This is a genomic window from Altererythrobacter sp. C41 (assembly GCF_016803135.1).
In the GTDB taxonomy this organism is placed as follows: Bacteria; Pseudomonadota; Alphaproteobacteria; order Sphingomonadales; family Sphingomonadaceae; genus Pelagerythrobacter.
Window position 1 is genome coordinate 336728 of sequence record NZ_JAEVFE010000002.1, and the last position, 225525, is coordinate 562252.

Annotated in this window: 218 protein-coding genes, 4 tRNA genes and 2 riboswitches (2 of these 224 only partly in view); of the genes, 108 read left to right on the top strand and 114 right to left on the bottom strand. The window is 66.4% G+C overall.

Translation table 11 applies throughout. The features are described from left to right. The 4 genes in view from yidC to JNO53_RS05540 are tightly spaced (at most 59 nt apart) and all read left to right on the top strand, a layout consistent with a single transcriptional unit that may run on beyond the window. Positions 1 to 1199 carry the 3' portion of a membrane protein insertase YidC gene (yidC, locus tag JNO53_RS05525; RefSeq protein WP_203108484.1) on the top strand. The gene continues 571 nt to the left of window position 1, outside the view, so the window shows 1199 of its 1770 coding nt (coding positions 572-1770); its start codon lies off the left edge, out of view; its stop codon occupies positions 1197 to 1199. Continuing rightward, positions 1196 to 1843 (top strand): ribosome biogenesis GTP-binding protein YihA/YsxC, encoded by a 648-nt coding sequence (gene yihA / locus JNO53_RS05530; RefSeq protein WP_203108486.1) that lies wholly within the window; start codon positions 1196 to 1198, stop codon positions 1841 to 1843. The genes yidC and yihA overlap by 4 nt, the downstream gene beginning before the upstream one ends. 59 nt (positions 1844 to 1902) lie before the next feature. After that, the gene (locus JNO53_RS05535) at positions 1903 to 2568 is read left to right on the top strand and encodes a glutathione S-transferase family protein (RefSeq protein ID WP_203108488.1); all 666 of its coding nucleotides are present in this window, start codon (positions 1903 to 1905) and stop codon (positions 2566 to 2568) included. Further along, positions 2529 to 3425, top strand: coding sequence for a S1/P1 nuclease (locus JNO53_RS05540; protein WP_203108490.1), 897 nt, complete (start codon positions 2529 to 2531; stop codon positions 3423 to 3425). Before JNO53_RS05535 ends, JNO53_RS05540 begins: the two co-directional genes overlap by 40 nt. Here the strand turns inward: JNO53_RS05540 and JNO53_RS05545 are convergent. Further along, the gene (locus JNO53_RS05545; RefSeq protein WP_203108491.1) at positions 3422 to 3814 is read right to left on the bottom strand and encodes an acyl-CoA thioesterase; all 393 of its coding nucleotides are present in this window, start codon (positions 3812 to 3814) and stop codon (positions 3422 to 3424) included. The two genes, JNO53_RS05540 and JNO53_RS05545, sit on opposite strands and share 4 nt — an antisense overlap. 157 nt (positions 3815 to 3971) lie before the next feature. Next, positions 3972 to 6056: a S9 family peptidase gene (locus JNO53_RS05550; RefSeq protein ID WP_203108493.1), complete on the bottom strand. Its 2085-nt coding sequence runs from the start codon at positions 6054 to 6056 to the stop codon at positions 3972 to 3974. 37 nt (positions 6057 to 6093) lie between these two features. Here JNO53_RS05550 and JNO53_RS05555 point away from each other — a divergent pair, with 37 nt between their 5' ends. From JNO53_RS05555 to JNO53_RS05580, 6 genes are all read left to right on the top strand, one after another. Further along, the gene (locus JNO53_RS05555; protein ID WP_203108495.1) at positions 6094 to 7899 is read left to right on the top strand and encodes an aminopeptidase P family protein; all 1806 of its coding nucleotides are present in this window, start codon (positions 6094 to 6096) and stop codon (positions 7897 to 7899) included. A gap of 70 nt (positions 7900 to 7969) precedes the next feature. Beyond that, positions 7970 to 8365 carry a VOC family protein gene (locus tag JNO53_RS05560; protein WP_203108497.1) on the top strand — a complete coding sequence of 132 codons (396 nt, stop codon included), beginning with the start codon at positions 7970 to 7972 and terminating at the stop codon, positions 8363 to 8365. Beyond that, the gene (locus JNO53_RS05565; protein ID WP_203108499.1) at positions 8365 to 8760 is read left to right on the top strand and encodes a cupin domain-containing protein; all 396 of its coding nucleotides are present in this window, start codon (positions 8365 to 8367) and stop codon (positions 8758 to 8760) included. Before JNO53_RS05560 ends, JNO53_RS05565 begins: the two co-directional genes overlap by 1 nt. 200 nt (positions 8761 to 8960) lie before the next feature. Beyond that, on the top strand, positions 8961 to 9665 hold the full coding sequence (locus JNO53_RS05570; RefSeq protein WP_203108501.1) for a hypothetical protein: 705 nt from the start codon (positions 8961 to 8963) through the stop codon (positions 9663 to 9665). Positions 9666 to 9713: 48 nt separating this feature from the next. Then, on the top strand, positions 9714 to 10448 hold the full coding sequence (locus JNO53_RS05575) for a response regulator (protein ID WP_203108503.1): 735 nt from the start codon (positions 9714 to 9716) through the stop codon (positions 10446 to 10448). 2 nt (positions 10449 to 10450) lie between these two features. Then, complete coding sequence (locus tag JNO53_RS05580) at positions 10451 to 11869, top strand: sensor histidine kinase (RefSeq protein WP_203108505.1); 1419 nt, start codon at positions 10451 to 10453, stop codon at positions 11867 to 11869. Positions 11870 to 11910: 41 nt separating this feature from the next. Here the strand turns inward: JNO53_RS05580 and JNO53_RS05585 are convergent, their stop codons facing one another. Then, positions 11911 to 13419 (bottom strand): PAS domain-containing protein, encoded by a 1509-nt coding sequence (locus tag JNO53_RS05585; RefSeq protein WP_203108507.1) that lies wholly within the window; start codon positions 13417 to 13419, stop codon positions 11911 to 11913. A 152-nt stretch (positions 13420 to 13571) separates the two neighbouring features. Between JNO53_RS05585 and JNO53_RS05590 the strand changes: the two genes are divergently transcribed. From JNO53_RS05590 to JNO53_RS05610, 5 genes are all read left to right on the top strand, one after another. After that, complete coding sequence (locus JNO53_RS05590) at positions 13572 to 14738, top strand: isovaleryl-CoA dehydrogenase (protein WP_203108510.1); 1167 nt, start codon at positions 13572 to 13574, stop codon at positions 14736 to 14738. Next, positions 14735 to 15160, top strand: coding sequence for a hypothetical protein (locus JNO53_RS05595; protein WP_203108513.1), 426 nt, complete (start codon positions 14735 to 14737; stop codon positions 15158 to 15160). The genes JNO53_RS05590 and JNO53_RS05595 overlap by 4 nt, the downstream gene beginning before the upstream one ends. Beyond that, positions 15157 to 16764 (top strand): carboxyl transferase domain-containing protein, encoded by a 1608-nt coding sequence (locus JNO53_RS05600; RefSeq protein WP_203108515.1) that lies wholly within the window; start codon positions 15157 to 15159, stop codon positions 16762 to 16764. The genes JNO53_RS05595 and JNO53_RS05600 overlap by 4 nt, the downstream gene beginning before the upstream one ends. Before the next feature lie 83 nt (positions 16765 to 16847). Further along, a complete protein-coding gene (locus tag JNO53_RS05605) occupies positions 16848 to 17351 on the top strand; it encodes a hypothetical protein (RefSeq protein WP_203108517.1) in 504 nt (167 codons plus the stop codon). A gap of 88 nt (positions 17352 to 17439) precedes the next feature. Beyond that, entirely contained in the window at positions 17440 to 18072 is a 633-nt protein-coding gene (locus tag JNO53_RS05610) for a hypothetical protein (protein ID WP_203108519.1), read from the top strand. Between the two features lie 9 nt (positions 18073 to 18081). Here the strand turns inward: JNO53_RS05610 and JNO53_RS05615 are convergent, their stop codons facing one another. Then, on the bottom strand, positions 18082 to 19818 hold the full coding sequence (locus JNO53_RS05615) for a bifunctional metallophosphatase/5'-nucleotidase (protein ID WP_203108521.1): 1737 nt from the start codon (positions 19816 to 19818) through the stop codon (positions 18082 to 18084). A gap of 189 nt (positions 19819 to 20007) precedes the next feature. On the opposite strand from JNO53_RS05615, the gene JNO53_RS05620 reads away from it, so the two are divergent. Continuing rightward, positions 20008 to 20505, top strand: a complete 498-nt coding sequence (locus JNO53_RS05620) for a hypothetical protein (protein ID WP_203108523.1) — start codon at positions 20008 to 20010, stop codon at positions 20503 to 20505. Positions 20506 to 20511: 6 nt separating this feature from the next. On the opposite strand, the gene gyrB is transcribed toward JNO53_RS05620, so the two are convergent. Further along, positions 20512 to 23040 carry a DNA topoisomerase (ATP-hydrolyzing) subunit B gene (gene gyrB / locus JNO53_RS05625; protein ID WP_203108525.1) on the bottom strand — a complete coding sequence of 843 codons (2529 nt, stop codon included), beginning with the start codon at positions 23038 to 23040 and terminating at the stop codon, positions 20512 to 20514. Positions 23041 to 23150: 110 nt separating this feature from the next. On the opposite strand from gyrB, the gene JNO53_RS05630 reads away from it, so the two are divergent. The 7 genes from JNO53_RS05630 (at position 23151) to JNO53_RS05660 (ending at position 30278) form a co-directional block, all read left to right on the top strand. Next, entirely contained in the window at positions 23151 to 23609 is a 459-nt protein-coding gene (locus JNO53_RS05630; RefSeq protein WP_203108527.1) for a hypothetical protein, read from the top strand. After that, the gene (locus JNO53_RS05635; RefSeq protein WP_338015304.1) at positions 23606 to 24532 is read left to right on the top strand and encodes a cation diffusion facilitator family transporter; all 927 of its coding nucleotides are present in this window, start codon (positions 23606 to 23608) and stop codon (positions 24530 to 24532) included. The genes JNO53_RS05630 and JNO53_RS05635 overlap by 4 nt, the downstream gene beginning before the upstream one ends. 55 nt (positions 24533 to 24587) lie before the next feature. After that, positions 24588 to 26144 (top strand): class I adenylate-forming enzyme family protein, encoded by a 1557-nt coding sequence (locus JNO53_RS05640; protein ID WP_203108531.1) that lies wholly within the window; start codon positions 24588 to 24590, stop codon positions 26142 to 26144. Positions 26145 to 26620: 476 nt separating this feature from the next. Continuing rightward, positions 26621 to 28195, top strand: coding sequence for a glutamine-hydrolyzing GMP synthase (guaA, locus tag JNO53_RS05645; protein WP_203108533.1), 1575 nt, complete (start codon positions 26621 to 26623; stop codon positions 28193 to 28195). Between the two features lie 79 nt (positions 28196 to 28274). Continuing rightward, entirely contained in the window at positions 28275 to 28943 is a 669-nt protein-coding gene (locus JNO53_RS05650) for an endonuclease III domain-containing protein (RefSeq protein ID WP_238401654.1), read from the top strand. A gap of 35 nt (positions 28944 to 28978) precedes the next feature. After that, positions 28979 to 29962, top strand: coding sequence for a right-handed parallel beta-helix repeat-containing protein (locus tag JNO53_RS05655; protein WP_203108535.1), 984 nt, complete (start codon positions 28979 to 28981; stop codon positions 29960 to 29962). Positions 29963 to 30014: 52 nt separating this feature from the next. After that, positions 30015 to 30278, top strand: a complete 264-nt coding sequence (locus JNO53_RS05660; protein ID WP_203108537.1) for a DksA/TraR family C4-type zinc finger protein — start codon at positions 30015 to 30017, stop codon at positions 30276 to 30278. A 483-nt stretch (positions 30279 to 30761) separates the two neighbouring features. On the opposite strand, the gene JNO53_RS05665 is transcribed toward JNO53_RS05660, so the two are convergent. The 8 genes from JNO53_RS05665 to pabB form a co-directional block, all read right to left on the bottom strand. After that, the gene (locus JNO53_RS05665) at positions 30762 to 31259 is read right to left on the bottom strand and encodes a GNAT family N-acetyltransferase (protein WP_203108539.1); all 498 of its coding nucleotides are present in this window, start codon (positions 31257 to 31259) and stop codon (positions 30762 to 30764) included. Next, positions 31256 to 32248, bottom strand: a complete 993-nt coding sequence (gene ribA, locus JNO53_RS05670; protein WP_238401655.1) for a GTP cyclohydrolase II — start codon at positions 32246 to 32248, stop codon at positions 31256 to 31258. The genes JNO53_RS05665 and ribA overlap by 4 nt, the downstream gene beginning before the upstream one ends. A gap of 74 nt (positions 32249 to 32322) precedes the next feature. Further along, positions 32323 to 33114, bottom strand: coding sequence for an exodeoxyribonuclease III (locus tag JNO53_RS15340; RefSeq protein WP_238401656.1), 792 nt, complete (start codon positions 33112 to 33114; stop codon positions 32323 to 32325). A gap of 262 nt (positions 33115 to 33376) precedes the next feature. Then, positions 33377 to 34039, bottom strand: coding sequence for a LolA family protein (locus tag JNO53_RS05675; RefSeq protein ID WP_203108543.1), 663 nt, complete (start codon positions 34037 to 34039; stop codon positions 33377 to 33379). Between the two features lie 64 nt (positions 34040 to 34103). Further along, positions 34104 to 34271: a 50S ribosomal protein L33 gene (rpmG, locus tag JNO53_RS05680; RefSeq protein ID WP_067682697.1), complete on the bottom strand. Its 168-nt coding sequence runs from the start codon at positions 34269 to 34271 to the stop codon at positions 34104 to 34106. Positions 34272 to 34399: 128 nt separating this feature from the next. Next, positions 34400 to 34816 carry an alternative ribosome rescue aminoacyl-tRNA hydrolase ArfB gene (arfB, locus tag JNO53_RS05685; protein WP_203108545.1) on the bottom strand — a complete coding sequence of 139 codons (417 nt, stop codon included), beginning with the start codon at positions 34814 to 34816 and terminating at the stop codon, positions 34400 to 34402. Next, the gene (locus JNO53_RS05690; protein WP_203108547.1) at positions 34809 to 35465 is read right to left on the bottom strand and encodes an RluA family pseudouridine synthase; all 657 of its coding nucleotides are present in this window, start codon (positions 35463 to 35465) and stop codon (positions 34809 to 34811) included. The genes arfB and JNO53_RS05690 overlap by 8 nt, the downstream gene beginning before the upstream one ends. Positions 35466 to 35586: 121 nt before the next feature. Then, positions 35587 to 37398, bottom strand: coding sequence for an aminodeoxychorismate synthase component I (gene pabB, locus JNO53_RS05695; RefSeq protein ID WP_203108549.1), 1812 nt, complete (start codon positions 37396 to 37398; stop codon positions 35587 to 35589). 102 nt (positions 37399 to 37500) lie between these two features. On the opposite strand from pabB, the gene JNO53_RS05700 reads away from it, so the two are divergent. Further along, the gene (locus JNO53_RS05700; protein ID WP_203108551.1) at positions 37501 to 39075 is read left to right on the top strand and encodes a helicase HerA-like domain-containing protein; all 1575 of its coding nucleotides are present in this window, start codon (positions 37501 to 37503) and stop codon (positions 39073 to 39075) included. Here the strand turns inward: JNO53_RS05700 and JNO53_RS05705 are convergent. Beyond that, positions 39072 to 39539 (bottom strand): cupin domain-containing protein, encoded by a 468-nt coding sequence (locus tag JNO53_RS05705; RefSeq protein WP_203108553.1) that lies wholly within the window; start codon positions 39537 to 39539, stop codon positions 39072 to 39074. The two genes, JNO53_RS05700 and JNO53_RS05705, sit on opposite strands and share 4 nt — an antisense overlap. Before the next feature lie 53 nt (positions 39540 to 39592). Between JNO53_RS05705 and dapE the strand changes: the two genes are divergently transcribed. Together dapE and JNO53_RS05715 are read left to right on the top strand one after the other, a co-directional pair. Continuing rightward, positions 39593 to 40720: a succinyl-diaminopimelate desuccinylase gene (gene dapE / locus JNO53_RS05710; protein WP_203108555.1), complete on the top strand. Its 1128-nt coding sequence runs from the start codon at positions 39593 to 39595 to the stop codon at positions 40718 to 40720. A 25-nt stretch (positions 40721 to 40745) separates the two neighbouring features. Next, positions 40746 to 42077 carry a dicarboxylate/amino acid:cation symporter gene (locus tag JNO53_RS05715; RefSeq protein ID WP_203108557.1) on the top strand — a complete coding sequence of 444 codons (1332 nt, stop codon included), beginning with the start codon at positions 40746 to 40748 and terminating at the stop codon, positions 42075 to 42077. 123 nt (positions 42078 to 42200) lie between these two features. Here JNO53_RS05715 and nth read toward each other — a convergent pair whose 3' ends face one another. Together nth and dapB are read right to left on the bottom strand one after the other, a co-directional pair. Next, positions 42201 to 42851, bottom strand: a complete 651-nt coding sequence (nth, locus tag JNO53_RS05720) for an endonuclease III (protein WP_203108560.1) — start codon at positions 42849 to 42851, stop codon at positions 42201 to 42203. Next, a complete protein-coding gene (gene dapB / locus JNO53_RS05725) occupies positions 42848 to 43585 on the bottom strand; it encodes a 4-hydroxy-tetrahydrodipicolinate reductase (RefSeq protein WP_203108562.1) in 738 nt (245 codons plus the stop codon). Before dapB ends, nth begins: the two co-directional genes overlap by 4 nt. A gap of 35 nt (positions 43586 to 43620) precedes the next feature. Between dapB and JNO53_RS05730 the strand changes: the two genes are divergently transcribed. Continuing rightward, positions 43621 to 44322 carry an NAD-dependent deacylase gene (locus JNO53_RS05730; RefSeq protein ID WP_203109045.1) on the top strand — a complete coding sequence of 234 codons (702 nt, stop codon included), beginning with the start codon at positions 43621 to 43623 and terminating at the stop codon, positions 44320 to 44322. 2 nt (positions 44323 to 44324) lie between these two features. On the opposite strand, the gene JNO53_RS05735 is transcribed toward JNO53_RS05730, so the two are convergent. From JNO53_RS05735 to mutM, 5 genes are all read right to left on the bottom strand, one after another. Beyond that, the gene (locus JNO53_RS05735; RefSeq protein WP_203108563.1) at positions 44325 to 45104 is read right to left on the bottom strand and encodes a HesA/MoeB/ThiF family protein; all 780 of its coding nucleotides are present in this window, start codon (positions 45102 to 45104) and stop codon (positions 44325 to 44327) included. 133 nt (positions 45105 to 45237) lie between these two features. Continuing rightward, positions 45238 to 46704 carry a chromosomal replication initiator protein DnaA gene (dnaA, locus tag JNO53_RS05740; RefSeq protein WP_203108565.1) on the bottom strand — a complete coding sequence of 489 codons (1467 nt, stop codon included), beginning with the start codon at positions 46702 to 46704 and terminating at the stop codon, positions 45238 to 45240. 429 nt (positions 46705 to 47133) lie between these two features. Further along, a complete protein-coding gene (rpsT, locus tag JNO53_RS05745; protein ID WP_119514651.1) occupies positions 47134 to 47394 on the bottom strand; it encodes a 30S ribosomal protein S20 in 261 nt (86 codons plus the stop codon). A 174-nt stretch (positions 47395 to 47568) separates the two neighbouring features. Beyond that, a complete protein-coding gene (locus tag JNO53_RS05750) occupies positions 47569 to 47985 on the bottom strand; it encodes a GFA family protein (protein WP_203108567.1) in 417 nt (138 codons plus the stop codon). A 78-nt stretch (positions 47986 to 48063) separates the two neighbouring features. Beyond that, a complete protein-coding gene (gene mutM, locus JNO53_RS05755) occupies positions 48064 to 48879 on the bottom strand; it encodes a bifunctional DNA-formamidopyrimidine glycosylase/DNA-(apurinic or apyrimidinic site) lyase (RefSeq protein WP_203108569.1) in 816 nt (271 codons plus the stop codon). Positions 48880 to 48935: 56 nt separating this feature from the next. On the opposite strand from mutM, the gene JNO53_RS05760 reads away from it, so the two are divergent. Both JNO53_RS05760 and ubiB read left to right on the top strand, forming a co-directional pair. Beyond that, entirely contained in the window at positions 48936 to 49667 is a 732-nt protein-coding gene (locus JNO53_RS05760; RefSeq protein ID WP_203108571.1) for a class I SAM-dependent methyltransferase, read from the top strand. 34 nt (positions 49668 to 49701) lie between these two features. Further along, on the top strand, positions 49702 to 51258 hold the full coding sequence (gene ubiB, locus JNO53_RS05765; RefSeq protein WP_203108573.1) for a 2-polyprenylphenol 6-hydroxylase: 1557 nt from the start codon (positions 49702 to 49704) through the stop codon (positions 51256 to 51258). Positions 51259 to 51264: 6 nt separating this feature from the next. Here ubiB and JNO53_RS05770 read toward each other — a convergent pair whose 3' ends face one another. Next, positions 51265 to 51648, bottom strand: coding sequence for a DUF4345 family protein (locus JNO53_RS05770; RefSeq protein WP_203108575.1), 384 nt, complete (start codon positions 51646 to 51648; stop codon positions 51265 to 51267). 150 nt (positions 51649 to 51798) lie between these two features. Between JNO53_RS05770 and JNO53_RS05775 the strand changes: the two genes are divergently transcribed. Both JNO53_RS05775 and dut read left to right on the top strand, forming a co-directional pair. Next, positions 51799 to 53085, top strand: a complete 1287-nt coding sequence (locus tag JNO53_RS05775) for a bifunctional phosphopantothenoylcysteine decarboxylase/phosphopantothenate synthase (RefSeq protein WP_203108577.1) — start codon at positions 51799 to 51801, stop codon at positions 53083 to 53085. Then, on the top strand, positions 53082 to 53543 hold the full coding sequence (dut, locus tag JNO53_RS05780) for a dUTP diphosphatase (RefSeq protein WP_203108579.1): 462 nt from the start codon (positions 53082 to 53084) through the stop codon (positions 53541 to 53543). Before JNO53_RS05775 ends, dut begins: the two co-directional genes overlap by 4 nt. Before the next feature lie 51 nt (positions 53544 to 53594). Here the strand turns inward: dut and JNO53_RS05785 are convergent, their stop codons facing one another. The 6 genes from JNO53_RS05785 to secB all read right to left on the bottom strand — a co-directional run bounded on the left by JNO53_RS05785 (position 53595) and on the right by secB (position 58609). Beyond that, positions 53595 to 53897, bottom strand: a complete 303-nt coding sequence (locus JNO53_RS05785; RefSeq protein WP_203108581.1) for a hypothetical protein — start codon at positions 53895 to 53897, stop codon at positions 53595 to 53597. A 56-nt stretch (positions 53898 to 53953) separates the two neighbouring features. Beyond that, positions 53954 to 54316, bottom strand: a complete 363-nt coding sequence (locus JNO53_RS05790) for a hypothetical protein (protein ID WP_203108583.1) — start codon at positions 54314 to 54316, stop codon at positions 53954 to 53956. A 127-nt stretch (positions 54317 to 54443) separates the two neighbouring features. Further along, positions 54444 to 55154: a DUF4136 domain-containing protein gene (locus tag JNO53_RS05795; RefSeq protein ID WP_203108585.1), complete on the bottom strand. Its 711-nt coding sequence runs from the start codon at positions 55152 to 55154 to the stop codon at positions 54444 to 54446. A gap of 191 nt (positions 55155 to 55345) precedes the next feature. Beyond that, positions 55346 to 56401, bottom strand: a complete 1056-nt coding sequence (gene trpS / locus JNO53_RS05800; RefSeq protein ID WP_203108587.1) for a tryptophan--tRNA ligase — start codon at positions 56399 to 56401, stop codon at positions 55346 to 55348. Positions 56402 to 56460: 59 nt separating this feature from the next. Continuing rightward, positions 56461 to 58032, bottom strand: coding sequence for a murein biosynthesis integral membrane protein MurJ (murJ, locus tag JNO53_RS05805; protein WP_203108589.1), 1572 nt, complete (start codon positions 58030 to 58032; stop codon positions 56461 to 56463). A 46-nt stretch (positions 58033 to 58078) separates the two neighbouring features. Next, a complete protein-coding gene (gene secB / locus JNO53_RS05810; protein ID WP_203108591.1) occupies positions 58079 to 58609 on the bottom strand; it encodes a protein-export chaperone SecB in 531 nt (176 codons plus the stop codon). A gap of 234 nt (positions 58610 to 58843) precedes the next feature. On the opposite strand from secB, the gene JNO53_RS05815 reads away from it, so the two are divergent. The 3 genes from JNO53_RS05815 (at position 58844) to JNO53_RS15505 (ending at position 61287) form a co-directional block, all read left to right on the top strand. Next, on the top strand, positions 58844 to 59494 hold the full coding sequence (locus JNO53_RS05815; protein WP_203108594.1) for a Tim44/TimA family putative adaptor protein: 651 nt from the start codon (positions 58844 to 58846) through the stop codon (positions 59492 to 59494). A 27-nt stretch (positions 59495 to 59521) separates the two neighbouring features. Next, the gene (gene mltA, locus JNO53_RS05820; RefSeq protein WP_203108596.1) at positions 59522 to 60709 is read left to right on the top strand and encodes a murein transglycosylase A; all 1188 of its coding nucleotides are present in this window, start codon (positions 59522 to 59524) and stop codon (positions 60707 to 60709) included. A 278-nt stretch (positions 60710 to 60987) separates the two neighbouring features. Continuing rightward, positions 60988 to 61287 carry a Smr/MutS family protein gene (locus JNO53_RS15505; RefSeq protein ID WP_338015305.1) on the top strand — a complete coding sequence of 100 codons (300 nt, stop codon included), beginning with the start codon at positions 60988 to 60990 and terminating at the stop codon, positions 61285 to 61287. Positions 61288 to 61597: 310 nt separating this feature from the next. On the opposite strand, the gene ahpF is transcribed toward JNO53_RS15505, so the two are convergent. From ahpF to aroC, 3 genes are all read right to left on the bottom strand, one after another. Further along, on the bottom strand, positions 61598 to 63184 hold the full coding sequence (gene ahpF / locus JNO53_RS05830) for an alkyl hydroperoxide reductase subunit F (protein WP_203108600.1): 1587 nt from the start codon (positions 63182 to 63184) through the stop codon (positions 61598 to 61600). A 227-nt stretch (positions 63185 to 63411) separates the two neighbouring features. Further along, positions 63412 to 63978, bottom strand: a complete 567-nt coding sequence (gene ahpC / locus JNO53_RS05835) for an alkyl hydroperoxide reductase subunit C (protein WP_203108602.1) — start codon at positions 63976 to 63978, stop codon at positions 63412 to 63414. Positions 63979 to 64116: 138 nt separating this feature from the next. Further along, on the bottom strand, positions 64117 to 65184 hold the full coding sequence (gene aroC, locus JNO53_RS05840; protein WP_203108604.1) for a chorismate synthase: 1068 nt from the start codon (positions 65182 to 65184) through the stop codon (positions 64117 to 64119). Positions 65185 to 65341: 157 nt separating this feature from the next. On the opposite strand from aroC, the gene ruvA reads away from it, so the two are divergent. The 3 genes from ruvA to ruvB are packed head-to-tail and all read left to right on the top strand — an operon-like array spanning position 65342 to position 67403. Then, the gene (gene ruvA / locus JNO53_RS05845) at positions 65342 to 65941 is read left to right on the top strand and encodes a Holliday junction branch migration protein RuvA (RefSeq protein ID WP_203108606.1); all 600 of its coding nucleotides are present in this window, start codon (positions 65342 to 65344) and stop codon (positions 65939 to 65941) included. Continuing rightward, positions 65938 to 66354: a DoxX family membrane protein gene (locus JNO53_RS05850; protein ID WP_203108608.1), complete on the top strand. Its 417-nt coding sequence runs from the start codon at positions 65938 to 65940 to the stop codon at positions 66352 to 66354. The genes ruvA and JNO53_RS05850 overlap by 4 nt, the downstream gene beginning before the upstream one ends. Next, on the top strand, positions 66351 to 67403 hold the full coding sequence (ruvB, locus tag JNO53_RS05855; RefSeq protein ID WP_203108610.1) for a Holliday junction branch migration DNA helicase RuvB: 1053 nt from the start codon (positions 66351 to 66353) through the stop codon (positions 67401 to 67403). The genes JNO53_RS05850 and ruvB overlap by 4 nt, the downstream gene beginning before the upstream one ends. Before the next feature lie 509 nt (positions 67404 to 67912). On the opposite strand, the gene JNO53_RS15345 is transcribed toward ruvB, so the two are convergent. Together JNO53_RS15345 and acnA are read right to left on the bottom strand one after the other, a co-directional pair. Then, positions 67913 to 68497 carry a hypothetical protein gene (locus tag JNO53_RS15345; protein ID WP_238401659.1) on the bottom strand — a complete coding sequence of 195 codons (585 nt, stop codon included), beginning with the start codon at positions 68495 to 68497 and terminating at the stop codon, positions 67913 to 67915. 100 nt (positions 68498 to 68597) lie between these two features. Then, on the bottom strand, positions 68598 to 71270 hold the full coding sequence (acnA, locus tag JNO53_RS05865; protein ID WP_203108614.1) for an aconitate hydratase AcnA: 2673 nt from the start codon (positions 71268 to 71270) through the stop codon (positions 68598 to 68600). Between the two features lie 191 nt (positions 71271 to 71461). On the opposite strand from acnA, the gene JNO53_RS05870 reads away from it, so the two are divergent. Further along, entirely contained in the window at positions 71462 to 71632 is a 171-nt protein-coding gene (locus tag JNO53_RS05870) for a hypothetical protein (protein WP_203108615.1), read from the top strand. On the opposite strand, the gene JNO53_RS05875 is transcribed toward JNO53_RS05870, so the two are convergent. Then, complete coding sequence (locus JNO53_RS05875; RefSeq protein WP_238401661.1) at positions 71629 to 72546, bottom strand: DMT family transporter; 918 nt, start codon at positions 72544 to 72546, stop codon at positions 71629 to 71631. The two genes, JNO53_RS05870 and JNO53_RS05875, sit on opposite strands and share 4 nt — an antisense overlap. Before the next feature lie 117 nt (positions 72547 to 72663). Between JNO53_RS05875 and JNO53_RS05880 the strand changes: the two genes are divergently transcribed. Continuing rightward, positions 72664 to 74130 (top strand): L,D-transpeptidase family protein, encoded by a 1467-nt coding sequence (locus tag JNO53_RS05880; protein ID WP_203108616.1) that lies wholly within the window; start codon positions 72664 to 72666, stop codon positions 74128 to 74130. A 50-nt stretch (positions 74131 to 74180) separates the two neighbouring features. Here JNO53_RS05880 and JNO53_RS05885 read toward each other — a convergent pair whose 3' ends face one another. Next, positions 74181 to 74897, bottom strand: coding sequence for a murein L,D-transpeptidase catalytic domain-containing protein (locus JNO53_RS05885; RefSeq protein ID WP_203108617.1), 717 nt, complete (start codon positions 74895 to 74897; stop codon positions 74181 to 74183). 78 nt (positions 74898 to 74975) lie between these two features. Here JNO53_RS05885 and JNO53_RS05890 point away from each other — a divergent pair, with 78 nt between their 5' ends. Together JNO53_RS05890 and JNO53_RS05895 are read left to right on the top strand one after the other, a co-directional pair. Next, on the top strand, positions 74976 to 75467 hold the full coding sequence (locus tag JNO53_RS05890; protein WP_238401662.1) for a hypothetical protein: 492 nt from the start codon (positions 74976 to 74978) through the stop codon (positions 75465 to 75467). A 173-nt stretch (positions 75468 to 75640) separates the two neighbouring features. Continuing rightward, positions 75641 to 75976, top strand: coding sequence for a GIY-YIG nuclease family protein (locus tag JNO53_RS05895; RefSeq protein ID WP_203108618.1), 336 nt, complete (start codon positions 75641 to 75643; stop codon positions 75974 to 75976). A gap of 42 nt (positions 75977 to 76018) precedes the next feature. Here the strand turns inward: JNO53_RS05895 and ispG are convergent, their stop codons facing one another. Then, complete coding sequence (gene ispG, locus JNO53_RS05900; protein ID WP_203108619.1) at positions 76019 to 77164, bottom strand: flavodoxin-dependent (E)-4-hydroxy-3-methylbut-2-enyl-diphosphate synthase; 1146 nt, start codon at positions 77162 to 77164, stop codon at positions 76019 to 76021. 71 nt (positions 77165 to 77235) lie between these two features. Between ispG and JNO53_RS05905 the strand changes: the two genes are divergently transcribed. The 3 genes from JNO53_RS05905 (at position 77236) to JNO53_RS05915 (ending at position 80187) form a co-directional block, all read left to right on the top strand. Continuing rightward, positions 77236 to 78249, top strand: a complete 1014-nt coding sequence (locus tag JNO53_RS05905; protein WP_203108621.1) for a CorA family divalent cation transporter — start codon at positions 77236 to 77238, stop codon at positions 78247 to 78249. A 146-nt stretch (positions 78250 to 78395) separates the two neighbouring features. After that, on the top strand, positions 78396 to 79133 hold the full coding sequence (locus JNO53_RS05910) for a hypothetical protein (RefSeq protein WP_203108623.1): 738 nt from the start codon (positions 78396 to 78398) through the stop codon (positions 79131 to 79133). Between the two features lie 55 nt (positions 79134 to 79188). Continuing rightward, positions 79189 to 80187: an isoaspartyl peptidase/L-asparaginase gene (locus JNO53_RS05915; RefSeq protein ID WP_203108626.1), complete on the top strand. Its 999-nt coding sequence runs from the start codon at positions 79189 to 79191 to the stop codon at positions 80185 to 80187. Positions 80188 to 80215: 28 nt separating this feature from the next. Here the strand turns inward: JNO53_RS05915 and bla are convergent, their stop codons facing one another. The 9 genes from bla to JNO53_RS05960 form a co-directional block, all read right to left on the bottom strand. Next, positions 80216 to 81115: a class A beta-lactamase gene (bla, locus tag JNO53_RS05920; protein ID WP_203108628.1), complete on the bottom strand. Its 900-nt coding sequence runs from the start codon at positions 81113 to 81115 to the stop codon at positions 80216 to 80218. Beyond that, complete coding sequence (locus tag JNO53_RS05925) at positions 81112 to 81573, bottom strand: GNAT family N-acetyltransferase (protein WP_203108630.1); 462 nt, start codon at positions 81571 to 81573, stop codon at positions 81112 to 81114. Before JNO53_RS05925 ends, bla begins: the two co-directional genes overlap by 4 nt. Positions 81574 to 81614: 41 nt before the next feature. Next, entirely contained in the window at positions 81615 to 82532 is a 918-nt protein-coding gene (locus JNO53_RS05930; protein WP_203108632.1) for an RDD family protein, read from the bottom strand. Next, on the bottom strand, positions 82529 to 83581 hold the full coding sequence (locus tag JNO53_RS05935) for a stage II sporulation protein M (RefSeq protein ID WP_338015306.1): 1053 nt from the start codon (positions 83579 to 83581) through the stop codon (positions 82529 to 82531). Before JNO53_RS05935 ends, JNO53_RS05930 begins: the two co-directional genes overlap by 4 nt. After that, complete coding sequence (locus JNO53_RS05940) at positions 83578 to 84909, bottom strand: DUF58 domain-containing protein (RefSeq protein WP_203108634.1); 1332 nt, start codon at positions 84907 to 84909, stop codon at positions 83578 to 83580. Before JNO53_RS05940 ends, JNO53_RS05935 begins: the two co-directional genes overlap by 4 nt. Before the next feature lie 172 nt (positions 84910 to 85081). Continuing rightward, positions 85082 to 86038: an AAA family ATPase gene (locus JNO53_RS05945; protein ID WP_443111163.1), complete on the bottom strand. Its 957-nt coding sequence runs from the start codon at positions 86036 to 86038 to the stop codon at positions 85082 to 85084. A gap of 2 nt (positions 86039 to 86040) precedes the next feature. Beyond that, positions 86041 to 87333, bottom strand: coding sequence for a DUF4350 domain-containing protein (locus JNO53_RS05950; protein WP_203108638.1), 1293 nt, complete (start codon positions 87331 to 87333; stop codon positions 86041 to 86043). Further along, positions 87330 to 87989: a DUF4129 domain-containing protein gene (locus JNO53_RS05955; RefSeq protein WP_338015307.1), complete on the bottom strand. Its 660-nt coding sequence runs from the start codon at positions 87987 to 87989 to the stop codon at positions 87330 to 87332. The genes JNO53_RS05950 and JNO53_RS05955 overlap by 4 nt, the downstream gene beginning before the upstream one ends. Positions 87990 to 88053: 64 nt before the next feature. After that, positions 88054 to 88962, bottom strand: coding sequence for a prephenate dehydratase (locus JNO53_RS05960; RefSeq protein WP_203108640.1), 909 nt, complete (start codon positions 88960 to 88962; stop codon positions 88054 to 88056). A gap of 122 nt (positions 88963 to 89084) precedes the next feature. Here JNO53_RS05960 and JNO53_RS05965 point away from each other — a divergent pair, with 122 nt between their 5' ends. Beyond that, positions 89085 to 89717 carry a c-type cytochrome gene (locus JNO53_RS05965; RefSeq protein WP_203108642.1) on the top strand — a complete coding sequence of 211 codons (633 nt, stop codon included), beginning with the start codon at positions 89085 to 89087 and terminating at the stop codon, positions 89715 to 89717. 59 nt (positions 89718 to 89776) lie between these two features. Here the strand turns inward: JNO53_RS05965 and JNO53_RS05970 are convergent, their stop codons facing one another. Together JNO53_RS05970 and JNO53_RS05975 are read right to left on the bottom strand one after the other, a co-directional pair. Beyond that, positions 89777 to 90442: an RlmE family RNA methyltransferase gene (locus tag JNO53_RS05970; RefSeq protein ID WP_203108644.1), complete on the bottom strand. Its 666-nt coding sequence runs from the start codon at positions 90440 to 90442 to the stop codon at positions 89777 to 89779. Next, positions 90442 to 91656 carry a Ppx/GppA phosphatase family protein gene (locus JNO53_RS05975; RefSeq protein ID WP_203108646.1) on the bottom strand — a complete coding sequence of 405 codons (1215 nt, stop codon included), beginning with the start codon at positions 91654 to 91656 and terminating at the stop codon, positions 90442 to 90444. The genes JNO53_RS05970 and JNO53_RS05975 overlap by 1 nt, the downstream gene beginning before the upstream one ends. Before the next feature lie 158 nt (positions 91657 to 91814). On the opposite strand from JNO53_RS05975, the gene JNO53_RS05980 reads away from it, so the two are divergent. After that, positions 91815 to 91888 (top strand) — tRNA-Gln (locus JNO53_RS05980). Positions 91889 to 92019: 131 nt separating this feature from the next. After that, positions 92020 to 92868, top strand: a complete 849-nt coding sequence (ygiD, locus tag JNO53_RS05985) for a 4,5-DOPA dioxygenase extradiol (RefSeq protein WP_203108648.1) — start codon at positions 92020 to 92022, stop codon at positions 92866 to 92868. A gap of 12 nt (positions 92869 to 92880) precedes the next feature. Here ygiD and JNO53_RS05990 read toward each other — a convergent pair whose 3' ends face one another. The 5 genes from JNO53_RS05990 to JNO53_RS06010 all read right to left on the bottom strand — a co-directional run bounded on the left by JNO53_RS05990 (position 92881) and on the right by JNO53_RS06010 (position 100298). Beyond that, positions 92881 to 94188: a PepSY-associated TM helix domain-containing protein gene (locus JNO53_RS05990; protein WP_203108650.1), complete on the bottom strand. Its 1308-nt coding sequence runs from the start codon at positions 94186 to 94188 to the stop codon at positions 92881 to 92883. Continuing rightward, complete coding sequence (locus tag JNO53_RS05995; protein WP_203108652.1) at positions 94188 to 94763, bottom strand: hypothetical protein; 576 nt, start codon at positions 94761 to 94763, stop codon at positions 94188 to 94190. The genes JNO53_RS05990 and JNO53_RS05995 overlap by 1 nt, the downstream gene beginning before the upstream one ends. After that, positions 94763 to 96925 carry a TonB-dependent siderophore receptor gene (locus tag JNO53_RS06000; RefSeq protein ID WP_203108654.1) on the bottom strand — a complete coding sequence of 721 codons (2163 nt, stop codon included), beginning with the start codon at positions 96923 to 96925 and terminating at the stop codon, positions 94763 to 94765. Before JNO53_RS06000 ends, JNO53_RS05995 begins: the two co-directional genes overlap by 1 nt. A gap of 185 nt (positions 96926 to 97110) precedes the next feature. Next, positions 97111 to 98103, bottom strand: coding sequence for a DUF6607 family protein (locus tag JNO53_RS06005; RefSeq protein WP_203108656.1), 993 nt, complete (start codon positions 98101 to 98103; stop codon positions 97111 to 97113). A gap of 14 nt (positions 98104 to 98117) precedes the next feature. Beyond that, positions 98118 to 100298, bottom strand: a complete 2181-nt coding sequence (locus JNO53_RS06010; RefSeq protein ID WP_443111160.1) for a TonB-dependent hemoglobin/transferrin/lactoferrin family receptor — start codon at positions 100296 to 100298, stop codon at positions 98118 to 98120. A 366-nt stretch (positions 100299 to 100664) separates the two neighbouring features. Here JNO53_RS06010 and JNO53_RS06015 point away from each other — a divergent pair, with 366 nt between their 5' ends. The 3 genes from JNO53_RS06015 (at position 100665) to JNO53_RS06025 (ending at position 102518) form a co-directional block, all read left to right on the top strand. After that, the gene (locus JNO53_RS06015; RefSeq protein ID WP_203108661.1) at positions 100665 to 101132 is read left to right on the top strand and encodes a hypothetical protein; all 468 of its coding nucleotides are present in this window, start codon (positions 100665 to 100667) and stop codon (positions 101130 to 101132) included. Next, entirely contained in the window at positions 101122 to 101535 is a 414-nt protein-coding gene (locus tag JNO53_RS06020; RefSeq protein ID WP_203108663.1) for a hypothetical protein, read from the top strand. Before JNO53_RS06015 ends, JNO53_RS06020 begins: the two co-directional genes overlap by 11 nt. 62 nt (positions 101536 to 101597) lie before the next feature. Beyond that, positions 101598 to 102518, top strand: coding sequence for an LOG family protein (locus tag JNO53_RS06025; protein ID WP_203108665.1), 921 nt, complete (start codon positions 101598 to 101600; stop codon positions 102516 to 102518). Here JNO53_RS06025 and thiD read toward each other — a convergent pair. The 3 genes from thiD to glmM all read right to left on the bottom strand — a co-directional run bounded on the left by thiD (position 102515) and on the right by glmM (position 104935). Next, positions 102515 to 103312, bottom strand: a complete 798-nt coding sequence (gene thiD / locus JNO53_RS06030; RefSeq protein WP_203108666.1) for a bifunctional hydroxymethylpyrimidine kinase/phosphomethylpyrimidine kinase — start codon at positions 103310 to 103312, stop codon at positions 102515 to 102517. The genes JNO53_RS06025 and thiD overlap by 4 nt on opposite strands. A 61-nt stretch (positions 103313 to 103373) precedes the next feature. Continuing rightward, complete coding sequence (locus JNO53_RS06035; RefSeq protein ID WP_203108667.1) at positions 103374 to 103598, bottom strand: DUF1272 domain-containing protein; 225 nt, start codon at positions 103596 to 103598, stop codon at positions 103374 to 103376. Beyond that, entirely contained in the window at positions 103598 to 104935 is a 1338-nt protein-coding gene (gene glmM, locus JNO53_RS06040; protein WP_203108668.1) for a phosphoglucosamine mutase, read from the bottom strand. Before glmM ends, JNO53_RS06035 begins: the two co-directional genes overlap by 1 nt. Positions 104936 to 105013: 78 nt before the next feature. Here glmM and JNO53_RS06045 point away from each other — a divergent pair, with 78 nt between their 5' ends. Continuing rightward, a complete protein-coding gene (locus tag JNO53_RS06045) occupies positions 105014 to 106273 on the top strand; it encodes a dicarboxylate/amino acid:cation symporter (protein ID WP_203108669.1) in 1260 nt (419 codons plus the stop codon). 81 nt (positions 106274 to 106354) lie between these two features. After that, the gene (locus JNO53_RS06050; protein ID WP_203108670.1) at positions 106355 to 106966 is read left to right on the top strand and encodes a superoxide dismutase; all 612 of its coding nucleotides are present in this window, start codon (positions 106355 to 106357) and stop codon (positions 106964 to 106966) included. 238 nt (positions 106967 to 107204) lie between these two features. Here the strand turns inward: JNO53_RS06050 and JNO53_RS06055 are convergent, their stop codons facing one another. From JNO53_RS06055 to JNO53_RS15545, 3 genes are read right to left on the bottom strand one after another with little or no spacing between them, the layout of a single operon-like run. Next, positions 107205 to 108398 carry an AI-2E family transporter gene (locus JNO53_RS06055; protein WP_238401663.1) on the bottom strand — a complete coding sequence of 398 codons (1194 nt, stop codon included), beginning with the start codon at positions 108396 to 108398 and terminating at the stop codon, positions 107205 to 107207. Positions 108399 to 108444: 46 nt separating this feature from the next. Beyond that, positions 108445 to 109056, bottom strand: a complete 612-nt coding sequence (locus JNO53_RS06060) for a sigma-70 family RNA polymerase sigma factor (protein ID WP_203108671.1) — start codon at positions 109054 to 109056, stop codon at positions 108445 to 108447. Next, a complete protein-coding gene (locus tag JNO53_RS15545) occupies positions 109056 to 109232 on the bottom strand; it encodes a NepR family anti-sigma factor (RefSeq protein ID WP_203108673.1) in 177 nt (58 codons plus the stop codon). The genes JNO53_RS06060 and JNO53_RS15545 overlap by 1 nt, the downstream gene beginning before the upstream one ends. A gap of 223 nt (positions 109233 to 109455) precedes the next feature. On the opposite strand from JNO53_RS15545, the gene JNO53_RS06070 reads away from it, so the two are divergent. Continuing rightward, positions 109456 to 111090: a CHASE domain-containing protein gene (locus JNO53_RS06070; protein ID WP_238401664.1), complete on the top strand. Its 1635-nt coding sequence runs from the start codon at positions 109456 to 109458 to the stop codon at positions 111088 to 111090. A gap of 176 nt (positions 111091 to 111266) precedes the next feature. Here JNO53_RS06070 and JNO53_RS06075 read toward each other — a convergent pair whose 3' ends face one another. The 3 genes from JNO53_RS06075 to JNO53_RS06085 all read right to left on the bottom strand — a co-directional run bounded on the left by JNO53_RS06075 (position 111267) and on the right by JNO53_RS06085 (position 114082). Next, complete coding sequence (locus tag JNO53_RS06075) at positions 111267 to 112061, bottom strand: response regulator (protein WP_203108677.1); 795 nt, start codon at positions 112059 to 112061, stop codon at positions 111267 to 111269. 332 nt (positions 112062 to 112393) lie between these two features. After that, positions 112394 to 112804 (bottom strand): response regulator, encoded by a 411-nt coding sequence (locus tag JNO53_RS06080; RefSeq protein WP_203108679.1) that lies wholly within the window; start codon positions 112802 to 112804, stop codon positions 112394 to 112396. 114 nt (positions 112805 to 112918) lie between these two features. Then, entirely contained in the window at positions 112919 to 114082 is a 1164-nt protein-coding gene (locus JNO53_RS06085; protein ID WP_203108681.1) for an N-acetyltransferase, read from the bottom strand. A gap of 144 nt (positions 114083 to 114226) precedes the next feature. Between JNO53_RS06085 and JNO53_RS06090 the strand changes: the two genes are divergently transcribed. Then, positions 114227 to 115315, top strand: a complete 1089-nt coding sequence (locus JNO53_RS06090) for a fatty acid desaturase (RefSeq protein ID WP_203108683.1) — start codon at positions 114227 to 114229, stop codon at positions 115313 to 115315. 74 nt (positions 115316 to 115389) lie between these two features. Here the strand turns inward: JNO53_RS06090 and JNO53_RS06095 are convergent, their stop codons facing one another. The 6 genes from JNO53_RS06095 to JNO53_RS06120 form a co-directional block, all read right to left on the bottom strand. Next, positions 115390 to 115689: a hypothetical protein gene (locus JNO53_RS06095; protein ID WP_203108685.1), complete on the bottom strand. Its 300-nt coding sequence runs from the start codon at positions 115687 to 115689 to the stop codon at positions 115390 to 115392. Positions 115690 to 115756: 67 nt separating this feature from the next. Then, the gene (gene lptG / locus JNO53_RS06100; RefSeq protein ID WP_203108687.1) at positions 115757 to 116854 is read right to left on the bottom strand and encodes an LPS export ABC transporter permease LptG; all 1098 of its coding nucleotides are present in this window, start codon (positions 116852 to 116854) and stop codon (positions 115757 to 115759) included. A gap of 10 nt (positions 116855 to 116864) precedes the next feature. Further along, positions 116865 to 118088: an LPS export ABC transporter permease LptF gene (gene lptF, locus JNO53_RS06105; RefSeq protein WP_203108689.1), complete on the bottom strand. Its 1224-nt coding sequence runs from the start codon at positions 118086 to 118088 to the stop codon at positions 116865 to 116867. A gap of 83 nt (positions 118089 to 118171) precedes the next feature. Next, positions 118172 to 118549, bottom strand: a complete 378-nt coding sequence (gene clpS / locus JNO53_RS06110) for an ATP-dependent Clp protease adapter ClpS (RefSeq protein ID WP_203108691.1) — start codon at positions 118547 to 118549, stop codon at positions 118172 to 118174. A gap of 178 nt (positions 118550 to 118727) precedes the next feature. Next, positions 118728 to 119396 (bottom strand): phasin family protein, encoded by a 669-nt coding sequence (locus tag JNO53_RS06115; RefSeq protein WP_203108693.1) that lies wholly within the window; start codon positions 119394 to 119396, stop codon positions 118728 to 118730. A gap of 108 nt (positions 119397 to 119504) precedes the next feature. Beyond that, the gene (locus JNO53_RS06120) at positions 119505 to 121349 is read right to left on the bottom strand and encodes a PHA/PHB synthase family protein (RefSeq protein WP_203108695.1); all 1845 of its coding nucleotides are present in this window, start codon (positions 121347 to 121349) and stop codon (positions 119505 to 119507) included. A gap of 124 nt (positions 121350 to 121473) precedes the next feature. On the opposite strand from JNO53_RS06120, the gene JNO53_RS06125 reads away from it, so the two are divergent. The 3 genes from JNO53_RS06125 (at position 121474) to JNO53_RS06135 (ending at position 124023) form a co-directional block, all read left to right on the top strand. Next, complete coding sequence (locus JNO53_RS06125; protein ID WP_203108697.1) at positions 121474 to 122679, top strand: LL-diaminopimelate aminotransferase; 1206 nt, start codon at positions 121474 to 121476, stop codon at positions 122677 to 122679. A gap of 131 nt (positions 122680 to 122810) precedes the next feature. Continuing rightward, complete coding sequence (locus JNO53_RS06130; RefSeq protein WP_238401720.1) at positions 122811 to 123260, top strand: winged helix-turn-helix domain-containing protein; 450 nt, start codon at positions 122811 to 122813, stop codon at positions 123258 to 123260. Beyond that, positions 123217 to 124023 carry a crotonase/enoyl-CoA hydratase family protein gene (locus JNO53_RS06135; protein ID WP_203108701.1) on the top strand — a complete coding sequence of 269 codons (807 nt, stop codon included), beginning with the start codon at positions 123217 to 123219 and terminating at the stop codon, positions 124021 to 124023. Before JNO53_RS06130 ends, JNO53_RS06135 begins: the two co-directional genes overlap by 44 nt. Positions 124024 to 124194: 171 nt before the next feature. Here the strand turns inward: JNO53_RS06135 and JNO53_RS06140 are convergent, their stop codons facing one another. Beyond that, the gene (locus JNO53_RS06140; protein WP_203108703.1) at positions 124195 to 124971 is read right to left on the bottom strand and encodes a thioesterase family protein; all 777 of its coding nucleotides are present in this window, start codon (positions 124969 to 124971) and stop codon (positions 124195 to 124197) included. Between the two features lie 136 nt (positions 124972 to 125107). Here JNO53_RS06140 and JNO53_RS06145 point away from each other — a divergent pair. From JNO53_RS06145 to JNO53_RS15460, 3 genes are all read left to right on the top strand, one after another. Then, positions 125108 to 125181 (top strand) — tRNA-Cys (locus JNO53_RS06145). 60 nt (positions 125182 to 125241) lie between these two features. Then, positions 125242 to 125317 (top strand) — tRNA-Thr (locus JNO53_RS06150). A 301-nt stretch (positions 125318 to 125618) separates the two neighbouring features. Further along, positions 125619 to 125753 carry a hypothetical protein gene (locus JNO53_RS15460; RefSeq protein ID WP_274380862.1) on the top strand — a complete coding sequence of 45 codons (135 nt, stop codon included), beginning with the start codon at positions 125619 to 125621 and terminating at the stop codon, positions 125751 to 125753. 96 nt (positions 125754 to 125849) lie between these two features. On the opposite strand, the gene JNO53_RS15550 is transcribed toward JNO53_RS15460, so the two are convergent. Next, entirely contained in the window at positions 125850 to 126500 is a 651-nt protein-coding gene (locus JNO53_RS15550; protein WP_203108705.1) for an NYN domain-containing protein, read from the bottom strand. A gap of 342 nt (positions 126501 to 126842) precedes the next feature. On the opposite strand from JNO53_RS15550, the gene JNO53_RS15555 reads away from it, so the two are divergent. Further along, positions 126843 to 127307: an ATP-dependent Clp protease proteolytic subunit gene (locus tag JNO53_RS15555; protein ID WP_443111164.1), complete on the top strand. Its 465-nt coding sequence runs from the start codon at positions 126843 to 126845 to the stop codon at positions 127305 to 127307. A 92-nt stretch (positions 127308 to 127399) separates the two neighbouring features. Here the strand turns inward: JNO53_RS15555 and JNO53_RS06165 are convergent, their stop codons facing one another. Then, complete coding sequence (locus JNO53_RS06165) at positions 127400 to 127891, bottom strand: hypothetical protein (protein ID WP_203108709.1); 492 nt, start codon at positions 127889 to 127891, stop codon at positions 127400 to 127402. Positions 127892 to 128166: 275 nt separating this feature from the next. Between JNO53_RS06165 and JNO53_RS06170 the strand changes: the two genes are divergently transcribed. Continuing rightward, entirely contained in the window at positions 128167 to 128541 is a 375-nt protein-coding gene (locus JNO53_RS06170) for a hypothetical protein (protein WP_203108711.1), read from the top strand. A gap of 210 nt (positions 128542 to 128751) precedes the next feature. Here the strand turns inward: JNO53_RS06170 and JNO53_RS06175 are convergent, their stop codons facing one another. From JNO53_RS06175 to JNO53_RS15560, 9 genes are all read right to left on the bottom strand, one after another. Further along, complete coding sequence (locus JNO53_RS06175) at positions 128752 to 129123, bottom strand: hypothetical protein (RefSeq protein WP_203108713.1); 372 nt, start codon at positions 129121 to 129123, stop codon at positions 128752 to 128754. Next, a complete protein-coding gene (locus JNO53_RS06180; RefSeq protein WP_203108715.1) occupies positions 129116 to 129463 on the bottom strand; it encodes a hypothetical protein in 348 nt (115 codons plus the stop codon). Before JNO53_RS06180 ends, JNO53_RS06175 begins: the two co-directional genes overlap by 8 nt. Before the next feature lie 374 nt (positions 129464 to 129837). Beyond that, positions 129838 to 130038: a hypothetical protein gene (locus JNO53_RS06185; RefSeq protein ID WP_203108717.1), complete on the bottom strand. Its 201-nt coding sequence runs from the start codon at positions 130036 to 130038 to the stop codon at positions 129838 to 129840. Further along, a complete protein-coding gene (locus JNO53_RS06190) occupies positions 130035 to 130466 on the bottom strand; it encodes a DUF5681 domain-containing protein (RefSeq protein ID WP_238401665.1) in 432 nt (143 codons plus the stop codon). Before JNO53_RS06190 ends, JNO53_RS06185 begins: the two co-directional genes overlap by 4 nt. Next, positions 130463 to 134401, bottom strand: a complete 3939-nt coding sequence (locus JNO53_RS06195) for a thermonuclease family protein (protein ID WP_203108719.1) — start codon at positions 134399 to 134401, stop codon at positions 130463 to 130465. Before JNO53_RS06195 ends, JNO53_RS06190 begins: the two co-directional genes overlap by 4 nt. Further along, complete coding sequence (locus tag JNO53_RS06200; protein WP_203108721.1) at positions 134398 to 135429, bottom strand: hypothetical protein; 1032 nt, start codon at positions 135427 to 135429, stop codon at positions 134398 to 134400. Before JNO53_RS06200 ends, JNO53_RS06195 begins: the two co-directional genes overlap by 4 nt. Beyond that, complete coding sequence (locus JNO53_RS06205) at positions 135429 to 135872, bottom strand: hypothetical protein (protein ID WP_203108723.1); 444 nt, start codon at positions 135870 to 135872, stop codon at positions 135429 to 135431. The genes JNO53_RS06200 and JNO53_RS06205 overlap by 1 nt, the downstream gene beginning before the upstream one ends. An 85-nt stretch (positions 135873 to 135957) precedes the next feature. Beyond that, on the bottom strand, positions 135958 to 138189 hold the full coding sequence (locus JNO53_RS06210; protein WP_203108725.1) for a hypothetical protein: 2232 nt from the start codon (positions 138187 to 138189) through the stop codon (positions 135958 to 135960). A gap of 54 nt (positions 138190 to 138243) precedes the next feature. Continuing rightward, positions 138244 to 138378, bottom strand: a complete 135-nt coding sequence (locus JNO53_RS15560; RefSeq protein ID WP_443111165.1) for a plasmid mobilization protein — start codon at positions 138376 to 138378, stop codon at positions 138244 to 138246. Between the two features lie 203 nt (positions 138379 to 138581). On the opposite strand from JNO53_RS15560, the gene JNO53_RS06220 reads away from it, so the two are divergent. After that, the gene (locus JNO53_RS06220) at positions 138582 to 138947 is read left to right on the top strand and encodes a hypothetical protein (protein WP_203108729.1); all 366 of its coding nucleotides are present in this window, start codon (positions 138582 to 138584) and stop codon (positions 138945 to 138947) included. Positions 138948 to 139371: 424 nt separating this feature from the next. Here JNO53_RS06220 and JNO53_RS06225 read toward each other — a convergent pair whose 3' ends face one another. The 6 genes from JNO53_RS06225 to JNO53_RS06245 all read right to left on the bottom strand — a co-directional run bounded on the left by JNO53_RS06225 (position 139372) and on the right by JNO53_RS06245 (position 142179). Next, entirely contained in the window at positions 139372 to 139971 is a 600-nt protein-coding gene (locus tag JNO53_RS06225; protein WP_203109059.1) for an SOS response-associated peptidase family protein, read from the bottom strand. Positions 139972 to 140364: 393 nt separating this feature from the next. After that, positions 140365 to 140490, bottom strand: coding sequence for a hypothetical protein (locus JNO53_RS15465; protein ID WP_274380863.1), 126 nt, complete (start codon positions 140488 to 140490; stop codon positions 140365 to 140367). Next, positions 140487 to 140780: a thermonuclease family protein gene (locus JNO53_RS06230; RefSeq protein WP_338015308.1), complete on the bottom strand. Its 294-nt coding sequence runs from the start codon at positions 140778 to 140780 to the stop codon at positions 140487 to 140489. The genes JNO53_RS15465 and JNO53_RS06230 overlap by 4 nt, the downstream gene beginning before the upstream one ends. A 67-nt stretch (positions 140781 to 140847) precedes the next feature. Beyond that, entirely contained in the window at positions 140848 to 141510 is a 663-nt protein-coding gene (locus tag JNO53_RS06235; protein WP_203108733.1) for a hypothetical protein, read from the bottom strand. 179 nt (positions 141511 to 141689) lie between these two features. Beyond that, positions 141690 to 141932, bottom strand: coding sequence for a hypothetical protein (locus JNO53_RS06240; protein WP_203108735.1), 243 nt, complete (start codon positions 141930 to 141932; stop codon positions 141690 to 141692). 49 nt (positions 141933 to 141981) lie between these two features. Next, positions 141982 to 142179: a helix-turn-helix domain-containing protein gene (locus JNO53_RS06245; protein ID WP_203108737.1), complete on the bottom strand. Its 198-nt coding sequence runs from the start codon at positions 142177 to 142179 to the stop codon at positions 141982 to 141984. Positions 142180 to 142357: 178 nt separating this feature from the next. On the opposite strand from JNO53_RS06245, the gene JNO53_RS06250 reads away from it, so the two are divergent. From JNO53_RS06250 to JNO53_RS06270, 5 genes are all read left to right on the top strand, one after another. After that, a complete protein-coding gene (locus tag JNO53_RS06250) occupies positions 142358 to 142687 on the top strand; it encodes a hypothetical protein (protein ID WP_203108739.1) in 330 nt (109 codons plus the stop codon). Further along, positions 142684 to 143136 (top strand): hypothetical protein, encoded by a 453-nt coding sequence (locus tag JNO53_RS06255; protein ID WP_203108740.1) that lies wholly within the window; start codon positions 142684 to 142686, stop codon positions 143134 to 143136. The genes JNO53_RS06250 and JNO53_RS06255 overlap by 4 nt, the downstream gene beginning before the upstream one ends. Before the next feature lie 65 nt (positions 143137 to 143201). Next, positions 143202 to 143708, top strand: coding sequence for a hypothetical protein (locus tag JNO53_RS06260; RefSeq protein WP_338015309.1), 507 nt, complete (start codon positions 143202 to 143204; stop codon positions 143706 to 143708). A gap of 223 nt (positions 143709 to 143931) precedes the next feature. Next, complete coding sequence (locus JNO53_RS06265) at positions 143932 to 144300, top strand: PH domain-containing protein (protein WP_203108742.1); 369 nt, start codon at positions 143932 to 143934, stop codon at positions 144298 to 144300. A gap of 135 nt (positions 144301 to 144435) precedes the next feature. After that, positions 144436 to 145254, top strand: coding sequence for a hypothetical protein (locus JNO53_RS06270; protein ID WP_203108744.1), 819 nt, complete (start codon positions 144436 to 144438; stop codon positions 145252 to 145254). Between the two features lie 13 nt (positions 145255 to 145267). Here the strand turns inward: JNO53_RS06270 and JNO53_RS06275 are convergent, their stop codons facing one another. From JNO53_RS06275 to JNO53_RS06300, 6 genes are all read right to left on the bottom strand, one after another. Beyond that, a complete protein-coding gene (locus tag JNO53_RS06275; RefSeq protein WP_203108746.1) occupies positions 145268 to 145969 on the bottom strand; it encodes a hypothetical protein in 702 nt (233 codons plus the stop codon). A gap of 252 nt (positions 145970 to 146221) precedes the next feature. Beyond that, on the bottom strand, positions 146222 to 146572 hold the full coding sequence (locus tag JNO53_RS06280; RefSeq protein ID WP_203108748.1) for a hypothetical protein: 351 nt from the start codon (positions 146570 to 146572) through the stop codon (positions 146222 to 146224). A 1-nt stretch (position 146573) separates the two neighbouring features. Next, on the bottom strand, positions 146574 to 146756 hold the full coding sequence (locus JNO53_RS06285; protein ID WP_203108750.1) for a hypothetical protein: 183 nt from the start codon (positions 146754 to 146756) through the stop codon (positions 146574 to 146576). Positions 146757 to 147033: 277 nt separating this feature from the next. Next, complete coding sequence (locus JNO53_RS06290) at positions 147034 to 147240, bottom strand: helix-turn-helix transcriptional regulator (protein ID WP_203108752.1); 207 nt, start codon at positions 147238 to 147240, stop codon at positions 147034 to 147036. A gap of 99 nt (positions 147241 to 147339) precedes the next feature. Then, positions 147340 to 147732 carry a hypothetical protein gene (locus tag JNO53_RS06295; RefSeq protein WP_203108754.1) on the bottom strand — a complete coding sequence of 131 codons (393 nt, stop codon included), beginning with the start codon at positions 147730 to 147732 and terminating at the stop codon, positions 147340 to 147342. A gap of 148 nt (positions 147733 to 147880) precedes the next feature. Beyond that, positions 147881 to 149143, bottom strand: coding sequence for a tyrosine-type recombinase/integrase (locus JNO53_RS06300; RefSeq protein ID WP_203108756.1), 1263 nt, complete (start codon positions 149141 to 149143; stop codon positions 147881 to 147883). A gap of 108 nt (positions 149144 to 149251) precedes the next feature. Here JNO53_RS06300 and JNO53_RS06305 point away from each other — a divergent pair. Further along, positions 149252 to 149317 (top strand) — tRNA-Ser (locus JNO53_RS06305). Positions 149318 to 149353: 36 nt separating this feature from the next. Here JNO53_RS06305 and JNO53_RS06310 read toward each other — a convergent pair. The 4 genes from JNO53_RS06310 to JNO53_RS06325 are packed head-to-tail and all read right to left on the bottom strand — an operon-like array spanning position 149354 to position 154940. After that, a complete protein-coding gene (locus JNO53_RS06310; protein ID WP_203108758.1) occupies positions 149354 to 152020 on the bottom strand; it encodes a family 20 glycosylhydrolase in 2667 nt (888 codons plus the stop codon). Continuing rightward, a complete protein-coding gene (nagA, locus tag JNO53_RS06315; RefSeq protein WP_203108761.1) occupies positions 152013 to 153158 on the bottom strand; it encodes an N-acetylglucosamine-6-phosphate deacetylase in 1146 nt (381 codons plus the stop codon). The genes JNO53_RS06310 and nagA overlap by 8 nt, the downstream gene beginning before the upstream one ends. Next, positions 153155 to 154195: an SIS domain-containing protein gene (locus JNO53_RS06320; protein ID WP_203108763.1), complete on the bottom strand. Its 1041-nt coding sequence runs from the start codon at positions 154193 to 154195 to the stop codon at positions 153155 to 153157. The genes nagA and JNO53_RS06320 overlap by 4 nt, the downstream gene beginning before the upstream one ends. 1 nt (position 154196) lies before the next feature. Next, positions 154197 to 154940 carry a UTRA domain-containing protein gene (locus tag JNO53_RS06325; protein WP_203108765.1) on the bottom strand — a complete coding sequence of 248 codons (744 nt, stop codon included), beginning with the start codon at positions 154938 to 154940 and terminating at the stop codon, positions 154197 to 154199. Positions 154941 to 155166: 226 nt separating this feature from the next. Here JNO53_RS06325 and JNO53_RS06330 point away from each other — a divergent pair, with 226 nt between their 5' ends. The 5 genes from JNO53_RS06330 (at position 155167) to JNO53_RS06350 (ending at position 166160) form a co-directional block, all read left to right on the top strand. Continuing rightward, positions 155167 to 157848: a TonB-dependent receptor gene (locus JNO53_RS06330; protein ID WP_203108767.1), complete on the top strand. Its 2682-nt coding sequence runs from the start codon at positions 155167 to 155169 to the stop codon at positions 157846 to 157848. 70 nt (positions 157849 to 157918) lie between these two features. After that, entirely contained in the window at positions 157919 to 160471 is a 2553-nt protein-coding gene (gene ptsP, locus JNO53_RS06335) for a phosphoenolpyruvate--protein phosphotransferase (RefSeq protein ID WP_203108769.1), read from the top strand. Then, positions 160468 to 162165: an N-acetylglucosamine-specific PTS transporter subunit IIBC gene (nagE, locus tag JNO53_RS06340; protein ID WP_203108771.1), complete on the top strand. Its 1698-nt coding sequence runs from the start codon at positions 160468 to 160470 to the stop codon at positions 162163 to 162165. Before ptsP ends, nagE begins: the two co-directional genes overlap by 4 nt. A 392-nt stretch (positions 162166 to 162557) precedes the next feature. After that, positions 162558 to 165554: a TonB-dependent receptor gene (locus JNO53_RS06345; protein WP_338015310.1), complete on the top strand. Its 2997-nt coding sequence runs from the start codon at positions 162558 to 162560 to the stop codon at positions 165552 to 165554. Between the two features lie 48 nt (positions 165555 to 165602). Next, on the top strand, positions 165603 to 166160 hold the full coding sequence (locus tag JNO53_RS06350) for a hypothetical protein (protein WP_203108775.1): 558 nt from the start codon (positions 165603 to 165605) through the stop codon (positions 166158 to 166160). Between the two features lie 341 nt (positions 166161 to 166501). Here JNO53_RS06350 and JNO53_RS06355 read toward each other — a convergent pair whose 3' ends face one another. Next, the gene (locus JNO53_RS06355) at positions 166502 to 168046 is read right to left on the bottom strand and encodes an acetyl-CoA acetyltransferase (RefSeq protein WP_203108777.1); all 1545 of its coding nucleotides are present in this window, start codon (positions 168044 to 168046) and stop codon (positions 166502 to 166504) included. A gap of 41 nt (positions 168047 to 168087) precedes the next feature. On the opposite strand from JNO53_RS06355, the gene JNO53_RS06360 reads away from it, so the two are divergent. The 11 genes from JNO53_RS06360 (at position 168088) to JNO53_RS06410 (ending at position 180467) form a co-directional block, all read left to right on the top strand. After that, the gene (locus JNO53_RS06360) at positions 168088 to 168708 is read left to right on the top strand and encodes a flavin reductase (protein WP_203108779.1); all 621 of its coding nucleotides are present in this window, start codon (positions 168088 to 168090) and stop codon (positions 168706 to 168708) included. Positions 168709 to 168764: 56 nt separating this feature from the next. Continuing rightward, the gene (locus tag JNO53_RS06365) at positions 168765 to 169748 is read left to right on the top strand and encodes an ArsR/SmtB family transcription factor (RefSeq protein ID WP_203108781.1); all 984 of its coding nucleotides are present in this window, start codon (positions 168765 to 168767) and stop codon (positions 169746 to 169748) included. Continuing rightward, complete coding sequence (gene metF, locus JNO53_RS06370) at positions 169745 to 170674, top strand: methylenetetrahydrofolate reductase (protein ID WP_203108783.1); 930 nt, start codon at positions 169745 to 169747, stop codon at positions 170672 to 170674. The genes JNO53_RS06365 and metF overlap by 4 nt, the downstream gene beginning before the upstream one ends. Beyond that, positions 170671 to 171717, top strand: coding sequence for a homocysteine S-methyltransferase family protein (locus JNO53_RS06375; protein WP_203108785.1), 1047 nt, complete (start codon positions 170671 to 170673; stop codon positions 171715 to 171717). Before metF ends, JNO53_RS06375 begins: the two co-directional genes overlap by 4 nt. A 4-nt stretch (positions 171718 to 171721) precedes the next feature. After that, entirely contained in the window at positions 171722 to 172243 is a 522-nt protein-coding gene (locus tag JNO53_RS06380; RefSeq protein WP_203108786.1) for a GNAT family N-acetyltransferase, read from the top strand. Between the two features lie 25 nt (positions 172244 to 172268). After that, positions 172269 to 174887 carry a methionine synthase gene (metH, locus tag JNO53_RS06385; protein WP_203108788.1) on the top strand — a complete coding sequence of 873 codons (2619 nt, stop codon included), beginning with the start codon at positions 172269 to 172271 and terminating at the stop codon, positions 174885 to 174887. Positions 174888 to 174944: 57 nt separating this feature from the next. Further along, a riboswitch (glycine riboswitch) is annotated at positions 174945 to 175040 on the top strand. Continuing rightward, a riboswitch (glycine riboswitch) is annotated at positions 175041 to 175152 on the top strand. Positions 175153 to 175200: 48 nt separating this feature from the next. After that, positions 175201 to 176334 (top strand): glycine cleavage system aminomethyltransferase GcvT, encoded by a 1134-nt coding sequence (gcvT, locus tag JNO53_RS06390; protein WP_203108790.1) that lies wholly within the window; start codon positions 175201 to 175203, stop codon positions 176332 to 176334. Positions 176335 to 176336: 2 nt separating this feature from the next. Next, on the top strand, positions 176337 to 176708 hold the full coding sequence (gcvH, locus tag JNO53_RS06395; protein WP_203108792.1) for a glycine cleavage system protein GcvH: 372 nt from the start codon (positions 176337 to 176339) through the stop codon (positions 176706 to 176708). Positions 176709 to 176803: 95 nt separating this feature from the next. Beyond that, positions 176804 to 178165: an aminomethyl-transferring glycine dehydrogenase subunit GcvPA gene (gene gcvPA, locus JNO53_RS06400; RefSeq protein WP_203108794.1), complete on the top strand. Its 1362-nt coding sequence runs from the start codon at positions 176804 to 176806 to the stop codon at positions 178163 to 178165. Beyond that, positions 178162 to 179733: an aminomethyl-transferring glycine dehydrogenase subunit GcvPB gene (gcvPB, locus tag JNO53_RS06405; protein WP_203108797.1), complete on the top strand. Its 1572-nt coding sequence runs from the start codon at positions 178162 to 178164 to the stop codon at positions 179731 to 179733. Before gcvPA ends, gcvPB begins: the two co-directional genes overlap by 4 nt. Beyond that, on the top strand, positions 179733 to 180467 hold the full coding sequence (locus tag JNO53_RS06410; RefSeq protein ID WP_203108799.1) for a hypothetical protein: 735 nt from the start codon (positions 179733 to 179735) through the stop codon (positions 180465 to 180467). Before gcvPB ends, JNO53_RS06410 begins: the two co-directional genes overlap by 1 nt. On the opposite strand, the gene mmsB is transcribed toward JNO53_RS06410, so the two are convergent. From mmsB to JNO53_RS06450, 8 genes are all read right to left on the bottom strand, one after another. After that, positions 180451 to 181320, bottom strand: coding sequence for a 3-hydroxyisobutyrate dehydrogenase (mmsB, locus tag JNO53_RS06415; protein WP_203108801.1), 870 nt, complete (start codon positions 181318 to 181320; stop codon positions 180451 to 180453). The genes JNO53_RS06410 and mmsB overlap by 17 nt on opposite strands. A 99-nt stretch (positions 181321 to 181419) precedes the next feature. Further along, positions 181420 to 182205: an enoyl-CoA hydratase-related protein gene (locus JNO53_RS06420; RefSeq protein ID WP_203108803.1), complete on the bottom strand. Its 786-nt coding sequence runs from the start codon at positions 182203 to 182205 to the stop codon at positions 181420 to 181422. 113 nt (positions 182206 to 182318) lie between these two features. Continuing rightward, complete coding sequence (locus tag JNO53_RS06425; RefSeq protein WP_203108805.1) at positions 182319 to 183374, bottom strand: enoyl-CoA hydratase/isomerase family protein; 1056 nt, start codon at positions 183372 to 183374, stop codon at positions 182319 to 182321. 11 nt (positions 183375 to 183385) lie between these two features. Further along, entirely contained in the window at positions 183386 to 184531 is a 1146-nt protein-coding gene (locus JNO53_RS06430; RefSeq protein WP_203108807.1) for an acyl-CoA dehydrogenase family protein, read from the bottom strand. A 9-nt stretch (positions 184532 to 184540) separates the two neighbouring features. Then, positions 184541 to 184996 carry a nuclear transport factor 2 family protein gene (locus tag JNO53_RS06435; RefSeq protein WP_203108809.1) on the bottom strand — a complete coding sequence of 152 codons (456 nt, stop codon included), beginning with the start codon at positions 184994 to 184996 and terminating at the stop codon, positions 184541 to 184543. A 44-nt stretch (positions 184997 to 185040) separates the two neighbouring features. Next, positions 185041 to 185355, bottom strand: a complete 315-nt coding sequence (locus tag JNO53_RS06440; RefSeq protein ID WP_203108811.1) for an I78 family peptidase inhibitor — start codon at positions 185353 to 185355, stop codon at positions 185041 to 185043. Beyond that, positions 185355 to 185855, bottom strand: a complete 501-nt coding sequence (locus JNO53_RS06445) for a hypothetical protein (protein WP_203108813.1) — start codon at positions 185853 to 185855, stop codon at positions 185355 to 185357. The genes JNO53_RS06440 and JNO53_RS06445 overlap by 1 nt, the downstream gene beginning before the upstream one ends. Positions 185856 to 185914: 59 nt before the next feature. Beyond that, entirely contained in the window at positions 185915 to 187411 is a 1497-nt protein-coding gene (locus JNO53_RS06450) for a CoA-acylating methylmalonate-semialdehyde dehydrogenase (protein WP_203108815.1), read from the bottom strand. 89 nt (positions 187412 to 187500) lie between these two features. Here JNO53_RS06450 and JNO53_RS06455 point away from each other — a divergent pair, with 89 nt between their 5' ends. Further along, positions 187501 to 188397, top strand: a complete 897-nt coding sequence (locus tag JNO53_RS06455) for a LysR family transcriptional regulator (RefSeq protein WP_203108817.1) — start codon at positions 187501 to 187503, stop codon at positions 188395 to 188397. 57 nt (positions 188398 to 188454) lie between these two features. Here the strand turns inward: JNO53_RS06455 and JNO53_RS06460 are convergent, their stop codons facing one another. Beyond that, the gene (locus JNO53_RS06460) at positions 188455 to 190182 is read right to left on the bottom strand and encodes a thiamine pyrophosphate-binding protein (protein ID WP_203108819.1); all 1728 of its coding nucleotides are present in this window, start codon (positions 190180 to 190182) and stop codon (positions 188455 to 188457) included. Between the two features lie 302 nt (positions 190183 to 190484). Here JNO53_RS06460 and JNO53_RS06465 point away from each other — a divergent pair, with 302 nt between their 5' ends. The 9 genes from JNO53_RS06465 (at position 190485) to JNO53_RS06505 (ending at position 198039) form a co-directional block, all read left to right on the top strand. Continuing rightward, positions 190485 to 191975, top strand: a complete 1491-nt coding sequence (locus JNO53_RS06465; RefSeq protein WP_203108821.1) for a flavin-containing monooxygenase — start codon at positions 190485 to 190487, stop codon at positions 191973 to 191975. Between the two features lie 63 nt (positions 191976 to 192038). Then, a complete protein-coding gene (locus tag JNO53_RS06470) occupies positions 192039 to 192437 on the top strand; it encodes a nuclear transport factor 2 family protein (protein WP_203108823.1) in 399 nt (132 codons plus the stop codon). Positions 192438 to 192474: 37 nt separating this feature from the next. Continuing rightward, the gene (locus JNO53_RS06475; RefSeq protein WP_203108825.1) at positions 192475 to 192714 is read left to right on the top strand and encodes a biotin/lipoyl-containing protein; all 240 of its coding nucleotides are present in this window, start codon (positions 192475 to 192477) and stop codon (positions 192712 to 192714) included. Position 192715: 1 nt separating this feature from the next. Continuing rightward, positions 192716 to 193696 (top strand): thiamine pyrophosphate-dependent dehydrogenase E1 component subunit alpha, encoded by a 981-nt coding sequence (locus tag JNO53_RS06480; RefSeq protein ID WP_203108827.1) that lies wholly within the window; start codon positions 192716 to 192718, stop codon positions 193694 to 193696. Further along, on the top strand, positions 193693 to 194670 hold the full coding sequence (locus JNO53_RS06485; RefSeq protein ID WP_238401669.1) for an alpha-ketoacid dehydrogenase subunit beta: 978 nt from the start codon (positions 193693 to 193695) through the stop codon (positions 194668 to 194670). Before JNO53_RS06480 ends, JNO53_RS06485 begins: the two co-directional genes overlap by 4 nt. A 49-nt stretch (positions 194671 to 194719) precedes the next feature. After that, positions 194720 to 195142 (top strand): GlcG/HbpS family heme-binding protein, encoded by a 423-nt coding sequence (locus tag JNO53_RS06490; protein WP_203108829.1) that lies wholly within the window; start codon positions 194720 to 194722, stop codon positions 195140 to 195142. A 50-nt stretch (positions 195143 to 195192) separates the two neighbouring features. Next, entirely contained in the window at positions 195193 to 195999 is an 807-nt protein-coding gene (locus tag JNO53_RS06495; protein ID WP_203108831.1) for an acyl-CoA dehydrogenase family protein, read from the top strand. Beyond that, positions 195996 to 197150 (top strand): acyl-CoA dehydrogenase family protein, encoded by a 1155-nt coding sequence (locus JNO53_RS06500; RefSeq protein WP_203108833.1) that lies wholly within the window; start codon positions 195996 to 195998, stop codon positions 197148 to 197150. The genes JNO53_RS06495 and JNO53_RS06500 overlap by 4 nt, the downstream gene beginning before the upstream one ends. A gap of 10 nt (positions 197151 to 197160) precedes the next feature. After that, positions 197161 to 198039 (top strand): hydroxymethylglutaryl-CoA lyase, encoded by an 879-nt coding sequence (locus tag JNO53_RS06505; protein ID WP_203108835.1) that lies wholly within the window; start codon positions 197161 to 197163, stop codon positions 198037 to 198039. Between the two features lie 50 nt (positions 198040 to 198089). Here the strand turns inward: JNO53_RS06505 and JNO53_RS06510 are convergent, their stop codons facing one another. Beyond that, positions 198090 to 199250, bottom strand: coding sequence for a CaiB/BaiF CoA transferase family protein (locus tag JNO53_RS06510; RefSeq protein WP_203108837.1), 1161 nt, complete (start codon positions 199248 to 199250; stop codon positions 198090 to 198092). A 501-nt stretch (positions 199251 to 199751) separates the two neighbouring features. Between JNO53_RS06510 and JNO53_RS06515 the strand changes: the two genes are divergently transcribed. The 3 genes from JNO53_RS06515 to JNO53_RS06525 all read left to right on the top strand — a co-directional run bounded on the left by JNO53_RS06515 (position 199752) and on the right by JNO53_RS06525 (position 202877). After that, the gene (locus JNO53_RS06515; protein ID WP_238401670.1) at positions 199752 to 200738 is read left to right on the top strand and encodes a phosphotransferase family protein; all 987 of its coding nucleotides are present in this window, start codon (positions 199752 to 199754) and stop codon (positions 200736 to 200738) included. Positions 200739 to 200863: 125 nt separating this feature from the next. After that, on the top strand, positions 200864 to 202438 hold the full coding sequence (locus JNO53_RS06520) for a class I adenylate-forming enzyme family protein (RefSeq protein ID WP_203108841.1): 1575 nt from the start codon (positions 200864 to 200866) through the stop codon (positions 202436 to 202438). 37 nt (positions 202439 to 202475) lie between these two features. After that, positions 202476 to 202877 carry a nuclear transport factor 2 family protein gene (locus tag JNO53_RS06525; RefSeq protein WP_203108843.1) on the top strand — a complete coding sequence of 134 codons (402 nt, stop codon included), beginning with the start codon at positions 202476 to 202478 and terminating at the stop codon, positions 202875 to 202877. Between the two features lie 3 nt (positions 202878 to 202880). On the opposite strand, the gene JNO53_RS06530 is transcribed toward JNO53_RS06525, so the two are convergent. From JNO53_RS06530 to JNO53_RS06560, 7 genes are all read right to left on the bottom strand, one after another. Then, positions 202881 to 203579 (bottom strand): GntR family transcriptional regulator, encoded by a 699-nt coding sequence (locus JNO53_RS06530; protein ID WP_203108844.1) that lies wholly within the window; start codon positions 203577 to 203579, stop codon positions 202881 to 202883. A 55-nt stretch (positions 203580 to 203634) separates the two neighbouring features. Beyond that, on the bottom strand, positions 203635 to 204396 hold the full coding sequence (locus JNO53_RS06535; RefSeq protein WP_238401724.1) for an SDR family NAD(P)-dependent oxidoreductase: 762 nt from the start codon (positions 204394 to 204396) through the stop codon (positions 203635 to 203637). Next, positions 204393 to 205736 (bottom strand): MFS transporter, encoded by a 1344-nt coding sequence (locus JNO53_RS06540; protein WP_338015311.1) that lies wholly within the window; start codon positions 205734 to 205736, stop codon positions 204393 to 204395. The genes JNO53_RS06535 and JNO53_RS06540 overlap by 4 nt, the downstream gene beginning before the upstream one ends. A gap of 7 nt (positions 205737 to 205743) precedes the next feature. Further along, positions 205744 to 208155, bottom strand: coding sequence for a TonB-dependent receptor (locus JNO53_RS06545; RefSeq protein WP_203108850.1), 2412 nt, complete (start codon positions 208153 to 208155; stop codon positions 205744 to 205746). 67 nt (positions 208156 to 208222) lie between these two features. Further along, a complete protein-coding gene (locus tag JNO53_RS06550) occupies positions 208223 to 209068 on the bottom strand; it encodes an SDR family NAD(P)-dependent oxidoreductase (RefSeq protein WP_203108852.1) in 846 nt (281 codons plus the stop codon). Positions 209069 to 209472: 404 nt separating this feature from the next. Continuing rightward, positions 209473 to 210726, bottom strand: a complete 1254-nt coding sequence (locus tag JNO53_RS06555; protein WP_203108854.1) for an acyl-CoA dehydrogenase family protein — start codon at positions 210724 to 210726, stop codon at positions 209473 to 209475. Positions 210727 to 210756: 30 nt separating this feature from the next. Next, positions 210757 to 211623 carry an enoyl-CoA hydratase-related protein gene (locus JNO53_RS06560; RefSeq protein WP_338015312.1) on the bottom strand — a complete coding sequence of 289 codons (867 nt, stop codon included), beginning with the start codon at positions 211621 to 211623 and terminating at the stop codon, positions 210757 to 210759. Positions 211624 to 211843: 220 nt separating this feature from the next. Here JNO53_RS06560 and JNO53_RS06565 point away from each other — a divergent pair, with 220 nt between their 5' ends. From JNO53_RS06565 to JNO53_RS06610, 10 genes are all read left to right on the top strand, one after another. Then, positions 211844 to 212644, top strand: a complete 801-nt coding sequence (locus JNO53_RS06565; RefSeq protein WP_203108858.1) for a crotonase/enoyl-CoA hydratase family protein — start codon at positions 211844 to 211846, stop codon at positions 212642 to 212644. 22 nt (positions 212645 to 212666) lie between these two features. Then, positions 212667 to 213578, top strand: coding sequence for an SDR family NAD(P)-dependent oxidoreductase (locus JNO53_RS06570; RefSeq protein ID WP_203108860.1), 912 nt, complete (start codon positions 212667 to 212669; stop codon positions 213576 to 213578). Positions 213579 to 213600: 22 nt separating this feature from the next. Then, positions 213601 to 215052: a hydroxymethylglutaryl-CoA synthase family protein gene (locus JNO53_RS06575; protein WP_203108862.1), complete on the top strand. Its 1452-nt coding sequence runs from the start codon at positions 213601 to 213603 to the stop codon at positions 215050 to 215052. Beyond that, on the top strand, positions 215052 to 216260 hold the full coding sequence (locus JNO53_RS06580) for an acetyl-CoA acetyltransferase (protein ID WP_203108863.1): 1209 nt from the start codon (positions 215052 to 215054) through the stop codon (positions 216258 to 216260). The genes JNO53_RS06575 and JNO53_RS06580 overlap by 1 nt, the downstream gene beginning before the upstream one ends. A gap of 44 nt (positions 216261 to 216304) precedes the next feature. Continuing rightward, positions 216305 to 217525, top strand: a complete 1221-nt coding sequence (locus JNO53_RS06585; RefSeq protein ID WP_203108865.1) for a CoA transferase — start codon at positions 216305 to 216307, stop codon at positions 217523 to 217525. Between the two features lie 240 nt (positions 217526 to 217765). After that, entirely contained in the window at positions 217766 to 218416 is a 651-nt protein-coding gene (locus tag JNO53_RS06590; RefSeq protein ID WP_203108867.1) for a carboxymuconolactone decarboxylase family protein, read from the top strand. Between the two features lie 7 nt (positions 218417 to 218423). Then, positions 218424 to 219746 carry an MFS transporter gene (locus JNO53_RS06595; protein WP_203108869.1) on the top strand — a complete coding sequence of 441 codons (1323 nt, stop codon included), beginning with the start codon at positions 218424 to 218426 and terminating at the stop codon, positions 219744 to 219746. Positions 219747 to 219933: 187 nt separating this feature from the next. Then, a complete protein-coding gene (locus JNO53_RS06600; RefSeq protein ID WP_203108871.1) occupies positions 219934 to 222210 on the top strand; it encodes a TonB-dependent receptor in 2277 nt (758 codons plus the stop codon). Positions 222211 to 222270: 60 nt separating this feature from the next. Continuing rightward, positions 222271 to 224049 carry a flavin-containing monooxygenase gene (locus tag JNO53_RS06605; RefSeq protein ID WP_203108873.1) on the top strand — a complete coding sequence of 593 codons (1779 nt, stop codon included), beginning with the start codon at positions 222271 to 222273 and terminating at the stop codon, positions 224047 to 224049. A gap of 55 nt (positions 224050 to 224104) precedes the next feature. After that, a complete protein-coding gene (locus JNO53_RS06610) occupies positions 224105 to 224821 on the top strand; it encodes an SDR family NAD(P)-dependent oxidoreductase (protein WP_203108875.1) in 717 nt (238 codons plus the stop codon). A gap of 27 nt (positions 224822 to 224848) precedes the next feature. Here the strand turns inward: JNO53_RS06610 and JNO53_RS06615 are convergent, their stop codons facing one another. Continuing rightward, positions 224849 to 225525, bottom strand: the 3' portion of a protein-coding gene (locus JNO53_RS06615; RefSeq protein WP_203108877.1) for an SDR family NAD(P)-dependent oxidoreductase. Its footprint extends 79 nt past the window's final position; the window shows 677 of its 756 coding nt (coding positions 80-756); its start codon lies beyond the right edge, outside the window; it ends in the stop codon at positions 224849 to 224851.

Genomic DNA, 225525 nt, shown 5'->3' on the forward strand with positions numbered 1-225525 from the left:
AGACCATCGCCAACACCGGGGACGGCGCGGTAATCGTGCGGCCCTTCGCGCTGCTCAACCGGACCAGCCGCACCGCCAGCCAGAGCACCTGGACGCTCCATTCGGGCCCGATCGGCTACTTCGGCGACGGTGTGCAGTTCGGCCCCGACTATGACGAGCTCGACGAGGACGGCGTCGCCGCCCCCGAAGGCCGCGCGGGCTGGATCGGGTTTACCGACATCTACTGGCTCTCCGCACTCGCGCCCGAAGCCGGCAGCAAGCCCGAAGCTGAGTTCCGCCCGCTGGGGGGCGAGCATTACCGTGCCTCGCTGGTCTACCAGCCGGTGAGCGTCGCTTCGGGTAGGCAGGTCACGCGCACGACGCAGCTCTTCGTCGGTGCCAAGGACAGTGCGATCCTCAACGACTACGAAGAAGCGGGCATCCCCGGTTTCGGCAACGCGATCGACTGGGGCTGGTTCGGCGTGATCGAGAAACCGATCCTGTGGCTGCTCAAGCAACTCTACGATCTGGCCGGCAACTTCGGCGTCGCTATCATCCTGCTCACCGTGATCGTGCGCCTGCTGATGTTCCCGATCGCGCAGAAGCAGTTTGCCTCGATGGCGGCGATGAAGGCTGTCCAGCCGAAGATGAAGGCGATCCAGGAACGCTACAAGGACGACCGCCAGAAGCAGCAGCAGGAAATCATGGCGCTCTACAAGGAAGAAGGCGTCAATCCGCTCGCCGGGTGCCTTCCCCTGCTGCTCCAGATCCCGATCTTCTTCGGTCTCTACAAGGTGCTGATGCTCTCGATCGAGATGCGCCACAAGCCGTTCGCGCTGTGGATCGAAGACCTTTCCGCACCCGATCCGGCCCATATCCTGAACCTCTTCGGCATGCTGCCGTTCGAGGTGCCGAGCCTGATCGCGATCGGCCCGCTGGCGGTGCTGCTCGGCATCACGATGTGGCTGACCTTCAAGCTCAACCCGAGCTCGATGGACCCGATGCAGCAGCAGATCTTCAACATCATGCCCTGGGTGCTGATGTTCGTCATGGCACCGTTCGCCGCCGGCCTGCTGCTCTACTGGATCACCAACAACGTGCTGACGCTGGCGCAGCAGAGCTACCTCTATTCGCGGAACCCGCAGCTCAAGGCGCAGGCGGAGAAGGAAAAGGCCGACCGCCAGCAGGCGGCCGAGCGCGAGAAGAAGGGCCAGGCGTGAGCGAGCCTTCCGACACGTCGGAGCTGGAGGAACGCGCGGCGAAGCTCTTCTCGGGCCGGGTCGAGTTCCTGCTCTCGGCCCCCGAGCTCAAGTTCCTGCCCGAACCGACGGTGCCGGAAATCGCCTTCTGCGGCCGCAGCAACGTGGGCAAGAGCTCGCTGCTCAACGCGCTCACCGGCCGCCGGGCGATCGCGCGCACCTCCGTCACCCCCGGCCGCACGCAGGAGCTGAACTTCTTCGAGGTCGGCGATCCGACACTGTTCCGCCTGGTCGACATGCCCGGCTACGGTTTCGCCAAGGCGCCGGTGAAAGTGGTCGAGCGCTGGAGGCAGCTCGTGCGGACCTACCTCAAGGGACGGCAGGTGCTCCACCGCACGCTGGTGCTGATCGATTCGCGGCACGGCCTGAAGGATGTCGACCGCGAGATGATGAAGATGCTCGATCAGACCGCGGTGGGCTACCGCTTGGTTCTGACCAAGGCCGACAAGATCAAGGCGAGCGAGCTTGCCGCGGTGCGCGAGGCGACCGCGACCGAAGCGCGCAAGCACCCCGCCGCGCACCCCACGCTCCACGTCACCAGTTCGGAGAAGGGCATGGGCATCGCCGAGCTGCGCGCGGCGGTGCTCGAGGACGCGCGGGTATAGCCTCGACAGCTTCCCGGTCAGCCCTTAGGGCCGGCCCTGCATAAAGCGGTGGGCATGCGATGAAGCTGATTATCGGCAACAAGAACTATTCGAGCTGGAGCCTGCGGGCCTGGCTCGCGCTCAAGCAGTCGGGCCTCTCGTTCGAGGAGCTGATCGTCAACATCGGCGGCGAGGAATGGGCCTCGGTCCGGCGCGAATCGGGCGAGATCATGCCCTCCGGCAAAGTCCCCGTGCTGTGGGACGGCGAGACGGTGATCTGGGACAGCTTCGCCATTCTCGAATACCTGGCCGACAAGGTCGGGCGCGAGCGGTTCTGGCCGAAGGACGACACCGCGCGCGGCATGGCGCTGTCGATGGTCGCGGAGGTGCACAGTTCCTACCAGGCGCTGCGCAGCGAGTGCCCGATGAACGTGCGCAAGCGCTTTGAAGGTGTGCGGATCTCCGACGAGGCGAAGGCGGACATCGTGCGCGTGCTTCAGCTCTGGGCCGAGGCGCGGGCGCGCTTCGGCAAGGGCGGGCCGTTCCTGTTCGGCACTTTCGGCGCGGCGGACGTGTTCTATGCTCCGGTCGTCAGCCGTTTCGTCACCTACGGCGTCGGCGTGCCCGGTTTCGCGCAGGCTTACATGGAAGCGGTGTGGGAACACGAATGGATGCAGGCCTGGATCGAGGGCGCGGAAGAAGAACGATGGGTCATCGAGCAATACGAAACCGCGCCGCGCACCTGATCGGCGCCCTGGCGCTGCTGCTCGCGTCGCTGCTTCCGGCTTCCGCCAATGCCTGGGGTTACTACGGCCATCAGACGACCGCGCAGATCGCGCTTGCCAATGTGAAGCCGGAAACCCGCACTGCGATCGCGCGGCTGATCGCGCACGAGAGCGAACTCGGCACACCCGAATGCCGCATGGACGATCTCGCCGGCGCGGCGACCTGGCCGGACTGTCTTCGCGGCAGCTACTGGCGGTGGGCCTATACCTTCGCCTGGCACTACCGCACGGCGCCGGTGTGCGAGGCCTATGACGCGAAGAAGCATTGCTCGGGCGGCAACTGCGTGACCGCGCAGATAGAGCGCAACTTCCGCATCCTGTCCGACGAGAGCCTGCCCGCAAACGTGCGGCTGGAGGCGCTCGCGTTCATGGTCCACTTCGCGGGCGACGTGCACATGCCGCTCCACTCGGGCGACAAGGACGACCGCGGGGGCAACGACCGGGTGACCGATTACGGCATCGCGCCCGATCGCAATCTCCATTCGATCTGGGACACCGCGCTCGCCGAACGCGCGATCACCGCGGCGGAGCCACCACTGGTGCGGCACTATTCCGCGCAGGAGAAGGCGGCGTTCACCGGCGGCGATCCCGCGGAATGGGGCCGCGAAAGCTGGCAGATCGCGCGCGATTTCGTCTACCCCAACGCCTTCGACCGCGATGCGTGCGAGGGCGACCTGCCCGGCGAGACGGCACTGACGCAGGAGGACATCGTCGCCGCCGTCCCGGTGGTCGAACGCCGGGTGACGCAGGCGGGCCTCCGGATCGCAGATCTCCTCGACGCGGCGTTCGCGCCGGGCGCGGCGAGCGAGCTGCCCTAGGCGTCCAGAAACGGCGCCACGATTTCGCGCCGCACCCGCGCCAGCCGACCACTCTCCCGGTCGAGCATCGCCCAGGTCGTCGCGGCGGCGACGATGACCTTCCCGGCCGCGTCGCGGAATTCGACCCGACGCACCGACGTCGCGCCGCGGGGCTCGCCGTCGATCCAGGTTTCGGCGGTCACGCTCTCTCCCTCGGAGATATTACCGCGATAGTCGATCTCGTGCCGCGTCACGACCCAGACGTAATCGCGCACATGCTCCGGTGCGGCCGCCGCTTCCCAGTGCGCGCCGGCGAGATCCTGCACCCACTGCACCCAGACCGCGTTGTTCACGTGGCCCATCACGTCGATGTGCTCGGGCCGGGCGGTGAAAGTGCGGCGGAATATCATAGCCCCCTCCTCTTCAGAGGAGGGGGTTGGGGGTGGTGGCGCGGCGCGGAGCGTCGCGCTTGCGGCAGGCACCGCCCCGCTGCGACTAGGCTCGCCTGCGGCTCGCCAAGTCTCGCTGCCCCTCCTCTGAAGAGGAGGGGCCTGAGGGCGATCCGTCTCATTCCACCATGCCCATTTGCCAGAGGATGAAGGCGAACTCCTCGGCGGTTTCCTCAAGGCTCTCGAACCGCCCGGACTTGCCGCCGTGGCCCGCACCCATGTTGGTCTTGAGCAGCAGCTCATTGTCGTCGGTCTTGAGCTCGCGTAGCCGGGCGACCCACTTGGCCGGTTCCCAATACGTCACACGCGGATCGTTGAGCCCGGCGGTCACCAGCATCGGCGGATATGCCTGCGCGCGCACGTTGTCGTAAGGGCTGTAGCTGCGGATCAGTTCGAACGCCGCTTGGTTCTCGATCGGATTGCCCCATTCGGGCCATTCGCCCGGCGTCAGCGGCAGGCTCGCATCGAGCATGGTGTTGAGCACGTCGACGAACGGCACATGCGCGACGACCGCGCCCCACAGGCCGGGGTCGGAATTGACCACCGCGCCCATCAGCTCGCCGCCGGCCGAGCCGCCCGAAATGCTGATCCTGCCCGCTTCGGTGTAGCCGCGCGCGATCAGCCCCTTCGCCGCATCGACGAAGTCGGTGAACGCGTTGGTCCGCCGTTCCAGCTTGCCCGCCTTGTACCACGCACGGCCGAGATCGTCGCCGCCGCGGATATGCGCGATGGCGTAGGCGAAACCGCGGTCGACGAGGCTCAGCCGCGTGGTCGAGAAGCCCGGCGGAATGGCGATCCCATAGGCGCCGTAGCCGTAGAGGTGCAGCGGCCCCGCGCCCTGGCGGTCGGCGCGATAGACGATCGAGACCGGGATCGGCGTTCCGTCACGTGCGGGTATCTCAAGCCGCTCGGTGCGATAGAGCGACGCGTCGTAGCCGGACGGGATCTCCTGCACTTTCAGCGTTTCGAGCCGTCGTTCGGCCACGTGATAATCGTAGACCGTCGAGGGACTGACCATGCTTTCGTACGACAGCCGCAGCGCGTCGGTCGCGAATTCGGGATTGTTGCCAAGCCCGGCGGTATAGCTTTCCTCGGGGAAGGCGATCGGCTCCACCCGCCCGGGATCGTCGTAGTAGCGCAGCTCGATCGTATCGAGACCCGCCTGCCGCCCCTCGACCACGTAGAAATCGCGAAACAGCGCGAAGCCGGTGAGGTAGAATTCGTCCGAACCCTCGATCAGCGTCGCCCAGTCGGACGGTTCGGCGAGCGGCGCGGTCGCGAGGCGGAAGTTCTCGTGCGTATCGTTGGCGTGGATGAACAGCGTCTCGCCGTTCGTGTCGACGTCGTATTCGACGCCCTTGCGCCGGGCGCGGACCAGTAGCGGCTCGGCCAGCGGATCGGCGGCCGGGATCAGGCGAACTTCGCTGGTCTCGTGATCGCTGGCGCCGACGATCAGCCACTTGTCGTCGGCCGAGAGCGTGGAGCCGACGCGGAAGCCCTCGTCGTCCTCGTGATAGAGCTCGACGTCCTCCTCGACCGGCTTGCCGAGCCAGTGGAGCCGCGCATTGTCGGTCCGCCACTGCTCGTTGGCGAGCGAGTAGACGATCCCCGTATCGCCTGCGACCCAGATCAGCGCGGAAAGCGTGCCGGGGATCTCGTCGGAGAGCATCTGGCCGGTCGCCAGATCCTTGATCCGCACGGTGAAGCGTTCGGAGCCGTTGTCGTCGATCGAATAGGCGAGCTTGCTCCCATCCTGGCTGACCGACAGCGCCCCGACGCGGAAGTATTCCTTGCCCTCGGCCAGCGCGGGTTCGTCCAGGATCAGCACGTCGGCGCTGCCGTCATCGGGCGCGCCGACCGGGCGGCGCCACCATTTCTTGTACTCGGCGCCTTCCTCGAACTCGATCCAGTAGAGCCAGTCGCCGTCCTTCTGCGGGACCGACTTGTCCGCCTCCTTGATCCGCGCGCGCATCTCCTTGAACAGCGTGTCCACGAGCGGCCGGTAAGGCTTCATCCGCGCTGCGAACCAGGCGTTCTCCGCCGCGAGGTGCGCGAGCACTTCGGCATCGTCGACCACCGGATAGCCGGGATCGCGCAGCCAGGCGTAATCGTCGGAAATCTCAAGCCCGTGATGCGTTGCTTTCACGGGCCGCTTCGCCGCGATCGGCGGCCCGGATACGGATTGTTCGGTGGCATGATCCATCCTGCGCCTCTATGTGGGCCACGAAAGGACCGCAACCATGCTGATGCAAACCCACGAAGCCCGTCTCGCCGCACTGCGCGAGGAATTGAAGCGACGGGGCCTGGATGGTTTCGTCGTTCCGATCTCCGACGAGCATATGAGCGAGTACATCGGCGGCTATGCCCAGCGCCTCGCCTGGCTGACCGGATTCGGCGGCTCGGCCGGCAGCGCGGCGGTGCTGAAGGATCGCGCGGCCATGTTCGTCGATGGCCGCTACACCATCCAGGTGCGCGAGCAGGTCGACGGCAAGCTCTACGACTATTGCCAGGTGCCGCAGGAATCGATCGGCAAGTGGCTTGCGGCCAACGCTCCCGAGGGGGCGAAGATCGGGTTCGACCCGTGGCTCCATACCAAGGGCTGGGCCGATCAGGTCGGCAAGGCGCTTGCGAAGAAAGGCGGCGAGCTGATCGCGGTCGAAAGCAATCCGGTCGACGCCGTGTGGGCCGATCAGCCCGAGCCCTCGACCGCTGCTGCGCTGGTCCATGCCGACGAGCACGCCGGCCGTTCCAGCGCGGAGAAACGCGCCGAAGTCGCCGACTGGCTCAAAGCCGAAGGTTACGACGCGGCGGTCGTCTCGGCGCTCGATTCGATCGCCTGGCTGCTCAACATCCGCGGAGCAGATGTCGAGCGCACGCCGGTCGCGCTGTCGTATCTCATAGCGCATAGCGACGGCACGGCGGACCTGTTCATCGCACCGGAGAAAGTCACCCCCGAGCTGGAGAAACATCTCGGCAATGCAGTGACGATCCGCCCGCGCAGCGAATTCGAGAGTGCGCTGGGCGCGATGGAGGGCAAGACCGTTTCGGTCGATCCCGACTACGGCGTGGCGGCGATCTTCCGCGTGCTCGAGGATGCCGGCGCGAAGCCGGTGGCCGAGCGCGATCCGGCGATCCTGCCCAAGGCGATCAAGAACCCGGTCGAACAGCAGGGCCATCGCAACGCGCAGGAACGCGACGGCGCGGCAGTCGCGCGATTCCTCCACTGGCTCTCGGTCGAAGCGCCCAAGGGCGGAGAAACCGAGCTTTCCGCCGCGGCCAGGCTGCAGGAATTTCGCCTCGCCACCGGGGCACTGAAGGACAACAGCTTCGACACGATCTCCGCCGCCGGTCCGCATGCGGCAATCCCCCATTACCGGGTCGACGAGGAATCGAACCTTCCGATCGAGCCGGGCAGCGTGTTCCTGTGCGATTCGGGCGGGCAGTATCTCGACGGCACGACCGACATCACGCGCACCGTCTGGATCGGCCCGGGTGAGCCGAGCGCGGAGCAGAAGGATCGCTTCACGCGTGTCCTCAAGGGCCATATCGCGATCGACCGCGCAACCTTCCCGCAAGGAACCAACGGCAGCCAGCTCGATGCTTTCGCGCGCCAGTTCCTGTGGCAGGCCGGGGTCGACTACGGCCATGGCACCGGCCACGGGGTCGGGAGCTATCTCGGCGTTCACGAGGGGCCGCAACGCATCGCCAAGGCGAGCGGCGGGCAGGCCGGCACCGGGCAGGAGCTCCACGCCGGCATGATCCTCTCGAACGAGCCCGGCTACTACAAGGGCGGCGAGTACGGCATCCGGATCGAGAACCTGATCCTGACCGTCACGCGAGACATTCCGGGCGGCGAAGGCGACTGGCTCGGCTTCGAGACGCTCACCTTCGTGCCGATCGACCGCACGCTGGTGGACCGCTCCCTGCTGACGGACGAGGAGATCGCCTGGTGGAATGCCTACCACGCGAAGACCCGCGCAATCCTCGCGCCGCAGCTCGAGGGCGAGGCGCTCGCCTGGCTCGAGGAGGCTTGCCGGCCGCTCTGAAGGGTCTTTCCGACGGGAATTTGTTCATGTAATGTTCCGACGGTGGCGAGTCGCAGATGGGAGAGATGCGATGATCGGTTACGTAACGCTGGGGACGAACGACCTGCAGGGCAACGCCGGGTTCTACGATGCGCTGGCCGCAGAGCTGGGTGTCGGCAGGATCATGGATTTCGACACGTTCGTCGTCTGGGGCGAACTGGGCGGCAGCGGCGCGGGCATCTCGCTGGTCAAGCCTTACGACGGCAACACGGCGACGGTCGGCAACGGGACCATGGCCGCACTTCAGGCCAAGGACCCCGAGCAGGTCCGGCGGCTGCACGAGATCGCGCTGGCCAACGGCGGCAGCGATGAGGGCGCACCGGGGCCGCGCGGCGAGCCGGACGAGCAGGGGAACACCTTCTACGCCGCCTATTTCCGCGATCGCGAGGGCAACAAGCTCAACGCCTTCTGCATGCTGCAGGGCTGATGGCCGGCACGCCGATCGAGCGGTTCCCGATTCACCTCGGGCTCGGCGCCACGGCGGTGAGCGAGCCCGAGTTCACCGGCATGGAATGGTACGGCGACTATGTCGCGCGCCATGCCGCCGACGGGAAGGAGGGGCGGCTGGTGGGCTTCCACCGCTTCACCCAGTCATGGGACAGCTGGGAGATGCATCCGGCCGGCGACGAGGTCGTGCTGTGCCTCGAAGGCGCTATGACGCTGCATCAGGAACACGCCGACGGCTCGACGGCGACGGTGACGCTCGGGGCCGGGGAATATGCGATCAATCCCCCGGGAACCTGGCATACGGCGGATATCGAGGGTGAGGCGGCCGCGCTGTTCATCACCGCGGGCGAAGGGACCGAGCACCGGCCCCGCTAGGCGCACCGCGGCTCCGGATTCTTGCACGCGGTTGAACGTGGTCGCGGCGCTGCGACAAACCGCGACACTTCTGCCGTTTCGCGCGATAATCCTGCGACAATCGCGGACTAGAAGGGCACTCTGAGCTGCGAGAGCCGCCTCCTACCTCCCCCCTTCCGGGCGGTCTCGCAGTTCAACCTTTCCCGAACGGAGGTTCGACGATGAAGAAGGTTGCCCTTTCCCTTTCTGCAGCCGCGCTCGTCCTGGGCGGTGCCACCACGGCGCTCGCCCAGCATAAGGGCGGCCGGCACAGTCCCGATGCTGACCGCGACGGCAACGTCACCCGCGCCGAAATGACCGCGCACGCCGGCGCGATGTTCCAGCGGCTCGACACCAATGGCGACGGCAGGTTCGATACCGCCGACCGCGAGGCCCGCAAGGCGCAGCGCTTCGCGCGCCTCGACGCCGACGGCGACGGCGAGGTGACGCAGGCCGAGATGGACGCGCGTCGCGCCGAGCGCCGCGCGCGAACGGCCGAACGCCGTGCGGAGCGCGCCGAGAAGCGTGAGGAGCGCCGCACGCAGCGCTTCGCCCGGCTCGACACGGATGGCAGTGGCGGCGTTTCGCAGGCCGAGATGCAGGCGGCGCGCGAGGCGCGTAGCGAAGCGCGCGGCAAACGCGGCACCCGCCCCATGTCCCATGGCCGCCGCGGCGGCCGTGCGATGGGCATTGCGATGCTGCGCGGGGCCGACGCCGATGGCGACAAGGCGATCACCCGTGCCGAATTCGACGCCGCGCTCGAGCGCCGTTTCGCCCGCTCGGATGCCGACGGCGACGGCACGATCACGGCCGCGGAACGCAAGGCCGCCCGCGACGCCATGCGTGAACGGATGAAGGAACGCCGCGCCGCGCGTCAGGCCGGCTGAGCGCAGCGCGCTTGATCGCCGGCAGACCGAGGGCCTAGGCGGGAGACGATGGACGAAACCGCGCCCACACGGCTGCTGCTGGTCGACGACGAGGCCAGCCTGCGCGAACCCCTGGCGGAATATCTGGCCCGCCAGGGGTTCGTCGTGCGGCAGGCATCCAGCGGTGCCGCGGCGCGCAGTGCGCTGATCGACGACGTCCCCGACCTCGTGCTGCTCGACATCATGATGCCGGGCGAGGACGGGCTGTCGCTCTGCCGCCATCTGGTCGAAGCGCGCGACCTGCCGGTGATCTTCCTGACCGCAAAGGGCGAAGCGACCGACCGGATCGTCGGGCTGGAGATCGGCGCCGACGACTATGTCGTAAAGCCGTTCGAGCCGCGCGAGCTGGTCGCCCGCATCCGCTCCGTCCTGCGCCGCGCCGGGCGTGCCGCCGCGCCGGCCGAGAGCGACGCGCACTACCTGTTCGAAGGCTGGCGGCTCGACCCGCTCAAGCGCAAGCTGACCGATCCCGAGGGCGCAGTCGTGCCGATCTCCACCGCCGAGTTCCGCCTGCTGCGCGCCTTCCTCGACCACGCGCGCCAGGTGCTCGACCGCGACAAGCTGCTCGACATGGTCCAGGGACGCGAGGCGCATCTGTTCGACCGGGCGGTCGACAATCAGGTCAGCCGCCTGCGCCGCAAGATCGAGGAAGACAGTCGCAGCCCCCATTTCATCCAGACCGTCCGCGGGGGCGGCTATAGCTTCGCCGCCGAGGTGCGCCGCGCCGCGCCGGAACGCGGCTGATCATGCGCATGTGGCCCCGAAGCCTGCTCGGCCAGATGCTGCTGGCGGTCGCGGTGGTGCTGCTGCTCGCGCAGGCGATCTCCGCCGCGCTTCTATGGCAGGCGGCCGAAGCGCGTCGCGAGGCCTCGGTCCTCAATGCCGCGGCGTTCGCCTTCATTGTGCGCGGAGAGCCGCACAGCGAAGGCGGCGAGCGCTGGCGCGTCCCCGGCCCCTACCGGCATCTGATCGACCGCTTCACGCGTCCGCTACGCATCGAACACGTCGAGAGCTTCGCCCCTCTGCCGAACGACGAGATCGACGCCCGCCGCGCAGAGGCGTTGCGCGCGGTCGTAGTCGATCAGGGCATCTCCGTCGCCGAACTGATCGTGATCGAGCGCCCGATGTCGCGCGATCCCTATATCCTGGACCGGCCCAGGCTGCACGCGCGGCTGACGCCCGGCGGCGACGAGGACCGCCGCGTGCTGGTCGCCGCGCTGAAACGGAGCGACGCAGAGGACTGGATGATCGCGCGCGTTCCGATCCCGCCGCGTCAGGGCGGCGTGATGGGATCGATCCTGCTCCAGACGCTGGTGATCTACGTCCTGCTGGTAGGCCTGCATTTCCTGCTGCTGCGGCAGATCACGCGCCCGCTCGCGGCGCTGACCGCGCGGACCGAGACGTTCGCCCGCACGCAGAGCGCCGACGGCCAACTCACCCCCGACGGGCCGCACGACGTGCGGCGCCTGATTTCCGCGCACAACGCGATGGAAGCGCGCATCGCCGCGCTGCTCGACGAGAAGGATGTCATGCTCGGTGCGATCGGCCATGACCTGAAGACTCCGCTTACCGCGCTGCGCGTGCGGATCGAATCGGTCGAGGATGAAAGCGAGCGCGCCAAGATGGCGGCGACGATCGAGGACATCACCCGCTCGCTCGACGACATCCTCTCGCTCGCCCGGGTCGGCCGTGCGAGCGAGCCGCCCGAGCGCGTCGACCTCGCCGCCCTGACCGCCGCCGTGGTCGAGGAATTCGAGGACATGGGCGATCCGGTAACACTCGGCTCGACGACTCGCATAGCGCTGCCCGTCCACATCACCTGGCTGCGCCGGGCCCTGCGCAATCTGATCGCCAACGCGGTGCGCTATGGCGGCGGGGCCGAAGTGACGCTGCTGGGCGAAGGCGGTCACGCGATTCTGCGGGTCGACGATGAAGGACCGGGGATTCCCGACGGGCGCATCGCTGAGATGACCGAGCCCTTCACGCGCGGCGAAGCCTCGCGCAACCGCGAGACTGGCGGTGCGGGCCTCGGCCTTACGCTCGCCCGCGCGATTGCCGAACAGCATGGCGGCGAACTGGCTCTTGCCAACCGCGCGGGCGGCGGCCTGCGTGCCGAAATCCGGCTGCCGCCCGCTTCCGGCGTGGACGGAAAAGGTGCCGGCTAGAGGGCGATGCGCCCGGCTACGCCGCGACAGTAACGCGCAGATCAGTGGGCGAGCTTCTCGCACGAGAGGCGCAATGTGACCGCAAGGCCTTCCTTGCGCCAGTCGCGCTCGATCTTGCCGTCGAGCTGCGCGGTCACGCTCATGTCGATCAGCCGGGTGCCGAACCCTCGTCCTTCTTGCGCGACGGGCTCGGGGCCGCCGGTTTCGACCCAGCGAAGGACCACATCCTTGCTCTCGGCCTCCAGCGCGACCGCGACCCGCCCGCTTTCCGCCGAGAGGGCGCCGTACTTGACCGAGTTGGTCGCCAGTTCGTGGAGGACGAGCGCGAGCGGCGTGGCCGAACGCGCGCCGATCGGCGCGGTGTCGCCTTCCACCGAGATATGCGCCGGCTCCTCGCCGGAGAACGGCTCGAGCACGCCGCGAACCAGCTTGCGCAGGTCGCCCGATCCTTCCCCGCCGGAAAGCTGGACGAAATCCTGCGCTTTGCCCAAGGCGGCGATCGTCCCGACGAGATCTTCGCCGAACTCGCGCAGGTCGGCGCGGCCCCGCGTGCGGACCGAGACCAGGCCGGATATGAGCGCGAAGATGTTCTTGATCCGGTGCGCCATCTCATGCGCGACGGCGCCGCTGCTGTCGGCCTGGCGTCGCTTCTCGTCGATATCCGTCAGCGTGCCGAACCACCGCATGACCGTGCCGCGCTCGTCCCTGACCGGCAGGGCCCGGGCCATCGTCCAGCGCCAGCCACCGTCGGCCTGGCGGAGGCGGTACTCGGCCTCGTAAGTGTCACCGCGCGCGGAACACTCGGCCCAGCCGGCATATGTCGCATCCCAGTCGTCCGCGTGGATGAACGGCCGCCAGCCTTCGATGTCGATGGGCGGCTTGCTCCCGGTCACTGTCTCCCACCGGCCGCTGTAGTAATCGAACCGGCCCTCGCCGTCGGACGACCAGATGATGTCGGGCAGCCAGTCGCCCAGCGTGCGAAACTGGGCGTTGCGACGGGCATGTTCGGCCTCGCTCTCGCGCGATTCGCGGCGCGCCTGGATGCGCCGCTTGACCGCCTGCGCAAGTACCGTGAGCCCGTGTTGCTGCAGGTCGGTCAGTCCGTTCGGGCGGGGCGCGGTATCGATCACGCACAGCGCTCCGATCGGTGCACCTTCGGCCGAGACGAGCGGCGCGCCGGCGTAGAAGCGCAGCCCGAATTCGCCGGTCACCAGCTCGAAATCGGCGAAGCGCGGGTCCTTCGTCGCGTCGGGCACGACCAGCATGCCGCCCTGCATCATTGCGTGGGCGCAGAAACTGGTCGACCGCGGCGTCTCGTCGATGTCGACGCCGGTTCGGGCGAGGAACCGCTGGCGCTCCGATTCGACCAGCGTCACCAGCGAAACCGGCGCGTCGCACAGTCGTGCCGCGAAGCTCGTGATTTCCGCCAGTTCGGGGTCGCCGCCCAGCGAGTTGAAATCGTGCGTCCCGAAGATCTTTGCGCGCTCGTCCTCACCGCAAAACGCGGGCGCGGGAGCCGCGTGATCCGGCCAGAGGGTCGACTCGTTCAATTTCATTCCGATCGGCCTCACGGTATCAAAAAATTGCCGGAATTCCAGATACTTTCGCTAGCCGGCTTAACATGTGCGGTGTTCGGCCGCTCACGCGCGTTTGCCGCGCTTTGCGCGCTCGGCTATGCGCGTGACCGCAGACAGGAGTTCCCATGCGCGCCACCCCCGATTTCGATTTCCAGCTCGGCGAAACCGCGGAAATGATCCGCGAGAGCGCGGGCCGCTTCGCGGACGAGCAGATCGCCCCGCTGGCCGAGAAGGCCGACCGCGAGGACTGGTTTCCGCGCGAGCTGTGGCCGGCGATGGGCGCGCTCGGGCTGCACGGGATCACGGTGGAGGAGGAGTTCGGCGGGCTCGGCCTCGGCTACCTCGAGCACGTGATCGCGGTCGAGGAAGTCAGCCGCGCCTCGGCCTCGGTCGGCCTGTCCTACGGCGCGCACTCGAACCTCTGCGTCAACCAGATCCGCCGGTGGGGCAGCGAGGAGCAGAAGGCGAAGTATCTGCCGAAGTTGATCTCGGGCGAGCATGTCGGCTCCTTGGCGATGAGCGAGGCGCAGGCGGGCTCCGATGTGGTCTCGATGAAGCTCAAGGCCGATGCGGTGGACGGTGGCTACGTGCTCAACGGCACCAAGTTCTGGATCACCAATGCGACCCATGCCGACACGCTGGTCGTCTACGCCAAGACCGCGCCCGAGGCGGGCAGCCGCGGGATCACCGCCTTCATCATCGAGAAGGACATGCCCGGCTTCTCGATCGGACAGAAGATCGACAAGATGGGCATGCGCGGCAGCCCCACGGCCGAACTCGTGTTCGACGATTGCCGAGTGCCGGAAGAGAACGTCATGGGCCCGCTGCACGGCGGCGTCGGCGTGCTGATGAGCGGGCTCGACTACGAGCGCGTCGTGCTCGCGGGGCTGCAACTCGGCATCATGCAGGCCTGTCTCGACTGCGTGATCCCCTACGTCCGCGAGCGCAAGCAGTTCGGAAAGCCGATCGGCGCGTTCCAGCTCATCCAGGCCAAAATCGCCGACATGTACGTCGCGCTGCAGTCGGCGCGTGCTTATACCTACGCCGTGGCCAAGGCCTGCGGCGCCGGCCAGACCACGCGCTTTGACGCGGCGGGCGCGATCCTGCTCGCGAGCGAGAATGCCTTCCGCGTCGCCGGCGAGGCGGTGCAGGCCCTGGGCGGTGCGGGCTACACCAAGGACTGGCCGGTCGAACGCTACCTGCGCGACGCCAAGCTGCTCGACATCGGCGCGGGAACGAATGAGATCCGCCGCATGCTGATCGGCCGCGAGCTGATCGGGGCTGCCGGGTGAGCAACCCACCTTCGGACGGGGAGGAGCGGTTCAGCACCTCGCCCAGCGCGATTCCGCAGGTCGCAATGCTGATCTGGACCGTGGGCTTCCTGCTCGGCGCGGCCAGCCATGCCGCCGACGTCTTCACTTATGGCTGGTTGCCCTACGAATTCATGCCGCTGGGCTTCAACCTCTACTGGACCAGCCTGCTGTTCCTGGATCCGGTCGCCGCCCTGCTGATCTGGTGGCGGCCCGCACCGGCGCTGGTTCTCGGCTGCCTGATCATGGCGTCGGACGTGCTGGTGAACGCCTGGACGGCATTCGTCGCCGGCTACACCGAGCTGCTACCCAGCCTTGCGCTGCAGTGCGCCTTTGCCGCCTTTGTCTTTTACCTTGCGATACGCCAGAAGCGCTCGTCGCAACGCCATTCGGATAACCCATGACCGCACCCGTCCTCACCACCCAGCTCGATCGCGAAAGCCCCGAGGCGAAGGCGCGCTTCGCGCACAACAAGGCGCTCGCCGACGAGTTGCGGGCACGCGTGGCGGAGGCAGCGCTGGGCGGGCCGGAGAAGCACCGGGAGCGGCACGTCAGCCGCGGCAAGCTGCTGCCCCGCGAGCGGGTCGAGCGGCTGCTCGATCCGGGTTCGCCGTTTCTCGAGATCGGCCAGCTCGCGGCGAACGGGATGTACGAAGGCGACGTCAACGGCGCCTCGATCATCGCCGGGATCGGCCGCGTTTCGGGTCGGCAGGTGATGATCGCCGCCAACGACGCCACGGTGAAGGGCGGCAGCTACTATCCGATGACCGTCAAGAAGCACCTGCGCGCGCAGGAGATCGCGCAGGAGAACCGCCTGCCGTGCGTCTACCTGGTCGACAGCGGCGGCGCGAACCTGCCCTACCAGGCCGAGGTCTTCCCCGACCGCGACCACTTCGGCCGCATCTTCTTCAACCAGGCGAACATGAGTGCGCTGGGCATTCCCCAGATCGCCTGCGTCATGGGATCGTGCACCGCGGGCGGCGCCTATGTGCCGGCGATGAGCGACGAGACGGTGATCGTGCGCAATCAGGGCACGATCTTCCTCGCCGGCCCGCCGCTGGTGAAGGCGGCGACGGGCGAGGAGATCAGCGCCGAGGATCTCGGCGGCGGCGACCTCCACGCGAAGAAATCGGGCGTGGTCGATCACCTGGCCGAAAACGACGAGCACGCGCTGACGATCGTGCGCGACATCGTCAGCCATCTCGGCGAAAATCCGAACGGTGCCGAGAGCGTACAACGGCGCGAGCCGCGCCCGCCGAAGTTCGACGCCGAGGATCTCTACGCGATCGTGCCGGAAGACGTTCGCGCGCCCTACGACGTGCACGAAGTGATCGCCCGTGTGGTCGACGGCAGCGAGTTCCACGAGTTCAAGCAGCACTACGGCTCCACGCTCGTCTGCGGCTTCGCGCATATCTGGGGCATGCCGGTGGCGATCCTCGCCAACAACGGCGTGCTGTTCTCCGAAAGCGCGCAGAAGGGCGCGCATTTCATCGAACTCGCCTGCCAGCGCCGTATCCCGCTGCTGTTCCTGCAGAACATCTCGGGCTTCATGGTCGGCGGCAAGTACGAGGCGGAAGGGATCGCCAAGCACGGCGCCAAGCTGGTGACCGCCGTCGCTACCGCCACCGTGCCCAAGATCACCGTTGTGATCGGCGGCAGCTTCGGCGCGGGAAACTACGGCATGTGCGGCCGCGCCTACCAGCCGCGCTTCCTGTTCACCTGGCCCAATGCCCGCATCAGCGTGATGGGCGGGGAGCAGGCCGCAAGCGTGCTGGCCACCGTCCACCGCGACGCCGACAGCTGGAGCGCGGAACAGGCCGAGGCGTTCAAGGCGCCGATCCGGCAGAAGTACGAGGACGAAGGCAACCCCTACTATGCCACGGCGCGCCTGTGGGACGACGGGGTGATCGACCCGGTCCAGACCCGCGACGTCCTCGGCCTCGCCTTCGCCGCAGCGCTCGAGGCGCCGATACCCAAGCGTCCGGCGTTCGGCGTGTTCCGGATGTAACGCCAGCGGTGGGGGCCGACTTTCTCGAAACTCCGCCACCGCTCGTGCATTGAACGAGCGAATGCAGACGGAGGAGAGAACCGATGAACACGCCCGCCCGCCTTGCTCTGGCCGTCCCGCTCGCTCTGGCGCTCGCCGCCTGCGGCGACACGACCGAGGTCGACGATCGCGTGGTCGAAACCGACGATGTCGAGGCGCCGGTCGACGTGACGCTGCCCACGGTCGAGGTTGAATATCCCGAGGTCCCGGTCGATGCGCGCAGCACGGTCGAGTACGCAGGCACGTACGAACTGCACAGCCGGGACGGCGCGATCGACCGCATCACGCTCGAAGACGGGGGCACGTACACCTGGGTCGCGCCCGACGGCACGGAGACCACCGGCGAGTTCGCCTGGGGTGAGGACAACAGCCGCATCCTGATCACGCGCAACGGAGAAATCAACGCCTTCGCCGTCGCGGAGGACGTGCTTTACCGGCTCCCGGAAGAAAACGCGCCGCTTGCCGGGGAGCGCGTCGAGGAGACGACGTGGCGCCGCAGCGATCCGACCCCGACGGACGGCAATCAGGCCGACCGCCCCGGCGAGTAGCCGCCCCCGCAAAATTCGCGCCGCGCGGACTTTAACCGGCGCGGGTCTGTCCCTAGATTGCGAAAAATCAGGGAACGGACCTTTACCCATGACTTCGCCCAGCGATGTGGACAGCGAACGCGCCCGGCTCGTCACTCTCGCAATGCGGGTGATCGAGCGCGCGGGCGAGAACATCACGCGCGCCGCATTAGCCAAGGAGGCGCGGATGCCGCGCGCCCGGATCGACGCGATCTTCGACACGGAAGATGCACTGTTCGATGCGATCCTGGAGAAATGGTACGCACCCGACATCGCGATCATGGAGGAAGTCGTTGCCTCCGATCTGCCGATCCGCCGCAAGTTCTACGAGTTCTTCGCCCGCCGCTTCGCCCGTCAACGTGCCCGCTTCCGCAAGGATCCGGCCGCCTTCGCCGTCTATTGCGAGGTCGGAACGGACAACTTCGAGAACGTGAGCGGTTATATCGACCTGGCCGATCACTATCTCGCCGAGCTGATCGCCCAGGCGCAGGAGGAAGGCCATTTCGCCGGGCTCGGGATCAATCGCGCGCTCTCGCTGATCAATCAGATGGTGGTCTGCTACACCCTGCCGCAGATGCTGATGATCCTGGACGAGGACAAGCTGGAGGACGGCAAGCTCGCGACGATCATCGACACGCTGTTCGACGGCCTTTCGGGCGAGGCGCGAGGCGCCGCGCCCGTGGTGGGATTGCGGATCGCCTGATTTACCCTTTCAGTCCCGCGTGAGGGCTGTCACCCGCCCCACCGCGGGCAGGTGCCGCATCTCCGCCGCGCTCAAGTATTCCTCCATCGCGTCGAGATCGGTCGGACCGGTCACGGCATCGGCTCCGTCGGCGAAAACGGTGAACGTGTCGCCGCCCGCCGCGAGGAAGCTGTTCATCGTCACGCGGTAGGTCGCGGCCGGATCGATCGGCTCGCCTTCGAGTGTCGCGGAGACCACGCGGCGCCCGGCCGGGCGGCCCATGTCGTAGGAGAAGGCAAAGCCTTCGGAGACCGAGAAGGTCTGGACGAAACCGTCCTCGTCGAACTGCTGTTCGAGCAGCGCAAGAAGCTGCGCACCGGTGTAGCTCTTGGTCACTAGCGCATTACCGAAGGGCTGCGCCGCATAGATGTCGCCGAACGTCACCGTGCCGTCCGCATCGGGGACGATCGGCGCGCGGACGCCCGAATTGTTCATCAGCGCGATCTGCGCGCCGGCGTCACGCGTGGCGAAGAGCTGCGCGTCCGCGATCAGATTGCCGAGTGCCGTTTCCTCCGTCGCAGGGCCCGGATCGGGGGCGGGGCCGGAAATCCGGCCGACCGGCCGCATCTCCGCCGCCTGCGCAGCCTGCGCGTAGCGCGCGACGTATGCGACGAGCTCGGGGTCGGGCTGGAACACGTCGAACGAGGGATCGGGCGTTATGCCTTCAATGCCGCCGTTCTGGACCACGACGTTGCGCGCCGTGACGTCGGTGACCTCGCCGACCGCCGGATCGATCGTCAGCGCGATGTCGGTCAACAGCGTGCCGCCATAGCCTGCGCTGCTGACGGTGAACGCGCGTGCAGGATCCACAGTGGCGAAATCGCAGACGTAAGTCCGGTGCGTGTGACCGGAGATCACCAGATCCACCCGCGGGTCGAGCCGTTCGAGGATCGCACGCAGCGGCCCGGCGATCGCGCCGCAGCCCGAGAGCGGTGTGCCGGGCTCCGGCTGGAGCCCCTGGTGGATCGCGACCACGATCGCATCGGCGCCCTGCCGCTCGATCTCCGGCACGAGTGCATTGATCGCCTCGGCCTCGTCGCCGAAGGTGAGACCTGCCACGCCGCTGGGCGTGACGAGGGTCGGCGTTTCCTCGAGCGTCAGGCCGATCACCCCAACGGCGATTTCGCGCGCGCCGGCGCCGAAGCGGCGAATCGCGTAACCGGGGAACAACGTCGTGCCGCCTTCGGTCAGCACGTTGGCGGCCAGGAACGAGAAATCGGCGCCGCCGAAATCGCGCTCGACGGCGCAGGGGTTGCGCAGCCCGTGCTTGTCGCAGCCGCCGTCCTGCATGCGCTTGAGTTCTCGCCAGCCGCGATCGAACTCGTGGTTGCCGACCGCGTTGAAGTCGAGCCCGATGCGGTTCATCGCACCGATCGCCGGTTCGTCGAGAAACAGCGAGGAGACGAGCGGGCTGCCGCCGATCAGGTCGCCCGCGGCGATGACCAGAGAATAGTCCCCGCCGGTACGGTACTTCGCCACTGCCGAGGCGAGATACGCCGCGCCGCCCGCCCGGACCGCGTGCTGCGCGCCCGCGTCGTCGGTCAGCCCGATCGGGCGGGAGAGCGGCTCGAGGTTGCCGTGAAAGTCGTTGAGCCCGACGATCTTGACCGTGACCGGCCCTGCCGGAGTGTCGGGCACCTCCGGCACGCTGACGCAGGCGCCGAGCGCGATCACCGCCGCGAGAGGGAGAAGGTTGCGAAAGATCATGGCTCGGCCCCTGGCTGAAGCGGATGTCCGGCAGATGACAGACCGCCTGTACGTGCCCTGCCGTGCCGGGGACGGGCGCGAGACTCAACTCGAAATCGTGCAACCGCACGCGCACGCGCGGCCTTTCCGAAATCTGTCATCTAAGCGTCGTAACCGGCTCGCACCACGAATCGACAGGAGCCGACACACATGCACCGCCGCCACGCCGCGATGGCCTTCATCCTTGCCGCCCCTCTCGCGCTCGCCGCCTGCGGGCAGCAGCCGAAAGGCGAAAGCGCGGAGGATTTCGCCGCGCGTGTCAACGGAGCCGACGCCGCCACGGGGCAGACGGCGCGCGGCCGCCCGCAACCGGACGGTCCACGCGACCCCTCGCTGCCCCGTGTCGCGGCGGACGGGCGCCAGGCGCTGCAACAGGCGGCGGCCTACACCCGGGCCAACCTCGACGGCACGGCCGACAGCCTCTCGATCGCGAACGACGGAACCTTCACGCTCGTCGAAGGCGGCCGCACGCAGACCGGCACCTGGGAATGGCTGCCTGACGGCAAGCGCCTGCGCCTCCAGGGCGTCGTACGCCAGCCGGTCGTCCTCGTCGCCGACGGTGCGCTGTACCGGATGCAGAACGAGAACGTGCCGTTCGACGACGTCACACCCGACCGCACCTATCGGCTCACACCGCCAGCGGAGTAGCCCCGGTTAGATATCGAGGTTGGCGACGTTCAGCGCGTTGTCCTGGATGAACTCGCGGCGCGGCTCGACGACGTCGCCCATCAGGCGGGTGAAGATCTCGTCGGTTACGTCGGCATCCTCGACCTTGACCTGCAGCAGGGCGCGGTTCTCGGGATCGAGCGTGGTCTCCCACAACTGCTCCGCGTTCATCTCGCCGAGGCCCTTGTAGCGCTGGATCGAGAGCCCCTTGCGCCCGGCGGCGAGGACCGCGTCGAGCAGCTCTGTCGGCCGGGTGATCGCCGCATCGGGCGACACGACGACTTCGGTTTCCTCGCCCTCGGCGCTTTCCTCGGCCGCCTCGCTTTCGGCGCCGATCCGGGCAAACCGGGCAGGACGCGCGTAGACTTCCGCGTTCTCGCTCGCGAGACTGTGGAGCTTGCGCGCCTCGGCGCTGGTGAGGAACGCGGCCTCGACATCATGGACGTCGGTCACCCCGCGCCACAGCCGTTCGAACCGCACGCTGCCGTCCGCGCGCAGCTCCGCCCGCCACTCGGCTTCGGGATCGGACATGCCGAGCCGGTCCGCGGCGAGCGCCAGCGCCTGGCGCCGCGTGTCGCCGCCGAGCGACGGATCGAACACGCCCGAAAGCGCCATCTGCTCGACGATCGCCGGATCGTACTTGCGCGGAATGAAGCCCATCAGGTTGCGGAGGCGCAGGCCGTGCTCGACGAGATCGCGCAAATCGGCATCGCCGCGCGTGCCGCTCGCGGTCTCGAGCATTCGGCCCTGCAGGCCGGCATCGACGAGGTAACGGTCGAGAGCCGCCTGGTCCTTCAGATAGACCTCGCTGCGCCCCTTGCTCACTTTGTAGAGCGGCGGCTGGGCGATGAAGAGGTGCCCCGCCTTGATGATCTCGGGCATCTGGCGGTGGAAGAACGTGAGCAGCAGCGTGCGGATATGCGCGCCGTCGACGTCGGCGTCGGTCATGATCACGATCTTGTGATAGCGCAGCTTCTCCAGGTTGAAGTCGTCGCGGATGCCGGTGCCCATCGCCTGGATCAGCGTGCCGACTTCCTTCGACCCGATGATCCGGTCGAACCGCGCGCGCTCGACGTTGAGGATCTTGCCCTTGAGCGGCAGGATCGCCTGCGTCTTGCGGTCGCGGCCCTGCTTGGCCGAGCCGCCTGCGGAGTCGCCCTCGACCAGGAACAGTTCGCTCTTGGCCGGATCGCGCTCCTGGCAATCGGCGAGCTTGCCGGGCAGGCTGGCGACGCTCATCGCGCCCTTGCGGCTCATTTCGCGCGCCCTGCGCGCCGCTTCGCGTGCGGCGGCGGCGTCGACGATCTTCTGGACGACTTCGGCGGCGAGCTTCGGATTCTCCTCCAGCCATTCGGTCATCTTGTCGCCCATCAGCGACTCGAGCGGCTGACGCACTTCGGAGCTGACCAGCTTGTCCTTGGTCTGCGATGAGAACTTGGGGTCCGGCAGCTTGACCGAGACGATCGCGGTCAGCCCCTCGCGCATGTCCTCGCCCGAAAGCTGCACCTTCTCCTTCTTGAGCAGGCCGGAGGACGAGGCGTAGTTGTTCAGCGTCCGCGTCAGCGCCGCGCGGAACGCTGCAAGGTGCGTACCACCATCGCGCTGCGGGATGTTGTTCGTGAACGTCAGCACGTTCTCGTAGTACGAATCGTTCCATTCGAGCGCGACGTCGATGCCGATACCGTCCTTCTCGGCGGAAACGGAGATCGGCTCGGGCAGGATCGCCTGCTTGTTGCGGTCGAGATACTTCACGAATGCCGCGATCCCGCCTTCGTAGAACAGGTCGTGCTCCGCCGTGTCCTCGTGCCGCAAGTCGCGCAGCAGGATGCGCACGCCCGAGTTGAGGAAGGCGAGCTCGCGGTAGCGGTGCTCGAGCTTCTCGAAATCGAATTCGGTCACGTTCTTGAACGTCCCGGTCGAGGGCAGAAACGTCACGCGCGTGCCCTTCTTCAATCCGTTCTCGTCGCCATTGGAGGCCACCGGCGGTGCGTCGCCGACGACTTTCAGCGGCGCGACCGCATCGCCGTGCTCGAAGCGCATCCAGTGTTCCTGGCCGTCGCGCCAGATGGTCAGCTCGAGCCATTCGGAAAGCGCGTTTACCACCGAGACGCCGACGCCGTGGAGACCGCCGGAAACCTTGTAGGCGTTGTCGTCGCTGGTGTTCTCGAACTTGCCCCCGGCGTGGAGCTGGGTCATGATGACCTCGGCCGCGGAAACGCCTTCTTCCTTGTGCATCCCCACGGGAATGCCGCGGCCGTTGTCCTCGACCGAGACCGAACCGTCGGCGTTGAGCTCGATCAGCACGAGATCGCAGTGGCCGGCGAGCGCTTCGTCGATCGCGTTGTCGGACACCTCGAACACCATGTGGTGGAGGCCCGATCCATCGTCCGTATCGCCGATGTACATGCCCGGCCGCTTGCGCACCGCATCAAGGCCCTTGAGGACCTTGATCGAATCTGCGCCGTAGTCGTTCGTCTTCGCCGCTGCCGGCGGGGTGGTTTCAGGGGTTTCGTCCATGGGCATCATATAGGCACACGGGGGGCATTTCGGAAGGCGAGAACACCCATTCCATCCACAGGCGAATCGCAGGCGGGGAACGCCGGATCGGCCTGCGGCGTTGCCCCTGCATGGGCATCAAGGGGAACGCGTTCCTGCGCCCTGCGGGGACGATCGCATCAGCCGCAATCCTTATTGCAGCGCTCGCCGCATGTGCGGAGCTGCCGCGCGATCCCGACGGCACAACCGAGCGCGTCCGGCGCACGCACGAAATCGTGCTGGGAGACATTGCCGGCGCTCCGCGCTCTCCCGAAGCCGAGCGAGTGCTCGATCGGGTCGCCGCCCGGCTCGGAGCGCGGGTCACGCGAACGGAAGGGCACGGCGAGGAGCTCCTGAATCGGCTCGAGAAGGGCAAGGTGGATCTGGTCTACGGCCATTTCGCGGAAGCGTCGCCGTGGGCCGGCAAGGTACACTTCGGCAGTCCGCTCGGATGGCGAACGGATGTGGGCAAGGAGGAGCATGTGCCGCGTTTCGCCTTCCGGAACGGAGAGAACGGCTGGATCGCGCTGGTCGAAGGGGAAGCGCGGTGAACCGCCTGCCCGCATCGATCCGCGAGGATTTCGCCCGCGCCAGGCGGCTCGAATGGCAGACGCTGTTCTGGATGAGCACCGTCGTCGCCGCGATGTTCTTCACGATGGGCGGCAGTCAGGCGATGCGCTCCGCCCTCATCGAGGACGTGCTGAGCCTCGTCCCGGCCGTCACCTTTCTCATAGCGGCTCGGTTCGAGCCGCAGGACCCGACCGAGAAATACCCTTTCGGTTTCGTGCGCGTGAACAGCCTCGCGTTCCTCGTCGCCGCGGTCGCGCTCACCGCGGTCGGCGGCTTCCTGATGTACGAGAGCGCGATGACGCTGATCATGGCCGAACATCCCACGGTCGCCCCGGTCGAGGTCTTCGGGCACACGGTCTGGCTCGGCTGGCTGATGATCGCCGCGCTCGGCTGGTCGGTGGTCGTGCCAATGTGGCTCGGGCGGATAAAGCTGCCGGTAGCCGAAAGGCTGCGCGACAAGGTGCTCCACACCGACGCGCTGATGCAGAAGGCGGACTGGCAAACGGGCCTCGCCGGCATCGTCGGCATTCTGGGTATCTATTTCGGCTACTGGTGGGCGGACAGCGCGGCGGCGCTGTTCATCGCTTTCTCGATCCTGCGCGACGGGCTGTCGAACATGGGCATTGCGGCGGCGGAACTGCTCGACGGCGCACCGCGCGAACTGGACAGTTCGAACATCTCCGCCGAGGCGCAGCGCCTGCAAGCCCGACTCGAAGAGCTCTGGCCGCAGGGCGAGGTGCGGCTCCGCGAATCGGGCCGCTATATCGTGGGCACGATCGAAGGCGTGCATCCGCCCGCCGATCTGCCGAAGCTGGACGATCTGATGGGCGACGATCCGGCCTGGCGCCTCGCGCGCCTGTCGTTTTCACCGCCCGAGGCTCTGCGCCGTGAGGATGTGGGCTGACGCCTTCGGTCGCGAACCTCTCGACAAGTTCGCCGGTGCAAATAGAAAGGCGGGTATGCCGATCACCGATCCCGCTGCCGCGCTCGCCGAACCTTATGGTTCGTTCTCCGACATTCTCGCCGCCTGGGCCGACAACCAGCCCGAGGCAGTGGCGCTGCGCGACGAGCGGGGCACGCTGACGTGGAGCGAGCTTGCCGACCGGGTCGAGCGGATTGCCGCCCGCCTCCAGGCCGATGGGCTGGAGCGCGGTCAGTCGGTCGCCATCCTCGGGCTATCGAGCATTCCCTATGCGCTGGTCTTTCTCGCCGCGGTGCGCGCGGGCGGAGTCGCCGCGCCGCTGACGACGAGCGCCAGCCGCGAACAGCTCGAGGGCATGGCGCGCGACAGCGGCGCCCGCCACCTGTTCGTCGATCGCGCCCGGCTGACCGACCTCGGCGATGATTTCCTGCCCCAGCTCGACCGGATCGTTCTCGACGAGGAACTCGATGCCTGGATGGCCGCGCCCGGGACGCGTGCCGACCCGTTCGAGCCCCGGCCGGACGAGCCGTTCAACATCATCTATTCCAGCGGCACCACGGGCATTCCGAAGGGGATCGTCCATTCGCACCAGATGCGCTGGCGGCAGTTCGCCGCCATGGCCGCCTCCTACCGCGCGAGTGGGCTCGAGATACGTTCGCTTGCCTCGACGCCGCTCTATTCCAACACCACGATGGTGGCATTCCTCCCCGCCTTGCTGGCGGGCGGCAGTGTGCGGGTCATGGGCAAGTTCTCGGCCCTCGGCTGGCTCGAGGGCGCCGAGGCCGATCGAACGACAATCACCATGCTCGTGCCGGTGCAGTATCAGCGACTGATGGACGAGCCGCGGTTCGACCAGTTCGATCTCTCCTCACTGGCCATGAAGTACTGCACGTCCGCTCCCTTTCCGGCCCCGCTCAAGCGGGAAGTGCTGCAGCGGATGCCCGGCGCGCTGATCGAGATCTATTCGATGACCGAGGGCGGGGTGGTGTGCATGCTCGCGTGTCACGAGTTCCCGGACAAGCTCCACACCGTGGGCCGTCCGACGCCGGGGGGCGAGCTCAAGGTACTGGACGACGACGACAACGAAGTGCCGCCCGGAACCGCCGGCAATCTCGTGGGGCGGAGCCCGACGATGATGAGCGGCTACAAGAATCAGCCGGACAAGACCCGCGAAGGCTACTGGACCGACCCCGCCACGGGCGATGTGTGGCAGCGCATGGGCGACATCGGGCGGATCGACGCCGACGGATTCGTCGAACTCGTCGGGCGGGCGAAGGATATGATCATCTCGGGCGGGTTCAATATCTACCCCTCCGACCTCGAGACGGAGCTGGAGAAGGAGCCGGGAGTCGCCGAAGCGGCGGTGGTGGGCGTGCCGAGCCGGCGCTGGGGCGAGACACCGGTCGGCTTCGTTCGGCTTGCAGGTGGTGCGACCTCGACCGGCGACATTCTCGCCGCGGTCAACGCGCGGCTCGGCAAGACACAGCGCCTCGCCGCGCTCCATCCCATCGACGAGATGCCCCGCAGTCACATAGGCAAGTTGCTGAAGACGGATCTTCGGACGATGGCGGAGGAGATGGGCGGCATCGACTGATCCGCCTCAAGCGAGCGGTTGAGACGCGGCCACCAGTTGGGGGGGAGAGGACTGAGTGGCGGCCGCGTCTCGTTCGCTGCCTTTCGGCTCAGGCGATCGCTGCGCCGAGCATGAGGCTGCTGATTGAAGCAGCCACGACGAAGGCAAGGAAATGCGAAGCTGTCGTGCGCATGGCCTGTCTCCTGTCAAAGAAGCCGGGGGAAGGGGGAGAGAGGAGAGGAGCCTTCCGCCCGGCTCGCAGTGGGAAATAATCTTTCGTGGGACTTTTCACAAATGAGAAAACTGCGCCATCCGTTGCAAAAGGCGCAACTGATAGCCGGCAAGGCTTCCTTGTTTCTCCTAAAGTTTGCATTCTGACGGATGCAAAACATGCAGCAGCGGAGCACCGAGACGGGCCAGAAGCTGATCGAGACCGCCCGCCCCGACGTCACCACCCGCTGGACAGCCCGCCGCCCCCGCGCCTAACGGAGCTTGCCATGGACCCGCAGCATCTCCCCGATTCCATCCTCATCGTCGATTTCGGCAGCCAGGTGACCCAGCTGATCGCGCGCCGCGTGCGCGAGGCGGGCGTCTATTCCGAGATCGCGCCCTTCACGCAGGCGGAAGAAGCCTTCGAGCGGCTGAAGCCCAAGGGCGTGATCCTCTCCGGCGGTCCCGCCAGCGTTCCCGACGAGGGCAGCCCGCGCGCCCCGCAGGTGCTGTTCGACAGCGGCGTCCCGATCCTCGGCATCTGCTACGGCCAGCAGGTCATGACCCAGCAGCTCGGCGGCGAGGTCCGCCCCGGGCACGAGACCGGCGAAGGCGGCGAATTCGGCCGCGCCTATTGCACCGTAAGCGAGGAATGCGTGCTGTTCGACGGCCTGTGGCAGCCAGGCGAGCGGCACCAGGTGTGGATGAGCCACGGCGACAAGGTCACCCGGCTCGCCCCCGGCTTCCGCATCGTCGCGGTCAGCGACGGCGCCCCCTTCGCACTGATCGCCGACGACGAGCGCCGCTATTACGGCACGCAGTTCCACCCCGAGGTGGTCCACACGCCCGACGGGGCCCGCCTGCTGGCCAACTTCGTCCGTCACGTCTGCGGCCTCGCCGGCGACTGGACCATGGCCGAGTTCCGCAAGACCAAGATCGAGGAAATCCGCGCCCAGGTCGGCGACGGCAAGGTCATCTGCGGCCTTTCCGGCGGTGTCGACAGCGCAGTCGCCGCGGTGCTGATCCACGAGGCGATCGGCGAACAGCTCACCTGCGTCTTCGTCGATCACGGCCTGATGCGGATGAACGAGGCGGAGCAGGTCGTCACGCTGTTCCGCGACCACTACAACATCCCGCTGGTCCACGTCGACGCGGAGGAGATGTTCCTCTCGGGCCTCGCCGGCGTCACCGACCCCGAAGCCAAGCGCAAGTTCATCGGCAAGGCCTTCATCGACCTGTTCGAGGCCGAGGCCAGGAAGATCGGCGGCGCCGACTTCCTCGCGCAAGGCACGCTCTATCCCGACGTGATCGAAAGCGTCAGCTTCACCGGCGGGCCGTCGGTGACGATCAAGAGCCACCACAACGTCGGCGGCCTGCCCGAACGGATGAACATGGCGCTGGTCGAGCCGCTGCGTGAGCTGTTCAAGGACGAGGTCCGCGCATTGGGCCGTGAGCTCGGCCTGCCGGAAGTCTTCGTCGGCCGCCACCCCTTCCCCGGGCCGGGCCTCGCCATCCGCATCCCGGGCGAGGTGACCAAGGAACGCTGCGACATCCTGCGCAAGGCCGACGCGGTCTATCTCGAGGAAATCCGCGCCGCCGGCCTCTACGACGCGATCTGGCAGGCCTTCGCCGTGTTGCTGCCGGTCAAGACCGTCGGCGTGATGGGCGACGGTCGCACGTACGACAGCGTCTGCGGCCTGCGCGCGGTGACCAGCACCGACGGCATGACCGCCGACGTCTACCCGTTCGACGCCAGCTTCCTCACCCGCGTCGCCACCCGCATCGTCAACGAAGTGAAGGGCATCAACCGCGTGGTCTACGACTACACGTCGAAGCCCCCCGGCACGATCGAGTGGGAGTGACGGCTTCGCCCAGGTAGCCCGGGAGGAGAACCTGCAGCTCCCCCTCGGCCCCGACCCGCGCACGGATGTTCTGCGCAGGATGCAGCCGGCGCTGATCGCGCGGTTCGGGCGGATCGTGCGCCCGCCGGAGAAGCGGCGCGACGCGCTCTGGGTGCTGGTGCAGGGCGTGATCGGCGCGCGGACCAAGACGCGCGTGTCGAACGAGGCGACCGACCGCCTGCTGGCCGACTTCGGCACCTGGGAGGCGGTCGCGCAGGCTCCGGTCGAGGCATTGGAGACCCGCCTCGCCAACCAGACCTTTCCCGACATCGCGGCGCAGCGGCTCAAGGACTGCCTCCTCGCCGTGATCGACCGGCGCGGTGCGGCCGATCTGGGCCATCTCGCCGAGATGTCCACCGCCGAAGCCATGGCCTGGCTCGAGACGCTCCCCGGCGTTGCGCGCAAGGTCAGCGCCAGCGTGATGAACACCTCGCGCTTCGAGCGCCCCGCGCTGGTGATCGACAGCCACCATCGCCGCATCGTCCAGCGCATGGGGCTCGTGCCGCCGAGTGCCGACACCGCGCGCGCCTACGACGCGCTGATGCCGGTCTTGCCCGAGGAGTGGTCCGCCGCCGACATCGACGAGCACCATCTGCTGGTGAAGCGGCTCGGACAGACAATGTGCCGGCCCGCGCATCCAAAATGTGCGGACTGCCCCGTGCGCAGCGACTGCCGCACAGGCGGGCGAGGACGGATCGGTCGCCCTTAGCCGGCCGTTAACCCATCCGGGCTAACCCGGGCGCCATGGATACTTGCGCCCGCACGACGCCCGTTCGCCCTTCGCTCAGGACCACCGTGGTGATCGCCGCGCTGGCCGTGGGCGCGATCCCCGCAGCCGCGCTGATCGCGCAGCCCGCAGGAACGCCGTTTACGGTGGTCGAGACCGGCGAAAGCTACGCCTCGCTCCAGCAGGCGGTCGACGCCATCGGCAGCGGCGAGGGCAGCATTGCGATCGCCAGCGGGACCTACCGCGAATGCGCGGTGCAGGAGGGTGGTTCGGTCTCGTACCTCGCTGCCGACCCGGGCAAGGCAGTGTTCGACGGCGTCACCTGCGAAGGCAAGGCCGCGCTGGTGCTGCGCGGACGCGCGGCAACGGTGTCCGGCCTCGTCTTCCGCCGCATGACGGTGCCCGACTACAATGGTGCGGGCATCCGGCTGGAGCAGGGCGACCTCACCGTGGCGCAGTCCTGGTTCGCCGACAGCCAGCAGGGCATCCTGACCGCCGACGATCCTTCGAGCCGCCTCGTCATCGACAAGTCGACCTTCTCCGGCCTCGGGACCTGCGAGGGCTCGGGCGGCTGCGCGCATTCGATCTACATCGGCGATTACGGCCACCTGCGCGTGACCCGCAGCCGCTTCGAGCGCGGCACGGGCGGGCACTACGTCAAGGCGCGCGCGGCGCGGGTCGAGATCGCCGCATCGAGCTTCGACGATTCGGCCGGGCGCGGCACGAACTACATGATCGACCTGCCCGAAGGGGCGACCGGCCAGATCACCAACAACTGGTTCGTCCAGGGCCGCGACAAGGAGAACTACTCCGCCTTCATCGCGGTCGGCGCCGAGGATATCAGCCACAGCTCCGACGGGCTGCAGATCGCCGGCAACGACGCGCGCTTCGTGCCCGCGCTCAGCCGCAGCTCGGCCTTCGTCGCCGACTGGACCGGCGCGAACCTCGCCATCGGCGACAACCGGCTGGGAGCCGGGATCGCGCGCTTCGACGCGCGCTGACGCGGAACCCGCCTGCCTGCTTGCGGGTTGGTGGCGCGAAGGAGCACTTCGCATGGCAGGCGGCTGGACCCGCGACGGGGCCGTTCAGGACCAGATCGACGATACCGTGAGCGACGCGGTGCAGGCCGCGCGCACCCGTATGCCGCGCGGCGAGAGCGCCCGCTTCTGCGACGTATGCGGCGAGGAGATCCCCGAAAAACGGCGCCAGGCCCTGCCCGGCGTCCGCACCTGCGTCGCCTGCCAGTCGGAGCGGGACGCCGCCGTCCGCTCCACCGGCATCAACCGGCGCGGGAGCAAGGACAGCCAGTTGCGGTAGGGCTGCGAGGAGTCGCCAATAAGTTCCGAATGCTGGCGAGGTCGCCGCTTGCATGGCGAAGCCGAGATTCAATGTCTACTGGTGTTAGCGGACATGGGTGGGTCAGCCGTAAAGGAGACCTACGACAGCAGCGAAGGCAACGATCAGGGCCGGGATGAAGAAGAAAACGATGTTGGTGCCCCGGTAAGACGAGAAGGTGGTCCGACGCTCCACAGGCACTCTTCGCGCCCACGGCCATATGTTAACGAAGACGTTGAAGAGCCCTGCGAAAGGGCCGAGGAGGAGCAAGCCGAGTGCGGGAGCTTCAGGGTCGGACAAACTCGCAGTCCAGCCGAGTAGGCCGAACAACACGATAGTCCAAAGATAGCAGATAAGTAGATATCGGCGCAGCGTCATGCTCAGCACCTGACCCTAAAGTGGCAAAGCCTGCAATGTGTCGTTCTCCGTCTGATCGAATTCGTCTGCTCTGCCGAGACGCGCGGATCAGCCGAATGCGGGTGCGTAGCTCACCACGCCGCCCGCGCCTGAGCCTTCCATGACGAGACGCTGAAAGTATTCGGGCGGCGGGCCGGGATAGGTGAGGGCCGGATCGTGCGCGAAGCCGAACCGTCCGTAGTAGGCCGGATCACCGAGCACCACGCAGCCTGCTGTGTCGCGCTCGCGCAGCAGAGCCAGTCCTTGCTCGATCAGCGCCGCGCCAATGCCCTCGCGCTGGTGCTGCGGTGCGACCGCGACGGGGCCGAGGCCGAACCAGCCTTTGCTTCCGTCCGAAATCGTGACGGGCGAGAACGCGACGTGGCCGAGGATTTCTCCGCCGTCCTCCGCAACCAGCGAAATGGTGAGATCGCCGTCGGCGCGCAGGCGGTCGACGATGGCGGGTTCGCTGCCGTCGCTGTGCGGGTGACCGTCGAAGGCCGCGTGCACGACGCCGTGGATCGCGCGTTCGTCGCCGGCGCGCTCGGGGCGGATCGTTATGCTCATGTCAGCAGATGGCCCGAGCGGTCGCGCTTGGTCGAGAGATAGCGCGCGTTGTGCGGATTGGCGGGGAGCTGGTGGGGAACGCGCTCGGCCACGGCGATGCCGCTGGCCGCGAGGGCCTCGACCTTGGCCGGGTTGTTGGTCATCAGCCGCACCTCGCCTACGCCGAGCAGTTCGAGCATGCGGGCGGCCACGGGGAAGTCGCGCGCCTCGTCGGGCAGGCCGAGCCGGCGGTTGGCGTCGACGGTGTCGAAGCCCTGATCCTGCAGGCGGTAGGCGCGCAGCTTGTTGACGAGGCCGATTCCCCGCCCTTCCTGCCGCAGATAGAGCAGCACGCCCCAGCCGCCGCTTGCCGCCTCGTGGGCCATCGCGTGGAGCGCGGCGTCGAGTTGCGGGCCGCAGTCGCACTTCAGGCTGCCGAGGATGTCGCCGGTCAGGCATTCGGAATGGAGCCGCACGAGCGGCGCCACGTCCGACCGCTGCTCGCCGATCACCAGTGCGACATGTTCACGCAAGTCGTCGGCGCTGCGGAAGGCGACGATCTCGGCATCCTCGCTTGCCGAAACCGGAAGGCGTGCGCGGGTGGCGATGGCGAGCGCGGCGGCATCGGCCCATGCGGCGAGATCGGACGCGGCGACCGGCTGCGCCTCGCCCGCATCGGCCGGATCGACGAGGAAGGCGGGGAGGATGCCCGCGATCCGCGCCAGTTCGAGCGCCGCCGCCGCCTGCTCCGGCCGGCCGATCGTCTCGGCCCGGAACGGCCCTTTGAGCGGGGCGGTAAGATCGAGCGCCGGGTCGGCGACGGGCAGCGCGGCGGCGAGGTCGAACGGCTCCGCGCCGTGGATCAGCACCGGCGCATGCGGCTCGGCCGCCTCGCGCTGGTTGGCGAGCTTGAGCGTTTCGGCGCGCGCGGCGGAGATGAGCATCCGGTCGGCGCTCGCCTGCCGCGCCACCGCCGTCTCGACCGGCAGCAGCACCGGGCCGCCCTCCATCGCCAGCGGCCAGCCATGGCGCAGCGCGTCGATCGCCTGCGCCGCGCGGCGGGCCGGGGATGGCGCGGAAGCCGTCAGAGCTCGAACTCCGTCACCAGCGGCACATGGTCGCTCGGGCTTTCCCAGCGCCGCGTTTCCTCCACGAAGCGGTGGCTGCGCGCCTGCCTGGCGAGGTCGGGGCTGGCCCACATATGGTCGAGCCGCCGCCCCTGGTCCTTCTGCCGCCAAAAGCTGCGGTAGGACCACCAAGAATAGTTGCGCTCCGGCGCGGGGATGAATTCGCGGCCGAGATCGACCCAGCCGTGCGCGTCGCGGAAGCGGCCAAGCGTCTCGACCTCGATCGGCGTGTGGCTGACGACCTTGAGCAGCGCCTTGTGGTCGTAGACGTCGCATTCGAGCGGCGCGACGTTGAAGTCGCCGACGATCAGCGTCGGCCGGTCGAGCGCATCGGCCCAGCGGGTCATCCGCTCGAGGAAGTCGAGCTTCTGGCCGAACTTCAGGTTCACCTCGCGGTCGGGCACGTCGCCGCCGGCGGGGATGTAGACGTTCTCCAGCACCATGCCCTGCCCCGGGCCAAGCAGCTCGACACCGACGTGCCGCGCCTCGCCATTGTCCTGCCAGTCGTGGCGGGAGAACTCGCGGAAGGGAATGCGGCTGACGGTGGCGACGCCGTGGTAGCCCTTCTGCCCATGCACCGCCTGATGGACGTAGCCCATCTCCGCCAGCGCCTTGGCCGGGAACTGGCTCTCCTGGCACTTGATCTCCTGCAGGCAGAGCACGTCGGGCGACTGTTCGCGCAAGACGCGCTCCACCTGGGGGAGGCGCAGGCGGACGGAATTGATGTTCCAGGTGGCGACAGAAAGCATCGTGGCGGGATAGGGAGCGCCGCAGGGCGCCGCAAGCCGACGTGCAACAAAAAACCCTCGTGCCGGGGGCATTGGCACGAGGGTTCCATGTTAGCGTTCGTCACGCTTGTACAAGGCGGCTCTTGAGCGAGGTCAGGGCAACAGGGGGGAAACCCGCCTCGCACCGCCTTGTGACTTGCAAGATAAGGGGGATGGCCTTGCTTGCCAATGAACGACCCGCAGCGCCTCGTCGCAATCGCCCCACGCGCTGCCGCCGAAGCGTTTACCGCGGGCGACGGGTGGATCGGCGCGGATCCTTGTAAGTGAAGGCGCTGTCGGGCACCGAGATGCCGTAGCGGTGGTTGCGCAGCCGCACGGTGGTGCGATTGTTCTGCGCATCGAGCGCGACCCAGTTGGTCAACTGGAGCCCGCCAGGCGCCGACGAATCGCGGGTGAAGATCAGGGTAATCACGCCGAACTGCGGCTTGTTCGGGTCGCGGACTTCGACGCTGATGACGTCGGAATGACCGGTCGAAACCAGCTTGCCGTACTTCTTCACGTCGCGGCTGGGATCGAGCAGTGCGCCGAGCGGCGATTCGGAGATCGGCCAGCGTTCGACCTGATTGACCTCGTAGTCGATCATCGTGAACGACTGGCCGTTCGACACCAGCAGCAGCGGCACGCCGTCTTCGTACTGGAAGCGGATCTTGCCGGGGCGCTTCAGCGTCATCTCGCCGGAAACGGTCTGGCCCTTCCGGTCGGTCTGCGTGAAGTCGGCCTTCATCGTCGAGATCCCGCGCAGCGCGGCAACCGCGCGGTCGAGATCGCCTTCGGCCGCAGCGACCGGAATCGGCACCGCGACGAGCGCCGCAGGCGCGGCAATAGCCAGCGCGCCGGCCATGGCCGCACGCAGGGGGGTGACAGTAAGCTTGTGCACTATGGTCATGCTCCGTGAACTAGGATCGGAGCATTGAACCGATGCTGAATTCATCCGGTTCCGGAAATTCAGCTTACTTGATCTTCGCTTCCTTGAACTCGACGTGCTTGCGCGCGACGGGGTCGTACTTGCGGAAGGTCATCTTCTCGGTGATGTTCCGGGGATTCTTCTTGGTCACGTAGTAGAAGCCCGTATCGGCGGTCGAGACGAGCTTGATCTTGACGGTTGCGGGCTTCGCCATTGCGTGTTCCTAAGATCGGTCTGAGGCCCCAAACACCAGTGTAAGCGGCCGAAAAAATACAGGCGGCGCGCGCGGCACCGCCATTCCGGCGCGGCCATTGAGCGATTCACGCGCGAAAGTCAAGCTGGCTACCAGTCGACCTTGCCGCGGTTGGCCTTGACCTCCCCGCGGGACTTCTTGGCTTTCAGCCGCTTGACCTTGCCCACCCGGTTGACGCGGCTCTTGGCGCGCTTCTTCGGTTGCTTGTGCGCCTCCTCGATCAACTCGGCGAGGCGCCGCCGCGCTTCCTCGCGATTCGCCTCCTGCGTACGGTGGGTGCGCGCGGTAAGGACGATCTCGCCGCGCGCCGTCATCCGGCTGCCCGCGAGCGTCTTCAGCCGCGCGAAGACCGGCGGCGGCAGGCGCAGGGCGAACACGTCGAGCCGAAGCTGCACCGCGGTCGCGACCTTGTTGACGTTCTGTCCGCCCGGGCCGGAGGAGGCGATGAAACTCTCCTCCGCCAGCGCCAGCGCGCGCTCCACCGGTGAGGGCGGCTCGTCATCCATCGGCGAACCCGAGCGCTGCGAAATCGGCGGGGAGAGGCGCCGCGGCCTCGACCGGCGGCTTGTCCGCGCGCGGCACGACGAGCCCTGCCGCATGGAGCATCGTGCGCGGCGCACCCTTGCCGCTGCCATAGACCGGATCGCCGAGCAGCGGCACGCCGAGCCCGCTCGCGGCATGGACGCGGATCTGGTGCGTGCGCCCGGTCTCGGGCCGGAACTCGACCAGCGTACGGCCCTCGTGCCGCGCGACCACGCGCCAGTGCGTAGCCGAGGGTTTGCCCTTCCTGGCGGCGATCATCCGCCAGCCTTTTTCCGCGCTGCTGATCTTGCTCAGCGACAGCGCGATCGTGCCTTCGTCCTCCACCGGCTCCCCGTCGAGAATGCCGAGATAGCGCTTCTCGACCAGGCGCTCCTCGAATGCCATCGCGAAGCGCTTCAAGGCCTTGGGATTACGCGCGAGCAGCAGGCAGCCCGAGGTGTCGGTGTCGAGCCGGTGGACGGGCATCGGCGCACGCTGGAAGCCGAGCTTCAGATCATCGAGCTGATCCTCCAGCGACCGGCCGCCCTTGCGCGGACGTTCGATCGGCAACCCGCCCGGTTTGTCGATGACCAGCGCTTCGCCGTCTTCGAAGAGGATATCCAGAGCGCTCATTGCCAACCTTCCGTTCGCCCCCGAGCTTGTCGAAGGGCTGTTCCTGTGTCCAGCGCGCCCGCTAGAGGAAAGGAAGGGCGTTGGCCAAGGTCGTCTCCCGGCGCTTGGACCAACGAGGGCGCTAGAGCGCGAGTTCCGCCCGCATCACGCCGCGCAGGGCATTGCCGACCAGGAAACCGCCTTCGAGATCGGCGAGCGTGAGTTCGGCCTCGCGGGCCTCGCCCCGCTCGATCAGCGCCCGCCGCGCCACTCCCGGCAACAGCCCGAGCCGTGCGGGCGGCGTCAGCAGGATGCCGCCGCGCTCGACGTAGAGGTTGGTGAAGCTGCCTTCCGTCGCAAGGCCGTCGTCGCGCACGAACAGCGTTTCGACTGCGCCGGCATCGCGGGCTACGGCCAGCGCGTCCTCGTAGAAGCCGCGGTCGCTGGTCTTGTGCCGGAGGCGCCAGTCGCCCGGGTCGACCGGCAGCGGCAGCGCGATGCAGCGCACCGGCTCGCCCAGCAGCGGCGGCAAATCGCGCGCCTCGACGGCAATCGCACCGCTGCGGGCGCAGAGCAGGCGCACGCAGGAAGGGCGCTCGAGCTCGAAGCACAGCGCATGGATCCGGTTGCGTGCCACATGGCGGTCGAAGGCGAAGCCGAGCGCCGCGGCGCTTGCCTTCATCCGCTCCAGATGCCCCTCGATCAGCGCTATGCCCTCTTCGGGCGTGAAGCGCATGGTCTCGATCAGGTCGAACGCGGGCGCCGTGTGACCCGGCGAACTGCGCCTGGCGAAGCCGCCCTTGAGCACCGCCTCGCGCCACTCGGTCAGCGGCTCGCTGTCGGCGACGATCGCCGAGCCGACGCCGAGCGTGGCGGAGCCTTGCGCGTTCTCGACCGGCGTCAGCCGCAGCGTGCGGATGGCGACATTGAAGGCCGCATCGCCATCAGGGCCGATCCGGCCGATGGCGCCGCAATAGGGGCCGCGGGCATCGCGTTCGACTTCGGCGATCAGTTCCATCGCGCGGATCTTGGGGGCGCCGGTGATCGAGCCGCAGGGGAAGATCGCGCGCACGAGGTCCGCCGCGCCCTTCCCCTCGGCCAGTGCGGCGCGCACGGTGGTGACCATCTGGTGGACGGTCGGATAGCTTTCGACCGCGAACGGTGCGTCGACGCGCACGCTGCCCGGCGCGGCCACGCGCGACAGGTCGTTGCGCATCAGGTCGACGATCATCAGATTCTCGGCCCGGTCCTTGGCCGAGGCGGCGAGATCGTCTGCCAGCGCGCGGTCCTCTGCCGGATCGTCCGAGCGCGGCCGCGTGCCCTTCATCGGCTTGGCTTTGGCCTCGCGTCCCTTGAGCGAGACGAACAGTTCGGGCGAGAGGCTGAGCAGCCAGTGTGCGCCGTCGAACACGGTCCCGCCATAGCCTGCCTGCGCCGCCGGGCGCAGCGCCGCGTAGAGCGCGAGCGGATCCCCGCGGTACGATCCCGCGAGCGGGAAGGTGAGATTTGCCTGATAGATATCGCCGCCGCGGATCGCCTCCTGCAGCCGGGCGAAGGCCTCGACATAGGCGCCCGGCGAAACCTGCGGATCGAGCGGCCCGAGCGAGGCATCGCCCTCGGCGCGCGCGGCGAGCCAGGCGGGCACGTCCGCGGCGGGAATGACCGTTTCCGTCTCGAACAGACCGAGCCAGACCAGCGGCCCTGCCGCTCCGGTCCTCGCCTCCGCCAGCGCGCGGAGCCTGGGTTCGAGCGCCAGCCCCGCCTCGTAAGCCAAGAAACCCGCCAGCCAGCCCCCGCGCTCGGCCCGCGCTGCATCGGCCGCGGCAAGCACGGCTTCGACCTCGCCCGGCTGGCGCGCGACGAAGATCTCCGCCGCGTTCTCGTAGAAATGCGCGTCGGCCGCGCTCTCGGCGCGCGCATCGTCGAGCAGCACGAAGGGTGTTCGCTCTCCCATCGCCCCCGCCTTAGGGTCCGGAGCCCTATCCGCCAAGCCGGGAACTTGCGGCGCGCGAACGCCTGCGCCATGCCTGATCCGATCGTGGCGGGAGAATCATACGTGAGCGAAATCTTTCTCGGGCTGGCCGGCAATGGCGAGAAGCAGTTCCTCAACCTTCGGCGCGCCAACCGCCACGGGCTCATTGCCGGTGCGACCGGCACCGGCAAGACGGTCACCCTCCAAGGGCTGGCCGAGAGCTTTTCCGCCCAGGGCGTGCCGGTCTTCGTCGCGGACGTGAAGGGCGATCTCTCCGGCATCGCCATGGCCGGCTCCCCGACCTTCAAGAACGCCGACAAGCTGGAGGAGCGGGCGAAGGAACTGGGCATGGAAGACTATGCCTATTCCGACAACCCGGCGATTTTCTGGGATCTCTACGGCGAGCAGGGGCATCCGATCCGGACGACGATCTCGGAGATGGGGCCACTGCTCCTCGCCCGGCTGCTCGATCTCAACGAGACGCAGGAGGGTGTGCTGCAGATCGTCTTCCGTCACGCCGACGACCACGGGCTGCTGCTGCTCGACCTCGGCGACCTGCAGGCGATGCTCGCCTGGTGTGCGGAGAATTCCAAGGAGCTCAGCGCCAGGTACGGCAACGTCACCAAGGCCAGCGTCGGCACGATCCAGCGCCAGCTCCTGAGCTTCGAAAGCCAGGGCGCGGACCGGTTCTTCGGCGAACCGGCGCTGGAGATCGACGATTTCCTGAAGGTCGACGAGCAGGGGCGCGGCTTCATCAACGTCCTCGCCGCCGACAAGCTCATGCGCAGCCCGAAGCTCTACGCGACCTTCCTGCTCTGGCTACTGGCCGAACTGTTCGAGAGCCTGCCCGAAGTCGGCGACCCCGAGAAACCCAAACTGGTGTTCTTCTTCGACGAGGCTCACCTGCTGTTCGACGACGCGCCCAAGGCCCTGCAGGACAAGATCGAGCAGGTTGTGCGGCTGATCCGCTCGAAAGGGGTGGGCGTCTATTTCGTCACCCAGAACCCGATCGACATTCCCGAGGAAGTCGCCGGGCAGCTCGGCAACCGTGTGCAGCACGCGCTGCGCGCCTTCACCCCGCGCGACCAGAAGGCGATCCGCGCCGCGGCCGAGACATTCCGCATCAACCCCGAGCTCGATGTCGAGACGGCGATCACCGAGCTCAAGGTCGGCGAGGCGCTCGTCTCCACGCTGCTCGAGGACGGCGCCCCCTCGATCGTTCAGCGCACACTGATCAAGCCGCCACGCAGCCGCCTGGGTCCGGTGACCGAGAAGGAACGGGCGATCGTGCAGTCGGTCAGCCCGGTGGCGGGCAAGTACGACACCGCTATCGACCGCGAGAGCGCGGAGGAAGTGCTCGCGCAGAAAGCCGCCGATGCCGTCGCGACGGCCGAGGAAGTCGAGGAGAAGGGACGCGACGAGGTCGAGAAGCGTCCGCGCAAGAGCACCTCGATCTGGGGCAAGGCGTTGAAGCGCGCGCTGGGCGCGGCGACCGGCTCGGGCGCGTCGATCGCGGCGAGCACGATCACGGGGCGCAAGTCGCGCGCGAACCCGATGAAGACCGCCGCATCCTCGGGCCTCGGCTCGCTGGCGACTGATCTTGCCGGTCCGCTCGCCGGCCGCTTCGTCCGCAACCTGATCGGCGGGCTGATGCGCTAGGGCGCCCGCTTGGCGGGGTAACGCGTGCCGTCCTTGTGCGCATAGCCCTCGGCATCGAACTTCAGATCGATGTCGGGATATTCGCCGTGGTCGGCCGAGCGGTCGCCTGCGCTGATCGCGACGAACACGCAGTCGCTTCCGCTGCGGTTCTGCAGGTGATGTCCGTCGCGCACCCCTTTGGGCCAGGCGGCGAGGTCGCCCGCGCGCAGTACGGTCTCGCCGCCGTCCTCCACCAGCACGGCCTCTCCCGAGATCATCACCAGCAACTCGTCCTCCGCCGCGTGCCAGTGGCGCTGCGACGACCAGCCGCCGGGCTTCAGCACGACATGGCTCGCGCCCATTTCGGTAAGGCCCGCGCCGGGGGCGAGGCGGCGATACCAACGACCCTGCACCTCGTGATCGTAGGGCGCGGGATAGCCGGTGGCGTTGGTCTGCGCGATGGCGTCGAGTTCGAGCTTGGGCATGGAACGACTCCGATGGGTGGTAAGCGGCGATTTGCTCGTCTAACCCCCGCGCGATGACCGACGCCAGCCTGCTTGCCGAAAAGCTGATCGCCGCGCCCAGCGTGACCCCGGCGACCGGCCAAGTGTTCGACGTGCTGGAGGCGATGCTGGCGCCCCTCGGCTTCGAGGTACACCGCTTCGTGCGCGGTGAGGTGCCGGACGGGCCGGTCGAGAACCTCTTCGCGATCCGCGCGGGTCCCGCGGGATCGAAGCACTTCGCATTCGCGGGTCACCTCGATGTCGTCCCTCCGGGAGAAGGCTGGACCAGCGCGCCTTTCGCGCCCGAGCGGCGGGGCGATCTGCTCTACGGCCGCGGGGCGGTCGATATGAAGGGCGCGATCGCGGCGATGGTCGCTGCCGTGGCCGAGGTGCCCCGTGATGCCGGCACGATCAGCTTCATCGTCACCGGCGACGAGGAAGGCCCGGCCGTCCATGGCACCCGCGCGCTGATCGACTTCATGCAGGAACGCGGCGACCGGCCCGACCTGTGCCTCGTCGGCGAACCGACCAGCGTGAACCGTCTTGGCGACATGATGAAGATCGGCCGCCGCGGCTCGGTCAATATCTGGCTCGAGGTCGAGGGCACGCAGGGCCACGTCGCCTATCCGCACAACGCCGACAATCCGATCCCGAAGCTGGTTGCGATCCTGGCGGAGCTCGATGCGCTGGTGCTCGACGAAGGGACCGAGTGGTTCCAGCCGTCGAACCTGGAGATCACCGATCTCGAAGTCGGCAATCCTGCGCATAACGTGATCCCGGCCAAGGCGACGGCACGCATCTCGATCCGCTTCAACGACCGGCACAGCGGCGCCTCGCTGTCCGAAATGGTCGCCGCGGTCGCCGCGAAGCACGGCGGAACCGCGCTTCCGATCATCTCGGGTGAGCCGTTCCTGACGCCGCCGGGCGAATTCTCGCAGATGATCGCAGATGCGGTCGAGGCCGAGGCCGGTCTCGTGCCCGAAGCCTCGACCACCGGCGGTACGTCGGACGCGCGGTTCCTGCGCGCCGTCTGCCCGGTGATCGAGTTCGGGCTGTGCAACGCCACGATGCACAAGCGCGACGAGGCGGTGGCGCTGGCGGACCTCGATGCGCTAGGCCGCATCTACGCGCGCATCGCCGCAGCGGCGCTGGGCAAACGATAAGACGATACCGGAGGGGAAGCGAGACATGGCAAGCCAGGACGCAGCGGAGATCGCCGCAGGCGCCGCACCGACGGGACAGGGCAAGCTGCAGTGGCGGATCCTCGTCGGCTTCGTCGCCGGCCTGATCGCGGGCCTGCTCGCCTATACCTTCGCGCGCGACGCGGCCTGGGTCGAATCGATCGTGACCTACGTCACCAATCCGATCGGGCAGATCTTCCTGCGCCTGCTGTTCATGCTCGTGATCCCGCTGCTGTTCAGCGCGCTGGTGGTCGGCATTGCCGAAATGGGCGAGGTCAGATCGCTGGGAAGAGTCGGCCTGAGGACGCTACTCTACACCGTCGTCGTCTCGTCGATCGCGGTCGCGATCTCGATCGCGCTGGTCAATCTGATCAAACCGGGCGAGGGGATCGATCCGGCGGCCGCCGCCGAGCTGCTGGCCGAAGGGGCGGAGGGCGCCTCCAGCATCGTCCGCGCGAGCGCCGAGAGTCAGGCGGGCGTCAACCAGGTCATCGCCATCGTGCCGAGCAACGTGGTCGCCGCGATGTCGTCCAACGACATTCTCGCGGTCATGTTCTTCGCACTGTTCTTCGGCATCGGCCTGCTGCTCGTCCAGACGCGCCGGACCGAAACGCTCAAGGACGCGATCGAGGGCGTGTTCGAAGTGGCGATGAAGCTGATTGGTTTCGTCATCCAGCTCGCGCCGATCGCCATCTTCTGTTTCATGTTCAACCTGACCGCGCAGTTCGGGTGGGATCTGCTGTTCAAGCTCGCCGCGTTCGTGGGCGTCGTGCTGCTGGCGCTCGGCATCCAGATGTTCGGCGTCTTCCCCGCGATCCTGAAGTTCGTCGCCAGGAAGAGCCCGGTCGCGTTCTTCCGCGAGACGCGCGAGGCGAGCGTCATGGCGTTCTCGACCGCCAGTTCGAACGCGACGCTGCCCACGGCGCTGCGCGTCGCCGACACGGAGCTGGGTCTGCCGCGCCGCATCGCGCGCTTCGTGCTGACCATCGGCGCGACCGCCAACCAGAACGGCACCGCGATGTTTGAAGGCGTGACGGTACTGTTCCTTGCCCAGTTCTTCGGCGTCGAGCTCTCGCTGATGGATCAGGCCTTCGTCATGCTGATCTGCATCCTCGCCGGTATCGGCACCGCCGGCGTGCCGGGCGGCTCGCTGCCGGTGATCGCGCTGATCCTGGCGGGCGTGGGCGTCGACCCGGCCGGCATCGGGCTGATTCTCGGCGTCGACCGCTTCCTCGACATGTGCCGCACGACGCTTAACGTCGTCGGCGACCTTGTTGCGGCGCAGACTATCTCGACGCTTTCGCCCGACTTGCCGGCGGAGAAGGCCGGGGCGGCTTAGACTTCCAGGTTCTCTCCAATCGTCATGCTGAACTTGTTTCAGCATCCATCGTGCTCTCTGCGCGACCTACGCAGGTGGAGAAATGGGCCCTGAACCAAGTTCAGAGTGACGGGTCGGACAGGTTCACCGCCCTTTCGGCTTCTCCAGCACCTTCTGCTTGAAGGCGCACAAATCCACCACCGGGCAGCGCCAGCATTCGGGCAGCCGCGCCTTGCAGATGTAGCGGCCGTGCAGGATCAGCCAGTGGTGCGCGTGCAGGCGGAACGGCTGCGGGACGCGCTTCTCCAGCTTGGCCTCGACTTGTTCGGGCGTCTTGCCCCTGGCCAGACCCGCGCGGTTGCCGACGCGGAAGATGTGGGTGTCGACCGCGAAGGTTTCCTGCCCGAACCAGCAGTTGAGCACGACGTTCGCGGTCTTGCGGCCGACGCCGGGGAGCCTGACGAGTTCCTCCCGCGTATCGGGCACTTCGCCGCCGAATTCGTCGATCAGCATCTGTGAGAGCGCGATGACGTTCTTGGCCTTCGAGTTGAACAGGCCGATCGTCTTGATGTGCTCTTTCAGTCCCTCCTCGCCGAGCGCGACCATCTGCTCCGGCGTCTCGACTTCGGCGAAGAGCCTGCGCGTCGCCTTGTTGACGCCGACGTCGGTCGCCTGCGCCGACAGCGCGACCGCGACGACGAGCTGATAGGCATTGCCGTATTCGAGCTCGGTCTCGGGCGCTAGGTTGTCCTCCGCCAGGCGGCGGAAGAACTCGAATATCTCGTCCTTGGTCATCGTGCGGTGGGGTCGAGCACGTCGTCCATGGTGTAGCGGCCCGGCGCGCGGCCGATCAGCCATTCGGCTGCCCTGATCGCGCCGCGTGCGAAGATCATCCGGTTCTCGGCGCCATGCGAGAGGATCAGGCGCTCCTCCTCGCCCGCAAGGATCACGCTGTGCTCACCCGCGATCGTGCCGCCGCGCAGGGCCGCGAAGCCGATCGCGCCCTGCCGGCGCTCGCCGGTATGGCCGTCGCGGCCGCTCTCGCGATGGGCGGCAAGCTCGATCCCGCGCCCCTGCGCCGCCGCTTCGCCCAGCAGGAGGGCGGTGCCGGAGGGGGCGTCGACCTTGCGGCGGTGGTGCATCTCGACGATCTCGATGTCCCATTCGGGCCCGAGCCTCGCCGCCGCCTCGCGCACGAGCTGCGCCAGCACAGTCACGCCGAGCGAAGTGTTGCCGGTCTGGAGAACGGCGATGGCGCGCGCGACATTGTCGATCGCGGTGTGATGGCGCTCCTCGAGGCCTGTCGTACCGATGAGGATCGGAATGCCGGCGCCGATCGCCGCATGGACGTTCGCCTCCAGTGCCACGGGGGCCGAAAAGTCGACCAGCACGTCGCTGCGGTCGGCGAGCGCGGCCGGATCACCCCCGCGATCGACCCCGCCAGCATATTCGTGCCCGGCATCCGCGATCGCGCGAACGAGCGCCTGTCCCATGCGTCCTTCGCTGCCGATGATGCCGATGCGTGCCATTGCGCTTCCCCGAAACCGCGTGCTTCATGGCGGCCATGGCAGACATTCGCAACATCGTCATCCTCACCGGGGCCGGCGTGAGCGCCGAAAGCGGCATCGACACCTTCCGCGATGCCGGCGGGCTGTGGGAGCAGCACCGGGTGGAGGACGTCGCCACGCCCGAGGCTTTCGCGCGCGATCCGAACCTCGTGCTGCGGTTCTACGACATGCGCCGCGCGGCCATTCAGGAGAAACAGCCCAATGCCGCGCACGAGGCGCTCGGGCAGCTCGACCGCGAATGGCCGGGCGAATTGCTGATCGTCACGCAGAACGTCGACGACCTGCACGAACGCGGCGGCGCGCGGCGCGTGCTCCATATGCACGGCACGCACCTCAAGGCCTGGTGCACGGTCTGCGACCGGCGCTCGCCCTGGACGGCGCCGCTGATCGACCGCCCGCCGTGTCCGGGCTGCGGCGAGCGGGCGCTGCGACCCGACGTCGTCTGGTTCGGCGAGATGCCGTACGAGATGGAGCGCATCTACGCCGCGCTGCGGCAGGCGGACCTGTTCGTCTCGATCGGCACCTCGGGCGCGGTCTATCCTGCGGCCGGTTTCGTCCGCGATGCGCGCGACCTCGGCATGCGGACGCTCGAACTCAATCTCGAGCGCAGCCAAGGTTCCGCCTGGTTTCACGAATCACGGCTCGGCCCTGCGAGCGAATTGGTGCCGGAGTGGGTTGAGGAGATGCTGGTGCGGTAGAATCAATCGGTTGCCGCCTGTCCGCACGTGCGGCACTCCGGATCCTTCGCGATGCGGAAGCTGCGCATTTCCGCCTTGAGGCCGTCGAGGACGTGTAGGCGGCTCCACCGCGGATCGCCGAATGCCGCCTTGCCGGCGAGGAGGACGCGGATCGCGTGCATCGCGGCGAAGGTGCCGGTCCAGCCCGACATGGCGCCGAGCATGCCGTCCTCGGCGCAAGTGTCGCAATCGTCGGCATCGAAGGCGTCGCCGACGAAGCAGCGGTAGCAGGCCTCGTCTGGCAGGTGCCCCGCGAAGGCACCGATCTGGCCCTGAAAGCGACCCACGGCGGCCGAGAGGAGCGGGGTGCCGGATGCAACGCAGGCGTCCGACACCGCGAGGCGGGTGGCGAAGTTGTCGGTCCCGTCGAGCACCAGATCGGCGCCCGTGATCGCAGCGCCGGCGTTGTCGCGGGTCAGGCGCCGGTCGACCAGTTCGACCGCGAGCTCGCCGTCGAAGTTCGCCAGCCAGCGGCGTGCCGACACCGCCTTGCCGTACCCCACGTCGCGCTCGGAGTAGATCGTCTGGCGCTGGAGATTGGAGAGCTCCACTCGCCCGTCGTCGATCAGCGTGAATCGCCCCACGCCGGCGCCGGCAAGGTATTGCAGGACCGGGCTGCCGATCCCGCCCAGCCCGACCAGTGCGACATGCGCCGCGGCGAGCGCCACCTGTCCCGCGCCGCCGATCTCGGGCAGCACGATATGGCGCGCGAAGCGGTCGATGCGTTCTGGGGGAAGGGCCATGGGCAAGCTGTTGGCAGGCTGTGTCCAAGGTGTCGATATCTTGTGAGTCCCCGCGCAGGCGGGGACCTCAGGCAACTTACGGACGACCAAGGGGCCTGAGGCCCCCGCCTGCGCGGGGGCTCGCATCAGGCAATCAGCTCTCGAGCTGCCGCAGCAAGCTGCGCACGTCGCCGTCCATGTCGGCGTCGCGCTGGCGCAGGTCCTCGATCAGGCGCACGGCGTGGATCACGGTCGAATGGTCGCGGCCGCCGAACTTGCGCCCGATCTCGGGGTAGGAGCGCGGGGTCAGCACTTTGGAGAGATACATCGCCACCTGCCGCGGACGGACCACGGCGCGCGCGCGGCGCTTGCTCGACATTTCGGCACGGTCGATGCGGTAGAACTGGCACACCGTGCGCTGGATCTCGTCGATCGTGATCCGGCGGCGGTTGGCCGAGAGGATGTCGGTCAGCTGCTCCTCGGCGAGCTGGAGCGAGACTTCCTGACCGGTGAGCTGGGCATAGGCGATCAGCTTGTTGAGCCCGCCGACCAGCTCGCGCACGTTGCGCGTGATCGTGCGCGCGAGGAAGTCGATCACGTCTTCGGGCACCGAGAGCGGCGCGAACCGGGTCAGCTTCGATTCGAGGATCGAACGGCGCAGTTCGATGTCGGCCGCGGCGATGTCGGCGACGAGGCCCATCGACAGACGGCTGAGCAACCGCGGTTCCACGCCGTCCAGCGCCTGCGGCGCGCGGTCGGCGGCGAAGACCAGCCGCTTGCCCTCGGCCAGCAGCGCGTCGATCGTGTAGAGCAGTTCCTCCTGCGCGCTGGCCTTGCCGATGATGAACTGGATGTCGTCGACCAGCAGCAGATCGAAGCTGCGCAGGCGCGCCTTGAACTCGATCATCTGGTTCTGCTTCAGCGCCTGGACGAACTCGACCATGAAGCGCTCGGCGCTGCAGTAGAAAATTCGCGCGCGGGGATGCGTCGAGAGATAGGCGTGCCCGATCGCGTGCAGCAGGTGCGTCTTGCCCTGGCCGGTCGCGGCCTTGAGGTAGAGCGGCGAGAACTGCGGCTGCTCGCTCGCCGCCATGCGCTGCGCGGCGTTGCAGGCGAGCACGTTCGATTCGCCGGTGACGAAAGCTGCGAAGGTCAGCGAAGGGTCGAGCCCGACCGAGGAGGTGAAACCCTGTTCCCCGATCGTGCCGGCGGCGACCGCGATCATCGAGGAATCGGCGTCGTTCGCGGGGCGCCGCCCGTCGCCGGCCAGGCTCAGCTCGGGCAGCTTGCGGCGGCCCGGATGGACCGAGATGCGCACGTTGCGCACTTCGCTGCGCGCGATCTTCCATGCGAGCGAGAGCCGGTCGGCGAAGCGGTCCTGCACCCAGTTGGCGGAGAATTCGGTCGGCAGGTAGAGATCGAGCGTGCCGGTATCCTCGCAGAAACCGCCGAGCTGGATCGGCTTGATCCACTGGCTGTGGAGCTGGTGCCCCAGATCCTTCCGCAGGCCCTGGCTGATATCCGCCCAATCCGCAGCCAGGTTTACCGCTTCCAGATCTTCCATCGATTCCTCTTGCCCTTTGCCCAGTGCCGCGCGTGCTTCGCCGTTCCTGCTTTTCATTTTCGAACCGCTCCTGTCGCGCCCGGTCTGCCCCCCGGACATCCTCATGAACCCCACAGACGGCACGCACAGCCCGGTCCTGCCCGGAATCGGGGATTCCAGACCGAACGCGACCGTCCAATTTCCAGGAGCACCAGCCGTCCCGCCTCGTGCCGCAGACCTTTTAGGAAGCGCTTCGCTTGAGTCGCAAGAGGCCCGCCTGCAAAAAAACTGAAATAAAGGATATTGACTCGTCGCAACCCCGCAGCCGTCCGTTCAAGTTGCTGTTTGCGTTCGAAAATCACGTGCCGTGCCACGCGAATCGCGGAACTTCCTAGCTTTTCTCAAACGGGGTTCGGGGAAGGGTGGCAAAACGAAACGGGCCAGCGCTCATCGCGCCGGCCCGTTCGGCATCCAATGCTGCGGTTGCCCCGATCAGGGGCCCGCGAATCAGAGCGCCGCGACTCGCTTGGAGAGGCGCGACATCTTGCGCGCTGCGGTGTTCTTGTGGAGCACGCCGCGCGCGACGCCGCGAGCGAGCTCGGGCTGCGCGGTCTTGAGCGCTTCGGCAGCCGCCGTCTTGTCGCCGCCGGCAATCGCGGTTTCGACCTTCTTCAGGAAGCTGCGGATGCGGCTGATGCGCGCACCGTTGATCTCGGCGCGGTTGGCGTTGCGACGGATGCGCTTCTTGGCTTGCGGCGTATTGGCCATGTTCGTCCTTGTCTCGGGCCGTCTCGCGAACGGCCGGATTTCGTTCGTAAACCTGCAGAAAACGGCGGTATGCCCGCCGGAAAGCGCGCGCCTTAGCGGCGAAGGCCCGAATCGTCAAGCATAGCGCTCACCTGCAAGCAGCCGCGCGTTGACGAAGGCTGCTCGGCCCGCCGTTCACGTGGACCGGACCGGATTGCGCGCATGCGTAGGCAGGTCGTCGGGAAGCTGCAACCAGTGATGCTTCTCTTCGGCCCAGACGGCCTGCTCCGGCCTCGGGAAATCGCGATCGGCAAATGCTCCGGCCGCCACACCGACGAGATCCGGCAGGCGGTCGGCGTGCCACCAGAGATTCGAGCCGCATTCGGGGCAGAAGTGAAACGTTACGTCGAATCCGCTGGCGGACGGCCGGCGAAAGGCGGCTGGCTCGCCCGCCGCGAGCTCCACGCTGGCGCGCGGATAAAAGGCGGCCACGCTGAACAGCGAGCCGGTCCGCCTCTGGCAGTCGAAGCAGTGGCAGAGCGAGATCTTGGAGGGTTCGCCGTTGCAACGGAGCCTAATCTTCCCGCAGTGACATCGCGCTTCCCGGATCATGCGGAGAAACTGAACCTTTGCCCCGCGATCCGCAAGCGCGGCATCGAGCCCGCCGAACCGCGCACGACGGTATCGTCCTTATCGCTGGCAGCGCGGGCAGAACCATGTGCTGCGCCCGCCCTGCGCAATGCGGCGGATCGTGCCGCCATCCTCGCGGCGGCAGGGCTCGCCTTCGCGGCCGTAGACATTGAAGCGGGTGGCGAAATAGCCGAGCTCGCCGTCCGGCCGCGCGTAGTCGCGCAAGGTGGAGCCGCCGTCAGCGATCGACTGTTCGAGCACTTCGCGAATCGCGGGGACGAGCCGTCCGAGCGCCGCCCGCGAAACACCGCCGCCTGCCTTGCGCGGATCGATCCGCGCGCGGAACAGCGCCTCGCAGACGTAGATGTTGCCGAGCCCGGCGACGATCCGCTGGTCGAGCAGGAGGAGCTTGATCGCCTGCCTGCGGCCTTCCAGCGCCGCGTGGAGATAGGCGGCCGTCAACTCGTTCCCCAGCGGCTCGGGCCCCATGCCTACGAAGGAGGGCCATTCGTCGAGGCTTTCGGTCGGCACGAGATCGACCCAGCCGAACCGCCGCGGATCGCATAGCGCGAAGCGGTGGTCCCCGGTTTCGATGACGAGATGGTCGTGCCGGTCCTCCGTCGCCGGATCGATCCGCCAGCGTCCGCTCATGCCGAGGTGGAACACCAGCGTCTGCTCGCGGTCGGTGTGGATCAGCCCGAACTTGGCGCGCCGGCCGAGCCCCGTCACCCGCGCGCCTGTAAGCATCTGCGCCAGCTCGGGCGGAAAGGGCCGGCGCATGTCGGGCCGGTTCACCCTCGCACGGACGATCCGCTCGCCATCGAGAAATCGCGCGAGGCCGCGCACGGTGGTTTCGACTTCCGGAAGCTCGGGCATGTCCCTGCCCTCTAACACCCTTTGCCGGGGCGGCAATTCCTCCTAAGGCCCGGGCCATGAACGACAAGGTATCCTTCGGCTACGAAGACGTGGCTCCCGAGGAGAAGACCGAGCGCGTCGGCGCGGTGTTCTCCAGCGTCGCGGCGAAGTACGACGTGATGAACGACGCCATGTCGGGCGGGCTTCACCGGCTGTGGAAGGACCGCTTCGTCCGCCGGGTGAAGCCGCAGCCGGGCGAGGCGATCCTCGACATGGCGGGCGGCACCGGCGACATCGCCTTCCGCATCGCCGCGCGCGGTGCCGAAGTGACGGTCGCCGACATCAACCAGGACATGCTCGACGTGGGCATCGAGCGTGCGGTCGAGCGGGGGATCATTGGCCTCACCTGGTCCTGCCAGAACGCGGAGGAGCTCGGCTATCCGCGCCGGATGTTCGACGCCTATACGATCGCCTTCGGCATCCGCAACGTGACCCGGATCGACAAGGCGCTGGCCGAGGCGCACCGGGTGCTCAGGCACGGCGGGCGGTTCTACTGTCTCGAGTTCTCGACCACCGAGTGGCCTGGCTTCAAGGAAGTCTACGACCTCTATTCGCACAAGCTCGTGCCCCGGATCGGCAAGGCGATCGCGGGCGACGAGGACAGCTATCGCTATCTGATCGAATCGATCCGCCGCTTCCCGCCGATGCCCGAGTTCGAGGCGATGATCCGCGCAGCCGGCTTCGCGAATACGCGGGTCGAGCCGATCATGGGCGGGCTCGTGGCGATCCATTCGGGGTGGAAGGTGTGATGAGCTTAAGCGCGCTGGGGGCTCGTCCGCTACTATGACCCAGCCCGCCACGCATATCTTCCGGCTGCTCAAATGGGGCCGCACGCTGGCGCGGCACGGGGCGCTGCGCGGGATCGAGAACGATCCGAACACGCCCGATCCGGTCAAGCGGCTCGCGCGGGTGGCGCGCTTCGGCACGTTCCAGCCGGCGCAGCCCGATTACGCAGGGGCCTTTCGCGAGATCGGCCCCGCGGCGATCAAGCTCGGCCAGTCGCTCGCGACCCGGCCGGACCTCGTCGGCGAGGACGCGGCGCGCAATCTCCTCTCGCTGCAGGACAGTCTGCCGCCCGTCGCCTATCCTGAGATCGAGCGCGCGATCGCTGCGAGCTTTGGCCAGCCGGTCGACACGTTGTTCGCCGAGATCGATCCGGTGCCGGTCGGCGCCGCCTCGATCGCGCAGGTGCACCGCGCGGTGACGACCGACGGGCGGCAGGTCGCGGTCAAGGTGCTGCGGCCCGGCATCCGCGAACGCTTTGCGCGCGACATCGCGACCTACGAATGGGCGGCGGCGCACCTGGAGGCGCTCGGCGGCGAGGCCCAGCGGCTGCGCCCGCGGCTGACGATCGCCAACTTCAAGCGCTGGACCAACCGCGAGCTCGACCTGCGGCGCGAGGCCGCCTCGGCCAGCGAGCTCGCCGAGGCCATGCGCGGGGTCGAGCGGTACTGCATTCCCTCGATCGACTGGGACCGCACCAATGGCCGCGTGATGACGATCGAGTGGATCGACGGCATCAAGATCTCCGAGCGCGAGGCGCTCGTCGCCGCAGGGCACGACCTGCCCGAGCTCGCGCGGCGACTGGTGCTCGCCTTCCTGCGCCAGGCGATCAGCGCCGGATTCTTCCATGCGGACATGCACCAGGGGAACCTGTTCGTGCAGGCCGACGGAACGATCGTCGCAATCGACTTCGGCATCATGGGCCGGATCGACCGGCAGGCGCGGCAATGGCTGGCGGAGATCCTCTACGGCCTCACCACCGGAAATTACCGCCGTGTGGCGGAGATTCATTTCGAGGCGCAGTACGTGCCGAGCTACCACTCGGTGGACGAGTTCGCGACGGCCTTGCGCGCCGTCGGGGAGCCGATGCGCGGCAAGCCGGTGAGCGAGCTGTCGGTCGGGCAGATGCTCGACGGCCTGTTCGCGATCACCCGCGACTTCGACATGCAGACCCAGCCGCACCTGCTGCTGCTGCAGAAGACGATGGTCATGGTCGAGGGGATCGCGACCCAGCTCGATCCCGAGATCAACATGTGGGACGTATCGGCACCGTTCGTACGAAGCTGGGTCCGCGACGAACTCGGGCCCGAGGCTGCGCTCGCCAACCGGCTGCGCGAGGATACCGAGACCCTGCTGCGCATCCCGGCGCTGATCCGGCGCCTGGAAGAGAAGTTCCCGCCCCGCGGCGGTGCGCCCGAGCCGCCTCCGCTGCCGCGGATCGAGTTGATGTGGCAGCGCCGCAAGCGCACGCGGCGCACCTGGCCGGGCTACCTGCTCGCCGCGCTGGCCGGCGGTGGCGCGGTCGCAGCGGCTGCGCTGCTCGGTTGGATCGGCTGAGCGCGCTCAGGTCGTCGGGTGCGGCAGGACGCGGCTGGCGACGAGGAGCACGATCACGGTCACGGCCTCCACCACCATCGGCATCCAGAAGCCGGGCTCGGTTCCGTCGGCCGCGATGCTGACGAAGCGGCCGATCAGTGCGACGCCGAACAGGCCGGCGGGCACGAGCAGGATGTCGCCATTGCGGCGCCAGGCGCCGACCAGCATGCATATTGCCGCGATGACGAAGAACGCGGTCATGTCCGCGCGCATCGTCGCCAGGCCGTCGGCATCGATCGCGCGCAGGCCGAACGTCTCGCCGGAATTCACCGGATCGGCCAGGAAGCCCATCCCGGTCACCAGAAAGAACAGCCCGCCCACGAAAATGAGCGCCTTCAGTATGATCCGCATTGGTCCCCCTCCTCCATTTTTGCGTTCGGAGCCGGTCTACAGGCGTGGACGGGTGGACGGCCAGCCGAATCTTTACACGGCCGGGCAGGGCTGGCACGCGGCGGCGCGCCGGGCTAGGCTCGCGCACAGTGAAAACGGGGACGATCTGCCATGACCGTTGACAGTCGCTCGGGCGCTCCCCGCATTCTGCTCATCGTCGGCGGCGGCATAGCGGCCTACAAGGCGTGCGAGCTGGTGCGGCTGATCCGCAAGGCGGGCGGGTCGGTCACCTGCGTGATCACCGGAGGCGGGCAGCAGTTCGTCACCCCGATGACGCTGGCGGCGCTGTCGGAAAATCCCGTCTACACCACACTGTGGGACCTCAAGAACGAGGCGGAGATGGGCCACATCCAGCTCAGCCGCGAGGCCGACCTGGTGGTCGTGTGCCCGGCTACGGCGGATCTGCTGGCGAAGATGACCGCGGGCCTGGCCGACGATCTCGCGACCACGCTGCTCCTCGCGACCGACAAGCCGGTCCTGGCGGTGCCCGCCATGAACGTGCGCATGTGGCAGCACGCGGCGACGCAGCGCAACGTCGCATGGCTGCGCCAGGCGGGCGTCGAGGTGATGGAGCCCGACGAGGGGCCCATGGCTTGCGGCGAATACGGACCGGGCCGCCTGCCCGAGCCGGAGGCGATCTGGTCGGCGATCGCGGTGCGGCTGGGGCTTGTCCAGCGGCTCGCGGCCGACCCGCTTTCCGGCCAGCCCGACTTCGATGCCGCGCCAGCGCATCGTCCGCTCTACGGGCGGCACGTCCTCGTCACCGCCGGGCCGACGCACGAGCCAATCGATCCGGTGCGCTATATCGCCAACCGGTCGAGCGGGAAGCAGGGCTTCGCTATCGCCGCCGCGGCCGCCGCCGCGGGGGCGCGAGTGACCTTGATCGCGGGACCCGTCACGCTCGAAACGCCGCCGGGAGTGGAGCGGATCGACGTCGAATCGGCGCGCGAGATGGCGGCGGCGGTGCAGGACGCGCTGCCGGCCGATGTCGCGGTGATGGTCGCTGCGGTCGCCGACTGGCGCAGCAAGGATCTCGCCGCACAGAAGATCAAGAAGAACGGCGCCGCCCCGGCCGCGTTAGAGCTGGCCGAGAACCCCGACATCCTCGCCGCGCTCGCCCGCGACGCGCGGCGGCCCGGCCTGATCATCGGCTTCGCGGCCGAAACCGAGAACGTGGTCGCGAATGCCACCGCGAAGCGCGAGCGCAAGGGCGCCGACTGGATCGTCGCCAACGATGTCTCGGGCCCGAGAGAAGAAAGCGTGATGGGCGGGGAGAGCAATGCGGTGCACGTGATCACCGCCGAGGGCGTGGAAACGCTCGAGCAGATGCCCAAAGATGCCGTGGCCCGCGCGCTGGTCGAGCGGATCGCGCGAGAACTGGAGTCCGAAGACGAATGACCGATGCGATACCCGTCCGGATCAAGCGCCTGCCGCACGGCGAGGGGCTCGACCTGCCGCGCTATGCCACCGAAGGCGCCGCGGGCATGGACGTGCTGTCCGCCGAGGACGTGACGATCGCATCCGGCGCGCGTCACGCAGTCGCGACCGGCCTCGCGGTAGCCATTCCAGCAGGTTACGAGATTCAGGTCCGGCCGCGGTCCGGCCTCGCGCTCAAGCACGGGATCAGCGTGCCCAATGCGCCGGGGACGATCGATTCGGATTATCGCGGCGAGCTCAAGGTGATCCTGATCAACCACGGCGCCGAACCTTTCGCCATCGCGCGAGGCGACCGGGTGGCGCAGCTCGTGCTTGCGCCGGTCACGCAGGCAGCCTGGGATGAAGTCGCCGACCTCGACGAAACCGCGCGCGGAGCGGGCGGTTTCGGGTCGACGGGAGGGCATGCCCAGCTCGCATGATTCGGGCCAGTGGGCGGAGCGGCTCGTTGTCAGGCCGCCCCGCCCGGCTTGTCAGAGCATGATCGCCAAGGCCGCGAGGCCGGCGATCAGCAGAACGCCGATCACTGTGGCGATTCCCTTCTCGAGCGCGGACAGGCGGTCGAGGTGGTCCTTGCGGAACTGCTGGTAGGCACCGCCGAGCCGTTCGTCGCCCGCGAGTATCGCGGTTTCGAGCGCCGTCGCCTCCTTGCCGAACCACCGGCGAAGGTCGTCGATCTCGCTCTGCGAGAGCTCGGGGTAACGCGCGAGCAGGGCTTCGGCCTGCGTGCGCCGTTCGTCACCGGGCGAAGCCGCCCGGCTGGTCTGGATGGTCATGATTCACCTGAAATTGTCCGTTGTCGTCGTCGGCCGCGTGGCCGAGGCGGGAGGATTCAGGCGAAAGGCGGAGCGCGCGGGGCCAGCGAGAGGCTCGTCAACTCGCGCGCGAGCGGCGGGCCGGTCGGCGCCGGCAATGCGGCTGGTGCATAAGCAGCCGCCGGCGCGGCGGCCGGGACGGTGATGCGCGCGGCCGGGATCGGCGGCGGCGGTGTGGGCGGTTCCAGCCGCTGGACCTCGCCGCCACTCGCCATGCGCAGCGCGGGCGCGGTGGCGACGTCGACCGCGGAAATATCGAACGCGGAGCCGTGATGGCGCTCGATCCCGACCGCCTGCACGGGCACGGCCTGAAGGCCAATGACTGCCAGCAGGAGCGCGGCAAGTGCGCGAATCGCAAGGAAGGTCGGTGGCAGGCTCATGACGATACGGCCGGATGTAGCGCCGAACGCCGGGGCGGCAAGGTGCGGGCGGCGCGGCACCCAGCGAAAAGGGCGGACCCGCTTGCGCAGGCCCGCCCCCTTGGTGATCGCTGGGCGTGTGGTCGGATCAGTCGATCCGGCGCACCGAGGTCTCGCCCTCGGGCTTGATCGAGATGCGCACCGTCTCGCCCGAATTGCCCGGGAAATCGGTGAACATGGCGTCGACCAGGTTCGGCACGAGATACTGCAGCCGGTTCGAGGTGGAGACGGCTTCCGCCGTGCCTTCGAACAGGCGCGCGCCGTCCGCCGCGCGGTCGATCTTCAGCTCGATCCCGCTGGTGTAGACGGTGTAGCTGCGGATATCGGGCGCGCTGAACCACGGATCGTAGAACCCGTAGCCCCACGAACGCGTCGGCACGTAGGCGACGCGGTAGCCGTCGGGCGTGCGGACGTAGACCGGGCGGCGCGAAAAGCCGTACCACGGATCGTAGAACGGATCGCGGAAGCCCGGGGTCGAGCGAACCCGCTCGCGCCCGCCGTCGACGCCGTAATCGAACCGGACGAGAAGCGTCGCGTTCTCCGGCGAGGCCTGGGCGTAGCCGAGCTGCGCCATCTCCGCTTCGACGTAGTCGGCGTAGCGGGCGAACTCGAGACCGCCGGCGAGCGCCGGATCGTCCGCCACGACGGCGAAGGTCTGGCCCTGCGGCGCAGGAAGCTGCGACTGGAAGCGCGACACGTCGGCCTTGAACGGCGTGGCGCAGGCGGCGAGGCCGGCGAGCAGCACCGGCACGGCGGCGAGCTTGAGGGTGCGGCCCCAGCCTTTCTTGCGGGTGTTCATCGTATCATCCCCTTAGGAAGCAGTAACGCATAGCGCGACCGTCCCTCACGCCGGCTCTACGCTGTCATCGATAGAGCGTGTTGTAAAGGAGGCGGGCTGAATGGGAATTGAATGAGAACAGGGTGAAAACATAATGAAATCAGTGACGTCCAGCCCGTAACGCCCCTGTTTCGATCTTCGATCAATGCCCGTCACCCCCGCACGAGGCCAAGTGCCTCGTACGTCGCGGCGAGTGTCGGCGCGGCGCGCTTGCGCGCTTTGGCCGCGCCCTTGGCGAGAATCGCGTCGAGCGCCTCGCGGTCTTCCAGCAGCGCGCGGAACCGTGTGGTGATCGGCGCGATTGCCTCGACCATCAGTTCGCCCAACGCCGGTTTGAACGCACCGAAGCCCTGTCCGCCGAACTCGGCCAGCACTGCGTCGACCGAGGTGCCGGCTAGCCCGCCGTAGATCGATACGAGGTTGAGCGCTTCCGGCCGTCCCGCGAGCCCGGCCGCTTCGGACGGCAGCGGTTCGGGATCGGTCTTGGCCTTCTTGACCTTCTTCATGATCGCGTCGGCATCGTCGGTCAGGTTGATGCGCGCCATGTCGCTGGGATCGGACTTGCTCATCTTGGCCGTTCCGTCGCGCAGGCTCATGATCCGCGCCGCATCCGGCGGAGTGATCGGATCGGGCAGAGTGAAGACGGGCGCATCCTCGCTGGCGAAGTCGTTGTTGAACTTCTGCGCCACGTCGCGCGCGAATTCGAGGTGCTGCTTCTGATCCTCGCCCACCGGCACATGGGTTGCCTGGTAGAGCAGCACGTCGGCCGCCTGCAGCACCGGGTAGGTGAACAGTGCGGCGCTGGCGCCCTCGCGGTTCTTGCCGCTCTTGTCCTTGAACTGCGTCATGCGGTTCAGCCAGCCGATGCGGGCCGTGCCGTTGAGCAGCCATTGCATCTCGGCATGGGCGGGGACCTGCGCCTGGTTGAACAGGATCGAGCGGTCGGGGTCGATCCCGCAGGCGACCAACGCGGCGGCCATCTCCAGCGTCGCGCGGCGCAGTTCCGCCGGGTCGTGTGGCATCGAGATCGCGTGCAGGTCCGCCAGGAAGAACAGGCATTGGTTTTCGTCTGCGCTACCGCCTGCGGCTGCTTGAGCGCGGTTGGCGTCCTCCAGCTCGTCCTGCATGCGCACCCAATTGCGAATCGCCCCCAGGTAGTTGCCGAGGTGGAGATTGCCCGTGGGCTGGATGCCGGAAACGACGCGCATGACGGTCCTGTTGTTTGGGGTGAAGGAGGGGGAGCGCTTCCGGCCCCGGCCCCGCGATGTCAACCCTCGCGGCGCATCAGCCGGGCGATGGCCGCGCGGTCGAGCACGCCCAGCAGCGCCGCAAGCACGAAGTAGATCGCCCCGCCGATCGCGACCAGAGCGGCGATCGATCCCACGCGCTCAAGCACGCCGCCGGCATAGTAGTCCGCGCCCCAGGGCATGGCGAACCACAGCGCCGCGCCCATCAGCGCGGCCGCGAACGCAATCCGTGCGATACGCCAGGCGACTCGCCCCGTCATGCGGAAGTGCCCCTTGCGCGCCAGCAGGGCATAGAGCAGCGCGACGTTGGTCCAGGCTCCGGCGGATCCTGCCAGCGCGAGCCCGACGACGCCGAAGTGAGGCACGAGGACGAAGTTGAGCGCGATGTTGAGCAGGAGCCCGGCCATCGCGGTATAGACCGGCGTACGCGTGTCCTTGCGGGCGAAGTAGTTAGGCACCAGCACCTTGATCAGCACGTAGGCGGGCAGGCCCACCACCAGCGCCGAGGTCACCGCGCCGGTCGCCATCGCGTCGGACAGGGTGAACGCGCCGCCGGTGTAGAACGCGCGGGTGAAGGCGCTGCCGGTAACGAACAGAGCAACCGCCGCCGGCACGGTGAGCAGCATCGCTAGCTCGATCGCGTTCGACTGCAGGCGCTGGGCCGCGTCGTGGTCGGCGCCCGCGATATGGCGCGAGAGCGAGGGCAGGATCGCGGTGCCGAGCGCGATGCCGACGATCCCCAGCGGCAACTGGTTCAGCCGGTCGCCCATCGCGAGGAAGGTGTAGGCCCCGTCGGGCAGGGTGGCGAGGAAGAACAGGTCGATGAAGCGGCTGATCTGGTAGACGCCCGCGCCGAAGACCGCCGGGAGGATGAGAATCCCCAGTTCCTTCACCCCGTGCGTGATCCGCGGGCGGCCCAGGCGCATGCGGAAGCCCGCCTTGCGCGCCCAGACCCATAGCCAGACGAGCTGGAGCAGGCCCGACACCGTGACCGCGACCGCGAGCAGCTCGCCGGTCGCGCGCCGGGCCTCCACGCCTTCGCCGAGCGTCATGCCTGCGATCAGCGCGACGATCATGCACAAGTTGAGCAGGATCGGTGCTGCCGCGGCGGCGGCGAAGCGCGAGAGCGAGTTGAGAATCGCAGCGAACAACGTCGCGAGGCTCATGAAGGCGAGGTAGGGGAAAGTGATCCGCGCCATCAGCACGGCGAGGTCGAACAGCTCGGGATCGCCCTCGATCCCCTCGTTGGCGAAGAGACCGGCGATCCACGGCATGGCGATCAGCGCGAGCGCGCCGAACACGATCAGCACCGGGATCAGGAAGGCGAGCACTTCCTCGGCGAAGCGGCGCGCTTCGGAAAGGTCGTCGCGATTCGCCATGCGCCGATTGAACAGCGGCACGAAGGCGCTCGCGAAGGCGCCCTCGGCGAACAGCCGGCGGAAAATGTTCGGGAGCTGGAAGGCGAGCTGCCAGGCGTCGGCCACGCCGCCCGCACCGAGCGCGCGGGCAAGCAGCATGTCGCGCGCGAAGCCGAACAGGCGGCTGACCATGGTCAGCCCCCCGATCGTCCCGACGTTCTTGAGCAGGCTCATGCTACCCGTACCCTTCCCGCTACGTCTTTGGGAGGGGCGCGGAAGCTCAGGCTTCGCCCGCCGGAACGCCGCCCGCGGCGGCTTCTTCCTGCCGCTTCTGCTGCAGGCGCTGCGTGTAGAGGCCGTTGAAGTCGATCGGGTCGATCATCAGCGGCTGCTGGCCCGCGTCGCGGCTCGCATCGGCGAGGATGCGGCGGGCGAAGGGGAACAGCAGGCGCGGCGCTTCCGAATAGAGGAAGGCGTGCGCCTGATCCTCGGGCAGATTGCGCATGCCGAGTAGGCCGCAATAGGCGACTTCGACCAGGAACACGTTGCCCTTCTCCGCCTTCGCGGTGGCGTTGATCTTGAGCTCGACCTCGTGCACCTCGTCGCTGATCTGGCGCGCGGCGATGTTGAACTGCACGTCGACCTGCGGCGCGTCCTTCCACTGGAAGCACTCTGGCGCGTTGGGCACTTCGACCGACATGTCCTTGACGTACTGCGCGATGATCCCCGCGGCCGGCAGCGTGTCCGCGCCGTTGCCGCCGGTTGCGGGATCGAGATCGAGATCGGTAAGGACGTCGCCTTCGTCGGCCATGATGGAATACGCTTTCGTCGAGAATGGTACGGAGCGCCCGCCCGGCAGGGGCGAGCCTTGGCCCGCGCGCCTAGCACCGCGCGCCCGGTGCCGCAACTCGTGCTTGCGGCACGAGGCAGGCCGGATCGCAGACGGGGCGATACGCGTTGTCCATTTGTATTTTGCCACTATCTAGGGCACGATTGAACCGGATGCGGCGCCTGGCCGGTCCGCCATGCAAACGGACAGCTTCCTGTGATCTACGAAATCGTCATCCTCGCCATGATCGCCGCCTTCCTTGGCATGCGACTCTACTCGGTCCTCGGCCGCCGTGCCGAGCACGAGGAGGAGCCGATTCCGACGCGGTTCGACAAGGGCAAGCAGGCCGCGCCGCATGCCGCGGCGCCGGTGCAGCGCCAGAACGCGCCGCTGCCGCGCCCCGCGGGCGTCGTCCCGGCGGTGGAGCGCGGGGTGCAGGAGATTGCGGCGGCCGACCGCTATTTCGACCTCACAGCCTTCCTTGAAGGGGCCAAGGGCGCCTATGCCATGGTGCTCGAGGCGTTCTGGAAGGGTGACCGCGAGACGCTGCGGGAACTGTGCGACGACGACGTCTACGCCGGCTTCGACGCCGCTATCGCCGCACGCGAGGAAGCGGGCGAGACGCTCGACAACCGCCTCATCCGGATCGAGGATGCGACGATCCACAGCGCATCGCTCGACGGCGGGCGTGCGCGGATCGCGGTGAAGTTCGTCTCCGACATCGCCGCGGTGACGCGCGACAGCGAGGGCAACATGATCGCCGGCTCGCTCGACGATGCGATCGTGAGCCGCGACGTGTGGACCTTCAGCCGCATGGTCGACTCGCCCGGTCCGGACTGGCTGCTCGACGAGACCGACGAGGGCTGACTTCAGCATAAAGGGGAGGGACCGGCCATGCGTCGCTGGGGGATACTGGCCGCGCTGGCCCTGACGACCGGCTGCACGATCGTGCCTCCGGGCACCGGACCGCGTCCCTCCGCCCCGGTTGCGCCGCCCGCCGGCGTGACGAGCGCCGCCCTTGCTGGCGTGAGCGCCGGCCCGAACCTCGGCTCCCTCGGTCTCCGTGCGGCCGATGCCGACACTGCGCTCGCCTCGTTCCGCGAAAGCTGCCGCTGGCTGCTGACGCGCCCGGATGCGAGCGGGCTGACTCGCCCCGAAGACTGGCGCCCGGCTTGTGGCGCGGCGAGCACTTGGCCGCAGGGCCGCGGACACGATTTCTTCCAGCAGCATTTCGAAACCGCCCGCGTCGGCGATGGCGCGGCCTTCGCCACCGGCTACTTCGAGCCGGAGATCCGCGGCAGCCGCACCCGCATCCCCGGCTACGACGTTCCGGTCTACGCCATGCCGAGCGATCTGGTCCGCGCCTGGGCCGACGACGTGCCCGAAAGCGAGCGCACCGGTCGTCCGCCCCTCGGCCGCTACGACGAGAACGGCGATTTCATACTCTACTACGACCGCACGCAGATCGAGCAAGGCGCGCTCGCCGGCCGCGGGCTGGAGATCGCCTGGGTGGCGGATCCGGTCGAGTTCTTCTTCCTCCAGATCCAGGGTTCCGGCCGCCTCGTCGCGCCCGACGGCAGTGTCATGCGCATCGGCTATGCCGGGCAGAACGGGCGCGAATATGTCGGCGTGGGCCGTGTCATGCGCGAGCGCGGGCTGATCGGCGACGGGCCGGGCCAGTACTCGGGCTCGATGCAGGGCATCATGGCCTATATCCGGGAGAACCCGGAGGAAGGCCGCGAGCTGATGCGGCTCAACAAGAGCTGGATCTTCTTCCAGGAACTGAAGGGCGACGGCCCGCTCGGCTCTCTCGGCGTGCCGGTGCGGCGCGAAAGCTCGGTTGCGGTCGATCCCGCCTTCGTCCCCTACGGCGCGCCGGTCTGGCTCGAAGTGGACCGGCCCGAGGCCGATGGTCTGTGGGTGGCGCAGGACACCGGGGGCGCGATCAAGGGCGCCAACCGCTTCGACACGTTCTGGGGCGCGGGCGAGGATGCCCGGCGCATCGCCGGCGGCATGAGCGCGCGCGGCCAAGCGCTGGTGCTGCTGCCGAAGGGAACCGTCGCGCGCCTCAACGGGCGATGAGCGCCCCGCGCGGATTGAGCGAGGCGGAGAAGGCGGCGTGGGAGCGCCTTGCCTCCACGGTGACGCCGCTGCACCTTCCCCGTGTCCGGGCGGGCGCAGCGTCCACCGATCCGAAGCCTCCGGCCAAAGCGCCCCCGAAACCGCCTGCCAAATCCGCCAAGCCGCCGGTGCCCGGAACGCGGCCCGTGCCTCTCCAGCAACCTCCGGCGAGGGTTCCTCCCGCCAAGGTGGAGGATGGGCTCGACTCCCATTGGGAGCGGCGCTTCAAGGCGGGCAGCGTGGCGCCCGATTTCACGCTCGACCTGCACGGCCACTCGCTGGATGCGGCGCACGCGCGGCTGGAGAGCGGGCTGTTCCAGGCCAAGGCCATGGGCGCGCGGGTGATCCTGCTGATCGCCGGCAAGCCGCGCCCCGTCGATGCTGCCGATCGCGGCAGCCGTCGCGGCGCGATCCGGGCGAAAATCCTCGACTGGCTCGCCGCCGGCCCGCACGGCCCCGACATCGCCGCCATACGAAAAGCGCACCGCCGCCACGGAGGCGAAGGTGCGCTTTATCTGGTGCTGAAACGGCGAAGGTGACACAGGGAGTGCCACCCGCTCGGGGCGGCAGTTTTTCGCGCAGAGGCCGTGGAGGGCGCTTCGCTTCGTTACAGATCTTCACCATCCCAAGCGACACCGGAATCGAGATTCAGACCTCCGACCATGGATTCCCGCTTTCGCGGGAAGGACAATAGGGGGTGGGAGGGACGATTGCCCGCAGGCGCCAGCCCTTACCTACTTCCCGTCATCCCAGCTTTCGCTGGGATGACGAAGAGGAGGCGAGCAGCGCCCGCCCCTCTTACTCTCCGCGTTCTCCGCGGGCTCTGCGCGAACCAAATCTGTTAGCGGCTCAAGCCGCCTCCGCCACCTCGACCGGTTCCGTGCGGATCAGGTAGTCGAACGCGCTCAGCGCCGCCTTGGAGCCTTCGCCCATGGCGATCACGATCTGCTTGTAGGGCACGGTCGTGCAGTCGCCCGCGGCGAACACGCCGGGGAGGTTGGTGGCCGCGTTGCCGTCGATTTCGATCTCGCCGAACTTGCTGAGCGCGAGGCCGCTGTCTTTCAACCATTCGGTGTTGGGCACCAGGCCGATCTGGACGAACACGCCGGCCAGCTCGACGCGGTGCTCCTCGCCGCTCGCGCGATCCTTGTAGACGAGGCCGTTCACGCGGTTGCCGTCGCCGGTGATCTCGGTCGTCTGCGCGTTGGTGAGCACTTCGACGTTGCCCATGCTGCGCAGCTTGGCTTGCAGCACCTCGTCGGCGCGGAGCTTGGTGTCGAACTCGATCACGGTGACGTGGTCGACGATCTTGGCAAGGTCGATCGCCGCCTCGACGCCCGAGTTGCCGCCGCCGATCACCGCGATGCGCTTGCCCTTGAACAGCGGGCCGTCGCAGTGCGGGCAGTAGGCCACGCCCTTGTTGCGGTATTCGGCCTCGCCCGGCACGCCGAGGTTGCGCCAACGCGCGCCGGTCGCGAGGATCAGCGAGCGCGTCTTGAGCGAGGCGCCGTTGGCGAACACGACTTCGTGCAGACCGCCCGGCTTCGAGGCGGGGATCAGCTTCTCCGCCTGCAGGCGGTCCATCAGGTCGATCTCGTACTCGCCGACGTGGCTCTCGAGCTGCGCCGCCAGCTTCGGTCCTTCGGTGTAGGTCGTGCCGGTCAGGTTCTCGATCCCGAGCGTGTCGTGAAGCTGGCCGCCGAAGCGCTCGGCGGCGATGCCGGTGGAGAAGCCCTTGCGCGCGGTGTAGATCGCGGCCGAGGCGCCAGCGGGGCCGCCGCCGACCACGAGCACTTCGAACGGCTCCTTCTCGGCCAGCTTGGCCGCCTGGCGCTCGCCGGCGCCGGTGTCGAGCCTGGCCAGCACGTCCTCCAGGCTCATCTTGCCGTTGAAGAACGGCTCGCCGTTCAGGAACGTCGCGGGCACGGCCATCACGTCGCGCGCCTCGACCTCGTCCTTGAAGGTGCCGCCTTCGATCAGGGTCGCGGTGATGCGCGGGTTGAGCAGCGCCATCAGCGTCAGCGCCTGCACCACGTCGGGGCAGTTGTGGCAGCTCAGCGAGAAATACATCTCGAAGTTGTAGTCGCCCTCGAGCCGCTCGATTGCCTCGATGGTCTCGGGATCGGCCTTGGGCGGATGGCCGCCGGCCCAGAGCAGCGCGAGCACCAGCGAGGTGAACTCGTGCCCCATCGGCAGGCCCGCGAAGCGGACCCACTTCTCGGCGTCGGACGCGCGGCGGATGATGAAGCTCGGCTTGCGTTCGTCCGTTCCGTCGAACTGGGCGGAGACATGTTCGTGCAGCTCGGCAATCTCGGTCAGGAGCGCGCGCGTTTCGCCCGACTTCGCGTCGTCGCCCAGCGAGGCGACGAGCTCGATCGGCTCGCGCAGATTGGCGAGGTATTGCTTGAGCTGCTGCTTCATCGCGGTGTCGAGCATCGGGTGAACTCCTGGAAAATGGGTCGCCATTGCAGGCGCGCCGATCGCGCGCGAACGATCTGCGGACGAGTCCGCACGGATCGGTCCTCGCTGGTCCCCTCGCAATGGCGACGGGAGGGGCAGCGGAATAAGTGATGAAGGCCCGGGGCGGGGGGAGGGGGAGGGTGCCCCGGACCTTCCACGTGACCCGGGCCGAAGCCCGGGTTCCTGTGTTCGGTGGCTAAGCCTTAGAGCTTGCCGACGAGGTCGAGCGACGGAGCCAGCGTCTCGCCGCCTTCTTCCCACGCCGCCGGGCAGACCTGGCCCGGGTTCGCGCGGACATACTGCGCGGCCTTGATCTTGCGGGTCAGCTCGTTGGCATTGCGGCCGACGCCTTCGCAGGTGATCTCCATGATCTGGATCACACCGTCGGGATCGACCACGAACGTCGCACGGTCCGCGAGGCCGGCGCCTTCGCGCAGCACACCGAAGTTGTTGGCGAGGATGTGGTTCTGGTCGCCGAGGAAGGCGTATTCGAGCTTGCCGATCTTCTCCGACGTGTCATGCCAGGCCTTGTGGCTGAAATGCGTGTCGGTGCTGACGGCATAGACGTCGACGCCCATCTGCTGGAGCAGATGATACTTTTCGCCGAGGTCTTCGAGCTCGGTCGGGCAGACGAACGTGAAGTCGGCCGGATAGAAGAAGAACACGGCCCACTTGCCCTTCAGGTCCTCGTCGGAAACCTCGAAGAAGTCCTTGCCCTTCTGGAAGGCGGTCGCCTTGAACGGCTGGATCGTGCTGCCAATGATACCCATGTTTGAATCCTCTTTCTGGGGTGAAACTCGAGGCTTCAGATAAGAGGTTGTACGATCAACAAAAGCGTTTTTGTGCGATTGCGAACATCGATATAATCGATCACAACGCTGGAACTTTCGAAAAGCGCAACAGACTCCTCATGAGCATTGCGCGTGGTGCAACATCTTGTGATCGGCAAGCACGAGTGCCATCATCGCCGCGACCACCGGCGTCCCCCGGATGCCGACGCATGGGTCGTGACGGCCCTTGGTGCGGATCTGGGTTGCCTCGCCCTCTCTCGTGATCGAATCGACCGGGGTCAGGATCGAGCTGGTCGGCTTGAAGGCGATGCGGCAGACGACCGGCTGGCCGGTCGCGATGCCGCCGGCGATGCCGCCCGCGTGATTGGCCGTGAACTCGGGACCGTTCACGCCGGGGCGCATCGGGTCGGCATTCTCCTCGCCGCGCAAGGCGGCGGCGCCGAAGCCGTCGCCGATCTCGACGCCCTTGACCGCGTTGATCCCCATCATGGCCGAGGCGAGGTCGGCGTCGAGCTTGGCGTAGATGGGCGCGCCCCAGCCGGCCGGCACACCCTCGGCCACGCATTCGACGACTGCGCCAAGGCTGGAGCCGTCCTTGCGCGCCGCGTCGATCAGGTTTTCCCAGCGCTTGGCCGCCCAGCTATCGGGGCAGAAGAACGGGTTGTCGCCGATCGTGTCGAGGTTCATCGCCTCGCGGTCGATGGCGTCGCTGCCGATCTGGACGACGTAGGCGGTGATCGTCACCTCGGGGATCACCAGCCGCGCGACGGCGCCGGCCGCGACCCGCGCCGCCGTCTCGCGCGCCGAGCTGCGCCCCCCGCCGCGATAATCGCGCAGGCCGTATTTCGCGTCGTAGGCGTAGTCGGCATGGCCGGGACGGTAGGCGGCGGCGATTTCCGAATAGTCCTTCGATCGCTGATCGGTGTTCTCGATCATCAGCGAGATGGGCGTTCCGGTCGTGCGACCCTCGAACGTGCCGGAGAGGATCTTCACCCGGTCCGGCTCCTGCCGTTGGGTGGTGAACTTCGACTGCCCGGGCCGCCGTGCATCGAGGAACGGCTGGATCTGCTGTTCAGAAAGCTCCAGCCCCGGCGGACATCCGTCGACCACCGCGCCCAGCGCCGGCCCGTGGCTCTCCCCCCAGGTCGTCATGCGGAAAACCCGCCCGAATGTGTTCCAGCTCATGCGGGAGGGATGTGGCGCAAGATTTCGGGCCTGTCCAATGCCGGAGAGGAAGGAATTTTTGTTTCGCGCAAAGACGCGAAGAAGGTCGCTGCGAGGCACTGCGGACAAAACAACGCCGGCACTGGCCAAACCGCCCGCGCTCGGGCAGGAACAAAGCATGATTGCGAAGCTGAAGGGCCTGCTCGACGAAACCGGTGCGGACTGGGCGGTGATCGACGTCGCGGGCGTCGGCTACCTCGTCCACTGTTCGTCGAAGACGCTCGCCGCGCTGGGCGATGTGGGCGAGGCGTGCACGATCTACACCGACCTGCAGGTGAGTGAGAACGACATGCGCCTGCTCGGTTTCGCGGAAGCAGCCGAGCGGGACTGGTTCCGGCTGCTGACGCAGGTGCAGGGCGTGGGCGGCAAGGTCGCACTGGCAATCCTTTCCGCGCTCTCGCCGGGCGAGCTGCAGGCGGCCTGCGCGGGAGGCGACGCGGCGATGGTGGCGCGCGCGCAGGGTGTCGGCCCGAAGCTGGCGAGCCGCATCGTCAACGAGCTGAGGGACAAGGCCGGGGCGCTACCAGGCGGAGGTGCGGGCGCGGTGCCAGCCACCCCCGCCGGCGGTGCCAGCGCCGACGCGGTCTCTGCCCTCGAGAACCTGGGTTTCAAGCCTGCGGTGGCAGCTCGCGCCGTCGCCGCGGCGCAGGGCGAACTTGGCGAAGGCGCCAGCGAGAGCGACCTGATCCGCGTCGCGCTGAAGAGGGCAGCGGGGTGAGGCTGGCACTCGGCCATCTCTCCCGCTGGAGCGATCTTACGCTGTTCGGCCTGCGCGCGCTGACCGGCGGCTTCCTGATCCACGAGACCTGGGACAACGTGACCAGCCGCGCGCGGATGAACGAGTTCGTGCAGTTCCTCGACCAGTTCGGGTTCCCCCTGCCGTGGCTGCTCGCGCCGTTCTCAGTCGCGGTCCAGTTCGGGTGCGGCGCCCTGCTGATCGCGGGTCTGTTGACCCGCTGGGCCGGGCTGCTGATCGCCGCCAACTTCACTGTCGCGATCGTCATGGTGCATTGGAACGAGCCGTTCCGCGGCTGGTGGCCGGCGATCGTGCTGGTGTTCCTGGGCCTTCATTTCGCTGCGTCGGGATCGGGCAAGTTCGGCGTCGACCGGTTCTTCGGGAGAGGCCGGTGAACCTCGACGATCCCGACCGGCTGACCGCACCCGATCGTCAGAGCGGCGATGTCGACGCCGCGCTGCGCCCGAAGTCCCTGGGCGAGTTCATCGGGCAGGAGGCGGCGCGCGAGAACCTGCGCGTGTTCATCGAGAGCGCACGGTCGCGCGGGGAGGCGATGGACCATGTGCTGTTCTTCGGGCCCCCCGGCCTCGGCAAGACGACGCTGGCGCAGATCGTCGCCAAGGAGCTCGGGGTCGGCTTTCGCGCCACCAGCGGGCCGGTGATCGCCAAGGCGGGCGATCTGGCAGCGCTGCTGACCAATCTCGAACCGCACGACGTGCTGTTCATCGACGAGATCCATCGGCTCAATCCGGTGGTCGAGGAAGTGCTGTATCCGGCGATGGAGGACCGCGCGCTCGACCTCATCATCGGCGAAGGCCCCTCGGCGCGCAGCGTGCGGATCGACCTGCCGCCCTTCACGCTGGTCGGCGCGACCACGCGGCAGGGCCTGCTGACGACGCCGCTGCGCGACCGGTTCGGCATTCCGGTGCGGCTCAACTTTTACACCCACGAGGAACTCGATCTCGTCGTCAGCCGCGGCGCGCGGCTGCTGGGGATGGAGATCGACCCTGCGGGCGCGCGCGAGATCGCGCGCCGCAGCCGGGGCACGCCGCGCGTCGCCGGGCGGCTGCTGCGCCGGGTGCGCGACTTCGCGCATGTCGCGGGCATAGGTGGGTCTCAGGGGGGCACGGTGACGCGCAAGGTCGCGGACGAGGCGCTGACCCGGCTGGAGATCGATCGCCTCGGCCTCGATGCGATGGACCGGCGCTATCTCACCATGATCGCGACCACCTATCGGGGCGGCCCTGTGGGCGTGGAAACGCTTGCCGCCGGGCTCTCGGAGCCGCGCGACACGGTCGAGGAAGTGATCGAGCCCTACCTGATCCAGCTCGGCCTGGTGGCCCGCACGGCACGCGGGCGGTGCCTCAACGAATCGGGCTGGACCCACCTCGAGATGACGCCGCCCAAAGGCGCGCAGTCGGGCTTGTTCGACGAAAATCCCTAACGGGAAGGCAAGGAATTCCGCGGTTTTCGCCCCAACGCGGGACAAGTCGCGCCAGCACGCGGTTTTCGGCCGGTTTTCTTCGGCCGGGGCCTCCGAAAAGTGGTTAAAACGATTGCCGCGTTAGCTGCGTTGCGTTCCCATGGCATGACAAGGAGCCATCCGTGACCGGGTTCGCCGGCCGCCGGGCTCCGCGCAACGAGAGAACTTGTCATGTCGGTAAAGATGGCTCTGGCGAAACTGTCCGTGACTGCGGTCGGCGGCGCGCTGCTCGCAGGCGGCGCGGTCCACGTGGCCGAGAAGCAGATCACCGACACGCCTTCGTACAAGTCGGACAAGATTCAGCCGGTCCGCTACATCAAGGAATCGCCCAAGATCGTAAGGCGCGCGGTGCCCGAGGAACGGCGCAAGCGGCGCGTGGTCGAGCGCGAGGTCGAATGCGTGCCGGCGGGGCCGGCGGCACCCGCGCACGCACTGCCCGCACCCGCCTACGACGAGGAGTGCCCTCCGGCCTACCAGGTCGCGATGGTGCCGGTGCCGCTGCCTCCTGCGCCCCCGATTTCGGGCGGTAGCAGCGGCGGTGTGACGGTGATCGGCGGCAGCGGCGGCTTCGGCGGTTTCGGCGGAGGGTTCTTCGGCGGCTTCTTCGGTGGCGGGAGCAGCAGCGGCGGCAACGTCGTGGTAACCTCGACCACGTCGGGCAGCTCCACCTCGACCTCCACCGGCGGCAGCTCCACCTCGTCGGGGGGTAGCTCCACCTCCACCTCTTCGGGTGGTAGCTCGACCTCGACTTCGACCGGAGGCAGTTCGACCTCGACCTCCACGGGCGGGAGCTCGACCTCGACCTCGGGCAACGTGTCGACCAGCACCTCGACTTCGGGCAACGTCACCAGCAGCACGAGCACTAGCAGTTCCACCAGCACGTCGAGCAGCACCAGTTCGAGCACGAGCAGCTCGACCAGCTCGAGCACGTCGTCCTCGACCAGCACGTCCTCCAGCACCGGCGGTACCACCAGCGGCACGCAGGTGCCGGCCCCGCCGATGACGATCCTCTTCGGCCTCGCCGTCGCAGCGGTGCTCGGCCGGCGCAAGTTCAAGGCGGCGAAGGCGGCTTAGACCCGCCCTTCGCCACTCCCACGAGAAAGGGCGGCCCCCGCGAGGGAGCCGCCCTTTTTTTGCGTCCGCGATGCCTGCGCGTTACGCGGCCAGCTTGCGCAGCACGTAGTGGAGGATGCCGCCGTTGCGGTAGTATTCCATCTCGTTGGCGGTATCGATCCGGCACTTGGCGGTGAAGGTGAAGCTCTCGCCGTTCGCACGGGTCACTTCGACCTCCACATCCTGCGCCGGCTTGAGATCGGCCAGACCCTTGATCGTGAAGCTGTCGTCGCCCGTCAAGCCCAGCGTCTCGCGCGTGTCGCCGCCGCTGAACTGCAGCGGCAGCACGCCCATGCCGACGAGGTTCGAGCGGTGGATACGCTCGAAACTCTCGACGATCACCGCGCGCACGCCCAGCAGGATCGTGCCCTTTGCGGCCCAGTCGCGGCTGGAGCCGGTGCCGTATTCCTTGCCCGCGACCACGACCAGCGGCGTGCCGTCGGCCTTGTGCTTCATCGCCGCGTCGTAGATCGCCATCTGCTCGCCGTCGTAAGCGGTGAAGCCGCCTTCGACGCCGGGGACCATCTCGTTGCGGATGCGGATGTTGGCGAAGGTGCCGCGCATCATGACTTCGTGGTTGCCGCGGCGCGAGCCGTAGGAGTTGAAGTCCGCCTTCGCGACCTGGTTCTCGATCAGGTACTTGCCTGCCGGGCTGTCTTCCTTGATCGAGCCGGCCGGGCTGATGTGGTCGGTGGTGACGCTGTCGCCGAGGATCGCGAGCGGCTTCGCATCGATGATATCGGTCACCGGCGCCGGCGTCATGCTCATGCCCTCGAAATAGGGCGGATTGGCGACATAGGTGCTGCCCGGACGCCACTGGTAGGTGTCCGATCCGGTGACGTCGATCGCCTGCCAGTGCGCGTCGCCCTTGTAGACGTCGGCATAGCGCGCCTCGAACATGGCGCGGTCGATCGCGCCCGAGCGGATCTGGGCGACTTCGTCGTTGCTCGGCCAGACGTCCTTGAGGAAGACATCGTTGCCCGCCTGGTCGGTCCCGAGCGGGGTCGTGGTGATGTCCTGCGTCACCGTGCCCTTGAGCGCGTAGGCGACCACCAGCGGCGGGCTGGCGAGGAAGTTCGCCCGCACGTCGGGGCTGACGCGGCCTTCGAAGTTGCGGTTGCCCGAAAGGACCGAGGCGGCGACGATGTCGTTGCCGTTGATCGCCTTGCTGATCGGCGGCGCAAGCGGGCCCGAGTTGCCGATGCAGGTCGTGCAGCCGTAGCCGACGAGATCGAAGCCGAGCGCGTCGAGATGGTCCTGCAGGCCCGCCTTCTCGAGATAGTCGGTGACGACCTGCGACCCGGGCGCAAGGCTGGTCTTGACCCACGGCTTCGGCTTCAACCCGCGCTCGTTCGCCTTCTTGGCGACGAGACCGGCGGCGATCAGCACGTCGGGGTTGGAGGTGTTGGTGCAGCTCGTGATCGCGGCGATCACCACGTCGCCGTCGCCGATGTCGTGTTCCTTGCCCTCGACCGCGACGCGCGCGGGCTCGCTCTTGCCGTAGAGCTTCTTCAGGTCCGAGTTGAACAGCTCGTCGACCTCGGGGAGAATGACCTTGTCCTGCGGGCGCTTGGGGCCGGCGAGGCTGGGGACGACCGCGCCGATGTCCAGCTCGAGCGTCTTGGTGAAGATGGGCTCGTTGTCCGGCTCGAACCACATGCCCTGCTCGCGGCTGTAGGCCTCGACGAGTGCGATCGTCTCCTCGCTGCGACCGGTCAGGCGCATGTAGTCGAGCGTCTTGCCGTCGATGCCGAAGAAGCCGCAGGTCGCGCCGTATTCGGGCGCCATGTTGGCGATCGTCGCGCGATCGGCGAGGCTCAGCGTCGAGACGCCCGGGCCGTAGAATTCGACGAAGCGGCCGACCACGCCCACCTCACGCAGCATCTGCACGCAGGTGAGCACGAGGTCGGTCGCGGTCACACCCTCCGCGAGCGAGCCGGTCAGCTTGAAGCCGACGACTTCGGGGATCAGCATCGAAACCGGCTGGCCGAGCATGGCCGCCTCGGCCTCGATCCCGCCGACGCCCCAGCCCAGCACGCCGAGACCGTTGACCATCGTGGTGTGGCTGTCGGTGCCGACGCAGGTGTCGGGATAGGCGACCATCTGGCCGCCTTCGTCCTGGCTCGACCACACGCCCTGCGCGATGTGCTCGAGGTTCACCTGGTGGCAGATGCCGGTGCCCGGCGGCACGGCGGAGAAGTTGCGGAAGCTCTTGGAGCCCCACTTGAGGAAGTCGTAGCGCTCGGCATTGCGCGCGTATTCGAGCTCGACGTTCTTCTCGAACGCCTTGGGGTGGCCGAACTCGTCGACCATGACCGAGTGGTCGATCACGAGGTTGACCGGCACCTGCGGGTTGATCTTGGCGGTGTCGCCGCCGAGCTTGGCGATCGCGTCGCGCATCGCGGCGAGGTCGACCACGCAGGGCACGCCGGTGAAGTCCTGCAGCAGCACGCGGGCCGGGCGGTACTGGATTTCCTCGCCGGTAACCGGGTTCTTCTGCCAGTCGGCGATCGCGCGGACGTGTTCCTCGCCGACGGTGAAGCCGCCGTCCTCGAACCGCAGCATGTTCTCCAGCAGGACCTTGAGCGAGAAGGGGAGACGCGAGACGTCGCCGACTTTCTCCGCCGCCTTGGCGAAGGAGTAATAGGCGTAGTCCTTGCCGTTCACGGTGAGGGTGGAGCGGGTCTTGAGGCTGTCCTTGCCGACCTGGGTCATGCTGTGCGTCGTCCTTTCGTGAATGGCGTCCGCCGCCTGCGCTCCGGCGGAAGAGTCGCGATTTTGCCGCGGCACCTGCGCGTTCGCGCGCGAGGCGTCAAGGGCGCGCGCCCGGAACCGTGCGGTGCGCCGGGGCATTGGTTCTGCGAAACGGGCCGCCAGCCGAGCGCGCGGCCGAGTGGAGAGACACGATGATCGACCATGCGAAAACGGATTCCGATCCGCGCGATGCCGTGCGCGCTGCGGTTCTCGCCGGGGCGCTTGCCGTCGCCGCCTGCTTCGGTGCCGCGGCGACCTTCGCCGGCCAGCCGGCCGAAGCGGCCGAAGCGGCGCAGGTGCACCAGCCGGAGCAGCGGCGCTAGAGCGCGCTTTGCTCGGGCCGGCGGCGCGCGGCGATCCAGCAGCCGACTACGATCAGCGCCGCGCCAGCGACCGTGCCGGGGCCGAGTTCCTCGCGGAAGAACAGCCAGCCGAACAGCGCGGCCCAGAGGAAGGCCGAATACTCGATCGGCAGGAGCACCTGCGTCTCGGCCCGCGCATAGGCCCAGGCCAGCGCGATTGCGGCGCCCGTGGCGAGCAGCGCGGCCGCGCCGATGTCGCGCCAGGCGGCCGGGTCCGGCACGATGAACAACAGCGGGGCGAGCGGCAGCAGAGTGAGCGTGACCACGCCGTTCTGGAATGTCGCGACTTCGAGGGGCCGGGCGACGAGCGCCTGCTCGCGCTGGATCACCAGATTCCAGGCGTAGAGCAGCGTCGAGAATGCCATCGCCGACAGGCCCAGCACGGCATCGCGGTCGAGCTCCTGGGTTCCGAGCTTGCCGGTGACGATCACCACCACGCCCGCCAGGCCGAGCAGTGCGGCGATCACCGCTCGCCGCTCGATCGTCTCCCCCAGCAGGATCGCGGCAAGATAGAGCGCGATCAGCGGCGCCACGAAAGAGAGTGCGATCGCTTCCGCCAGCGGCAGGCGCACGAGCGCGAAGAAGAAGGTGAGCGCCATGAAGGCAACGACGATCCCGCGCTTCAGGTGAATGCGCAGCACGTGCCGTGCCGGCCAGCGCCCGCCGAGCCCGAGCCAGAAGGGAGCGACGACCGCGAACCCGATCGCCGTGCGCAGCACCAGCGCGCTATAGGCACCGACCGCGATCGCGGCCGACTTCATGAACGCATCCATCGCTGCGAACAGCGCGATTCCCGCCACGGTGACGAGGATGGGCAACTGGCGGTGCTCGGGAAGCATCGCAGCGGCCATAGGCCGGGTGTTGCGGCGCGTCATCAGCCATCTGAATTCAGCCGCCAGTCAGCCGCGGTGCTTGATGCGCATGTTTCGTTAAGGCAAATTCGCACCGGCCCTCGCTGCGACCAGAGGTGCCGGGGGTTAGAGACAGAGACAATGACCAGCAAACTTTCGCCAATCTTCCTTGCCGCCGCATCGCTGACGGTGCTCCACCCCGCCGCCGTCGCGGCGCAGCAGCAGGCGCCGGAGAACCTCCTGCCGGAATCGCAGGCGGTCGGCCAGTATCCGGTCAGGCCGGACAACGACGTTGTCGCCAGCGAGCCGGCGCGGCCCGTTCGCCCGGTGCCGCCGGCGCCGGTCGCTGCGCCCGGCGATCCGGTCCGCACGATCGCCAAGGAAGTGGTCCAGCAGTTCGAACCGGCGGTCCAGCCCTGGACGGTCGCGAACGCGGAGCAGCTGGCGACCGTCATCGCCGGGATCGGCACCGAAGGGCTCGACCCTGCCGACTATGACGAGCTGGCCCTGCGCCAGGCGATCGCGGGTGGCCCGGGCGAGCAGCTCGACCAGGTGGCGAGCCGCGCCTTCGCCTGGCTGGTAGAGGACATGCGCGATGGGCGCACGCCGATGGAGGCGCGCAAGCAGTGGTTCGTGGTCGATCCCGATCCCGACCGCTACCGCACCGGCGACGTGATGGCCGGGGCGCTTGCCAGCGGCGACATCGCGGGCGCACTGCAGAATCTTGCGCCGCTCCACCCGGATTACGCCAAGCTCAAGGCCGAACTCGCCGCGACCCCGGCGGGGGAGGCCTCCAAGCGCAAGCTGATCCGCGCCAACATGGACCGCTGGCGCTGGCTCGCGCGTGATCTCGGCAACCAGTACCTGATGACCAACGTGCCCGAGTTCCAATTGCGGCTGACGGTCAACGACAAGATCCTGCGGACCTACAAGACGATCGTCGGCAAGCCGGGCCGCACCGCGACCCCGCAGCTCGCCGAGACGGTGGAAGGGGTGATCTTCAACCCCAACTGGACGGTGCCGCAGTCGATCGTGAAGGGCGAAGGGCTCGGCGCGCGGGTGCTCGGCAATCCCGGGTGGGCGCGGGCCAACGGTTACAAGGGCTGGCGCGACAAGGAGACCGGTTTCGTCACCGTCGTCCAGCAGCCCGGGCCGGGCAACTCGCTCGGGCTGATGAAGCTCGACATGCCCAATCCGCATGCGATCTTCCTGCACGACACGCCTTCGCGCCACTTGTTCAACAACGCCAACCGCGCGCTCAGCCACGGGTGCATCCGAACCGAGCGGGCGAGCGAACTGGCGATCACGCTGGCGATCCTCGCGCAGGCTCCCAAGACCGACGAGGAGCGCAAGGTGGCGGCCGGGGAAGCGGTCGAGATCCTGAAGTCGGGCGAATACACGAAGGTCCCGTTCACCACGCGGATGCCGGTCTACATCACCTATTTCACGATGGGCACCGATATCGACGGCGAGATGCGCAGCTTCAAGGATATCTACGGCCGGGACGCTCCGGTCCTCGCCGCACTCGACCAGCCCCGCCAGGAGAACCGGGCGCGGCGCACGAGCGAGGAAGCGGTCGAGATCATCGACGACATGAAGACCACCTGAGAGGTCTCGCTTTCCGTCATCCCGGCTTTCGCTGGGATGACGAAGAGTGGTCAGTAGACGCCCGGGTTCAGGATGTCCTCGCCGCGGGGCGGCTGCGGCGTCAGCGGCGTGATCTGGCCTGCACCCTGGGCGGGGCGCGGGACGGTGGTGCCGTCCGCCGCCAGGCCCAGGCGATCGGCGAAGAGTACGCGGCCGCCGCCGAGCTGGAGCAAGGCCAGCTTGAAGTCCGCGTCGCCCATCGCGAAACAGCCGTTGGAACGGCCGAGGCGGCCCCAGCGGGCGAGGTGCTCGGGCTCCGCATAGGCGGCGCGGTGCATCACGATCGCGCGGTCGAGCGCGTTCGAATTGTCCGCCTCCAGCCCCTCCAGCCGGATCGAAGTGCCGAACTGCCCGGTGTACCAGCCGTAGGTCATGTAGGCGCCGCGGCTGGTGCAAAGCGATTCGGGCACATTGGAGAACCAGTTGAGCCATCCGTCGTGCTCCGGATCGGAGCCGCTGCCGTGCGTGACGAGGTACGAATCGACCCGCCCCGCCTCGAGATTGACGAAGTGGAAGCGCGGCTCCGAACTGCGCAGCCCGAAGTCGGCGATGCCGACGATGTCGGTGCGCCAGAGGATCGATCCCGCCTTCTGCTGTTCCCGCTTCGCGATCTCCGCCAGGATCGCGTCGCGCGGGTTTCCACCCCGCACTTGCGCCGGGAGGCGGGAGGGGAGAGCCATGGTTGCGCCCAGCGCCAGGGCGCCCTTGATGATACCGCGTCTGTTCATTGTCGGACCCTAGCATAGCAAGCGGTAACGGGAGCGTGAACGGGGAACGGCCCCCGTCATCCACGCGTTTGGCGGAACATGAAGCAAATCTTCCTTCCGATGCTGCTCGCGCTCGGCGCCTGCACCGGCGCGCCGCCGCCCGAAGCCGCTCCGCCGCCGTCGGTAGAGGAGAGCACGCCGGAAGGTCCCACCGCCACCCGCATCCTCAGTCAGGACGCCGCGCATCGGCTGCGCAACAACAGCGGTATGACATTGCAATGGATCACCTGGGACCGGCGTGGCGACGTGGAGGTGACGGTCGACGCGAACGGCGTCTGGCATCTGTTGGGGTCGCAAAGCGCGCAGGACGGGCCGGGGCGCGTGACGGTGGAGGGCGTGGTGACCGAGATCGGCGCCGACTACTTCCTTCTTGATGGACGCGTGACGATCACCGACACGCCCGATCCCGGCCGCCAGTGCGCTGCCGACAAGGTCTGGCGCTTCGGTGTGACGCAGGGTCGCCAGTACTGGCGGCTGCGCGAATTCGAATGGTGCGACGGCCTGACGGATTACATCGACATATATTTCTGAGCGGTTGAACGGGGGCGCACTCCCCGCTCTCTCCCTCTCCGTCATCCTGAACTCGTTTCAGGATCCATGCCGCCTCCCTTGGAAGGAGCACCCCGGCGGAAATTAATCCGAACCCGACCTTCTTCTGTCATGCTGAACTTGGTTCAGCACCCATTCCCCGGCACTTTCCGTCCATGCCTATCGAGCGCGATCCGTGCGTCTATATCCTCGCCAGCGGGCGCTATGGCACGCTCTACATCGGTGTCACCAGCGACCTGATGCAGCGGCTTTATGAGCACCGCGAAGCCGTCACCGGGGGATTCACAAGCCGATACAAGGTCCACCGGCTCGTCCGCTACGAGATGTTCGACGACATGGAAGGGGCGATCCTGCGCGAGAAGCAGCTCAAGCGCTGGCATCGGCAGTGGAAGATCAACCTGATCGAAAGCGAGAACCCGCATTGGGCGGACCTGGCGGTGGGGTTGGGCCTTGAACCGCTGGCGCCGCGTGGGCGGCGGCATGGATCCTGAAAGGAGTTCAGGATGACGGAGAGGACGGAGAGAAAAGGCCCGCTACTCCGCCGCCTCGGGCACCGCGTCCGCCTGACCGGCGTCGCTCATGTCCGCTTCGATTTCGGCGGCCTTCTTCTCGACCAGCTCGACGATGTGGTCGAGCATGTCGGCGTCGGCGACGTGGTGGTCGGTCACGCCCGAGAGGTAGACCATGTGCTTGCCCTTGCCGCCGCCGGTGATGCCGATGTCGGTTTCGCGCGCCTCGCCCGGGCCGTTGACGACGCAGCCGAGGACCGAGAGCGAGAGCGGGGTCTTGATGTGCGAGAGCCGCTCCTCCAGCGCCTGGACGGTGCGGATCACGTCGAAGCCCTGCCGCGCGCAGGACGGGCACGAGACGACGCGCACGCCGCGGGTGCGCAGGCCGAGGGCCTTGAGGATCTCGAACCCGACGCGCACTTCGTCTTCCGGTTCGGCCGAAAGCGAGACGCGGATCGTGTCGCCGATCCCGGCCCAGAGCAGGTTGCCGATGCCGATGCTGGACTTGACCGTACCGCCGATCAGCCCGCCGGCTTCGGTGATTCCGAGGTGCAGCGGGCAGTCGACCGCTTCGGCGAGACCCATGTAGGCGGCGACCGCGAGAAACACGTCGCTCGCCTTCACCGCAACCTTGTATTCGTGGAAGTCGTGGTCCTGCAGCAGCTTGATATGGTCGAGCGCGCTCTCGACCAGCGCCTCGGGGCACGGCTCGCCGTATTTCTCCAGAAGGTCTTTCTCGAGGCTGCCGGCATTGACCCCGATGCGGATCGCGCAGCCGTTGGCCTTGGCCGCGCGGACGACTTCGGCCACACGCTGGTCACTGCCGATATTGCCGGGGTTGATCCGCAAGCAGGCCGCGCCCGCATCCGCCGCTTCGAGCGCGCGCTTGTAGTGGAAATGGATGTCGGCGACGATCGGAATGTTCGACGCGCGCACGATCAGCGGCAGCGCGGCGGTCGCGTCCTCGGTCGGGCAGGAGACGCGGATGATGTCGGCCCCGGCGTCCTCGCAGCGGCGAATCTGATCGATCGTCGCTGCCGCGTCCTCGGTCGGCGTGTTGGTCATCGTCTGCACGGTGATCGGCGCATCACCGCCCACCGGCACTTTGCCGACCATGATCTGACGGGACTGGCGGCGCGCGATCGTGCGCCACGGGCGTATCTCGGACATGGCCCGGCATATAGGCGCGTGCCGATGAAGGAGCAATGACAGCGCCCGGCGTTTGCGGCATGGAAGGGGCAATGAACGATCTGGCCGATCCGACCGACGAGAACGAAGACGAAACCGCGATGCTGTTCGGCCGCGTGCTCGACGGCAGGGGCGCGGCGCGGTCGATCGACTGGGGCGAGGCCCAAGGCTGGCGGCCGGCCGCGGCGGGCGAGGTGCTGTGGCTTCACTTGCGGCGCACGCATGCCGGCGTTTGCGACTGGCTCCAGGCCGAACTCGGCATTCCGGAGCCGACCGCCCGGCTGCTGACCAGCGATGCGACCCGCCCGCGCGGGTTCCGCGAGGGCGAAACGCTGGTCGCGATGCTGCGCGGGATCAACTTCAACCCCGGTGCCGCCCCGGAGGACATGGTCTCGATGCAGTTGTGGAGCGACGGCACGCGACTGGTCACCCTGCGCCGGGCGCCGCTGCAGACGCCGCAGGATACGCTGCTGGAATTCGAAGCGGGCACGGGCCCGGTCGACGCAGGCTCGCTGGTCACGTCGCTGACCGGTCACATGGTGCAACGGATGAACGCCGCGATCGTCGACATGAACGACGAGATCGACCGGCTGGAAGACCTCGATATGGAGGAGGAGAGCAACGAGGAGGTGCTCTCCAACGCCGTGGCGATCCGCCGGAACTGCCTTGCACTCCAGCGCCACATGGGGCCGCAGCACGTCGCGCTGGAGGCGATCGCGCGCGATGCGCCGGCCTGGTTCGAAGCGCACGACCGGCGCGAGATCGCGGAGACCATCGCGCTGCTGCGCCGCTTCCTCGACGATATCGACATCAGCAAGGAAAGCGCGGTCGTTCTGATGGACGAGCTGCGCGCCCGCTCGCTCGCGGGATCGGAACGCACCAATTACCTGCTGACGATCGTGGCGGCGATCTTCCTGCCGCTGACGTTCCTCACCGGACTGCTCGGGATCAACGTCGGCGGAATACCCGGGGCGGACGATGGCGCGGCCTTCTGGATCGTGGTCGGCCTGTGCGCGGCGATCATGCTGACCCAGCTCGCGCTGTTCCGGAAATGGAAGTGGCTCTGATCGCGCCCGGATGCGAACACTGCCCCGCGATGGGACAGGAGGCGCAGCAGGCAAGGGTTAAGCATAACCGTTAACCGCGGTCTCCGCGCGGGATCGCTATGATCGCGCGTTTCCGCTCGGGTGCGGAACCCATCGGAGAACATGCAATGCAGCCCAGGGCTCTCTTTCGCGAGGCCGTCGCGGTCCTGACCGAGATCGCCTTCTCGCGCAGCCTGCGCACGGCGGCACTGTTCCTGCTTCCCTATGCAGGCGTGCTCGTCGGGCTCGACGTCGCAGCACACTACGGCGAGCTGACCGAAGCGCACCTGCCGGTGCAGTTCTTCCTCGCCAGCGACGGCGGCTTCGGAGAATGGCTGGAATACTCGCTGACTTTCGCGGTGGCGGCGATGCTGTTCGTGATGTGGCGGTGGGACGGGGCGAGCGTCTATCTCGCCAACGCGCTGCTGTTCGCCTGGCTGACGCTCGACAACAGCATCGAGATTCACGAGCGTTTCGGGCACGCCTTTGCCGGGGCCTTCGCCGGCTGGCCGTTACCTGTGAAACCCAACGATATCGGCGAGGCGAGCCTGTTTCTCGCGATCGGCGCCTTCTGGCTGGTCGCGCTGTTCGTCAGCCTGCGCCACGCGCGCCTGCGGGCGGCGGTGGAATCGTTGATCCTGGCCGGTTGTGTCGCGGTGGCGGCATTCTTCGGCGTAGTGGTCGACATGATCGTCGTCTGGGGCCCGCATACGCAAGCCATGATCGAGATCGAGACCTTCATCGAGGACGGCGGCGAGTTCGCGATGCTCTGCGTGGCCTTCCTGATCGCGGTCGCGCTGTTCGACGCCGCCCGGCGGCGGCGTGGCTGGGATTCGCGTCCGGCCGAGATCGCCGCACCGGGCTGAACGCGCCGCAACTTCACCCTTGCCCTCGGCCGAAGCCGCGCTAGCCTCCCCGGCCATGATCAAGCTTTCCGCGCTGCTCGCACTTCTCGCTCTCGCCCCGATGGGCTCGCTTTCCGCGCAGGAGGCGGAGGAGACGCCTGGCTGGTCGCTCGCCATTCACGGCGGGGCGGGTACGCTCAAACGCGAGAACATGAGCGCCGAGCAGGAGGCGGAATATCGCGCCGCCATGCAGGCCGCGCTCGACGCGGGCGCGAAAGTGCTCGGCGAAGGCGGCAGCGCCATGGACGCAGTCGAAGCGGTGATCGTGCTGCTGGAGGACGATCCCAAGTTCAATGCCGGACGCGGCGCCGTGTTCACCTGGGACGGGAAGAACGAGCTCGACTCCTCGATCATGGACGGCAGCACGCGCGCGGCGGGGGCGGTCGCGGGGGTTACCACCGTGCGTCATCCGATCCGCCTCGCGCGCGCGGTCATGGAAGACGGTCGCCACGTCTTCCTCTCCGGCCCGGGCGCCGAGCAGTTTGCGGCGGAGAAGGGTCTCGAGATCGTGCCGCCCGAATGGTTCGCGACCGAGCATCGCCGCAAGCAACTGGAGAAGATGAAGGCGGAGAACCTCGCCGCGCTCGACGTGGAGTTCAAGTTCGGCACCGTGGGCGCGGTGGCGCGCGATTCCGCGGGGCACCTCGCCGCCGGCACCTCGACCGGGGGGATGACGGGTAAGCGCTGGGGCCGGATCGGCGATTCGCCGGTGATCGGCGCGGGCACCTGGGCCGACGACCGCGCCTGCGCTGTCTCGGCCACCGGCTCGGGCGAATACTTCATCCGCGCCGGTGTCGCGCACGCGATCTGCGCGCGCATGCTGCTTGCGGGCGAAGGCGTGCAGCAGGCCGCCGACGCGGTGATCGCCGACGTCGGGGAACTGGGCGGAGACGGCGGGGTGATCGTCGTATCGAAGGACGGTGAGGCCGTGTTCAGCTTCAACACCCCCGGCATGTACCGCGGCCGCGCGACCAGTAAGGGTGTGAACGAAGTCGCGATCTTCGCGGGGGAATAGTTTCGGGGCTCCCTCATTCGGGTGGGGTTCAGCCCGCCCCGGCATACCTCGCAATAACGCGCCCGACTTCTGCGAGCACGGCTTCGGACGCGGGATCGGCTGCCGTGTGCTGGCGCGCGGCGCGGAAGTAGGCGGCGAAAGTCAGCGGCGCGCGGTTCGGCGGCTCGACATAGCCGACATCGACATAGACGCTGCCCATGCCCGGCGCGAGCGAAGTGCCGGTCTTGTCGCCCGAGGGCCATGCGGTCGGAAGCCCGGCCCGCACCCGCTTCGTGCCCGTGCTGGTCTCGGCCATCCATAGCTTGAGCGCGGCGCGCGCCGCCTCGCCCAGCGCATCGCCGTAGAGCAGCTTGCCCAAGGTGCGCGCCATGGCGGCGGGGGTGGTGGTGTCCTTGATCTCGCCGGGCGGCACCAGGTTGAGCTCGGGTTCGTAGCGGTCGAGACGGCTCGTCTCGTCGCCGATCGAGCGCCAGAACGCGGTCAGCCGCTCGGGCCCGCCGATCCTCCGCAGAAGGACGTTCGCCGCCGTGTTGTCGCTCAGCTTCTGGGTGAACTCGGCCAGCTCGCGCAGCGTCGCGCCTTCCTCCAGCCGCTCCTTCGCGAACGGCGCGTAGGCGAGCAGGTCGTCCTCGGTCCAGGTGACGTGCTCGCCCGCGTCGATCGCGCCGGTCTCGTCGAGGTGCAGCACGAGCGCGGCGAGCGAGAGCTTGAACGAGGACAAGTGCGGGAAGCGCGCATAGTCTGCGTGGCCCCAGACACGGCCCGTGCCGGTATCGAGCGCCGCGACGCCGAGCGTGCCGTTGCCCTGCGCCTCGACGATCCGCAGCAGCGCGCCGAAACGCCCGGCGAGGTCGCGCTCGATCGGCACGCAGGCGCCCGCCGCCAGCGCGAGTCCGCTCGCGAGCGCGGTTCTGCGGTCGATCGTCACAGCCACTTCTCCATGCACAGGCTGAACTCGTCGGAGACATAGTCGCCGAACGCCGGGCATTCGGCAAACCCGTGCTTTTCGTATAGCCGCAAGGCCGGCCGGAACGCTTCGGGCCGTCCGGTCTCCAGCCCGACCCAGCGGTAGCCCCGCGCCCGCGCCTCGCCCAGCAGGTGGAGCAGGACCGCCTCGCCCGCACCCTTGCCGCGGTATGCCGGGGCTGCGCGCATCGACTTGAGCTCGCCGCGGTCGGCCGCCAGTTCCTTCAGCGCGCCGACGGCCGCCAAGGCCGCGCCGTCGCGCACGACGTAGAACGTCATGTCCGGCGCGCGCAGCCGCTCGGCCGGCAGCGCGTGGACCTTGCAGGCTGGCGACCAGCGGTGCATTTCGTCGAGGTGGAGCTGGAGCAGCGCGAGCACCTCGGCGTCCTCCAGCGGGTCCTGCGCGATCCGGTATTCCATCGCGGCCCTTGTGCGCCGCCCGGCACCGACGGGCAAGTGGCCTAGCTGAACTTGTCCGCCTTGCGCTTGCCGAAGCGCATGTCGCTTTCGAGCCGGGCGCGGAGCTGGGCGTAGAACGCTTCCAGGAACGCCCGCTCGTCGCCGTTGCCGGGGTTCCAGCCGATCTTGCGGCAGATTGCCTGATGGACCGATTCGAGCGCTTCGGGCCTGCCGTCGCGCAGCACGCGTTCGAGCGTCTGTAACTCGTACTCGCCGTAGATCGAAAGCTCGGCCTCCCCGAAGCGGTACTCGGCGCCGGTAAGCGCGCTTGCCCCCTCGCGCGCGGCGCCTTCGGTCGAAAGCGTCTCGGCCAGCGCGGCGCGCGGCGCCTCGACCACCCAGGTCCCGGCGATCAGGTCGCCCGCGCGCAGGGCGTCGCGATTGAAGAACGGAAACAGCAGGAAGACGAGGAACCATGCGGCGGCGGCGATGCCGGCCGCGCCGGTCTCGCCGCTCGGCGCGCTCATCAGGAACACGATCGGCAGGAACAGTTCGATGTCGCGCAGCAGATTGCGTGCGACGACCGCCTCGGGCGTCAACCGCCCGCCTTCGCGCGACGCGACCCGGATGCCGGTGGCGCGCTTGCCGAACGTCGCTCCGCGGGGGCCCATTTCCATGATCATGAAATAGCCGTTCCACAGCAGGAACCAGAACAGGGTCCAGAACACCGCGATGAATTCGACCGCGCCGCTCGTCTCGCCGCTGCCGCCGATGGCTTCGAAAAGCCCGCCGGCAATCCAGATCAGCGCCAGCGTGACGACGATGCTGGTGACGAACATCAGCGTCAGGTCGAGCAGCAGCGCCCCGGCACGCGCGCCGCGGCTGGCGACGGTGAAGGGCAGCGCGATCCCTTCGGGCGTGACGACGTCGCGGCGGCGCTTCGCGCGGTGCGCGAGATGCGGGGCGGCCCCGGCCGTCATGCCTTTCTCTCCTGCCCGAAGGCGAAGAAGTAGGCGAGCCAGAACAGCAGCATGACGCAGCCGATGATCAGGCGCCCCTCCGTCCCGAGCAGTTGACGCGGAAAGGCCTCCAGCAGGGCGGCGGCGACGAGCATCAGCACCACCCCGACCATGACCTGCGCCCCGCGGCGCCCGCTCTCGGCCGCGGCGGCGAGGATCGAGCGGTTACCGGGGAAGGCCATCGAACGGCCGATGTGCATGCCCGCCGCACCTGCAAGCAGAATCGCGAAGAGCTCGGTCGTCCCGTGCACGCTCAGCCAGGCGGCGAATTCGAGCGTCAGGCCGGCGTCCGCGTAGAGCCACAGCATCGCGCCGAGTATCGCCATGTTGTGCACCAGCAGCATCAGCGAAGGGATGCCGAAGGCGAAGCCGAGCGCGAAGGCGAGGATCGATACCCCAGCATTGTTGCTGAACAGGAAGGCTGCGAAGGTGGACATGCCCTGCGCGTCCTTCTCCACTTGCAGGCTTTCGAGCAACACCTCGCGGCTCGCGCCGGGCACGCGCGTATCGGCGAACTGGACCGGGACGAAGGCGTAATACCACTCGCGGTCCTGCGCGACGAGCAGCCAGCCCGTGATCGTGCCGGCCACCATCACCGCCAGCGCGATGCAGATGTCGAGCCAGATCGCGCGGATTGCGCGGCTGAGCCCCCCGCCGAGAAATCCGCGCAGCCAGGCGACGAAGCCGTGGCGCGGCCCGTAGACCTGGAACCAGGCGCGCTGAACCAGCGAATCGAGATATTCGAGCGTCGCCGCGTCGAGCGAAGTCTCGCGCGCCACCGCGAGGCTCGAGGCGGCGGTGCGGTAAAGTGCCGGCAGCGCCAGCACGTCGTCATCCGATAGACCGCGCAGCCGCCCCTTCTCCATTCGCCCGACGATGTCCTCCAGCCGCCGCCAGTCGTGCTCGCGCTCCAGCCGGAAGCGATCGGAGCGCAGCGCGGCTGCTTCGATGTCGGGCGGCGAGGCGACTTCGGCCTTGCCGAACAGCGTTTTGAGAATGGGGGCTTTCACCCGATCGCCTCCGCGCGCTTGATCTCGAGATAGCGGTCGATCAGGCGGTAGCCGATCCGGTCCCACGGCGCCTCGATGATGTCGACGCCCATCTGCCGCAGCCGCTGGAGCACCAGCGCGCGCTGGCGTAGCAGGGTATCGGCGGTGACCGCGGTCGCGAGCGCGTCGAGCGTCTCCGGTTCCGCGGCGGACATCGCGGCGAGGTCCTCGTCCTCCATGGTCACGAACAGCACCAGGTGCCTGTCGACCAGCCGACCGACGCTCTCGATCATCAGTTCGGCGCCGGTCGGGTCGGTGAAGTCGGAGAACAGCACGATCAGCGAGCGGCGCTGGAGCCGAGCGGAGAGCGTCGCCAGCGCAAGCGTGAAGTTCGGCTCCTCCGCGTGATAGTCGAGCCCGGCGGCGGCGCGCTGGAGGCGGTGGAAATTGCGCGAATCGCCGACGAACGGCGTCGACAGCTCGGGCCGCCGGGCGAAACCGAACAGCGCCACCCGGTCGCCGCCCTTGAGTGCCACGTAGGACGCCGTGAGCGCCGCGGTGACCGCGCGGTCGATCCGCGGCAGGCCGCCGACCGGCTCGCACATCGCCTGGCCGCAATCGAAGGCGAAGACGATCTGGTTGTTGCGCTCGCTCTCGTTCTCACGCGCGTAGAGCCGCGTGTGGCGCGCGCTGGCCTTCCAGTCGATCCGGCGGCGGTCCATGCCGGGCTCGTACTCGCTCAGCGCCTCGAACTGGGTGCCTTCGCCGCGAATGCGGCGGGCGATCAGGCCGAACTGGGCATCGCGCAGGAAGGTCTGCAACTCGGGGCTGCGGACCGGGGCGAGATCGGGCCAGATGCGGATCGTCCGGCCGAGTTCGTGGCTGACCTGCCGCGCACCGAGACCGAGTGGTCCGGTCCAGCGGAGCCAGACGCGTTCGATGGGAGCGGTGCCCCGGCGCGAGGGTGTGACCTCGGCCGTTCCGTGCCAGGTGCCGGTCGCAGGGTCGAACGGAGCGGCAAACTGCGCGCCGCCGCTCGGATCGAGCCGCGGATCGACGGCGAGGGCAACCTCGACCGGCGCACGCGCGGCGCGCCCGGCGATTTCGGCCAGGACCGCGACAGTCAACGGCTCGCCGACTTCGGCATCGGCAGGCGCATGAAGCCGCCAGTCGGTCATCCGCCCGGCAAGTGCGCCGTCGAGCAGCGCCAGCACGAGCAGCGCCACCCCGACCGCTGGCGCGATCACCCATGCCCCCGGCGCGGCCGCCGCGATCACCAGCGCCAGCGGCGCCGCCAGAGCGGCGAGCCACGCGGTGCGGGCGGTGGGGACGATGGGGAAGGCTTTCACCGATCCTCCCCATTTTTCCGCAGGACAAATGGGGAGAGGGACCACGAGAGGCGTAGCGGCTCGTGGTGGAGGGGCAATGCGTGACGTGGCCCCTCCGTCACCCGCCTGCGGCGGGCGCTACCTCCCCATTTGCGCCTTGCGGCGAAAATGGGGAGGATCGGATTTCCTGCGTTCACCGCGGGGCCTCGGTGCTTTCGACGAGATCGGCGACCAGCGTCTCGATCTCGCGGCCTTCGATCTCGGCGGCCGGGCTCAGGACGAGGCGGTGGCGGAGGACGGCGGTCGCGAGGGCCTTCACATCGTCGGGGATCACGTAGTCACGTCCCTCCAGCGCAGCGCGGGCGCGGGCGGCATTGGCGAGCAGCACGGCCGCTCGCGGGCTGGCGCCGCTCGACAGGTCGGTGCTCTCGCGCGTGGCGCGCACCAGCCGCACGACGTAGTCGACGATCTCCTTCGCTACGGTCACGCCGCCGAGCGCCGCGCTCGCCTCGGCCAGCCGCGCAGCGTCGGTGACGGCGGTCACGCCCAACTCCGCCGGCCGCGGCGGGCCCTGCCGTTCGCCGAAGCGGGTGACGATCGCGGCTTCCTCTTCCTCGCTCGGATAGGGAACGAGCAGCTTGAACAGGAACCGGTCGAGCTGCGCCTCAGGTAGCGGGTAGACGCCCTGGTTCTCGATCGGATTCTGCGTCGCCACGACCATGAAGCGGTCGGGCAGCGCGTGCGTCTCCCCGTCCAGCGTCACGCGCCGTTCCTGCATCGCTTCGAGCAGCGCGGCCTGCGTCTTGGGCGGCGTGCGGTTGATCTCGTCGGCCAGCAGCAGCTCGCAGAAGATCGGCCCGCGCGTCAGCGTGAACTGGCTGGTCTGGAAGTTGAACAGGTTGGAGCCGAGGATGTCGCCCGGCAGCAGGTCCGGGGTGAACTGGATGCGGCCGTAGTCGAGCCCGAGCGCGCAGGCGAAGCACTGCGCGAGGAAGGTCTTGGCCGTGCCGGGCGGCCCTTCGAGCAGCACGTGCCCTTCGCTCACCAGCGCGACGAGCAGGTGGTCGATCGTCGCGTCCTGACCGACGATCGCCTTGCCCACTTCGCCGCGGATCGCCTGCGCCATCGCGCGGACATCGTCGAGCGTCATCGTCATCGGATCAGCTTCCTTTCGAGGGATTTGAGCGCGCTCGCGGCGCGCAGGATCTCATTCGGGCGGGCCGCCTCGCGCAGCGCTGCGGCGCTCTCGGCGAAGCCCGGTGCATCGGGCAGGCGTGTGGAGATCGCGCGGTCGAGCGTCTCGTCGTCGGACCCGCGCAGGCGCAGGGCAGCGGCAAGACGCTGGCGCATCGTCTCGATGTAGGGCCCGGTCAGCAGATGCAGGCGCCGCGTGCGCAGAATGAACGCCGCGCCGTTCGCGACCAGCCGACGCTTGCCGAAAGCGATCGCGCGCGCCTCCGCGAGCGGCGGGCCGAAGCGGCGGAAGGCGCGCCAGGCGACCACGATCATCGCCAGCGCGAGGCACAGCGTGGCGGCGAGAAAGGGCGGCGCAAAGGCGAGCGTGAGCAGGTTCTGCGTCCGCCCGAGGCCGTTCAGTGTCAGATCGAACACGATGGGCAGGTCTTCCCCCTCCATCGCCAGATCGATGATCTCGTGCGCCAGCGCCGCACGCTCGCGGTCGGCCATGCCGTAGTTGTCGAACAGATCGGGCTCGGCCACGACCATGAAGTTCCACCGGCCGGTGTCGAGATCCTCCTCATCGGCCGGCTGTAGCCCCGCCGCCTCGTCGAGCACCGGGTAATACCCGCCGTCGTCGTAGTACCCGACGAGGATGTTGCCGTTGCTCGTGGTCACCAGCGGAATCATCGTCGCATCGGCGATCGTCTGGACCTGCGTGGGATCGGGCAGCGCGCCGCGCCGGGTGCCCGATTGCCAGTGCGGCCCTTGCGCCGGATCGAGCGGACCCAGCGCGAGCTTGGTCGCAAATTGCCCTTCGAACGCCTCGACCCACGATGGCATGCCGGCACCGCCGAGAAAGACCCAGCCCTCCTCCTTCTCGACCGGGACGACATCGGGGATCTCCATCGCGTACCACTTGGGCAGGATCAGGAGCGTGGGGCCGGCGTAGCGGCGATTGCCGATCAGCTCGGCGATCTCCTCTCCGTCGGCGAAGGCGGGCGGCGTCAGGATCAGCAGAGCCTCGCCATCGAGCGCTCCGGGACTGCGCGAAAGCGAGACCTCGTGCCCCTCGGCCTCGAGGATCTCGGCGATGGCGGCATACCCGGTCAGACCTTTCGCAGCGGCATGGCTGCCGCCGTCGTTGGGGCCGCGCGAAGTCTCCCCGGCACCGATGAAATAGAGCGTCGCTGCGAACGCGATGGCACCGAACAGCAACAGGCCGAGCACGACCCTTGGATTGAATGCCGGGGTGCCCTGGCCGGTCATACCGTGCGGCCCGGAAGGCGCTGGAGCGCAAACTCGGCGTAAGCGGCGCGCGCAGCCTGCCAGTCGTCGGCGCCCAGGCTGCGCAAGGCGAACAGGCTGCGCTCGACCCGCTCGGCGATCGCGGCGAAGGCCTCGCGCGCCGCTTCGGGCAGGGCGGCCAGCGAAGCGAGTTCGCGCGCCGTGCTCGAGGGTTCGACCCAGTCCGGGCGGACGGCAGCGATCTGGCCGACGCTGCGCTGGAGCAGCAGGCGCGTCGCCTCGTCGTATCGGCCCTCTGCGGCGAGCCTATCCGCGTCCTCGAGCAGAGCGAGCGCTTCGGTGCGGTCGGGGATCCATTCCGGCTCTTCCCCCGCGCGCCCCTGCGGCCTGCCGAAGAGGGGGGCGAGCAGCCGCCAGAGCAGGTAGCCAGCCAGCAGCACGCCGATGCCCAGCAGGACCCATTTGAACACCGGCCACGACATTCCGAGCGCGCGGCCGATCGGTGCGAAGAAATCGCCCAGCGCTTCGAGCAGGGCCATCAGCCAGCCGGGAGGCTCCTGTCGTTCGGGCAAATCGATCGGGGTGAACTGGATGGTGTCATCCGCACGAACGGCGTCCCAGCCGGTCCCGGCCGGTTCCGTTCCACCCTCCGCGATGTCCCCAGCGCCCCGTGCCACAGGGATGAGTGGTGGCAGGTCGCCGGGCGCTGCGCAAGCGCGATCGGCCCCGTGCCGGGCCGCGTCAGGGCCTGGCGCGCGCCTGGCGGTAGCTGCCGAGCAGGCGCAAGTCCTTGCAATGGAAGGCCAGCTCCTCGAACGCGCTGTCGACCCGCGGATCGCCCGGCGCGCCGACGATATCGGCGTAGAACATTGTCGCCGCGAAGCTCGCGCCCTGCTGATAGCTTTCGAGCTTGGTCATGTTGACGCCGTTGGTCGCGAAGCAGCCGAGCGCCTTGTAGAGCGCGGCGGGCACGTTCTTCACTTCGAACACGAAAGTCGTCATGGCCGTGTCGCCATCGAGGCTCGCCGGATCCAGCGGTTCGCGCGCGAGTACCACGAAGCGCGTGGTGTTGTCGGCGGCGTCCTCGACCCGGTCCTCCACCACCTCCAGCCCGTAGAGCTCGGCGGCGAGTTTCGGCGCGATCGCAGCCAGCCGGGGGTCGCCTTTCTCCGCCACGAAGGCGGCCGAGCCGGCGGTGTCGGCATGGCTCAGCGGCACGATCCCGCGCTCGCGCAGGAACATCCGCGACTGGCCAAGCGCCTGCGGGTGGCTGTAGGCCGCCTCGAACGGGCCGAAGCTTCCGTCGGCGTGGGGAATCGCCATCAGCGCGTGGGTGATCGGCATGAAATGCTCGCCCACGATCGACAGGCCGCTCTGGGGCAGCAGGAAATGGATGTCGGCGACGCGGCCATGCTGGCTGTTCTCGATCGGGATGATCGCGCAGCCGGCGCGCCCGTCCTTCACCGCGTCGAGCGCATCCTCGAATCCGAAGCATGGCAGCGGCAGGTAATCGGGCGCGGCCTCGCCCGCGGCGCGGTGCGAGTTGGCGCCCGGCGCGCCCTGAAAGGCGATCGCGCGCATCGGATTCTGCGCGGCTGCGGCGCGCATCCGCTCGACCATGGCGAGCGCGGGGGCGGGGAAGCTTTGCATCGAAGCCGGGCCCTAAGCGCGCCCCGCGCGACGGGCAAGAACTATGGCTTGCGCTTGCGAGGGGTGCCGATTAGAGCGGCGCGCGAAACAGCCACAATCGTCTTCCTCGGAACTCTTTGCGCATGAACGACCGTTTCAACACCGCCGCCGGATGGCTTCTTTTCGCGGGGATCGTCGGCCTCGGCCTGTCGAGCGTGAGTTCGCGCTATTTCGCAAGCCACGCGCCGGAAGAAGGCGGCTACCCGATCGAAGGCGCGATCGAAGAGGGCGGCGGCGAGGAAGCGCTGAACATCGGCATGCTGCTCGCGAATGCCGATCCGGCAGCGGGCGAAGCGGCCGCCACGGCGCGCTGCGGTACCTGCCACACCTTCAACCAGGGCGGCGCAGCCGGCCAGGGTCCGAATCTCTACGCGATCATGGGCACGACGATCGGCGCGCATGCTCCGGGCTTCGCCTACAGCGATGCGCTTTCCGGCCACGGCGGCAACTGGACTTACGAGAACATGTTCGCGTGGCTCGAAAGCCCGCGCTCGTTCGCGCCCGGCACCAAGATGAGCTTTGCCGGCCTCTCGAGCCCCGAAGACCGCGCGAACATCATCCGCTTTATGTACGAGAACGGCGGCGGCCCGGCACTTCCCGAAGCCGCTCCGGTGGAAGAAGCCGAAGCGGCCGCCGGCGACGAAGCCGAGACGCCCGAAGCCGAAGAGATCGCGCCCGGCGCCGATCAGACCAACCCGGTCGGCGAAGGCGCCTAAGACGACTATTGGTGTCCCGGCCGAGGCCGGGATCGCTCCCGCAGTCTCGTTGCCGGCCGCTAGTCGCGGCCCTTGAAGCCCTGCGCCACGACATACCATTCCGACGAACCCTTGCGGCTCGCGGGGGGCTTGGCGTGCTTGACAGTGCGGAAGTGCTTCTTGAGCAGCGCAAGCAGCTCGGTATCGGTGCCTCCGGCCAGAACTTTGGCCAGGAAAGTGCCGCCTTCGGCCAGGTTCTCGACCGCGAACCAGGCCGCGGCTTCGACCAGGCCCATGGTGCGCAAGTGGTCGGTCTGCTTGTGACCCACGGTGTTCGCCGCCATGTCCGACATGACGAGATCGGGCGGACCGTCCAGCGCGGCTTCGAGTGCGGCCGGCGCGGCGTCCGCCATGAAGTCCATCTGCAGGATCGTGACGCCCTCGATCGGTTCCACTTCGAGCAGGTCGATGCCGACGGTCGCCGCCTTGGGCACCTGCTTGCGCACGACCTGGCTCCACCCTCCGGGCGCGATGCCGAGGTCGACGACGCGGCGCACGCCCTTGAGCAGCCCGAACTTCTCATCGAGCTCGATCAGCTTGTAAGCCGCGCGGCTGCGGTAACCCTCCGCCTTCGCCTGCTTGACGTAGGGGTCGTTGAGCTGGCGTTCGAGCCAGCGAGTGGACGAGGCGGTACGCCCGCGCGCGCTGCGCACGCGCTTGTCGGGATTGCGGCCAGAGCGTGCCATCAGACCCTCTTCGATGCTTGCGCCGCGCGGCCGGGCGCGGGCGTGACGCCGGCCGCCATCAGGCTGCGCAATATGCCCTCGCGAATGCCGCGGTCGGCGACCCCGAGCCGCTCGGCCGGCCAGATGTCGAGGATCGCCTCCAGAATCGCGCAGCCGGCGACGACCAGCTCTGCCCGGTCGTTGCCGATGCACGGCAGCCGCCCGCGCTCCTCCGCGCTCATGGCGGCGAGGCGAGCGCTGATGGTGCGCATGTCATCCGAGGGAACGATCAGGCCGTCCACCGCGCGGCGGTCGTATTGCGGCAGCTCGAGATGGACGCTGGCGAGCGTCGTCACCGTGCCGCTGGTCCCGAGAAGCCGAATCTCGCGTTTCGTCCGCGCCGCCTCGGCAATCCGCTCGGCGAACGGGGCGAAGCTTTCCGAAACGACGCGCCGCATTTCCGCGTAGCGGGCGAGGCGCCCCTCGGTCGTCCGCTCGCCCCTCGCGACCATGTCGGACAGCGAGACGACGCCCCAGGGCACGCTCTGCCAATCGAGAATGCGGGGCACGGGGCCTTCGGGCTCGATCAGGACGAGTTCGGTCGAGCCGCCGCCGATATCGAAGATCACCGCCGGACCTTCTCCGCGCTCGAGCAGAATATGGCAGCCGAGCACGGCGAGCCGCGCTTCCTCCTGCGCCGAGATGACGTCGAGCACTATGCCGGTTTCCTGCCTGACGCGTTCGATGAATTCCGCGCCGTTGGCCGCGCGGCGGCAGGCTTCGGTCGCCACCGAGCGCGCGAGATAGACATGGCGCCGACGCAGCTTTTCGGCGCAGACCCGCAGCGCGCCGAGCGCGCGGTCCATCGCCGCGTCGCTGAGCCGCCCCGACATGGCGAGCCCCTCGCCGAGGCGCACGACACGGCTGAAAGCGTCGATCACGGTGAAGTTCTCACCCGCGGGCCGCGCGATCAGCAGGCGGCAGTTGTTGGTGCCGAGGTCGAGCGCGGCATAAGCCTGTCCCCGGTGCGGCGGCGCGCCGCGCGGCTCGCCCCCCCCTCTTCCATTCGAGTGGGCATCCGAGCGTGCGTCCGAGCGGCGGGCCGGACGGCTTCCGGGCTTGGTCTTGTCGATAGGCGCGGGGCGCTTGTAGCGGAAATCGGCTACTTTGCCGGACGTCTTGCCCCCTCGTGCGCCTTGTCTCCTGTCGCTGTCCGGCGGAGAAAAATCCGCCATACTTCAATACTTTCACTTCCACCCGCACGTGCTTGCGCGGGGACCTGGCACCGATGCTAGCGCGCGGAGCAGGCGGGGGCAAGCGCGCAGGCCAGAGCGGGCTTGACCTGGGCCGCGCGCAAAACTAGATGCGCCCCCTCGCGACCACACTCGCGCATTGCCCCGTCGTCTAATGGTAAGACTACGGACTCTGACTCCGTCAATCGAGGTTCGAATCCTCGCGGGGCATCCAGCGACAGCATCGAGATCTCGCGCGATCGCGAGGACTGGCGCGCCGCGAGAGGGGCGCGTAGCGTGCGCGCGTGTTCCCGATGGTGCGCGGATCTACTGGCGGTCCGGTGGCCCCGGGGCAGGAGAGTGGTCATGAAGAGTCCCGCGCTGTTCATCGGACACGGCAGTCCGATGAATACTCTGGAGACGAACCGGTATACGCAGGGTTGGCGCACGCTCGGCGCAGCCTTGCCCCGGCCGCGCGCCATTCTGATGGTCTCGGCCCACTGGTTCTTTGGCGCGACCGCAGTGACTGCGATGCGCATGCCGCGCACCATCCATGACTTCTACGGCTTTCCGCAACCGCTGTTCGACTTCCAGTACCCGGCACCGGGCGCACCCGATGTGGCGCAGGAGATCGTGGAGGCCGTGAAGCCCGAATGGGTCGGGCTGGACCGGGATCAATGGGGGCTCGACCACGGTGCGTGGAGCGTGCTGGCGCATCTCTATCCGGAGGCCGACATTCCGGTGGTGCAGCTCTCGATCAACGCGCTGAAGCCGCTCGACTACCACTTGGCGCTCGCCGCCCGGCTCGCGCCGCTGCGGGAGCGCGGCGTGATGATCGTGGGAAGCGGCAATGTAGTGCACAATCTCCGCCAGGTGCAGTGGAAGAGCCCGGAGATGGCGTTCGACTGGGCCGAGCGGTTCGACGACGCGGCGCTGGAGCTGATGACCGGCGATCCCGGCGCGATCCTCAAGCTCACCGAGCACCCGGACTACGCGCTTGCCGTGCCGACGCCGGATCATTTCGTCCCGCTGCTCTACGCGGCCGGCCTCGCTGCCGAGGGCGAGGGCCGTGCCGACGCCTTGCTGCGCGGCTACAGCATGGGGTCGCTGTCGATGACATGCTACGGCATCGGAACGGCGCTCCGCCTCGATGAGCACGGTGGCGCGGCGGCCCCGATTCCCCGCAAGCCGCCGCCCGAGCAGACCAACACCTAAGACCGCCGCCGGTCAGGCCGCGGCAAGCTGCGCGCGGGTCTGCTTGCGCGAGGCGGCGAGGATCGAAGCGGCGATGTAGAGCGCGAGGCCGATCCAGAAGATCGCCACGAACGGCGCCTCGTTGCCGATCGTGAAGCGAGCCAAGACCGTCGCCGCCAGTGCGACCGGGCTGCCGACGATCACCCCTGTCCAGGCTGCGCGCAGGCGGGGCTCCTCGATTCCGCGCCGGCGGCGCTTGCCGAGCCAGATATAGGTGCCGGTGGCGCAGATCGCGGTCAGCGCCGCGCCGAAGATTACGTAAGCGATCTTGACCCAGAACCCGCCGAAGTTGCCGAAATGGAGTTTGTAGGTCGACGCCGCGGCCTGCTGACCCAGTGCGCCGTCGGAAAGGCCTGCGGTGCCTTCGAAGCGACCCTCGCTGTCGAACGTGTAGTATTCGCCGAAGATCAGCCGCTGCTCGTGCTCGCCGACCATCTGCACGTGCTGGCCGGCGGTCAGCGGATCGTGGAGCACGGCATAGGTCAGCCGCACGTCGGGATATTCGGCGGTCATGTGGCGCAGCGCGGCGGCGATATCGGGCGCGGGTGCGGGGCTCGCGTCGTGCGCGCCTTCTTCGCCGAAGATCGGTCCGTAGACCGCCTCGACGTCGCCGTCGTAGGCGGTCCCGGCGACGCCGTAGGCCGTCACGACCGCGAGCCCGATCAGCGCGCCGGTCAGCGCGATTGCGACCGTGAAGGGGAGGGTCCAGACGCTCAACCGGTTGTGCCAGTCGACGAGGCCGACGCCGCCCTTGTCGCGGGCACGCAGCCGAAACGCGTCGCGGAAAATGCGCGGATGCGCGATCACGCCCGAGAGCGCCAGCGCCAGCATCATCACGCCCAGAACGCCGACGATCGTCAGCCCGACGAGGCTCGGCAGATTGAGCGTGTAGTGGAGCTGGACCAGGAAATCGTTCCACGCGATCTCCTCGGGCATGGCGAGATTGCCCTGCGCATCGAGGTGGAACGCCTGCGTGTCTGTGGTGACGGTAGCGCGCGGCAGTTCCTCGACCGGGATATGGACGTAGAGGTGGGTGGTCGTCGGCAGCCCGGCCGCGTCTTCGACTGCCAGCACGCGCTCCACGCCGCGCTGGACCGCGTCCGGTGCGATCGAGGTCATCTCGGGCGCGCCGGGCTGTTCGAACCGCTGGAGCTCGACGTAGAACACCGCGATCGTGCCGGTCAGCGAGAGGATATAGAGCAGGGCCCCGGCGATCAGACCGATGGCGGCATGGGCGGACAGCGCACGCTTGACGGTGCCCGGTTCGATGGTTGCGCTCATCATGCGGCTCCCACAAGAAACGCGGGCAGAGCCGCGCTGGCAGTGACGGCGAGGTAGACGATCTGGCGCTTCCGGCTCGCGGTCATGAGTAGCATGAAGGCGAGCACCGTCCAGATCACCGGCGTCGCAAAGAGCGCGAGGACGTTCGCATTCGCCTCACCCGCGCCCATTACCGCTGCGAGCCATCGCACGCCCAGGGCGAACGCGATCGAGCTCAGCAAGGCGACGATCACGACCAGCAGGAACGTCGTCAGCCGCGCTCCGATGCGGAGCGGCGCGGGCCCTTCGGGCATCATGCCCGCACGGCGGTTCGATGCCTTGGCGCGGCTCGCCGGCGCGCGGAAGCCCTCCCAGGCGAGGATCGCGCAAGCGGCGCCCATGGCCCAGAGCGAGACCACGCTGGCTCCCCAGGCCCCGGCGGCCGCCCATCCGAGGATGAGGGCGGCGAGGCAGAAGCCCCATCCGGCCGCGTTGAGTGCCGCGGAACGCCCCTTCTGTCCCCATGAGACACGCAAGACAGCGACTGCCACGATCGCGAGCGCCGATCCGGCGATGATGTTCCCCCCGGCACCCATCAGAAGCGGTAGCTCACGGTGCCGAACACGTTGCGCTCGCTGCCCATGAAGCAGTCGCCGCGCGCGAGGCAGGCGGAGTAATAGCGCTTGTCGAACAGGTTCGTCGCGTTGATCGCGAAGCTCCAGCGGTTCCAGCTCAGTTCGGCGAAAGCGTCGGCCAGCGTGAAGGCCGGGGTGACGAGTCCGTCGGGGAAAGCCGGGCCATACGACCGGTTCTTGCCCACATGCCGCACACCGCCGCCGAGCAGAAGCGAAGCCTCGTCGGACAGCGCGAACCGCTTGGTGCTCCAGAGCGAGGCGTTGAACTTCGGCACATTGTCGAGCTGCCGGTGCGTGCCGTCGATCTCCGCCTCGTTGTAGCTGGCGTTGGCGATCAGGTTCAGATCGCCAGGCAGCGTGGCGTTGGCTTCGAACTCGACGCCCTTCGACGTCATCGAGCCGATCTGGATCTGGTCGAAGGGATCGGGTGTGCTGTCGTCGGAGACCGGGCGATTGGTTTCCTCGATGTGATAGCCGGTCAGGGTTACCAGCACCGAATCAGCCGGGTGGAACTTGATCCCCGCTTCGTATTGACGGCCCTGCTTGGGGACGAAGGGAGCGCCGTTGCTTGATGTGCCGGCGGTCGGTTCGAAGCTTTCGGTGTAGCTGAGAAACGGCGACACGCCGGGAATGATTTCCGCGATCACGCCCGCGCGGAAGGTGGTGGCGGCATCTTCCTGTCGGGCACCGTTGAAACTGCGCGAGCCGGTCCAGTCGCGCCGCGCGCCCAGCACGAGGGAGACCCGGTCGAAGAAGCGAATCTGGTCCTGCAGGTAAATGCCGAGCTGATCCTGCTTCACGTCTTCCGAGGGATCGGATGGCTGCGGCAACCCTCCGCCGAAGTCGGACAGCGCATCGTAATCGATGTCGTAGATATCGATGTACTCCATCCCGAAGCCGCCGACTTTGCGGACGCGGTTGAAGCTGAAGTCGACCCCGGCGAGCACCACATGCTCGATATTGGCGCCCGTGTTGAAATTGAACTGGGCGTTGTTGTCGGTCGAGAAGATTTCCATTCGCGCCCGGCTGCCGTCGGCATAGAGGCCGATCGTGCGCTGGTCCGGATCGGGAACGGGCACGCCGTCCGCGTCGAGAACCGGCTGCCCCGTCACCGGGTCGAGCAGGACGTACGGGTTCGTCGGGTTGGAATAGCTATTCGCATAATGTGTCAGGTAAGTCAGGTCGCTGTCGATGTAGCGCGCCTTGAGGTTGAGCCGGGCGCCCTCTCCGAAACGGTGCTCGAACAGCGCGGTGCCTTGCAGCAGACGCCCATCGTAGCGGTCCCAGCCGGGCTTGCCGACGAACAGGTCGTGCGGAAGCGTGCCATTTGGGTTGGGCAGGATCGTGCCGACGAGCGGTAGGAACTGCGCGGTCGAGCCGCCGTCGTCCTCCTGATAGAGACCGATCAGCGTGAAGTCCGTGCCGGGCGAGGGCTTGAAGGTCAGCGACGGCGAGATCATCACCCGGTCGTCCGGCACGAAGTCGGTTTGCGTATCGGAATCGCGCGCACGGGCGACGATGCGGGCGGCGAGGTTGTCCGTCAGTGGCCCCGTCAGGTCGGCGAGTGCCTCCTTGCGGTCGTACGAGCCGTAGCGGACCGAGACTTCGCCGCTGGTCTCGAACTCGGGCCGCTTGGAGACGAGATTCATGATCCCGCCCAGCGCGCCCTGGCCGAACAGGACCGAGGCGGGCCCGCGCACCAGCTCGACCTGGTCGAAGTTGTACGGATCGGCGCGAATCGTAGCGTAGTAGCTGAAGACGTCGCGCATCCCATCGCGGAACTGCAGCGCGTTGATACCTCGTACGAAGGCACCGTCGACACGACTGTCGGGGCCGTAGGGATTGGCGGTCACGCCCGAAACGTAGTTGAGCGTATCGCTGACCGAGATGGCGCCCTGCGCGAGGTAGAGTTCATCATCGATGATCGTGATCGGCTGCGGCGTCTCGATGATCGGGGTGTCGGTCTTGGTCGCGGTGCTGCTTTCCTGGCGCGCGCCGGTGACGACGATCTGGCGCTGCTCGTCGGCGGTGTAGGCTGTCTCCGCCGCGGCATCGTCCGCCGCGAGCGCGGGGACCGGAACCAGCGCAGTCGCGCAGAGAATGGAAAGCCGGAAAAGTCGCATGAATACCCCTCGAACCTGAACTCGGCGGGGACGGCTAATGCGAGTCACTCGCACTTGCAAGAGATATTGTTTTTCTTGGCATGGCGTTGGATGGTGTCTGTGGCTGCTGTGCCGGCCAATGCAAAAGGGGCGGCGCAAGGACGCCGCCCCTCCAGCCCGCCCCTCCCGGGGCGATTTCCGTCTGGTCAAAGTGTGGCGGTATGCGTCTCGATCAGACCGGTTGCCTCGGCGATGGCGTCACTCGTGGCGATCGTGCCGTCCTGGATTTCGTTCGCTAGTTCGAGCAGGCGGCCGCTGACGACGGTCCCGGTGTTGGCCTCTTCCTCGATGGCGATCCCGCCCTTCGCTGCCGCGATCTCGTTCCACTTGGCGCGCACCGCGGCCCAGTAGTCTTTCGTCGCGGACCAGTACGCGTCGGCGGCCGAGACTTCGTAGCCATCGAACTTGGTATAGGTGTTGAGCACGTATTCCTGCACCACCGGTTGCAGACCGCCCACACCGCTTTCGGCGGGCATCATCTTGGTATTGTCCTGCCAGTGGATCCAGCCGGTCGGGGTGAGCTGGTGGCGGTTGATCGCGGCGTAGCGGTCGTAGATCGGATCCCGCACCGCATCCCGCCGGGCGAGCGGGCGCCAGGTCCAGTTGGAGCGCCAGCGGCGGATGCCGTGGGTCGTCTCCCATTCGCCCCAGCCGGCATAGCGCGGGCTGTCGTCGACCTGATAGACCGTCTGCGACCAGCGGCCGTTGCGCATCCGCTCGGGCACGTCGGTCCATTCCCAGCGGCCGGGGCCGACATAGGCGAGGATCCTCGTCGGCTCGTACTCCCAGTCCTGCCGCCAGTGCTTGATGACGAACGTCTCGCCCTCGTGCTCGGCCACGAGCAGGTGCTGGAGCACGATCTTGGTGCCGGTGTCCTCGATCACGCGGACCGACTCGCGGCCGCCCGAGATCTTCCGATCGAGCGGCTGGTAGCTCCCCATCCACGGCGTCGATTCCTGCATGTCGAAGCGCACCTTGTAGTCGCCCGCCATCGCGAGGATCGTCGCCCGGTCCTGTTCGAACATCGCGCTCTCCACCGCTTCGCCGCGGTCGGCGATCGGGCCGTCGGCGAGCGCCGGCGTGGCCGCGAGCGCGATGGCGAGCAGCGCGGAGCCGAAGAAAGTCCTGGTCTTGGTCATGGTCGTTTCCCCTCTTAGAATCGGAAGCTGAGCGAGACGCTCGCGTTGCGGCCGGGCCGTGTGTAGGCATCGATGGCAGGCGCATCGGCCGCCAGCCCGCGCACGTCGGACCAGTAGGCGTAAGTCTCGTCGGTCAGATTGAAGACGCCGGCGCGCAGCTTGATCGCTTCGGTCAGCGCGACGAAGGCGGTTGCGTCGAGAATGGTGAAGGCACCGGGCCGGTAGCATGCCGTCGTGCACGCACCGGCGGTGTCGTCGAGCGACTTGCGCGCATGATGCGTCGCGATCAGCTCCGCGCCGAAGCGGCCTGCCGGCTCGCGATAGCCAACACCGGCGACGAGATTGAGTGGGTCGATCGTATCGAGCGGCCGCGGTGCCTCGCCCGGCGAGAGGATGTCGCCGTCGGCGTAAGCGATCGCGAACCGGCCGTAGAAGCCGTCCATCCTGTAGGTGGCCTTGGCCTCGAGCCCCTCGATCTCGACCCGATCGTAATTGACGAACTGGTAGATCGCCGGATCGGCTGGCGTGAACAATCCGCTCACCACCTGCTGGCTGATGAAGTCGTCGTAGTCCGCATGAAATGCGACCAGCGAGAGCGAGACCGCATCGCCGGTGAAGCGGATGCCGCCTTCCCAGCTTTCACTGCGCTCGGGCCCAAGATCCGGGTTCGGCGCGGAGATGTAGCCGTGGGCGAGATTGCCGAAGAAGTTGTTCACCTGGCTCGGGGTCGGCGCGCGGAAGCCTTGCGCATAATTGCCGAACAGCAGCACCTCGTCGGACAGGCGCGCGGTCACGCCGAGCTTGGGCGAGAGGCGGCTGTCCTTCTGCCCGGCGCCCTGGAAATCGGGCAGCAGCGGGTCGTCGGTCGGGTCGAGTTCATAGAAATCGAAGCGAAGCGCCGGGAAAATCGTCAGCGCGCCATCGAACAGCGCGATCTCGTCGGCGAGGAAGACGCCGCCCAGCGTGAAGTCGGTGACGGGGAAAGCACGGGTCGGAAACACTTCGCCGGCGGGCGGCACGGTGCCGTCGCGCAAGCCCTCCTGCCGGGTGAAGCTGACGTCACCCCCGAAGGCCAGCGTGTGTGTGATCGGCCCGGTCGCAAAGGTGCTGCGCGCCTCGGCAGCAGCGCCGTGGACACGGTTCTCGAACGTGTTGAGGCGCTCGCGATCGGGTACCGGCGTGCGGACTTCGCGGGTGAACTGCACGTCCTCGCCGTTCTGGAAATAGACCGCGGCATGGGCGTAGTCGATCGCGCCCGTGCCTTCGTCGGTGAAAGTCCAGTCGAGGGAAACACGGGTGCGGTCGGTCGTGTCGTGCGCGTTGAGATCGTCGACGTTCCACACCGGCGTGGGCCCGAAGAGATAAGCCGGACCTTCGCCGGAGAGGATGTCGCTGGAGAGCTCGCTCTCGAGATATTCGCCCGTCAGCCGCACGCGGTGCGGTCCGCTTTCCCACACAAGCTTGCCGAGCAGCGCGTTCGAGTGGCCATCCTGCAGATTGGGAAGGGTTCGCTCCTCCCCGATACCACCGACGGTGCCCTTGTTGTCGAGCTCCTCGAAGTCGCGGCGGGTGTAGGCGATGAGCGCCGACCAGTCGCCGGTGCGGCCTGCCACCGCGGCAGTTTCGGCGAATTCGTCGTCGGCGCTCGAATAAGAGGCGCGCACGAAGCCGCCGACCGACTTGCCGGCGTCGATCAGATCTGCCGGGTCGCTGGTGGTGAAGCTGACCGCGCCGGCCAGTCCGTCGCTGCCGTACAGCGCGGAGGCGGGGCCGCGCAGGATCTCGACCGATTTGACCAGCGAAACGTCGGTATAGCCGCCGCGCCCGGCCTCCTGCGCGCCGAAGGTGAAGCCTTGCGGGCTGCGGACGCCGTCGACCTGGATCAGCACGCGGTTGCCGCCGATCCCGCGGATCACGAAGTCCTCGTTGCGAGCGCGGCCGGTGGTGCCAAGCGCGGCGCCGAAGCGGGCTGGCGCGCGGCGCACCGAGACGCCGGGTTCGTAGCGAACGAGATCCTTGATATCGGTTGCGATCGTGTCCGCGATCTCCTCGTCGGTGATGACGGTAACCGTCGCCGGCACGTCGTCGATCGAGACCGGCGTGCGGGTCGCGGTGACGACGATGTGCGGATCGCGCTCGGCACTGGCGGCGCCATCTGCCGCGTCCTCGGCCTGCGCCGTGCCCGTGCTGAGCACTGCTAACGCGATCCCCGTCGATGTGCACAGCCACCGGCCGGATCCTAGCGCGATCCGCAGCCTGCCCCTCATATCGTCACTCATCTGAGCCCCTGTTTGGCCATTATTGATAATGATTCGCATTAGAATCACTGAGGGTATGCGTCAAGCGGGATCGCCGAATTAAGGCGGCCCGTCCATACGTGCCGGGAGGCTCGCTCAGGGAAAGCGTATTTCCTCCATAGGTTTAATGGCGCGGAGTCGCGGCCATCGTTCTGAGGAGCGTGGGTGAGTTGGTCGGGTTTTGCAGGACCTTTCTACCAGAAGCCTATTGCCATATCTCAGCTAATGAGAATAACTCGCAATTATGAATCGAAGGAGAGCGATGTGGCGATAGGCAGGGACACGTTCGCGCAAGGCGTCGTCATCAGGCTCTTCCGCGCCTGGTCGGCGCAGGTCGACGCCGGTCATGCACCGATGGAGCGCCTGCAGGAGATCGTCGCGCCGCTCGACTTGCCGGATGAGACCGCGATCGCCTGTGCAAGCCTGTTCGAACTGATCGAGGGGCATCTGGGGCGCCGGCTCATCCGCGAATCCTGCTGCAGCCGGCGACTGTCGCCCGACGAAAGCGCGCTGCTCGGCGTGCTTCGCGTAGCACCCTCGCTATCCACCGTCGCGGGCACGGCGGCGGTCCCTCACGGGCTACCGGGCGCGATCGTCTGGGCGGTGATCGCCGTGCGCCACGCACTAGGCATGGTCGAGCCGGACGATAGCCCCGACGAAGAGTCGCACGGGCCCGTCCCTGCCTGCCCGTTCTCCCCGCGAATCCGCACGGAGGCGCTTCATGGCCTTTGATCTCGCCGCGCTGACCAGCACCCCCGACTTGCGCGAAGTCTCGCCGATCCACGCACGGCTCGTGGGGGCGATGCGCTATACCCACATCGCGCGGCGGGTTGAGACCTACTCGCATGCGGACCTCGCCCGTTGGCTCGGCACGCCATGCGCGGTGCAGAGCTTTCACGTCTTCCTCGACGAGGCCGGCCGCGCCTGGCCCGATCCGATCGCGCTCAATCCGCCGTGCCAGCCGCTCTTCAGCTACGACGAAATGCTGCTCGTCGATCTCGCGACCGCAGCCGCGCGCAACGACCGGTGTGCGTTCGACGACTTCGTCCGCGACATGGTCGGATTGAGCGGGCGCAATGCTCTCTGGAGCGCGGCGCGGCGCCTGATGCGCTACCTCACGACGGTGGTCGGCTGATCGCGCACCGTACCGGCGCATCGTGCTTGCCCGCCGGGGGCGGTGGGCCTAGGGCGCTGGCAATGGCAGACGAAGAAACGAAGAAGAGTGAACGCGATCTCGCCGATCGCAAGTTCTACCCCGCCGACCAGGAAGCCGCTTTCTCCGACCGGGCCTCGCCCGACACGCCGCAGACGCGCCATCCGGCCTATCGCCTGGCGTTCCGCGATACGGACTTCCTGCTGCGCGACGAACTCCGGCCAGTGCGCTTCCAGCTCGAGTTGCTGAAGCCCGAGATGCTGCTCGACGAGGCCGGAGTGGGGTCCACTCTGGTCATGTACGGCTCCGCCCGCATCCCCCCGCCCGAGTCGGTGGCTGAGGCAATGGAGGGGGCGGTGAAGCTGCCTGAGGCCGAGCGGCGCGTGGTCGAGAACCTCGCCAAAAAGGCGAAGTACTACGGCGAGGCCTACAAGCTGGCCAAGCTGGCCTCGGAAAAGTCGATCATCGAGGATGGCAAGCGCCAGTTCGTGATCTGCTCGGGCGGCGGTCCGTCGATCATGGAAGCCGCGAACAAGGGCGCGAGCGACGCCGGGGCCGAATCGATCGGGCTCAACATCGTGCTGCCGCACGAGCAGGCGCCCAATTCCTACGTCACGCCCTATCTCTCGTTCCAGTTCCACTACTTCGCGCTGCGCAAGATGCACTTCCTGCTGCGGGCGAAGGCGGTGGCGGTGTTCCCCGGCGGGTTCGGCACGTTCGACGAGTTCTTTGAACTGCTGACGCTGATCCAGACCGGCAAGATGAAGCCGATGCCGATCTTGCTGTTCGGCAAGGACTTCTGGAACCGCGTGGTCGATTTCGAGGCACTGGCGGACGAGGGCACGATCAACCACAAGGACCTCGAGCTGTTCCGCTGGTGCGAGACGGCCGAGGAAGCGTGGGAGAAGATCGCCGGGTTCTACCAGCTCGACGACTACGGTTCTCCCGGGGACGAAGCGGTCTAACTTCCTCCGCGCACCGCCTGATGGCCGAGCGGGCCGCTGCCCGCGCCGAAGCCGGGCGCCTTGTGCAGCGCCTCGATGACGAACCGCCGCGCGAGGCGGATGGCATGGTCGAGCGGCTGGCCGTGGCCGAGCAGCGTCGCGATCGCCGATGCGAGCGTGCAGCCGGTGCCGTGGGTGTGGCGGGTATCGATGCGCGCATCGTCGAACGACGCGAAATCTCCGCTGGCGTAGACGAGGCGGTCGACCACCCGCTCGCCGCTCGCGTGGCCGCCCTTGGCGAGCACGGCGCAGCCATGCGCGGCCGCCAGACTGTGCGCGGCGGCCGCGATCTCGTCCGGCGTCTCGCAGGGCATGCCGGTGAGGGCGGCGAGTTCGGGCAAGTTCGGGGTCGCCAGCGTCGCGCGCTTCATCAGTTCCGCGAAGGCGGCGATCGTTTCGTCGCTCGCGAGCACCGCGCCGCTGGTCGAGACCATCACCGGGTCGAACACCACGTGCCCGTCGAATCCGGCGAGCCGCTCGGCAACGGCGTGGGCGATCTCGGGCGAGCCGAGCATGCCGATCTTGATCGCATCGGCGCCGATGTCGGACAGGCAGCTTTCGATCTGCTGCTCGACGAAGGCAACGGGGAGCAGTTCGACGCCCTGCACGCCGGTCGTGTTCTGCGCGGTGATCGCGGTGATCGCGGTCATGGCATAGCCGCCGAGCATGGTGATCGTCTTGATGTCGGCCTGGATGCCGGCGCCGCCCGAGCTGTCGGACCCGGCGATGGCGAGAATGCGGGGAGGTGTGGTCATGCGCCACGCCTTGCCCCCGGCGCAGGACGAAGTCGAGATGCGACCGTTTACAGGCGCGCGGTTAGGTCTTGAACTTGCGCTCCCCGCTCGGCGGATACTTCGCTTGCAGTGCCTTCGCGCGGGTCGGGCGGTCCATCAACTCGCCGCCGCAGTTCGGGCAGGCATCGTCGAGCGCCTCGGCGCAAGGAGCACAGAAGGTGCACTCGAAGCTGCAGATGAACGCGCCCGGCGTTTCGGCCGGCAGGTCCGCGCCGCAGCGTTCGCAGTCGGGCCGCATCTCGAGCATCAGGCTGCTTCCTGCACCGCGGCGCAGATGCGGTCGACCACTCGTTCGACCTGCTGCCCGTCGTCGCCTTCGGCCATGACGCGGATCAGCGGCTCGGTGCCAGAGGCGCGGATGACCAGCCGCCCCTTGCCCGCGAGCTCCGCCTCGGCCTCGGCGATGCAGGCCTTCACCCGCTCCGCATCGAGCGGGGCGCCGCCGTTGTAGCGCACGTTCTTGAGCAGTTGCGGCACTGGATCGAACAGATGCAACAGCTCGCTCGCGCGCTTGCCCGAACGCACGAGCCCGGCGAGCACCCGGAGCGCGGCGAGGGTGCCGTCCCCCGTCGTCGCGTGGTCGAGCAGGATCATGTGCCCCGATTGCTCGCCGCCCACGTTGAACCCGCCCGACTGCATCCGTGCGAGCACGTGGCGGTCGCCGACCTTGGTCCGCTCGAGCGAGAGGCCCTTGCTCGCAAGGTAACGCTCGAGTCCGAGATTCGACATGACCGTCGCCACGACCCCGCCGCCGCGCAGCGCGCCTTTCTCCGCCATGCGCGTGGCGATCAGCGCCATGATCTGGTCGCCATCAACGGTGCGGCCTTTCTCGTCGACGACGATCAGGCGATCCGCATCGCCATCCAGTGCGATGCCGATGTCGGCGCCTTCGCGCACGACCGCTTCACAGATCGCCTCGAGCGAGGTCGAGCCAACCCCGTCGTTGATGTTGGTGCCGTTGGGCGCATCGCCGAGCGTGATCACTTCGGCGCCCAGCTCCCAGATCGCAGAAGGGGCGACCTGATAGGCGGCGCCGTTCGCGCAATCGACCACGACCTTGAGCCCGTCAAAGCGGGTTTCGTTCGATACCGATTGCTTCACGGCGTGGATGTAGCGCCCGCGTGCATCCTCGATCCGGCGGGCGCGGCCGATCATTGCCGGTTGCGCCAGCGGCGGGTCGCATTCGAGCAGCGCCTCGATCGCCAGCTCGTCCTCGTCGGAGAGCTTGAAACCGTCCGGGCCGAACAGCTTGATCCCGTTGTCCTCGAACTTGTTGTGGCTGGCCGAGATCATCACGCCGAGATCCGCCCGCATCTCGCGCGTGAGCAGCGCGATCGCCGGCGTGGGCAGGGGGCCGGTCGTCACCACGTCCATGCCGACGCTGGTGAAGCCCGCGACCAGCGCGCTTTCCATCATGTAGCCCGAAAGCCGCGTATCCTTGCCGATCACCACGCGGTGGCGATGGTCGCCGCGCAGGAAATGGCGGCCCGCCGCCTGGCCCACGCGCATCGCGGTGGCGGCCGTCATGACGCCATCGTTGGTGCGGCCGCGGATGCCGTCGGTGCCGAAAAACTTGCGTGTCATGTTCGAAATCTATCCCGATGCGATTTGCCACGCAGTTCTGGCGCGGTTAGGCGACGAATGGAAGGGACCCGCGATCGGATGGCCGTCGAAAAGGCAGAATCGAACGAACTCCTGGCGATCCGCCTGCCGGTCTGGTGGACCTTCGGCGGGCTTGTCGCCGGTTTGCTGGCGGGGCTGGTGCTCGCCGGCACCGATGCGCTTGCGCCGGTTCTCGCGGTAACGGAGCCCGCGGGCACCCTGTGGCTGCGCGCATTGCAGATGACGATCATCCCGCTCGTCGCCGCGCTGCTGGTGATCGGCATCGCCCAGATGGTTCGCGCGGCGCGCGCCGGCAGGGCGGCGCGGCGGATGCTCGGGTGGGTCTTCGCGGTGCTGGTCTTCTCCGGGATCGTCTCTGCGGTTTTCATGCCGCTGCTGTTGAGCATCTTTCCGATCCCCGCGGCGGCCGACACGCTGCTGGAGACCGGCGGTATCGCGCCGCAGGAGGTGCCGGGCGTCAGCGAGTTCGTCACCTCGCTGATTGCTCCCAATGTGATCGCTGCCGCGGCGGAAACGACGATGCTGCCGCTGACGATCTTCTTCGCGCTGTTCGCGGTCGCGGTTGCGCGCTTGCCGGAGACGCAGCGCGCGACCCTGCTCGGTGTGTTTCAGGCGCTCGCCAATGCGATGCTGACGATCATCGGCTGGGTGCTGTGGATCGCGCCGGCGGGCGTGTTCGCGCTCGCTCTCGGCGTCGCGGCCCGGGCGGGCGGGGGCGCCTTCACCACGCTGGTGCACTACATCCTCGTCGTTTCGGCGATGGGCGGCGTGGTGCTCGTTGCCGGCTACTTTCTTGCCTGGTTCGCCGGCGGCATCAGCCCGGTGCGCTTCGCCAAGGCGATGATACCCGCGCAGGCCGTCGCCGTCTCGACACAGAGCTCACTGGCGAGCCTGCCCGCCATGCTCGCCAGCGCGCGGCGACTTGCCATTCGCGAGAGCACCGCCGATTTCGTGCTGCCGCTTGCAGTAGCGATCTTCCGTTCCACCAGCCCCGCGATGAACATGGCGGTCGCGATCTACGTGGCCACGCTGGTCGGAGTCGAGCTGACGCCGATGCTGCTCGCTACCGGAGTGGCGGTTGCGCTGGTGATCAGCGTCGGCACGGTCAGCCTCCCGGGCTCGATCAGTTTCGTCGTCTCGATCGGGCCGATCGCGCTCGCGATGGGCGTCCCGGTCGAGCCGCTCGCGCTGCTGGTGGCAGTTGAGATGCTGCCCGATCTCATGCGCACTCTCGCCAATGTCACGATGGATGTGGCAGTGACCGCCGCGACCGATCATACGGACGAGGAGTCGGACTGAAACATGCAACGTATCGGCCGCCTGCGCGTTGATCGGGCGAGCCGGGAACCCTTCACCACTGAACCTTAGAGGAGCCAACTCATGGCATTCAGACTGATCGACCTGCCCTATCCCAGCGACGGCCTCGCGCCTGCGGTCTCGGCCGAGACGCTGTCCTACCACCACGGCAAGCATCACCAGGCCTATCTCGACAAGACCAACGCCGCAATCGCCGGCACCGACCTCGACGGGCAGCCGCTCGAAGCAGTCGTCGCCTCGGCGCGCGGCAGCAACCAGGGGCTGTTCAACAACGCGGCGCAGAGCTGGAACCACGGGTTCTACTGGCACTCGATGGCGCCCGACGGCGGCGAGCCTTCGGCCGAGCTGACGCAGATGATCGATGCCGCCTTCGGCTCGCTCGATGATCTCAAGACCAAGCTGGCCGAGCGCGGCGCAGGCCACTTCGCGAGCGGCTGGGTCTGGCTGGCGGAGAAGGGCGGCAAGCTCTCGATCGAGGAAACGCACGACGGCGACACGTTGGCCGACCTCGATTTCAACCCGCTGCTGACGGTCGACGTGTGGGAGCACGCCTATTACCTCGACCACCAGAACCGGCGCCCCGATTACCTCGACAAGGTGATCAACGAGAAGCTGAACTGGAAGTTCGCTTCGGAGAACCTGGCGCGCGGGGAGACCTGGAAATATCCGGCCTGATCAACCACAAGGCATGACAGAGGCCCGTTCCGCATCGCGCGGGGCGGGCCTTTTCTATGGCATATGCCGCTTGATGCGGAGCGATCGATTCCCTTCCCCGTCATGCTGAACTTGTTTCAGCATCCATCGGTCCTCGGGGGCCGGCAATTGGGGAGGAGAAATGGGCCCTGAAACAAGTTCAGGGTGACGAGGAGCGAACTCCGCCTTCTGCTTAGAAGTGGATGTTTGCGGACCTTTTCTATACCGGCTCTTCCTCGTGCCCCATTTCCATCAGGTTGGCCGCGAACAGCGGTTCGCCGAAAATGAAGCCGACCAGATTGGGCCGCCCGACATGGTCGAAAAAGGCGGTCAGCATGAGCAGGATCGGCACCGAGAGCAGCGCACCGAACACGCCCCAGACCCATGAGAAATAGCTGAGCGCGATCAGGATCAGCACCGGATTCATGGTGAACCGCGCGCCGAGGATCGACGGGGTGACGATGTTCGACTCGATCGTGTGCAGGCCGAGATAGGCGGCGGCGGGAATTATCCCCACGAGGACCGTTTCCGCCGTGCCGATGCCGAACAGCGCGAGCAGCGCGGTCATCGCCAGCGGCCCGATATAGGGCAGGAAGTTGAGGATCGCGGCAAGGCCGCCCCACATGACCGGCGCCTCCACGCCCAGCGCCCAGGCGCCGAGGGCGACGATCACGCCGACCCCTGCGTTGATCCAGGCGACGGTGAGGATGTAGGCGGCGACCCGGTCCTGCACCTCGCGCATCACGCGCGCGGCCTTGATGCTGGTGCCGAAGCTCGCCCGGTCGAACAGCAAGTGGCGGCGCAACCGCACGCGGGCCTCGATCATGAAGAAGGTCATCAGGAACGTCAGCAGGACTTCCAGCACGACGCTCGGCGTGGCGAAGGCGAGCTGCTCGATGACCGATGGGCTGGCGAGCACGACTTCGCGGCCCGAGCGGCCCATGAGCCCGGCGAGCCGCTCGTTCGCCAGCGCGATCCAGGCGAACTGGTCGCGCAATTCCGAAAACCGCGCGCCGACCTGATCGGCCATGCGCGGGAGCGAATCGAAGAGGGTGATCGCCGGCTGCAGGATCAGCGCGAGCGCGAGCAGCAGAACGGCGAAGAACGCCGCCAGCGCAATCAGCGATGCGAGCACGTTGGGAAGCCCCCAACCCGCGAGCTTGTCGGCCAGCGGGGCGAGAATGATCGTCAGCACCAGCGCCGTCACCAGCGGCAGGAACACGACCGAGCCGATCGAGAGCACGAAGGGCAGGGCGAGGAACAGCCCGAGGCCGATCAGTAGGACGAGCGTGGAGATCAGCCGCAGTTCCTGCTCGGCAAAGGCCGTGCGCCGCAACCGCCGCACGGGCGGCACGTCGCTCCCGGCGCGAGTGTCAGGTGGCACCTCGGTCATGCGGCTGTCGGATCCCGTCATTGGCTGCTGCGGAGCTTTGCCGCTGCGGGGCCGCGCAATCAAGCGCTCACCGCGTCGGCGAGGTCTCGCCGCGGCCGGCCGCCACGTCGTCGAGTTCCTCGAGAATCGCACGATGCGCGACCTGGTCCTCGATCGAACGCTGCGGGATCGAGCCGTCCTCGAGCATGGTGTTGAGCGCGGCGCGCGCGCGGCCAACGCGGCTCTTGATCGTGCCGACCGCGCAGCCGCAGATCGTCGCCGCCTCTTCGTAGGAGAAACCGCCCGCACCGACGAGCAGCAGCGCTTCGCGTCGTTCGGGCGGCAGGGTCAGCAGTGCGCGGTGCATGTCGGACAGGTGGATCGGCTCCTCCTGTCCGGCCGGCTGGGTCAGCAGCCTTTCCGCGACGTTCTCGTCGTATTCGCCGCGGAAGCGGTTGCGCCGCATGTCCGTGAGATAGGCGTTGCGCAGGATGACGAAGGTCCAGGCGCGCATGCTGGTGCCGGGCTCGAACCGCTCTTGCGCGGCCCATGCCTTCAGAAGCGTTTCCTGCACGAGATCGTCGGCCATGTCGGGACGGCCGCACAAACCTCTGGCGAACGCCCGCAGATGCGGCACGACCTCGGTCAGTTCACGTTTGAAATCGGCCTTCTGCGAGGCCGTACGCTCGTTTCGCGCCATCAGGATTTATCGTCCAGCTTGGCCAGAAGATCCTTGAAACTATCCGGAAGGGGTTCATCGACCACCGAATCGTAGAGCTGGCGCAGGCCCTGGGCCCACCCCGGATTCTCGCCGCTTTTCGATTTTGCGTCGCCCCCCCGGGCCGCCCCCGTGCCTCGATCCCTGTCAGTGTGCATGCAGGTTCACAAATCCTTTAATGAAAGTCATACAACGCACTTAACCGTAGTTCGCGTTGCCGAAATTTTCCAGTTTCGATGTCTGGGGAACGAAGGCGGCTTTTCTTGGTTCCCGCAAGGCAATGGGGGTCCACGCGATCATGATACAAAAAACATCGATCGGGGGTAACGGCGCGGGTTGATGCGGATTCAAGGGCCTCGAAGGACCAGAACGCGCCGGTGGTTGGTTGAATATCCTCGCGCAGCTCCGGTCGGAATATTTCTCCTCGTCGCAGCGATCACCGCGCTCAGCGTCTTCGCGATCGAGCGCGGAGAAGCGGAGCGCGAATCCGCCACGCTCAACGAGCGAGCGCGCGCGGTCGCCTCCGCGCTCGAGCGGCGGGGCAATGCGAGCGCCGCTTACTTGCGCGCCGGATCGGCCATGTTCGCCGCGGTCGACCGGGTGGACGAGAATCTGTTCGACCGGTTCGTTTCCGAACTGCAGCTCGATTTCGACTATCGCGGCGCGGAAGGGATCGGCTGGGCGCAGAGCCTCCGGACATTCGAGCTCGAACAGTTCCGCCTGGGCGCTGACGAAGGCGTGTCGAGTACGGTCCGGATCCGACCCACCCCGACGGGCGTGACCGGACGCGTCGTGCCCGTCACCTTTCTCCGCCCGCTGACCGAGCGCAACCACCGTATGCTCGGCTACGACATGTATTCGGAGCCGGTCCGCCGGACGGCGATGGAAGAAGCAGAGAAATCGGCTCAACCGACGGCGAGCGGCAAGCTCGTTCTGCCCCGCGGCGGGAAGGACACGCCGGGCTTCGTCATCTACATGCCGGTGTTCCAGGGCGGCCAGGGCGTGGGCCGCCGGGTGCGCGGCTTCGTTTTCAGCCCGTTCGATGCGGAGGACTTCCTGACCTCCGCGCTCGAGCTGGCCGATGCGGGCGAGCGCGGCGTCCGGCTCTACGACGGCGAGGCGACGCCCGACCGGCTGCTTGCGCAGATCGAGCCCGTCACCGGTTCCGGCATCGTCGCGCAGAAGCAGATCACGATCGCCGATCGCCCGATGGTGGTCGAGGTGGAATCGGCCGGCTCCTACTCGCTTTCGACCCTGTCGATGCTGACCCTGCTGTTCGGGCTGCTCGTGGCAAGCCTGCTGCTGGTGGTGGCGCGGCTGGTAACCCAGCAGGCGCGCGAGGACCAGCTCAAGCTCGAGTGGCTGGAGGAGCAGGATTCGATCCGCAATTCGCTGACCCGCGAGCTCAACCACCGGGTCAAGAACACGCTCGCCAACGTGCTGTCGATCGTCGCGCTCACCCGGAGGCGCTCGGAAACGCTGGACGAATTCGCCGACGGGCTCGACGGACGCATCAGGGCGATCTCGGCGACGCACGACCTGCTCACGCAGTCGGAATGGGGCACCACCCCGGTACGCGCCGTCGTCGCGGCCGAACTGGCGCCCCACGTCAGCGACAGCGGCCAGGATTTCGTCATCGCCGGGCCCGAAGTCGAGCTTGCGCCCAACGACGCGTTGACGCTCGGGCTCGCGATCCACGAACTCGCGACCAATGCCTCGAAGTTCGGCGCCCTGAGCGAGCCTGAAGGGCGCGTCTCGGTCACCTGGGAGCTGGAGGGCAAGGACATCGTGCGGATGGAGTGGGTCGAGACCGGTGGACCGCGGCTTGCCGGCCGGCCCCAGGGCCGCGGCTTCGGCCTGGATCTGATCGAGAAGATCGTCGCGCACGAGCTCAACGAGAAGGTCGAGCTCGACTTCCCGCCCGAAGGCGTGCGCTGCACCTTGCGCATTCCGGTGCGCCGGCCGAGCGAATTCGCCATCCGCGCAGCGCGGCGGCGGAGCGTGATCGAAGGGTGACGCCGCGCCGGCGGTCGCAGCTGGCTGCCAACCACCGTCATCCCAGTGCAAGCTGGGATCGCATGCAGCACCGTAAAACCGGTGGAGAACGATCCCAGCTTTCGCTGGGATGACGGATTGGAATGATCCCGAGATTGCCAGGCGGCTGGCTCGCCGGCCGCCCGCAACTTGCCCGATCAGGCGATCGGGCGGCTCGAGTTGAAGAACAGCGCCTGGCTGATCGCCGTGCGGACCGTGGCTTCCTTGAACGGCTTGGTGACCAAGTAGGTCGGCTCGGGCCGGTCGCCCGTCAGCAGCCGTTCGGGGTAGGCGGTGATGAAGATCACCGGCACGCTGTCGATCGCGAGAATGTCGTCGACCGCATCGAGCCCCGACGAACCGTCCGCGAGCTGGATGTCCGCGAGAACGAGCCCCGGGGTGCGCTGGGCGACCACTTCCTGCGCTTGCGTGCGCGTCGCGGCGGTCCCGCAGATCTCGTGACCGAGCGAGGTCACCAGATCCTCGAGCTGCATCGAGATGAGCGGCTCGTCCTCGATGATCAGGACGCTCGTTGCCGATTCACGATCGATTTCCTCGACCGCTTCCTGCACCAGCTTCTGCACCGAGTCGCTGTCCAGATCCATGATCTCGGCCGCCTGATCGACGCTGAAATCCTCCAGCGTCGTCAGCAGCAGCGCCTGCCGGTTGAGCGGCGTGATCGTGCTCAGGCGGTCGTGCGCGGCGGCCTCGTGATCGCTCGCGCCGGTGCCGGCACCCGCCACTTCCATATGCGCGCTGGCCCAGATCTTGTTGAACGCGCGATAGAGCGGCACCCGCCCTTCGGCGAGCGAGGCCTTCAGGTCGTCGTCGGCAAGCGCGGCTTCGAGCGTCTGGCGCACGAACGCGTCTCCGGTCGATTGCGATCCCGTCAGCGCGCGGGCGTAACGGCGCAGATAAGGCAGGTTGTTGGCGACTTGCTCTCCAAGCGGCATGAATTCCCTTCCCTAGATAGGCGTCGCTAGAACGCATGCGTGCGGGCATGGTTCCGAAGAGCCCGTCTGGTGGACGATAAGCGCTTGTTGCGCAACCATTATGCTCTGCGCCGAAGCATGATAAAAATTTTCGAAATTTTTTCATGAGCGCAGGGAACCGGATTTGGGGCCGAACATTATCCCAGTGTCACCGCCGAGACCCCCCTCCCGTCCAAGCGGCTGGTGATACGATCCCGAAGGGCCTCCGTTCGAATTTCGAGCGGAGGCCTTTTTTCTTGCCCTAGGCGCGTGCACGCGGTGCCGTCTCGCACCGGATCCTGGGCCGCCTCGAACTAGCGGGCGATAAGGCGGAAGCGGGAGAGCAGCCCGCGCGGATGCTGCTCCCGAACGGCACGGACGAGCGCGGCTGGCTCGTATGGTTTCACCAGGACCGGGCCCAGCGCCGCGATCTCGGGTGGAATGCGCTCCGGCGCTCCGGTCGAAAAGACGATCCCCGGCGGCTTGGGGCCAAGGCCGCCGACCAGCTCGGCGACTGCCCAGCCATCGTCGCGATCCGCCAGATGGACATCGAGCACGATCACGTCGGGCCGGGCGCTGCGCAGAGCCGCGAGCGCCGCGTCGGTGGTATGGCAGATCTCCACTTCCGCCGCGCCCGCATCGATCAGCGCCCCTTCCATGCTGAGCGCGACCAGTGCGTCGTCCTCGACGATCAGAATGCGCCCGAGCTTGCTGGTCGACTCCATGGTGCTGGCATAATCCGTTCGGCCCGGCCCCTTGCCGTGCGCTTGCTGGTCAACGGCAGGAGAGATGGCGCGGTTCCCGCCCCGCCTGCCGATCCGGCGGGGTTGAGCCGCGGATTACAATGCCTTGCGGTAGATCGCGTACTCGCGGTTGATCCTGCTCTCGATCGTGTCGGCGATCGCGATCATTCCCTGGTTGTCGTCGAGAATCCAGCCGATCTCGCCGCGCGTGGTTCCGTTCACGCGCGTCGTGTCCTCCCGGATCTCGCTGATCATCATGAAGGCGAGTTGGCTGGCGAGCCGCGAATTGTGGAATTCCTTGAGCACGCCCATCAGCGGCACGCGCGCGGTTCGCGCCCGCGGTTTGCGCAGCCAGCGCAGCATGGTGATCCAGCCGAAGGGGAACAGTTTTCCGCCGATCCGTGCCAGCGGTTCGTTCACGTCGGGCAGCGCGAGCATGAAGGCGACCGGCTTCCCGTCCAGCTCGGCGATGCGGGTCAGTTCCTCGCGCACCAGCGGCTGCAGCTTCTTGGCGCCGTATTCGATCTCGCGCTCGGTGAACGGGACGAAGCCCCAGTTGTTCGACCAGGCGTCGTTGAGGATGTGCAGCACGGTGCGCACGTCCTGCGTGTAGTTGGCATGGTCGACCGGGCGAATGCGGATGCGCGGGTTGCGCTGGCCGGATTGCACGATGCGCCGCACGAGCGGAGGGAAGTCCTCGCTCACGTCGAGCTCGTAGGTGTAGAGGTGCTTGACGACCTCGTATCCCGCGCCCTCGATATAGCCCTGGTAACGCGCCGGGTGGTGGCCCATCAGCACCGTCGGCGAGTGATCGTGCCCTGCGATGAGCAGACCCGGTTCCTCCCACATCGACAGCGAGATGGGGCCGAGCGCCCGAGTCATCCCGCGGTCGCGCAGCCAATTCTCGGCCGCCTCGAGCAATCCGCGAGCGACGAAATCGTCTTCGGCGTCGAAATAGCCGAAGATGCCGGTGCCGGGGCCGAATCCCTGCTCCGGCCGCATCTCCAGCATTATCCGGTCGACGCAGGCCGCGATCCGGCCGACGGGCTTGCCGCCGCGCCGGGCGATGAAGAGCTGGACGTCGGCATGCTCGAACAGCGGATTGCGCTCGGGATCGAGCAGTTCGAGCTGTTCGGAGCGCAGTTGCGGCACCGAATGCGGCGTCTCGGCAGCGAACCGCCGGCCGACGTCGACGAAGGCCGCGCGCCCCGCCTTGGTCTTGCCGTCAACTGGTTCGATTACTACGTGGGCGTCGATCACGGGGTGTCCTGTTCAGCTTGGGTTAGCCCTGTGTTCGCTTGTTGCAGATTGTCAAGCGACAGCGCCAAAGGCGTGCCGGCCGGGACGGGATTGTTCCGCAAGGCGGATTTTTGCTGTAGAGCGCGGTTTCCGGGAAATATGGCCATGAACATGCATCAGAGCATAGATTCCATTGCCCTCGCGCGCGCGGCAGCGTCCGTGCCGCCGAAGCAGGCGATCGCGGACGACAAGGCCATGCTGCGTGCCGCCCGCGACCTGACCAAGGATCTGATCGTCGCCAGGCCGGCGATCTACTGGACCGACATGCTGCTATCGGCAGGGCTCGGCTATGCCGCGCTGGCCGGGGCCATCCTGGTCGGCAGCGTGCCGCTGGCCGTGGTCCTGGGCGTCGTCGCCGCGCTCTCGCTCTACCGCGCACTGCTGTTCATCCACGAGCTCTCGCACATCCACCGCGACGCGCTGCCGGGCTTCCGGCTGGCGTGGAACCTGCTCGTCGGCATTCCGATGCTCACGCCCTCGTTCATGTACGAAGGCGTGCACACGCTGCACCACGCACGCACGCGCTACGGCACGGCGGACGATCCAGAGTATCTGCCGCTGGCGCTGATGAAGCCGTGGTCGCTGCCGCTGTTCGTTCTCATCGCGCTGCTCCTGCCCTTCGCACTCCTGTTCCGTTTCGCGGTACTGGTGCCGCTGGGTGCGGTGATCCCGCCCATCCGTACGATCGTGTGGCAGCGCTTCTCCTCGCTTTCGATCAATCCGCAGTTCCGCCGCCGCCCGCCCGAGGGCGAGCTCCGCCCGCGGGTGTTCTGGCAGGAACTGGGCGGCAGCGTCTGGGCCCTGGCCCTGCTTGGCAGCACCTTCCTGATCGGCTGGCAGCCGCTGCTGATCGCGCTCGCGGTGTTCTCGGCCGCGGCGGTGCTCAACCAGTTGCGCACGCTGGTGGCGCACTTGTGGGAGAACGACGGCGAACCGATGACGGTGACCGCGCAATTCCTCGATTCGGTGAACGTGCCCCCGCCGGGCCGGATCGCGGAGATCTGGGCGCCGGTCGGCCTGCGCTACCACGCGCTGCATCACCTGCTGCCGAGCATGCCCTACCACTCGCTGGGCGAGGCGCACCGGCGGCTCGCGGCGCATCTCGGCACGGGTTCGACTTACGACGGCGCAAACCACGCCGGCATGGTCCCGCTGGTCCTGCGCATCGCCCGCAGCACGATGCGCCCGCGCTAAACTGCGTCACGGCAAAGAAGAAGGGCCGCTCCCGGTGGAGAGCGGCCCTTCGCATTTTCCACCCTGTGTGGGGCTTATTCGTCCTCGACCGTCAGCGACGGATCGCCATCGACGTCGGCGCGCACGCGCGTGTCCTCGTCGCCGACATTCGCCTCGATGCCGTCCTCGTTGACGGTGACGCTGTCGCCGTCGTCCGCCGGAGTGGTGGCGTCGCCTTCGGTCACGACGGTGGTCGTCTCGGGCACCGGCACCACGGTTTCCTCGACCACAGTCTCGGTCTCGGTCGGCTCGGGCGCATTCGCTTCGCTGCAGGCGCCGAGCGCAAGGGCGGCGGCCAGAACGGGCAGGGCGGCGGGAACAGCGGAAATCTTCATGCCGGGTCTCCTTTGTGACGACATTGTGGCATAGACTCGCCGCGCGGCAGGCGGTTCCCCGGCGTCGCTATTCTTCGGTGCGGATCAGTACCGTCTCGCCGATCAGCAGAAACAGGAAGAACGGCGCCCAGGCCGCCAGGAAAGGGGGATAGCCGCCGAAGCTGCCCATCGCGAGCGCCGCGTTGTCGATCACGAAATAGGCGAAGCCGAGCGCCATCGCGATGATTGCGCGCAGGAAGAGCTGCCCCGAACGCGCGAGGCCGAAGGCGGCGATCGCGCCGAGCAGCGGCATGAGGAAGGCCGACAGCGGGCCGGAAAGCTTGTGCCACCAGGTGGCGCGCAGTTCCGCCGTCCGTCGCCCTGCCTCCTCGTAGGCGCCGATCGACTGGAACAGTTCGACGAAATCCTGCGTGTCGGGGTCGACGCTTTCGAGCTCGATCTGCGCCGGAGTCAGCCCTTCGGCCACCACCAGTTCGGGCAGGCGGGCGGTGTCGGCGGTCGCGACGTCGAACCGCGCCGGGTTCTCGAGCCGCCAGCCCGGACCGGCGTAGGAGGCCGTTTCCGCCCGGACCTGCTCCACCAGCATCCCGCCGTCGCCTCGCCGATACCAGGTCACGCCGCGCATCGTGATGTCCTCCCCCTCGCCGGCAAGCGAGGCCGCGGTGAGGATGTCGTTGCCGTCGGTCAGATAGACGTTGGAGCGGACGCTCGATTCTTGCGGTATCGGGCCGAAATCGTTGGCCTCCCACGCCTTGAGCGTCGCGGTCGCGCGGGTGACGACCACTTCGTTGAAGGTGAAGCTGATCACGGAGACCGCGGCCGCGGTGAGCAGCAGCGGTGCGAGCACCTGATGCGCGGAAAGCCCGGCGGCTTTCATCGCGATCACTTCGCTGTTCTGGTTGAGCGTCACGAGCGCGATAATCGTCGCCAGCAGCACCGAATAGGGCAGGAACCGCGCCACGAGCTGCGGCACGCGAAGCGTGACGTAGGTCCACAGCTCGCCCTGCCCGTTGCCCGGCGCGGCGAGGATCTCGCCGCTGGTGCTGAGGAGGTCGAGCATCATCAGCACGAGCACGAGGATCGCGAGCATCGCCACGATACGCACCGCGAACATCTTTGCGAGATAGAGCGTCAGCGTGCGCGAGGGGAAGAAATCGAATTGCATGGGTCAGGGGCTACTCGGCAGGCGCGAGTTCCGGGCTGCGCTGCCGCCGCCAGCCGAACAGCTTGCGGATGCGCTTGGCCAGTTTGTCGAACGCCGTCTCCAGCGCACCGATCGGCTGCCCGCCGGGCACGACCGCGACCTTGTAGTACATCCACAGGATCAATGCGGCGAACAGCGCGAAGGGAACCCACAGCGCCAGCACCGGCTCGAAGCGTCCGAGCGCGGCAAAGTCCTCCCCGTACTGGTTCACCTTGTGATAGGCGACGACCATCACGACGGAGAGGAACACGCCCAGCGCGCTGGTGGATCGCTTGGGCGGTATCGCCAACGCGACGGCGAGCAGCGGCATCAGCGCCATCATCACGACCTCGACCATGCGGAAGTTGAAGCTCGCCTGGCTCGCGTCGCGCTTGGCCTGGGTGGTCGTGTCGCTCCAGCCGATCTTGAGCAGCTCGGGCAGGATGTACTCGCGCTCGGCGTCGCCGCGTTCGCGAAACTGCTCCACTTGCGGCAGGTCGATCGGCAGGTCGTGGCGGGTGAAGCTGAGCACGCGCGGGGTGTTGCTGCCGGTGTCCTGCACGATCGTGCCGTCGGTCAGCCGCAGGATGATCGTGTCGGGGCTGTCGGTAGTGGCGAGGAAAGCCCCCTCGCGGGCCGAGATCGAAAGCACCTGGCCCTTGTCGTTGGCGACGCGGGCGAAGATGCCTTGGAGCCGCCGGCCCTGGTCCTCGCTCTCCTCGATCCGTAGCGCCATCCGGTCGGCGAGCGTGGTGAACTCGCCGACCTTGATCGAAGCGCCGAGCGCGCCCGAGCGCAGCTCGTACTCGAGCTGCTCGTAATAATAGCGGCTGACCGGCTGGACGTAGAACACCAGCGCGACGTTCACCGCCATCAGCAGGGCGGTGACGATGTAGGGCACGCGCAGCAGCCGCCAGTAGCTGAGGCCCACTGCGCGCATCACGTCGAGCTCGCTCGAGATCGCGAGCTTGCGGAAGGCGAGCAGGATGCCGAGCAGCAGGCCGAGTGGAATGGCGAGGCTGGCGTATTCCGGGATCAGCGCGCCGAGCATCTTGAACACGACGCCGACCGGACCGCCTTCGACCGCCACGAAATCGAACAGCCGCAGCATCTTGTCGAGCAGAAGCAGCGAAGCCGCAATCGCGAACACCCCCAGCATCGGCAGGGTCACCAGCCGGAAGATATAGCGGTCGAGAGAGGGGATGGAATTGAGCACGGGTCCCGAACGGCAGCTAGGTTTCAAGCGCTCTAGCGCGAATTTGCCGCCCGGTCATGCCTCCGATGCGCCGAATGCGACGGTCAGGCCTTCTCCAGCGTGCACTGCAGCGGATGCTGGTTCTGGCGGGCGAAGTCCATCACCTGGTTCACCTTGGTTTCGGCAACCTCGTACGGGAAGATGCCGCAGACGCCCACGCCGCGCTGGTGGACGTGCAGCATCACCCGCGTCGCCTGCTCCAGATCCATGCGGAAGAAGCGCTTGAGCACCATGACCACGAACTCCATCGGCGTGTAGTCGTCGTTCAGCATCAGCACCTTGTACTGGCTCGGCTTCTTCGGCTTGGCCTTGGTCTTGGTGGCGATGCCGAGCTGGCCATCGCCCGCGCGGTCCGAATCATCGTCGCCTGCGCCGCGCGGGCGCAAGTCGAGAACGTGGTCAGTGGAGCGGGGGGTCGTCATGCGTCGGCAATATCGTATGGCGGGGGCGCATTCGCAAGATGGCGCGGGGCGGTTGCACGCCGGTTAACGGTGCGGCGAAACGAAAAAGGAGCCGGCCAGCGCATTGCTGACCGGCTCCCATATCAAGGCTCCGACGCTTAGGGAGAGGAGGTGTCGGAGCCTCGTGAAGTTCGTGGGATCAGGCGGCCTTGCGGGCCTTGTCCATCGCCAGGCTCACGCGGCTCGAAAGCGGCGCGGCGACGTCGTTGGCGAGCTTGACCCAGGCTTCGGTCGCCTTCGAAAGCTGCGCGATGGCGGCGTCGAAGTTGCGGCTGGCGATCTTGCCCTGAAGCTGTACGAACTCGGTCGGCGACTTCACGCCGGCGATCTCGCGGGCGTCGGTGGTCAGGGTCTCGACCGCGGCCTTGCCATCTTCCGCAGCCGTCTTGGTCAGGTCCTGCAGGGCAGCGGAGAAGATCCGGCCCGATTCGACGAACGCGTCGAAGTTGCCCTTGGTCAACTCGCGCATCTCGGCGGCATATTCGGCGCCCTGCTCGTAGGCGCTCTTGGCGCGGGCCTGAAGCTCGGCCAGGCCTTCGGTCATCTGGGCGGCGTAGTCGGTGGTCTTGGTCATGGCGGGTTCCTTGGAAATCGGTTTGCTGGCGGATTTCGCCGCAGGCTTGCGCGCGGGCGCGGCCTTTTTCGCGGCGGCTTTGGTCACGGTCTTCTTCGGCTTCGGCGCCTTGGCCGCTGAAGCAGCCGCGGCAGGTACCGCTTTGTCGTTCTTCACCTCGGCCTTCGCGGCGGAGGCTTCGGCGTAGGCCTTCTCGGCCGCTGCATCGGTCTTCGCTTCGGGCTCGGTAGCCATCGCGGTCGTCCTGTGCCTGCGGGCGCAATGCCCTTCATGTTGCAGTGCACAAAATAGCCATTGCAAGTGCGAAGTCAAGGAATTTTTGTGCAGCGCACAATTACGTGATTACCGCGTCTTCACATACCGCCCCGGGGCATCTTCGATCACCCGATCGCCCCTGCTGCCGGGCTTGCGCTTGCCGCTCGCCGGCACGCGCGCCTCCTCGTGCCGCTCCAGCCATGCTATCCAGTGCGGCCACCAGCTTCCCGGGCGTTCGGTTGCGCCTTCGACGAACTCCTCCAGTGACCCGGCCGCGCTATCGCCGGTCCAGTACTGGTACTTGTTCGCCGCGGGCGGGTTGACGACGCCGGCGATATGACCCGAGCCCGCGAGGACGAACGTGGTGTCGCCGCGAAAGTGGCGCGTGGCGCGCCAGACGCTCTCGGCGGGCGCGATATGGTCCTCGCGTCCCGCCTGGATATAGGCCGGCGTCTCGATCCGCGTGAGGTCGATCGGGGTGCCGTCGGCCACGAGCGCGTCGGGCACGACCAGCTTGTTGTCGCGGTAAAGGTCGCGCAGATAGGCGCCGTGCCAGGCCGCGGGCAGGTTGGTGACGTCGCCGTTCCAGTGGAGCAGGTCGAACGCCGGGTAATCCTCGCCCAGCAGGTAGTTGCTGACGACGTAGTTCCAGATCAGGTCGCGGCTGCGCAGCGCGTTGAAGGTCGCGGCGAGATAACGCCCATCGAGGTAGCCTTCGGGCGCGAGCTTGCCGATCATCTCGATCTGCCGATCGCCGACGAAGTTGAGCAGCTCGCCCGCCTTCTCGAAATCGACTTGCGCGGTGAAGAAGGTCGCGCTCCTGACCTTCTCAGCCTCTCCACGCCGGGCGAGCACTGCCAGCGTCGCGGCAAGCGTCGTGCCGGCGACGCAGTAGCCGATCGTGTGCACCGCCGGCACATCGAGCCGGGTACGCACATGGTCGATCGCGTCGATCTGCGCGCGGACATAGTCGTCCCAGGTGACGTCCTTCATGCTCGCGTCGGCCGATTTCCAGCTTACCACGAACACGCTGAGACCCTGGTCGACGGCCCACTTGATGAAGCTTTTCTTCGGCGTGAGGTCGAGGATGTAGAAGCGGTTGATCCACGGCGGGAAGATCACCAGCGGTACCGCCAGGACCCGCTCGGTCGCCGGGCTGTACTGGATGAGCTGATAGAGAGGGGTCTCGTAGACCACCTTCCCCGGCGTCGTGGCGATGTTCTCCCCCAGCGCGAAGGCGCTCGAATCGGTATGGGTTAGCTGACCGCGCCGGAGATCGTCGATCAGGTGGCGCATGCCCGTGACGAGGTTCTGCCCGCCCGTCTCGATCGTGCGCCGGAGAACCACGGGATTGGTCGCCAGGAAATTGTCGGGGCTCATCGCCTCGAGCAGCGTGCGCGTGGCGAATTCGAGCTGCGCTCGCTGCTCCTCAGGCACGCCCTGCACGCTTCGGGCGGCATGAACGACATAGTCGGCGAGCATGAGATAGGTTTGGTGCAGCAGCAGGTAGGCCGGATGCTCCTGCCATGCGGGGTCCGCGAAGCGCCGGTCCTTCCGCGGCAACTCGGGCGCGTGGCCCGCGCCGTCGGGACCTGGTCCGAGCATCGCCTGGGCCACGCCCTGCCAGAGCTGGAACCCCTCGGTCATGAGCTTCTGCGCGGCTGCCGGATCGGGCGGGGGAGCGGCGTTCGCCCATCCCTGCGCCAGTAGCGCCCACTGCGCGGGATCGAAGGGATTCGCCGGGTCCGGGCCTTTCGCGAGCCGTTCCTCGGCAAAGTCGAGCCACATTGTGCGCAGTTGCTCGGCCGCTTCGGCCCATTGTCCCGTCGCGCCCGCTTGCTGCGCCTCGGGCGCGAACCGGCCGAACATTTCGCGCATCATCTCGCCCTGCATGTCGAAGAAGGCGGCGAAAGGATCCTGCCGATCGGCCATCGATACGCTCCTGAAGGTCGGCCTTGGCTGGTGATAGCGAAAAGCGCTTTCCACTGCGACTGCTATTCCGTTAGGTTCGCGGCGTCGCGAGAAAGGCTCGCGCCCACCATCAGAGACGAGGTCGATGCATACCGATTTCTACCGCATGAAGCGCCTGCCGCCTTACGTGATCGCCGAAGTCAACGCGATGCGGCACGAGGCGCGGCGAGCGGGGCGCGACATCATCGATCTTGGCATGGGCAATCCCGACCAGCCGCCGCCGCAGCATGTGATCGACAAGCTGTGCGAAGTTGCGGGCAAGCCCGACGCGCACGGCTATTCGCAGTCGAAGGGCATTCCGGGGCTGCGCCGCGCGCAGGCGAATTACTACGGCCGCCGGTTCGGGGTCGATCTCGATCCTGAAACCGAAGTGGTGGTGACGATGGGTTCGAAGGAAGGTCTCGCCAGCCTCGCCACCGCGATCACCGCCCCGGGCGACGTGGTACTCGCGCCCAACCCGAGCTATCCGATCCACACCTTCGGCTTCATCATCGCCGGGGCGACGATCCGCAGCGTGCCGACCACGCCGGACGAGAACTATTTCCGCAGCCTCGAGAAGGCGATGCACTTCACCGTGCCGCGCCCGAGCGTGCTGGTGGTCAACTACCCCTCGAATCCGACCGCCGAAGTGGTCGATCTCGCGTTCTACGAGCGGCTGGTCGCCTGGGCGAAGGACAACAAAGTCTGGATCCTGTCCGACCTCGCCTATTCCGAGCTCTATTTCGACGGCAATCCCACGCCTTCGATCATGCAGGTCAAGGGCGCGAAGGACGTCGCGGTCGAGTTCACATCGATGTCGAAGACCTATTCGATGGCCGGCTGGCGCATGGGTTTCGCGGTCGGCAACCGGCACCTCATCGCGGCAATGTCGCGGGTGAAATCGTATCTCGATTACGGTGCGTTCACGCCGATCCAGGCCGCGGCCTGCGCCGCGCTCAATGGTCCGCAGGACATCGTCGAAACCAACCGGCAGCTCTACCACAAGCGCCGCGACGTGATGGTCGAGGCGTTCGGCCGTGCGGGTTGGGACATTCCGCCGCCGCCCGCCTCGATGTTCGCCTGGGCTCCGCTGCCGCCAGCGCTCCAGGAGATGGGCAGCCTGGAATTCTCCAAGCAGTTGCTGATCCATGCCGACGTCGCCGTGGCGCCGGGCGTCGGCTACGGCGAGGAGGGCGAGGGCTACGTCCGCATCGCGATGGTCGAGAACGAGCAGCGCCTGCGCCAGGCGGCGCGCAACGTGAAGCGCTACTTCGCCTCGCTGGGCCTCAACACGGTTGCCCGCACCGGCTGACTTTTCGCGCGGCAATGCCGCCGAATTGGACCGACTGCACGTTGACGGTCCAAGCTGCCCCTCCCTAGTTTCCTCCCGAAAAACAACGGGTCGGGGGGATGCATGGGTAGCGCTGGAACGGCTGGTTCGTGATGTGGTGCACGCAGGACATCGAGCGCCCGGTGCTGCCGCGCCGCTTCGCTGCGGGGCCGGTCATGCTGGATCTGTTTCACCGCGATGGGCTCGTACGCGGGCAGTGGCTGCGCCTCCATCCGCGCGAGTTCGAGGTGCTCTGGCACTTGGCCGAATGCGCGCCCGAACCCGTGTCGGAAGATCGCCTGCTGCGCGAGGTCTGGCGGCTCGACTTCGATCCGGAAACCAATCGCGTCGCGGTGGCGATCTGCCGCATCCGCGCCAAGATGCGCGCCGCGGGCCTCCGCGGGCTGATCGCGACGATCCCCGAGCGCGGCTACCTCCTGCGCGCGGGCGCGGAAGCGCTGGACAGCCTCTCGCGCTTGGGCGACGATGGCGCAACTCAATCGGCGGCAGGTGACGGCAATGGGATTTCGGGAAAACGATCGGATTTCGATCGATCTGGGTAGCGACGGCGTGGCGCAGGTCCGCCTGACGCGGCCCGACAAGATGAACGCGCTCGATCCCGAGATGTTCGCCCGCTTGATCGAAGCCGGGCGGGCGCTGCACGAGATGAAGGGGCTGCGCGTCGTCGTCCTTTCGGGCGAAGGGCGCGCCTTCTGCGCCGGGCTCGACTTGTCGAACTTCGCCAAGGCGCCCGATCCCGACGCGCCGCGGATCACCGACCGCACGCACGGCAACGCCAACCTGTTCCAGCAGGTCGCCATGCAGTGGCGCAAGCTGCCGGTGCCGGTGATCGCGGCGGTCCACGGCGTCTGCTTCGGCGGCGGGCTGCAGATCGCCAGCGGGGCCGACATCCGCGTCGCTGCATCGGACACGCGCATGGCGGTGATGGAGATGAAGTGGGGCCTCGTGCCCGACATGGGCGGTTACGCGCTCTGGCGCGGCCTGGTGCGCGACGACGTGCTGCGCGAGCTCGTCTACACCAACCGTGAGTTCACCGGGGAGGAAGCGCTCGCCCTCGGCTTCGCCACCCACGTCGATCCCGACCCGCTCGCCCGCGCTACCGCGATCGCCACGGAAATTGCCAACCGCAATCCCCACGCGATCCGCGCGGCCAAACGGCTCGCCGCGGCCATGGTAGAACGCACGACCGACGACATCCTGCTCGAGGAAAGCATGGAGCAGCACAAGATCATGCGCACGCCCAACCAGGTCGAGGCGGTCATGGCCGGAATGGAAAAGCGCCCGCCGAACTTTGCCGACGTTTGAGCGAACCAGCTCTGATCCTCCCCATTTTGCGTCAGCCAAATGGGGAGGGGGACCGCGAGACGCGAAGCGGCTCGTGGTGGAGGGGCTATGCCTGACGATACCCCTCCGTCAGCCGCTTGCGGCGTCGCCCACCTCCCCATTTATGCTGCGCAAAAATTGGGAGGACCGGAGCTACCCGAAGATCGCCGCGGCCTGCATCCCCTCGAGCATCTGCCGGCCGCCCGCGTTCCACAACCGCAACCGCTCCGACGAATAGCCGTGGTCGGCATGCTGGCTGGCGTTCTCCGACAGCCACCAGCCGTCGCGGGTCGCGGGCGCGGCGTCCAGCACGTTGAACGACCAGTTGATCGAGCTGACCGGCCCCTGCCGCTGCATCGCGCGCATGGCGCCGGGGGGCAGCACGTCGCCCATCAGGATCAGCTCGGAAATCGGATCGAGCACCCCCTGCTCGGTCAGCCGCGCCCAGCGCCGCACGACCGGCGCGCCTGGGCCCCGCTCGTCCTGCGCGCGGCGGAGGTCGAAGTTGCGGATGAAGGACGGGCCCTTGTCGGTCGGGACCGGCTCGGCGTCCTCGGGCGCACCGGGCCAGTCGTTCGGCTCGGCCGCGGGGTGGATGGCGTTCGGTTCGCGAGCGGTACCGAACAGCCAGAACGCGGTGAGCGCGCAGGCGTCCTCGCACCAGATCTCGCTCCGCACCTGCGCGACGTTGCGCCCCTGCCGCACGATCTCGCGCTTCAGCTCGATCTCTCCGCCGACCGGCGCAACGAACGCGACTTGCCCCGCGCGCAGCGGCGGCAGCTCGGGGAACGCGCGAATGGCAGCGGTATAGGCGACCAGCGCCGAGGCCCCGCCGTAGAGCGTGCGCCCCTGCATCCACGCTTCGGCTTGCGAGAGGTTGGCGGGGCCGCCGGCGGCGGTGACGGGATCGATCAGGCTGGCAATGCTCATGCCGGAAAGCATTTACGGCTTCGCCGGGCCGGGTCCAGACTGACGTTACGGAAGGCGAGTCACCTAACCGATTGCCTTGGCGCGGCCGACTCGCTAGGGGGCCGCTTCCGTCCGCATCGACGATGCGGAAGGGCGAGGCCCGATGGCGGAGTGGTTACGCAGAGGACTGCAAATCCTTGCACGCCGGTTCGATTCCGGCTCGGGCCTCCACTCTTCGCGAAGCAAGGCATTGCGGCCCGCCCGCCGTGCCGATAAAGGCCCGCGATCAGTGCCGCTTTAGCTCAGTTGGTAGAGCACATCATTCGTAATGATGGGGTCACGTGTTCGAGTCACGTAAGCGGCACCACTACCTTTTCCGCCGTTTTCGGCGGATAGCAGTCACCCCAAATTTACGGTCAGAATAGGCGCTAGCAATCACCTAGCTAGCACCGAGTGGACTATCGGTGACGCTTCCCAGCAACTCCTAGCTGCTGAATTGCCGCGATGAGACGATAATTTCGATCTTGCGACTCGACTCCGAGACATTTTCGCGGAATCAAGTCGCGGGCTCAGTGTCCTGCAATCCGGCGCTCCTTTGACAACGCGAGGCGCGCACGGTGCCTCAGGGCGGACGGCCCATCCGTCCGGCTTGTCAAAGGAGAGATCCAATGAGCAAGTTCGGAAAGCGCGGGCGTGATGCTGGCAGTGGCCAGTTCATTCCCGTGAAGGAAGCGGAGCGTCGCAAGAAATCTGCGATCGTCGAGCGCTTCAAGAAGGACAAGAACGGCCGGCCTGCTAACTGAGCCGATCTGGTCTGACGGGGTCGCTGAGAGTTATTCTGACTCTCAGCGGCTTCGCAGTCGAGTCCATCCGACTCGAATTTTGCACGCTTGGACTCGTTAGGGCGGGCAGTAGGCTGAAGGTCGGCGTGCAACGCAGTTGCCCTTGCTAATGACTCGGGCGCCAAAGAGCGCCTTCTCTAGCTGCGAAACCTTGATGTTCTCGAGCTCCACTCCGAGGATCTGAATGTCACGATGATGGGAGCGGCGAGGGGGCGCAACGCAAACGACAGGCTTCTCAGGGAACGCTTCTTTCATGATGCGAAAGGCCGGCACCATATCGGTGTCGAGGGACACGACTAAAGCTCGGTCAAATAGGCCACAATGCGCATCGTGAACGAGGTGAACAGCGATGCCCACGTCAGTTTGTTTCTCTTCATAGCGGCGCCACTTAGCGCGGTACCGCGGCCCCCCTGCGTACATCAAATCTCGTTTTGCAAAGTTCCCTAGCCGGACATCAACTCCCTTCGCTTCAAGGGCCCTGATGTACTCGCGGTGCCGAATGAGGCGGTGTACCTTCGGGGTTCCGGAGAAATGATTTCCGAGGGCGGAAAAATATCGCACTGCGACTAGCTGCTGCGTTTTCGGCTTTAGCAACAATGCAGCAAGCTTGCGTACGTTCACCCACTTTAGGTGAGGTTTATCAAGCTCGTCGATTGCATGGTACAGATTAAATCCGTCGATGTAGACGGCAACCCGCTCCCTCCCCATACAGGCAACCTCTTGACAACCTATGCGTTGTACAACACATCGCGAGTACAGAATCTACCCCTACGGTTTACCGTAGGCACCCCCGGTGGCCTCGGCCCCGGGGGTTTGTTCTTTGGGCTTGCTTACTCCGGCATGCTCGACCCGAAGCGGGGTAATCTGGCTTAAGGCGCGGCCGAACCCGCTATGCGAACTATCAGATGCTCTAGCATGTGAGACCGATACCAGCCGCTGAAGGATTTTCTCCGAATCCTCTTGCGCCACTCTCCAAAGGCATAGCACTCTCGGCCTATGCATCACTTCATCTATCACGGGTCGATCTCCGAGCACGGCACTCGCAACGCCATGATCCTTCTCAGCAAGGCTCTGAGGAATGGATCTGAGGCAATCACTCTTCACATTGGATCGCATGGTGGCGACGTGAACGCAGGCATCACCCTGTACAACTTCGTTAGGATGCTGCCGATTGAGACGCACGTCCATGCCTTTGGGGTTTGCGAGTCAATCGCTGCCACCGTCCTCCTCGCGGGGAAGCGTCGAACGGCGGCCCCTGCCGCCAGGATTACAGTTCATGCTCCGAAATACAGCGAAGGCCCTAACGCGGGAAAGCCGACGGCAGATGTCGATCTAATATCGGCACCATTCCGAACCGTCTGCAACTGGTCAGACGCGGATATAGCAGAGCGATTTTCCGAGGTTGGAGAATTTCGAATGACCCCGGAGAGCGCAGTTGAGCTCGCGGTGATTAACGACATTTGGGAGCCACTTCTCAGCCCAGCGGACGAGGTGACAGTCATTAGCGTGGGATAGAACGCCCACGCGTGCGTCGCGAGCTCTGTCTGCAGGGTGCCAAGCCCGGGCCGGCCACGATGTAGGCCCGTGCCAAAGCTCCTGATGCGGCCTCACCATGTCGGCAACTTGGCGCTCGTGAACGTCCTGTCCCACTCGTCTTGGACGAACAGCCGCACGTCGCCAGCAAAGTTCGCTTCTGCGGTCGCGTGGATTGCATTCCCCGGAAGCCAGACAATCATCTGACGGCCTGGTTCAATCGTGCCGGGAAGTTTCGGTTCAACGATGGTCTCCTCGGGCAAGGATGACCCCAAGTACCACCAATTTCGGCACCATCTCTTGTGCCGAATGACGCCCCGCCAGCCAAGGATTCCGAGATCGGGGCGGCGAAGTCGGGTGTAGATACCTGCCATGCGGACGTGAACCGGCGTAAACCCACGATTCTGCAGCGCAACTCGGATCCACTTTCCTTCGGGGCTGTGCTCCACGTTGAGCGCGGGTGCTGCCGATATTTTTAGAACGCGACGATCCTTGCGCAGGGTTCGCCACGCCAACAGCGTGCTAAGTGCAGCCCCGTAAATCGCTAGCCACTGGCCCCATTCCATGCACAAAGTCTAGCACCGCGCGGAGCCTGGGCGATAGGGACGTGAGAGGTCCTCGAAGAAGGTGAGAAGTTCCGCGCCCAGGTGAGGGCGCTGCCTGCGGAACGGCGGTCGTCCGCTATGGAAGAGGCGCACGTAGTATCGCAGCGGGTTGCGGCGGCTTCCCGCATCGCATCGCAAGACGACGCCTGGCTTGCGGCCATGCTTGCGCATCGTGACGGGCAGAGTGCGATTCGATAGGATCCGGGTCGGAATGTTGCGATGCTGGAGGACATTCGATGAAGATTGGCTACGTTGTCCAGATAAGATTGCTTTCGGCAGCGGTCGCGCTGGTCACGGGACCCGCAATCGCAGATGATGGTGGCTCCCCTATAGGTCGGACAGTAGACGCCCGTGGAGTTGGCGCAACGACATGCGTCACCGCCCTTATGCCGGACAATCGTGTTGCCGCTGAAAATTGGATCGCGGGATTCTGGGCGGCGTGGGATATGTCCCAAATCACCACAGCAGAGCCGTTGGCGCCAAACTCGGACCTAAACGGGATCGTGGGCGAGGTGGAAAAGGTCTGTCGTGAGAAACCGTCGATCAGCCTGTTATTCGCTACGCTGGAGGCAAGATCGATCGTCAAGACCAGAGAAGAAGCCGGCGTCTAGCGACCGCTGGGCAAGGAATGCCTCTCGATCTTGGCAAGACATCGGCCAAGGTGCATATAGCCGAACAGAGGCTCTGCTCACGCCATCCTCGTTAAGACCCTACCAAGGGCCTCTGGCAGCAGTAATGTTTTCGCCAGAGTCGTAGCTCACTACTGCCGGGCGCTCCAACGAGCGAGATCGACTGATTTAGTGCCCTGCAGGCAGCAGAGACTACGGTGTGACGGATATTCTTGGGCGGGACCGAATTGTTTCCGCCAGAGACTTGTGAGCCTTGGCTCGCTGCCACCAAAGATAGCCGGTAGCGAGAGACACAAATAAGGATCCTGCCGCGAGTCCAAATATCGCCAGTGACCATCCGTTCATGGCCGAAGGCGTGGCGGCCTCCTGCAAAGCCGGAACGACTGCACCGAAGAACACGCCGCTGGAGGCAAGGCACATTTCCATCACTGGCTCTTTGCGCATCTCGCTCAACTTTTCTAACTCCGCATCAGTGATGTAATGGCAAAGATTATCCGTAGGAACGGTGCAGGTCGTGTTCTGGGGTGCGTTCTGGAACACGACGGCGGCGGGGGCGCTAGCCATTTTCGGTGTCCCTGGCAGCGAAAATATCGAAGCCTAGATGATGTAGGGAGTGCAGCTTCGTGTTGCCGCAGTGCGCACAATGAATCATTGCGCAGGGGTGCAGATCCGTCATCGGCGCACCGACTTGTCTGTTCTCGAAATCGATAGATAAAAGCAGTGGTGACGCGAGCGACGGGTTGACGCTCCATCCCGCATGCCCGCACATTTCGCAGGGATGTTCGCCGATCTTCTCTCTTAGAAACTCTGTGAGGGCCTGGCCTTCTTTGGCCGAAAGGTGCCGTTCCCAGTTCGCCGATGGCTGCCCCTGCGCCAAAAGCACAGCGATCTCTTCGTCGCCCATATCCCCCCCTGTGTCGAAGGGTTGAGACTACGAGCTCGGGCAGCAAAGAGCAACGTGGCGTGCCCTCCGGAGAGGAGAATTTTAGATCTGCTGGGGCTGCTTCTGTCCTCCCATCAGGTATAACCATTGCGGTCGGGCCGTCGATCGGCGGGGCGGCAACAGCATCTATCCGCGGCACACGGCGGCTCAAGCTACGCATGCAGCCGGCCTGGGGTTCGGCTTACGAACGATGACCCACAACATGCTACCATCATCAGGGCCGATCGGCCCGTGATCCGCCTCGTAGGCGGCGACAGCCTCCTCCTCCGTCTGACCCGCGCGCCGAATTATGACGTGCCACTTCTTTGCGCCGCAGGTCTGGCGCTCTAGCTCTTTCATGCGCCGCGCGAGGGATCGTGCCACCATGCGTCGAACTCCTTCTTCTCTGCTTCGGTCATCGGCTGGAGCGGGTTGGCTTCGATCCATTCCCGCTCTTCGTTGGTCAGCTGAATGCCCAAATATTGCCGGGCGTGGGGAGAGGCGATGGTCCCTCCTGCCGCTTCCAGCCGTTCCAATCGTTTCGAAAGACCGCTCATTTTTTTGCCTCCAGTGCCGTGATCCGGGCTTCCAGATCACAGGTTTCGACCAGAGCCTTGTGGGCGGTGAGCAGGGACATGACCCGGCCCGCCTCGTCCGGCGTCACCTCACCCGCAGCGACGGCAGCAAGAACCGCAGACGAGGCCGTCACGGCATCCTCCGCAGTCTTGATGGGGGGCAGGTCGAATGAGACGGGTGAATCCTTCCGGGGAGGCGCCAGGCGATCGAGGCACAACCGCAGCGCTGTGGTATCCCCCTCCAACGCCTTGCCGATCGCAGCGCGCGTCAGTGCTTCGTGCTCGCCCTCAAGCAGCGCCTCGATCGCCAACGTGGTTTTGTTGCGGGAGCCGGGTGGTCGACCGCCTAGCGTGTTCCCAGGGGCGAAGGTTCCATCCGATTTCCGCCCGGTATCTTTCGGTTTGCTCATGATGCGGGCGCCCCGGGACTATTTGCAACCGGCGTGCCGGGCCACTGCTCACCGCCACCTTCAGGCTCTACGATCGTCCCCGGCCAATCAGCGCCCTCAGATGCTGGTGCGCCGGTCAGAATTTGCGCCTTCGCGTTGTCGCGGGCCTCGCGGAACACCTTATCAACCGCTTTACGCTTGGCGTCATCGTCCATGGACTGCCACGATGGCGACGCAACCAATTCCATCACACCGGAATGGGCGGCTGGTCCAGAAAGGGCCTGCAGTCTGTCGTATTGCTCGGGCGTCCATTCGTTCTTCACGCCGTCGACGGTGTAGTAGCGCGACGGAGGACCGTTGCGTGCGTCGATCGCGAGCATTTCCTGATTGACCGGATCGTTCCGTTCCGTGGACTGCCAGATCGGCGAAAGCCAATCCGGCCCCACGCCGCCTTCATTCGTGATCGGGCTGCCCCAGATGTCTCGACGCGGCAGGAGCTTAGCGGACAAGCCGGGAATGCGGGCCTGTAGCTCCTCGCCGAAGGTATCGCGCTCGCGCGCCACGGGATCGATGGTGCGTGCCGTCTGGAACGAGAGGTTCGGCACTGCAAAGGATGCGCCCAGCCGGCGCAGGTACGAGCCCATATAGCGCTGAGGATCGGACAGGGCGTTCGTGAAGTCGGAGATCCCCGAAAGCCAGACCTTATCACCGAGCGAAGACATGATCGAAGCGACCAGCAGTCCGGAATAGTTCTCGAGCTGGCGGTCGGTCATGCCCTCGGCTTTGGTTGCCAGGTCCGCTGCAACGCTGATCGTTGTGGAGAACGGATCGAGGCGCGCATAGCTGATCCACTTGTCGCCCACCTTCACGCTGTACGGTTGCCAGCCATTCGCGCGCAGATAGCGGTTCTTCGCCGGGTCGGACGGAGCAGAACCAGTGATAAGACCGTTCTTTGCAGCCTCGAACATGGTGTAGGCGAAACCGGTGCCGAGCAGCGCACGGGCCATCGCCATATCGCGGCGCGCACCACCGGCCTTGAAGTCGGCGCGCCACTCCTTGAGAATCGGTGCGGCTGGCGAACGCTCGGCGGCGAACTTGAGCAGGTTCGTGGGTGTGCGGATGAACGTGATGATCGGCCGAAACTCGGGGTGATCGCGCACCATTCGGGAGATGTTCTGCGACACACCACTGAGCGGACGCTGGAACGTCATGTAGCGGGCGAAGTCGAGCGCCTGTAGCTCCATATCCTCGGTGGGGTTCGCGGAAAGCTGCGCGATACGGTCGCGAAGCGCCTGTCCCTTCAGCCCCTCCTTGTGGGCATTGCGATAGGCGAGGGCGTTAAGCTCTGCCCGGCGACTCATTCCCTTGAACAGTTCGTCGGCTGAATTGAGCAGGCGGCCGGGTACACGGATGACCTCACCCTTGAGGCCAGAGATAGCGCGCATGTCGTGGCCAGCGATCTTCGAGAACGTGTCCGAGGTCTCACCGGTTTTCAGTGCTTGCGCCGCAAACCGAGCACCTTCTTTCGTCCCTTGTACCAGCCCGAACAGGCGCGCTCCAACCTCCCCGGCCATCACGCGGTCGATTTCCTCCCGCGCTGCTGCACGTCGGGCGCCGCCGATGGCTGACGCAACGACATTCTCGGGAAGCTGCCCGAGCGCTGTCAGGGTGTTGCCGATCGCATTGACGACATGCGTTTGCGGCCCGGACAGAATTTGATTGATGAACAGTTCGGCCAGCTTGTCGCGGAAGCGGGGATCATTGACCTTCCGGGCAACGGTGTTGAACCGGCCCGGGCCGTCCTCGACAGCATCGAGCAACATGTCGGCGGCATTCTTGATGTGCTTTTCGCCACCACCGAGGTCCGCCATTGACGATAGGACTTCGCCCGGCACAGCGCGGCTATTCGCCAGCATGCGGAATTGCTGCAGTGTGCGTCCGGCTTCCGCCGTCATTCCCGCCACCTGCTCCTGGATAGCAGCGTGACGGGTCAGAGCACGCTTGAAAGCAGCGGCTTCCGCATCACCGGGGCGTTCGAGCCGCTGGATACGACGGGCGAAATTGACGAGTTCATTGCCCGACTTCGCGAGGATCTGACGCGCTGCAAGAGCCTCTTCCGCATTGAACGCATCACCTTTGCGGCGGGAAAGAAGCTGATCGGCGGTCATCCCCATTTCGGACGCCAGCCGCTCGGTCTCGGCCTGGGTGATGCGCCCACGGGTAGCGGCATCGAAGCCACCGAGCATATCGCTGGAGGTCTTCAGCGCTCGACGAATGTCCTGCGGCGTATCGAGCTTTGTAACGTCGATGTTGCCCACGCGCTGGATCGCTTCATCCGACCATTCTTCATGAGGTTGCACCACAGGAAGCGCCTGTTCAGGAGCGTTGGGTAACACGTCTTGCGGTTGAACAGTCTCAGCAGCGGCCGTGCGCTGCGCGTCGTCGAGCGGATCAGCGAGCCGCGTTGGGCGCACCGGCTGTAAGTCTATGTAATCCCGCTGACGAACGGGAGCGGATAGGGAAGGGTCCGGCGCTGCATCCATTGCCATGGCCCGCTCATCGATGACGCGGCCGGGCCAATCGCCCACATCGCCAGCCGTCTCAGCAGCAGCAATCACCGTCGGGGAAGTCTCACGACCGAGACGGCCACGCACAGCGCTCGCAGCGCGACCGAGCAGCGGCGCAGCAGCTTCGAGGGCCTTGCCGCCCGCCGCATTGATGATTGCCCCCGCTGGTGCTCCTATGGCTGCTCCAGTGAGGCGCTGCGGCATGGTGCCATCGGTCCCCATGAAGCCCTCAGTGCCACCATAGACTGCACCCACGCGGGCAAGCTGGGGCACAGTGCGAGCGCCCTGACCGTAGGGGATGAGAAAGCCCGAGGTGAGAGCACCGCCGATTTCGCCAACAAGTGAAGCGGTCGGGTGCGCGTTCTCATCACCCCGGAGGATCGCTGCATTCTGATACTCGTTGTTCGCCCAGATATCGGCGAGGCGTCGATCGCTGTTCCAGATGTTCTCGCGGCCTTCGGTGCCACCAAGCGTATCAGCCACCGCGCCCAGCTCGCCCAGAGCGCCAGCCACGAAGCCTTCCCCGTAACCACGCACACCCGCTCCGATCGCACCGTCGCCGAGTTCCTGCGTAGCGAGCGGAGTTTCGCTGTATCGAGCCGCCACAGTGTAGGGCAGCCCTTTGGCCTTCCGCTCGTCGCGATCCTCAACCCATGATGCGAGATATTCGGGATCGAGGCTCAGCCCCTGCGATTCCGCGAAGGCCGCAATCTCGGCAGCGGGCGCACTTTCGAGCAGCTGGAGATATTGCTTTTCGGCTTCCGGTCGCATCCCCTGAAACGGCGTGGGTGTATCCCAGAACTGCGCGACCGTCTGCCGAGGCGCAATGCCCTTGCGGAAATCCGCCGGGTTCTGCGCCATCGTGTCATTCATCGGGCCGAGCTGGTTCACACGCGCCAGCCGTTCGGCCTGCATGTAATCGAACCGGCGGCCGGGATCGCTCTCCAAGTAGTCAGGCGCGGCAAGCGCGTTGCCCGACCGGATCGAACCAAGGCCCGCGTCCCTGCCATCGAGCGAGACAGGACCGACAGGGCGGCCCCAAGACATACCCGCAACATCATCAAGGCGCGCCGTGCGGGCATCAGAGATCTGGCCTTGGAGGTAGTCGCGTGATGCTTGACCGATCGACACCGCGTTGCCCTGCCGGTCGAAGCCCGGTTGATTGAGTTCAGGTGCATCAACGCCCCACAGGCGCACACGCAAATCGCCCGAGCGGATCGTGTCGCCATCGGTCGCTGTCGCGCTATCCAGCGGTGCAGGCGTGCGGGGGCGTGCACCGAAGATCGTGCGACGGCGGCGCGGAGAAGCTGTTGGGGTGGGCGCTACGACCGTGCCGGACCACCTCGACTCGGGGGCATCGACCACGCGACCCGGCCACGGTTCGCTCATCGTTCGCGCACCACCCCATCGGGGCCACGATACCGCGTCCCCTTGGGAAGCCTCTCAGCCTCCGCAGGAGTCTTGACCGTCACCACCGAATTAGAACTCGCCTTCCTTCGCGACCGGGGCGGGGCCGGATTGGCATTGCGGTAATCGACCATGCCTCGGCGATTGGTCTGACGTAGCTGTTCGAGACCCACACGGAAGCCATTGCGGATGCGCTCAAGCTCGGCATCGTTGCCGGTTCGGTGATCGTCCAACTGCACATCGCGCTCGTAAGCCGATGGCCCAGCGGAGCGGAGAACATAGTCCTCGACGGCCTTGAAATACTCCTCGCTGCCCGGCTCAAGGCCAAGCTCATCGGCATAGGTCTGGAAGTCCTCGGCACCATCGTAGATGATGCGCGACTGCCCGGTGGCCGGATCGAACTGCACCCGATCCCGACCGCTGGAGAACGGGGCTGCCGCCCGAAGGTCCGCCTCCTGGTTGCGAGCGTAGTCGTTATACTGCCAGCCGAGGACTTGCGCCGCAGCCTCGCGCTGGCGCTGAGCCTGCTCGTTGCGCGCGGCGGTGAGGTTCTGAACCGCATACGGTCGGTAGCCGCTGTTCATCGCCAGAGCATCGCCCACAGCGGCAAGCGCGTATTGCCACGCCTTCGGCTTGCGCTGATCGCCCCTGAGGACTTCAAGCGCCCGTTCGTAGTCGAACGGCTGGCGCATCGAACCGCCGAGCGGGCCAGTGCTCGGTGCCGGGTTGTCCATTCCGAAGTTGCCGGCGTTTTGTGACGGCTGTGCACTCGGCTGCGCCATGGCCGACGCACCATCGGGCGCGGTGGCCTGGCTGCCATCGAGATTCCACGTTCCACCACCGAAACCGCTAATCGGACCTGGGACTACCGGCTGGCCGTCCTGCCCTTTAGGCAACTCAAGGTATTTGCTGGGGCTCTTCCTCCTGGAGCCGAAAAGGCCAGGCTTGGCCCTGCGAAAGGGCGCTGCAAGCATGGGATCGGGTTGGGCACTCTGCGCTAACTGGTACATTATTCCCCCTTGTCGAGCATCGCGGCTCGCAGATGTTTGGAAAGCTCGACAGCGGTGGGCGTGGAATGCTCCGCTATGCTGAGCAGAAATTGATCGGCGCATTCCTCGCCGTCGTCGGCAAGGAGCGAGATTAGGGCGAGCGATTCAGCAGCGAGACTTTCGCGCAGGTCGACCTCATCCTCAGTTGCAAGATCACCCACGATAGCCAGGATCGAGAGCAAGCGCCCCTGATCGTCCCGCATCCCATGAGCCGCAGCCAGCCGAGCGAAAACCGCCGCGTCCATCGCGGCAAGCACGTCGCAATGTTCGACGGCGTGCGCAATTCCTCGCTCCGCGATTGTCCGCTGTGCCTCGATGTCTCCCGCTGCAGCAGCCGAGAGATAGCGGAACGGATTGAAGCTGCCGGAGCGCTCACCTGTGTTTGCACGCGTGGTCATCTGCACCGCCTCCACACGTAGAAGGCAGTTGACGCGCTGCTGAGGACCGAAAGGGCCAGCATGGCTATGAGGGTGATGGAGCGGCGATCCGTCACCGCTTCTTCCCCTCGTAGTAGAAGGTGCCAGCGGCTAGCGTGACTTCCGCCCCCGTCTCGTTCTGTATTCGGATGCCAACGCTATCGGCAGCACGAACTGCCGCAGTAACCGTCAGGTTCTGGAGGTTCTGGCTATAGCAAAGGGCCGTTACAAAATCGCCGAGGACTGCGCCAGTGAGGGTAGCGATGACATTCGCACCCGCGCCATCGGCCAAGGTGATTCCTCCGTAGGCATGAGAACCCGACAGACTACCCGGAACGTCCTCAGGTGTCGGCGCGACAGGTTTAATCGAAGCGGTGACAGCGCCATCGTTCGCATAGGCGCCCATGTTCTTTGCTGCGACAGCAGCCATAGCAATATCGTAGGTGCCGGAGGAAGCGTCGAACCGAACGCGAATGCTGCTGCTTGCGTAATTCGCTACGAACGCGACGTTCACCAACGCCCACTTGCCCGCCAGCACCTTCGCCACATTGGATGATCCCCAAGAGCGAATAATGTTGGTTGCGGTGCTGTCGTAAGCTTGAAACGAAAGGTTTCCTGCAACTACTTCTTCGGCGCGCATAAGTATGTTGAGGCTAACGAGGTCACCAACTGCAACCGACACAGGAACGGTGATGAATGAACCTTCGGGGGCGGCGAAGCGAGGACCGTAAGGGGTCGCCACTTCTGAATAAACGGATGGTGCCCAGACGTGGGTGTGGTCACCGTCATCATCCGTAAGCCCGAACCAGTCGGAAATGACGATTTCCGCCGACTTGGAAGGGATGGTGCGGATGCTGTAGGCCCGCTGCTGGCGACATAGAATGTCAGACCCATAGGCCAGCGTGCAGGGCGAGTTGTCGAACATGACCGGGAAGTTGTCCCGCATCACCAGTTTGCCGTAGGACGAACACCCCTCGATCAGGAGGTAGTCCGTAGCGGTGATCGCCTGCGTGTAATTGGGGCCGATCTCACACACCCACGGTGCGTTGGCGCGGAAGCGGTAAACGTAATCTCCCGTGTTCGCCTCGAAATAATTGCCCCTGCTGGAGAACGTAGGGCTGGATCCGGTCATCGCGAAGATATCGAGACTGATCGCGTTGGGTTGCCCTTCCAGCATATTCCCATCGATGGTCACCGGGCCGTCAAAGCAGCCACGAATAACACCCTCGCCACCTGTCCCACCCGCATTCTGTTCGCATTCGTTACCCACAAAGCGGAAGCCAAACACACGGCCCTTCGCGTGGACCGCGCTCGCGTTGCGGGTGAACACGCAGCCCTCGATGTTCATGGTCCCGGCTGTCACCGAGATATCCGTGTTCTCGATTGTAATCGCGTCCTTCAAGCCGATAAAGGCGCACGAACGAATGCCGATTCCCCGGTCAGGCCCATTCGTGCGCGAGGTGAAGGCAATGCCATCAATCTCGCGAAGGTCGTTCGTGATATCTGCGGGCTTGAAGCCGAGGTGTTCGACTGTCCACGTATCTGCGGGATTGTCGCCAGCGATCCGCGAGTTACCCAGGTCCATGATCCGGGTGAGGCCCGTGGCCCCCGTCAGCCAACCAAGCTTCCCGCCCCCACGATCATACGTGGCACCAAAATCGCCGTAAATGCGTGTGCCGGGTTGCTCAAATATGATCGGGTCGGTGATTTCTACGTCGGCGTTCCAGGTGGGAATGTAGCCAGAACTTAGGCGGTCAGCGTCAAGTGACGCCGCCATTGCCTGAAGACCCGTGGTATTCAGAAGCGCAATTTTCGAAGCGCGAACACCCGCTACCGTGCCGCCCTGCGGCATCCCCACCAGCGCCGCACCCTTACCGGTATCGGTAGAGGCGAGGTCGGCAGTGGGCACCTTGGTGGCGAGGTTGGTGTCAACATAAGTGGTATCAGCCTTCGCCGCGAGCGTATCGTCCAGTCCGTCAATCGCGGTCGTGGGGAGGTCGCCCGAGAGGTTGCCCAGCACGTAGTTATCGCCGAACCCGATGATCGGAGGGCGTGCTAGTTCGCCGCTGCTATCGGTGATCTGGAGGATATGTCCGGTCGCCGCGTTCCAGTAGAACTCGGCCATGCCGGTATCCGAACTGGCCTCGGCATAGTTGACGATATTACCGCTGGCATCCGTGAACCGCGTGCCGCTGCGGTCGCGGTAAATGTCCACCGATGCGCCGGTTTCATCGACCACCTGCACACGATACCCGAACAGCACGTCACCGCGCAGATTGGTCAGCGTCTCATAGAACTTGTTCATAGCAGCCCCCGATGTTCGTGAGCATCGGGGACATCGGTGCAAATGAAGCGCGGCTCATTGGAGCCCCACCTTCTCGCGCACTACGGCGCGCAGGTACTCAGACACTGAGCAGCCCGCCTTCTCGGCGCGCCGAGCCAACTCCGCCACTACAGCGGAATTGGCCCGAAAACTTAGGTGAACGTCCTGCATCACTTACACCTCTGTCATCCCGACGATGTGTGATGCGTCCGTAGCACATGTTCCTGCAAAAGTCAATGAATGTTTGGTGTTCTACCCCGATTTGATCCTTATATGTTCGTAAGCTGGGGACCGCGTTTCCTCAGAGATGAGCCTGCGGTAGATTGTGGCCAGGGAGACACCGACGACGCACGTTGTGGCGCAGGAGGAGGCTCGTGAACATCGTCGATCGACAGACATTTCTCTTGCTGCCTGCCGGCACGGTCTACGCGAAAGGCACGGACGCACAGGCTGGAGGGCTTGGCGCAGTCTGCATCAAGGGCGAGACGGTTGGGACAGACTGGTATGAGCAGCGACTGATCGGCGAGTTTACTGAGGTGGACAGCGAAGAAAGTCGCATCGAGGCCATGGTCGCCATGCGACGCGGCGAGAGCAGGACGCTCGACTTCGAAACCCCACGTCGGGACGGCCTGTTTAAGGCCGATCAGCTATTCGCGGCGACGCGCGTAAGGGGCGCGGCGAAGATCGACGCGATCCGCAAGCATGATATCGAGGCACAGGCGGCTGTCTCAAGCGGTTGAAGTTGCGCTGCGGCGTGTAACGATGGACATGTCTGGTTGATCCCAAGAAGATAGTCCGGCAAGCTCGCGTTGCTCCGACCAATAGCGGGGCAGCTCTAAATCAGAATGGGAGAGTCGCATGAAGAAAGTTCTGTTCGCCACGTCATCAGTCATTCTGGCCCTCGCGCCGTTTGGCGTTTCGGCGATGCCTTTCACATCTCCGCCAGCCCCGAGCCAAATGAGCAGCACAGCTTATGCAAGCGACGGCACTTATTGTGACCCCTATGGCCATTGCTGCCCTGAGTGGTTGGTCGATAGCGCAGGCTACTGCATGGACGCGCCCATTGGAGTGCGCCCCTAAAAGGCTGCCGTGCAACGCTGTGCCGTAGGCGGTGGTCGCATCGCAAAGTAACGGGCGGGGCCGAAGCCCCGCCCGTCAGATTGACTAGGCGCGCCTCCACGAATCCGCCGTCCGCTCGATCGCAACTTCGCCGGCGTAGGGCACGCACAGCGCCTTCGCCTCTTCCGGCGACGCGTGCTGCCACCTCTCGTAGTTCTCCGGCCGCAGGATCACGGGCATACGGTCATGCACCTCTGCCGCGACCCCGGCCGCATCGGTCATGACCATCGAATAGCAGTCGCCCCACTCGTCGCTGCCGCGCCAGATCCCGGCGCAGGCAAAGATCGGCTGATCGGGCAGGCTTAGCCAGGTGCGCGTCATGGCGCCCTTGGGGCCCTCCGCTTCGGCCCATGCGGTCAGCGGGATCAGGCAGCGCTGTTCCTGAAAGCTGTAGCGCCACATGAAGCCGTCGAGCTTGTCGGTGCGCGCATTGTTCACCGGGCGGGGTTTGAGGGGTAGCCCGGTCCTTGCGCTCTTCTGCACCAGCGGAAAGCCCCAGACCATCGTTCGCAGCGCGCCACCGGCCACGACAATGCCGGGATATCCGGGATAGACTTCCTCAGCCGCGTTGCCGATTGTGCTCTCGACGCGGAAGAGGCGGGCGATCTCGTCGTTCGCCTTCGTCATGCGGTACAAGTTGCAGATGGCGGGCCTCCCCTACCGGAACGAATATAGAACAAACCGCTTGCGTCGAATCGGACGGCCGGTGTTCCAGTGAGGCATGTGGCCGCCCCCGAAGCAAGAGCGATTGCAGCGAAAGACAGGTGCACCTCCACGGCGCTTCCCGCTGCCGTGGACGGTGCGTAGCAGCGAGGAATGCTACTGGATCGAGGACGCGAACGGGAAGAGGTTCGCGCACACGTATTTCGTAGATCGCGATCTTCCCATCGGACCCGATTATGAGAGGCGGCTGACTCGACGCGAAGCGCTGATGATCGTGCGCAACCTCGCAAAGCTGCCGGACTTACTCCGGAAGTCCTGACGGGCAGTTCTTCAGCTCCAGCCCCTGCTCTCGCGGGCCGATCAAGTGGCAGGTGATCAGGCTAGACGGAACAGCGAGACCAGCACGACGGCGAAGGAAACCGCCACTAGCGCGCCGAACACGCCTTGTTCGATGCGGTGCAGGATGCTCGGCCGCTCTTCGTCGTCGTCCCAGGGTCTCATTCGCACCACTCTTCCCGGCGACCGCTCCACGTCCGCGCGAGCCCTTCAGCAACGAGCTGGTCACCCACAGAGCCGCGGCCGTTCGTGACGATCGCTAGCGTGCGCCCGTAGCGATCCTTGCCGGCACGGCGGATCTCGAACGGCGCGGCGTTGAGCAGTGCGAGCAGCCGATCCCGTGCCTGGCGCGCGCGGGCCGTCTCGCTCGGACATTCACCGTTGATCTCGGGAGTGTCGATGTCAGCAATCCGCACCTTCTCGCCAGCAAGCCAGAAGGTGTCACCATCGACCACGCAATTATCGCGTGGACCCGGAGCGCAAAGGGTTAAGGCGATCGCGCTTAAAATCATCCGGCTTCCGTCAGTTCTCGCCGGCAGTAGGATCAACGACTGGTGTTGATGCTTGGGTTACCACGGGCTCGCTGGCTACCACAGGAGTAACCGCTACGGCCTGGACTGGCACAGGCGCAAGGGTGGCGCCCGCCGGTAGCGCCACGGGTAGATCAGACTCCAGCGTCGCCATGAGTTCCCGGCCCTGCGGGATCACGCCGCTGCGCCCGGTGATGAATCCAGCGAATATGCCTGCTGCGATAACGCCCCCGACGGTGGCGAGTGTCGCGCCATTACCTTCCTGCCGATAGGTGCCATCGACGTTGATGCGGCGGCCGGCGAGTTCCAGATACTCGAGTTCGACATCCATCTTGCCGGACTTGCCAAAGGCGCCTCGGCTGGTTAGCCAGGTTATCCGACCGATGGCTTTCGTACCCTCGGGGATCACCACGAAGTCGCCCAGCATGACAGGGGCGGCGACGGTGAGATTGAATTGATCTCCTTCCTCCCAGCCGTTGCCCTTGGTGGTAACTTCCTGCGTCATCTTCAGCGCGATTTCCGTTCCCGCTGGCAGTACCGTCGCAGGCTGCGGAGCGGCACGAACAGCCTGGATCGGCAGCGATGATTGAGCGTCCTGCGCAGCAAGCGGCACGGCAACGAATGCGGCAGACGCCGCCAAAAGAGCGAATTTCATATTTCCCCCCAAGCAACGGGAGCGCTTCCCCAAGCGCTCCTCATCGAGAGGATGCAAAGAAACTGAGTAAAGTTCCAGCTAAATTTGTTTTGGTGAGGGAGGGGCGGGCCGGCTGTCACATAGACTGAGAGACTTTACTTCAAACATCTTCAATCCACGCTCGCGGAGTCAGTTGACGCTCAAAACTCGCCCGTGAATCGCCCGAAGAGAAAGCCGCCACACATCAGAAACAGGCACACGCCAGTGAGGATGGCAGCAACGGAAAGGTCGCGCACGTCCGGTCCTTTAATCACGTCGCCTGAGGTATCGACTGATCGCGCAACCTTCAGCCAATATGATGCTGCGAGCAGCCCAGCGATCGCGCCCAGGCTCACCAGCACAATAGCCGGGTTCGCAACGAGGGCAGGGAAGCGCTCATCCATACTCGGAGGATAGCGTAGAAGGACGCCACCCGGCAAGCGAGACCAGCGTCTACTCGGGAACCGTCACGCCTATACGTCCTGAGCGCCGTGGGAACTGCGCCCCCGCATCGACCAGAGCGGCTTCGATCTTCTCTCGCGTCTCGGCTGCCACCGCCTCGCCGTCTTCGAACCGCACGACAGTTGCGCGGCCCACTCCCGCCATCTCGGCCAGCTTGTGAGTAGACCACCCGAGGGCAGCTCTGGCCATCTTCGATTGTACCCCGTTCATCGCGAGACATTTTATCTCACAAAGGGGGTTGACGCAACTGCGCGCCGTGTGAGACAAATTGTATCGCCGAGGTCGGAAGCCGAGGCGACCGAGCAATGGGGCGGCTACCCCAAACGCCCGGTCTGATCGAAGCCCTTGCTGAAGAAGGGATACGACTATGAATGCACCTATCACCACACCCGTGGCGGGGAAAGTCGCGCCTGCGCCGGGCAATTTGGCCGGCACCAATCCGGCGAACGAAATCTACAGACACTCCACTGACGTGCAGATCCTCTGCACGCGCGCCCGGAGCCTAGCCCGCGCGATCGATACGGCTGCGGATGAAGCGTTCGGAGAGGAGAGTCCGGAAGTTCGGCGAAGGGCACTCAACTTGATCGTAGATTTCGCCTCCATGCTCGAACGCGAGGCCGAGGACGCGATCGCAAAGGCGGAACGTATTGAAATTCTGTCGAGGGCAATCAAGCTGGTCGCCGAGGAGGAGCAATGATGGGGGTGGTCGTTGACCTTGCCGAAGCCCGCCAGCGCCGCCACGAGCGGCAACGGCAGGAGAGCGACGCGCCCGAATGGGCGCAAGACATCCAGCATTGCTGCCTTTATGCGCAGATGCTGAAGGCAGAGCACGACGCCGAAACGGCAAGACTCCGATTTGAAAAACATCGGGACGGCATCAGTGCCTGGTGGGAGGCGCCTTCAGATGTGCAGGATCGGGTGCACGCCAATAATCGCGAGTGGGAACGGTACCGTGCGCTGATGCAGCACATCGCCGCATTGCCTGCCCAGACTCGCTCGCAGGCGCAGATGAAGCGCAATACAATCGGTAGCCTCTGGCTCCGGCCCAATCGTGACGAATGGTATGCAAGATTGCGCGCTGGATGTGAGCAAGACGACCACCTTTTCCCGGCGAGCGCTAAGCTAGCGCGAACTAGCCGAAGCTGACGTTGGCCTTTCAGGAATCCCAGCCCCCAGATTGCGCCCCGGCCTCACCGCCGGGGCGTTTCCCTGTGGGGCCGAAAACGCACGACTTCCACGCCAGCCTCGCGCTCTCCAACCACTACTCCGACGCGCCGTGGTGGATGGATATCTACCGGCGCGCCTTTCCGACGCTCGTCAGCGCTGTGTCCGTGCGCGATGATGGGTGGGCGCAGCGCGGAGGTATTGATCGCATCCTGACACTCGCCTGCGGACGTGTTTTCACCGTCGATGAGAAGGTTCGAACGAACGACTGGCCCGATATCCTGTTGGAACGGTGGAGCGACGAGGAACGGCGCAAGGCCGGCTGGATCCAGAAGCCACTCGCATGCGACTTCATCGCCTATGCGTTCGCCCCGAGCCGGCGCTGCTATCTTCTGCCCGTGGCACCCCTGCAGCGTGCTTGGCGCATGAACGGCCGGCACTGGATTGAGCAGTACGGGCAGCGTCCGGCATTCAATCCGGGGTATCGCTCAACGAGCGTGCCGGTACCGATCTCGACGCTGATGGACGCGATATCGGCAGCGATGGTGCTCTAAGAGATAACGGGAACCACCACGAATTTGGCCGGTTTCATCCGTCAACGGCGAGCAAAGGGGGATCGCCGTGCTGCACTCCCACAACCAAATGCCATCAGAGCACATCAGCCAGCCGCCCCCGACCCCTTGGCTGGCTTCCTCGACCCCGCTTCGGCGGGGTTCTTTGTGCCTTCTTGACCGCCAGTCGCTTCTCGCGTCATTCTGCCACGAGGGGAGGGGCTACATGATCGATTTCCAGAATGGCTCGGTATTTAAGCTGAAGCAGAACAACGAGTACGCCACACGTGTCGGCGATCTGTTGCTGCCGGGGGAGAAGATTATCGGTGCCTTCAAGGCGCTGAGAGACGGCGTTGTCTTCACCGACAAACGCATCATTGCCGTGAATGTGCAGGGCATCACCGGCAAGAAGAAGGACTTCACTTCGCTACCCTACAGCAAGATCGTGGTGTTCTCGGTAGAGACCGCGGGATCATTCGATCTCGACTCTGAGCTCGAGATGTATTTCTCCGGCTTAGGGCGCGTGAAATTCGAGTTCACAGGCCAAACCAACGTGGTCGAGATTGCACGGCTGATCGCGGGGTTTGTGCTTTAGTGTTCGCCACTGCGCCCTCTATCGGCGTCGGGATGTTGCCTCGCTGCGGCACCTACATGTTGTCCGCGAGACGCTGATCAGTTTATTTCGACGAGGCCTCTAACCGATATTGTGTTCCTGGAGGGAGGAAGCGCAATGAACGGATCGAGCAAGTTCGGCGTCCAACTCTGCCGCTCGGGTAGAGCGGCGGGCCTTTGCGGCGGGCTGATGGCTGTCGCGCTGATAGCAGGCTGTGGAGACGCTGAGGACCGGGACGGTGATTACGAGCGATCTACCGATCCGGTCATACCGGCGCCAGCAATTGCCCCGGAGCCAACCGCGTCTCCAGTTCATTATGAGCCGCCCCGACCCTCGCACAACTATGACGAGCGAGATGGCGTCTTCTATTCCTACATCGCAGCGGTTTCGGAGGAGGACCGCAAAGCTGGAAAAGTTGCCGGTGATGTGGTGACCTTTGCCTATCTTGGCGAACGCGATGGCAGACATATACTGGCTCGCGTTATGCCGAACGGCACCATCACAGGGCGCTCAAGTTGCCGCAGCCCATGCCGCGTGATCACCTATGAAGATGGAACGCAGGTCGGCTACAATGAAGGCTCAATTATCGGTGCTGCATTTGCTGACGCCCTCAACGGTGAGCTAGAGATCGCACGCCTAGTGAGGCCGACGCCACTGCCTCCGGCGGAGTTGCCGCCAAGCCCTATCCCGGCAGCCAGCCGCACTGATGAATGGACGGCTTCCGAGTTAGCCCTGATCAGCGAGTGGCAAGCGCTGAACCAGCGATGCCGGGGTGGAACCGACGCGAACGCTGTTGCTGCCGCCTGCGAAAGACGAGACAGTGTGATTGCGCCGGCACTTGCGGAAGCGGATATCTGCTACGGGCGCGCTTACGAGGCTGCTGCCGATCAGACCCTGCATCGATGCACAGGAGATTCGCTGCACCTCACGCCGTGACTTTAGCCAGGGTTCAAGCCGCCCGCGCCAGAGACCGGCGTTGGCCGATGGCGGTCAGCAGGAGGATCTGGGAAACCAGCCGGGCTTCACGGTTCGTTGCCCACCATCCGATGCACGCACTGCCCATGGTAACATCTATATAGGGGGTGGATTTCACACCGACGAGAAACGGCGGATTTGCGTCATTCTCAGATTTAGCGGGTGTGGATTTCACACCCGGTTTGACCGCTTTTTGCATAGGAATCGCCTCCATCGGTGTGGATTTCACACCCGGCAAATGACCGCGAGCCTTGGCATTCCGGTGCTTCGCGAGCGCCCGCAGACGCTTGTCAGCGCGCTTGCTCGCCGACGTATTGCCGGCCGCCCGAAACTGCTCCCAGCCGTTCGTCGGAGCCCTCTTCGATCGCACAGGGCATTCAGGCCACGCGTGCCAGGTGAGCCGCCAGCAACGTGCCCTCGACGCATCGGCGGCTTTGATGGAGAAATGAGCATCCTTCGCCAGGACGATGAAGCCGCGTTCCTGAAGATCCTCAAATGCACGAAGTGCGGGACGCTTATCGGACAAGCCGAGCCGTGCCGTTGCATCCTGTGCTGACAAGTAGATCGAGCCGTTGTTGTCACCGTTGAAGAGCATGACCAGCTCCGTCAGCAGCGAGCGCGCGACAAGGTCTAGGCTGGCGTAGGCAGCGGATTCGAGGATCCGGTGCGGAAGCATGACGAACCGCCCGCTTTTGTCATTCCGGCCGGTGTGGTTGGGCTTGGCTGGCCGTTGCCTATGCCGCCTTCCCATCCTCGCCTCCCGTGCTGTCCACCTTTCTGCGCCCGGTGACGAGGCGTATGCCGCCCGCCGCGCCGCGCGCCGCGCGAAGGGTTGGGAACCATTGTTCGGGAAACGCCGGATCGGGAGGCTGGAGGCGGACCCAGAAGCCCGCCTCCTCACTACCGGTTATCTCCACCACGCCGGGCATCACGGCGCCTCGCTGGCAGCGGAGGGCTTTACGATCGAGTACGCCATAACGCGGCACCCAAGGAGGCCGGGACGCTTCCCGACTTCGAACATCATGCCGCGCTTGACCAACTCCCCGGCACGCGGGCGCACGACATGGACTGGTAATCCGAGATCACCCGCGACCTCTTCCGGGGTTGCTCCGTAAGACCCGTATGGTGCCCACGCTTCCATCATCTGCCGGTGACGGCGGTTAAGCGTCTCAGTGACGTTCTTGGCAGCCTCCTTGCCCGTCTCCCGAGCCTCCGCGCTGTTGCCCTTGAAGCCTGCGGCTGTTCCATCGCGATAATGCGGTGTCGATGTGTGCGTCATGTCACGCCTCCACCGTCAGCCCGGCCTTCTCGGCCAATTGTTTGAACCATTCTCGCTGCCGTTCTGTCAGGGACGACGGATCGACAGCACATTGCCCGAGAAACGATCCAGCCTTCCTCGTCAGAGTCGTGCCGCTATTCAGGATCGCGAGCGCCAGGGCTCGACGTGCATGGAAGTCATCCATGGGCTGCCTCCTGATCTGTAAACTGGGAAAAAAGCCGCTCGGCTTCGTCCTTGGAGAGTCGCCGTGCTCCGAACAGTCCCGCTCTACGGCGGGCAATTTGATATCGCCCGGCAGCGGTGGCCATCACCTTGGCAAAACGTCGCAGTTCGTGTAGGAGTTCGCCCTCGACACCAAGCCCCACCACAAGGCGTTCGAATCGAGGGTCGCACACCGTAAGGACCGTGCGGCCCTTTCGCTTTTCAGGGGTAGCGTTCCCCGTTCTGATTGGGGCCATTATTCACGCAGCCTCCGCCTCGGAGGTGGATTGAAAGCGGTTGGCTTCCTTCCAGGCTTCGATGTCGGCGGGGTCATAAAGAACCTTGCCGCGCCGGCCAGGCGACTTGATGAACTTCGGCCCTCGTCCGGCAACTCGCCAGTTTTCAAGCGTGCCAGGCGACACTCCAATGCGAGGAGCCGCCGCCTTCGTGTCGAGCAGGTCGTGCATTGCCTGTTCCCATCTGTTGGCCAGCGCGGGAGTGCGGGGCCTTCGATGGGTCAGAGTAATTAACAGTGAAAACGGGGGTGGCTACAAGATGGGTGACATCTATTCGGTCGGTTTCGTCGCCCGGCGAGCGGACGCTTCAAAAGAGTCTCGAATTGCCTCCAATTCCCGCGCGCGCTTTTCTCTCCGGTAGAACTGCCGATCGCTTCGGTTTGCTTCAGAATCCAACCGGTCCAACAGATGAGGTCTGCCACGCCGGGCTTTAGCGACCTGATCGCAGCGGGTCGCAAATGTGATCGCCGGCCGCCATTTGCTGCCGATCACGCTCCGTCGTGATGAGCCGAACAATCCGGTGCGGGGGGCAAAAGCGGCCGCATACCGGACCATCTCAATCGGCATCTCGAGTTTGATGCGTTGGCCCGGCTTGCCGGCAATCCTCTTCTCTCCGCGACCTGCCCCCCTAGTCAATCGCCGGTAAAGGAACGCGATCGTCATAGCGCGCCAGCGCTCCATCTCCGCTGTTGGTCGCGTATCGTAACCGCTAAGCAAGTCGCCCAGTACGGGGCGGTGGCTGTGCCCGCATAGAAAGAGTGCGAAGTCAGCCGCCTCCAGCCGCGTGGGTCGGATTGTACGGTGCGCTCCTCTAGGCATGAGCGCGGGCAGAAATCGCAACGATGTTTGTCTCGTCCGCCCCATCCAAGAGGGTGCTGATATGCCGCGACCACGCATCCAGGGCCGCTTTCTTCTCCGGCCCCCAGTGGTGGCGCTGATAGATGCCTGCCACCCCAGCCCGGGAGCCGGACCTGTGGTTCAGAATGGCCTCGGTGACTTCGAACCGTACGCCCAGCCGCTGCATACCCGTGGCCAGAGTTCGGCGAAGATCGTGCAGCGTCCAATGGGGCAGGGCGGTGCCGTGGTTTGCTTTCTCGCACGCTGCATCCAGCCGTCTCTTCGCGCGAGAGTACCCTGAAACAGGCGTGTCGCCGGTAGTGCTGAACACGAAACCACGTCGCGGCCACGCCCCGGACTTCCCCGCCCTCTTCGCCAGCGCCTCAAGTTCGGCGAATGCGAGTTCCGAGATATGGTAGCTCACCGCCTCGCCGTTCTTGGCGCGGCTGGCAGGCAGCGACCAAAGCCTCTCAGCCCGCGACAGCTCTGCCCATGGCAGGCCGGCCACCTCGTTGCGCCTGGCGCCCCAGAGCACGAGCAGTCGGACCATGGGGCCGAAGGGGTAGCCAATCGTCTCGCTTGCCCGCCAGATTGTGACCAGCTCGTCGTCGCCCAGCGTTCGATCCCGCGACTTGGGCGGGGTCGGCGCTTCCATCGCGGCCATCGGTGAGGTTTCCAGATCACCTTCGCTGATCGCCCAGCGAAACAGGCGACGAAGCACCGCGAACAGCTTGCTCGCGCTCGCTGGTTTGTCTCGAAGAGGCCGGAGCACCGCAGATATGTCGCCTCGACGAATGTCCGGAAGCGGCTTGTTGCCGATCTCCGGCAGCGCATAGGCGCGCAGCATCGCCTCCACTTCGTCCGCCGAGGCCTTCCATGACACCTTCAGGCAGTCCGAAACGAAGCGATCGAGATAGCTGGAGAACGCCAGATCGACGACAACTCGGCGCCGCTCCTTCTTCTCCGTCTGGGGGTCGATGCCCTGCGTCACCAGCATCGCCAGCCGCTTCGCTTCCTTGCGAGCTTGATCCGGTGTGAGCGAACCATGCTTTCCGATGGTGTAGCGCCGGACCTTCGAGCCGCGCCCACCCATGCGATATTGGTACAGGTAGATCCGCGACCCGGCTGGAGTCACCTTCAGCCCGAAACCACGCAGCTTCTCATCCCACAAGAGCTTGTCCTTCGCCCCTGGGTGGAGCGCGGTAACGGACGTGATCGTGATATTGCCAGTCGCCATGTGATTGCTAGCTCCGATTCCAGCAATCACCGTAGCGGGAACTGCCGTGAACATCAATGGAACGCCGGGAACTCAATCGACAGGTTTCTCAGGTGCAGGGGCGTTGCTGCCGAGAGGAGGAGCATCTAATTCGTAATGATGGGGTCAGGTGTTCGAGTCACCTAAGCGGCACCATTTTCCAAAAATCGTTGTTGGCAGGCGGACCGGCAGTCACTCAGCCCGTGTCACCCGCTCGCCGGCGGCGTGGTCGACGGTGACCGCGCGGCCGTAAGAGCCGTCCGCCGTGAGCGCGGAGCGCAATTCGATCGTGCCGTCCTGTCCGGGCTCGCAGCTCTCCAGGTCCGTCCACCCCGTTCCGCCGTCGCAGTGGATCACCAGGCCGGGAATCGCGACTCTGGTCTGCAACGCGCCGTCGGCCCGCACCACGCCCACCGTCGGCAGCCGGAAGCTCCAGTCCGAGGCGGCGAGCTTGGGGAGTTCCTTTGCGCCGACGATGCTGGCGAAACGGTTCCAGTCGGCGGCCATCGCGGCGCGGCGATCGGCGCCGATCATCGGGTCGCCGAAACCGACCCGTGCGCCCGAATGGTCGTAGGGCACTTCCCAGGACGGGCGATGCCAGGCGCGTTCGGCCAATGCAAACATGCGAGGGAAGAGCTGGTATCCCAGCGTCTCGCGATCGCGGATCGTCTCGGTCCAGAGATGGCCCTGGATGCCGGCGAATGCGCGGCCTTCTTCGAGCGGGCGGTACGAGGCATCGCCGCCGCCCGGCCGGTCGTCGATCGTCAGCGCGCGCTCGCCATTGTCGCGCCAGTAGGCGGCGAGCCCGGGCAGGTTTTCCGGCATCATGGAGAACAGCTTGCGCGTCGGCGCGCGGCGGATCGCCCAGTAGTATCCGCCCTCCTCGGGATGGGCCGAGTAAGGCATGTCGAAATAGAGCGCGTCGGGAATCGAGAGGATTACGTCCCACCCCAGATTCGCATGCCGGTGCGCGGTCTGCGCGCCCCCGCCGGCCAGCGTGCCCCAGACGTTGGACTGGACGCGGTCGGGCAGCTTGGCGGGATCGACGTGCGACAGCCCGTCGCTCCATGCCGCGGGAATCACGCCGCGATCGGCCACCATCTTCGCCACGCGCGCGATGAAGTAGCCGCCGAGATCCTCGATCTCCGACGGGCCTTCGCCGCTGGCGAGGAATTCCCGGCAGATCGGTGATTCGACCCAGGCGCCCGCGGTTTCGTCGGCGCCGATGTGATAGCGCTCCAGCGGCGTTCCGGCCTTTTCGTGCATCGCGATCAGCCGGTCCAGGACGTGCCCGACGAACCGGTAGGTCGACGGACGGCAGACGTTGATCGTGTTGTCCGAATAATGCTGGATCGAGCGATAGCGGGTGGTGTCGGCCGGATCGGACAGGAGGAACCGCGCCGCCTCTTCTTCCGGCCGCCCGGCGGCGATCAGTCTGCGGTAGCGCGCATCCATCGCCCGGACTGCCGCGCGCGAGTGGCCCGGCATGTCGAGCGAAGGGATGACCTTCACCTGCCGCGCGGCAGCGTAGCGGAGCAGGCCCACGTAGTCCTCGGCGGAGAGGAAGCCGCTTCCCGATCCCTCGGCGAACGGGCCGCTGCCGAGTTGGGGCAGCAGGCACTCGTCTTCCTCCAGGTCGTGGCACCGCCGGGCGCCGACTTCGGTCAGTTCGGGCAAGCCCTCGATGGCGAGCCGCCATCCCTCGTCGTCGGCGAGATGGAGATGGAGGCGGTTGAGCTTGTAGGCGGCCATCTGGTCGATCAGCGCGCGGATCGTCTCGGGCCCGTGGAAATTGCGCGCGATGTCGAGATGCAGCCCGCGAAAGCCGAAGCGCGGGGAATCGTCGATCGCGAGCGCCGGGACATCGCTATGGCCGGGGCGCACCAGCGCCGCGAGGCTCTGCACCGCATAGAACGCGCCTGCGGCGTCACCCGCGGCGACAGAGATGGTCTCGCCGGTAATCCGCAACCGATAGGCTTCGGGGCCCAGTGCCGGATCGGTTTCGACGATGAGCGGAATACCGGCGGGCGCCTGCGGAACGCCGAGTGCCTCAAGGTGCGCCATGGCCGGCGCCATCGCGGCGGTCAGCCGGGCGTCGCCCCGGAGCGTCAGACCGCGCGCGAGATCGAGCCGTGCGCCTTCCGGGTCGCGCTCGACGTGGTTCGGCGTGGGAATGATCCCGCCATCCACCGCTTCGGCGACGAACGAGACGTCGCGATTTTCCGCACCGACCAGTTCGGGCGTCTCGAGCGGCGTCAGGTCGCGGCTCGATTGGCGGAGCGGGCCGGGCAGCGGCGCAAGATGCGGCAGAGCCTTCCGCCCCTGATAGTCGCTCGCGACCTCGCGCGTGCTGTCGATGATCGCCGCGTCGCCTTGCGGATCGACGACGTAGTAATTGGGCATGACCTTGGCCCGGGTGAGGATCACACCGCCGACGACGAAGGGTATTCTGCGGTTCTCGCCCGGCTGCAACGGGGGCGCATCCGAAGCGAAACGCAGGACGTGGAGATCGCCGTTGATATGCTCGACATGCGCGTCGCCATTGGGCGTGAGCGCCACCGGATCGACCTGGCTGAAGTAGATTTCGCGCCCGGCAAGCGCGAGCGGGCGTGAGGTGCTGAGGACGATCTCCGCCTCGGCGCAGGGCTGATCTCCGCTGACCCGGCCGTCGGGAAGCCGGCACGATCCCTCGCCGCGATTGGCGCGCACGCGATAGGTGAGATCGAGCGCGGCGCCGATCGCTTCGGCGTCGCCTGCCGGCCTCCGGGGCGCTTCGGCCACGGCCGGCGACAGCGCCCCGGCTCCGGCGATCAGCGCAAGCAGCGCGGTCCCAATCCCTGGTCTTCTCACGTCAGCCATGAACCTTGCGCCCTCCGATCCAGGTCGAGTGCAGTTGCAATCCGGCGCCCAGCACCACGAAATCGGCACGCGCGCCCTCGCGCAACGCGCCGTGGTCGTGTTCGCGCCCGAGGAAGGCCGCGGGATGGGTCGAGGCCATCGCCGCCGCCTGCGCCAGGTCAACGCCGAGCGTCTCGACCGTGTTGCGCAGCGCGCGGGCCATATCGAGATCGGAGCCGGCGAGTGTGCCGTCGTCGGCGCGGCAGGTGCCCGCCTCGACATGGATGCGGCGACCCTGGAGATAGAAGCAGCCGTCCTCCATCCCGACCGAGGGCATGGCGTCGGTCACCAGCATGAAGCGATCGAGCGGCTTGCATCGCAGCGCGAGGCGCAAGGTGACGGGCGAGACGTGGTGCCCGTCGACGATCAGCCCGCACCAGCTTTCCAGATCCTCCAGCGCGGCGCCGACGACGCCGGGCTCGCGGCTGGTCAGCGGCGACATCGCGTTGAACAGATGGGTGAAGCCCATGACCCCCGCGTCGAGCGCCGCGCGCATCGCGGCGTAAGTGGCGTTGGTGTGGCCGGCGCAGACGCGCACGCCGCGATCGCGCAGCGCGCGGATCACCGGCGGGCCGGCCTGCTCGGGCGAGAGCGTCACGACCGTGGTTCCACCGCGCAGGCGCGACATCAGTTCGACATGTTCTTCGAGGAACGGGCGGAACTTGGTCTCGTCGTGGACGCCCTTGCGGTCGGTGCTGAGGAAGGGGCCCTCCAGATGGATGCCGACCACGCCGGGGATGCCCTCGGCGATCGCGCGTTCGACCGCGTCGATCGCCGCGGCGACTTTGTCGAGTTCGTCGCTGATCAGCGTCGGCAGCAGCGCGGTCGTGCCGAAGCGCGCGTGGGTTTCGGCAATCGCGCGGATCGCCGCGACCGAGGGATCGTCGTTGAACAGCACCCCGCCGCCGCCGTTGACCTGAATGTCGACGAAGCCGGGCAGGAGGTGCGCACCATCGAGTTCGATCCGCTCGGCATTCCCGGGAAGGCCCGATTCGTCGACGACCGCGGCGATCCGGTCGCCTTCGACCAGCACGGCGCGCCCCTCCAGGAAGCGCCCGCCGACGAGGATCCGGCCGCCAACGAAAGCCTTCGCAGTCATGTCGTCTCCGTGATCTTGCTGAGGTGCGGCGGGGAATCCGGGTTCTCGCCCAGCGCGACCGCCCGCCGGTTGACGAGGCGATAGAAGGATTGGGCGAGCAGGATCGGCTGCAGGCGCGGATCGCCGGCCAGCGTCGGCAGCGTCAGGCATCCGCGCGCCGTGGCACCGGCGATGACGACTTCGGCGCCCATCTCGGCGAGCTTCTCGGCGGTGTCGACGACGTTGCCGGCGGTCGCATCGTCCTGCGCCAGCGCGAGGACTGGGAAGCCGGGGCGGACGATCGCCGCCGGGCCGTGCAGGACTTCGGCGGCGCTGTAGGCTTCGGCGTGGATGCGGCAGGTCTCCTTGAACTTGAGCGCCGCTTCCTGCGCCACGCAGAGGCCGATGCCGCGGCCGATAACGAACAGGCTCTGCGCGCCGGCCAGCTTCTCGTCGGCCGCGCTCCAGTCGAGCTCCCAGGCTTCGGTCATCCGCTCGGGCAGCGCCGCGAGCGCGCCCGTCAACTCCTCGTCCTCCGTCCAGGCGGCTACGATCCGGGCGATCATCGCGAGCGAGGCCAGGTACGACTTGGTCGCGGCGACCGACGTCTCGGGAACGGCATGCAGCGGCGCGACGTGGTCGGCCAGTTCGGCGAGCGGCGACGAGGTCTGGTTCACCAATGCGACCAGCCGGGCGCCGCCCTCGCGCGCGCTGCGCGCCGCGGCGACGATGTCGGGGCTACGGCCGGACTGCGATATCGCCAGACAGGCCGCTCGCTCGAGCGCGCTCTCGGCGTCGTAGATCGAGCTCACCGAAGGGGCCCAGGAAACCACCGGCACCTTTGCCGCCGTCTCGATCAGATACTTGGCGTACGTCGCAGCGTGATCCGAGCTTCCGCGCGCGACGGTGGCGATCAATCGCGGCTCGAGCGTGCGTAAGGCCGCGCCGATCTCCGCGATCGCTTCGCCCGAATCGGCGGCCTGCCGCGCGACGCATCCGTGCGCCTCGCCGGCTTCGGCGAACATCAGCGTGGCGCTTTCGCGGGCGGTCCGGGTCATGTCAGTGGCCGAGATTGAGTTCGGCGACGAAGTCGTAGGCATCGCCGCGATAGTAGGAGCGCGTCCACTCGACCGCGGCGCCGGCGGCGTTGAAGCCGATGCGCTCGATGAACAGTCCGGCGCTGCCGGGTTCGACCAGCATCAGCTCCGCCTGTTCCTCGGTAAAGAGCACGGCGCGCAGGCGCTGGAGTGCGCGGACCGGGCGCTGGTTGCGGATGCGCAGCGCCTCGTAGAGCGAATCCTCCACCGCGTGTTCGGACGGCAGGCAGGCGGCGGGAACGGTGGCGTACTCGATCGCCATGGGGACGTTGTCGGCGCAGCGGAGGCGGTGGAACCGCAGCACCGCCGTGCCCGGGCTGAGCGACAGGCTGAGCGATTCCTCGGGCGTGACCAACCCGCGCTCGCGCATCAGCCAGTCGCTGCGGACCTTGCGCCCGCGCGAAACCATGTCCTCGGTGAACGAGGTCAGCGTGGCGAAGCTCTTCTCCACGCGGCCGGCGACGAACGTGCCCGATCCGCGCTTGCGGACCAGCAGGCCGTCCTCGACCAGCCCGTCGATCGCCTTGCGCACCGTCACGCGCGAGATTTCCAGCGTCTCGGCGATATCCCGTTCGGACGGGAGCGGATCGTCGGCATCCCACAGGTTCGACTCGATCGCGCCCCGCAGAACCTTGGTGAGCCGCTGGTATAGCGGTGTGCCGGTCGTGGTATTGAAGGTGCTCTTGAGGCCCTGAAGTGCGTTCACCCGCTCAAATCCCTGAAAGTTGCCGCTTATTGCCGTTCCAGCACGAAACCACCGACAAAGCCATATAAGACCAATATTACCAATTCACTTCAAAAACAACCATTGGTTATAGTTTGGTATTGCAATTGGCAACAAGGTTGTCCTACATCACGCTGCAGAAGAACCGACCGCCAGCTCCGGAGTGGAAAGGGCTCCCGCGGCAGAGTCGGACAAAGGGGAGAAGGCCATGAGGAAGTCCGTAGCATGGGTGCTTGGTGTTTCGACGTTCGCGCTGAGCGGCGGCGCCGCTCTGGCGCAGGAGGCCGACCCCGCGCCGCCTGAGGGCACGACCGGCGAGCCGATCGTGGTCACCGGCATCAGGGCCTCGCTCGCCGATGCGGTCGCCACCAAGCGCAACGCCGGCGCCATCGTCGATGCGATCGCCGCCGAGGACATCGGCAAGTTCCCCGATCGCAACGTCGCCGAATCGCTCCAGCGCGTCCCCGGCGTGGTGACCAACCGCGAATACGGCGAGGGCGAGCGCGTCTCCCTGCGCGGCCTCGCGCCCAACCAGACGCGCACGCTGGTCAACGGCCACGCGGTGGCCACTGCCGACTGGTTCATCCTCGATCAGCAGACGGCCACCCGCAACTTCAACTATCTGGTGCTGCCCTCGGACGTCGTCGGCGAGGTACAGGTGTTCAAGAGCCCGACTGCCGACATCGAGGAAGGCGGCATCGGCGGCACGATCAACGTGCTGACGCGCAAGCCGCTCGACCTCGATCCCTTCGTCGCCGCGCTCTCGGTCGAGGGCGCCTATACCGAGAAGGCCGATTCGCTCGATCCGCAGATCTCGGGCGTGGTGAGCTGGTCGAACGAGGCGGGGACGTTCGGCATCCTCGCCGCCGGTGTCTTCCAGCAGCGCGATGTGCGCCGCGACGGCGTCGAGGTGCTCGGCTACGACCCCGGGCTCGATCCGACCGGACAGGGCCGTCAGGTGCCGGTGCTGATCGGCTCGGCGCTGTTCCTCCAGAAGCGCGAGCGCCTCGGCGGCAATCTCGAGATCCAGTTCCGCCCGAGCGACAATCTGGAGTTCGGCATCAGCGGGCTGTGGACGCGCTTCAACGCCAACAACACCAACTACAACTTCCTTGCCTGGCCCTCGCGCTCGGGTCTCGGGGGCGGGACCACCGAACTGACCGACGAGACCGTGATCGGCGACACCATCGTCGCGGGCACGATCCGTAACGTCGGAGAAGCTGGCGGTTTCGGGCAGGTCTACGACATCATCGATCGCGAGGCCTATGCCGAATCGCGCTATATCGCGGGCAATTTCTCCTACGAGACCGACGGCGGCCTCACGCTCAGCGGGCAGCTCGGCTATACCGACGCCGACGGCGACACCGTGCGCCAGCCGTTCGTGGAATTCCTCGGTTCGAGCGATTTCAGCTACGACCTGACCGGCGACGCGCCGACCGTATCGTTCGACAGCGTCGACCCGACCAACCCGGACGACTTCGCCTTCGAATTCGCCTCGAACCACTCGATCGGCAACGACGACAGCGAGTTCTTCGCCTACTTCGATGCCGAACAGGAGGTCGCGCTCGGGGTGCTCGAGGCGATCAAGGTCGGCGTCAAGTACACCGACCACAGCCGCAAGACCGATTTCCAGGCGACCACATTCGGCGACTTCTTCGTGCCGTTCCGCGACACCGGCTGCAACGGCGGCGTGTGCACCGCGGCCTCGTTCGGCGGCGGGCTGACCCCCGACGACTATCTCGACAATATCGCGATCTCGGGCACGCTGACCGACTACTTCCTGCCCGATCCCGCGCGCATTCGCGACCTGATCGGCAGCTTCCCGGCCTCCACCGACCGGATCCCGCTCTACTCGGACATCTTCTCGGTCGATGAGAAGACCTACGGCGGCTACGTCATGGGGCGCCTCGCCGGCGAAGGGTGGCGCGGCAATCTCGGGGTGCGCGTGGTGCGCACCGATCAGGTTTCGCGCGGCTACGTTCAGGGCGCCGAGGGGCCGGGTCAGGTCTCGAATGCGTTCGGCGACTTCCTCCCGGTGACCGAGGAGCGCAGCTACACCGACATCCTGCCGAGCCTGAACGTCACATTCGATCTGACCGACGATCTGGTGCTGCGCGCGGCGGCGGCGCGGACAATTACCCGGCCCGACTACACCGATATCGCTCCGCGCGTGGCGCTCAATCCGGGCGCGCTGACGGGCTCTGGGGGTAATGCCGACGTTCAACCTTACCGGGCGAACCAGTTCGACCTGTCGCTCGAATACTACGCGCCGAATAACGCGCTGTTCGCGATCGCGCTCTACTACAAGGACGTGCAGAACTTCGTCACCGACCGCATCGTCAACGAAGTCTTCTCGATCGAAACCAGCGCGCCCGATCTGACCCGCTGCATATCGACGCCGGGCTCGACCAATCCCGATCTCTACGATTGCGAGTTCGCGATCAACCGGCGCACCAATGGCGGCACCGCGCAGGTGAAGGGGGTCGAGCTGATCGCGCAGACCCCGCTGTTCGGTAACTTCGGCATCAACGCCAACTACAGCTTCTCCGATGCCGAGACAGACAGCGGCGATCCGATCCCCGGCAATTCGAAGCACGCGTTCCAGGTCGGGGGCTATTACGAAGACGAACGGTTGAGCGCGCGGCTGACCTACAACTGGCGCGACGACTTCTTCATCACCTTCGACCGCGCCTCGCCGCTCAACCAGAAAGGCTTCGGATCGCTCGACGCCTCGCTCGATTTCAGGCTGATCGATCAGGTGAGCTTGACCTTCGATGCGGTGAACCTCACCAACGAGAAAATCGTTCAGTTCGCGGGCGAATCCTTCCGCCCGCGCGCGATCTACGACAACGGCCGCTACTTCTTCTTCGGCGCCCGTTTCGAGTATTGACGGGCAGGATTTCCCGCGGCTCGCACGGGTTCGCGGGAATCTACCGGGGTCGAGGACGATGGAGGCAGGTGTGGCGCGTGGCGGGTCGGCGGCCCAGTTCGTGAGGCTGCGGGTCCATGCACCGGCGAAGGGCTGGCTGCTGCCGCTGGAGGCGACGCCCGACCCGGCCTTTGCCGGCGGCGCGCTCGGCCCGGGGGTAACGCTCGAACTGCTCGACGATCTGATCCGCGCCCCCTGCGCCGGCGAAGTGGCGGCGGTCGCGGGGGAGCGCCATGCGGTCACGCTCGATTGCGGCAACGGGGCGCAGATCCTGATCCATTGCGGGATCGACACCGTCTCCCTGAAGGGCGAGCCGTTCGAGCCGCTGGTCGCCGTGGGCGACCGGGTGGAGACGGGCGATCCTCTGTTGCGGGTCGATCTGGAGGCCCTGATCGCCGCCGGGAAGAGTGCCGCTACGCCCATCGTGCTGGTCGAGACGGGCGGGTGCTCGCTCAGCCTGCGCTCGGATCCCGACGGCCTGGTCGAACCCGGGGCCGAGCTGTTCGAGCTTCACCGCGAGGGAGCCGGCAGCGCGAACGGCGATCCGCCGGTCGAGAACGGGCCCGTGGCGAGGCGCGAGGTGATCCTGCCGCTCCCGCACGGCCTCCACGCGCGGCCCTGCGCGGCGATCGCCGGGGAGGCGCGTCGCTGGCGCGCCACGGTCACGCTCCGGATCGACGGGCGCAGCGCGGCCGCGGCAAGCACCGTGGGTCTGATGAAGCTCGGCGCGACTCTGGGCGCGCGGGTCGAGATCGAGGCGCGCGGCGAGCAAGCCGAAGCCGCGGCCGAGGCCATTGCCGCGCTGATCGAACGCGGGGCGGGGGACGAGATCGCCGAACCACGCGCGGCTTCGCAAGCGCCGCGGCAACCCGTCGTCCTGCGCCGCACCGATCCTGACGGACCCGCCGAACCGGGCCTGCTGTCCGGCGTTGCCGCCGCTCCGGGCAAGGCGATCGGCCCGGCCTACTACGTCCATCGCTCGCGCATCGAAGTCACCGGCAATGCCGAGAGTCCGCCGGCCGAGAAGGCGCGGCTTCGCGATGCCCTATCTGTGCTTCGCGGCCGGCTCGCCGACGAGGACGAGGGCGCTGGTGCGGCCATCGCCGCAGCGCAACTTGCGATCCTCGAAGACGAGGAGCTGGTTGCCGCCGCGGAGGCGCGGATCGACGCCGGGGCGAGCGCCGCCGGTGCTTGGCAGACCGTCATGCGGCGCGAAGCCGACGCGCTCCGCGCCCTGTCCGACGCGCGCCTTGCCGAGCGTGCCGACGATCTCCTCGACCTCGAACAGCGCGTGCTGCGGATCATGCTCGGCAAGGACGGCGAGGCCGCCGCGCCGGCCGGCGCGGTGGTGATCGCGAGCGACCTCTATCCGTCCGATCTCAAGCCGCTCAAGGCCGCCGGCGTGGCCGGGATCGCCACGCTCGCCGGCGGGCCGACTTCGCACCTGGCGATCCTTGCGGCATCGGCCGGCATTCCGATGGCGGTCGCGTTCGGCGAACCGCTGTGCGGGGTCGAGGAAGGCGAACTCGTCTATCTCGATGGCGACGCGGGAACGCTGCGTCATGCCATGGCGGAAGGGGCAGCCGAGGAGCTGCGGGAGCATCTGGCACGACGCGAGGCGAGCTACCGCGCGGCGCTGGCGACGGCGCAGCGCGAAGCCCGGCTTGCCAGCGGCGAGCGGATAGAGGTCCTGGCCAATATCGGCAGCGTTGCCGATGCGGAGGAGGCCGTTCGGCTGGGCGCCGAAGGCTCCGGCCTCGTGCGCACCGAATTCCTGTTCCTCGACCGCACCGAGCCTCCCGGCGAGGCGGAGCAGGCTGAAGTCTACGCCGCGATCATCGAGCGCTTCGGCGACCGGCCGGTCATCATCCGCACGCTCGACATCGGGGCCGACAAGCCCGCGCCCTACCTGCCGCTCGCGAAGGAAGACAACCCGGCGCTCGGCGTGCGCGGAATACGCGTGGGGCTGCGCTATCCCGAGCTGCTCGCCGGGCAGATACGCGCGATCCTGCGCGCGTCGGGCGGGCGCACCGCGCACATCATGGCGCCGATGGTGTCCTCGGCCGGCGAGTTCGCGCGGTTGCGCGCCATGCTCGATCGCGTTCTCGCGGAGACCGGGCATGCGGCGCCGGTCAGGCTGGGGGCTATGGTCGAAACGCCGGCCTCGGCGCTCATCGCCGGCACGCTCGCGCGGGAGGCCGACTTCCTGTCGGTCGGCACCAACGACCTCACGCAATATACGCTCGCGGCGGACCGCACCAATTCCGACCTCGCGCGCGATCTCGACGCGCTGCATCCCGCCGTGACTCGTCTCGTCGGGCTCGCGGCCGAGGGCTGCCGGGCGCACGGCCGCATGCTCGGCATCTGCGGCGGCGCTGCCGGCGACCCGCTGGCGGCGGCGGTGCTCGTCGGCCTCGGCGCGCGCGAGCTGTCGGTCAGCGCCGCGCGCGTGCCCGAAATCAAGCAGTGGCTCGCGGCACTTACGCTCGACCAGTGTCATGCCGCTGCCGAGGCAGCGCTGGTCGCCGCCTCGGCGGAAGAGGCGCGCGGCGAGCTTGGCCGGCTGTTGAAGGGGGCGGCATGAGGCGGCTGTTCGCAGGCATCCAGCAGCTAGGGCGGTCGCTGATGCTGCCGATCGCGGTGCTGCCCATCGCCGGGCTGCTGCTGCGCCTCGGCCAGCCCGACTTGCTCGACATCGGCTTCATTTCCGCCGCCGGGGAGGCGATCTTCGCGCATCTGGGGATCATCTTCGCAGTTGGCGTCGCGATCGGTTTCGCGCGCGACAACCACGGCGCCGCGGGGCTTGCCGGGCTGGTCGCCTTCCTCGTCGCCACCAACAGCGCGAAGATGCTGATCGACCTGCCGCCAGGGACGCTCGACGGAGGAACGGCCGAGGAGGTCGCCCGCGCCCTCGCCGATTACCGCGACGCGGCCATGGCCAAGCTCGGCGTCCCCATCGGGATCCTGTGCGGCATCCTCTCGGGCGTGCTGTTCAACCGCTATGCCGACATCCGCCTGCCCGAATTCCTCGCCTTCTTCGGCGGCCGCCGCTTCGTTCCCATCGTCAGCGGCGCGGCCGGTCTCGCGCTCGGCTTCCTGTTCGGCGAATTCTGGCAGGAAACCGAAAGCGCGATGGACCATGCCAGCCGCGCGATCGTCGGCGCGGGCGAGATCGGCCTGTTCCTCTACGGTGCGCTCAACCGGCTGCTGATCGTCACCGGGCTGCACCACATCCTCAACAACGTCGCCTGGTTCGTGATCGGCGATTTCGAAGGCACGACCGGCGATCTCAGGCGGTTCTTCGCCGGCGATCCCACTGCCGGCGGCTTCATGGCCGGGTTCTTCCCGGTGATGATGTTCGGCATGCCCGCCGCCTGCCTCGCGATGTACCGCGCCGCCTTGCCGGTGCGGCGCAAGGAGGTCGCAGGCCTCTATTTCTCGATGGCGCTGACTTCCGCGCTGACCGGCATCACCGAGCCGATCGAGTTCACCTTCATCTTCCTCGCCCCGCTCCTCTACCTCGTCCACGCGGTGCTGACCGGGCTGTCGATGGTCGTGATGGACCTGCTCGAGGTCAAGCTCGGCTTCGGCTTCTCCGCCGGGCTGATCGACTATGTCCTCAACTACGGCATCGCCACCAACCCGCTGCTGCTCCTGCCGGTCGGGCTGGCCTATTTCGCGATCTACTACTTCACCTTCAGCTTCGTGATCCGGCGCTTCGATCTGGCAACGCCGGGGCGCGGCACAGAGGGAGTTCCCGCGCAAGGGGACACGCAAGGCGGCGAGAGCGACAAGGGCGGCGCCTGGCTGGACGCGCTCGGCGGGGCCGGGAACATCGTTCAGCTCCGCGCGTGCACTACGCGCCTGCGGCTGATCCTCCGCGATCCCCAGCGCGTCGACGAAGCCGCGCTCACCGCGCTCGGGGCCAGAGGGACGATCCGGCCGACCGCCGACACGCTCCAGGTGATCGTCGGGCCGACAGCCGAACTGCTCTGCGCCGAGATCGGCAGCGCGCGGCATCGCATCCCGGAGGATGCAGAGGCACCGTCGCCGGTACGTGCATCCCGTCCCGTCCCGCCGGATCTTTACGAGTTTCTCGGCGGGCCGGACAACGTCGTGAGCATGGCACAGGCTCCCGGGCGCGTCATGGTCCGCTTTGCCGAACCCGCCGCGATCGACCTCCCGGCGTTGCGCTCAAGGCCCGAGATCCGCCACGTCCACGACGCGGGCGACGGCCTGTTCCACATTCTCGTCGCCGAAGGCCCCCCGGCAACCTAGGGCGCCGCTTCGTCGCCGATGCGGCACCGTTTCCGACCCACTTTCCCTGACATGCCGGCCGCCCTGGCGTAAGTCCGCTGCGGGCATTGCAGAGCGCGTCCGCGATGCGGCGTCATCAGGGCGCACTGGGGATTCAGATCGCCGGGAAAGTCACACGCGAACGGACCACCACGGGCGGAATTGCCGCCGAAATGGATCAAGCTGCAGGTATGAATGTTCGTTAACATTGACATCAATGTCAGTTACGTTAGAAGCGATCGAATTCGAGCGACGGGTCATCAAGATCCGCGACAAAAGGGGAGAGGGAAATGGGGATCGCCCGTAGTTGTCTTTGCGCGTGCAGCACCTTGGCCTTGGTCGCAGCGGGCGTATCGCCGGCCCTGGCGCAGGATGTGGATGACGAAGGGGAGACCCCCGAGGCCGCGAGCGGGGTGACGGGCGACGGGGCAGTGATCATCGTCACCGCGCAGAAGCGCGAGGAATCGATCCAGGACGTGCCGATCGCCGTCACCGCGATCTCCGCCGAGGGGCTCGACGACTACAAGATCGAAACCGGCGGCGAACTCCTGCGCGCCGTGCCGAACGTGAACTTCTCCAAGAGCAATTTCAGCATGTACAACTTCTCGATCCGCGGGGTCGGGACCAAGGCGATTTCGGCGGCGAGCGACCCCGCGGTCGCGGTCAGCTTCAACAACACCGCCCTGGCCCGCAACCGCCTGTTCGAATCCGAATTCTTCGACATGGCGCGGATCGAGGTGCTGCGCGGACCGCAGGGCACGCTCTACGGCCGCAATGCCACGGCAGGCGTGGTCAACCTGATCCCCGCATTGCCGACCGACGAGTTCGAGGGATCGGTCAAGGCCGAGGTCGGAAGCTATTCCACGCGCCGCCTGAACGGCATGCTCAACGTGCCGCTCGGCGACACCTTCGGCGTGCGTGTCGCCGGCCAGTGGACCAAGCGCGACGGGTTCGACTACAACACCTTCACCCAGAGCCGCGTGAACGGCCGCGACCTGTGGTCGACCCGCGCGATCGCGGAATGGGAACCGAGCGACCGCTTCCGCGCCAACGTGATCTGGCAGCATTTCGAGGAAGACGACAACCGCTCGCGCACCGGCAAACAGCTTTGCCACACCGATCCGGGGCCCGAGATGGTCGGCGACGTGGAGATCACCGACCCGCTGGTTCGCGGCCGCATGAGCCAGGGCTGCGTGCCCGGCTCGCTCTATGAGGATGCCGCGTTCGGCGTGCCGAACGGATACAGCCTGGCCTATACCTATGTTCCGCGACTGATCTCGATCGGCCGCGAACTGCTCCCCGATGGCAGCGCGGGCGAGACAGTCTATGTCACCAACACCGGAAATCCTTACGAGGGTCTGACGCAGTCGCGCGACCTGCGCGAGATCGCGACCAGCTACGATCCGAAGTTCCGCGCCAAGAACGACGTCGTGCAGCTCAATCTCGAGTTCGAGCCGGCGGACGGTCTGACGCTGGTGTCGCAGACGGCCTATTCGCGCGACCGCTACTTCTCGACGCAGGATTACGGCCGCTTCATCAGCAATCCGATCTTCAATGACTCCACCGGGGCGCTGGCCGACCGCCGCGGCAATCCGCTCGATACCGTGACCTATCCCGGTCCGACGCCCGGGGGCATCTTCTGCGACCCGCAACTGGGCTGTTCGGACCGCATGGTCTCGGCGGACCTCAACCGTTCGCGCAACCGCCAATGGTCGCAGGAAATACGCCTTCAATCGGATTTCGACGGCCCGGTGAATTTCAACGTCGGCGCCAACTACTTGGATTTCAAATCCAAGGACGATTACTACGTGTTCAACAACACGTTCACGCTAATTGCGGAATGGTTCTACAGCGCGGTGCCCACCTTCGGGCATCCCGCCTCGGGGCAGAACGCTACGCTTCCCTGCGAACTCGGCTTCGAAGAGCGGGAATGCGTCTATATCGACCCGAACCCGATCGGCAGCCTGAACGATCAGGGCCACAACTACTTCCTCAGCCAGAACGGGGTCCGCACCAAGAGCTGGGCCGCGTTCGGCGAGCTGTATTGGAACATTGCCGACGATCTCAAGCTGACGCTCGGTCTGCGCTACACGCGAGACAAGAAGGTTTCAGATCAGATCCCAAGCCAACTCCTGCTCGGCGGGGGCACCGAGACAGATTTCCCCGGAGGCAGCACTGGCGGGCAAGTGAATAGCGGCTATCCCGCGCTGCCCGATATCGAGCAGAAGTGGGGCGAATTCACCGGGCGCGCGGTGCTCGATTGGCAGCCGGTGTTGGACTTCACCGATGAAACGCTTGTCTATCTCTCCGCCGCACGGGGCTACAAGGGTGGTGGGAGCAACCCTCCCCGCGTCGACTTCAACCCCGCCGTCGTCCAGTACCAGTTCCTGCCGCAGACGTTCCGGCCCGAATTCCTCAACGCGTTCGAGATCGGCATGAAGAACACCTTTGCCGATGGCCGCCTGATCCTCAATGCGGCGGCGTTCTACTACGACTACGACGACTACCAAATCTCGCAGATCGTCGACCGGATCGCCTACAACGAGAACTTCGATGCGACGACCTGGGGGCTCGAGCTCGAAGCGGCCTGGCGCCCGTCGCGCAACTTCCGGGTCGATGCCAACTTTGGATATCTCCAGACCAAGCTCGCCGAGGGATCGCAGTCGATCGACGTGATGAACCGCACCCAGGGCGACGAGGACTGGATGGTGCTCCGCCCCTGGCTTCAGGTGCCGTCCAATTGCATCGCGCCGACCGACTTCGTGGAGCGGATCGTCGGAAGCCCCTTCGGTGAAGACATCCAATGGCTCGCGCTCTCGGCGCTCTGCCCGGGATCGAACCGCATCGGCACGTATAATCCGGATGCTCCCGGGCAAGTACCCTATTGGGCCCTCTTCGGGTTCACCTACGATCCCTTCGCCGCCTACAATCCGGATACGGTGGGCCTGAGTATCGCCGATGGCGGCAGCGGCGCCCCCAATGGCGGACGCGGGTTCTATGCCGATCTGTCCGGCAACGAGCTGCCCAACGCCCCGCGCTGGACGATGAATCTGGGCGCCCAGTACACCTTCTTCCTGGAAGACGACGACTGGGAGCTGACCTTCCGCGGCGATTACTACCGCCAGGCGAAGAGCTATGCCCGGATCTACAACACCGAATACGATCGGCTGAAGGCGTGGGACAACCTGAACCTCGCAGTGACGCTCGAACGTCCCGAATCCCAGCTAGCTTTCCAGCTCTACGTGAAGAACGTGTTCAACGATGCGCCGATCACCGACTTCTTCACCAACAGCGACGACACGGGGCTGACGAGCAACGTCTTCACCCTCGATCCGCGCATCATCGGCTTCAGCGTGACCAAGGGGTTCTGAGCCCCCTCTTATATGCAAGCCACGAGTTCGAATAAGGGAGAGTAGGCGATGAGAAGGCCTGTGCTAAATATCGCGATTGCAGCGCTGCTCGCGGTTCCGCAAGCAGCTGCTGCGTCGGAAGACTACATCTCGCCTGAAGCGCCGTGGACCTTTGAAGGGGGCATCGACTATTCCAAAGGTCTGAATTTTTCCTGCGAAGGAGTGGTGGCAATAACTGGGCCCAACGATATGGCCGACGCGACCCCGCCGTTCGACCATTCTGATGTTTCCAACTTAAGCGCGACGATTACCCTCAGTGGGGGCGGCGGTTTTTGCCATGCAATAGTTTTCTCCCCAGTCCCCGCGGGCAGTATATCTTATGATTCCACCGGGCCTTCTACTGGGGTTTTCACCTTTCATGATGTCTTCGTCGACGCCCATCTAGGCAGCTGCGGAGGCGATATGAACTTCATGTGGGATGAGGCGACTCAAACGTTTGATCTGTTTGGGGCGCTGCCGGGGATAAGCGGGCCCGAGTGCGGGTTCGCGGGGCGGCTGAACCTATCTTCACCATCTTCGGGAGATGCGAATGAAGCGGGCGATACTGATCATAGCCCAAGTCATTAGTGGCTCCGACTCGCAAACCACTGCTCATGGCGGTGCGAAGAATCGGCAACAGCGATCGGGCAGGTGAGATGTGGACGACGTCACAGATCGGCCAGATAGATTACGAGCAGGCCCTCGCGATCAGTCCGCTTACTCCTGATTGGTGCTTATCGGCTTCAGCGTGCCAAGGGGTTCTAAGGGGGGGTACGCTGTCGGTGAAGCCTTCCGGGCCGGCTCACCCGGTCCCGGAAGGCTTCAATACCAGCCCAATTACATGGGACGATTGCAGACGCGCCGTCCGCTCACTCCGTGCCTGGCGATCGGGTGCGGTGACGCTCGCCAGGATCTCCGCGTCCTGCGTTCTACCCGTCGATCGCCTCGTGACGGGCCACGGATCGTCCGTCCGGCGCCACCGATAGCGCGAGCCGCGCGCCGAAGGGTTCGCCCGCCTCGAACATCGAACGTGTGGGCGCGTGGGCGAGATCGGCGTTCGCGGCCACGCGTTCACCCGCTTCGTTGCGCCCGAGCACCACGGCGGCCGGGCCCGATCGGCCCTCCATCAAGGTATAGGTTTCGACCGTCAGCCATGCGGCGGGCGCCTCCGCTTTCCGCACGGTTTCGGCCGCCGTTGGAACCGCGACCCAGCGGTCGGCGCCGGACCAGTCGGCTGGCTCGGTCGAGTAGATGCCGGTCGAATACTTGCTCATGAACCCGCCGTTCGCGCCGACCAGTGCATGGCTGCCCCGCCGTTCCCGCAGGCGCTGCACCGCCTCCGCAACGGCATGGGCCGAATAGTTGTTGCCCGCGCCGCCGAAGAACGGCAGCCCGCCGGTCAGCGTCAGCCCGCGCGGATCGTCGATCGCCAGTCCGAAGTGGTCGGTCACGTTGAACACCGGAATGGCGAAGCAGCTATAGAGGTCGAGCAGGGCCATGTCGCCGAGCGTGCGGCCGCTGCGTTCCAGCGCGGTCTCGATCGAGGCGATCGAGGCAGGGCTGCGCGCAAGATCGGGCCGCTCCATCACCGACAGCTCCTTCGCATCGGCGACAGCGTGGACATGAACCCATCGCTCCTCCGGAATCCCCAAGGCGCGCGCCTTGCCGGCCGATGCGATCACGATCGCGGCGGCCTGGTTCACCTGGTCGCGTGCGACCGTCATCCGGGCGTAGGGCTCGGCCACGATCCGGTTGCGCGGGGTCACCCGCGCCAGTTCGGCAGCGCTATGCACCTCGCGCGAGGCAGCGTGTGGATTAGCCGCGGCCACTTCGGTGAACGGCGCGAAGAGCTCGCCGATCGCCGCCCGGTAGTCCGCGAGCGAGCATCCCAGCCGCGCGCGCCGGGCATTCTCGAACAGCGCGTAGTGCGCGATCGCGCTGGTCGCGCCGTGCCGGAGCAGTTCGGCATCGAACATGCCATCCAGCCCGAAGCCGCGATCCTCCAGTTCGCCGCCGACCTTCTCCGACCAGTCGCGCGTCTCGCCGGCGCCCAGCAGCGCGCGCACGGTCGAGATCGCCTCCGCGCCGACGATTGTCGCCATCTCGCTCTCGCCGCGGGCGATGGCGGCGGCGAACTCGCCGAGCAGCTTCTGGTTGGTCTGCCCGCCGGTGGTTTCGAGAATCGCGCGCCGCGGGTCGGCACCGACCCGGCGCCCGATCGCGCGCGGCGGATTGTCCGCCCGGCCGAACGGGGTCTTGGCGTCGGGACGCGAGATTTCGAATTGGCGAATTGCGCCGATCGTATCGATCGCGCGCGCGGCGTCGCCGGCCGCGTGGGTGTCGGCAAGCGCGGCTTTCAGCGCTTCTCCGGCCAGATCCATGTGGGACAGCGCGCGATAGCCCGGGTCCTGGGGACGTTCGGAGACTTGCCCGACCCCGACGATAACGGGCGTCAGCTCATGGATTTCGGACATCGCGGTTGCTCTTCCTCCCCAGCGAGATTAGCGACGGACGCGTGTTCGACAAGGCCGCTTTCCGCAACGCGCTCGGCAGCTTCGTGACCGGCGTGACGATCGTCACCACCCGCGACGCGTCGGGGCATCCGGTGGGCCTCACCGCCAACAGCTTCAACTCGGTCTCGCTCGACCCGCCGATGGTGCTGTGGAGCCTGTCGCTCGACAGCGGCAATCTCGCGGCCTTCCGCGACGCGCAGAGCTGGGCGGTCCATGTCCTCGCCTCGGGGCAGCAGGAAATGTCGGACCGGTTCGCGCGGCGGGGGGCGGACAAGTTCGCCGGCCTCGAGGTGACCGACGGGCCCGAGGGCGCGCCGCTGATCGAAGGCTGCGCGGCGCGCTTCGGCTGCTGCGCGCGCTTCGAGTACGAGGGCGGCGATCATGCGATCTTCCTCGGCGAAGTGGTCGATTTCGACCGCAGCGAGGCCGATCCGCTGATCTATCACGGCGGCCGCTACGGCCGGGTCATGCCGCCCGCGCGGGCGGAACTCGATCCGCAGGACCACGCGCAGCTCGTCGCCTCCGGCCTCCTGCGCGAGAGCGGCGGGAAATGGGTCCTGACCGGGCAGGGCGAAGCGCAGCTCGCGCTGCTGCAGCGGATCGCGCGCGACAGCCCTGCCTGAGCCCCCGGATCTCTACCCGCTTGCACATATAACAATATCTTTATATGTAGGTCCGCATGCGGATCGAAACGATCATGCGGGCGCTTGCCGACCCCACCAGGCTGCGGATCATGCGGCTGCTCGCTGCCATGGAACTGGCGGTGGGCGAACTGGCGCAGGTCCTCGGGCAGAGTCAGCCGCGCGTCTCGCGCCATGTCGGCATCCTGTGCGACGCGGGTCTGGCCGAGCGGCACCGGGAGGGGAGCTGGGTGTTCCTGCGCGCGAGCATCGGCAAGGAGCGCGGCACGCCGGTCGGCGAAGCGGTCGCGCGTCTGCTCGCCACCGCCGAGCGCGAGGATGCGGATTTCGCCGCCGCCTGCGCCGAGGACCGGCGCCAGCTCGCCGCGATCCGCGCCGCACGCGAAAGCAGCGCGGAGACCTATTTCGCACGCCACGCCGAAGTCTGGGACGAGCTGCGCCAGCTCCACAGCCCCGACGAGCAGGTCGAGGCGAAGCTCGCCGAGGCGCTGGGCGACGAGCCGCTCGGCCACGTGCTCGACATCGGCACCGGCACCGGCCGCATGGCCGAACTCTTCGCCGCCCGCGCCGAGCGCGTCGTCGCCCTCGACAAGAGCCTCGACATGCTACGCTTCGCACGTGCGAAATTGCAGAACTTGCCGTCGGGCGCAGTAGAACTCGTCCAGGGCGATTTTGCCGCGCTGCCCTTCCCGGCGCGCGGGTTCGACACGGTGCTGCTGCATCAGGTGCTCCACTTCGCGCAGGACCCGGCTGCTCCGCTGGCAGAGGCGGCGCGGGTCACGCGGCCGGGCGGGCGGATTGCGATCGTCGATTTCGACGCGCATCAGCGCGAGGAGCTTCGCGACCGCCATGCGCATGCGCGGCTCGGCTTTACCGACGCCGCTATCGCGGGCCTGCTGACGGAGGCCGGGTTCACCCCCGCACCGCCGATCGCGCTCGAAGGCGGCGAGCTGGTGGTCAAGATCTGGCTCGGCACGCGGCAGGGTGCTCCCGCCAGGGCGGGAAGGAAAGCAACGCGATGAGCCCGACGTTCGATCAGATGCAGGAAGCGCGCACCGCGCTCGACGCGCCGCTGTTCTCCGGCCTGCCGGGAGACATTGACGTATCGTTCGAGTTCTTCCCGCCGCGGACCGAGAAGATGGCGCAGACGCTGTGGGAAAGCGTGAAGACGCTCGAACCGCTGGGCCCGCGCTTCGTCTCGGTGACCTACGGCGCGGGCGGTTCGACGCGCGAGCGTACACACGAGCAGGTCGTCCGGATCAACCGCGAGACGAACATCCCGGCCGCCGCGCACCTCACCTGCGTCCAGGCCACGCGCGAGGAGATCGACGAGATCGCGCGGCATTACTGGGACAGCGGCATCCGCCATGTCGTCGCCCTGCGCGGCGATCCGCCGGACGGGCAATCGCGCTACACGCCGCATCCCGGCGGCTATGCCAATGCGGCTGAGCTGATCGCCGGGCTGAAGGCGGTGGCGCCGTTCGAGATTTCGGTCGCCGCCTATCCCGAGGTTCACCCCGATGCGGCGGATGCCCAGGCCGACCTCGACAACCTGAAGCGCAAGTTCGACGCGGGCGCCACTCGGGCGATCACGCAGTTCTTCTTCGAGCCCGAATGCTTCTTCCGCTTCCGCGACAAGGTGGCCGCCGCGGGGATCGAGGGAGAGATCGTGCCCGGGATCATGCCGGTGATGAGCTTCGCCAGCGTGCAGCGCATGGCCGGGCTGTGCGGCACTGCGATCCCGGCATGGATGGAGGGCCTGTTCGCCGGCCTCGACGAGCACCCCGCCGCGCGCCAGCTCGTTTCCGCGACGATCGCGGCCGAGCTGTCGCGCCGCCTCTACGCCGGCGGCGTGCGGCAGTTCCACTTCTACACACTCAACCGCGCGGAGCTGAGCTACGCTATCTGCCACATGCTCGGCGTGCGGCCCAGGGGAGACGCAAGATGAACGCCCGCGAACGCCTGCGGGCCGAGGCTTCGAAACGCATTCTGATCAAGGACGGGCCTTATGGTACGGCGATCCAGGCGGCGAAGCTTTCGGCGGCCGAGTACGCGGGCGATACCGGATTGCCGCAGGATCAGAAGGGCAACAACGACCTCGTCAACCTGACGCAGCCGGGCGTGATCCGCCGCATCTGCGACAGCTATATCGAGGCGGGCGCACATGTCCTCGCGACCAATACCTTCAACGCCAATCGCATCAGCCAGGCCGATTACGGCGCGCAGAATCTCGTGCGTGACATCAACCTCGCCGCCGCGCGCGTCATCCGCGAGGCGATCGACGAGGCGACCGCGCGTGATGGAATCGTCCGCTTCGTCGCGGGGGCGGTCGGGCCGACGAACAAGACCCTGTCGCTCAGCCCCGATGTCGAAGATCCGGGCTATCGCGAAGTCACGTTCGATGAAGTGAAGGACGTTTATCGCGAACAGGCGGCTGCGCTGGTCGAAGGCGGGGTCGACTTCATCCTCGTCGAAACCGTGTTCGACACGCTCAACTGCAAGGCCGCGATCATGGCGGTGAAGGAGCTGGAGCGCGAGCTGGGCCGCGAGGTGCCGCTGATGCTCTCGCTCACGCTGACCGACCTGTCGGGTCGCAACCTGTCCGGGCACACGGTCGATGCGTTCTGGTACACGGTGCGCCATGCCCGCCCGGTCACCATCGGGCTGAACTGCAGCTTCGGTGCGGAGCAGCTTCGCCCACACGTGCAACTGCTGTCGGGCATCGCCGATACTTTGCTGATGGCCTACCCCAACGCGGGCCTGCCTAACGAGCTTGGCGAGTACGACGAGGCGCCGGAAGAGACGGCGGCACTGGTCAAGACCTGGGCGGAAAGCGGCCGCGCCAATATCCTCGGCGGCTGCTGCGGCTCGACCCCCGCGCATATCGCCGCCATTGCCCAGGCGGTCGAAGGCGTGGCACCGCGCGCCATTCCCAAGGCGCCCGAAGGCACGCGGCTCGCGGGGCTCGAACCGTTCACGATGGCGGCCTGAGGCCGTGGCTACCGACGTTTCATGGCGCATCCGCCAGGCGACGCGCGAGGATGCCGGCGCACTCGCGCTGATCGGCGCGGCAACCTTTCTGGAGACCTTTGCCGACGTGCTGGATGGCGCGGCGATCGTCGCGCACTGCGAGCAGGCGCACAGCCGCGCGACCTATGAAGCCTATCTCGACGCCGGCGCACAGGCCTGGCTCGCCGAAGTCGAGCCTGGCCAGGCTCCGGTCGGCTATGCGCTTTCGGCCGAGCCCGATCTGCCTGGTGCGCGTGAGGGCGACCGGGAGCTGAAGCGCATCTATTCGCTGTCGCGCTTCCACGGCAGCGGGCTCGGGGCAGCGCTGATGGCAGCGGCGGTCGAGGCAGCAACGGGCCACGAACGGCTCCTGCTCGGCGTCTATGCCCGCAACGCGCGCGCCATCGCCTTCTATCGCAAACAGGGCTTCGAACCGATCGGCGAACGCCGCTTCGACGTGGGCGGCAAGCTCTACGACGACGCCGTGCTCGCGCGCCCTCTGCGCTGAGCCACCGGCAAAAACGGACCCCTCGATGACTGAAAATCTCTCCTCCGCCCGCTTCGTCAATATCGGCGAGCGCACCAACGTCACCGGATCGGCCCGCTTCAAGAAGCTGGTCATGGCCGGAGACTATGCCGCTGCCGTCGAAGTCGCGCGCCAGCAGGTCGAGAACGGCGCGCAGGTGATCGACGTCAATATGGACGAAGGCCTGCTCGACGCGGTCGAGGCGATGACGACCTTCCTCAAGCTGATCGCCGCGGAGCCCGATATCGCGCGGGTGCCGGTGATGATCGACAGCTCCAAGTGGAATGTGATCGAGGCGGGGCTCAAGTGCGTCTCGGGCAAGCCGATCGTCAACTCGATCTCGATGAAGGAAGGCGAGCAGGAATTCCTCGATCACGCGCGCAAGTGCATGGACTATGGCGCGGCCGTGGTCGTCATGGCGTTCGACGAGACCGGGCAGGCCGACACGAAAGAGCGCAAGGTCGCGATCTGCAAGCGCGCTTACGAGCTGCTGACCGGCATCGGCTTTCCGCCCGAGGACGTGATCTTCGACCCCAACATCTTCGCGGTGGCGACGGGGATCGAGGAGCACGACCGCTACGGGCTCGACTTCATTGAGGCGGCGCGCGAGATCAAGGCCGCCTGCCCCCACGCGCATATCAGCGGCGGTCTGTCGAACCTGAGCTTCAGCTTCCGCGGCAACGAGACCGTGCGCCGTGCGATGCATTCGGTGTTCCTCTATCACGCGATTCCCGCCGGGCTCGACATGGCGATCGTCAATGCCGGCCAGCTAGACGTCTACGACGCGATCGATCCCGAACTGTGCGACGCGTGCGAGGACGTGATCCTGATGCGCCGCCCGGATGCGACCGAGCGGCTGATCACGCTCGCCGAAAGCTACAAGGGCAAGGATGCCAAGGCCGATAAGGAAGCCGCCGAATGGCGCGGCTGGCCGGTCGAGAAGCGGCTGGAGCATGCACTGGTCAAGGGCATCGACGCGGACGTGGTCGCTGATACGGAAGAGGCGCGATCGGCCTTCGCCGCGGAGGGCCGCCGCCCGATCGAGGTGATCGAAGGGCCGCTGATGGACGGGATGAACGTCGTCGGCGACCTGTTCGGCAGCGGCAAGATGTTTCTGCCGCAGGTGGTCAAGTCCGCCCGCGTGATGAAGAAGGCTGTGGCGCATCTCATCCCGTTCATCGAGGCGGAGAAGGAGGAAGGCGCCAAGGCCAAGGGCAAGATCGTGATGGCGACCGTGAAGGGCGACGTCCACGATATCGGCAAGAACATCGTCGGCGTCGTGCTCCAGTGCAACGGCTACGAGGTGATCGACCTCGGCGTCATGGTGCCCTGGGACCGGATCCTCCAGACGGCGAACGACAACGGCGCGGATATGATCGGGCTTTCGGGCCTCATCACCCCCTCGCTAGACGAGATGGTCACCGTCGCGGAGGAGATGCAGCGCGCGGGCATGACCATGCCGTTGCTGATCGGCGGGGCGACGACGAGCAAGGTTCACACCGCGCTCAAGATCGATCCGGCTTACGAAGGACCGGTGATCCATGTGCTCGATGCGAGCCGGGCCGTCGGCGTGGCGAGCCGTCTGCTGTCGGACACGCAGTGCGAGCCGTTCGTCGCGGAAACGGCGGCGGACTACGCCCATGTCCGCGATGTGCGCGCGGGCAAGACCGCCAGCGTGCTCCTCAGTCTCGAGGACGCGCGTGCGAACGCGCCCGCGATCGACTACAGCGACAAGCCCGCGCCGCCATTGCAGCCTGGCGTGCACAGTTTCGACGACTGGCCGCTCGCCAACCTCGTCGAGTTCTTCGACTGGACTCCGTTCTTCCGCGCCTGGGAACTGGCCGGCACCTATCCCTCGATCCTCGACGATGAGGTAGTCGGTGAAAGCGCGCGCCAGCTCTTCGCCGATGCGCAGGCGATGCTGGACAGGATCGTCTCGGAGAAATGGCTGACCGCCAAGGGCGTCTGCGGTTTCTGGCCCTGCGCCCGGGACGGCGACGATATCGAGATTCATCTCGCGGAAGAGGAACGCCATGTCCGCCTGCCGTTCCTGCGCCAGCAGGTGCGCAAGAGCCGCGACCGGGCGAATTTCTGCCTCGCCGACTTCATCGACCCGGCGGGCGACTGGATCGGCGGGTTTGCGGTCGGCATTCACGGGATCGAACCGCATTCGGAACGCTTCCGCGCCGCGCACGACGACTATTCCGATATCCTCCTCAAAGCGCTCGCCGATCGCTTCGCCGAGGCGTTCGCCGAAGCGCTGCACCGGCATGTGCGCACGACGCTGTGGGGTTATGCCGAAGGCGAGCAGCTCACCAACGAGGCGCTGATCAAGGAGCAGTATCGCGGCATCCGGCCCGCGCCGGGCTATCCCGCATGCCCCGACCACAGCCTCAAGCCGATCCTGTTCGATCTGCTTGGCGCGACCGAGACAGCCGGGATCGAACTGACCGAGAGCTTCGCGATGCTGCCGACGGCGGCGGTCAGCGGGTTCTATTTCGGGCATCCGGAAAGCGAGTACTTCGGCGTTGCGCGGATCGGCCGCGATCAGCTCGAAGACTACGCGGCGCGGTGCGATATCGATCTGTCCACGGCCGAGCGCAGGCTGCGGCCCAATCTCGATTGACCGGGCGCAAGTAATCGCGCAGGAATTCGCATGTCATCCGGAGGAGCGATTCTCCGGAAGCGTCGCGCGGGAGAGATCGCGGGCTTTCGGGCTCGCGGCGCCGAAGGAGCAACCGCCCCGGAAACTCTCAGGCCACCGGACCGCGCGGTGAAGACACTCTGGAAAGCGTCGGGGCTTCGGCCCGGACCACCGAAGGGGTAAGCCCAAGCCTTCGCGCATGCGGGGTGCGGACCAAGCTCTCAGGTTTCCCGACAGAGGGGGCAGGTGGAACGGCGCTTCATGGCGAAGCGTTGCCGGCCAGTCGGGACAATTGATGAGCGACGATCACGAAACCGCGGAACTGCAAACACTCCCGCTCGATGCATGGCATCGCGCCCAGGGCGCACGCATGGTGCCCTTTGCGGGCTACTGGATGCCGATCCAGTACGAGGGGATCGTCGCCGAGCACGAGTGGACGCGCACCCACGCCGGGCTGTTCGACGTCAGCCATATGGGCCAGCTCCTCGTCTCGGGAGAAGGTGCGGCCGAGGCGCTGGAGGCGCTGCTGCCCGGCGACATCCTATCACTGAAGCCGGGGCGCATCCGCTATTCCATGCTGCTCGACGAGAACGGCGGCATTCTCGACGACCTGATGGTCACCAACGTCACGCCCGAGGGGGGCACGCCCACCTATTATATCGTGGTCAACGGCGCGACCAAGTGGGACGACATCGCCCATCTGCGCGAGTATCTGCCGGACGAGATCACGCTGACCCATCTCGAGGATCAGGCGCTGCTCGCCGTGCAGGGGCCCGAAGCGGCGAACGCGCTGCGCCGGGTGTTCCGCGACGCGATGGGCGACCTCAAGTTCATGCAGGGCACCGCGTTCCGCTTCGGCGAGATCGAGATCGGCATCGGCCGCTCGGGCTATACTGGCGAGGACGGGTTCGAGCTTTCGGTTCCGGCCGAGCACGCGGAGACGATCGCCGGTCGCCTCTGTGCCGAGATCGAGATCAAGCCGATCGGCCTCGGCGCGCGCGATTCGTTGCGGCTGGAGGCGGGGCTGCCGCTTTACGGGCACGATCTTTCGCCCGACACCGACCCGATCTCCGCCGGCCTGGGCTTCGCGATCGGCAAGCGTCGCCGCGCCGATGGCGGCTTTCCGGGCGCCGAGCGCATCCTCGGCCTGATCGAAAGCGGGACCGAGACGAAGCGCGTCGGCCTCACGCTCGACGGCCGCCTGCCCGCGCGCGAGGGCGCACTGGTCTATGCTGGCGACGAGGAAGTCGGCCGCGTCACCAGCGGCGGCTTCGCGCCGACGCTCGGCCACCCGATCGCGATGGCCTACGTCGCCAGCGGGCATGCCGCCGAGGGCACCGAACTGGAAATCGAAGTCAGGGGCAAGCGTCTTCCCGCCCGGGTCGCGCCGATGCCTTTCGTCCCCCATCGCTACTACCGAGGAAACTGAACATGGCCCGCTATTTCACCGAGGAACACGAATGGATCGATGTCGAGGGCGAGACCGCCACCGTCGGCATCACCGATTATGCGCAAAGCCAGCTCGGCGACATCGTCTTCGTCGAGCTGCCCGGCGTCGGCAGTGCGGTCGAGAAGGGCAAGGATGCCGCGGTGGTCGAGAGCGTCAAGGCCGCCAGCGATGTCTACGCCCCGATCAGCGGGGAAGTGACCGACGCCAACGCGGCGCTCGAGGACGATCCGGCCCTCGTCAATTCCAGCGCCGAGGAAGACGGCTGGTTTTTCAAGCTGACCATCGCCGACAAGACGCAGCTCGAAGGGCTGATGGACGAAGCGGGCTACAAGAGCTTCGTCGACGGCCTTTGACGTGAGTCCCCGCGCAGGCGGGGACCGCAGGCCACCGGCGCTCTGCCCAAAGGCATGAGGCCCCCGCCTTCGCGGGGGCGCAGGAAAGCAAGACTATGCGCTACCTACCCCTGACCGATGCCGACCGCGGCGCGATGCTCGCGAAGATCGGTGCCTCGTCGATCGACGACCTGTTCGTGGACGTTCCGCAAGAAGCGCGGCTGTCCGGCCCGATCGAGGGCCTGCCGCTCCACGCCAGCGAAATGGCGGTCGAGCAGCACATGCGGCGGCTTTCCAAGAAGAACCTCGCCGCGGCCGATGCGCCGTTCTTCCTCGGCGCGGGGGCCTATCGTCATCACGTCCCCGCTTCGGTCGACCATGTGATCCAGCGCGGCGAGTTTCTGACCGCCTACACGCCCTACCAGCCCGAAATCGCGCAGGGTACGCTGCAGATGCTGTTTGAGTTCCAGAGCCAGGTCGCGCGGCTCTACGGCTGCGCGGTGGCGAACGCCTCGATGTACGACGGCTCGACCGCCTGCTGGGAAGCGGTGGCGATGGCCGGGCGGGTCACCCGGCGCAAGCGAGCGGTCCTCTCCGGCGCGCTGCACCCGCACTACGCCGAAGTCGTGCGGACGATGGCCAAGTTCACCGAGGACGAGATCGCCGACGCGCTTCCCTCGCTACAGGGCACGCCCGATAACGCGGGCCTGATCGCCCGGATCGACGACGAGACGAGCTGCGTGGTCGTGCAGTATCCCGACATTCTCGGCCGCATCCCCGATCTCGCCGTGATCGCCGAGGCGGCGCATGCCAAGGGTGCGCTGCTGATCGCGGTGAACACCGAGCCTGTGGCGCTCGGCGCGATCAAGGCGCCGGGCGAGCTGGGCGCGGACATCGTGGTCGGCGAGGGTCAGGCGATCGGCGTCGGCCTGCAGTTCGGCGGGCCCTACCTTGGCCTGTTCGCGGTGCGCGATCCCAAGCATGTGCGCCAGATGCCGGGCCGCCTCTGCGGCGAGACCGTCGATGCCGAGGGCAAGCGGGGCTTCGTGCTCACGCTCTCGACCCGCGAGCAGCACATCCGCCGCGAGAAGGCGACCAGCAACATCTGCACCAATTCGGGGCTCTGCGCGCTGGCCTTCTCGGTCCATATGACCCTGCTCGGGGAAGAGGGGCTGCGCCGGCTTGCGGCCTGGAACCATGCGCTCGCCTGCAAGGCGGCGGATCGACTGGCGCAGGTGCCGGGCGTGCGGGTGCTCAACGACAGCTTCTTCAACGAATTCACGCTCGTGATCGATGGCGACGCGCGCGAGATCGTGCGCAAGCTTGCCGACGGCGGGATCCTCGCCGGCGTCTCGCTGGGTCGTCTCTATCCCGCGGAAGACGCGCTCAAGGGCGGCCTGCTCGTCGCGGTCACCGAAACCACCACGGAGGAGGACGTCGAAACGCTTGCCTCCGCCCTGCAGGAGGCGCTGGCATGAACGCCCCCAACAAGTCCGGCTGGAAGCCCGAGATGACCGCTGCCGACGATGGCATGCACAGCGGCCCGCAGACCGTCACCGGCAACCGCGCGCTGATGCTCGAAGAGCCGCTGATATTCGAACTGGCGGGCACCGACACCACCGGCGTCGACCTGCCGGAGATCGAAAATGGCGCGAACCGCCTCGGCGGGATGGAACGAACGGCGCCGGTCGGCTTGCCCGGCCTTTCGGAGCCCGAGACGGTGCGCCACTACACCCGCCTCAGCCGCCAGAACTACGCGATCGACCTCGGCCTCTTTCCGCTCGGCAGTTGCACGATGAAGCACAATCCGCGGCTCAACGAGAAAGTCGCGCGCATGCCCGGCTTCGCCGACGTGCACCCGTTGCAGCCGGTCTCGACCGTGCGCGGGGCGCTGGAGGTGATCAACGAACTGGCGTTCTGGCTGATCGATCTCACCGGTATGCACGGCGTCGCGATGAGCCCCAAGGCGGGCGCGCACGGCGAGCTCTGCGGCATCCTGTGCATCCGCGCCGCGCTCGAGGCGCGCGGCGACCCGCGTGAGGTGATCCTCGTGCCCGAAAGCGCGCACGGCACCAATCCCGCGACCGCAGCCTTTGCCGGCTACCGTGTCGAGAACATCCCCGCCAATGCCGACGGCCGGGTCGATCTTGAGGCGCTCAAGGCCCGCCTCGGGCCCGACGTGGCGGCGGTGATGATCACCAATCCGAACACCTGCGGTTTGTTCGAGCGCGACATGAAGGCGATCTCCGACGCGGTCCATGCCGCCGGCGGCTTCGTCTATTGCGACGGGGCGAACTTCAACGCCATCGTCGGCAAGGTCCGTCCTGGCGACCTCGGCGTCGATGCGATGCACATCAACCTGCACAAGACCTTCTCCACCCCGCACGGCGGCGGCGGACCGGGCTCCGGGCCGGTAGTGCTGAGCGAGGCGCTGAGCCCCTACGGCCCGCTGCCGTTCACCGCGCGCACCGCCGACGGCGTGGTCCATCTCGTCGAGGAGGAGAACGCGGCGGAGTTCGACCACACGCGGGCGTTCGGCCGCATGACTGCATTCCACGGGCAGATGGGCATGTTCACCCGCGCGCTCGCCTATATCCTCAGTCACGGCGCGGACGGGCTTCGTCAGGTGGCGGAGGATGCGGTGCTCAATGCCAACTACATTCTGCGTAGTCTTGATGACCTGCTCGAAGCGCCGTTCGGCGAGAGCGGCCCGTGCATGCACGAGGCGCTGTTCGGCGATCGCGGCTTCGGCGAAGGGCTGTCGACGCTCGATCTCGCCAAGTCGCTGATCGACGAGGGCTATCATCCGATGACGATGTATTTTCCGCTGGTCGTCCACGGCGCCATGCTGATCGAACCGACCGAGACCGAGAGCAAGGCGGGCCTCGATCAGTTCATCGCCGCGCTGCGCAACGTGGCCGAGCGTGCCAGGGCGAGCGATGCGTCGATGAAGCAGGCGCCCTACTACGCACCGCGCCGCCGCCTCGACGAAACGCTAGCGGCGAGGAAGCCGGTGCTGGCCTGGAGCGATCCCAACTCCGCCTGATGCGGATCGTCCTGAGCAGGAAAGGCTTCGACAGCACTTCGGGTGGCGGCCCGTCGCCGATCGTCGACGGAAGGCCGCTCAGCTTGCCGATTCCGGCAGCCGGGCATTCGCGCACGACTTACGGTGCGCTGGGCTTGGGCGAACATGCCGCGTGCGCCAGCAAGGGCCGGTTGGGCGCCGACGATCTGTGCCATCACGATCCGATGTTCCTGGCGAACGGCACCTGCCTGTTCGGCCAGTGCGGCGCGGCGCAGACGCATCTGGCCAACCGCGGCGTCAGGGCGGGTGATGTATTCCTGTTCTTCGGCTTGTTCCGCGAGGACGACACGGGCGAGCCGCATCACCGGATCTTCGGCTATCTCGAGGTCGAACGGCGGATCGATCTCACGGGTTGCGACGCGGCCGCGCTCGCCGGCTTGCGCGATCAGGGGCATCCCCACGCCATCGCCATGCACGGGCGCAACGATGCGATCTACCGCGGCCGCGGAAGGGAGGCGACTGGCGCGCCCGATGCGCTGCGGCTGACCGTTCCGGGCGGCCCGCCGAGCCTTTGGCGGCGGCCCGCATGGCTGCGGCGAGGCGGACTCTCCTATCATGACCGGGCGGACCGCTGGCTCCGCGGCGGCCGACTTCGCGCCGTTGCGCGCGGTCAGGAGTTCGTCGCCGAGATCGGCCGCCGAAAGGCTCCGCGCGAATGGCTCGCGCGGGTGATCGCGGCTATCGAAGCGTCTTGATGATCGCGGAGAAGTCGAGGCCGCCGTTCTCGGTAGCGAAGGCCTCGTAAAGCTCTTTTGCGTGGGCGCCGAGCGGAGTAGGGCTGCCTGCCGTCTCTGCCGCTTCCATCGCGAGCCGCAAATCCTTGAGCATCAGTGCAGTGGCGAAGCCGCCCTGGTAGCCGTTGTCGGACGGGCTCTGCGGCCCGACGCCGGGCACTGGGCAGTAGCTTGTCATCGACCAGCATTGGCCCGAGGAAACCGAGGAAATGTCGTAGAAGGTTTGCGGATCGAGCCCAAGCTTCTGCGCCATCGTGAAAGCTTCGCAGGTGCCGATCATCTGGATGGCGAGCAGCATGTTGTTGCAGATCTTCGCCGCCTGGCCATTGCCCGCGTCGCCGGCATGAATCACGGCCTTGCCCATCGCCTGAAGGATCGGCTCGGCGCGCTGGAACGCCTGCTCGCTGCCGCCGACCATGAAGGTCAGCGTGCCGCCCGCGGCCGCCGCGATGCCGCCGGAAACGGGCGCGTCGACCATGGCATAGCCCGCTTCTTCAGCCGCCGCGATCACCTCGCGCGCGGTGGCGACATCGATGGTCGAGCAGTCGAGCAGGATCGCGCCTTCAGGGGCGTGGCCGATCACGTCGTTCTCGAACACCACCTTCACGATTCCGCCGTTGGGCAGCATCGAGACGACGGCCTCGGCGCCAGCGACCGCTTCCTTCGCGTCGGTGAAAGTCTCGCACCCGTTCTCGCGCGCCGCGGCAAGTGCCGGTTCGGCCAGATCGAAGGCGCGGACTTCATGCCCCGCCTTGACGAGGTTCGTGGCCATCCCGCCACCCATGTTGCCGAGGCCGATGAAGGCGATTTTCATGTCTCTCTCCGATTCTTCGTCATCCCAGCGAAAGCTGGGATCGCTATCCGCGTAGTCGGGCCTAGCCGCACCCGATCCCAGCTTTCGCTGGGATGACGGTTACCTGCCCTTCCACTCACCCTCACGCTTCTCGATGAAGGCTGCCATGCCTTCGGCCTTGTCCTCGGTCGCGGCGAGGATCTGGAACAGGCGCCGTTCGTGGAGCAGGCCCTGGTCGAGCGTCATCTCGTAGGCCGCGTTGACCATTTCCTTGTTCACGATCGCGGCCATCGGGGGCATTCCCGCGATCGTGGCGGCGGTTTTCAGCGCCTCGTCGAGCAGGCTGTCATGCGGCACGACGCGCGCGACGAGGCCGCTGCGCTCCGCCTCTTCGGCGTCCATCATCCGGCCGGTCAGACACATCTCCATCGCCTTGGCCTTGCCGACCGCGCGGGTCAGGCGCTGGCTGCCGCCCATGCCGGGCGCGACGCCGAGTTTGATCTCGGGCTGGCCGAACTTCGCCTTGTCGCTCGCGATGATGAAGTCCGCCATCATCGCGAGCTCGCACCCGCCGCCGAGCGCGAAGCCGTTGACCGCGGCGATCCACGGCTTGCGGGTCGCCTTGACCAGATGGCTGGTCCAGCGGGCGAAGAAATCCTGAAGGAAGAAATCGGCCGCGGGCTTGTCGGCCATTTCCTTGATGTCGGCGCCTGCGGCGAAGGCCTTGTCCCCCGCGCCGGTCAGCACCGCGCAGCGCTGGCTGTCGTCGGTCTCGAACGCGGTGAAGGCCGCGATCAGGTCCTCGAGCACCTGCGAGTTGAGCGCGTTCAGCGCCTGCGGGCGGTTGAGCGTGATCAGCGTGACGGCGCCGCGCTGTTCGACGGTGATCGTTTCGTAATCGGCCATGGGCCTCCCTCCAATCGTCACCCTGAACTCGTTTCAGGGTCCATTTCTAGAATCCCACCTCCATCGCCGGTGGCGCGACGGGTGCTGAAACAAGTTCAGCATGACGGTGCCGGTTAGATCCGGGTTCGCGGCATCCACTCTTCCCCTTCGGGGAGGGGCGCGAAGATGCTGTCGAGCAGATCCTCGGTCACACCCTCGGGAGTCGCCGGGTCCCACTTGGGATCGCCGGTCTTGTCGATGATCACCGCGCGCACGCCTTCGGCGAAGTCGGGACGGACGATGACGCGGCTGGCGATCCGGTATTCGTTGCGCATGTTGTCGGCGAAGTCGGTGAAGTCCTTCGCCTCGGCGAGCTGGCGCAATGCGACTTTGCAGGTCTGCGGACTCTTGGCGCGCAGCGTGTCGAGTTCCTTCTGCGCCCATTCGCCGCCATCTTTCTCCAGGCTGGCCAGGATGTCCTCGAACTGGTCGGAGGCGAAATGCTTGGCGATCCGGTCGGCATTCTCCGCCACGCGCGCGGCGGGCGGGGTGATCGAAAGTTCGGCGAGAATCCCTGCGATCCGGTCGGGATGCTCCGCGATGCGCGCCTTGGCTTCGGGCAACTTCGCGGCCGGGAGATAGTGCGTCGCAAGCCCGGCCCAAAGGCATTCCGCGCCGTCGAGCCGCGCGCCCGTCAGCGCGAGAAACTGGCCGAGCCGCCCGCCGAGGCGCGCAAGATACCAGCCCCCTCCCACATCGGGGAACAGGCCGATCCCGGTCTCCGGCATGGCGAAACGCGTGTTCTCCGTCGCGACGCGGTACTTCGCAGGCTGGCTGATACCGACGCCGCCGCCCATCGTGATGCCGTCCATGAAGGCGACGATGGGCTTCGGGTAGGTGAACATCTGGTGGTTGAGCTGATATTCGTCGTGGAAGAACTTCCGTCCGCTCACGCCATGATCGTTCAGCGCCGAGTTGCGCAGGAAGGCGATATCGCCGCCCGCGCAGAACCCGCGCCCTTCGGCATGATCGACGATCACCGCCGCGATCGCATCGTCATTTTCCCACTTGCCGAGCGCGTCGCTCATCGCATGGCACATCTCCAGCGTCAGCGCGTGGAGCGCCTTTGGCCGGTTGAGCGAGATGTGGCCGGCCTTGCCATGGGTGTGGATGTTCACGTCTTCGGTCATCGGTTCGCTACTCACTGGCGCAACAGGTCCCGGCCGACGATCATGCGCATGACCTGGTTCGTGCCTTCGAGGATCGAATGCACCCGCAGGTCACGCCAGAAGCGCTCGATCGGATAGTCCTTCAGATAGCCATAGCCGCCGAAGAGCTGCAGTGCGTTGTTGACCACATTGCTCCCGCTGTCGGTCGCGAGACGCTTGGCCATGGCGGAAAAGCGCGTCTTGTCGGGCGCGTTGTCGGTCACCTTGACCGCCGCGAGATAGAGCAGCGCGCGCGCCGCCTCGAGCTCGGTCGCCATGTCCGCGAGCATGAACTGCGTGTTCTGGAAATCGGCGATCGGCTGGTCGAACTGCTGGCGGTCCTTGGTGTAGGCGATAGCCTCGTCGAGACAGCGCTGCGCGCCGCCCAGCGAGCAGGCGCCGATATTGAGGCGTCCGCCGTCGAGCCCGGCCATGGCGAAGCGAAACCCGTCGCCTTCCGCGCCGACGCGGTTTTCGACCGGCACGCGCGCATCCTCGAAGATCACCTGTGCGGTCGGCGAAGCGTTCCAGCCGAGCTTCTTCTCCGGTGCGCCGAAGCTGACGCCGGGGGTGTCCTTCTCGACCACCAGGCAGGTAATGCCGCGGCTCTTGTGCTCGCCGGTGCGGACCATGCAGACGTAGATGTCGTTGAACCCGCCGCCGGAGATGAACTGCTTTGTGCCGTTGAGCACGTAGTGGTCGCCGTCGAGCCGCGCGGTCGTCTTCAGTCCCGCCGCGTCGGACCCGCTGCCCGGCTCGGTGAGGGCGTAGCTGGCGATGTGTTCCATCGTCACCATTCGCGGCAGAAACTTCGCCTTGACCTCGTCCCCGCCGAACCGGTCGATCATCCACGCGGCCATGTTGTGGATCGAGACATAGGCGCTGGTCGCGGGGCAGCCATAGGCCATCGCTTCCATGATCAGCGCCGCTTCCAGCCGGCCGAGCGCGATCCCGCCGCTTTCCTCCGAGACGTAGATCGCGCCGAAGCCGAGCTCGCCCGTCTTCTGGATCACCTCCCGCGGAAAGTGGTGCTTCTCGTCCCACTCGGCGGCGAAAGGCGTGATGTGGTCGGCCGTGAAGCGCCGCGCCATCTCCTGGATCGCGAGCTGATCATCGGTAAGCTGGAATTGTCCTGTCATTGGCCCTGTTCAGTCTGTGGCAGTTTCGATCCGTGTGTTCTGGTCGTGCACCAGTCGCCACTGGCCGTCCTCGAGCTGGAAGCCAAGCGAGAGATAGGCGGGGCGTCCGGCCGTCGGCCCCGCGCCATCGGGGTCGTAGCTGGTGCGATAGAGCGCGTAGCCGTAGTCGCGCCCCTCCCGCACCCTCACCGGCGCCAGCACCATCACCCACGCGGGATCGGCAAACCATTCGCGGTGAAAGGCGAGGAATTGTTCGCGCGTGTCGTAGCGCTCACCGTTCGGGAAGATCAGTACGAGCGTGTCGCCCTTGGTGATCGTGTCGACGATCCCCTGATAATCGCGCGACTGGATCGCGGCGACGTGGCGAGCCAGCGTTTCACGGAAGCTTTCCGATGCGGGGGCGGGCACGCTCTGGCATGCACCGAGCGCGAACGGGGCGAGAAGGAAGGGCAGCGCGTATCTCACGCGTCACCCCTCCGCTCGAGCCTGGCCCCCGACCTGCGCATCGTTCACCCGCAGGTGATCTGGGTGATGGTCATCGCATCGTCGTACATGACGTTGACCCGGTCCTGCCGGAAATCCATCGTGAAGGCGGCGCGGGGCGGGCCCCAGCGAAGCTGGCGTGCGCCGGTCGCGTCGAGGATCTGCTCGCCGACCTGCGCGGTTGCCTTCTGGCCGACATAGGACTGCGCGGCTGCCGGATCGCACATGGCGGTCTCCCCATTTCCGGTGTCGGGCGTGCCGGGCTCATTGGCGGACGTCGTGGCGCATGCCGCAAGCGCAGCGGCAGGCAAGAGGGCGAACAGCTTTCCAGTGTGAATCATCATGCGTCTCCTTGGGAGCACCGGCCATAGCGCAGTGGATCGGCCATGGCGTCCTCGCCGTATTCGGTGCGGACGAGCTCCTCGCCGCCGTCCTGTGCGGCGAGCGCCATGTCGCGGGTCCAGGTCATGCCTTCCCCGGTAAACGAGAAAATGGCGCGGATGCTGTCGTCGCTGCGCTCGGCGATGTCGCCCAGCGTGGCGCGCGATTCGTAGAACGTGATCGTATCGCCGGTGATCTCGATCAGCCCCTTGGCGTCCCCCCGCGTGGAGGTGCAGTCGGCCGCGACGAGGCCCCAGCGGCCCTGTAGCGCGGCCGGAATCGAGGCTGTGTCGCCATCGGGGCCGGCGGCCCCGTCGTCGGCCGGCGCCGTGCTGTCCGGTTCGACCGGCGCGGGCGTTTCGGTGGTATCGGCATCGGTCGCGGTATCGTCGGTCGGCGCCGCATCGCAGGCCGCCAGCGCGAGCGCCGGAAGGGCGGCAAGAGCAATCGTCAGTCGCAAGGAATCCTCCTGTCTTCGCTGCGCACCCTAAACTCGCGAACCGCGCGGATTATCCCGCATCACCCCATCGTCGGGATGAGGAAGGCGTTCGAACCGTCACCGCCGCCGTCGGGCCAGCGCTGGGTGACGGTCTTGACCTTGGTCCAGAACTTGAGCCCCTCGGTGCCGTACTGGTTGGTATCGCCGAAGCCGGACCGCTTCCAGCCGCCGAACGAGTGATAGCTGACGGGCACCGGGATCGGGACGTTCACGCCGACCATGCCGACATTGACCCGGCTGGCGAATTCCCGCGCGGCATGGCCGTTGCGGGTGAAAATGGCGACGCCGTTGCCGTACTGGTGCTCGCTCGGCAGGCGCACGGCTTCCTCGAAGTCCGCAGCACGCACGATCTGGAGCACCGGGCCGAAGATCTCCTCCTGATAGGACTTCATCTTCGGCGTCACGCGGTCGATCAGCGTGGGGCCGACGAAGAATCCTTTCTCGTGCCCCTGCAGGCTGAACCCGCGTCCGTCGATCACGATCTCGGCACCTTCCTGCTCGGCGGTATCGATCCACTGCTCGATCCGCGCCTTGTGCTCGGGGGTGACGACCGGGCCGTAATGCGCGTCGGGATCCGTCGAGACGCCGACGCGCAAGGCGTTGATGGCCGGGATCAGCTTCTCCTTGAGCCGCTCGGCGGTGTCCTCGCCCACGGGGACGACGACGGGCAGGGCCATGCAGCGCTCGCCCGCCGACCCGAAGGCAGCGCCGGCCAGATCGTTCACCACCTGATCGAGGTCGGCGTCGGGCATGACGATGCCGTGGTTCTTCGCGCCGCCCATGGCCTGGACGCGCTTTCCGTTCTCCACCCCGCGCTTGTAGACGTAGTGCGCGATATCGCTGCTGCCGACGAAGCTCACGCCCGCGATGTCGGGATGATCGAGGATCGCGTCGACCATCTCCTTGTCGCCGTGAACGACCTGCAGGAGCCCTTCTGGCGCGCCGGCCTCGAGGAACAGCTCGGCGAGGCGCACGGGCACGCTCGGATCGCGCTCGCTCGGCTTGAGGATGAAGGCATTGCCCGCCGCGATCGCCATGCCGAACATCCACATCGGGATCATCGCGGGGAAGTTGAACGGCGTGATGCCCGCGCCGATGCCGATCGGCTGGCGCATCGAGTAGACGTCGATGCCAGGGCCGGCGCCGAGCGTGTACTCACCCTTCAGCACCTGCGGGATGCCGCAGGCGTATTCGATCACTTCCAGTCCGCGCTGGACGTCGCCTTTCGCGTCGTCGACCACCTTGCCGTGCTCACTCGCCAGCAGTTCGGCGAGTTCCTGCCTGTTCGCCTCGACCAGTTCCTTGAACGCGAACATGACGCGCGCCCGGCGCTGCGGATTGGTCGCCGCCCAATCGGGCTGAACCTTCTTTGCCGCCTCGATCGCGCGGTCGAGCAGCGCGGCGTCGCCCAGCGCGACTTCGGCCTGGACTTCGCCGGTCGAGGGATTCCACACCTTGTGCGTGCGCCCGGTGCTGCCGCCTGCGCCCCCTGCGATGAAATGATCGACCTGGCGCATGACGTATCTCCTCTACCAACGGTGAGCGCGGATCGTGCCGATTGCAAGCTTGCAGACAACTGCCAACTTTGCAGGTAGTGACTGCAAATATGCAGGATCTGAACTGGAACGACATCCGCGTGTTCCTCGCGGTGGCGGAAGCGGGCCAGATCGGCCGTGCCGCGCGTGCGCTCCGGCTCGATCCGACCACCCTCGGCCGCCGGTTGCGGAGGCTGGAACGACAGCTCGAGATCACGCTGTTCGAACGCACACGCGAAGGCCAGACGCTGACCGAAGCCGGCGAGGGCCTGCTCGCCAAGGCCGAGGCCATGGCCCAGGCCGCACGCTCGATCGATGCGGTGCAGAGCCGCCAGACGGGCCTCGGAGGAAACCTGCGTCTCAGCGTTTCGGAAGGTTTCGGCAGCCAGTTCCTGACTCTCTATCTTGCCGAATTCGCCCGCGCCCATCCGAACCTTTCGATCGAACTGGTCGCCAACAGCGGGTTCCTGAGTCCCTCGAAGCGCGAAGCGGACATCGCCGTCATGCTCTCGCGGCCCAAGGCCGGGCCGGTCATCTGCCGCAAGCTCTCGGACTACAGCCTGATGCTCTACGCCAGTCGCCGCTACCTGGCCGTGCACGGGACGCCGCAACGCCCGCGCGATCTCGCGCAGGGACATACGCTGGTGAGCTACATCCCCGACCTGCTCTACGCGCCGGAACTCAACTACCTCGACGACTTCCACGCCGGGCTTACCGCGCACATCCGCTCGTCCAGCATCAATGCGCAGAACCGCCTGATCGAGGAGGGCGTGGGGATCGGCGTCCTGCCGCGCTTCATCGGCGAGCGCGGCGCGGACCTCGTCCCCGTCTGCCCGGACCGCTCGATCCGCCGCAGCTTCTGGATCGTAACCCACCGCGACACCCAGAACCTCGCCCGCGTACGCCTCGCCAAGGAATGGCTGCTCGACTGCGTACGGATGGGCCGCAAGGTGCTGATGCCCGATTGAGGCCTCGCGGCTTCGACAATCATTCGATGGCGCGCTCGGTCGTCAGCGCCCGCGCGATCAGGTCTTGATATTGGCGTAGTACGGGATCGGCACGTCGTCCTCTCCGGCGCTGTCGCCGACCATCATCTTCGTACGCGGGTGCATGACCGCCGGATCGGTTATGATATTGAGGCAATACGGCTTGCCCGAGGCAAACGCCTCTTCGATGGCGCTGGTGATGTCTTCGTACCGGTCGATCCGCCGGGCCTCGACGCCGAAGCCGCCGGCGACGAGATCGTAGCGCGTATCCTCGAGCGCGACGATCACTTCGCGATCCTTGCCGTACAGGAGGTTCTGCGCGTTACGCGACATGCCCCATTCGGAGTTGTTCAGGACCACGGTGACGATCGGCAGTCCGTGCCGGACCATCGTATCGAACTCCTGTATGTTGAAGCCGACCCCGCCGTCGCCGGCAAAGCAGACCACCGGGCGGTCCGGATTGGCACGCGCTGCGCCTATTGCAAAGCCGGGCGAGATGCCGAGGCAGCCGAGATAGCCGCACCGCAGATGCTGCCCCGCGCCCGGAGAGCGGACGAGGTCCCCGACCCAGTTGCCGGCTTCACCGCCGTCGGCGATCACCGCGGTTCCTTCGGGCAAGGCATCCATGATCGCGGCAACGGCGTGGCCCGGATGAATCTTGCCGGGGCTCGACTCCTTCGGTGCACTGGCAAAGCCGTTGCGTGCCATGGAGCGGAAGCTGCGCAGCTTTTCGGCCCAGTTTGTCCGTTCGGGCCAGCTCCCGCCTTGCCCGGCTTCGATGAGTGCATCGATCGTGGTGCCTGCGTCGGCGACGATGGGCAGGTCTGCCATTCGGACACGGCCGATTTCTTCCGGATTGACCTCGACCTGCGCAACATAGGCGTCTTGCGGAATGATCGCGCCCATTGCGCCGCCGAGAAACATGCCCATGCGGGCGCCGATCAGCAGAACGGCGTCAGCCGCTGTGCCCGAAGCGGCTGCCGCAGCCAGCCCGGCCGCGGCGCCGGCGTAGAGCGGGTGATCGTCGGGAAGGACGCCGAGTGCCTTCTGGCTGGCGATAACGGGAACGCCGACGAGTTCGGCCAGCCGGCGCAGGCGCTCGCCTGAATCGGTCAGCATCACACCGCCGCCTGCGATGATCACCGGCCGTTCGGCCTTGCGAAGCATGTCGAGAACCTTGGCGACGGCGTCGGGCCGGGGGGCCGGAGGTACGGGCCGCTCCCATGAGTCGGTCTCGGGCGGCGCCTGGTCGGTTGGCCAGAACATGACGTCGATCGGGATTTCGAGAAAGACGGGTCCTGGAGGACCGCTGAGCGCGATCTCGCCGGCGCGGCGGACGAACTCGACGATGCGTTCGGGTTCGGCGATGCGCTGCGCCCATTTGGTGACCGGGCGGGCCATGGCCACGGCGTCGAAGCCGCCCTGCAGCGTATTGGCCTCGGCCTCGCGCAGCGGCGCGGCACCGGCGATGAAGAGGGTCGGGATCCGGTCGAGATGCGCATTCGCCATAGCGGTCAGCGCGTTGGTGAAACCCGGGCCGGCCGTGACAGCGCAGACACCCAGCTTTCCGTTGGAAGAACGCGCGTAGGCGTCGGCGGCATGCCCGGCCGAGGCTTCGTGACGCGTGTCGGTGAGCCTGATGCCGAATTCTTCGCAAGCCATGTAAAGCGGATCGAGATGGCTGCCGTGCAGAGCAAAGATCTCGCTCACGCCCAGGCCGGCCAAAGTTGCAGCGACCAGCTCGCCGGCAGCGCGCTTCTTCGTCATCGGATTCTCCCAAAAGCCGTCATGCTTATGGGCGTGCCTATGTCAGTACTCTCACCAATACAAGGCAATTGTATGCAATGGGCGGCCGGCCTGCAGAGTCGACAGGCAGTCTTATGGGGAGGTCTTCTGGCCCAATCAGTCCCTTCCCAAGACAAGATGCCGTGTAGCAAATCATCGGGCCGCCAATCGTGACCGCTGCAAAAATTATCGGTTGAACGGGTAATGATTGGATGCAATATCACGCCAAAGACGGTGCCGACACGGACGGACCCGTTCGAGAATCAGGAGTCTTGGAAGAGTCGATGGCCGAAAGCGAGCAGCACCGAACAGGTCCAGACGGGCGCCGCGGACGTCCATTGCTGCGCGTGGCGGTGATCGGTGCGGGTATGGCCGGTATCCTGGCTGCGATCAAGCTGCAGGACCGCGGCATCGAATGCGATGTCTTCGAGAAGGGCGACAGCGTCGGCGGCACTTGGCGGGAGAATACCTATCCGGGCCTCGCTTGCGACGTGTCGGCGCACTGGTACACCTACACCTTCGCCCGTAACCCGGAATGGGACTCGCTGATGGCCGAAGGCAAGGACATTCGCGCCTACTTCGAGCGTGTCGCGCGGGACTTCGGCGTGCTCGAACGCACGCGCTTCAACAGCGAGGTCACGCAGCTCCGCTATCGCGAGGGTGCCTGGGACCTCAAGTGCGCGGATGGGCACGAAGGCAGGTACGATTTCGTCATCGCCGCCACCGGCGTGCTGCATCACGTGAACGTCCCCCGGTTCGAGGGTATCGAGACGTTCGAAGGTGCCGTCTTCCACTCGGCCCGCTGGGATCACGGCGTCGCGCTCGACGGCAAGCGCATCGGCGTCATCGGCACGGGATCGACCGCGGCGCAGCTTGCGTCCGCGCTGGTGCCGCGCGCGGAACGATTCGACCTGTTCCAGCGCACTGCGCAATGGGTCCTGCCGCGCGACAACGTGCCATACAGCGAAGAAGAAAAGGCCCGTTTCCGCGAGGATCCGGAAGCGCTCGAGCAACTGATCGCCGAGCTGCGGGCCAAGACGCTGGAAGGATACGCTACCGCGGTGATCGACGCCGACTCGCCTGAACTGGCCGCGATCGCACGGATTTGTCACGAGAATCTGGAGACCGTGAAAGACCCCGAGCTGCGGCGCAAGCTGACGCCGGACTATCGCGTCGGTTGCAAGCGGCTGGTCATCTCCAGCACGTTCTACGACGCCATCCAGCAGCCCAATGCCGAACTCGTCACATCGCCGATCCAGCGGATCGAGCCGGAGGGGGTGCGCACCGCCGACGGTGTGCTGCACGACCTCGATGTCCTCGTGCTTGCCACCGGTTTCCTGGTCGACCGGTTCATTCGTCCGACGCGAGTGATCGGGCGCGACGGGATCGACCTCGACGAAGTCTGGGCGGACGGACCACTGGCCTATCTGTCGATGAGCGTCGCGGACTTTCCCAACTTCTTCCTGCTCAACGGGCCCAACAGTCCGGTCGGCAACTTCTCGCTGGTCGAGGTCGCGCAGCACCAGATCGAATATATCATGCAGCTCGTGGAGGGCATCTGCCGCGGCGACTATTCCGAAGTGAGCGCAACGCCGGGGGCGATGCGCAGGTTCGAAGCCGAACGCTGCGAAGCCGCGCGCAAGACGATCTGGGTGACCGGCTGCGATAGCTGGTATCTCGACAAGAACGGCGTGCCGGCATCGTGGACCTTTTCCTACGACCGCTTCGTCGACGAAACCGCCGCACCGCGGATGGAGGACTTCGAGGTCCGATGAACGGCCATGCAACGGCTCGGACGCCAGACCGGTCCGCGCCAACCACCGCATAAGGAGAGCGACATGATCACCCGTGAGGCCATTGCGAAGGCGCTTCGCGCTTTGAACGAGACCGAGAACGCCCGGCCGCATACCAGCGTCGAGGAAGTAAGCGCCGGTATCGACAAGATCATGGCGCCCGATGTCGAAGGCTGGCGCAACGGAGCCCACGTGCCCGACCGCGCAGGTGAGCGCGAAGTGGAACGCCGGGCTTTCGGCGCTCTTGCCGACTATCACCGCGTGGTCGAGCGGACGATCATCGACCCACCCTTCGCCGCCACCGGCTGGACGATCCACGGATCGTTCGACGGACAGCCGGTGAGCGCGCCCGGCTCCTCTCAATTCGAGTTCAATGAGGAAGGACGGGTCAAACGCTACTGGATGAACTTCAATCCCGAGGATTTCTTCTACCGGAAGGGCTGACCCTTCCAGGCGCACATTGATAACGGAGACGAATTGCATGGCAGTCAGCGTTGAGCTTCCCAGCATCAGCATGGGCGTGACGGAAGCGACGATCGTCAGTTGGCTCAAGAACGTCGGCGACCGGGTCGAGGCCGGCGAGGTCATCGCCGAAGTCGAGACGGCGAAGTCGACGGTGGAAGTCGAATCCCCCGCGTCCGGCACTTTGGCGTCGATCGTGGTGCAGGTCGACGAGACCGTCGACGTCGGCACCGAGATCGCCACGATCGAGGAAGGCTGACATGTCACTGGACCGTGCCCGGCAGCTCGAGATGTTCCGGCGGATGCTGCGCATTCGCCTGTTCGAGGAAGCGCTGATCGCGCACTACCCCGTCGGCCACCTGAGCATCGGGCAGGAAGGTGCGATCGCCGGTGCGTGCATGGCGCTGCGCGACGACGACTACGTCACCGGCACGCACCGTTCGCACGGCCATCCGATCGGCAAGGGCGCAGAGATCGCGCCGTTGATGGCGGAGATCTTCGGCAAGCGGACCGGCATCTGCAAGGGACTCGGCGGGTCGATGCACCTGACCGACACCAAGCTGGGTCTGATCTGTGAATCCGCGATCGTCGGCGGCGGTTTCCCGCTCGCAACCGGCGCGGGGCTGAGCGCGCAGGTGCGCGGCAGCGACCAGGTCAGCCTGTGCTTCTTCGGCGACGGCGCGGTCAACCAGGGCACCTTCAGCGAGAGCGTGAATATGGGTGCGGTGTGGAAGCTGCCGGTCATCTATTTCTGCGAGAACAACGGCTATGCCGTGACCACGCCGGTTGAGAAGTCGCACGGTCAGCCGGAGATCGCCCGCCGCGCCGACGGATACGGAATTCCGGGTGTGGTCGTCGACGGACAGGACGCCGAAGCCGTCCACGCCGTGACGCTGGAAGCGGTCGAACGTGCCCGTGCCGGCGAAGGGCCGACGCTGATCGAGGCCAAGACCTATCGGTTCGACGAACACTCGAACCGCCTCGCCATTCCCATCGAATACCGCAGCAAGGAAGAGATCGAGCACCATCGCAAGGAGCGCGATCCCATCACCCTCTACCGCGCCGTGCTGCAAGCGCGCGACCTGCTCTCCGAAGTCGAAGCGATCGAGGAGGAAGTGCGCAAGACTATCGACGATGCGGTGGAATTCGCCAAGGCCAGCCCCGAGCCCGAGATGAGCGATCTGTGGGACAGCATGTACGTCAACCCGATCGGCGCGCCGGTCGGGGGGGAGGGGTTATGACCATGCGCAACGCCACCCAGAAACTGTCCTATCTCCAGGCCATCGTCGAAGCGCAGCGCGAGGAGATGCGCCGCGACGAACGCGTGATCCTGATGGGTGAGGACATCGCCGTTTATGGCGCCCAGACGCTGTTCGACGAATTCGACGAGAAGCGGCTGCGCAACACGCCGATCTCTGAAAACAGCTTCGTCGGCGTCGGTGTCGGCGCCGCGCTGACGGGCCTGCGCCCCATCGTCGATCTGACCATTGCGAGCTTCTGCTATCTCGCCTCGGATCAGATCATCAACCAGGCGGCGAAGCTGCGATTCATGACCGGCGCGCAGCTGGCCGTGCCGCTCGTGGTGCGCACAAGCACGTTCTACAACAACCGCACTGCCGCCCAGCACGCCGACCGCCCCTATCCGCTGTTCATGAACACGCCAGGGCTGAAGGTTCTGGCGCCGTCGAATGCGACCGATGCCAAAGGCCTGCTCAAGTCGGCGATCCGCGACGACGACCCAGTGGTGGTGTTCGAGGACATCAACCTCTGGGGAAAGAAGGAGGAGGTCCCGACCGACGAGGATTTCCTCGTACCGATCGGCAAGGCCGCAGTCCGGCGCGAAGGCGGAGATGTCACGATCGTCTCGATCGCCGGCTGTCTGCCGCATGCCCTGTCGGCGGCGGACGCGCTGGCGAAGGACGGCGTTGAGGCCGAAGTGATCGACCTGCGCACGATCGTCCCGCTCGACAAGGAGACGATCCTCGCGTCCGTCGCCAAGACTGGCCGGCTCGTCGTCGCGGATAACTCGCACAAAGTGGGCAGCGTCGCGTCGGAGATCGCGGCTGTCGTGTCGGAGGAGGGCTTCGAGAGCCTGAAGAAGCCGATCCAGCGCGTTGCCGCGCCGCAAGTCCACGTTCCTTACAACGCCGCGCTCGAAAAACAGCTTTTCGTCAGCAAGGACCGCATCATCGAGGCCGTCCGCGCAATCGCCTGACCCCACACGATCCTTTTGCATTCCAATCAAATCTCAACGGAGAATCCTCATGGCCAACAGCATCGAAAAACGCTCCATCACGCAGGAAGCCAGCGACAAGCTGATCGCCGCCGCGACCGCCAAGGCGGAAGAGATGGGAGTGCCGATGTGCATCTCGATCGTCGACGAGTCGGGCAACCTCAAGGCTTTTCGCCGGATGGACGGCGCGGCGCTGCTCTCGGTCGATATCGCGACCAACAAGGCGTACACGGCGATCAGCTTCGGCATGCCGAGCCATGGCTGGCACGAATTCATCAAGAACGATCCGCCGCTGCTCCACGGCATTGTCCATACTCCGCGCCTGGTCGTGTTCGGCGGCGGCTATCCGGTGAAAGAAGGTGGTCACATCATCGGCGGAATCGGCGTCAGCGGCGGCCATTACGAGCAGGACATGGCGGTTGCGGAAGCCGGCCTTGCCGCACTCGCCGACTGAATCTGCCTTGACCCCACCGGCAGCGCTGCGGCCTGGCTCGGATACGTCGCATGGATGACATCTCTTCGATACTCTACGAGTCCGCGCAGCGCTTGCTGGGCGATCTGTCGGAACGCGTCCTGGCGGGACAGGCGCTGACCGACAAGGACCGCGCGGATGGCTGGCGGCGGATCGAGGAGATGGGCCTGCCCGTCGCGCTCGTGAGCGAGGAGGCAGGAGGGTTCGGCTTTTCCGATGCCGATGCCTTCGGGCTGGTGCGTATCTGCGGGCGCCACATCGTGGCCTGGCCGCTGGTGGAAACGATGCTGGCCAATCGCTTCGCGGTGGAGAACGGCTCCGAGCCGCTCGAAGGCCCGGTCGAGACGCTGGGCGAGTTGACGCCCGAACAACGCGAGGCTGCGGCGCTGACGCGGGCCGTGCAGATGGCGGGCGCACTCGATGCGATCCTCGCCATGACCATTTCCCATGTGCAGGAACGCCAGCAATTCGGCCGTGCATTGGCGAAGTTCCAGGCCGTCCAGCACTCGCTTGCCATCCTCGCGAGCGAGGTCGCTGCCGGGCAGGCCGCCGCCGACCACGCGGTCGCCCGGCGGGCACAAGGCGGAGACGGGGCGACCCTCGCCATCGGCATCGCCCGCGCCCGTATCGGGGAGGCGTGCTCGAAAGCTGCCGCCATCGCCCATCAGTTGCACGGAGCCATCGGCTATGCGCAGGAGCATCGGCTGCATCTTTATACGACCTCGCTCTGGAAATGGCGCGACGAGTTCGGGACTCAGGCCTGGTGGACCCAGCAGGTCGGCCGCGAGGTTCTCGCCTCCGGTCGCGATGCGTTCTGGCCGATGGTGACGGCAGCATGACTCTCCTGACCTTTCCTCCTCCGGTCGAGAACGAGGCGACGGAGGCCCTGCGCACGGAGGTACGCGCCTTTCTCGCCGAAGCCATTGCGACGCGAACGCCGCTCGAGCGCGCCGAGAGCTGGAACGGGTTCGACCGGGAATTCAGCCGTGCAATGGGTGCGCGCGGCTGGCTCGGCATGACCTGGCCGAAGGAATACGGCGGGCACGAGCGCAGCGCCTTCGAACGCTACGTGGTGGTCGAGGAGACGCTTGCGGCCGGCGCGCCCGTCGCCGCGCACTGGATCGCCGACCGGCAGAGCGGCCCCTCCCTTTTACGCTATGGCACCGAGGCGCAGAAGCGCACGATCCTGCCGCGCATCGCGGCGGGGGACTGCGTGTTCTGCATCGGCATGAGCGAACCCGATTCCGGCTCCGACCTCGCCGCGACGCGCACCCGCGCGGAACGGCAGGTTGACGGATCGTGGACGGTCAACGGCACCAAGCTGTGGACCACCTACGGCCACGAAGCCGATTACATGATCCTCTTCTGCCGCACCTCGGGCACACCGGCGGACCGCCACAAGGGAACAAGCCAGTTGCTCGTCGACATGAAGGCGACTCCGGGCGTCACGGTCCGGCCGATCTACGACGTGATGGGCCAGCACCACTTCAACGAGGTCCATTTCGAAGACGCCGTGCTGCCGCCTGACGCGATTCTCGGCACGGAGGGCCAGGGATGGGCGCAGGTCATGGGCGAACTGGCCTATGAACGATCCGGGCCCGAGCGATTCCTGTCGTCGATCCAGCTCCTGCTCGAACTGATCGGCACGCTGCAGGGGAGCGAGAGCGTCGCGGCGCAAACGGCGGTAGGACGCCTGTTCTCGCACCTCGTCACCTTGCGGCATATGTCGCGCGGCGTCGCCGCCTTGCTCGAGGCGGGCGAGGACCCGACGGTCCATGCCGCGATCGTGAAGGATCTCGGCGCCACCTTCGAACAGGATCTGCCCGATATCGCGCGCAGCCTTGTCGACGAGGAGCCGGACCTGCAGAGCACAAGCGATTTCGCCGCCGTGCTCGCCTATACCACGATGGCCGCGCCGGCCTTTTCCCTGCGGGGCGGCACGCGCGAGATCCTGCGTGGTATCATCGCGCGGCAACTGGGCCTGCGCTGAGGAGATCGCGATGATCGAACTGGTCGAGGTTTCGCCCCGGGACGGCCTGCAGAACGAGCCGACGATCCTGCCGGTCGATACCAAAGTCGCGCTGATCGAGCGCGCCATCGCCGCCGGCGCGCGCCGGCTCGAGGTCGTCAGCTTCGTGCGGCCCGATGCGGTGCCGCAAATGGCGGGCGCGGAGGAAGTCGTCGCACGGCTGCGGCCCGGCGCGGCGCGCTATATCGGTCTCGTGCTGAACAAGCGGGGCGCCTTGCGGGCGCTCGAAACGAACGTCGACGAGATCGGATTCGTCTGTATCGCGAGCGACACCTTCGGGATGCGCAATCAGCGTCAGACCAGCGAGCAGTCGCTTGCCGAAGCGCGCGACGTGCTGAGTCTGGCGCGATCGGAGAAGCGCGACGCGCAGGCGATGATCGCCGCCGCATGGGGCTGCCCTTTCGAGGGGCCGACGCCGCAGGACAGGGTCGTCGCCATGGCCAGCGCCTTGGCGGAAGCGGGAAGTCTCGAGATCGGCCTCGCCGACACCATCGGGATCGCCCGGCCCAGCGAAGTCGAAGCGCTGACACGCCGCGTCAAGGAAGCGGTGGCGCCGCTGCCTGTTCGCGTGCACCTGCACGACACGCGCGGAATGGGCGTTGCCAACGCGCTCGCCGCGATCCGCGCCGGAGCCAGTACGATCGATGCCGCGATCGGAGGGACCGGTGGCTGTCCTTTCGCCCCCGGGGCCGCCGGGAACCTCGCCACCGAAGACCTCGCCTATGCGCTCGGCGCGGATCTGGAGGTCGACCTGGACGCGCTGATCGACACTGCGATCTGGTTGAACGGTGAGCTATCGCGCGATCGGGTCAGCGCCCTCGTCCGGGCGCACACGTCGGGCGGCTGCTGAACCGGTAGCCCACCGAGTACCGCCGGATGCGGCGAGCCGGCGAGCCGCATTCATTCGCCCAGCCAGCGCCGCCTGATCTCGTCGGTATCCTGTCCGACTTCGCGCGGGGCGCTGCGGCGCACGCCGGAAGGGGTGCGCGACAGTTTGGGGAAGGCGCTTTGCATCGGGGTCGGGCCGAGCTCGGGATCGTCCACCGTCACGATCGCCTCGCGCGCGGCAAAATGCGGGTCGGAGAGCATGTCCTCTGCATCGAGGATGCGCCCGGCGGGCACGCCGTGTTCGATCATCTTGGCTTCAAGATCATCGACCGTGAGCTGCTCGGTCCACGCGTTGACCAGTTCGTCGAGCTCCTCCTGATGACGGCCGCGCGCGACATGGTCGGCATAGCGCGGATCCTTCGCCAACTCGGGCCGTCCCATCGCTTCGCACAGGCGGGCGAACACGCCATCGTGGTTCGCGCCGATCAGGAACTCGCCGTCGCTGCAGCGATAGACGTTCGACGGTGCAATGCCGGGCAGCCGAGAGCCCGTACGCTCGCGTTTGTGTCCAGCGACCGCCCACTCGGGGATCAGCCCCTCCATGACTTGCAGCACCGATTCATACAGCGCCACGTCGACGATCTGGCCCTTCCCGCTCGTTTCACGCTCGTGCAGCGCGGCGAGCGCACCCAGGCAGCCGTTGGTCGCCGCAAGGCTGTCGCCGATGGAGATGCCCATGCGCGAGGGAGCGCGATCGGGCTCACCGACGATCTTGCGCCAGCCGCCCATCGCCTCGGCAATGCCGCCGAAGCCCGCGCGCTGGGCGTAAGGGCCGGTCTGGCCGTATCCCGAAACCCGGACGACGATCAGCCGTTCGTTGAGCTTGATCAACTCCTGGGGATCGAGCGACCAGCGCTCGAGCGTGCCCGGCCTGAAATTCTCGATCAGGATGTCTGCCTTCAGGATCAGCTTGCGAACGAACTCCTGCCCCTCGGGTGTCCTGAGATCGGCGGCGACCGAATACTTGTTGCGCCCGATCACGCGCCACCACGTCGGTCTGTGCCCTTGGCCCCATGCGCGCATGGGATCGCCCGTTTCGGGCGGTTCGATCTTCACCACCTCGGCACCCATGTCGCCAAGCAACTGCCCGCAGAAGGGCCCGGCGATGAGTTGCCCGACTTCGACGACCCTGATGCCGCCGAGCGCGCCCTGCTTTTCCGTCTGTTCCGTCAATTTCTATGTACCGCCTTTATCACCATGTACGCCGGTGCCGCGGGCACGCCGGCTCGATCATCAGCTTGCCAAATCGCATGCGCCGCCGTGGCTACCATCGGTTTCATTCAAAATCGGATGCAGTTTCATGCGAGAGGCCCTCGCGCATAGGCGTGATCCCAAGGCCCACAGGAGTTCGTAACCATTCCCGTTCTCCTCGCGCGGCCATCGGGCAACTTGGGGAGATGAGGCCATTTTTGCAGAACCAGACAAGGCATCCCCCTTCATCGTGGCCGCACCCAATCCAGGCACCTGCGAACTCGCGACCATCATCGATGCATAGAAGCTTTGACTAGATTGCATGCAAATGGCAAGAGTGTTCTTCGTCCATGAGGTTGAACGCGACCCAGTCCGAGGTTTGCCGGAGAGAGGAAATGCATGTCATCGAATCCTGCTGATGCGCAGCCGGTCTCGCGAATAGGCGACATCGACTCCCAGGCTGCGAGCCACCTGGAACAATGGATGGCACGGCACATCGATGACCATGAGGGGCCGATTACAGTCGAGAGGTTCGCCGGGGGGCAGTCGAATCCGACCTTTCGTGTCGGCACGTCACTGCGGGACTACGTGCTCCGCCGCAAACCTCCCGGCGTGCTCCTGCGCTCCGCACATGCGATAGAGCGGGAGTATACCGTGATGTCGGCACTCGGCCCGCATGGATTTCCAGTGCCGCGGACCTTTGGGCTCTGCGAAGACGAGTCGATCATCGGATCGGCGTTCTTCCTGATGGAACTGGTGGAGGGTCGGATATTGTGGGATCCCAAACTCCCCGGCGAACATCCTGCGGATCGACGGGCGATCTACGACGCGCAGATCGACGCATTGGCGGCGCTGCACGAATTCGATCCGGCCGCCATCGGCCTGGCCGCCTTCGGCAAGCCGGGGAACTATTTCGCCCGTCAACTCGCCCGCTGGACAAAACAGTATCGTGCCTCCGATGCGCCGCACGATGAGCACATGGAAAAGCTGATCAACTGGCTTCCGGAGACTGTGCCGCCGGAGGCGCCCGCGCGAATCGTGCATGGCGACTATCGCATCGACAACATGGTGCTGAAGCCGGATCGCCCGGAAATTTCCGCACTGCTCGACTGGGAGCTGTGTACGCTCGGCGATCCCGTTGCCGACCTGACTTACTATCTGATGATGTGGCGCATGCCGCCGGGCGAGCGCATCGCCATGGACACGGTCGATTTCGCGGCGACGGGCATTCCAACGATGGAAGAAGCGCTCGACCGCTATCTCGCCGTGAGCGGGCGAGTACTCGACCGGCCGATCGACTGGTACATCGCATTCAACCTCTTCCGCCTTGCCGCTATCTTGCAGGGCGTTGCGGGGCGCGCTGCGCGGGGGCAGGCCAACAACGACAGGGCGCTCTCGGCGCAGGGCCGCGTTGCGCCGCTGGCTCGCGCAGGCTGGGAGAACGCTCGTCGGGCAGGAGCTCCGGCGTGAGCTGGCCTGTATGCTCGGTCGACGAGGCGCGCGCGGCTCTCACGGCGCCTGGTGCGCCGTTTGAAATGCGTGCGGAAACGATCGCCGGTCGAACGGTACGGACGTACGTAAACGCGCCTGCAGACATGCGACAGGTCCTGGACGACAGCCGCCGCTTCGGCGATGCCGAGTTTCTCGTCTACGAGGGGGAGCGCATCAGCTTCGAAGCGCACTGGCGCGCCGCGAGTGCGTTCGGCAGGGCCCTTGCCGAACGCTACGGGATCGAAAAAGGCGACCGTGTGGCCGTTGCCATGCGCAACTTTCCCGAATGGTCCGTCTGCGCTTTCGCGACAATGGCGATCGGCGCGGTCTTCGTGCCGCTGAATGCCTGGGAAACCGCCGAAAATCTCGCACGCATGATCCGCAAGAGCGGTGCAAAAGTCACCGTGGTTGATGGTGAGCGGTGGGAGCGCCTGTCGGACGCGGATCACGGATCGGTGCTCGTCACCGCTCGTCGGGGTGGGGGGGCGGACACGTTCGAGGCGTTGATCGGAACAACCGAAAGCTGGTCCGCGCTGCCCGATCGCCCCGCTCCCGACCGCCGTCTCGCGCCCGACGATCTGGCCATGATCTCGTTCACCTCCGGAACCACGGGTGACGCAAAAGGCGCGCTCGGCACGCATCGCGCTGCCCTGACCAATCTCGTCAACACGCAGTATCGCGCGGCGCGCGCTGCCTTGCGTCGCGGAGAGGATTGGCCTCCGCCGCCTGCTGCCGTGCAGCAGGTCGTCCTGCTGCCCCTGCCGCTGTTTCACGCAACGGGCATGCATTCGGCGCTGGTCCCGGCCCTGGCGCGAGGCAATCGGCTGCTCTTGATGTATCGCTGGGACATCGAGCAGGCGCTCCGCTTGATCGAGCAGGAAGGGGCGCATGTTCTCATCCTGGTTCCGACTCTGGTCGTGCAGCTTCTGGAGCGGCTGCCCGATGGAGGAATGCCGGACCTCGAGACGGTGCACACGGTCACCTACGGCGGTTCGCCTGCTCCGCGAGATCTCGCGGCGGGCGTGCAGTCCCGTTTCCCCGGTGCGGTGCCGGCACAAGGTTACGGCGCGACCGAGACATCCTCGCTCGTCGCCTCGAACAGTCATGAGGACTTGCTTTCCCGGCCGGGGAGCGTCGGAACCGCGGTGCCGTGCTGCGATGTCCGCATAGTCGACGACGACGGCAACGACGTATCACAGGGCGAACCGGGCGAACTATGGGTTCACGGGCCGCAAGTGTTTCGGGGCTATTGGGACAACGACGAGGCCACCGATGCGGTGCTTCGCAACGGCTGGTACCGGACGGGCGACGTCGTGACCATGGACGAAGAGGGGTTTCTCTACGTCATGGACCGGAAGAAGGACATGGTGATCCGCGGCGGCGAGAACGTCTACTGCGCCGAAGTGGAAGAGGCGATCGCGCGGATTCCGGGGGTCGCCGAATGTGCGGTTTTCGGCCTGCCCGATCGCGTCATGGGCGAGATCGTCGCATCAGTGATCGTGGAGCAGGCGGGAGCCACTCTCGCCGCCGAGACAGTGCGCGAGCGGCTTGCGGCCGATCTTCCCCCCTTCAAGGTGCCGGAACGGATCGAAGTGCGGAGCATCCCGCTGCCGCGCAACGCAGCCGGCAAGGTGGTCAAACGCCAACTGCGCGAAGCGATGACGGCAATATCGGACTGACCGCCGCCAGATGCAGCTATGAAGACGGAGAATCGCCATGGTTGAGAATGATGCCGCGCTCGCGGCGGGGCAACGTCTGTTCGAGACCGTCGAACATGGCGATCTGGAAACGCTGTTCGAGATCTTCGCGCCCGGCGCGCTCGTGTGGCACAACACCGACGACGCATTCACCGATATTCCGACCACCGTCCGCAATCTCGATGCGATCCGAACCAGCGCTGCAGAGTTCCGCTATGTGGATATCCGCCGGAGCCCGACACCCGAGGGATTCGTGCAGCAGCATACGCTGATCGTGGTCATGCCCGACGGGCGGTCGATTCGCGATATGTGCTGCTGCATCTGCACCGTCGCAGACGGCCGCATCACGCGAATGGATGCCTATCACGATTCCGCTGCGACCGGAGCGATGGCGCACAAGAGCGGCAATCCGGAGGGTTGAGCCTTAGCCCTCGTCGTCCTCATCGGGCGCGTTCTCGTCCGCCGGTGAAGGCGGATATTCGCTCGCATCCGTCTTCGACATGAGCGTTTGACGCGCCGAGCGAATGTGCGCGGTCATGATCGCGGCCGCCCAATCCGGCTCGCGCGCCGCGAAGGCATCCGTGAGTTCGAGGTGCTGGGCTGACGAGCGTCGGATCTGCCCGAGCGAATACGACCGGAACGTGTTGAGGACGAGCGGGATCTCCACGATGCTGCCGAGCAGATTGCGCAACCGTACGTTTCCGCTCGCATCGAGCACGAGCTTGTGAAACTCGTCGTTCAGTTCGGTCACTTTCTCGACGTCGGGCGTGTTCTTCTGTGTGATCGCCTGCATCTGTTGGGCGATTTCCCGCAGGCGTGCGAGCTGCTCGTCTGAAATGTGCAGCGCCGCCTCGCGCGCGGCGAAGCTCTCGAGCAGGATGCGCAGGTCGTAGATCTGCTCGATCTCGCGCCTGCTCCAGGTCGCGACGAATGCACCGCGGTTGGGGATGAACTGGATGAGCGCTTCGGCATGGAGCCGGCGCATTGCCTCGCGCACCGGCGTTCGGCTGAAGCCGGACGCCTCGGCCAGCGCTTGCGCGGTAAGGTGCGATCCGGGAGGATAGGTGCCGTTCCGGATTCCGTCACGGATGGTTTCGTAGGCGATGTCGACCGCTTTGACCAAAAACTGCGTCCTTACCCTGTTGTACCGGCGCTGCGACGATGCCGCCCAGACCCCCTCAGTCGACCCACCAGTCGTGCCTGCCTGGCGGAACGCGATAGGCGCCGTCCAGCCGGATCACTGTTCCGTTCAGCATCCGATTGCGTCCGATATGCGCTACCATTTCTGCGAATTCAACAGCGTCGCCGGGGCGATCCGGATAGACCACTTGATCGCGCAGCCAATCCACCATGGGGCCACGCGCCTGCGAGAACATCGGCGTCTCGAAAATTCCGGGGGCGATGGTGACTACTCTGATCCCGTACCGTCCGAACTCGCGGGCGAGGGGCAAGGTCATCGCATTGATGCCGCCTTTCGCCGCGGCGTATGCGGCAGTGCCGATCTGCCCCTCGAATGCCACGATTGAGGAGGTGTTGATGATGACGCCCCGTTCGCCGTGCTCGTCCGGTTCGGATGCGATCATGCGCTCGGCCGCCGCCTGCGCCAGGATAAAGCTGCCGAGCGTATTGACGTCGAGCACGCGGCGGAAACCATCGGCGGTCACCTTGCGGCCCGGGCCGGCGGACAGGCCGGAATGCCCGATGCCTGTGGTGTTGAGAAGGCCGCGAAGCTGACCAATTTCGCTCACAAGCGCATCTAGCGCCTGCTCAACCCCGGCTTCGTCGGCGACGTCGGCATTTGCGAACGCTCCGTCCCACTCGCCTTGTTTCAGATCGAGCACTCCCACGCGGGCGCCCGCGTCCCGCAAGCTGCGGGCGGTTGTCAGTCCCAGTCCCGATCCGCCTCCGGCGACGACGAAGCCGCTTCCCTCGATCCTCATTCCGTGACTCCCTCGACATCTGCGATCTCTGCGGCGATCGAGCGGCTTGCCAGCCAATAGAGCACGCCCGATGCCAGGCCGGCGACCAGCCCGAGGAGGATGCCAGCGCGAAGCCCTTCGCCTTCGCCCATGCTGGGGGTGAGCAGGTCGCTCGCGAATCCGATCAGCAAGGGGCCGAAACTCAGCCCGACGGCACTGTTGATGAACAAGGCTACCGCAAGAGCAGTGGCCTTTGCGTCTGCGCCTGCCAGCCGCTGCATCGCCAGCGTACCCGGACCGTACCAAACGCTCGTGAAGAATGCGGCGATGGCGAATACCGCCAGCGACATGGCTGCGCTGGGTACGGTGAACATCGCCGCATAGCTGATCGTGCCGAGTATGGAGCCGGCGGCCGGGATCAGCACCAGAGCGCGCAGATTGCCGGCACCGAACCGGTCGCCCAGCCGGCCGCCGACCAATGCGCCGAGCGCGCCGCCGGTGGCCCCGAAGATCCCGAGTCCCAGCCCGATTACGCCGAGCGGTTCCTGCCCCACCAGTGCGCCGATTTCGGCGAGCTCCGGTGAATGGAGGCGAAGATAGTAGGAACCGGCGAACGCCATCGCACCGTAATTGCAGAAGCTCAGCAGTGCGCTCGCGAACGCGATGAGCGTGAACGTCCGACGCGAAAGCAACAGCTTCAGCGCGGCGACGAGACTCGGTGTCTCCGCAGCCGCCTTCGCCCTGCCGCCGCCGGCTGCACGGGTGTCGCGTAACGTCAACAGGACAAGTGCGCCGATGATGAGCCCCGGGACCCCGGCGCACACCATGGTCCAACGCCACCCGATCACACCTTCGAGAAGTCCGCCGCCGATCAGACCGATGGCGGCGCCCACCGGGGCCCCAAGGGCGAAGACCGCAAGCGCGCCCGAACGCCGGTTGGGCGGGAAGCGATCGGCTATTAGCGACTGGGAAGGCGGGGCCCCGCCGGCTTCCCCTACGCCCACGCCCAGCCGAAAGAGCAGCATTTGCACGAAGCTGCCGGCCATGGCCGTCGCGGCAGTGAAGAAGCTCCACGTCAGGATCGCCAGGCCGACCACGCGGACCCTGTTGGACCTGTCCGCGTAGCGGGCAATGGGCAGCGCGGCCACGCTGTAGAGCAGAGCAAAGGACAGGCCGCTCAGAGCCCCGAGCTGCCAGTCGGCCAGGCCGAGATCGCGCTTGATCGGTTCCGACAGGATGTTGATGATCTGCCGGTCGAGCAGGTTGAGCCCGTAGCCCGTCGTCAGCAGGCCCAGCATCCATCCGGCGCTGCGCCTTGCCGTATCACCGGCCGTTCCGGTGTGCGGAACGGCCGGCGGCACTCTCGCTTCAATTCCCAAAGGAATAGCTGAACTTGATGCCCACGGTCCGGCTCGAATCCAGCGCCGGAATGTTGGCGTATCCGATCGTCGAGAGCGGCGTCGAACCGCTCGTCCCGGAATCGAGCGGCGTACGGTAGATTCCGGCGACGAAGTACTTGTCGAGAAGGTTACGCGCGAACAGCGCCACCTCCCAGCGGTCATCCGCGTCGCCGATGCTCAACTGGCCGTTCAGCAGGCCGTAGCCGGGATTGATGCTGTTCGGGTCGGCGACGGCGCCATAGGCGCTGCTCCGGTAGTTGTACGATGCACTGGCATTGAAGATCAGATCGTCGCCGACGGGCGTCTCGTAATTGCCCCGTACCCCCCAGGTCCACTTCGGCGAGTAGATCAGCGGATAGCCGGCAGCGTTGAACTGCGCCGGCGATCCCTCCGGCATTCCCGGCTGGACGTAGTTGCATTCGCCCGGCGTCGTCGCGGGATTGGTGTAGAGATCGTAGCATTGCACCGCGAACTCGGTGAACTTCGTCGGGATGTACGCGACGTTGCCAGCCAATGTCAGGCCTGGGGCCGCGCGCCAGGTCAGATCGGCTTCCACGCCCTTGGTCTGCAGACCGCCCGCATTCGTGGTGGTGTAGAAATATGTGGTCTCGTCGACGACGACACGCTGCTGGCCCTGGAAGTCGTCGTAATCGACCTTGAACAGCGCCAGGTTGAAAGCGAGCGCCCTCGCGAACAGCTCTGCCTTGAGCCCGACCTCGTAGGACTTCGAAAGCTCTGGGCGAAGCAGCAGTTGCGGCTGGTTCGCGGGGTGCGAGATCATCGGCCCCTTATAGCCCGTTGCGTAGGAGGCATAGATGTTGACCGACGGCGTGATGTCGTACTTCGCAGTGAACTTGTAGGTGAACTTGTCCGCTTTCACCCGCGCCTCGCCGGACGAAAGCGGCAGATCCATGCCATGGCACGATTGGCCCGCAGCATAGGCCGCGCGGCACAGCCATGGCACATCGAAATAGTCGATCGTCTGGCGGACATCGTCCTTGGTATAGCGGCCGCCGGCAATCAGGGTCAGGCCGGGGACGACCTCGGCCTCGAGCTGCCCGAACAGCGCATAGCTCTTGAGCTTCGCCTTGACCCACGATGCGTATCCCTGCGAGGCGTAGGGGCCGATCGCAACGAAGGAGAGGAGCTTTTCGGAGTCCTCCGGGATACGGCCCATCGTGCCGCCGTTCATGCCCTTCTGATACGGGCGCGCGTCATAATAGAAGCCGCCGAGGGTATAGTTGAGAATGCCCGCCTCTCCGTTGAGCCGCAGTTCCTGGGTGAACTGCGTACCGCCCGAGATATTCTCGTTCCGCGAGTAGACCTTGGCAGGGGAGGTATCCGTATCGAGCGCAATGGGCTGCAGGAGATCGCGATAGGCGGTGATCGACGTCAGCGTGGCGTTGCCGATATCGTAATCGATGCGGCCGCTGAACGAATAGACCTTCTGCTTGGTGCTGCTCCTGCCGTCGGTCGCGACCTGGAGGTTCTCCGGCCCCGGCTCGATGCCGTAGGGCGCAACGGCCTCGCAGGGGTTGAACGCCCCGAAGCCGCTGCCGCAAACCCGGAAAGTCCCGATGCCGTTCGCGTTGTCGGTCAGGTGACGATATTCGCCGTTCAGGAGGATGCTGAGATCATCCGTCGGCTCCCACAGGAGCTTGCCGCGCAGCGAGTAGCGCTCGTAGGCCCAGCGGTCCGTGCCGCTGTAAAGATCGGGCACGAAGCCGTCGCGGCGCTGAAGCCCGCCGGCGATGCGCAGAGCCGCTGTGTTGCCGAGCGGCAGATTCAGGACCTGCTCCGCATTCAGCTCGTTCTTCGTGCCGTAGGACAGCGAGCCTTCGAGCGAGCGTACGCCGATCTCCGGATTCGCAGTGATGATCTGGATGACGCCCGCCGAGCTGTTCTTCCCGAACAGAGTGCCCTGCGGCCCCTTGAGAACCTCGATCCGCTCAATGTCGACCAGGGACTGATAGCTCGGGCCCGCAAAGGACACTTCGGGGAGGCCCTGGATCACATCATCGATGACGAGGGCCACCGATTGCTCCGCCGACATCAGCAGCGATTGGGTGCCCACGCCGCGAATGTTGAACCCGCCGCCGAAGTTGGCGTTGTAGTTCACCCCGGGTGCAAGGAACTGGACGTCCGCGATGGTGGTGAGGTTGCTCTGTTCGAGAGCTTGCGAGGAGACGACCGAGATCGAGATCGGCACGTCCTGCTGCGACTGTTCGCGGCGCTGGGCGGTGACGATGATCTCGCCGGGAATGGGATCGGCGGCTTCGGTCGTCGCCGGTCCGGTATCGGCATCCTGCGCCAGTGCCGGCGCCGAGATGCCCGCCAGACTCACTCCGACCAGAAGGGTGCCGTAAAATCCTGTTTTCATTTTCAATCCTCCCATCCTTGAAGGCATTGCCGTTACCTCCGATGAACTCGAAAAATGTTCGCTGCGCTCAAACCCGCATGCCGCCGTCGACGAACAGGGTCTGACCGGTCATGAAGCTTGCGTCGGCGCTGCCCAGGAAGGCTGCGACCGATGCCATCTCCATCGGCTCGGCCGCGCGGCCCAGAGGGATGCGGGACGATACGAAACGGTCCATCATCTCTTCCGGAGTCGTTCCCGGATTCTGCGCCGCGATCGCTTCGTAACGCTGGCGCACGTACGGGGTCAGCGTGATGCCCGGTGCGAACGCGTTGACGCGAATCCCGTCGCCGGCCAGTTCGAGCGCAAGATCGCGGGTGAGGGCGGTCACCGCGTATTTCGCGGATGCATAGGCGGAGAGGCCGGGAACGCCGTGATAGGCGCTGATCGAGGTGGTGCTGACGATCGCGCCACCGCCGCGTTCGCGAATGGCCGGGATCGCGTGCTTCGCGCACAGGAAGACCGACGTCAGGCTGATCTCGACCGTATAGTCCCAGGCGGACCGGTCCAGTTCGCTAACCGGTGTCTGATCGACCGGTCCCGCTCCCGTCCCGCCGCCGGCATTCGCAAAGAGCAGGTCGATGCCGCCGAGCACGTCGCGTATCTGCGACATCGCATCCGCGACCTGATTTTCATCGGTGACATCGCAGCGCACTGCGAACCCCTTCTCGCCGACTTCGCCAAGCGAGCCGGCAACCGATTGAAGAGATTCGAAGCTGCCGAAGCTCTCCCGGGGCACCTCGGGCTTGTCGCGGCATAGATCGAGAACAGCTACGCGGCCGCCTTCGCCGGCGACCCGGCGCGCGATAGCCTCGCCAATGCCTCCGGGGCGCCCGGCACCGGTGACGACGGCTACCTTTCCTTCGTAGCGGCGCATCAGGCCCGCATTCCGGAGAAGAAGGGCACATGCACTCTCACCGGGCTTCGGCTGGGAGAAGCGAGCGAGCGCGAGCCCATCGCGAAGGTGGATGCCCGTAGTTGCCAAAAGAACATCTTAGACTCATCCCAATTCGCCCGCCGCTCTTTTGACGGCCATATCTGCGCAACCTATCTCACGGATAGATTGCATGCAAGATAGTTTGCATGCATTTCCCGCCACCAGATATTTCATATAAAAATCAAATAAAATCATATGTTAGATGACGGGGCGGTGGAATTTGGAGCGCAAAGGCACTCTTCCGACTGTGAATATCGCATGCAATAAAATGACGTCTGGAGGAATCCCGCGACGTGCAGCGTTGCAGACGCTGACGCCCTCCCTTCGTGGGGGGCGCTTTTAATTCAAACGGGACCCTTGCGGCGGTAAGGCTTCAGTTCGGCGCGCGCGATGACGCGTGTGTGCACCTCGTCCGGGCCGTCCACGATTCGCATCGTTCGGGTCTTGGCGTAGAGCCGCGCCAGGTCGAAATCGCTGCAAACGCCGCCTCCGCCATGCGCCTGGATCGCGTCGTCGATCACTTTCAATGCGGCGCGCGGCACGGCCAGTTTGATCTTGGAAATGTCCGCGCGCACGTTCCTGGCGTCGTTTTCGTCGAGCAGTTGCGCGGTCCGCAGCGTGAGGAGACGCGCCATGTCGATTTCCGTCCGAGCCCAGGCGATCCGCTCCTGCCAGACCGAGCGTTCCGCCAATGTCTTGCCGAAGGTCGTCCGCCCGCTCAGCCGCGCGCACATCAGGTCCAGCGCTTCTTCGGCCGCGCCGATCGTGCGCATGCAGTGATGGATGCGCCCCGGGCCGAGTCGCCCCTGCGCGATCTCGAAACCGCGCCCTTCGCCGAGGATCAGATTTTCTGCGGGAACGCGCACGTTCTCCAGCAGAACTTCGCCATGACCGGCGGGCCGGTCTTCGTAGCCAAAGACTCCGAGCATGCGTTTGACGGTCACCCCGGGTGTGTCGATCGGTACCAGGATCTGGCTTTGCTGGGCGTGGGTCGGCGCATCGGGAGCGGACTTGCCCATTACGATCAGGACCTTGCAATCGGCGTCACCGGTGCCTGTCGACCACCATTTGCGGCCGTTGATGATCCAGTGATCGCCGTCGCGTTCGATCCGGGTCTCTATATTCGTGGCGTCGGAACTGGCGACGTCCGGTTCGGTCATCAGGAAGGCCGATCGTATCGTTCCCTCCATTAGCGGCACCAGCCACCGCTCCTGCTGTTCCGCAGAACCGTAGCGCAGCAGCAGTTCCATGTTGCCGGTATCGGGCGGCGAGCAGTTGAAGATGCGCGAGGCGAATTCGTATCGCCCCATCATCTCGGCAAGGGGGGCGTAGACGAGATTGCTCAGGCCGGGGCTATCGAACGCGAAGCCGTTCGCCGCATGCGCCTGTGCGGCGGGGGGCAGGAACAGGTTCCACAGGCCCGCCGCCTTGGCCTTGGCTTGGAGCTCGGCGAGGACCGGCGGACTTTTCCACGGCCAATCGGACCCCGTCTCGCCGGTGTGGGCGAAGGCCTCCTTCGCGGGCAACACATGGTCTGCGAAGAAGGTCGCGAGGCGGTCGAGCCAATGGCGCTGCTCGGCGGAGTAATTGAAGTCCATGATGGATCCGTGTTTTTTCGGGAGAGAGGATCAGTAGAATTTCGGGTGGGCGCCGTCGGACCAGATGTCCGGCAGATCGTCCGACACTTTGCCTTTGAAGTTGGCTTGGCGCTTCTCGAGAAACGCGGCGACCGCCTCCATCGTATCGGGCGAGGCCCGCAGCGCGGCGATCGCACGGCTGTCGACGCGGTGCGCCTCCATCGGATGGGCTGCGCCGGCCATGCGCCACATCATCTGCCGGGTCAGGGCCGCCGCGACGCGCGAGCCGGACAGGAAACGTCCGGCGATCTCGTGAGCGCGGGGGACGAGTTCGTCACGCGCGCAGATCTCGCGAACCAGACCCGCTTCCAGCGCCTCCTCTGCGGACACCATGCAGGCGCCCATCGTCCATTCGAGCGCGCGTGAAAGGCCGACGATGCGCGGCAGGAACCACGACGAGGCGGCCTCCGGCACCAGCCCGCGCTGCGTGAAGACATAGCCGAAGCGCGCCGTGTCGCTGGCAATCCGCACGTCGCAGGCGAGAATCATCGTCGCGCCCACGCCGATTGCCGGGCCGTTGATCGCCGCAACCACCGGCTTCAAGCTCTCGAAAATGCGCAAGGAAGCGACGCCGCCGCCGTCACGCCACAAATCCCCATGACGTAGAGCGGCCCGTTCGGGATCGTCCCTGAGCTGCGCAAAGGTGCCGGCGCCGCCCGAGAGATCGGCACCGGCGCAGAACACGTCGCCGCTGGCGGTGAGGATGACCGCGCCGACATCGTCGTCCGCATCCGACCTGTCGAACGCGGCGACCAGCTCGTTCATCATCCGGGTGTTGTAGGCGTTCCTCTTTTCAGGCCGGTTCAACCGGATCGTCGCGATGCCGCCACTCGCTTCGTATTCGATCGTTTCGAACACGTCAGTCTCCACGTAATTGCATGCAAACATATGCTGTGCGCGAGCCGGCTTGTCGAGTCAGGTGTGCATCGATCCCCGACATATGCGCGGCCATAGCTACAATTTCCTTGATATACCTCGCCATTTCGCACCCTGAAGTGTAACTTGTCCGCGTCTCTCTTGCCTTGGCTATTTGCATGCAATAGACGATAGGAAACGATCGGACGAGGAAAGTACCGGGATGTCGAAGCAACTACTCACGGAGCGGGATGGTGCGGTCGTGACCATCACGCTCAATCTGCCGGAGGCGCGCAATCCGATCTCCGACAACACGATGGTCGACGCTCTCGTCGATGCGCTGCAGGCCGCGGATGGCGATCCTTCGGTTCGCGCCGTCATTCTGACCGGTGCCGGCTCGGCCTTCTCCTCGGGCGGAGATCTGTCCAAGATGAAGCCGGGCCTCGGCTTACGCGGGGAGCAGCCGGTCGCCACCGTGCGCAACTATCGCGACGGCATCCAGCGCCTGCCGCTCGCCTTTCAGCAGCTCGAAGTGCCGGTCATCGCCGCCGTCAACGGTCCGGCGGTCGGAGCGGGCTGCGACCTCGCTTGCATGTGCGACATCCGCATTGCGTCCCAGACGGCGCGCTTTGCGGAAAGCTTCGTGCGGGTCGGCCTCGTCCCCGGCGACGGCGGGGCCTGGCTCCTGCCGCGGGTGATCGGCTGGCCCCGCGCCACCGAACTCGCACTGACCGGGCGGATGATCGATGCGGCGGCCGCGCTCGACTGGGGGCTGGTGACCAAGGTGGTCGAGCCCGACGAACTGATGCCCGCCGCGCGCGCGCTGGCCGACGAAATCGCGGCCAATCCGCCGCGTGCCGTGCGCCTGACCAAGCGACTGCTGCGCGAGGCGCAGGACGCGTCGCTAGGTACCGTGCTCAACCTCTCGGCTGCGCTGCAGGCCGTGGTCCACGAGACGCGGGATCACGAGGAGGCGGTCGATGCCTTCCTCGAACGGCGCAAGCCGAACTTCACCGGCAACTGATTTCACGAACGGGAAAGCGATAATGGGAATTCTGGAAGGCCGCGTCGTCGCGGTGACCGGCGCGGGGCGCGGGATCGGGCGCGAGCTGGCCCTGCTCTGCGCGCGCGAGGGCGCGAGTGTGATCGTCAACGACTACGGCGTCTCCGCCGCGGGCGAAGGCAACGACGAGGGGCCGGCATCCGAAGTCGTGGACGAAATCGCGAAGGCCGGCGGAACCGCCTATGCCAACCTCGCCAGCGTGACCGATCCGGCCGGTGCCACCAGCATCGTAGAGGATGCCGTGCAGAAATTCGGCCGTATCGACGCGGTGGTCAACAACGCCGGCTTCCTGCGCGACCGGATCTGGCACAAGATGAGCCTCGAGGATTGGCGCGCCGTCGTCGATGTGCATCTCAACGGGGCGTTCAACGTGTCGAAAGCGGCGACGCCTTATTTCCGCGAGCAGGGTTCGGGCAGCTTCATCCACTTCACCTCGACCTCCGGCCTGATCGGCAATCTGGGGCAGGCGAACTATTCGGCGGCCAAGATGGCGATCGTCGGCCTGTCGCAGTCGATCGCGCTCGACATGCAGCGCTTCGGCGTGCGGTCGAACTGCATCGCGCCGTTCGCGTGGAGCCGGATGATCGCGACGATTCCGTCCGACAATCCCGACGAGCAGAAGCGCTTGGAGCGCATGCAGGCGATGAGCGCGGACAAGATCGCGCCGCTGGTGGCGTTCCTCGCGTCCGACCTGTCGAAGGATGTGACCAACCAGATATTCGCCGTCCGCAAGAACGAGATCTTCCTGTTCTCGAAACCGCGCCCCGTCCGCGCCATGCACCGGTCGGATGGGTGGACGGCGCAGTCGATCGCCGACGAGTTCATACCCGCCGTCCGCTCCGACTTCGCGTCGATGATCCGCTCGCCCGAGCTGTTCAGCTGGGACCCGGTCTGACCATGGCGGGGGCGGAATTCGAATGAGCGATTTCGGCATCCTGTCGTGCGGCGTCTACCTGCCGCGCGGCCGCCTCGATCGGTCCGCGATCTATAACGCGAACCGATGGTTTGCGCCGGGTCTAAAGAGCCTGGCGCGAGGGCATCGCGCCATCGCCAACTGGGACGAGGATGCCGTGACCATGGCGGTCGAGGCCGCACGCACTTGCCTCGACGGACGCGATCGCGCGGCAGTCGAGGGGCTGACGCTGGCCAGTGTGACCCATCCTTTCGCCGACAGGGCGAATGCCGGCATCGTCAAGGAAGCGCTGAACCTGTCCGACGGGATCGTCGCGCTCGATGCGGGCGGCAGCATGCGGGCGGCGACGAGCGCCTTGCGCGATGCGTTGGAAGGATCGCGCACGCGGCTGTGCATCGGATCGGACTTGCGCAAGGCCCGCCCGGCGTCCGAAGCGGAACTGGTTCAGGGCGACGGCGCGGCGGCGATCCTCGTCGGCCGCGGCACGCCCATTGCCAGACTGGTGGCCAGCCATTCGGTGACGGTCGATTTCGTCGATCACTTCCGCGCCAGCGGCGAGAGCTTCGATTACCAATGGGAAAGCCGCTGGGTGCGCGAGGAAGGCCATCTCGCTATCCTGGCCGATGCGGTGCAGGCCCTGCTAGCGGAGGGCAAGGTCGCGGCGGGTGATATCGACCATGTCGTCCTGCCGATCGCGGCCGGCGGAACGGTCAAGGCGATCGCCCGCAAACTGGGGTTGAAGGACGGGGCCGTGGTCGACACCCTGTCCGCCGAGATCGGAGACACCGGCACAGGGCATCCCCTGCTGCTGCTGGCCAGCGCGCTCGAACGCGCTTCGCTGGGCGAGCGAATTCTGGTTACCGGGTTCGGGCAGGGCGCGGACGTTCTGCTGTTCGAGGCCACGGAGGCCATCGCGGACCACAGGCCCCAACGCACGGTCGCCGCCTGCGTCGAAGACGGTGTGGCCGACGACAACTACATGCGTTTCCTGTTCCACCGCGGGCTGATCGATCTCGAGCGCGGCATTCGCGCCGAGCTGGACCAGAAGCAGCCGGGCACGACACTCTACCGCAAGCGCACGGCGGTACTCGGCCTGGTCGGCTCTCGCTGTACCGTGACCGGCACCGTCCAGTTCCCGCCGAGCGCGATCTCGGTCGATCCCAATGGGCGCAAGCAGGGGACGCAGGAGGATTATCCGCTGGCGGACCGCACCGCGCGGATCGTCTCCTACACCGCCGACGCGCTCGGCTATTCGCCCGATCCGCCGACATATTACGGCACGCTCGATTTCGATGGCGGCGGGCGGCTCGTCACCGAATTCGCCGAAGTCGGGCCCGACGATGTCGAGGTTGGCCGCGCGATGCGCATGGTTTTCCGCATCAAGGCCGAGGACGAGCAGCGCCATTTCACCAAATACTTCTGGAAGGCCGTGCCGCTGAACGAGGGAGAAGCCTGATGGCCCGCGGAATCAAGGACAGGGTCGCGATCGTCGGCATGGGCTGCTCGCGGTTCGGCGAACGGTGGAACGACGATGCCGAAACGCTGATGGTCGAGGCGTTCGACGAATGTATCGCCGATGCCGGGATCGACGTCTCGCGGATCGACGCGGCCTGGCTCGGCGTCGGGTTCGAGGCGCAGAACATCGGCCCTTCGGGCATTCCGCTGGCAACGGCGCTGCGGCTCCCGGACATCGGCGTGACCAAGGTCGAGAACTATTGCGCGACCGGCACCGACTCGTTCCGCGGCGCGGTCTATGCGGTGGCCTCCGGCGCGGCGGACATCGCGCTGGCCATGGGCGTCGAGAAGCTGAAGGACACCGGCTACGGCGGCCTCCCGGCACGCAGCCGCGGGCTCAACTTCGACATGTACGGCGTCACCGGGTCGGCCCCCGGCAACTTCGCGCAGATCGCCGCGCCCTATCGCGCCAAGCACGGGGTTTCGCGCGACGACCTCAAGCGGGCGATGGCGCACGTCTCGGTCAAGAGCCACGCCAACGGGGCCAGGAACCCCAAGGCGCATCTGCGCAAGGCGATCGATATCGAGACGGTGCTGAATGCCCCGATGATCGCCGAGCCGCTCGGCCTGTTCGACTGCTGCGGCGTGTCCGACGGCGCGGCCTGCGCGATCGTCACCACGCCGGAAATCGCGCGCGAGCTCGGCAGGACCGATCCGGTCCTGGTCAAGTCGATCCAGCTCGTCACCTCCAACGGCTGGGAGCTGCAGCACGCCGGCGGCTGGGACGGGACGTACTTTCACACCACCCGCAAGGCCGCGGCCCGCGCCTATGCCGAGGCCGGCGTCACCGATCCCCGCGCGGAGATCGACCTCCTCGAAGTGCACGACTGCTTCTCGATCACCGAACTGGTCACGATGGAAGACCTCTTCATTTCCAAAGAGGGCCAGGCCTGGAAGGACATTCTCGACGGTTTCTACGATGCGGACGGCCACACGCCCTGCCAGATCGACGGCGGCCTGAAGTGTTTCGGTCATCCCATCGGCGCGTCGGGACTGCGCATGATCTACGAGAACTATCTGCAATTGCAGGGCCGCGCCGGCGAGCGCCAGCGCGCGGACGGGCCGAAGCTCGCGCTGAGCCACAATCTCGGCGGCGCGCCGATCCAGAATGTCTCGGCGATCACGATCGTCGGACTTGAAGGTGCGTGACGCACCGGCGATGCAGTTCCGGAACGCTCGAAGGATGAGAACCGATGTATACGCTGCTTGACGGACTGCGGGTGGTGGAGGCGTCCTCGTTCGTCGCTTGTCCGACGGCTGGCCTCTATCTTGCTCAGATGGGCGCGGAGGTCATTCGCGTCGATCAGATCGGCGGCGGGCCGGACTTCCGCCGCTGGCCGCAGGCGGAGAATGGCGACAGCTTCTATTGGGAAGGGCTGAACAAGGGCAAGCTCTCCGTTGCGCTCGACCTGTCCAGCGGGGAAGGGCGCGAGCTTCTGGCGGAAATCGCAGCCGCGCCGGGAGAGAAAGCGGGAGTCTTCCTCACCAACTTCCCGGTCGGCGGGTTCCTTTCCTGGGAGCGGCTGTCGGCTCGCCGCGAGGATCTGATCCTGACGCGCATCATGGGCCGCGCGGACGGCAGCCCGGCGCTCGACTATACCGTGGCGTCCGCCCTCGGCATTCCGTTCATCACCGGGCCGGAAAGCCTTGGCGATGAGCCGGTGAACGCCGTTCTGCCCGCATGGGATCTGCTGACCGGGGCCTATGCCGCTTTCGCCACGATGGCGGCGCTCCACCACCGGTCGGAAACTGGCGAGGGGCAGGAGATCCGGATTCCGCTGGCCGACGTCGGCATCGCCACGATCGCGAACCTGGGCCAGTTGGCCGAAACGCTCCACGGCGGCGATCGCAAGCGCTACGGCAACGACGTCTTCGGCGCATTCGGCCGCGATTTCAAAACGCGCGACGGCGAACGCATCATGCTCATGGCGATCACCCCGCGGCAGTGGCGCGGGCTCGTCGCGGTGCTGGGTATCGCGGACGAGGTGGCGCGCATCGAGGAGGAGCGCGGGACATCGTTCGCACGCGACGAAAGCGAACGGTTCGTGCACCGCGATGCGCTCTATCCTCTGGTAGAACGGGCCGTGGCTGCACGCGAGAGCGGCGAGCTGGGGGCGGCGCTCGACAGTGAAGGATGCTGCTGGGGGCCTTACCAACGGATGGAGCAGGCCGTGCGCGACCCGGCTCTGGTGACCGGCAATCCGCTATTCTCCGCCATCACGCACCCAAGCGGCGCGCACTACGCAGCGCCCGGCGCCATGGCGACTCTGCCTTCTCAGGCGCGGGTTCCCGTGCGTCCGGCGCGACGTCTCGGCAGCGACACCGAGAAGGTGCTGACCGAGATCGTCGGCCTTGGCGCGGGACAGTTTGGCGCGCTGATGGACAAAGGCATTGTAGGCGTCCCGAAGCCATAGAGTGCATACAAAGCATCGCTCAAACCCGTTGCAGCGATACGTCCTTGGTCCGATTTCTGCGAAATCTCGGAATTGCGTCTGGACGCCGTACGAATCGTCAGCCATTATTGCATGCAATAATGGCGAGGTAGAACCTCGGCAAAACCATTGGGAGAATGGCGTGTCGATGCTTCAATGGGCAAGCCTGCAGAACGCAGGTGTAGGTTCGCTAATGGAAGGCTTCTGGGCGGCGGAAGGCTGATGCCGCGCCTTCCGCTCGTCAGCCGCGCCGATATCGACGATCCGCTCGTCCAGTTCATGTACGACCGCAAGTTCCCGGGCCGCGATCCGGCGACACAACCGGGTCAGACCGCATCGGGCGCGCCGGGCAACTACGAGGCGGTGCTCGCCCATTCGCCCGACGTGCTCGAGCACGCGGTGCGCGGATTTTATCTGAAGCAGACGAAAAAGCGGAAGCTGCCGCTCCAATACATGGAGCTTGCCATTGCCCGCATCGGTTGGGCCTGTTCGTGCCGCTGGATGTATTCCGAACACAGCAAGATCCTGCGCGGCCTCGGCTATTCGGAGGAGGCGCTGGCCGACATACCCGCCTGGCAGACCAGCGACCGGTTCGACCATGCGGAGCGCGCGGTGCTCGCCTACGCGGACTGCATCGCGCTCGATCACGGGCGGGTGCCGGACGTGCTCTTCGCCCGTCTGGAAGCGCAATTCGATGCCGAGCAGATCATCGAACTGACCTATGTCGCGAGCATGTTCATGATGAACGCCGGCATGATCCGCGCGCTCCGGCTTGAGCACGACGACTACGACGAACGCGTGCGCGAAATGCCGTCGCCGCCCGAGTATCGTTTCGTCGACGTCGAGCCTGCACCGCTCCCAAGCAGGGACTGACCTTCCCATGTCGATGCGCGCCGCCTATCCCTATTACGTCGTCTTCTGCCTGATGGTGGCGAGCGCCCTGTCGTTCCTCGATCGGCTCGCGCTCAGCATGCTGATCGAGCCGATCAAGGCCGATCTCGCGCTTAGCGATACCGAGGTCAGCATTCTCGCCGGTGCCGCCTTCGCCGGTTCCTACGTGATCTTCGCGTTCGTTTTCGGCCGGTGGGTCGATACGCACGGGCGGCGGAACGCCATGGTCCTCGGCATATCGTTGTGGAGCCTCGCCACTGCAGCGGGCGGCCTTGCCCGCAATTTCGGCAGCCTGTTCGCTGCGCGCTCGTTGATCGGCGTGGGCGAGGCGAGCCTCAATCCCGCCGCCTATTCGATGATCGCCGATTACTTCCGGCCGTCGCGGCGCGGCATCGCAACCGCCATTTTCGCCTGCGGCGCCACGGTCGGCGGCGGTCTCGCCATCATGCTGGGCGGTCAGCTCGTGGACTGGGTCTACGCGACCGGGGCTACGCTGCCGCTGATGCCCGACGCGGCCCCGTGGCAGATCGTCTTCGTCGTGATCGGTCTGCCAGGCCTGCTCGTGGCCCTGCTCATCGCGCTGACCGTGCGCGAGCCGGAGCGGCAACTGGCGGGCGGCGAGACACAGGACATCCCGGGCATCCGCGACGCGCTCGTGTTCATCGGCAGCAATGCCCGCGCGCTGGTGCCGCTCTTTGCCGGCTATTCGTGCATTGCGATCATCGGCTACTCCTTCATGGTCTGGGGGCCGGTCCATTTCATGCGATTGCATGGCCTCGGTGCGGGCGACGTCGGCCTTCTCCTCGGCCTCGGTTACGGCATCGGCGGCACGATCGGGCTGCTCGCGGGCGGTGTCGTCTCGGACATGCTCGTCGCGCGCGGCCGGATCGAGGCGCCCGTGCTCGTCTCACTTGCGGCCGTCGCGATCGACACGCCGCTTTTCATCGGAGCCTATCTGGCCGGGGACTTCATGACCGCGGCGGTGCTGTTCTGCCTGGGCATGGCGGCGGCCAGTGTCGTCGGCGGACTGCAGATCTCGATGGTGCAATCGCTTGCGCCCAATCGCCTGCGCGGAATCATGGCTGCCGTCTTCGGCGCATGCGTGAACCTGGCAGGTTTCGGCATCGCGCCGACGATCACCGCCATGCTGGCCGAGAACCTGTTCGGAGGCGAAATGGGCATCGGCAAGGCGCTTGCGACGATGACGGCCCTCGCCGGGATTGGTGCGGCGGTGCTCATCCTGATCGGGATGAAGCCCGGGCGCCTCCTCGCGCAGCGGTTGGCCGGAGAAGGTGCGCAACCGGCCGCGTGACCCCGGTCGCCCCAAGTCGCAGAACAATGTGCAATCATGCGTCATTGCATCCAAACTTAGCGGAGTTCACGTCAAGCTTCCCAGTTCTTGACGTAATTGCGCTTGCGCAGAGCCGCAAAATTGATAAACTGCATGCAATAATAGCGAGCAGGCCGCATCGGCGGCGATGTCGAAAGAGGAGGGGATTATGAAGAGTTCGGCTCATCTGAAAGCCGCGGCAGCCCGCGCTGCCGTCGCTGCGGCATTGCTGTCCGGCGCCGCCGCACAAGCGCAGGATCAGGACGCCCCGGCGCCAACCGCCCCGACTACCGACAATCGCCCGCGGTCGATCGGCGAAATCGTCGTTACCGCGCAGAAACGTGAGCAGAGGCTACAGGACGTTCCGGTTTCGATCACCGCGGTCACCGGTGAGGCGATCGAGGATCTCAAGATCACCGATCTGCGCAGCGTGCAGAGCTACGTGCCCAACATGGCGGTGCTCAACTCCGGCGTGAACCCGGTTGTCTTCATCCGCGGGTTTGGGTCGGGTCCGAACAACGTCGCCTTCGATCAGGAAGTGTCGGTCTATCTCGACGGCATCTACGGCGGCCGCGGCGCGCAGTTCAGCGCCCCGTTCTTCGACCTCGAACGCATGGAAGTCCTGCGCGGGCCGCAAGGCGCGCTGTTCGGACGCAACACCGCCGCCGGTGCGATCAGCCTGATCTCCGCGAAGCCGGGTCCGGCGTTCGAAGGCTATGTTTCTGCCGGTTACGATTTCGAGCGTCAGGGCGTCGACCTGACCGGCGTCGTCAGTGCGCCGCTTTCCGATACGCTCGGCGTGCGCATCGCGGGCAAGCTCGTCCATCAGGACGGCTATATCCGCAATCTCTACAACGACCGCGACGAGCCGCTTCTGCGCGACGAGATGGCGCGCGTCACGCTGCGCTGGCAGCCTTCGGCCGATATCGACGTCTCGCTCAAGAACGAATACGGCAGCCACGCCCTCAAAGGGGGCGTGACGGTGACCGGTTCGCTGACCGAGGACGTCTACGACAACGATTTCGGCGACGAGCGCTACATCTCCGACAACTACGCCGGCGCCGGCCTCGACGAGGGGAGCGGCATCAAGACCTGGAACACTGCGCTCAACGCCGACATCAGCCTCGGCGATCACACATTGACGCTGATTGGCGGCTATTCGCACTATAAGACGAGCCGGTTCACGGCTTACGACGAGATCGCACCGGACGGCAGCATTCCGGCCAACGGCGGCAATGCGCGGTTCGGCAACGGCTTTCCTGAGGACTTCGACCAATGGTCGGTGGAGGCGCGCATTGCTTCACCTCTCGGCCAGTTCCTCGAATATGTCCTGGGCGTCTATTACGACACCTCGGAATATCACCTGCACCAGGATACCTACTATCGGGACATACCCGGCCTGACCGGCCATCAGACGACCGACTTCTACCAGGATAGCGACGCCTGGTCGGCCTATGGCCAGGGCACTTTCAACTTCACGCCGGACCTGCGTCTGATTGCAGGTCTGCGGTATTCGGAAGTGAAGAAGTCGGCCGAGTTCACGCAGCGCTCGGTATCGGGCGTGATTGGCCCGGATCGGGAGGGTCGCCTCTCGGAAGACTACTTCGACCCCTCGGGTACTCTGCAGTTCGACGTCACGCCGGACGTGATGGTCTATGCCACCGTCGCGCGCGGCTCGAAGTCCGGCGGCTTCGTGTCGAACACCTTCAACGTCTCCGAAGACGGGTTCCAGTTCGCTGCCGAACGGTCGATGAATTACGAGTTCGGCATGAAGTCGACTTTGGGCAACGGCCTCGCCACCGTGAACCTGGCGATATTCCGCATGGACTTCGAGGATCTGCAACAGTCCGCCTACGATCCGGATCTCCGCACATTCTTCACCCGCAACGCAGCCAGCGCGCGGTCGGAAGGCGTGGAACTGGAAGTGCAGATCATCCCGACCGACAGCCTCTCGCTCAACGCCAACGTCGCCTATCTCGATGCGAGGTTCGAAGACTATCCGGGCGCGCCGTGCCTCGTCTACGAAACGATCGAGCAGTGCGATTCCTCTGATCCCGACAGCCTTGAGCAGCACAACATCGCCGGTCTGCCGCTGATGTTCGCGCCGAAGTGGAGCGGCAACGTCGGCTTCCAGCACGAGGCGGACCTCGGCTCGCTCAAGCTGACGACCGGAGGCAATGCCCAGTTCCGCTCGAAATACTACATTGCCGATGGTTACAGCCCGATCTGGGGGCTTCAGGACGGCTGGGCCAAGTTCGACGCGCGCATCGAGCTCGGCGCTCAGGACGATAGCTGGAGCATCGCGCTGGTCGGCCGCAACCTGACGGACGTGCATTCCCGCGGCGCCGCGATCCGCCTGCCTGGCTCGATCACCGCGACCCAGCGCACGCTGAACTGGATGGACGAGTATCGTTCGATCTCGCTCAACGGTACCGTGCGCTTCTGAGGCTGGGAAAGGGGCGGCCGGGCGCTCGCCCTGAAGGTGCGATGGAAAGAGGATGAATTGATGAGCAACAATGGCGGCGGCGAGGCGGACCTCGATGTCGAGGCGCTGGCCCGCCGCTACGCAGAGGAACGCGAGAAGCGCCTTCGGGCCGATGCCGTAACGCAGTACCAGTCGCTCAAGGGCAGATTCGCGGCCTTTGACGTCGATCCAAACTCCGTCCCGGATTTCCAACGCGAGCGGGTAGAGCGCGAAGCCGACGTGGTCATAATCGGCGGCGGCTTCGGCGGATTGCTGACCGCGGTGCAATTGCGCAAGCGCGGCGTCGAGAACATCGTCATCATCGAAAAAGGCGCCGACTTCGGCGGGACCTGGTACTGGAATCGCTATCCGGGCATCCGCTGCGACGTCGAATCCTATATCTACCTGCCGCTGCTGGAAGAGACCGGGTACGTCCCGAGCGAAAAGTACGCCAAAGGCGCGGAAATTTACGAGCAGTGCCGCCTGATCGCGGAGAAGTTCGGCCTCTATGCCGACGCCTTGTTCCAAACTCTCGCAGAGACATTGACCTGGGATAATGACGTTCAGCGCTGGATCGTCACCACCAACCGCGGCGATCGAATTTCTGCGCGTTTCACCGTGGCTGCCACTGGTCTCTACAGCAGTCCCAAGCTGCCTGGCATCCCCGGTATTGAAACTTTTGAGGGCCCGAGCTTTCATACCAGCCGCTGGGACTATGCTTTCACCGGCGGGGATGCGGATGGCAACCTGACGGGCTTGCAGGGTAAGACGGTCGGCATCATCGGCACGGGATCGACCGGCATCCAATGTGTGCCGCCCGTCGCGCAATGGGCCCAGCAGCTTTACCTGTTCCAGCGAACCCCGGCGTCGGTCGACGTGCGCGGCAACGGTCCTACCGACGTCGAATGGTTTCGCTCGCTCGAACCGGGCTGGCAGCGCGAGCGCATGCTCAACTTTACCCAGTGGACGTCGGGTCTGCCCCAGGCGATCGATATGGTCGGTGACAGCATGACCGACCTCTTCCGTGAGAAGACGACCTCGGCGGGCGTCGAGATGAGCCCCGAAGAGCGGGAGAAAGCCGAGATCCTCAAGATGGAGCGCGTGCGGCGACGCATCGACGAGATCGTCGAGGACAAGGCCACGGCCGAGGCGCTCAAGCCCTACTTCCATTACTTCTGCAAGCGACCGGGCTTCAGCGATCATTACCTGCAGGTCTTCAACCGCCCGAACGTGACCCTCGTCGATACCGCCGGCAAGGGCGTTGAAAGGGTGACCCCTCAAGGCCTTGTGGTGGATGGCAGGGAATACGAGCTCGATTGCCTCATCTACGCGACCGGCTTCGACTTCATGACCAGCTACACGCGTGAATCCGGCCTTTCGATCACAGGCCGCGACGGTGTTTCCCTTGAAGAGCACTGGAAGAACGGTGCGCACACGCTGTTCGGAATGCAGACGCGCGGTTTCCCGAACTTCTTCGTCCTCACGATCGTTCAGGCCGGGACCTCGATCAATTATCTCCACACGGCCGACGTCCAGTCGATCTACATGGCCGATCTCATCGCTCACTGCCTCGATAACCGGTTAGGAACCGTCGAGCCGACGCAAGAGGCCGAGGATGAGTGGGTCGACCTCTGTATCCAGCTCTCGGCCGAGCGACACGCCTTCTTCGAGAAGTGCACGCCGAGCTACTTCAACTTCGAAGGGGCAAGGCCGCGCGAATTCGAACTGAACTCACCTTTCGGCGGCGGTCCGCTCGCCTATTTCGAGTACCTGGCGAAGATGTCCGAAGAGAAGTTTGCCCACCGCCTCGAGTTCGGATGAAACTCCTCGGGCCGTTCGACAGACGCCGGTACCCGACATGCTCCCGGCGATAATTGTGACCGGTGCCGCCTCCGGCATCGGCCTGGAGGCGGCGATCGCATTGGGCGAGCAGGGGCGTACCGTCGCATTGTGCGATATCGACGAGCCCATGCTCGCCGTTGCGGCGGCGCAGGTTCGCGCCGTGGGAGGCGAGCCGATAGCCCTTCCGACCGATCTGAGAGACGAACGTGCCATAATCGAGCTCGTGCGGACCGCCGGGGCCCGCCATCGTCTGGGCGGTATCGTGCACAGTGCGGGCCTGTTTCCTCAGTTGAGCTTCGCCGAAAGCGAACTGACAGATCTTGATCAGGTGATGGCGGTGAACTTCCGGGCTGCCTTCGCGCTGGCCAAGGCTGGCGTGGAGGCCATGGGCGGCGCCGGCGGTGCACTCGTCTTCCTGACCTCGGGTGCAGGCCTGCTCGAAATGGCCTCGGATCCGTTCCAGCAGCGTTTCTCGCTCTACGGTGCATCGAAAGCTGCGCTCGATCGCTGGGCGCTCGGTATCGCACGCGAGCTGATCGCGGCCCATGTCGCGGTTTCGACGGTCACACCAGGTGCGTTCGTCCGCACGTCGGGCACCTCGCGCGTCGACCTGGAGAAGATGCCGGATCCGAAGGAGATCGATGCGAGTGCCATAGGCAAGGCCGTGGCGTGGCTGGCCTCCGAACCCCGGATGCATCTTGCCGGACACCGGCTTAATGCTGCCGAGTACGGCCATACCTGGGGCGGGTGACGCCGATGCACTCTGGCCTGAGTGGCTTTATCGCATCAGCAGACCGCCATCGACCGGCAGTACGATTCCCGTGACATAGGCTGCCTCATCGCTCGCCAGATAGACCGCGGCATGGGCGACATCCTCCGGCTGCCCCGCGCGGCCCAGCGGGACGAGACGGGCTGCGGTTGCGATCGGATCGCTGGCCGCAGCGTCCACGCCTTCCATGCGGTCGAAGATGGGTGTCGCGATTACGCCCGGGGCGATCGCGTTTACGCGCACATTATCGCCGGCGGCAGCACTCGCCTGAGCCGCGGATCGTGCCAGGGCGATAACGCCGGCCTTGCTCGCGGCGTAGGGCGCGAAGACCGCCGAACCGCGGATTCCCGTAACCGACGCGATCAGCGTGAGCGATCCTCCCCCGCTTGCGCGAAGCAGGGGCAGCATGTGCTTGACCGCGAGAAAGGCACCATCGAGATTCACGGCCTGCTGACGTCGCCAGTTCTCGAGCGGCAAAGTCGTCAGGTCACCGCCCACACCAATTCCGGCTGAGTGGACGAGCGCGTCCAGACCGCCGAACCTTCGGGAGACCTCCGCCGCGGCGGCGGCCCAGTCATGTTCCTCAGCCACGTCCAGCGGCATGGTTGCCGCCATGCCTGCCTCGTCGGCCACCGCGGCCAACGCCGAACCATCGATATCGCTGCCGATCACACGCGCTCCGTGCG

Bases quoted from the DNA above. Each gene is read 5' to 3' on its own strand.
- JNO53_RS05535 (WP_203108488.1), top strand. From the start codon at position 1,903: ATGAAGCTGATTATCGGCAACAAGAACTATTCGAGCTGGAGCCTGCGG.
- JNO53_RS05540 (WP_203108490.1), top strand. From the start codon at position 2,529: ATGGGTCATCGAGCAATACGAAACCGCGCCGCGCACCTGATCGGCGCC.
- JNO53_RS05545 (WP_203108491.1), bottom strand. From the start codon at position 3,814: ATGATATTCCGCCGCACTTTCACCGCCCGGCCCGAGCACATCGACGTG.
- JNO53_RS05550 (WP_203108493.1), bottom strand. From the start codon at position 6,056: ATGGATCATGCCACCGAACAATCCGTATCCGGGCCGCCGATCGCGGCG.
- JNO53_RS05555 (WP_203108495.1), top strand. From the start codon at position 6,094: ATGCTGATGCAAACCCACGAAGCCCGTCTCGCCGCACTGCGCGAGGAA.
- JNO53_RS05560 (WP_203108497.1), top strand. From the start codon at position 7,970: ATGATCGGTTACGTAACGCTGGGGACGAACGACCTGCAGGGCAACGCC.
- JNO53_RS05565 (WP_203108499.1), top strand. From the start codon at position 8,365: ATGGCCGGCACGCCGATCGAGCGGTTCCCGATTCACCTCGGGCTCGGC.
- JNO53_RS05570 (WP_203108501.1), top strand. From the start codon at position 8,961: ATGAAGAAGGTTGCCCTTTCCCTTTCTGCAGCCGCGCTCGTCCTGGGC.
- JNO53_RS05575 (WP_203108503.1), top strand. From the start codon at position 9,714: ATGGACGAAACCGCGCCCACACGGCTGCTGCTGGTCGACGACGAGGCC.
- JNO53_RS05580 (WP_203108505.1), top strand. From the start codon at position 10,451: ATGCGCATGTGGCCCCGAAGCCTGCTCGGCCAGATGCTGCTGGCGGTC.
- JNO53_RS05590 (WP_203108510.1), top strand. From the start codon at position 13,572: ATGCGCGCCACCCCCGATTTCGATTTCCAGCTCGGCGAAACCGCGGAA.
- JNO53_RS05600 (WP_203108515.1), top strand. From the start codon at position 15,157: ATGACCGCACCCGTCCTCACCACCCAGCTCGATCGCGAAAGCCCCGAG.
- JNO53_RS05605 (WP_203108517.1), top strand. From the start codon at position 16,848: ATGAACACGCCCGCCCGCCTTGCTCTGGCCGTCCCGCTCGCTCTGGCG.
- JNO53_RS05610 (WP_203108519.1), top strand. From the start codon at position 17,440: ATGACTTCGCCCAGCGATGTGGACAGCGAACGCGCCCGGCTCGTCACT.
- JNO53_RS05615 (WP_203108521.1), bottom strand. From the start codon at position 19,818: ATGATCTTTCGCAACCTTCTCCCTCTCGCGGCGGTGATCGCGCTCGGC.
- JNO53_RS05620 (WP_203108523.1), top strand. From the start codon at position 20,008: ATGCACCGCCGCCACGCCGCGATGGCCTTCATCCTTGCCGCCCCTCTC.
- gyrB (WP_203108525.1), bottom strand. From the start codon at position 23,040: ATGGACGAAACCCCTGAAACCACCCCGCCGGCAGCGGCGAAGACGAAC.
- JNO53_RS05630 (WP_203108527.1), top strand. From the start codon at position 23,151: ATGGGCATCAAGGGGAACGCGTTCCTGCGCCCTGCGGGGACGATCGCA.
- JNO53_RS05640 (WP_203108531.1), top strand. From the start codon at position 24,588: ATGCCGATCACCGATCCCGCTGCCGCGCTCGCCGAACCTTATGGTTCG.
- guaA (WP_203108533.1), top strand. From the start codon at position 26,621: ATGGACCCGCAGCATCTCCCCGATTCCATCCTCATCGTCGATTTCGGC.
- JNO53_RS05650 (WP_238401654.1), top strand. From the start codon at position 28,275: ATGCAGCCGGCGCTGATCGCGCGGTTCGGGCGGATCGTGCGCCCGCCG.
- JNO53_RS05655 (WP_203108535.1), top strand. From the start codon at position 28,979: ATGGATACTTGCGCCCGCACGACGCCCGTTCGCCCTTCGCTCAGGACC.
- JNO53_RS05660 (WP_203108537.1), top strand. From the start codon at position 30,015: ATGGCAGGCGGCTGGACCCGCGACGGGGCCGTTCAGGACCAGATCGAC.
- JNO53_RS05665 (WP_203108539.1), bottom strand. From the start codon at position 31,259: ATGAGCATAACGATCCGCCCCGAGCGCGCCGGCGACGAACGCGCGATC.
- ribA (WP_238401655.1), bottom strand. From the start codon at position 32,248: ATGGAGGGCGGCCCGGTGCTGCTGCCGGTCGAGACGGCGGTGGCGCGG.
- JNO53_RS15340 (WP_238401656.1), bottom strand. From the start codon at position 33,114: ATGCTTTCTGTCGCCACCTGGAACATCAATTCCGTCCGCCTGCGCCTC.
- JNO53_RS05675 (WP_203108543.1), bottom strand. From the start codon at position 34,039: ATGACCATAGTGCACAAGCTTACTGTCACCCCCCTGCGTGCGGCCATG.
- rpmG (WP_067682697.1), bottom strand. From the start codon at position 34,271: ATGGCGAAGCCCGCAACCGTCAAGATCAAGCTCGTCTCGACCGCCGAT.
- arfB (WP_203108545.1), bottom strand. From the start codon at position 34,816: ATGGATGACGAGCCGCCCTCACCGGTGGAGCGCGCGCTGGCGCTGGCG.
- JNO53_RS05690 (WP_203108547.1), bottom strand. From the start codon at position 35,465: ATGAGCGCTCTGGATATCCTCTTCGAAGACGGCGAAGCGCTGGTCATC.
- pabB (WP_203108549.1), bottom strand. From the start codon at position 37,398: ATGGGAGAGCGAACACCCTTCGTGCTGCTCGACGATGCGCGCGCCGAG.
- JNO53_RS05705 (WP_203108553.1), bottom strand. From the start codon at position 39,539: ATGCCCAAGCTCGAACTCGACGCCATCGCGCAGACCAACGCCACCGGC.
- dapE (WP_203108555.1), top strand. From the start codon at position 39,593: ATGACCGACGCCAGCCTGCTTGCCGAAAAGCTGATCGCCGCGCCCAGC.
- JNO53_RS05715 (WP_203108557.1), top strand. From the start codon at position 40,746: ATGGCAAGCCAGGACGCAGCGGAGATCGCCGCAGGCGCCGCACCGACG.
- nth (WP_203108560.1), bottom strand. From the start codon at position 42,851: ATGACCAAGGACGAGATATTCGAGTTCTTCCGCCGCCTGGCGGAGGAC.
- dapB (WP_203108562.1), bottom strand. From the start codon at position 43,585: ATGGCACGCATCGGCATCATCGGCAGCGAAGGACGCATGGGACAGGCG.
- JNO53_RS05730 (WP_203109045.1), top strand. From the start codon at position 43,621: ATGGCAGACATTCGCAACATCGTCATCCTCACCGGGGCCGGCGTGAGC.
- JNO53_RS05735 (WP_203108563.1), bottom strand. From the start codon at position 45,104: ATGGCCCTTCCCCCAGAACGCATCGACCGCTTCGCGCGCCATATCGTG.
- dnaA (WP_203108565.1), bottom strand. From the start codon at position 46,704: ATGAAAAGCAGGAACGGCGAAGCACGCGCGGCACTGGGCAAAGGGCAA.
- rpsT (WP_119514651.1), bottom strand. From the start codon at position 47,394: ATGGCCAATACGCCGCAAGCCAAGAAGCGCATCCGTCGCAACGCCAAC.
- JNO53_RS05750 (WP_203108567.1), bottom strand. From the start codon at position 47,985: ATGATCCGGGAAGCGCGATGTCACTGCGGGAAGATTAGGCTCCGTTGC.
- mutM (WP_203108569.1), bottom strand. From the start codon at position 48,879: ATGCCCGAGCTTCCGGAAGTCGAAACCACCGTGCGCGGCCTCGCGCGA.
- JNO53_RS05760 (WP_203108571.1), top strand. From the start codon at position 48,936: ATGAACGACAAGGTATCCTTCGGCTACGAAGACGTGGCTCCCGAGGAG.
- ubiB (WP_203108573.1), top strand. From the start codon at position 49,702: ATGACCCAGCCCGCCACGCATATCTTCCGGCTGCTCAAATGGGGCCGC.
- JNO53_RS05770 (WP_203108575.1), bottom strand. From the start codon at position 51,648: ATGCGGATCATACTGAAGGCGCTCATTTTCGTGGGCGGGCTGTTCTTT.
- JNO53_RS05775 (WP_203108577.1), top strand. From the start codon at position 51,799: ATGACCGTTGACAGTCGCTCGGGCGCTCCCCGCATTCTGCTCATCGTC.
- dut (WP_203108579.1), top strand. From the start codon at position 53,082: ATGACCGATGCGATACCCGTCCGGATCAAGCGCCTGCCGCACGGCGAG.
- JNO53_RS05785 (WP_203108581.1), bottom strand. From the start codon at position 53,897: ATGACCATCCAGACCAGCCGGGCGGCTTCGCCCGGTGACGAACGGCGC.
- JNO53_RS05790 (WP_203108583.1), bottom strand. From the start codon at position 54,316: ATGAGCCTGCCACCGACCTTCCTTGCGATTCGCGCACTTGCCGCGCTC.
- JNO53_RS05795 (WP_203108585.1), bottom strand. From the start codon at position 55,154: ATGAACACCCGCAAGAAAGGCTGGGGCCGCACCCTCAAGCTCGCCGCC.
- trpS (WP_203108587.1), bottom strand. From the start codon at position 56,401: ATGCGCGTCGTTTCCGGCATCCAGCCCACGGGCAATCTCCACCTCGGC.
- murJ (WP_203108589.1), bottom strand. From the start codon at position 58,032: ATGAGCCTGCTCAAGAACGTCGGGACGATCGGGGGGCTGACCATGGTC.
- secB (WP_203108591.1), bottom strand. From the start codon at position 58,609: ATGGCCGACGAAGGCGACGTCCTTACCGATCTCGATCTCGATCCCGCA.
- mltA (WP_203108596.1), top strand. From the start codon at position 59,522: ATGCGTCGCTGGGGGATACTGGCCGCGCTGGCCCTGACGACCGGCTGC.
- ahpF (WP_203108600.1), bottom strand. From the start codon at position 63,184: ATGCTCGACACCGCGATGAAGCAGCAGCTCAAGCAATACCTCGCCAAT.
- ahpC (WP_203108602.1), bottom strand. From the start codon at position 63,978: ATGGGTATCATTGGCAGCACGATCCAGCCGTTCAAGGCGACCGCCTTC.
- aroC (WP_203108604.1), bottom strand. From the start codon at position 65,184: ATGAGCTGGAACACATTCGGGCGGGTTTTCCGCATGACGACCTGGGGG.
- ruvA (WP_203108606.1), top strand. From the start codon at position 65,342: ATGATTGCGAAGCTGAAGGGCCTGCTCGACGAAACCGGTGCGGACTGG.
- acnA (WP_203108614.1), bottom strand. From the start codon at position 71,270: ATGACCCAGGTCGGCAAGGACAGCCTCAAGACCCGCTCCACCCTCACC.
- JNO53_RS05870 (WP_203108615.1), top strand. From the start codon at position 71,462: ATGATCGACCATGCGAAAACGGATTCCGATCCGCGCGATGCCGTGCGC.
- JNO53_RS05875 (WP_238401661.1), bottom strand. From the start codon at position 72,546: ATGACGCGCCGCAACACCCGGCCTATGGCCGCTGCGATGCTTCCCGAG.
- JNO53_RS05880 (WP_203108616.1), top strand. From the start codon at position 72,664: ATGACCAGCAAACTTTCGCCAATCTTCCTTGCCGCCGCATCGCTGACG.
- JNO53_RS05885 (WP_203108617.1), bottom strand. From the start codon at position 74,897: ATGAACAGACGCGGTATCATCAAGGGCGCCCTGGCGCTGGGCGCAACC.
- JNO53_RS05890 (WP_238401662.1), top strand. From the start codon at position 74,976: ATGAAGCAAATCTTCCTTCCGATGCTGCTCGCGCTCGGCGCCTGCACC.
- JNO53_RS05895 (WP_203108618.1), top strand. From the start codon at position 75,641: ATGCCTATCGAGCGCGATCCGTGCGTCTATATCCTCGCCAGCGGGCGC.
- ispG (WP_203108619.1), bottom strand. From the start codon at position 77,164: ATGTCCGAGATACGCCCGTGGCGCACGATCGCGCGCCGCCAGTCCCGT.
- JNO53_RS05905 (WP_203108621.1), top strand. From the start codon at position 77,236: ATGAACGATCTGGCCGATCCGACCGACGAGAACGAAGACGAAACCGCG.
- JNO53_RS05910 (WP_203108623.1), top strand. From the start codon at position 78,396: ATGCAGCCCAGGGCTCTCTTTCGCGAGGCCGTCGCGGTCCTGACCGAG.
- JNO53_RS05915 (WP_203108626.1), top strand. From the start codon at position 79,189: ATGATCAAGCTTTCCGCGCTGCTCGCACTTCTCGCTCTCGCCCCGATG.
- JNO53_RS05925 (WP_203108630.1), bottom strand. From the start codon at position 81,573: ATGGAATACCGGATCGCGCAGGACCCGCTGGAGGACGCCGAGGTGCTC.
- JNO53_RS05930 (WP_203108632.1), bottom strand. From the start codon at position 82,532: ATGACGGCCGGGGCCGCCCCGCATCTCGCGCACCGCGCGAAGCGCCGC.
- JNO53_RS05945 (WP_443111163.1), bottom strand. From the start codon at position 86,038: ATGACGCTCGACGATGTCCGCGCGATGGCGCAGGCGATCCGCGGCGAA.
- JNO53_RS05950 (WP_203108638.1), bottom strand. From the start codon at position 87,333: ATGACCGGCCAGGGCACCCCGGCATTCAATCCAAGGGTCGTGCTCGGC.
- JNO53_RS05960 (WP_203108640.1), bottom strand. From the start codon at position 88,962: ATGCAAAGCTTCCCCGCCCCCGCGCTCGCCATGGTCGAGCGGATGCGC.
- JNO53_RS05965 (WP_203108642.1), top strand. From the start codon at position 89,085: ATGAACGACCGTTTCAACACCGCCGCCGGATGGCTTCTTTTCGCGGGG.
- JNO53_RS05970 (WP_203108644.1), bottom strand. From the start codon at position 90,442: ATGGCACGCTCTGGCCGCAATCCCGACAAGCGCGTGCGCAGCGCGCGC.
- JNO53_RS05975 (WP_203108646.1), bottom strand. From the start codon at position 91,656: ATGGCGGATTTTTCTCCGCCGGACAGCGACAGGAGACAAGGCGCACGA.
- ygiD (WP_203108648.1), top strand. From the start codon at position 92,020: ATGAAGAGTCCCGCGCTGTTCATCGGACACGGCAGTCCGATGAATACT.
- JNO53_RS05990 (WP_203108650.1), bottom strand. From the start codon at position 94,188: ATGAGCGCAACCATCGAACCGGGCACCGTCAAGCGTGCGCTGTCCGCC.
- JNO53_RS05995 (WP_203108652.1), bottom strand. From the start codon at position 94,763: ATGGGTGCCGGGGGGAACATCATCGCCGGATCGGCGCTCGCGATCGTG.
- JNO53_RS06000 (WP_203108654.1), bottom strand. From the start codon at position 96,925: ATGCGACTTTTCCGGCTTTCCATTCTCTGCGCGACTGCGCTGGTTCCG.
- JNO53_RS06005 (WP_203108656.1), bottom strand. From the start codon at position 98,103: ATGACCAAGACCAGGACTTTCTTCGGCTCCGCGCTGCTCGCCATCGCG.
- JNO53_RS06020 (WP_203108663.1), top strand. From the start codon at position 101,122: ATGGCCTTTGATCTCGCCGCGCTGACCAGCACCCCCGACTTGCGCGAA.
- JNO53_RS06025 (WP_203108665.1), top strand. From the start codon at position 101,598: ATGGCAGACGAAGAAACGAAGAAGAGTGAACGCGATCTCGCCGATCGC.
- thiD (WP_203108666.1), bottom strand. From the start codon at position 103,312: ATGACCACACCTCCCCGCATTCTCGCCATCGCCGGGTCCGACAGCTCG.
- JNO53_RS06035 (WP_203108667.1), bottom strand. From the start codon at position 103,598: ATGCTCGAGATGCGGCCCGACTGCGAACGCTGCGGCGCGGACCTGCCG.
- glmM (WP_203108668.1), bottom strand. From the start codon at position 104,935: ATGACACGCAAGTTTTTCGGCACCGACGGCATCCGCGGCCGCACCAAC.
- JNO53_RS06045 (WP_203108669.1), top strand. From the start codon at position 105,014: ATGGCCGTCGAAAAGGCAGAATCGAACGAACTCCTGGCGATCCGCCTG.
- JNO53_RS06050 (WP_203108670.1), top strand. From the start codon at position 106,355: ATGGCATTCAGACTGATCGACCTGCCCTATCCCAGCGACGGCCTCGCG.
- JNO53_RS06055 (WP_238401663.1), bottom strand. From the start codon at position 108,398: ATGACGGGATCCGACAGCCGCATGACCGAGGTGCCACCTGACACTCGC.
- JNO53_RS06060 (WP_203108671.1), bottom strand. From the start codon at position 109,056: ATGGCGCGAAACGAGCGTACGGCCTCGCAGAAGGCCGATTTCAAACGT.
- JNO53_RS15545 (WP_203108673.1), bottom strand. From the start codon at position 109,232: ATGCACACTGACAGGGATCGAGGCACGGGGGCGGCCCGGGGGGGCGAC.
- JNO53_RS06075 (WP_203108677.1), bottom strand. From the start codon at position 112,061: ATGCCGCTTGGAGAGCAAGTCGCCAACAACCTGCCTTATCTGCGCCGT.
- JNO53_RS06080 (WP_203108679.1), bottom strand. From the start codon at position 112,804: ATGGAGTCGACCAGCAAGCTCGGGCGCATTCTGATCGTCGAGGACGAC.
- JNO53_RS06090 (WP_203108683.1), top strand. From the start codon at position 114,227: ATGAACATGCATCAGAGCATAGATTCCATTGCCCTCGCGCGCGCGGCA.
- JNO53_RS06095 (WP_203108685.1), bottom strand. From the start codon at position 115,689: ATGAAGATTTCCGCTGTTCCCGCCGCCCTGCCCGTTCTGGCCGCCGCC.
- lptG (WP_203108687.1), bottom strand. From the start codon at position 116,854: ATGCAATTCGATTTCTTCCCCTCGCGCACGCTGACGCTCTATCTCGCA.
- clpS (WP_203108691.1), bottom strand. From the start codon at position 118,549: ATGACGACCCCCCGCTCCACTGACCACGTTCTCGACTTGCGCCCGCGC.
- JNO53_RS06115 (WP_203108693.1), bottom strand. From the start codon at position 119,396: ATGGCTACCGAGCCCGAAGCGAAGACCGATGCAGCGGCCGAGAAGGCC.
- JNO53_RS06120 (WP_203108695.1), bottom strand. From the start codon at position 121,349: ATGGCCGATCGGCAGGATCCTTTCGCCGCCTTCTTCGACATGCAGGGC.
- JNO53_RS06125 (WP_203108697.1), top strand. From the start codon at position 121,474: ATGCATACCGATTTCTACCGCATGAAGCGCCTGCCGCCTTACGTGATC.
- JNO53_RS06130 (WP_238401720.1), top strand. From the start codon at position 122,811: ATGTGGTGCACGCAGGACATCGAGCGCCCGGTGCTGCCGCGCCGCTTC.
- JNO53_RS06135 (WP_203108701.1), top strand. From the start codon at position 123,217: ATGGGATTTCGGGAAAACGATCGGATTTCGATCGATCTGGGTAGCGAC.
- JNO53_RS06140 (WP_203108703.1), bottom strand. From the start codon at position 124,971: ATGAGCATTGCCAGCCTGATCGATCCCGTCACCGCCGCCGGCGGCCCC.
- JNO53_RS15460 (WP_274380862.1), top strand. From the start codon at position 125,619: ATGAGCAAGTTCGGAAAGCGCGGGCGTGATGCTGGCAGTGGCCAGTTC.
- JNO53_RS15550 (WP_203108705.1), bottom strand. From the start codon at position 126,500: ATGGGGAGGGAGCGGGTTGCCGTCTACATCGACGGATTTAATCTGTAC.
- JNO53_RS15555 (WP_443111164.1), top strand. From the start codon at position 126,843: ATGATCCTTCTCAGCAAGGCTCTGAGGAATGGATCTGAGGCAATCACT.
- JNO53_RS06165 (WP_203108709.1), bottom strand. From the start codon at position 127,891: ATGGAATGGGGCCAGTGGCTAGCGATTTACGGGGCTGCACTTAGCACG.
- JNO53_RS06170 (WP_203108711.1), top strand. From the start codon at position 128,167: ATGAAGATTGGCTACGTTGTCCAGATAAGATTGCTTTCGGCAGCGGTC.
- JNO53_RS06175 (WP_203108713.1), bottom strand. From the start codon at position 129,123: ATGGCTAGCGCCCCCGCCGCCGTCGTGTTCCAGAACGCACCCCAGAAC.
- JNO53_RS06180 (WP_203108715.1), bottom strand. From the start codon at position 129,463: ATGGGCGACGAAGAGATCGCTGTGCTTTTGGCGCAGGGGCAGCCATCG.
- JNO53_RS06185 (WP_203108717.1), bottom strand. From the start codon at position 130,038: ATGAGCGGTCTTTCGAAACGATTGGAACGGCTGGAAGCGGCAGGAGGG.
- JNO53_RS06190 (WP_238401665.1), bottom strand. From the start codon at position 130,466: ATGAGCAAACCGAAAGATACCGGGCGGAAATCGGATGGAACCTTCGCC.
- JNO53_RS06195 (WP_203108719.1), bottom strand. From the start codon at position 134,401: ATGAGCGAACCGTGGCCGGGTCGCGTGGTCGATGCCCCCGAGTCGAGG.
- JNO53_RS06200 (WP_203108721.1), bottom strand. From the start codon at position 135,429: ATGTACCAGTTAGCGCAGAGTGCCCAACCCGATCCCATGCTTGCAGCG.
- JNO53_RS06210 (WP_203108725.1), bottom strand. From the start codon at position 138,189: ATGAACAAGTTCTATGAGACGCTGACCAATCTGCGCGGTGACGTGCTG.
- JNO53_RS15560 (WP_443111165.1), bottom strand. From the start codon at position 138,378: ATGCAGGACGTTCACCTAAGTTTTCGGGCCAATTCCGCTGTAGTGGCG.
- JNO53_RS15465 (WP_274380863.1), bottom strand. From the start codon at position 140,490: ATGAGACCCTGGGACGACGACGAAGAGCGGCCGAGCATCCTGCACCGC.
- JNO53_RS06235 (WP_203108733.1), bottom strand. From the start codon at position 141,510: ATGAAATTCGCTCTTTTGGCGGCGTCTGCCGCATTCGTTGCCGTGCCG.
- JNO53_RS06240 (WP_203108735.1), bottom strand. From the start codon at position 141,932: ATGGATGAGCGCTTCCCTGCCCTCGTTGCGAACCCGGCTATTGTGCTG.
- JNO53_RS06245 (WP_203108737.1), bottom strand. From the start codon at position 142,179: ATGGCCAGAGCTGCCCTCGGGTGGTCTACTCACAAGCTGGCCGAGATG.
- JNO53_RS06250 (WP_203108739.1), top strand. From the start codon at position 142,358: ATGAATGCACCTATCACCACACCCGTGGCGGGGAAAGTCGCGCCTGCG.
- JNO53_RS06255 (WP_203108740.1), top strand. From the start codon at position 142,684: ATGATGGGGGTGGTCGTTGACCTTGCCGAAGCCCGCCAGCGCCGCCAC.
- JNO53_RS06265 (WP_203108742.1), top strand. From the start codon at position 143,932: ATGATCGATTTCCAGAATGGCTCGGTATTTAAGCTGAAGCAGAACAAC.
- JNO53_RS06270 (WP_203108744.1), top strand. From the start codon at position 144,436: ATGAACGGATCGAGCAAGTTCGGCGTCCAACTCTGCCGCTCGGGTAGA.
- JNO53_RS06275 (WP_203108746.1), bottom strand. From the start codon at position 145,969: ATGCTTCCGCACCGGATCCTCGAATCCGCTGCCTACGCCAGCCTAGAC.
- JNO53_RS06280 (WP_203108748.1), bottom strand. From the start codon at position 146,572: ATGACGCACACATCGACACCGCATTATCGCGATGGAACAGCCGCAGGC.
- JNO53_RS06285 (WP_203108750.1), bottom strand. From the start codon at position 146,756: ATGGATGACTTCCATGCACGTCGAGCCCTGGCGCTCGCGATCCTGAAT.
- JNO53_RS06290 (WP_203108752.1), bottom strand. From the start codon at position 147,240: ATGCACGACCTGCTCGACACGAAGGCGGCGGCTCCTCGCATTGGAGTG.
- JNO53_RS06295 (WP_203108754.1), bottom strand. From the start codon at position 147,732: ATGACGATCGCGTTCCTTTACCGGCGATTGACTAGGGGGGCAGGTCGC.
- JNO53_RS06300 (WP_203108756.1), bottom strand. From the start codon at position 149,143: ATGGCGACTGGCAATATCACGATCACGTCCGTTACCGCGCTCCACCCA.
- JNO53_RS06310 (WP_203108758.1), bottom strand. From the start codon at position 152,020: ATGGCTGACGTGAGAAGACCAGGGATTGGGACCGCGCTGCTTGCGCTG.
- nagA (WP_203108761.1), bottom strand. From the start codon at position 153,158: ATGACTGCGAAGGCTTTCGTTGGCGGCCGGATCCTCGTCGGCGGGCGC.
- JNO53_RS06320 (WP_203108763.1), bottom strand. From the start codon at position 154,195: ATGACCCGGACCGCCCGCGAAAGCGCCACGCTGATGTTCGCCGAAGCC.
- JNO53_RS06330 (WP_203108767.1), top strand. From the start codon at position 155,167: ATGAGGAAGTCCGTAGCATGGGTGCTTGGTGTTTCGACGTTCGCGCTG.
- nagE (WP_203108771.1), top strand. From the start codon at position 160,468: ATGAGGCGGCTGTTCGCAGGCATCCAGCAGCTAGGGCGGTCGCTGATG.
- JNO53_RS06350 (WP_203108775.1), top strand. From the start codon at position 165,603: ATGAGAAGGCCTGTGCTAAATATCGCGATTGCAGCGCTGCTCGCGGTT.
- JNO53_RS06355 (WP_203108777.1), bottom strand. From the start codon at position 168,046: ATGTCCGAAATCCATGAGCTGACGCCCGTTATCGTCGGGGTCGGGCAA.
- JNO53_RS06365 (WP_203108781.1), top strand. From the start codon at position 168,765: ATGCGGATCGAAACGATCATGCGGGCGCTTGCCGACCCCACCAGGCTG.
- metF (WP_203108783.1), top strand. From the start codon at position 169,745: ATGAGCCCGACGTTCGATCAGATGCAGGAAGCGCGCACCGCGCTCGAC.
- JNO53_RS06375 (WP_203108785.1), top strand. From the start codon at position 170,671: ATGAACGCCCGCGAACGCCTGCGGGCCGAGGCTTCGAAACGCATTCTG.
- metH (WP_203108788.1), top strand. From the start codon at position 172,269: ATGACTGAAAATCTCTCCTCCGCCCGCTTCGTCAATATCGGCGAGCGC.
- gcvT (WP_203108790.1), top strand. From the start codon at position 175,201: ATGAGCGACGATCACGAAACCGCGGAACTGCAAACACTCCCGCTCGAT.
- gcvH (WP_203108792.1), top strand. From the start codon at position 176,337: ATGGCCCGCTATTTCACCGAGGAACACGAATGGATCGATGTCGAGGGC.
- gcvPA (WP_203108794.1), top strand. From the start codon at position 176,804: ATGCGCTACCTACCCCTGACCGATGCCGACCGCGGCGCGATGCTCGCG.
- gcvPB (WP_203108797.1), top strand. From the start codon at position 178,162: ATGAACGCCCCCAACAAGTCCGGCTGGAAGCCCGAGATGACCGCTGCC.
- JNO53_RS06410 (WP_203108799.1), top strand. From the start codon at position 179,733: ATGCGGATCGTCCTGAGCAGGAAAGGCTTCGACAGCACTTCGGGTGGC.
- mmsB (WP_203108801.1), bottom strand. From the start codon at position 181,320: ATGAAAATCGCCTTCATCGGCCTCGGCAACATGGGTGGCGGGATGGCC.
- JNO53_RS06420 (WP_203108803.1), bottom strand. From the start codon at position 182,205: ATGGCCGATTACGAAACGATCACCGTCGAACAGCGCGGCGCCGTCACG.
- JNO53_RS06425 (WP_203108805.1), bottom strand. From the start codon at position 183,374: ATGACCGAAGACGTGAACATCCACACCCATGGCAAGGCCGGCCACATC.
- JNO53_RS06430 (WP_203108807.1), bottom strand. From the start codon at position 184,531: ATGACAGGACAATTCCAGCTTACCGATGATCAGCTCGCGATCCAGGAG.
- JNO53_RS06440 (WP_203108811.1), bottom strand. From the start codon at position 185,355: ATGATTCACACTGGAAAGCTGTTCGCCCTCTTGCCTGCCGCTGCGCTT.
- JNO53_RS06450 (WP_203108815.1), bottom strand. From the start codon at position 187,411: ATGCGCCAGGTCGATCATTTCATCGCAGGGGGCGCAGGCGGCAGCACC.
- JNO53_RS06455 (WP_203108817.1), top strand. From the start codon at position 187,501: ATGCAGGATCTGAACTGGAACGACATCCGCGTGTTCCTCGCGGTGGCG.
- JNO53_RS06460 (WP_203108819.1), bottom strand. From the start codon at position 190,182: ATGACGAAGAAGCGCGCTGCCGGCGAGCTGGTCGCTGCAACTTTGGCC.
- JNO53_RS06465 (WP_203108821.1), top strand. From the start codon at position 190,485: ATGGCCGAAAGCGAGCAGCACCGAACAGGTCCAGACGGGCGCCGCGGA.
- JNO53_RS06470 (WP_203108823.1), top strand. From the start codon at position 192,039: ATGATCACCCGTGAGGCCATTGCGAAGGCGCTTCGCGCTTTGAACGAG.
- JNO53_RS06475 (WP_203108825.1), top strand. From the start codon at position 192,475: ATGGCAGTCAGCGTTGAGCTTCCCAGCATCAGCATGGGCGTGACGGAA.
- JNO53_RS06480 (WP_203108827.1), top strand. From the start codon at position 192,716: ATGTCACTGGACCGTGCCCGGCAGCTCGAGATGTTCCGGCGGATGCTG.
- JNO53_RS06485 (WP_238401669.1), top strand. From the start codon at position 193,693: ATGACCATGCGCAACGCCACCCAGAAACTGTCCTATCTCCAGGCCATC.
- JNO53_RS06490 (WP_203108829.1), top strand. From the start codon at position 194,720: ATGGCCAACAGCATCGAAAAACGCTCCATCACGCAGGAAGCCAGCGAC.
- JNO53_RS06495 (WP_203108831.1), top strand. From the start codon at position 195,193: ATGGATGACATCTCTTCGATACTCTACGAGTCCGCGCAGCGCTTGCTG.
- JNO53_RS06500 (WP_203108833.1), top strand. From the start codon at position 195,996: ATGACTCTCCTGACCTTTCCTCCTCCGGTCGAGAACGAGGCGACGGAG.
- JNO53_RS06505 (WP_203108835.1), top strand. From the start codon at position 197,161: ATGATCGAACTGGTCGAGGTTTCGCCCCGGGACGGCCTGCAGAACGAG.
- JNO53_RS06515 (WP_238401670.1), top strand. From the start codon at position 199,752: ATGGCACGGCACATCGATGACCATGAGGGGCCGATTACAGTCGAGAGG.
- JNO53_RS06520 (WP_203108841.1), top strand. From the start codon at position 200,864: ATGCGACAGGTCCTGGACGACAGCCGCCGCTTCGGCGATGCCGAGTTT.
- JNO53_RS06525 (WP_203108843.1), top strand. From the start codon at position 202,476: ATGGTTGAGAATGATGCCGCGCTCGCGGCGGGGCAACGTCTGTTCGAG.
- JNO53_RS06535 (WP_238401724.1), bottom strand. From the start codon at position 204,396: ATGAGGATCGAGGGAAGCGGCTTCGTCGTCGCCGGAGGCGGATCGGGA.
- JNO53_RS06545 (WP_203108850.1), bottom strand. From the start codon at position 208,155: ATGAAAACAGGATTTTACGGCACCCTTCTGGTCGGAGTGAGTCTGGCG.
- JNO53_RS06550 (WP_203108852.1), bottom strand. From the start codon at position 209,068: ATGCGCCGCTACGAAGGAAAGGTAGCCGTCGTCACCGGTGCCGGGCGC.
- JNO53_RS06555 (WP_203108854.1), bottom strand. From the start codon at position 210,726: ATGGACTTCAATTACTCCGCCGAGCAGCGCCATTGGCTCGACCGCCTC.
- JNO53_RS06565 (WP_203108858.1), top strand. From the start codon at position 211,844: ATGTCGAAGCAACTACTCACGGAGCGGGATGGTGCGGTCGTGACCATC.
- JNO53_RS06570 (WP_203108860.1), top strand. From the start codon at position 212,667: ATGGGAATTCTGGAAGGCCGCGTCGTCGCGGTGACCGGCGCGGGGCGC.
- JNO53_RS06575 (WP_203108862.1), top strand. From the start codon at position 213,601: ATGAGCGATTTCGGCATCCTGTCGTGCGGCGTCTACCTGCCGCGCGGC.
- JNO53_RS06580 (WP_203108863.1), top strand. From the start codon at position 215,052: ATGGCCCGCGGAATCAAGGACAGGGTCGCGATCGTCGGCATGGGCTGC.
- JNO53_RS06585 (WP_203108865.1), top strand. From the start codon at position 216,305: ATGTATACGCTGCTTGACGGACTGCGGGTGGTGGAGGCGTCCTCGTTC.
- JNO53_RS06590 (WP_203108867.1), top strand. From the start codon at position 217,766: ATGCCGCGCCTTCCGCTCGTCAGCCGCGCCGATATCGACGATCCGCTC.
- JNO53_RS06595 (WP_203108869.1), top strand. From the start codon at position 218,424: ATGTCGATGCGCGCCGCCTATCCCTATTACGTCGTCTTCTGCCTGATG.
- JNO53_RS06600 (WP_203108871.1), top strand. From the start codon at position 219,934: ATGAAGAGTTCGGCTCATCTGAAAGCCGCGGCAGCCCGCGCTGCCGTC.
- JNO53_RS06605 (WP_203108873.1), top strand. From the start codon at position 222,271: ATGAGCAACAATGGCGGCGGCGAGGCGGACCTCGATGTCGAGGCGCTG.